Origin of the sequence: Bosea sp. F3-2 (assembly GCF_008253865.1) — a bacterium.
GTDB lineage: Bacteria > Pseudomonadota > Alphaproteobacteria > Rhizobiales > Beijerinckiaceae > Allobosea.
Genome location: NZ_CP042331.1, coordinates 4816920 through 5045077 on the forward strand (window position 1 = coordinate 4816920; position 228158 = coordinate 5045077).

207 protein-coding genes, 1 tRNA gene, 6 pseudogenes and 1 riboswitch (2 of these 215 cut by a window edge) are annotated in these 228158 nt (G+C 65.4%); of the genes and pseudogenes, 96 read left to right on the forward strand and 118 right to left on the reverse strand.

Translation table 11 applies throughout. The annotated features are described in order from the left end of the window. The 13 genes in view from FQV39_RS22225 to FQV39_RS22285 are tightly spaced (at most 49 nt apart) and all read left to right on the forward strand, a layout consistent with a single transcriptional unit that may run on beyond the window. Positions 1-175: the 3' portion of a LysR family transcriptional regulator gene (locus FQV39_RS22225; RefSeq protein ID WP_149132277.1), read on the forward strand. 782 nt of this gene lie to the left of the window's left edge; only the last 175 of its 957 coding nucleotides appear in the window; its start codon lies off the left edge, out of view; it ends in the stop codon at positions 173-175. A gap of 47 nt (positions 176-222) precedes the next feature. Beyond that, the gene (locus FQV39_RS22230) at positions 223-1053 is read left to right on the forward strand and encodes an NAD(P)-dependent oxidoreductase (protein WP_187640018.1); all 831 of its coding nucleotides are present in this window, start codon (positions 223-225) and stop codon (positions 1051-1053) included. Next, positions 1053-2039: a Bug family tripartite tricarboxylate transporter substrate binding protein gene (locus FQV39_RS22235; RefSeq protein WP_210251131.1), complete on the forward strand. Its 987-nt coding sequence runs from the start codon at positions 1053-1055 to the stop codon at positions 2037-2039. The genes FQV39_RS22230 and FQV39_RS22235 overlap by 1 nt, the downstream gene beginning before the upstream one ends. Positions 2040-2043: 4 nt before the next feature. Then, positions 2044-3162 (forward strand): 4-oxalomesaconate tautomerase, encoded by a 1119-nt coding sequence (locus FQV39_RS22240; RefSeq protein WP_149132280.1) that lies wholly within the window; start codon positions 2044-2046, stop codon positions 3160-3162. A 22-nt stretch (positions 3163-3184) separates the two neighbouring features. Beyond that, positions 3185-3910, forward strand: a complete 726-nt coding sequence (locus tag FQV39_RS22245; RefSeq protein WP_149132281.1) for a PIG-L deacetylase family protein — start codon at positions 3185-3187, stop codon at positions 3908-3910. Beyond that, a complete protein-coding gene (locus FQV39_RS22250; RefSeq protein ID WP_149132282.1) occupies positions 3907-4590 on the forward strand; it encodes a 4-carboxy-4-hydroxy-2-oxoadipate aldolase/oxaloacetate decarboxylase in 684 nt (227 codons plus the stop codon). Before FQV39_RS22245 ends, FQV39_RS22250 begins: the two co-directional genes overlap by 4 nt. 49 nt (positions 4591-4639) lie before the next feature. Next, positions 4640-5815, forward strand: a complete 1176-nt coding sequence (locus tag FQV39_RS22255; RefSeq protein ID WP_149132283.1) for an ABC transporter substrate-binding protein — start codon at positions 4640-4642, stop codon at positions 5813-5815. 34 nt (positions 5816-5849) lie between these two features. After that, complete coding sequence (locus FQV39_RS22260) at positions 5850-6707, forward strand: branched-chain amino acid ABC transporter permease (RefSeq protein WP_149132284.1); 858 nt, start codon at positions 5850-5852, stop codon at positions 6705-6707. Beyond that, on the forward strand, positions 6704-7708 hold the full coding sequence (locus FQV39_RS22265; protein WP_149132285.1) for a branched-chain amino acid ABC transporter permease: 1005 nt from the start codon (positions 6704-6706) through the stop codon (positions 7706-7708). The genes FQV39_RS22260 and FQV39_RS22265 overlap by 4 nt, the downstream gene beginning before the upstream one ends. Next, positions 7708-8460, forward strand: a complete 753-nt coding sequence (locus FQV39_RS22270) for an ABC transporter ATP-binding protein (protein ID WP_149133979.1) — start codon at positions 7708-7710, stop codon at positions 8458-8460. The genes FQV39_RS22265 and FQV39_RS22270 overlap by 1 nt, the downstream gene beginning before the upstream one ends. Then, positions 8453-9163: an ABC transporter ATP-binding protein gene (locus FQV39_RS22275; protein ID WP_149132286.1), complete on the forward strand. Its 711-nt coding sequence runs from the start codon at positions 8453-8455 to the stop codon at positions 9161-9163. The genes FQV39_RS22270 and FQV39_RS22275 overlap by 8 nt, the downstream gene beginning before the upstream one ends. A 25-nt stretch (positions 9164-9188) precedes the next feature. After that, positions 9189-10298: a 5-methyltetrahydropteroyltriglutamate--homocysteine S-methyltransferase gene (locus tag FQV39_RS22280; protein WP_149132287.1), complete on the forward strand. Its 1110-nt coding sequence runs from the start codon at positions 9189-9191 to the stop codon at positions 10296-10298. Next, positions 10295-11248, forward strand: coding sequence for a catechol 2,3-dioxygenase (locus FQV39_RS22285; protein ID WP_149132288.1), 954 nt, complete (start codon positions 10295-10297; stop codon positions 11246-11248). The genes FQV39_RS22280 and FQV39_RS22285 overlap by 4 nt, the downstream gene beginning before the upstream one ends. A gap of 164 nt (positions 11249-11412) precedes the next feature. Here FQV39_RS22285 and FQV39_RS22290 read toward each other — a convergent pair whose 3' ends face one another. Genes FQV39_RS22290 through FQV39_RS22315 form a run of 6 tightly spaced genes read right to left on the reverse strand, consistent with a single transcriptional unit; the run spans position 11413 to position 17245 of the window. Continuing rightward, positions 11413-12180, reverse strand: a complete 768-nt coding sequence (locus FQV39_RS22290; protein WP_149132289.1) for an SDR family oxidoreductase — start codon at positions 12178-12180, stop codon at positions 11413-11415. Beyond that, a complete protein-coding gene (locus FQV39_RS22295) occupies positions 12177-13178 on the reverse strand; it encodes an ABC transporter substrate-binding protein (RefSeq protein WP_149132290.1) in 1002 nt (333 codons plus the stop codon). Before FQV39_RS22295 ends, FQV39_RS22290 begins: the two co-directional genes overlap by 4 nt. 3 nt (positions 13179-13181) lie before the next feature. Continuing rightward, positions 13182-13931, reverse strand: coding sequence for an ABC transporter permease (locus FQV39_RS22300; RefSeq protein ID WP_149132291.1), 750 nt, complete (start codon positions 13929-13931; stop codon positions 13182-13184). Then, positions 13928-14725 (reverse strand): ABC transporter ATP-binding protein, encoded by a 798-nt coding sequence (locus FQV39_RS22305; protein ID WP_149132292.1) that lies wholly within the window; start codon positions 14723-14725, stop codon positions 13928-13930. The genes FQV39_RS22300 and FQV39_RS22305 overlap by 4 nt, the downstream gene beginning before the upstream one ends. Next, the gene (locus FQV39_RS22310; RefSeq protein WP_149132293.1) at positions 14715-16163 is read right to left on the reverse strand and encodes an acyl-CoA reductase; all 1449 of its coding nucleotides are present in this window, start codon (positions 16161-16163) and stop codon (positions 14715-14717) included. Before FQV39_RS22310 ends, FQV39_RS22305 begins: the two co-directional genes overlap by 11 nt. Positions 16164-16168: 5 nt before the next feature. Further along, a complete protein-coding gene (locus FQV39_RS22315; RefSeq protein ID WP_149132294.1) occupies positions 16169-17245 on the reverse strand; it encodes a LuxE/PaaK family acyltransferase in 1077 nt (358 codons plus the stop codon). A gap of 88 nt (positions 17246-17333) precedes the next feature. Continuing rightward, positions 17334-17461, reverse strand: a riboswitch (TPP riboswitch). Between the two features lie 138 nt (positions 17462-17599). On the opposite strand from FQV39_RS22315, the gene ggt reads away from it, so the two are divergent. Continuing rightward, positions 17600-19276, forward strand: coding sequence for a gamma-glutamyltransferase (gene ggt / locus FQV39_RS22320; protein WP_210251132.1), 1677 nt, complete (start codon positions 17600-17602; stop codon positions 19274-19276). A gap of 174 nt (positions 19277-19450) precedes the next feature. Here ggt and FQV39_RS22325 read toward each other — a convergent pair whose 3' ends face one another. From FQV39_RS22325 to pobA, 6 genes are all read right to left on the reverse strand, one after another. Beyond that, positions 19451-20167 (reverse strand): ABC transporter ATP-binding protein, encoded by a 717-nt coding sequence (locus FQV39_RS22325; RefSeq protein WP_149132295.1) that lies wholly within the window; start codon positions 20165-20167, stop codon positions 19451-19453. After that, entirely contained in the window at positions 20148-20912 is a 765-nt protein-coding gene (locus FQV39_RS22330; RefSeq protein WP_149132296.1) for an ABC transporter ATP-binding protein, read from the reverse strand. Before FQV39_RS22330 ends, FQV39_RS22325 begins: the two co-directional genes overlap by 20 nt. Further along, positions 20909-21916 carry a branched-chain amino acid ABC transporter permease gene (locus FQV39_RS22335; RefSeq protein ID WP_149132297.1) on the reverse strand — a complete coding sequence of 336 codons (1008 nt, stop codon included), beginning with the start codon at positions 21914-21916 and terminating at the stop codon, positions 20909-20911. Before FQV39_RS22335 ends, FQV39_RS22330 begins: the two co-directional genes overlap by 4 nt. Position 21917: 1 nt before the next feature. Continuing rightward, positions 21918-22781, reverse strand: coding sequence for a branched-chain amino acid ABC transporter permease (locus tag FQV39_RS22340; RefSeq protein ID WP_149132298.1), 864 nt, complete (start codon positions 22779-22781; stop codon positions 21918-21920). A 173-nt stretch (positions 22782-22954) separates the two neighbouring features. Continuing rightward, positions 22955-24148: an ABC transporter substrate-binding protein gene (locus tag FQV39_RS22345; RefSeq protein ID WP_149132299.1), complete on the reverse strand. Its 1194-nt coding sequence runs from the start codon at positions 24146-24148 to the stop codon at positions 22955-22957. 270 nt (positions 24149-24418) lie between these two features. Next, positions 24419-25591, reverse strand: coding sequence for a 4-hydroxybenzoate 3-monooxygenase (gene pobA / locus FQV39_RS22350; protein ID WP_149132300.1), 1173 nt, complete (start codon positions 25589-25591; stop codon positions 24419-24421). A 130-nt stretch (positions 25592-25721) separates the two neighbouring features. Between pobA and FQV39_RS22355 the strand changes: the two genes are divergently transcribed. Further along, positions 25722-26597, forward strand: coding sequence for a helix-turn-helix domain-containing protein (locus FQV39_RS22355; RefSeq protein WP_187640019.1), 876 nt, complete (start codon positions 25722-25724; stop codon positions 26595-26597). A 6-nt stretch (positions 26598-26603) separates the two neighbouring features. Here FQV39_RS22355 and pcaDC read toward each other — a convergent pair whose 3' ends face one another. The 5 genes from pcaDC to FQV39_RS22380 form a co-directional block, all read right to left on the reverse strand. Beyond that, positions 26604-27782 (reverse strand): bifunctional 3-oxoadipate enol-lactonase/4-carboxymuconolactone decarboxylase PcaDC, encoded by a 1179-nt coding sequence (gene pcaDC / locus FQV39_RS34230; RefSeq protein WP_149132302.1) that lies wholly within the window; start codon positions 27780-27782, stop codon positions 26604-26606. A gap of 10 nt (positions 27783-27792) precedes the next feature. Next, positions 27793-28890 carry a lyase family protein gene (locus tag FQV39_RS22365; RefSeq protein WP_210251133.1) on the reverse strand — a complete coding sequence of 366 codons (1098 nt, stop codon included), beginning with the start codon at positions 28888-28890 and terminating at the stop codon, positions 27793-27795. 38 nt (positions 28891-28928) lie between these two features. Beyond that, the gene (locus FQV39_RS22370) at positions 28929-29591 is read right to left on the reverse strand and encodes a 3-oxoacid CoA-transferase subunit B (protein ID WP_149132304.1); all 663 of its coding nucleotides are present in this window, start codon (positions 29589-29591) and stop codon (positions 28929-28931) included. Beyond that, complete coding sequence (locus FQV39_RS22375) at positions 29591-30301, reverse strand: CoA transferase subunit A (protein WP_149132305.1); 711 nt, start codon at positions 30299-30301, stop codon at positions 29591-29593. The genes FQV39_RS22370 and FQV39_RS22375 overlap by 1 nt, the downstream gene beginning before the upstream one ends. A 202-nt stretch (positions 30302-30503) precedes the next feature. Beyond that, positions 30504-30944 carry a PACE efflux transporter gene (locus tag FQV39_RS22380; RefSeq protein ID WP_149132306.1) on the reverse strand — a complete coding sequence of 147 codons (441 nt, stop codon included), beginning with the start codon at positions 30942-30944 and terminating at the stop codon, positions 30504-30506. An 88-nt stretch (positions 30945-31032) separates the two neighbouring features. On the opposite strand from FQV39_RS22380, the gene FQV39_RS22385 reads away from it, so the two are divergent. The 5 genes from FQV39_RS22385 to FQV39_RS22405 all read left to right on the forward strand — a co-directional run bounded on the left by FQV39_RS22385 (position 31033) and on the right by FQV39_RS22405 (position 36718). Then, positions 31033-31920: a LysR family transcriptional regulator gene (locus FQV39_RS22385; RefSeq protein WP_149132307.1), complete on the forward strand. Its 888-nt coding sequence runs from the start codon at positions 31033-31035 to the stop codon at positions 31918-31920. Positions 31921-32165: 245 nt separating this feature from the next. Next, positions 32166-33731, forward strand: coding sequence for an ABC transporter substrate-binding protein (locus FQV39_RS22390; protein WP_149132308.1), 1566 nt, complete (start codon positions 32166-32168; stop codon positions 33729-33731). A gap of 99 nt (positions 33732-33830) precedes the next feature. Then, a complete protein-coding gene (locus tag FQV39_RS22395; RefSeq protein WP_149132309.1) occupies positions 33831-34772 on the forward strand; it encodes an ABC transporter permease in 942 nt (313 codons plus the stop codon). A 10-nt stretch (positions 34773-34782) separates the two neighbouring features. After that, complete coding sequence (locus FQV39_RS22400) at positions 34783-35628, forward strand: ABC transporter permease (RefSeq protein WP_149132310.1); 846 nt, start codon at positions 34783-34785, stop codon at positions 35626-35628. Between the two features lie 106 nt (positions 35629-35734). Continuing rightward, complete coding sequence (locus tag FQV39_RS22405) at positions 35735-36718, forward strand: MurR/RpiR family transcriptional regulator (protein ID WP_187640020.1); 984 nt, start codon at positions 35735-35737, stop codon at positions 36716-36718. 74 nt (positions 36719-36792) lie between these two features. On the opposite strand, the gene FQV39_RS22410 is transcribed toward FQV39_RS22405, so the two are convergent. Further along, entirely contained in the window at positions 36793-37665 is an 873-nt protein-coding gene (locus FQV39_RS22410) for a MurR/RpiR family transcriptional regulator (protein WP_149132312.1), read from the reverse strand. 92 nt (positions 37666-37757) lie between these two features. Here FQV39_RS22410 and FQV39_RS22415 point away from each other — a divergent pair, with 92 nt between their 5' ends. The 8 genes from FQV39_RS22415 (at position 37758) to FQV39_RS22450 (ending at position 46211) form a co-directional block, all read left to right on the forward strand. Then, entirely contained in the window at positions 37758-39371 is a 1614-nt protein-coding gene (locus FQV39_RS22415; RefSeq protein ID WP_149132313.1) for an ABC transporter substrate-binding protein, read from the forward strand. An 84-nt stretch (positions 39372-39455) separates the two neighbouring features. After that, positions 39456-40433 carry an ABC transporter permease gene (locus tag FQV39_RS22420; protein WP_149132314.1) on the forward strand — a complete coding sequence of 326 codons (978 nt, stop codon included), beginning with the start codon at positions 39456-39458 and terminating at the stop codon, positions 40431-40433. Then, on the forward strand, positions 40430-41338 hold the full coding sequence (locus FQV39_RS22425; protein WP_149132315.1) for an ABC transporter permease: 909 nt from the start codon (positions 40430-40432) through the stop codon (positions 41336-41338). The genes FQV39_RS22420 and FQV39_RS22425 overlap by 4 nt, the downstream gene beginning before the upstream one ends. Continuing rightward, positions 41335-42315: an ABC transporter ATP-binding protein gene (locus tag FQV39_RS22430; RefSeq protein ID WP_149132316.1), complete on the forward strand. Its 981-nt coding sequence runs from the start codon at positions 41335-41337 to the stop codon at positions 42313-42315. Before FQV39_RS22425 ends, FQV39_RS22430 begins: the two co-directional genes overlap by 4 nt. After that, the gene (locus FQV39_RS22435; protein WP_149132317.1) at positions 42312-43319 is read left to right on the forward strand and encodes an ABC transporter ATP-binding protein; all 1008 of its coding nucleotides are present in this window, start codon (positions 42312-42314) and stop codon (positions 43317-43319) included. Before FQV39_RS22430 ends, FQV39_RS22435 begins: the two co-directional genes overlap by 4 nt. Continuing rightward, positions 43316-44191, forward strand: a complete 876-nt coding sequence (locus tag FQV39_RS22440; protein WP_149132318.1) for an alpha/beta hydrolase family protein — start codon at positions 43316-43318, stop codon at positions 44189-44191. The genes FQV39_RS22435 and FQV39_RS22440 overlap by 4 nt, the downstream gene beginning before the upstream one ends. Before the next feature lie 221 nt (positions 44192-44412). Next, positions 44413-45057, forward strand: a complete 645-nt coding sequence (locus FQV39_RS22445; RefSeq protein ID WP_187640021.1) for an outer membrane protein — start codon at positions 44413-44415, stop codon at positions 45055-45057. A gap of 470 nt (positions 45058-45527) precedes the next feature. Next, on the forward strand, positions 45528-46211 hold the full coding sequence (locus FQV39_RS22450) for a response regulator transcription factor (RefSeq protein ID WP_149132320.1): 684 nt from the start codon (positions 45528-45530) through the stop codon (positions 46209-46211). A 160-nt stretch (positions 46212-46371) separates the two neighbouring features. Here the strand turns inward: FQV39_RS22450 and FQV39_RS22455 are convergent, their stop codons facing one another. Next, complete coding sequence (locus tag FQV39_RS22455; protein WP_149132321.1) at positions 46372-47715, reverse strand: sensor histidine kinase; 1344 nt, start codon at positions 47713-47715, stop codon at positions 46372-46374. 30 nt (positions 47716-47745) lie between these two features. Between FQV39_RS22455 and FQV39_RS22460 the strand changes: the two genes are divergently transcribed. Further along, positions 47746-48696, forward strand: a complete 951-nt coding sequence (locus FQV39_RS22460; RefSeq protein WP_149132322.1) for an EipA family protein — start codon at positions 47746-47748, stop codon at positions 48694-48696. 182 nt (positions 48697-48878) lie between these two features. Here the strand turns inward: FQV39_RS22460 and FQV39_RS22465 are convergent, their stop codons facing one another. The 4 genes from FQV39_RS22465 to FQV39_RS22480 all read right to left on the reverse strand — a co-directional run bounded on the left by FQV39_RS22465 (position 48879) and on the right by FQV39_RS22480 (position 53192). After that, positions 48879-49562, reverse strand: a complete 684-nt coding sequence (locus tag FQV39_RS22465) for a lysophospholipid acyltransferase family protein (RefSeq protein WP_149132323.1) — start codon at positions 49560-49562, stop codon at positions 48879-48881. Positions 49563-49686: 124 nt separating this feature from the next. Next, a complete protein-coding gene (locus tag FQV39_RS22470) occupies positions 49687-50805 on the reverse strand; it encodes an amino acid ABC transporter permease (protein WP_149132324.1) in 1119 nt (372 codons plus the stop codon). A gap of 1 nt (position 50806) precedes the next feature. Further along, positions 50807-51979, reverse strand: coding sequence for an amino acid ABC transporter permease (locus FQV39_RS22475; protein WP_149132325.1), 1173 nt, complete (start codon positions 51977-51979; stop codon positions 50807-50809). 190 nt (positions 51980-52169) lie between these two features. Next, a complete protein-coding gene (locus FQV39_RS22480; RefSeq protein ID WP_149133981.1) occupies positions 52170-53192 on the reverse strand; it encodes an amino acid ABC transporter substrate-binding protein in 1023 nt (340 codons plus the stop codon). A 168-nt stretch (positions 53193-53360) separates the two neighbouring features. On the opposite strand from FQV39_RS22480, the gene FQV39_RS22485 reads away from it, so the two are divergent. The 5 genes from FQV39_RS22485 (at position 53361) to FQV39_RS22505 (ending at position 59215) form a co-directional block, all read left to right on the forward strand. After that, entirely contained in the window at positions 53361-54914 is a 1554-nt protein-coding gene (locus tag FQV39_RS22485; RefSeq protein WP_149132326.1) for a sensor histidine kinase, read from the forward strand. Beyond that, positions 54911-55516, forward strand: coding sequence for a response regulator transcription factor (locus FQV39_RS22490; protein WP_149132327.1), 606 nt, complete (start codon positions 54911-54913; stop codon positions 55514-55516). Before FQV39_RS22485 ends, FQV39_RS22490 begins: the two co-directional genes overlap by 4 nt. Before the next feature lie 157 nt (positions 55517-55673). Then, positions 55674-56165, forward strand: a complete 492-nt coding sequence (locus tag FQV39_RS22495; protein ID WP_149132328.1) for a GlcG/HbpS family heme-binding protein — start codon at positions 55674-55676, stop codon at positions 56163-56165. 74 nt (positions 56166-56239) lie between these two features. Then, a complete protein-coding gene (locus FQV39_RS22500; protein ID WP_149132329.1) occupies positions 56240-56917 on the forward strand; it encodes an ankyrin repeat domain-containing protein in 678 nt (225 codons plus the stop codon). 483 nt (positions 56918-57400) lie between these two features. Next, positions 57401-59215 carry an ABC transporter ATP-binding protein/permease gene (locus tag FQV39_RS22505; RefSeq protein ID WP_149132330.1) on the forward strand — a complete coding sequence of 605 codons (1815 nt, stop codon included), beginning with the start codon at positions 57401-57403 and terminating at the stop codon, positions 59213-59215. A gap of 68 nt (positions 59216-59283) precedes the next feature. On the opposite strand, the gene FQV39_RS22510 is transcribed toward FQV39_RS22505, so the two are convergent. The 5 genes from FQV39_RS22510 to FQV39_RS22535 all read right to left on the reverse strand — a co-directional run bounded on the left by FQV39_RS22510 (position 59284) and on the right by FQV39_RS22535 (position 65063). After that, complete coding sequence (locus FQV39_RS22510; protein WP_149132331.1) at positions 59284-60120, reverse strand: alpha/beta fold hydrolase; 837 nt, start codon at positions 60118-60120, stop codon at positions 59284-59286. A gap of 585 nt (positions 60121-60705) precedes the next feature. After that, on the reverse strand, positions 60706-61728 hold the full coding sequence (locus tag FQV39_RS22520; protein ID WP_149132333.1) for a G1 family glutamic endopeptidase: 1023 nt from the start codon (positions 61726-61728) through the stop codon (positions 60706-60708). A gap of 10 nt (positions 61729-61738) precedes the next feature. Continuing rightward, positions 61739-62752: a phosphatase PAP2 family protein gene (locus tag FQV39_RS34145; RefSeq protein WP_149132334.1), complete on the reverse strand. Its 1014-nt coding sequence runs from the start codon at positions 62750-62752 to the stop codon at positions 61739-61741. Between the two features lie 50 nt (positions 62753-62802). Continuing rightward, on the reverse strand, positions 62803-64557 hold the full coding sequence (locus FQV39_RS22530; RefSeq protein WP_187640022.1) for an adenylate/guanylate cyclase domain-containing protein: 1755 nt from the start codon (positions 64555-64557) through the stop codon (positions 62803-62805). A gap of 257 nt (positions 64558-64814) precedes the next feature. Next, complete coding sequence (locus FQV39_RS22535) at positions 64815-65063, reverse strand: hypothetical protein (protein WP_149132336.1); 249 nt, start codon at positions 65061-65063, stop codon at positions 64815-64817. Positions 65064-65395: 332 nt separating this feature from the next. On the opposite strand from FQV39_RS22535, the gene FQV39_RS22540 reads away from it, so the two are divergent. Next, on the forward strand, positions 65396-66100 hold the full coding sequence (locus FQV39_RS22540) for a Crp/Fnr family transcriptional regulator (protein WP_149132337.1): 705 nt from the start codon (positions 65396-65398) through the stop codon (positions 66098-66100). A gap of 1 nt (position 66101) precedes the next feature. Here FQV39_RS22540 and FQV39_RS22545 read toward each other — a convergent pair whose 3' ends face one another. The 3 genes from FQV39_RS22545 to FQV39_RS22555 all read right to left on the reverse strand — a co-directional run bounded on the left by FQV39_RS22545 (position 66102) and on the right by FQV39_RS22555 (position 69767). Further along, the gene (locus FQV39_RS22545; protein ID WP_149132338.1) at positions 66102-67838 is read right to left on the reverse strand and encodes a cache domain-containing protein; all 1737 of its coding nucleotides are present in this window, start codon (positions 67836-67838) and stop codon (positions 66102-66104) included. 33 nt (positions 67839-67871) lie between these two features. Further along, a complete protein-coding gene (locus tag FQV39_RS22550) occupies positions 67872-68852 on the reverse strand; it encodes an ABC transporter substrate-binding protein (protein ID WP_149133982.1) in 981 nt (326 codons plus the stop codon). A gap of 231 nt (positions 68853-69083) precedes the next feature. Beyond that, positions 69084-69767, reverse strand: coding sequence for a FadR/GntR family transcriptional regulator (locus FQV39_RS22555; RefSeq protein ID WP_149132339.1), 684 nt, complete (start codon positions 69765-69767; stop codon positions 69084-69086). A 204-nt stretch (positions 69768-69971) separates the two neighbouring features. Here FQV39_RS22555 and FQV39_RS22560 point away from each other — a divergent pair, with 204 nt between their 5' ends. Further along, on the forward strand, positions 69972-70691 hold the full coding sequence (locus FQV39_RS22560) for a ribonuclease activity regulator RraA (RefSeq protein WP_149132340.1): 720 nt from the start codon (positions 69972-69974) through the stop codon (positions 70689-70691). 36 nt (positions 70692-70727) lie between these two features. Here the strand turns inward: FQV39_RS22560 and FQV39_RS22565 are convergent, their stop codons facing one another. After that, positions 70728-70970 (reverse strand): DUF2312 domain-containing protein, encoded by a 243-nt coding sequence (locus tag FQV39_RS22565; protein ID WP_038363023.1) that lies wholly within the window; start codon positions 70968-70970, stop codon positions 70728-70730. A 293-nt stretch (positions 70971-71263) separates the two neighbouring features. Between FQV39_RS22565 and FQV39_RS22570 the strand changes: the two genes are divergently transcribed. The 3 genes from FQV39_RS22570 to pyk all read left to right on the forward strand — a co-directional run bounded on the left by FQV39_RS22570 (position 71264) and on the right by pyk (position 74634). Continuing rightward, positions 71264-72568: a glycerate kinase type-2 family protein gene (locus tag FQV39_RS22570; protein ID WP_248313107.1), complete on the forward strand. Its 1305-nt coding sequence runs from the start codon at positions 71264-71266 to the stop codon at positions 72566-72568. 23 nt (positions 72569-72591) lie between these two features. Continuing rightward, positions 72592-73014, forward strand: a complete 423-nt coding sequence (locus FQV39_RS22575; RefSeq protein ID WP_248313448.1) for a DUF1036 domain-containing protein — start codon at positions 72592-72594, stop codon at positions 73012-73014. Positions 73015-73194: 180 nt separating this feature from the next. Further along, positions 73195-74634, forward strand: a complete 1440-nt coding sequence (gene pyk / locus FQV39_RS22580) for a pyruvate kinase (RefSeq protein WP_149132254.1) — start codon at positions 73195-73197, stop codon at positions 74632-74634. Between the two features lie 134 nt (positions 74635-74768). Here the strand turns inward: pyk and FQV39_RS22585 are convergent, their stop codons facing one another. Beyond that, positions 74769-75419: a tetratricopeptide repeat protein gene (locus FQV39_RS22585; RefSeq protein ID WP_149132343.1), complete on the reverse strand. Its 651-nt coding sequence runs from the start codon at positions 75417-75419 to the stop codon at positions 74769-74771. A gap of 136 nt (positions 75420-75555) precedes the next feature. Beyond that, on the reverse strand, positions 75556-75681 hold the full coding sequence (ykgO, locus tag FQV39_RS22590; protein ID WP_055726794.1) for a type B 50S ribosomal protein L36: 126 nt from the start codon (positions 75679-75681) through the stop codon (positions 75556-75558). Between the two features lie 306 nt (positions 75682-75987). On the opposite strand from ykgO, the gene FQV39_RS22595 reads away from it, so the two are divergent. The 3 genes from FQV39_RS22595 to FQV39_RS22605 all read left to right on the forward strand — a co-directional run bounded on the left by FQV39_RS22595 (position 75988) and on the right by FQV39_RS22605 (position 76917). Continuing rightward, positions 75988-76194 (forward strand): hypothetical protein, encoded by a 207-nt coding sequence (locus tag FQV39_RS22595; protein ID WP_149132344.1) that lies wholly within the window; start codon positions 75988-75990, stop codon positions 76192-76194. 134 nt (positions 76195-76328) lie between these two features. Continuing rightward, a complete protein-coding gene (gene hisE / locus FQV39_RS22600; RefSeq protein WP_149132345.1) occupies positions 76329-76703 on the forward strand; it encodes a phosphoribosyl-ATP diphosphatase in 375 nt (124 codons plus the stop codon). A 137-nt stretch (positions 76704-76840) separates the two neighbouring features. After that, positions 76841-76917, forward strand: a tRNA-Arg gene (locus FQV39_RS22605). Between the two features lie 14 nt (positions 76918-76931). On the opposite strand, the gene FQV39_RS22610 is transcribed toward FQV39_RS22605, so the two are convergent. Continuing rightward, on the reverse strand, positions 76932-77396 hold the full coding sequence (locus FQV39_RS22610) for a hypothetical protein (protein WP_149132346.1): 465 nt from the start codon (positions 77394-77396) through the stop codon (positions 76932-76934). A 5-nt stretch (positions 77397-77401) separates the two neighbouring features. On the opposite strand from FQV39_RS22610, the pseudogene FQV39_RS33840 reads away from it, so the two are divergent. The 9 genes and pseudogenes from FQV39_RS33840 to FQV39_RS22655 all read left to right on the forward strand — a co-directional run. Then, positions 77402-77500, forward strand: a pseudogene (locus tag FQV39_RS33840) (transcriptional regulator); the annotation flags it as partial. Positions 77501-77718: 218 nt separating this feature from the next. Then, complete coding sequence (locus FQV39_RS22620) at positions 77719-77943, forward strand: hypothetical protein (protein WP_149132347.1); 225 nt, start codon at positions 77719-77721, stop codon at positions 77941-77943. Between the two features lie 401 nt (positions 77944-78344). After that, entirely contained in the window at positions 78345-78554 is a 210-nt protein-coding gene (locus FQV39_RS22625; protein WP_149132348.1) for a cold-shock protein, read from the forward strand. Positions 78555-78694: 140 nt separating this feature from the next. Then, positions 78695-78958 carry a 30S ribosomal protein S21 gene (gene rpsU / locus FQV39_RS22630; RefSeq protein WP_149132349.1) on the forward strand — a complete coding sequence of 88 codons (264 nt, stop codon included), beginning with the start codon at positions 78695-78697 and terminating at the stop codon, positions 78956-78958. Between the two features lie 14 nt (positions 78959-78972). After that, the gene (locus tag FQV39_RS22635; RefSeq protein WP_248313108.1) at positions 78973-79344 is read left to right on the forward strand and encodes a DUF6481 family protein; all 372 of its coding nucleotides are present in this window, start codon (positions 78973-78975) and stop codon (positions 79342-79344) included. 36 nt (positions 79345-79380) lie between these two features. Beyond that, positions 79381-79647, forward strand: coding sequence for a hypothetical protein (locus tag FQV39_RS22640; RefSeq protein ID WP_149132350.1), 267 nt, complete (start codon positions 79381-79383; stop codon positions 79645-79647). Positions 79648-79667: 20 nt separating this feature from the next. Further along, positions 79668-79925 (forward strand): hypothetical protein, encoded by a 258-nt coding sequence (locus FQV39_RS22645; RefSeq protein WP_149132351.1) that lies wholly within the window; start codon positions 79668-79670, stop codon positions 79923-79925. A gap of 376 nt (positions 79926-80301) precedes the next feature. Then, entirely contained in the window at positions 80302-80505 is a 204-nt protein-coding gene (locus tag FQV39_RS22650) for a DUF4167 domain-containing protein (RefSeq protein ID WP_149132352.1), read from the forward strand. A gap of 8 nt (positions 80506-80513) precedes the next feature. Beyond that, complete coding sequence (locus FQV39_RS22655) at positions 80514-80933, forward strand: hypothetical protein (RefSeq protein ID WP_149132353.1); 420 nt, start codon at positions 80514-80516, stop codon at positions 80931-80933. Between the two features lie 97 nt (positions 80934-81030). On the opposite strand, the gene FQV39_RS22660 is transcribed toward FQV39_RS22655, so the two are convergent. Next, complete coding sequence (locus tag FQV39_RS22660) at positions 81031-81336, reverse strand: hypothetical protein (protein ID WP_149132354.1); 306 nt, start codon at positions 81334-81336, stop codon at positions 81031-81033. 51 nt (positions 81337-81387) lie between these two features. On the opposite strand from FQV39_RS22660, the gene FQV39_RS22665 reads away from it, so the two are divergent. Continuing rightward, positions 81388-81597: a hypothetical protein gene (locus FQV39_RS22665; protein WP_149132355.1), complete on the forward strand. Its 210-nt coding sequence runs from the start codon at positions 81388-81390 to the stop codon at positions 81595-81597. Between the two features lie 277 nt (positions 81598-81874). Here FQV39_RS22665 and FQV39_RS22670 read toward each other — a convergent pair whose 3' ends face one another. Beyond that, positions 81875-82384 carry a methylated-DNA--[protein]-cysteine S-methyltransferase gene (locus tag FQV39_RS22670; protein ID WP_149132356.1) on the reverse strand — a complete coding sequence of 170 codons (510 nt, stop codon included), beginning with the start codon at positions 82382-82384 and terminating at the stop codon, positions 81875-81877. Between the two features lie 165 nt (positions 82385-82549). Here FQV39_RS22670 and FQV39_RS22675 point away from each other — a divergent pair. Beyond that, a pseudogene (locus FQV39_RS22675) lies at positions 82550-82810 on the forward strand (FAD-dependent oxidoreductase); the annotation flags it as partial. Positions 82811-82964: 154 nt separating this feature from the next. Here the strand turns inward: FQV39_RS22675 and purU are convergent. The 7 genes from purU to FQV39_RS22710 form a co-directional block, all read right to left on the reverse strand. After that, on the reverse strand, positions 82965-83822 hold the full coding sequence (gene purU, locus FQV39_RS22680; protein WP_149132357.1) for a formyltetrahydrofolate deformylase: 858 nt from the start codon (positions 83820-83822) through the stop codon (positions 82965-82967). A gap of 2 nt (positions 83823-83824) precedes the next feature. After that, on the reverse strand, positions 83825-85219 hold the full coding sequence (locus FQV39_RS22685; RefSeq protein WP_149132358.1) for an L-serine ammonia-lyase: 1395 nt from the start codon (positions 85217-85219) through the stop codon (positions 83825-83827). A gap of 78 nt (positions 85220-85297) precedes the next feature. Further along, on the reverse strand, positions 85298-86566 hold the full coding sequence (gene glyA, locus FQV39_RS22690) for a serine hydroxymethyltransferase (protein WP_149132359.1): 1269 nt from the start codon (positions 86564-86566) through the stop codon (positions 85298-85300). Positions 86567-86584: 18 nt separating this feature from the next. After that, the gene (locus tag FQV39_RS22695) at positions 86585-87109 is read right to left on the reverse strand and encodes a sarcosine oxidase subunit gamma (RefSeq protein ID WP_149132360.1); all 525 of its coding nucleotides are present in this window, start codon (positions 87107-87109) and stop codon (positions 86585-86587) included. Positions 87110-87120: 11 nt separating this feature from the next. Continuing rightward, positions 87121-90120 carry a sarcosine oxidase subunit alpha gene (locus FQV39_RS22700; RefSeq protein WP_149132361.1) on the reverse strand — a complete coding sequence of 1000 codons (3000 nt, stop codon included), beginning with the start codon at positions 90118-90120 and terminating at the stop codon, positions 87121-87123. Next, the gene (locus FQV39_RS22705; RefSeq protein ID WP_149132362.1) at positions 90117-90419 is read right to left on the reverse strand and encodes a sarcosine oxidase subunit delta; all 303 of its coding nucleotides are present in this window, start codon (positions 90417-90419) and stop codon (positions 90117-90119) included. The genes FQV39_RS22700 and FQV39_RS22705 overlap by 4 nt, the downstream gene beginning before the upstream one ends. A gap of 9 nt (positions 90420-90428) precedes the next feature. Then, positions 90429-91682, reverse strand: a complete 1254-nt coding sequence (locus FQV39_RS22710; protein ID WP_149132363.1) for a sarcosine oxidase subunit beta family protein — start codon at positions 91680-91682, stop codon at positions 90429-90431. Positions 91683-91783: 101 nt separating this feature from the next. Here FQV39_RS22710 and FQV39_RS22715 point away from each other — a divergent pair, with 101 nt between their 5' ends. After that, positions 91784-92815: a GlxA family transcriptional regulator gene (locus FQV39_RS22715; RefSeq protein WP_248313109.1), complete on the forward strand. Its 1032-nt coding sequence runs from the start codon at positions 91784-91786 to the stop codon at positions 92813-92815. Between the two features lie 36 nt (positions 92816-92851). Here the strand turns inward: FQV39_RS22715 and FQV39_RS22720 are convergent, their stop codons facing one another. The 9 genes from FQV39_RS22720 to FQV39_RS22760 form a co-directional block, all read right to left on the reverse strand. Continuing rightward, the gene (locus tag FQV39_RS22720) at positions 92852-93649 is read right to left on the reverse strand and encodes an ABC transporter permease (protein ID WP_149132364.1); all 798 of its coding nucleotides are present in this window, start codon (positions 93647-93649) and stop codon (positions 92852-92854) included. Continuing rightward, on the reverse strand, positions 93646-94497 hold the full coding sequence (locus FQV39_RS22725; RefSeq protein ID WP_149132365.1) for an ABC transporter permease: 852 nt from the start codon (positions 94495-94497) through the stop codon (positions 93646-93648). Before FQV39_RS22725 ends, FQV39_RS22720 begins: the two co-directional genes overlap by 4 nt. Positions 94498-94603: 106 nt before the next feature. Next, positions 94604-95659: an ABC transporter substrate-binding protein gene (locus tag FQV39_RS22730; protein ID WP_187640023.1), complete on the reverse strand. Its 1056-nt coding sequence runs from the start codon at positions 95657-95659 to the stop codon at positions 94604-94606. A 77-nt stretch (positions 95660-95736) separates the two neighbouring features. After that, the gene (locus FQV39_RS22735) at positions 95737-96264 is read right to left on the reverse strand and encodes a 4-vinyl reductase (protein ID WP_149132367.1); all 528 of its coding nucleotides are present in this window, start codon (positions 96262-96264) and stop codon (positions 95737-95739) included. A gap of 39 nt (positions 96265-96303) precedes the next feature. Beyond that, a complete protein-coding gene (locus FQV39_RS22740) occupies positions 96304-97323 on the reverse strand; it encodes a dipeptidase (protein ID WP_349238594.1) in 1020 nt (339 codons plus the stop codon). A 43-nt stretch (positions 97324-97366) separates the two neighbouring features. Then, entirely contained in the window at positions 97367-98428 is a 1062-nt protein-coding gene (locus FQV39_RS22745) for an ABC transporter ATP-binding protein (RefSeq protein ID WP_149132368.1), read from the reverse strand. Positions 98429-98455: 27 nt separating this feature from the next. Further along, entirely contained in the window at positions 98456-99262 is an 807-nt protein-coding gene (locus tag FQV39_RS22750) for an ABC transporter permease (protein WP_149132369.1), read from the reverse strand. Positions 99263-99269: 7 nt separating this feature from the next. Beyond that, entirely contained in the window at positions 99270-100151 is an 882-nt protein-coding gene (locus FQV39_RS22755; RefSeq protein ID WP_149132370.1) for an ABC transporter permease, read from the reverse strand. Positions 100152-100198: 47 nt separating this feature from the next. Continuing rightward, positions 100199-101269, reverse strand: a complete 1071-nt coding sequence (locus FQV39_RS22760; RefSeq protein WP_149132371.1) for an ABC transporter substrate-binding protein — start codon at positions 101267-101269, stop codon at positions 100199-100201. A 314-nt stretch (positions 101270-101583) separates the two neighbouring features. Between FQV39_RS22760 and FQV39_RS22765 the strand changes: the two genes are divergently transcribed. From FQV39_RS22765 to FQV39_RS22790, 6 genes are all read left to right on the forward strand, one after another. Further along, a complete protein-coding gene (locus FQV39_RS22765; RefSeq protein ID WP_248313110.1) occupies positions 101584-102477 on the forward strand; it encodes a LysR family transcriptional regulator in 894 nt (297 codons plus the stop codon). A gap of 114 nt (positions 102478-102591) precedes the next feature. Beyond that, positions 102592-102789 (forward strand): hypothetical protein, encoded by a 198-nt coding sequence (locus FQV39_RS22770; RefSeq protein ID WP_149132372.1) that lies wholly within the window; start codon positions 102592-102594, stop codon positions 102787-102789. Positions 102790-102865: 76 nt separating this feature from the next. Further along, positions 102866-103360, forward strand: coding sequence for a YciE/YciF ferroxidase family protein (locus FQV39_RS22775; RefSeq protein ID WP_149133985.1), 495 nt, complete (start codon positions 102866-102868; stop codon positions 103358-103360). A 179-nt stretch (positions 103361-103539) separates the two neighbouring features. After that, positions 103540-104754 (forward strand): MFS transporter, encoded by a 1215-nt coding sequence (locus FQV39_RS22780; RefSeq protein ID WP_149132373.1) that lies wholly within the window; start codon positions 103540-103542, stop codon positions 104752-104754. A gap of 74 nt (positions 104755-104828) precedes the next feature. Next, positions 104829-105881, forward strand: coding sequence for a glycosyltransferase family 4 protein (locus tag FQV39_RS22785; RefSeq protein WP_149132374.1), 1053 nt, complete (start codon positions 104829-104831; stop codon positions 105879-105881). 63 nt (positions 105882-105944) lie between these two features. After that, positions 105945-108194 (forward strand): amylo-alpha-1,6-glucosidase, encoded by a 2250-nt coding sequence (locus FQV39_RS22790; RefSeq protein WP_149132375.1) that lies wholly within the window; start codon positions 105945-105947, stop codon positions 108192-108194. A 38-nt stretch (positions 108195-108232) separates the two neighbouring features. Here FQV39_RS22790 and FQV39_RS34430 read toward each other — a convergent pair. From FQV39_RS34430 to FQV39_RS22860, 13 genes and pseudogenes are all read right to left on the reverse strand, one after another. Continuing rightward, positions 108233-108481: pseudogene (locus FQV39_RS34430) on the reverse strand (YhjD/YihY/BrkB family envelope integrity protein); the annotation flags it as partial. A 9-nt stretch (positions 108482-108490) separates the two neighbouring features. After that, positions 108491-109666, reverse strand: coding sequence for an SGNH/GDSL hydrolase family protein (locus FQV39_RS22800; RefSeq protein ID WP_149132376.1), 1176 nt, complete (start codon positions 109664-109666; stop codon positions 108491-108493). Then, on the reverse strand, positions 109663-110781 hold the full coding sequence (locus FQV39_RS22805) for a low molecular weight phosphatase family protein (RefSeq protein WP_248313111.1): 1119 nt from the start codon (positions 110779-110781) through the stop codon (positions 109663-109665). The genes FQV39_RS22800 and FQV39_RS22805 overlap by 4 nt, the downstream gene beginning before the upstream one ends. A gap of 23 nt (positions 110782-110804) precedes the next feature. After that, a complete protein-coding gene (locus tag FQV39_RS22810; protein ID WP_149132377.1) occupies positions 110805-111980 on the reverse strand; it encodes a polysaccharide pyruvyl transferase family protein in 1176 nt (391 codons plus the stop codon). A gap of 39 nt (positions 111981-112019) precedes the next feature. After that, on the reverse strand, positions 112020-113195 hold the full coding sequence (locus FQV39_RS22815) for a polysaccharide pyruvyl transferase family protein (protein WP_149132378.1): 1176 nt from the start codon (positions 113193-113195) through the stop codon (positions 112020-112022). 24 nt (positions 113196-113219) lie between these two features. Continuing rightward, on the reverse strand, positions 113220-115910 hold the full coding sequence (locus FQV39_RS22820; RefSeq protein ID WP_149132379.1) for a glycosyltransferase: 2691 nt from the start codon (positions 115908-115910) through the stop codon (positions 113220-113222). Next, a complete protein-coding gene (locus FQV39_RS33285) occupies positions 115903-117411 on the reverse strand; it encodes a DUF6212 domain-containing protein (RefSeq protein ID WP_248313112.1) in 1509 nt (502 codons plus the stop codon). Before FQV39_RS33285 ends, FQV39_RS22820 begins: the two co-directional genes overlap by 8 nt. 353 nt (positions 117412-117764) lie before the next feature. Further along, the gene (locus FQV39_RS22835) at positions 117765-119294 is read right to left on the reverse strand and encodes a DUF6212 domain-containing protein (RefSeq protein ID WP_149132380.1); all 1530 of its coding nucleotides are present in this window, start codon (positions 119292-119294) and stop codon (positions 117765-117767) included. Further along, positions 119294-121351: a glycosyltransferase family A protein gene (locus tag FQV39_RS22840; protein WP_248313450.1), complete on the reverse strand. Its 2058-nt coding sequence runs from the start codon at positions 121349-121351 to the stop codon at positions 119294-119296. The genes FQV39_RS22835 and FQV39_RS22840 overlap by 1 nt, the downstream gene beginning before the upstream one ends. Positions 121352-121395: 44 nt before the next feature. Further along, positions 121396-122370: an NAD-dependent epimerase/dehydratase family protein gene (locus FQV39_RS22845; RefSeq protein WP_187640024.1), complete on the reverse strand. Its 975-nt coding sequence runs from the start codon at positions 122368-122370 to the stop codon at positions 121396-121398. An 843-nt stretch (positions 122371-123213) separates the two neighbouring features. Beyond that, a complete protein-coding gene (pxpA, locus tag FQV39_RS22850; protein ID WP_149132383.1) occupies positions 123214-123834 on the reverse strand; it encodes a 5-oxoprolinase subunit PxpA in 621 nt (206 codons plus the stop codon). Positions 123835-123856: 22 nt separating this feature from the next. After that, positions 123857-124008 (reverse strand): annotated as a pseudogene (locus FQV39_RS22855) (IS3 family transposase); the annotation flags it as partial. Positions 124009-124021: 13 nt separating this feature from the next. After that, entirely contained in the window at positions 124022-124798 is a 777-nt protein-coding gene (locus FQV39_RS22860; RefSeq protein ID WP_187640025.1) for an efflux RND transporter periplasmic adaptor subunit, read from the reverse strand. A 447-nt stretch (positions 124799-125245) separates the two neighbouring features. Here FQV39_RS22860 and FQV39_RS22865 point away from each other — a divergent pair, with 447 nt between their 5' ends. From FQV39_RS22865 to FQV39_RS22880, 4 genes are all read left to right on the forward strand, one after another. Continuing rightward, positions 125246-127165, forward strand: a complete 1920-nt coding sequence (locus FQV39_RS22865; RefSeq protein WP_149132385.1) for a GAF domain-containing protein — start codon at positions 125246-125248, stop codon at positions 127163-127165. 9 nt (positions 127166-127174) lie between these two features. Then, positions 127175-129328, forward strand: coding sequence for a peptidase M50 (locus tag FQV39_RS22870; protein WP_149132386.1), 2154 nt, complete (start codon positions 127175-127177; stop codon positions 129326-129328). 268 nt (positions 129329-129596) lie between these two features. Continuing rightward, positions 129597-131621 (forward strand): preprotein translocase subunit SecA, encoded by a 2025-nt coding sequence (locus FQV39_RS22875; RefSeq protein ID WP_149132387.1) that lies wholly within the window; start codon positions 129597-129599, stop codon positions 131619-131621. A gap of 235 nt (positions 131622-131856) precedes the next feature. Beyond that, a complete protein-coding gene (locus tag FQV39_RS22880) occupies positions 131857-137295 on the forward strand; it encodes a LamG-like jellyroll fold domain-containing protein (protein ID WP_149132388.1) in 5439 nt (1812 codons plus the stop codon). Between the two features lie 44 nt (positions 137296-137339). On the opposite strand, the gene FQV39_RS33290 is transcribed toward FQV39_RS22880, so the two are convergent. Both FQV39_RS33290 and FQV39_RS33845 read right to left on the reverse strand, forming a co-directional pair. Further along, positions 137340-137564: a hypothetical protein gene (locus FQV39_RS33290; RefSeq protein ID WP_187640026.1), complete on the reverse strand. Its 225-nt coding sequence runs from the start codon at positions 137562-137564 to the stop codon at positions 137340-137342. Continuing rightward, positions 137550-137684: pseudogene (locus FQV39_RS33845) on the reverse strand (transposase); the annotation flags it as partial. The gene FQV39_RS33290 and the pseudogene FQV39_RS33845, both read right to left, overlap by 15 nt. A gap of 108 nt (positions 137685-137792) precedes the next feature. Between FQV39_RS33845 and FQV39_RS22890 the strand changes: the two are divergent. Continuing rightward, on the forward strand, positions 137793-139766 hold the full coding sequence (locus tag FQV39_RS22890; RefSeq protein WP_149132389.1) for a methyl-accepting chemotaxis protein: 1974 nt from the start codon (positions 137793-137795) through the stop codon (positions 139764-139766). A gap of 232 nt (positions 139767-139998) precedes the next feature. On the opposite strand, the gene FQV39_RS22895 is transcribed toward FQV39_RS22890, so the two are convergent. The 4 genes from FQV39_RS22895 to FQV39_RS22910 form a co-directional block, all read right to left on the reverse strand. Further along, positions 139999-141012, reverse strand: a complete 1014-nt coding sequence (locus FQV39_RS22895) for a sugar-binding protein (protein ID WP_149132390.1) — start codon at positions 141010-141012, stop codon at positions 139999-140001. A gap of 39 nt (positions 141013-141051) precedes the next feature. Continuing rightward, entirely contained in the window at positions 141052-142077 is a 1026-nt protein-coding gene (locus tag FQV39_RS22900; protein WP_149132391.1) for an ABC transporter permease, read from the reverse strand. Positions 142078-142097: 20 nt separating this feature from the next. After that, the gene (locus FQV39_RS22905; RefSeq protein ID WP_149132392.1) at positions 142098-142838 is read right to left on the reverse strand and encodes an ATP-binding cassette domain-containing protein; all 741 of its coding nucleotides are present in this window, start codon (positions 142836-142838) and stop codon (positions 142098-142100) included. Between the two features lie 570 nt (positions 142839-143408). Beyond that, positions 143409-143933: a PRC-barrel domain-containing protein gene (locus FQV39_RS22910; RefSeq protein WP_149132393.1), complete on the reverse strand. Its 525-nt coding sequence runs from the start codon at positions 143931-143933 to the stop codon at positions 143409-143411. Positions 143934-144459: 526 nt separating this feature from the next. Here FQV39_RS22910 and FQV39_RS22915 point away from each other — a divergent pair. Beyond that, positions 144460-145938: a phytoene desaturase family protein gene (locus FQV39_RS22915; RefSeq protein ID WP_187640027.1), complete on the forward strand. Its 1479-nt coding sequence runs from the start codon at positions 144460-144462 to the stop codon at positions 145936-145938. Positions 145939-146088: 150 nt separating this feature from the next. Here FQV39_RS22915 and FQV39_RS22920 read toward each other — a convergent pair whose 3' ends face one another. Further along, a complete protein-coding gene (locus FQV39_RS22920; protein ID WP_187640028.1) occupies positions 146089-146787 on the reverse strand; it encodes a 4'-phosphopantetheinyl transferase family protein in 699 nt (232 codons plus the stop codon). An 84-nt stretch (positions 146788-146871) separates the two neighbouring features. Between FQV39_RS22920 and FQV39_RS22925 the strand changes: the two genes are divergently transcribed. The 15 genes from FQV39_RS22925 (at position 146872) to FQV39_RS22995 (ending at position 159344) form a co-directional block, all read left to right on the forward strand. After that, positions 146872-147603 carry a beta-ketoacyl synthase chain length factor gene (locus tag FQV39_RS22925; protein WP_149132396.1) on the forward strand — a complete coding sequence of 244 codons (732 nt, stop codon included), beginning with the start codon at positions 146872-146874 and terminating at the stop codon, positions 147601-147603. Then, positions 147596-148432 carry a lysophospholipid acyltransferase family protein gene (locus FQV39_RS22930; protein WP_149132397.1) on the forward strand — a complete coding sequence of 279 codons (837 nt, stop codon included), beginning with the start codon at positions 147596-147598 and terminating at the stop codon, positions 148430-148432. Before FQV39_RS22925 ends, FQV39_RS22930 begins: the two co-directional genes overlap by 8 nt. Further along, positions 148362-148640, forward strand: coding sequence for a phosphopantetheine-binding protein (locus tag FQV39_RS22935; protein ID WP_149132398.1), 279 nt, complete (start codon positions 148362-148364; stop codon positions 148638-148640). Before FQV39_RS22930 ends, FQV39_RS22935 begins: the two co-directional genes overlap by 71 nt. Further along, positions 148630-148881 carry an acyl carrier protein gene (locus FQV39_RS22940; RefSeq protein ID WP_149132399.1) on the forward strand — a complete coding sequence of 84 codons (252 nt, stop codon included), beginning with the start codon at positions 148630-148632 and terminating at the stop codon, positions 148879-148881. The genes FQV39_RS22935 and FQV39_RS22940 overlap by 11 nt, the downstream gene beginning before the upstream one ends. A 28-nt stretch (positions 148882-148909) precedes the next feature. Further along, complete coding sequence (locus FQV39_RS22945; protein WP_187640029.1) at positions 148910-149449, forward strand: COG4648 family protein; 540 nt, start codon at positions 148910-148912, stop codon at positions 149447-149449. After that, positions 149446-151272, forward strand: coding sequence for an AMP-binding protein (locus FQV39_RS22950; protein WP_149132401.1), 1827 nt, complete (start codon positions 149446-149448; stop codon positions 151270-151272). Before FQV39_RS22945 ends, FQV39_RS22950 begins: the two co-directional genes overlap by 4 nt. Position 151273: 1 nt before the next feature. Continuing rightward, entirely contained in the window at positions 151274-151693 is a 420-nt protein-coding gene (locus FQV39_RS22955; protein WP_149132403.1) for an acyl-CoA thioesterase, read from the forward strand. Next, complete coding sequence (locus tag FQV39_RS22960; RefSeq protein ID WP_149132404.1) at positions 151680-152312, forward strand: LolA-related protein; 633 nt, start codon at positions 151680-151682, stop codon at positions 152310-152312. Before FQV39_RS22955 ends, FQV39_RS22960 begins: the two co-directional genes overlap by 14 nt. A 32-nt stretch (positions 152313-152344) precedes the next feature. Next, positions 152345-154609: an MMPL family transporter gene (locus FQV39_RS22965; RefSeq protein WP_149132405.1), complete on the forward strand. Its 2265-nt coding sequence runs from the start codon at positions 152345-152347 to the stop codon at positions 154607-154609. A gap of 98 nt (positions 154610-154707) precedes the next feature. Next, entirely contained in the window at positions 154708-155262 is a 555-nt protein-coding gene (locus FQV39_RS22970) for a DUF3261 domain-containing protein (RefSeq protein WP_187640030.1), read from the forward strand. Next, positions 155259-156458 (forward strand): beta-ketoacyl-[acyl-carrier-protein] synthase family protein, encoded by a 1200-nt coding sequence (locus FQV39_RS22975; RefSeq protein ID WP_149132407.1) that lies wholly within the window; start codon positions 155259-155261, stop codon positions 156456-156458. The genes FQV39_RS22970 and FQV39_RS22975 overlap by 4 nt, the downstream gene beginning before the upstream one ends. After that, positions 156455-156943: a hotdog family protein gene (locus tag FQV39_RS22980; protein ID WP_149132408.1), complete on the forward strand. Its 489-nt coding sequence runs from the start codon at positions 156455-156457 to the stop codon at positions 156941-156943. Before FQV39_RS22975 ends, FQV39_RS22980 begins: the two co-directional genes overlap by 4 nt. After that, positions 156940-157665 carry a 3-ketoacyl-ACP reductase FabG2 gene (locus FQV39_RS22985; RefSeq protein ID WP_149132409.1) on the forward strand — a complete coding sequence of 242 codons (726 nt, stop codon included), beginning with the start codon at positions 156940-156942 and terminating at the stop codon, positions 157663-157665. Before FQV39_RS22980 ends, FQV39_RS22985 begins: the two co-directional genes overlap by 4 nt. Beyond that, a complete protein-coding gene (locus FQV39_RS22990; protein WP_149132410.1) occupies positions 157662-158885 on the forward strand; it encodes a beta-ketoacyl-ACP synthase in 1224 nt (407 codons plus the stop codon). Before FQV39_RS22985 ends, FQV39_RS22990 begins: the two co-directional genes overlap by 4 nt. Positions 158886-158897: 12 nt before the next feature. After that, the gene (locus FQV39_RS22995; RefSeq protein WP_149132411.1) at positions 158898-159344 is read left to right on the forward strand and encodes an excinuclease; all 447 of its coding nucleotides are present in this window, start codon (positions 158898-158900) and stop codon (positions 159342-159344) included. A 279-nt stretch (positions 159345-159623) separates the two neighbouring features. Here FQV39_RS22995 and FQV39_RS23000 read toward each other — a convergent pair whose 3' ends face one another. From FQV39_RS23000 to FQV39_RS23040, 9 genes are all read right to left on the reverse strand, one after another. Continuing rightward, positions 159624-161384, reverse strand: coding sequence for a glycosyltransferase family 2 protein (locus FQV39_RS23000; protein ID WP_149132412.1), 1761 nt, complete (start codon positions 161382-161384; stop codon positions 159624-159626). A 194-nt stretch (positions 161385-161578) separates the two neighbouring features. Continuing rightward, the gene (locus tag FQV39_RS23005; protein ID WP_149132413.1) at positions 161579-162568 is read right to left on the reverse strand and encodes a hypothetical protein; all 990 of its coding nucleotides are present in this window, start codon (positions 162566-162568) and stop codon (positions 161579-161581) included. 5 nt (positions 162569-162573) lie between these two features. Further along, the gene (locus FQV39_RS23010) at positions 162574-163689 is read right to left on the reverse strand and encodes a GNAT family N-acetyltransferase (RefSeq protein ID WP_149132414.1); all 1116 of its coding nucleotides are present in this window, start codon (positions 163687-163689) and stop codon (positions 162574-162576) included. Further along, positions 163686-164906, reverse strand: a complete 1221-nt coding sequence (locus FQV39_RS23015) for a hypothetical protein (protein WP_149132415.1) — start codon at positions 164904-164906, stop codon at positions 163686-163688. The genes FQV39_RS23010 and FQV39_RS23015 overlap by 4 nt, the downstream gene beginning before the upstream one ends. After that, positions 164903-165784, reverse strand: a complete 882-nt coding sequence (locus FQV39_RS23020; protein WP_149132416.1) for a ThiF family adenylyltransferase — start codon at positions 165782-165784, stop codon at positions 164903-164905. Before FQV39_RS23020 ends, FQV39_RS23015 begins: the two co-directional genes overlap by 4 nt. Further along, positions 165781-166743: a hypothetical protein gene (locus FQV39_RS23025; protein WP_149132417.1), complete on the reverse strand. Its 963-nt coding sequence runs from the start codon at positions 166741-166743 to the stop codon at positions 165781-165783. The genes FQV39_RS23020 and FQV39_RS23025 overlap by 4 nt, the downstream gene beginning before the upstream one ends. 4 nt (positions 166744-166747) lie before the next feature. Beyond that, positions 166748-170155, reverse strand: coding sequence for an acyl-[ACP]--phospholipid O-acyltransferase (locus FQV39_RS23030; protein ID WP_149132418.1), 3408 nt, complete (start codon positions 170153-170155; stop codon positions 166748-166750). Positions 170156-170268: 113 nt separating this feature from the next. Continuing rightward, on the reverse strand, positions 170269-170547 hold the full coding sequence (locus FQV39_RS23035) for a YiaA/YiaB family inner membrane protein (RefSeq protein ID WP_149132419.1): 279 nt from the start codon (positions 170545-170547) through the stop codon (positions 170269-170271). 39 nt (positions 170548-170586) lie between these two features. After that, positions 170587-171282: a PspA/IM30 family protein gene (locus FQV39_RS23040; RefSeq protein ID WP_149132420.1), complete on the reverse strand. Its 696-nt coding sequence runs from the start codon at positions 171280-171282 to the stop codon at positions 170587-170589. Positions 171283-171411: 129 nt separating this feature from the next. Here FQV39_RS23040 and FQV39_RS23045 point away from each other — a divergent pair, with 129 nt between their 5' ends. Both FQV39_RS23045 and FQV39_RS23050 read left to right on the forward strand, forming a co-directional pair. After that, positions 171412-172032 carry a TetR/AcrR family transcriptional regulator gene (locus FQV39_RS23045; RefSeq protein WP_149132421.1) on the forward strand — a complete coding sequence of 207 codons (621 nt, stop codon included), beginning with the start codon at positions 171412-171414 and terminating at the stop codon, positions 172030-172032. 394 nt (positions 172033-172426) lie between these two features. Beyond that, positions 172427-172759, forward strand: a complete 333-nt coding sequence (locus tag FQV39_RS23050; RefSeq protein WP_149132422.1) for a Dabb family protein — start codon at positions 172427-172429, stop codon at positions 172757-172759. A 21-nt stretch (positions 172760-172780) separates the two neighbouring features. Here the strand turns inward: FQV39_RS23050 and FQV39_RS23055 are convergent, their stop codons facing one another. The 5 genes from FQV39_RS23055 to FQV39_RS23075 form a co-directional block, all read right to left on the reverse strand. After that, positions 172781-173941 (reverse strand): aminodeoxychorismate synthase component I, encoded by a 1161-nt coding sequence (locus tag FQV39_RS23055; protein WP_248313113.1) that lies wholly within the window; start codon positions 173939-173941, stop codon positions 172781-172783. A 113-nt stretch (positions 173942-174054) separates the two neighbouring features. Continuing rightward, positions 174055-174912, reverse strand: a complete 858-nt coding sequence (nadC, locus tag FQV39_RS23060; RefSeq protein ID WP_149132424.1) for a carboxylating nicotinate-nucleotide diphosphorylase — start codon at positions 174910-174912, stop codon at positions 174055-174057. Then, entirely contained in the window at positions 174909-176453 is a 1545-nt protein-coding gene (locus tag FQV39_RS23065) for an L-aspartate oxidase (protein ID WP_149132425.1), read from the reverse strand. The genes nadC and FQV39_RS23065 overlap by 4 nt, the downstream gene beginning before the upstream one ends. Further along, positions 176450-177421 carry a quinolinate synthase NadA gene (gene nadA / locus FQV39_RS23070; protein WP_187640031.1) on the reverse strand — a complete coding sequence of 324 codons (972 nt, stop codon included), beginning with the start codon at positions 177419-177421 and terminating at the stop codon, positions 176450-176452. Before nadA ends, FQV39_RS23065 begins: the two co-directional genes overlap by 4 nt. Before the next feature lie 68 nt (positions 177422-177489). Continuing rightward, positions 177490-178449 (reverse strand): NUDIX hydrolase, encoded by a 960-nt coding sequence (locus tag FQV39_RS23075; protein ID WP_149132427.1) that lies wholly within the window; start codon positions 178447-178449, stop codon positions 177490-177492. A 265-nt stretch (positions 178450-178714) separates the two neighbouring features. Between FQV39_RS23075 and FQV39_RS23080 the strand changes: the two are divergent. Beyond that, a pseudogene (locus tag FQV39_RS23080) lies at positions 178715-178969 on the forward strand (ABC transporter substrate-binding protein); the annotation flags it as partial. Positions 178970-179135: 166 nt separating this feature from the next. Here FQV39_RS23080 and FQV39_RS23085 read toward each other — a convergent pair. From FQV39_RS23085 to FQV39_RS23120, 8 genes are all read right to left on the reverse strand, one after another. Beyond that, complete coding sequence (locus FQV39_RS23085) at positions 179136-180368, reverse strand: anion transporter (RefSeq protein WP_149133987.1); 1233 nt, start codon at positions 180366-180368, stop codon at positions 179136-179138. A 5-nt stretch (positions 180369-180373) separates the two neighbouring features. Further along, positions 180374-181690 (reverse strand): MFS transporter, encoded by a 1317-nt coding sequence (locus FQV39_RS23090; protein WP_149132428.1) that lies wholly within the window; start codon positions 181688-181690, stop codon positions 180374-180376. A 282-nt stretch (positions 181691-181972) separates the two neighbouring features. Then, entirely contained in the window at positions 181973-182695 is a 723-nt protein-coding gene (locus FQV39_RS23095) for a hypothetical protein (RefSeq protein WP_149132429.1), read from the reverse strand. A gap of 111 nt (positions 182696-182806) precedes the next feature. Then, complete coding sequence (locus FQV39_RS23100) at positions 182807-184213, reverse strand: sigma-54-dependent transcriptional regulator (RefSeq protein ID WP_149132430.1); 1407 nt, start codon at positions 184211-184213, stop codon at positions 182807-182809. Further along, a complete protein-coding gene (locus FQV39_RS23105) occupies positions 184192-185667 on the reverse strand; it encodes a sensor histidine kinase (RefSeq protein WP_149132431.1) in 1476 nt (491 codons plus the stop codon). Before FQV39_RS23105 ends, FQV39_RS23100 begins: the two co-directional genes overlap by 22 nt. 140 nt (positions 185668-185807) lie before the next feature. Next, a complete protein-coding gene (locus FQV39_RS23110; RefSeq protein ID WP_149132432.1) occupies positions 185808-186569 on the reverse strand; it encodes an ABC transporter ATP-binding protein in 762 nt (253 codons plus the stop codon). Further along, positions 186566-187606, reverse strand: a complete 1041-nt coding sequence (locus FQV39_RS23115; RefSeq protein ID WP_149132433.1) for a FecCD family ABC transporter permease — start codon at positions 187604-187606, stop codon at positions 186566-186568. Before FQV39_RS23115 ends, FQV39_RS23110 begins: the two co-directional genes overlap by 4 nt. Next, a complete protein-coding gene (locus FQV39_RS23120) occupies positions 187603-188625 on the reverse strand; it encodes an ABC transporter substrate-binding protein (protein WP_149132434.1) in 1023 nt (340 codons plus the stop codon). Before FQV39_RS23120 ends, FQV39_RS23115 begins: the two co-directional genes overlap by 4 nt. On the opposite strand from FQV39_RS23120, the gene FQV39_RS23125 reads away from it, so the two are divergent. Then, the gene (locus tag FQV39_RS23125) at positions 188624-188947 is read left to right on the forward strand and encodes a hypothetical protein (protein WP_149132435.1); all 324 of its coding nucleotides are present in this window, start codon (positions 188624-188626) and stop codon (positions 188945-188947) included. The two genes, FQV39_RS23120 and FQV39_RS23125, sit on opposite strands and share 2 nt — an antisense overlap. On the opposite strand, the gene FQV39_RS23130 is transcribed toward FQV39_RS23125, so the two are convergent. The 8 genes from FQV39_RS23130 to FQV39_RS23165 all read right to left on the reverse strand — a co-directional run bounded on the left by FQV39_RS23130 (position 188944) and on the right by FQV39_RS23165 (position 198225). Then, on the reverse strand, positions 188944-189672 hold the full coding sequence (locus tag FQV39_RS23130; protein ID WP_149132436.1) for an SDR family oxidoreductase: 729 nt from the start codon (positions 189670-189672) through the stop codon (positions 188944-188946). The genes FQV39_RS23125 and FQV39_RS23130 overlap by 4 nt on opposite strands. After that, the gene (locus FQV39_RS23135) at positions 189669-191324 is read right to left on the reverse strand and encodes an FGGY-family carbohydrate kinase (RefSeq protein ID WP_149132437.1); all 1656 of its coding nucleotides are present in this window, start codon (positions 191322-191324) and stop codon (positions 189669-189671) included. Before FQV39_RS23135 ends, FQV39_RS23130 begins: the two co-directional genes overlap by 4 nt. 1 nt (position 191325) lies before the next feature. Next, a complete protein-coding gene (locus FQV39_RS23140; protein ID WP_149132438.1) occupies positions 191326-192765 on the reverse strand; it encodes an FAD-dependent oxidoreductase in 1440 nt (479 codons plus the stop codon). A 78-nt stretch (positions 192766-192843) separates the two neighbouring features. Further along, entirely contained in the window at positions 192844-194139 is a 1296-nt protein-coding gene (locus FQV39_RS23145) for an ABC transporter substrate-binding protein (protein ID WP_149132439.1), read from the reverse strand. Positions 194140-194163: 24 nt separating this feature from the next. Further along, positions 194164-194997 (reverse strand): carbohydrate ABC transporter permease, encoded by an 834-nt coding sequence (locus FQV39_RS23150; protein WP_149132440.1) that lies wholly within the window; start codon positions 194995-194997, stop codon positions 194164-194166. Then, the gene (locus tag FQV39_RS23155; protein ID WP_149132441.1) at positions 194987-195862 is read right to left on the reverse strand and encodes a carbohydrate ABC transporter permease; all 876 of its coding nucleotides are present in this window, start codon (positions 195860-195862) and stop codon (positions 194987-194989) included. The genes FQV39_RS23150 and FQV39_RS23155 overlap by 11 nt, the downstream gene beginning before the upstream one ends. 79 nt (positions 195863-195941) lie before the next feature. Then, positions 195942-197039: a LacI family DNA-binding transcriptional regulator gene (locus FQV39_RS23160; protein WP_149132442.1), complete on the reverse strand. Its 1098-nt coding sequence runs from the start codon at positions 197037-197039 to the stop codon at positions 195942-195944. A gap of 217 nt (positions 197040-197256) precedes the next feature. Then, the gene (locus FQV39_RS23165) at positions 197257-198225 is read right to left on the reverse strand and encodes a LysR family transcriptional regulator (protein ID WP_149133988.1); all 969 of its coding nucleotides are present in this window, start codon (positions 198223-198225) and stop codon (positions 197257-197259) included. 88 nt (positions 198226-198313) lie between these two features. Between FQV39_RS23165 and FQV39_RS23170 the strand changes: the two genes are divergently transcribed. From FQV39_RS23170 to FQV39_RS23195, 6 genes are all read left to right on the forward strand, one after another. Further along, on the forward strand, positions 198314-198895 hold the full coding sequence (locus FQV39_RS23170) for a substrate-binding domain-containing protein (RefSeq protein ID WP_149132443.1): 582 nt from the start codon (positions 198314-198316) through the stop codon (positions 198893-198895). A 173-nt stretch (positions 198896-199068) separates the two neighbouring features. Continuing rightward, entirely contained in the window at positions 199069-200064 is a 996-nt protein-coding gene (locus FQV39_RS23175; RefSeq protein ID WP_149133989.1) for an aldo/keto reductase, read from the forward strand. A 327-nt stretch (positions 200065-200391) separates the two neighbouring features. Next, positions 200392-201435, forward strand: a complete 1044-nt coding sequence (locus tag FQV39_RS23180; RefSeq protein WP_149132444.1) for an ABC transporter substrate-binding protein — start codon at positions 200392-200394, stop codon at positions 201433-201435. 26 nt (positions 201436-201461) lie between these two features. Then, complete coding sequence (locus tag FQV39_RS23185; RefSeq protein WP_149132445.1) at positions 201462-202328, forward strand: ABC transporter permease; 867 nt, start codon at positions 201462-201464, stop codon at positions 202326-202328. Then, the gene (locus FQV39_RS23190) at positions 202325-203071 is read left to right on the forward strand and encodes an ABC transporter ATP-binding protein (protein WP_149132446.1); all 747 of its coding nucleotides are present in this window, start codon (positions 202325-202327) and stop codon (positions 203069-203071) included. Before FQV39_RS23185 ends, FQV39_RS23190 begins: the two co-directional genes overlap by 4 nt. A 25-nt stretch (positions 203072-203096) precedes the next feature. Beyond that, positions 203097-204446 carry an LLM class flavin-dependent oxidoreductase gene (locus tag FQV39_RS23195; RefSeq protein ID WP_149132447.1) on the forward strand — a complete coding sequence of 450 codons (1350 nt, stop codon included), beginning with the start codon at positions 203097-203099 and terminating at the stop codon, positions 204444-204446. A 103-nt stretch (positions 204447-204549) separates the two neighbouring features. Here FQV39_RS23195 and ald read toward each other — a convergent pair whose 3' ends face one another. Next, on the reverse strand, positions 204550-205665 hold the full coding sequence (gene ald, locus FQV39_RS23200) for an alanine dehydrogenase (RefSeq protein ID WP_149132448.1): 1116 nt from the start codon (positions 205663-205665) through the stop codon (positions 204550-204552). Between the two features lie 312 nt (positions 205666-205977). Continuing rightward, on the reverse strand, positions 205978-207108 hold the full coding sequence (locus FQV39_RS23205; RefSeq protein ID WP_149132449.1) for an NAD(P)/FAD-dependent oxidoreductase: 1131 nt from the start codon (positions 207106-207108) through the stop codon (positions 205978-205980). Between the two features lie 234 nt (positions 207109-207342). Between FQV39_RS23205 and FQV39_RS23210 the strand changes: the two genes are divergently transcribed. From FQV39_RS23210 to FQV39_RS23225, 4 genes are read left to right on the forward strand one after another with little or no spacing between them, the layout of a single operon-like run. After that, positions 207343-209409 (forward strand): hydantoinase/oxoprolinase family protein, encoded by a 2067-nt coding sequence (locus FQV39_RS23210; protein ID WP_149132450.1) that lies wholly within the window; start codon positions 207343-207345, stop codon positions 209407-209409. A gap of 5 nt (positions 209410-209414) precedes the next feature. After that, positions 209415-211403: a hydantoinase B/oxoprolinase family protein gene (locus tag FQV39_RS23215; protein ID WP_149132451.1), complete on the forward strand. Its 1989-nt coding sequence runs from the start codon at positions 209415-209417 to the stop codon at positions 211401-211403. Beyond that, positions 211400-211717 carry a (2Fe-2S)-binding protein gene (locus tag FQV39_RS23220; protein WP_472840605.1) on the forward strand — a complete coding sequence of 106 codons (318 nt, stop codon included), beginning with the start codon at positions 211400-211402 and terminating at the stop codon, positions 211715-211717. Before FQV39_RS23215 ends, FQV39_RS23220 begins: the two co-directional genes overlap by 4 nt. Next, positions 211714-213096 carry an FAD/NAD(P)-dependent oxidoreductase gene (locus FQV39_RS23225; RefSeq protein WP_149132452.1) on the forward strand — a complete coding sequence of 461 codons (1383 nt, stop codon included), beginning with the start codon at positions 211714-211716 and terminating at the stop codon, positions 213094-213096. The genes FQV39_RS23220 and FQV39_RS23225 overlap by 4 nt, the downstream gene beginning before the upstream one ends. 12 nt (positions 213097-213108) lie before the next feature. On the opposite strand, the gene FQV39_RS23230 is transcribed toward FQV39_RS23225, so the two are convergent. The 6 genes from FQV39_RS23230 to FQV39_RS23255 form a co-directional block, all read right to left on the reverse strand. Continuing rightward, entirely contained in the window at positions 213109-214008 is a 900-nt protein-coding gene (locus FQV39_RS23230; protein ID WP_149132453.1) for a LysR family transcriptional regulator, read from the reverse strand. Positions 214009-214201: 193 nt separating this feature from the next. Further along, a complete protein-coding gene (locus FQV39_RS23235) occupies positions 214202-215512 on the reverse strand; it encodes an NAD(P)/FAD-dependent oxidoreductase (RefSeq protein ID WP_149132454.1) in 1311 nt (436 codons plus the stop codon). A gap of 10 nt (positions 215513-215522) precedes the next feature. Then, the gene (locus FQV39_RS23240; protein ID WP_149133991.1) at positions 215523-216251 is read right to left on the reverse strand and encodes an amino acid ABC transporter ATP-binding protein; all 729 of its coding nucleotides are present in this window, start codon (positions 216249-216251) and stop codon (positions 215523-215525) included. 2 nt (positions 216252-216253) lie between these two features. Further along, entirely contained in the window at positions 216254-216910 is a 657-nt protein-coding gene (locus tag FQV39_RS23245) for an amino acid ABC transporter permease (RefSeq protein ID WP_149132455.1), read from the reverse strand. Between the two features lie 282 nt (positions 216911-217192). After that, the gene (locus tag FQV39_RS23250; protein ID WP_472840659.1) at positions 217193-217945 is read right to left on the reverse strand and encodes an ABC transporter substrate-binding protein; all 753 of its coding nucleotides are present in this window, start codon (positions 217943-217945) and stop codon (positions 217193-217195) included. A gap of 156 nt (positions 217946-218101) precedes the next feature. Beyond that, entirely contained in the window at positions 218102-219427 is a 1326-nt protein-coding gene (locus FQV39_RS23255; RefSeq protein WP_149132457.1) for an NAD(P)/FAD-dependent oxidoreductase, read from the reverse strand. A gap of 263 nt (positions 219428-219690) precedes the next feature. Here FQV39_RS23255 and FQV39_RS23260 point away from each other — a divergent pair, with 263 nt between their 5' ends. Further along, positions 219691-220173, forward strand: coding sequence for an Lrp/AsnC family transcriptional regulator (locus tag FQV39_RS23260; RefSeq protein WP_149132458.1), 483 nt, complete (start codon positions 219691-219693; stop codon positions 220171-220173). Between the two features lie 182 nt (positions 220174-220355). Here FQV39_RS23260 and FQV39_RS23265 read toward each other — a convergent pair whose 3' ends face one another. The 7 genes from FQV39_RS23265 to FQV39_RS23295 form a co-directional block, all read right to left on the reverse strand. Further along, positions 220356-222023: an ABC transporter ATP-binding protein gene (locus FQV39_RS23265; protein ID WP_149133992.1), complete on the reverse strand. Its 1668-nt coding sequence runs from the start codon at positions 222021-222023 to the stop codon at positions 220356-220358. Continuing rightward, positions 222023-222874 (reverse strand): ABC transporter permease, encoded by an 852-nt coding sequence (locus FQV39_RS23270; RefSeq protein ID WP_149132459.1) that lies wholly within the window; start codon positions 222872-222874, stop codon positions 222023-222025. The genes FQV39_RS23265 and FQV39_RS23270 overlap by 1 nt, the downstream gene beginning before the upstream one ends. A 2-nt stretch (positions 222875-222876) precedes the next feature. Continuing rightward, a complete protein-coding gene (locus tag FQV39_RS23275) occupies positions 222877-223827 on the reverse strand; it encodes an ABC transporter permease (protein WP_149132460.1) in 951 nt (316 codons plus the stop codon). Between the two features lie 88 nt (positions 223828-223915). Then, positions 223916-225529 (reverse strand): ABC transporter substrate-binding protein, encoded by a 1614-nt coding sequence (locus FQV39_RS23280; protein WP_149132461.1) that lies wholly within the window; start codon positions 225527-225529, stop codon positions 223916-223918. A gap of 65 nt (positions 225530-225594) precedes the next feature. Next, complete coding sequence (locus tag FQV39_RS23285; protein WP_149132462.1) at positions 225595-226311, reverse strand: HAD-IA family hydrolase; 717 nt, start codon at positions 226309-226311, stop codon at positions 225595-225597. Between the two features lie 285 nt (positions 226312-226596). After that, positions 226597-227973, reverse strand: coding sequence for an aspartate aminotransferase family protein (locus FQV39_RS23290; protein ID WP_149132463.1), 1377 nt, complete (start codon positions 227971-227973; stop codon positions 226597-226599). 14 nt (positions 227974-227987) lie between these two features. Continuing rightward, positions 227988-228158: the final stretch of a GNAT family N-acetyltransferase gene (locus FQV39_RS23295; RefSeq protein WP_149133993.1), read on the reverse strand. The gene runs 681 nt beyond the window's last position; 171 of the gene's 852 nt are visible here — the last part of the coding sequence; the start codon falls outside the window, past its right edge — the gene reads right to left on this strand; the stop codon is at positions 227988-227990.

The following is a 228158-nucleotide window of genomic DNA, read 5'->3' on the forward strand; positions in this document are numbered from 1 at the left end:
CGCGCCGGCCATCACGCGGACGCTCGGCATCGTCATCCGCAAGACCGTGCCGCTGCGCCCTGTAGCGCGTGATCTTCTGTCCCTGCTGAGCCAGGCGCTAAAGCGCAGCGTCGCGCCGCGAGCGATGAATGAAACTAATCAATCGCTGCATTCTTATCATTTGATGAAGCAATGAGCCTGCTCCACCCTTGCTGCGGGATGAAACGCACAGGGAGTGCCACGATGGCTGGTTCGACACCGGCAGCGATCGCATTCATCGGATTCGGCGAGGTCGGACAGACCTTCTCGCGCGGCCTGCTGGCCAACGGTGCCGCCGGAATCCGTGCCTACGACCTGCTGTTCGGCAGTGATGCCGGGCGGCGGCTGGAGGATGCGGCGCGGCAGATCGGCGTCGGGTGTGGTGCGTCGCCGGCCGAGGCCTGTTCGCAAGCGTCCTTAGTCTTCTCGGCGGTGACAGCAGATCGGGCCGAAGCGGTTGCTGCCGAGGCAGCGAGCTGGCTGAAGCCCGGTCAGATCTTCGTCGATGTGAATTCGGCCGCACCTTCGACCAAGCAGCGTGCGGCGAAGGCGGTCGAGGCCAGCGGCGCTGCTTATGTCGAGGCGGCGGTGATGGCGCCGGTGCTGAAGCCCGGGCTCAAGGTCGCGATCCTTGCCGGTGGCCCGAAGGCTGAGGCGGTAGCGGCGACGCTGAACGGGCTCGGCATGAATCTGACGCCGGTCTCCGAGACGTTCGGCCGCGCCTCGGCGATGAAGCTCTGCCGCAGCATCGTGATCAAGGGGCTGGAGGCGCTGATGGTGGACTGCGCCGCCGCCTGCGAGGCCTGGGACGTCAAGGACCCGGTCTTCGCCAGCCTGCACGCGACGTTTCCGTCGATCGATTTCCATGCACTCGCCGCCGACATGCGCGAGCGCGTCGCGACCCACGGCATTCGCCGGGCGGCCGAGATGCGCGAGGCAGCAGAGATGCTTACTGTTGCTGGTCTGGAGCCCGGTCTCGCCAGTGCCATCGCCGATGCCCAGCAGCGCGGGGCGCGCCGGGAGGGAGCTGCCTGATGACGCTCGACCGCCGCTCCGTTCTTGCCGGCCTCGGCACCGCTGGCCTCTACGGCGGCGCCCCGGTTCAGGCCCAGCCTGCATGGCCGAGCCAGATCATTCGCATCGTCGTGCCCTTCACGCCGGGGGGCAGCACCGACGTGCTGGCCCGGCTGATCGCCGCCAAACTTGAACAGACGATCCCGGGCAAGGGCTTCGTGATCGAGAACAGGCCGGGCGCCGGCGGCATGACGGCGGCGGGCCAAGTCGCCAAGTCGGAGCCCGACGGCCATACGCTGATGATGGGGCATATCGGCACGCTCGCCTTCGCGCCTGCGCTTTATCCCAATGTGCCCTATGATCCGGTCAAGGATTTCCAGCCGGTCGCGCTCGTGGCCATGGTGCCGAACATCCTCGCGATCAATCCGAAGCTGCCGGCGAAGACGCTCGGCGAGTTCATCGCATACGCCAAGGCGAACCCCGGCAAACTGAACTACAGCTCCGGTGGTCAGGGCAGCGCCGCCCATATCGCCACGGCCTATCTGACCTATCGCGCCGGCATCGACGCGGTGCATGTACCTTATCGCGGCACGGCGCCTTCGGTGAACGATTTGGTCGCCGGGAATGTCCAGTTCACGCTGACCGGCGGCCCGGCCGTGCTGCCCCTGTCCGAGGGCGGGCAGCTCAGGGTGCTCGGCGTTGCCAGCCGTGAGCGGGTCGGATTCGCGCCGGACCTGCCGACGCTGGTGGAAGGTGGCCTGCCCGATTTCGAGGCGGTGCAATGGTACGGCGTGGTGGCGCCGGCGCGGACGCCGCGCCCGGTCGTCGATCGGCTCAACCGCGAGATTAACGCGCTGCTCGGCCAGTCTGACTTCGCCGCGGCACTGGCCCGCGACGGCGCCATCGCGCGACCCGAGTCGCCGGACGGCTTCGGCAAGCTGATTGCTTCGGAACTGGCGCTCTGGCGCGATGTGATCACGCGCGCCGGCATCAAGGCAGCGGAGTAGGGCAATGGGCCAGATCGCCGTTCCCTGTATGCTGATCCGCGGCGGCACCTCGAAGGGCGCCTATTTCCTGCGCGACGACCTGCCAGCGGAGGTCGCGGCACGCGACGCCTTCCTGCTGGCCGTGATGGGCTCGCCCGACAAGCGGCAAGTCGATGGGCTCGGCGGCGCGCATCCGCTGACCAGCAAGGTCGCGATCGTCTCCAGGTCGAGCGAGCCGGGATGCGACATCGATTTCCTGTTCGCCCAGGTCGGCATCGAGACGGCGAATGTCGATACGACGCCGAATTGCGGCAACATCCTCGCCGGCATCGGGCCGTTTGCGCTGGCGCGCGGCTTGGTCAAGGCGGGTGGCGTGCGCACGACGATCCGCGTCCGCACGATCAACACCGGTACCATCGCTGATTTGACGATGGATACGCCGGATGGCGAGGCGAGCGCCGAAGGTGATGCGCGCATCGATGGCGTGCCCGGAACCTCGGCGCCGATCGATATCGGTTTCCTCGACGCAGAGGGCTCGGTCTGCGGAGCGCTGCTGCCGACCGGCAATGTCGTCGATGTCATCGAGGGCGTGCCCTGCACGCTGATCGACAACGGCATGCCGGTGATCGTGATGCGGGCCGCCGGTCTCGGGCGCACCGGCTATGAGCCGCGCGAGCAGCTCGACAAGGATATGGAGCTCAAGACGCGGATCGAGCGCATTCGGCTCGCCGCCGGGCCGCTGATGAATCTAGGCGATGTCGCGAAGAAGGTCGTGCCGAAGATCGCGCTCGTGGCGCCGCCGCAGGCCGACGGCGCGATCTGCACGCGCAGCTTCATCCCGCATGAATGCCACGCCTCGATCGGCGTCTTCGCCGCCGTGACCGTGGCGACCGCGGCGGCGCTTCCGGGTTCGCCGGCGGCTTCCGTCTCGGTGATGCCGCAAGGCCGGGAACGCTCGCTCTCGGTCGAGCATCCGACCGGCGAGTTCACCGTGACGCTGACGTTTGGCGGAACGGCTGGGAAACCGGTGATCGAGCGGGCCGGGCTGCTGCGTACCGCGCGCATTTTGATGGAGGGCCGCGCCTTTGTGCCGGCGAGCGTCATGGCGGCGCATGCGGGCAACGCCCGTGACGCTGCTGAATGAATTGAGAGGGGGCTGAGCTGCCATGGCGAACCAGCAGAAGACAGGTCTGGTGATCACGGCGCATCCGGGCGATTTCGTCTGGCGGGCGGGCGGGGCCATCGCGCTGCATGCCAAGCACGGCATGCGGGTGAAGATCCTCTGCCTGTCCTATGGCGAGCGCGGCGAGAGCCAGTTCGCCTGGAAGAAGGCGGGCGTCAGGATGGAGGACGTCAAGGCGCAGCGCTGCGAGGAGGCCGAAGCAGCCGCGGAGCTGCTAGGCGCCGAGATCGAGTTCATGGATGCCGGCGACTATCCGCTGCGCACCACGCCGGAAATGCTCGACCGTGCCATCGACATCTTCCACGAGCTCAAGCCGAGCTTCGTGCTGACGCATGCGCTGGAAGACCCCTACAATGTCGACCACCCCGAGGCGACGCGCTTCGCCCAGGAGGCGCGCATCATCGCGCAGGCGGCCGGGCACAAGCCCGATCCCGACCGCGCCTATGCCGCGCCACCAGTCTTCCTGTTCGAGCCGCACCAGCCCGAGCAGTGCAATTTCAAGCCGAACGTCATCCTCAACATCGACGAGGTCTGGGAGGTGAAGCGTCGGGCTTTCGAGATCCTCGCCGCGCAGAAGCATCTCTGGGAGTACTACACCCGCGTCGCGCTCAATCGCGGCATGCAGGGCAGCCGCAACTCCGGCAAGGCGATGACCTATGGCGAGGCCTATCAGCGGCTGTTCCCGGAAGCGCTGGAGGCGCTGGCATGATCCCCGTCGTCGTCCGCACCAAGAAGCGCGCCCCGGCCGCTGCGATGGCTGATCTCCGGGAACTTGGCGTCTCCACGACGCATGAGGCGATGGGCCGGACCGGGCTGATGAAGCCCTATATGCGGCCGATCTATTCCGGCGCGCAGATCGCCGGTGGGGCCGTCACCGTGCTCGCTCAGCCCGGCGACAACTGGATGATCCATGTCGCGATCGAGCAGGTGCAGCCGGGCGATGTGCTCGTCGTCGCCTGCACCACCGACAATACCGACGGCATGTTCGGGGATTTGCTCGCGACCTCGCTCAAGGCGCGGGGCGGGGTGGGCCTCGTCATCGATGCGGGCGTGCGCGATGTGCGCGTGCTAACGCAGATGGGCTTTCCGGTCTGGTCGCGGGCGATCTCGGCCAAGGGCACGGTCAAGGCGACGCTCGGCTCGATCAATGTGCCGGTGATCTGCGCCGGGGCGCTGGTTCATCCGGGCGACGTGATCGTCGCCGACGACGACGGCATCGTGGTGGTGCCGCGGCTGGAGGCGGAGACTGTCGCGGCGGCTGGCCGCAAGCGCGAGGCCGCCGAGGAGGAGAAGCGCCGGCGTCTCGCCTCTGGCGAACTCGGACTGGACATGTACGCTATGCGCGAAGGGCTCGCCAAAGCAGGCCTCGTCTATCGCGACGACGATTGAGACGAAGAACGGCTTCGCAGAAAGCCGCAGCAGGGGAAAGGGAACGGCAATGACGGTTCGCAGGACGATTCTCAGTGGCATGCTCGGCCTGGCGCTGGCCGCCTCGACGAGCGGGTTTGCGCTTGCGCAGGAAGCGGTGAAGATCGGCCTCATCCTGCCGATGACGGGGCCATTCGCCTCGACCGGCAAGCAGATCGATGCGGCGGTCAAGCTCTTCCTGGCCAAGGAAGGCGCCACCCATGGCGGGCGCAAGCTCGAAGTGATCCTCAAGGACGATGCCGGCAATGCCGATGCGACGCGCCGCCTCGCGCAGGAACTGGTCGTCAACGACAAGGTCTCGGTGCTCGCCGGCTTCGGCCTGACGCCGCTCGCGATGGCGACGGCGCAGGTCGCGACGCAGGCGAAGGTGCCGGAGATCGTGATGGCGGCGGCGACCGCCTCAATCACCGAGGCCTCGCCCTATATCGTGCGGACGTCCTTCACCTTGCCGCAGGCCTCCGAGCCGATGGCGGACTGGGCCTGGGCGAACGGCATCAAGAAGGTCTTCACGGTCGTCACCGATTACGGGCCGGGCATCGATGCCGAGACCTCCTTCGCGAACAAGTTCAAGGCGGCGGGCGGCACGGTCGAGAGCGTTCGCGTGCCGCTGCGCAACCCGGATTTCGCCCCCTTCCTGCAGCGTGTCTCTGAGGCCAAGCCCGATGCGCTCTTCGTCTTCGTGCCTTCGGGCGTCGGCGCGCAGTTCATGAAGCAGTTCGTCGAGCGCGGTCTCGACAAGGCGGGCGTCAAGCTGATCGGCCCTGGCGATGTGGTCGATGACGACATCCTCGAAGGCATCGGCGACGTTGCGCTCGGCGCCATCACCACGCATCATTATTCGGCGGCCCATGACAGCCCGGCGAACAAGGCCTTCGTCGAGGCCTTTCAGAAGGCCAATCCCGGTATGCGCCCGAATTTTATGGCAGTCGGCGGCTATGACGGGATGAAGCTGATCGCCAAGGCGCTGGAGGCGACCAAGGGCGATGCCAGCGGCGACAAGCTGATCGCAGCGATGAAGGGCGCTTCCTGGGAGAGCGTGCGCGGGCCGGTCAAGATCGACCCCGACACCCGCGACATCATCCAGAACATTTATGTCCGCAAGACGCAGAAAGTCGGCTCGGAGCTCCACAATGTCGAGTTCGCGACGATCAAGGACGTCAAGGATCCGGTGAAGGCCCGCAAGTGACGGGCGGGCATCCGACCGCAGCGGATCGACGCACATGTTGACCATCCTGTTCGACGGCATCGCCTATGGGATGGTGCTCTTCGTCCTCGGCTGCGGGCTCTCCGTGACGATGGGGTTGATGAACTTCGTCAACCTCGCCCACGGCGCCTTCGCGATGCTCGGCGGCTATGTCGCCGTGCAGGCGATGCAGCGGCTTGGGCTGCCGTTCCTGGCAAGCCTGCCGCTCGCCTTCCTGGCGGCGGCAGTGGTCGGGATCGTGCTGGAGCGGCTGATCTACCGGCCGATGTACGCCAAGAGCCATCTCGATCAGGTGATGTTCTCGATCGGGCTGGTCTTCATGGCGGTGGCCGGCACGGACTGGCTGATGGGCTCGACCCAGCAGTTCATCCACCTGCCGGCCTGGCTGCAGGGGCGCTTCGAGATCGCGGGGGTCGGCATCGGCCGCTACCGGCTCTTCGTCATCGCGATCTGCGGGCTGCTCGCCTTCTCCCTGCAATGGGGCTTCACACGCACGCGCTTCGGCAGCCGCCTGCGCGCGGCGGTCGATGATGCGCGGGTGGCGCGCGGGCTCGGCATCCCGGTCAACCGGCTCTTCGCGCTGACCTTCGCGCTGGGCAGTGGGCTTGCGGGCCTCGGCGGTGCGCTCGGCATCGAGCTCATGGGCCTCGACCCGAGCTTTCCGCTGAAGTTCATGATCTACTTCCTGATCGTCGTCACCGTCGGCGGCACCTCCAGCATCACCGGTCCCTTCTTCGCCGCGATGCTGCTCGGCGTTGCCGATGTCGTCGGCAAGTATCTCGTGCCGCAAGTCGGCGCCTTCATCATCTATGCGCTGATGGTCGTGCTGCTGATCACCCGGCCGCATGGGCTGTTCGCGAGGGCGCGGGCATGAGGGCCGAGACCTTCGAAGCCAAAGTCAGGCAGGCTTTGTATGCGGGCCGGCGCTGGCATCCGGCGGAGATCGCCTTCTGGCTCATTGCCTTCGCCGCCTTCCTGCTGTTCCCGAGCCATCTGCTGCTGCTCAACGAGATCGCGATCCTCGCGCTGTTTGCGCTCTCGCTCGACCTGATCCTCGGCTATGCCGGCATCGTCTCGTTGGGGCATGCCGCCTTCCTCGGCATGGGCGCCTACGCGGCCGGGCTCTTCGCCAAGCATGTCGGAGGCGATCCGCTCGCCGGCCTCGTCGTCGGCATGGGGGCGGCCGGGCTGCTCGGCCTCGTCACCAGCCCGCTGGTGCTGCGCGGCACGGACCTGACGCGCTTGATGGTGACGCTCGGCGTGGCGCTGATCCTCTACGAGCTGGCGAATTCCTTCGGCTCGCTCACCGGTGGCGCCGATGGTCTGCAAGGCATCACGATGGGTCCGGTAATTGGGCTGTTCGACTTCGATCTCTTCGGCCGCACCGCCTATCTCTATTCGCTGAGCGTGCTTTTCGTCCTGTTCCTGATCGCGCGGCGGGTGGTGCATTCGCCCTTCGGCCTCTCCCTGCGCGCGGTGCGCGACAACCCGCTGCGGGCCTCGGCCTCGGGCGTGCCGAATGCGCGGCGCCTCGCTGCCGCCTACACGATTGCCGCCGCCTATGCCGGGGCGGCGGGAGTGCTGCTCGCCCAGACCACGCAATTCGTCTCGCTCGATGTGCTCGACTTCCACCGCTCGGCCGATCTGATGCTGGTGCTGATCATCGGCGGTGCCGGCTATCTCTATGGCGGCCTCGTCGGTGCCATCGCCTTCAAGCTGCTGCAGGACGCGATCGCGACCTTCACCCCGCAATACTGGATGTTCTGGATCGGACTGTTCCTGGTGCTCTTCGTCCTCGGCGGACGCGAGATCATCCATGGCGGGATCAAGGCCGTGGCCGGCCGGTTCGCCCGGCTCGGGCGGGGAGGGGCATGATGGCCGTCGCTCTCCAGACCTTCGACCTTGTCAAGAGCTTCGGCGGCATCACCGCGACTGATCATGTCGACTTCACGTTGGCGAAAGGCGCCCGCCACGCGCTGATCGGCCCGAACGGAGCCGGCAAGACCACCTTCGTCAACCAGCTCACCGGCGTGCTCAAGCCGAGTTCCGGCCGCATCGAACTGATGGGCGAGGGCATCACCAGGCTGCCGCGCGAGGCGCGGGTGAAGCGGGGCCTGGCGCGCACCTTCCAGATCAACCAGCTCTTCGCGACGATGACGCCGCTGGAGATGATCGCGCTGGTCACCTCCGAGCGGCTCGGCCGCGGCAGCCATCCCTTCCGCGCGCTCGATCGCGACGCGGAACTCGTCGACCAGACCGCCGAGATCCTGACCCGCTTCAGGCTCGATGATATCATGGACCGGACCATCGCGACGCTGCCCTATGGCAAGCAGCGGCAGATCGAAATCGCCGCGGCCTTCGCGGCGAGGCCTTCCGTGCTGCTGCTCGACGAGCCGGCAGCCGGCGTGCCCGAGGCTGAGCGCCGCGAGCTGATGCAGACGGTGTCCGAACTTCCGGACGACGTCTCCGTGCTGCTGATCGAGCACGACATGGACCTCGTCTTCCGCTTCGCCACCCGCATCACGGTGCTGGTCAATGGCCGCGTGCTGGCGGAGGGGACACCGGAGGAGATGGCGCGCGATCCGGCGGTGCGTGCGGCTTATCTCGGTGAGGGCGCCCATGTCTGAACTGCTCAAGATCGAGAAGCTGAGCGCCGGCTATGGCGAGGCGCAGGTGCTGTTCGACATCGACCTCGCGCTGGCGCAGGGGCACTCGCTCGCGCTGCTCGGCCGCAACGGCGTCGGCAAGACGACGCTGGTCAACAGCATCATCGGCGTCACCCGCCGCCGCGGCGGGCGGATCGTGCTGGCGGGGCGGGACCTGACCAGCGCCTCGCCGGAGCAGCGGGCGCATGCCGGCATCGGCTGGGTTCCGCAGGAGCGCAACATCTTCAAGTCGCTGACGGTGCTGGAGAACCTGACGGCGGTGGCGCGGCCGGGCCCGTGGGATGTTGCTCGTGTCTTCCGGATGTTTCCGCGGCTGGCGGAGCGCAAGGCCAATCTCGGCAACCAGCTTTCCGGCGGCGAGCAGCAGATGCTGGCGATCGGCCGGGCGCTGATGCTCAACCCCAAGCTCCTGCTGCTCGACGAGCCCACCGAAGGGCTTGCGCCGATCATCGTCGAGGAGCTGCTCAAGGCCCTGAAGACGCTGTTCCGCGAGGAAGGGCTTTCCGCCATCGTCATCGAGCAGCATGCGCGCAAGATCCTCGAGCTGACTGACGACGCCATCGTGCTTGAACGCGGCCGCGTGGTGCTTGCCGAGCGCAGTGCTACGCTCATCGCCGAGCCCGCGCGGCTCGAACATCATCTCGGCCTCGCCGCCGCAGCATGACCACCAAGAACCGGGAGGAAACGCCATGACACAGAGAAACAAGCCACCGTTCCGGGGCGATATGGTTGGAAGCCTGCTGCGCAGCGCGCCGGTGAAGGAGGCGCGCGCCAAGGTCGCCGCCGGCGAGATGGATCATGCCGAACTGACCAGGATTGAGGACGAGGAGATCAGGAAACTCGTCAGGAAGCAGGAGGAGATCGGGCTGCAGGCGGTGACCGACGGCGAATACCGCCGCGCCTTCTGGCATTTCGACTTCCTCGACGGTTTGACCGGCGTCACCAGCTACGCGACCGACTCAGGAATCCAGTTCAAGGGCGTCGCCACCAAAGGGCACGGCATCCGCGTCACCGGCAAGCTCGACTTCCCGGCGGATCATCCGCATCTCCAGCATTTCAGATTCCTGGCCTCGATCACCAACCGCGTGCCGAAGATGACCATCCCCAGCCCGTCGATGCTGCACTATCGCGGTGGGCGGAAGGCGATCGATCCGAGCGCCTATCTCAAGATGGAGGATTACTACGACGACCTCGGCAAGGCCTACGCCAAAGCGATCAAGGCCTTCTATGATGCCGGCTGCCGCTATCTGCAGCTCGACGACACCAGCCTGTCCTATTTCTGCGATCCTGAGCAGCGCAAGATGCTGGCCGATCGCGGCGACGATCCGGACAAGCTGATCTTCACCTATCGCGATGTGCTCAACGCCGCGCTGAAGGCGAAGCCGGCGGACATGCAGATCACCACCCATACCTGCCGCGGGAACTTCAAATCGACCTTCATCGCCTCGGGCGGCTATGAGCCGGTGGCCGATCTCGTCTTCAACCAGATCGATGTCGACGGCTACTTCATGGAATGGGACGACGACCGCTCCGGCGGCTTCGAGCCGCTGCGCTTCCTGCCCAAGGGCGAGAAGCAGGTCGTGCTCGGCCTCGTCACCTCCAAGTTCGGCACGGTCGAGAGCAAGGACAATCTCAAGCGCCGCATCGAGGAGGCGACGCAATACGCGCCGCTGGAACAGCTCTGCCTGTCGCCGCAATGCGGCTTCGCCTCCACCGAGGAGGGCAATGTGCTGGCCGAGGACGAGCAATGGGCCAAGCTCTCGCGCATCCTCGAAGTCGCCAAGGACGTCTGGGGATGAGCAGCGAACCTTGTTTCGACATCGCCCATCTCGGCCATGTCGAACTCTTCACCAACAAACCCGAGGCGAGCCTCGACTTCTTCGTCAACATCTTCGGGCTGACGGAGAGCGGGCGTGAGGGCGATTCCGTCTATCTGCGCGCCTGGGACGACTACGAGTTCCACACGCTGAAGCTTACGGCGTCGAACACCACCGGCGTCGGCCATATCGGCTATCGCGCCGCGAGCGAGGCGGCGCTTCTGCGCCGCGTCGCCGCGATCGAGGCGATGGGGGCCGGCATCGGCTGGAGCGAGGGCGATCTCGGCCATGGCCGCGCCTATCGCTTCCGCGACCCGGACGGCCATGTCTTCGAGATCTATTTCGACACGAACAAGTATGTGGCGCCCGAAAGCGAGCGGCCGGCGCTGAAAAACCAGGCGCAGCGTAACCATGGCCGCGGCTGTGCCGTGCGCCGGCTCGATCATCTCAACCTGCTGGCGCAGGATGTCGCGGTGATCCGCGACTTCATGCCGAAGGCGCTGGGCAGCCGCATCACCGAGCAGATCGTGCTGGATTCGGGCGAGGTCGGCGGCTGCTGGTTCACCATCAACAACAAGAGCTATGACATCGCCTATACCCGCGACCACACCAAGGCGCAGGGGCGCTTCCACCACGTCACCTATGCGGTGGACCAGCGCGAGCACATCCTGGAGGCGGCCGATCTCTTCCTCGAGAACGGCGTCTTCATCGAGACCGGTCCGCACAAGCACGCGGTGCAGCAGACCTTCTTCCTCTATGTCTACGAGCCGGCCGGCAACCGCGTCGAGATCGCCAATGCCGGCGCGCGCCTGATCCTTGATCCGGACTGGCAGACCGTGACCTGGACCGAGACCGAGCGGAAGAAGGGGCAGGCCTGGGGGCTCAAGACCATCGAGAGTTTCCACACGCACGGCACGCCGCCGGCGTCGTAGAGACCGCTGCTTAGTCAACGCGTGGTCATTCCGGGCGAAGCGGAGCGAAGACCCGGAATCCATCGAAGAGCGTGGCGCTTTACGATGGATTCCGGATCGGTGCCGCTGACGCGGCTTGTCCGGAATGACGGGCTTTTTCCAGAGAAATGGAGGATTCTGGCTGCTCAGGCCATCACCAGCCCGCCATCGACATGCAGTGTCTGGCCGGTGATGAAGCCGCTCCAATGGCTGGCGAGGAAGAGCACCGGGCCGGCGACATCGATCGGCGTCGCGATGCGGCGCAGCGGCGTTTGCGCGATCAGCATCTCGCGCACCTCCTCCGGTGTCGTCTCGCTCGCCTGCGTCGGGTAGACCAGCCCGGGCGCGACGCAATTCACCCGGATGCCGAGCGGGCCGAGCTCGGCCGCGAGGTTGCGGCTGAAGCCGATGAGCGCCGCCTTGGCCGTGGTGTAGTCGTGATAGGGGATGCTCGGCCGCGTCACCAGATCGCTCGCGAGATTGACGATGCTGGCGCCGCTGCGGCGCTGGAGCAGCGGCAGCATCGCCCGGCAGACCATATAGGCCGCCTTCACCGCGCCCTCGAATTGCTGGCCATAAGCCTCCCAGGGCGTCTCCCAGAAGCGGGTGCGGTTGTCGGGGTCGAAGCGATAGGGCGCGAAGGCATTGTTGACGACGACGTCGAGCCGGCCGACCTCCTCCGCGATGCGCTCGGCCATGGCGGCGACCGCTTCAGCGGAGGTGACGTCGGCCGCGATGGCCAAGGCCTCGCCGCCGAGCGCGCGGCATTCGGCAGCAACGGCCTCGGCCGCCGCCTCGTTTGCCCGGTAGTTGATGATGACGATCCCACCTTCGGCCGCGAAGGCCTTGGCGATCGCCGCACCGATGCCGCGGCTCGCGCCGGTGACGAGGATAGCCCGGTCGCGGAACTTCACGGCGCACCGTCCTTCTGCGGGATCAGGTCGCTCTTCACGACCTGCTTCATGTCGAGCGTGCGGGCGACCAGGCCGAGGCTGCGGAAGGTGTCGGCGCCCTTCTGCAGGGCTTCGAGATCGAAGCGGCCGAGGCCCTCGCGCTCGGTCGTCGGCGAGATGCTGGAGAGGTTGCGCAGCTTGATGATCTCGAGATTCACAGCCTCGTCGCGGCCGTTGATGGCGCGAGTGACGGCGAGGCGCGCGGCCTCTTCGGGCTTCGCGATCATCCAGGCGGCGGAGTCGCGATAGGCGGCAAGGAAGCGCTTCAGCAGGGGCTTGCTCTGCTCGTAGAAGGCTTCCTTCACGACGAAGATGTCGCTCGGCAGGTTGAGCTGGTCGCGGACCTCGATGACGTTGGCTTCGCCCAAGCCCCTGGCGCGGGCGACAAGGAGGCCGGTATCGGTCGCTGCGGTCGCATCGACCTGACCCTGCATCAGCGGGGCGAAATTGAGCAGGCCGGTCGGCTGGATGGTGACGTCCTTCTCAGTGAGGCCCACCTGATGCAGCAGCACGAGCAGGTTCTGGTAGGTGCCGCTGGCAAGGCTGTAGACGCCGATGCGCTTTCCCTTGAGATCGGCGGCGGTGCGGATGCCGCTGCCCTTGAGCGCGACGACGTTGAAGACGTTCTGCGGGTAGATGTTGTAGATCGCGACGAGCTTCTCGCCCTTGTCGAGCGCGAGATAGAACGCGGCGGGATCGGTGAAGGCGATGTCGGCCTGCCCCGCGATCAGGGTTTGCAGTGCTGCGCCGCCGCCATTGCCGGGCACATAGTCGAGCGCGATGCCCTTCGCCTTGAAGAAGCCCTTGTCCGGCTCGGCCAGCAGGTTGGTGATCTCGCTGATCGGCTGGCTCCAGCCGGCGACGGTGACCTTGTCGAGCGTCTGGGCTGAGCCAGGCGCGGCAGCCAGCCAGGACAGGGCGAGCAGGAGAATGCCGGGCAGGGTGCGGAGGGCTGGCATGGTCTAGCCTTTCGAGAAGCGGTGCAGGACGCGGCGCTCGAGCAGGCGCACGGCCTCGTAGAGCAGCATTCCCAGAGCAGTGATGACGATGAAGAGCGCGAAGATCAGGCTTGAATCCATCACGCTCTGGGCGGCAATGATCGAGGCGCCGAGCCCGATGCGCCCGCCGATGAACTCGCCGACCACCGCGCCGACCAGCGCGAGCACGACCGCGACGCGCAGGCCAGCCATGATGACGGGCAGGGCGGCGGGCAGCTTGAGGCGCAGCAGGGTCTGGAGACGGCTCGCGCCCAGCATGCGAAAGAGCTCGCGCCGGGCCGGATCGATCTCACTCACTCCGGTCAGCGTGTTTTCCATCAGCGGGAAGAAGCAGATCAGCGCGGTGATGACGACCGTCGGCGTCATGCCGAAGCCGAACCAGATGATGAAGAGCGGGCCGAGCGCGAGCTTGGGCACGAGCTGGCTCGCCAGCACATAAGGGCGCAGCAGCCGGCTGAGCGCAGGCACTTCCGCCAGCAGGATGCCGATGCCGAGGCCGACGACGGTGCCGATGCCCAAGCCCAGTGCCATCTCCGCCGCGGTTACGGCGAGATGTGGCCAGAGTCGGCCCGTGGCGATCTCGCTCCACAGCGTCGCGAGCACGGCCGAGGGCGGCGGTAGGACGAGCGCCGACAGGCCGCCGAGCCGGCACCAGGCTTCCCAGCCCGCGAGAAGGGCAAACAGCAGCAGGAGGGAGGGCAGGCGCGCCGTCATGCCGCCGGCCTCCGGCTTGCGACGGCGACAGTCTCGCCGTCCATGGCGTCGCGCAGCTCATGGCAAGCGGCGGCGAAGCCGGGAGCGTAGCGCATGTCGCGATGGCGCGGCCGGGCCAGCTCGATCCGGCGTGCATGACTGAGGCGGCCGGCGGCCATCACCGCGACCTTGTCGGCGAGATAGACGGCCTCGCCGATATCATGGGTGACGAAGAGCGCGGTTGTGCCATGGAGAGTGCAGAGCCGCAGCAGGTCGTCCTGCAATTCCTCGCGCGTCAGGGCGTCGAGCGCGGCGAAAGGCTCGTCGAGCAGCAGCAGATCCGGCTGGCCGACCAGCGCGCGGGCGACGGCGACGCGGCTCTGCTGACCGCCGGAGAGCTCGGTAGGCCGACGCGCCGCAAAGTCCGCAAGGCCGACCCGGGCGAGCAGATCGAGCGCGGCGTCGCGGTCGGCGGCGGTCGGGCGGCGCTTCAGCGAGACCGGCAGCAGGACGTTGTCGAGCGCGCTCAGCCAGTCGAGCAGGGTCGGAGCCTGGAAGACGAAGCCGGCGCGGGGGCTCGGGCCATGCAGCGCCTCGCCGCCGATGCGGATGGCGCCTTCGGTCGGCCTGAGCAGGCCGGCGGCGAGCTTCAGCAATGTGGTCTTGCCGCAGCCGCTGCGGCCGAGCAGGCAGTGGATCTCGCCGCGCGGGATGACCCAGTCGACGCCGTCGACGATCGCGGGGCCCGCCGCGCCATAGCGATAGCGGACCTGCTCGATCGCGACGAATCCGGGTGTGGGGAGGTCAGTCGACATAGGGTGCGAACCCTTCCGCCGCCGCTTCCGCGCTCTGCTCGACCTCGGTCAGGGTGACGAGATCGAGCAGGCTGAAGCGCCCGTCATGGTGCCAGCCGGCTTCCGGCGCCGTCATGCGGCCGAGCGGGGCGATGCGGGTGACACCGACCGCGCCGAGCCCCTCGGCGAGCCGAAACAGCCTCTCCGGCGCCGCCGCAACGCCCGCGGTCTGCAGGAAGCTGCGATGAGGCGCGACGAGGGCCGGGACATCGTCGAGGCTCTCGACCGAAACCAGCTTGAGCGTGCGATTGAGACCCGTTGGGCTTAGGTCCTCGGCTGCATCGACATGGACGATGCTCCACGTATCGGAGGGCTCTCCGAACAGTTCGGTTCCGCCGTCCAAGGCGCGTATTTCCTGTGCGCCGCGCCAGGCGACGATGGAGGTGGCTTCGCCTTGCGAGAGGGCGCGACGCGGATGGCGGTGGGCGAGGGCGCCGAGCTCCCGCGCGACGTAACGGGCGAATTCGGCGGGGCTGACCCGTCCACCGCGTTCGACGAAGAGCATCTGCGGCGAATAGCAGCCCTGCTGCTCGTAGCGGGCGACGTCATGAGCGGCGAGCCGGGCAAGCGCCGGCGCCTTGCGGCTGTCGAGCGCCTCGCGCGCGATCACGCCGAAGCCGATCTTGTGGCCATGCGGAAGGAAGCGTGTCGTGATCGGCAGCTTGGCGCGCAGGGCTTCGAGCGTGTCGTTGCCGGCATAGGCCATAACGGTATTGGCCTCGCGCAGGAAAACGGGTTCGGCAGCCGCTTCGCCGCCCTTCCACCAGACGATGGCGAGGCATTCGCCGAGTTCCGGGTCGATCTCGGTGATGAGGCTGGCGAACCAGCCGGCGGTCAGCGGCTCGGCCGAAGCGAGCTTGCCGATGCTGCCAGCCTTGACCAGGAGCCCGCAGATCAGGCTCCAGAGCGAGAGCGCCGGGACGTTCCCGGCCCAGACATGCAGCAGCAGCTCCGGGCCATGGGCGCGCAGATAGCCGCCCTTGGGCGTCGGCTGGAAGCCGTCGAGCACGGCGGGATTGGCGAAATCCTCGGCCAGGAAGCGCAGGAGCTGCGGGCGCCGGAAGGTCTTGAGATAGCCGGTCAAGCCGAGGCGGACGGTTTCGCGATCATAGCCGGTGACGATCGGCAGCAGATATTCGGCCTTGCGTCGCAGCGGGTGCGCGCGGTCGAGCAGGCGCGCGATGGCGGCGTCGATCGCAGCGACGATGCGTGCGGTGTCCATCCGCTTCAGCCGGGCGCGGGCGTTGCTGCGGACATGCGCGCAAAGAGCCGCGGCCTGCGCCTCGTCGAGCTCCGGCAGCGCAATGGTGGCACTCTCACCCCAGGCGCTATGGCTGACCTTACGCCAGCGCAGCGTCTCGCGGCTCAGGCCCGGCAGATGGCCCGCATGCTCGATCACGTCAGTCAGCCTCGCGCTGCCGCCAGGAATTCGGCCACGGCGACGGAGCAGCCTTTAGAGGCTTCGCCATCGACTCGGCCGAACAGCTTGAAGCCGCCCGGCACGATCTCGCCGGCATCCTCGGTCAGGATTGCCGAGACGCAGTTGAAATGCGCAAGGTCGTGGTGGACGATGACGCCGCGCTGGCCCTCCGGCAGGTCCGCTCCGGTCAGCGGATCGATCACGCGGCTGCGGATCCAGTGCGGGCCGGATTTGACCGACGGGCAGGCCGCATTGCCATCGTCGTAGAGCTGGGAGCTCAGCTCGGTCATGCCGTACATGTTGATGCAGGATGAGCGCGGCACGCCGAAGGCGGCGGCGAGACCGTCATAGAACTCGTCCGGCCCGAGCTCGCGCGACTGACCCTTGAAGCCGCCGGTGTCGAGGATGAGGCTGCCTTCCGGCAGGGAAAAGCGCCGGCCGCTTGCCGCAAGCGCATCCATCAGCGGTACGAAGGAATAGCTCGCGCCGAGCAGGGCATAGGGCTCGCCGCTCGCTTCGGCTTGCGCGAGCGTCGGCAGCAAACGGTCGAAATCGAGGCCGGCCGTGCCGATGAAGACCTCGGAGTCGGGCGTGCCGCATTCGCGCCGGGCGAGGCCGAGGTAGTGCGCGAGAGAGGAATTGGGCAGCTCCGTCTCGTCGGGGAAGAGGATGCCCATGCGGATGCGCTCGCGGCCGCGCATGAAGCGCTTGCGGAAGTTGACCAGCATCGAGCGGCTCCAGACGGCGAGCGTTGGATGGTAACTGCGGCCGCGTATCCCTTGTGTCGTGCCGCTCGTCATGAAGACGCGCTCCGCCGCTTCCGGCGGGCTGCAACTCAGGGTCAGGTCCTTGAAGGCGGTGATCGGCACGGCCGGGATGTCGCGCCAGCGCCTGACCGAGAGCGGCGTGCGGCCGCGCTGCAGGGCGAAGCGCTTATAGGGCTCGTTGTTGCGGAACTGATAGGCGAAAACCTTCAGCGCCATCGCCTCGAATTCGGCTTCCGACGCATCGGGAAGCGCGATGAACGCCAGGAGCGCCTCGATGATCTCGGCTTGCGTCACTGCGGCCCACTCCGTCCGGACGCTCGCGGGCAATCCGAGAGCGTCGATCGCGACAGGATCATGGGCGCAAGCTGGAATCAGGGCCTCGACGGCCGCATGTCCCGCATCCCTACGCCGGCATGATCCGGATCAGGTTCGTAGGGTCACCGCGTTGCCGGGCCTAAAGCCCGGCCGGCGGAATCTCAGCCTCCTAGCGAGGCCCCCCTGGGAACAAGGTTTAGGTGGGGCTTCGGGCCATGGCTTGTCAAGCGTTGCCGGCGCAGGGCCCGTTGTATTCGGCGAGAAGCCGGGACATGGCGCGCATGTCGAAGAAGAGGCTCGACGCCGGCCTGCAAAACCGTTTCTGTGCCGCCCATGAACGTTTCCGCACCGCCGCCCCGCATCGCCTCCTTCACCTGCGAGAAGAAGCCGGCCACCGGCTCGCGCGGGATGGTCGTCACCAACCATCCGCTTGCCTCGGCGGCGGGTGCGCAGATGCTGCTCGCCGGCGGCAATGCGATCGATGCGGCGGTGGCTTCGCTGTTCGCGCTGACCGTCGCCGAGCCGATGATGGTCGGCATTCTCGGCGGGGGCTTGAGCCATATTCGCCTCGCCGATGGGCGCCATGTCGTGATCGACAATCTCTCGACTGCACCGGTCCATGCGACGCCCGATATGTATGATTGCCTCTCGGACGAGATCGGCAGGCAGCGCGATACGCGCGATCGCGAGAACGTGGTTGGCGCCAAGGCGGTCGCCGTGCCGGGCGCGCTCAAGGGCTGGTGCGAGGCGCTGGCGCGCTTCGGCACGCTGCCGCTGGCCGAGGTGCTGCAGCCGGCGATCGGGCTGGCGGAGCGCGGCTTCGTCGTCACGCCCTATCTCTCGAACTGCATCACCGACAATGCCGCTGATCTTGCCCGTGATCCGAGTCTTGCCGCTCTCCTGCTGCCGGGCGGCCAGCCGCTCCAGTCCGGCGCGCGGCTTATCCAGTCCGATTATGCCGCAAGCCTGAAGCTGATCGCGGCGGAAGGACCGCAGGCGCTCTATGGCGGGCGGCTCGGGCGGGCGCTGACCGACTACATGGCCGCGAATGGCGGGCTGATCGATCAGGCTGACCTCGCCAATTACCGCATCGAACTGCGCCAGCCGATCCGCGGCTCCTATCGCGGCTACGAGATCATCGGCCCGCCGCCGCCTTCGTCCTCGGGCGTGCATATCGCGCAGATGCTCAATATCCTCGAAGGCTACGACATCGGCGCGCTCGGCTTCGGCTCGACGGATGCCGTGCACCTGCTGGCCGAGGCGCTGAAGATCGCCTTCGCCGACCGGGCAGTGGCGACCGCCGATCCCGCCTTCGTCAAGGTTCCCGTCGATAGGCTGATCGACAAGAACTACGCCGCTGAGCGGCGCGCGCTGATCGAGCTGGGCCGGGCGAAGAGCTGGACGGCGGGGCTGTCAGGCGGCGAGTCTGCCGACACGACCCATGTCACCGTTGCGGATGCGCAGGGCAACGTCGTCAGCGCGACGCAGACGATCAACGGGCTGTTCGGAGCCTGCGTCCAGATCCCCGGCACCGGAATGATCGCCAACAACTACATGTTCAACTTCGACCCGCATCCCGGCCGGGCGCTCTCGATCGCACCGGGAAAGCGGGTCTTCACCTCGATGGCGCCGATGATGGCGCTGAAGGAGGGCAGGCTCGCCTTCGCGCTCGGCCTGCCCGGCGCTCTGCGCATCTTTCCCTCGGCGCTGCAGGCGATCGTCAACCTGATCGACCATCGCATGACGTTGCAGGAGGCGGTCGAGGCGCCGCGCGTCTGGACCGAGGGTGGCGTGCTCGAACTCGAAGAGGCGATTCCCGAGGCCGTGGCGCAGGAGCTTGCGGCGCGCGGCCACAGGATCGTGCGTTCGCCGCGCGTCGCCGGTGGCATGAACGCCATCGCCTTCAACCCGGACGGCACGCTGACGGGCGCCGCCTGCTGGCGCGCCGACGGCACGCCGGTCGCCATCTCCGGCGGGCTTGCCCGCGCCGGTGCGCGCTTCAGCATTTAAGCGGCAGCGGCGGTATTCGCTGTCTGATCTCCAATCCGAGCCCTCATCCTGAGGAGGCCCGAAGGGCCGTCTCGAAGGATGTTTCAGGAGCTCTGGAGCCCTCTGGAGCATCCTTCGAGACGCAGCCGTTGGCTGCTCCTCAGGATGAGCGCTCAGTCGGGTTCTGACGTTTCGTCAGTGCAGCCCGCCGACGCCGATATAGCGCTCGAGCACCGTGGCATCGCTGCGCAGCGCGGCGGGCTTGCCCGACCAGACAATCCGGCCGCGCTCGAGGATGATCACGTCCTCGGCAAAATCAAGCGCGCTTTCCAGGCGCTGTTCGACGAAGAGGATCGTCATCGCGCTGCTTGCCGCGAGCCGGGTGAAGGCCTCCATCAGCATGTCGCAGATGACGGGAGCGAGGCCTTCAAGTGGCTCGTCGAGCAGGAGCACCGAGGGCTGGCCGAGGATGGTGCGGGCTGTCGCCAGCATCTGCTGTTCGCCGCCGGAGAGCTGCGAGCCCATGTTGCGGCGGCGCTCCTGCAGACGCGGAAACAGTGCATAGGCCTCCTCGATCGCGCTGCGCGGGCGGCCCTTCAACCCGGCGAAGAGGTTTTCCTCGACGGTCAGCCCCTTGAACACCTCGCGGGTCTGGGGGACGAGGCCAATGCCGGCGCGGGCGCGTGCCGCTGTGCCGAGCGCGGTGACGTCGGTGCCGCCGAGGCTGATGCCGCCGGCATAGCGGCGGGTCAGCCCCATCAGGCTCGCCATCAGCGTGGTCTTGCCCATGCCGTTGCGGCCGAGGATGGAGAGGCGCCCGCCCGCCGGCACGGAGAAGGAGACCTCCTCCAGCACATGGGTCTGGCCGTAGCCGGCGCTTAAGTCCCGAACGTCAAGCGTGGCTGCCGGCATGCGCGTAATTCCCGAGATAGGCTTCACGGACCCTGGGGTCTTTGGCGACGTCAGCCGGCAGACCCTGGAAGATGAGTTCGCCGGCGGCCAGCACCACGACCTGCTTGGCGAAGCGGAAGACGAGGTCCATGTCGTGCTCGATCATCAGCACGGCGAGCGAGGGGGGCAGGCGGGCCAGGGCCTCCTCGATGCGTGGCGTGTCGGCGGAAGGCACGCCGGCTGCCGGCTCGTCGAGCAGCAGCACCTTCGGGCGTTGCGCCAGAGCGATCGCGATCTCGAGCAGGCGCTGCTGGCCATAGGCGATGGTCGCGACCTTGCGGCGCGCGACTTCGGTGAGCCCGAGGGTGGCGAGGACCTCGGCGGCTTCGTCGCGTGCTTCGGAATCGCCGTGGAAACGGGCGAAGATGCGTGTCGCCCGGCCGAGCCGCTGCAGGATGGTCATGACGACATGCTCTTCCGGCGTCATGTCGGGGAAGAGGCGGGTGACCTGGAAGGTGCGGACGAGGCCGCGCCGCACGCGCTTCACGGCGCCCAGGCCCGTGATGTCCTCGCCAGCGAGGCGGACATGGCCCGCGCTTGGCGGGATGCGGCCGGTGACGAGATTGACGAAGGTGGTCTTGCCCGCGCCGTTGGGGCCGATCAGGGCGAGGCGTTCGCCTTCGGCCATGGCGAGCGAGATGTCGCGGCTGACCTTGAGGCCGCCGAACTCCTTCGAGAGATGCGAGACCTCGAAGACCGCACTCATGGGCGGGCCCCCCAGCGGTTGCGCGTGAGCAATCGGGCGGCTTCGTCCAGCGTGCCGGACAGGCCCCGCGGGGCGAAGAGCACGATGGCGATGAGCACGGCGCCGACCAGCGTCATCCAGTGGAAGGGGTTGATCGCAGCGACAACGTGTTCGAGCGCCATTAAGATCACGGTACCGATCAGCGCGCCATAGAGATGGCCGATGCCGCCAAGGACCAGCATGACGAGGGCGTTGGCGGAGATCTCGAAGCTGATGCTGTCGAGCCCGACAACTTGCGTCGCGATGGCCGCGAGCGCGCCGCCCATGCCGGCGACGGCACCGGAGATGACGAACATCTTGAGCAGCACCGGGAAGGCGAAGATGCCGAGCGCGCTGATCCGCAGCGGGTCTTCCTTGAGACCGCGGCAGATCATGCCGAAGGGCGAGCGCGTAATGAAGCGCAGCGCTGCGAAGACGACGATGAGCAAAGCGAGCCCGAAGAGATAGGCGCTGCGGCCCCAGAGATCGAACTCGAAGATCCCGAAGAGCGGGGCGGGGATCATGCCGGAGAGGCCGTCGCTGCCGCCGGTGATCGAGGAGGCTTTGTTTGCGGCTTCGTGCAGCAGCTGGACGATGGCGATCGAGAGCACGAGCTGCGGCAGGCCATGGGCGCGCAGCATGACCGTGCCCGTGAGCAGCCCCATCACGGCGCCTGCGGCGGCTCCGATCAGGATGAGCAGGAAGGGTTCGGTCACGCCATGGACGCAAGCGATGCCGGCGGCATAGGCGCCGGCGCCATAGAGCGCGCCCTGGCCGAGCGAGGCGATGCCGCAAAAGCCGACGATCAGGTCGAGCGAGAGCACGAGCAGCGCCACTGAGATGACGCGGGTCAGGAAGGCGAGGTTGTCGGGGAAGAGCACATAGCCGGCGAGGCCGACGAGCGCGATCAACACCAGGCCGATGAGATCGCGGCCGAGCGGTCGGAGGCGATGGGCGGATGGACGAGGGAGTGTGGCTTCAGCCATCTTACTGAGCCCGCCCCATCAGGCCGCGGGGGAAGGTGCAGACCACCAGGATCACCGCGAGATAGAAGAAGAAATTGCCGAAATCCGGCACGAGATAGCGCCCGGTGACGTCGATGGCGCCGAGCAGCAGGCAGGCGGCGAGCGCACCGGGAATCGAGCCCGCGCCGCCGACCGAGACGACGACCAGGAAGGTCACCATGTAGCGTAGCGCGTAATAGGGCTCGATCGGCAGGAACTCGGCGCCGACCACGCCGCCGAAGGCCGCGAGCCCGATCGCGAGCGCGAAGCTCGCGGCATAGATGATTTCGGTACGCACGCCGAGCGCGCGGGCCATCGGCGCATTCTCGACGGCGGCGCGCAGATGGATGCCGAAGCCGGTGCGCTCGATCAGGAACCAGAGTCCGCCCGCGACGACGAGGCCGCTCGCGATGACGAAAAGGCGGTGGCCGGCGATGCTGCGGAAGCCGAGATCGATCGGCCGCGCCAGCTCCGGCGGCAGCGGGATCGTCTTCAGCGTCGGGCCGAAGAAGTAGTTGGTGATGCCGATGACGCAGAAGGTGATGCCGATCGTCATCAGCACCTGCGAGAGCTCACTGCGATCGTAGATGCGGCGATAGAGCAGGCGTTCCAGCGGGATGGCGAGCAGAACCGTCCCGACCATGGCGAGCAGGATGCCGAAGCCATAGCCGAGACCGAGGTCGCGCGCGGCATAGGAGGCAATGTAGCCGCCGATCATGGCGAAGGCGCCATGGGCGAGGTTGACCACCCGCATCAGCCCCATCGTCAGCGACAGGCCGATGCAGATGATGAACAGCGCCATGCCATAGGCGAAGGCGTCCATGGCGATGCTCAGCGCGGTCTGCATGAGTGCGGGCCTTCCCGATGCTCAGGCGTATTGTATTCGGGTGAAAACACCACCGTCATTCCGGACAAGCCGCGAAGCGGCGCCGATCCGGAATCCATCATAAAGCTCTGCACCCAACGATGGATTCCGGGGCAAGCCCGGAATGACGCGCGGTTCAAGCGAAACCGACGCGCTCACTTCGCCAGGCCGGGGTCCTTCTGGTCCGGCACGCCGGCGATCTCCTTGTTGATCCAGCGGCCCTGCGCATCCTTGGCGACCTCGCGCAGATAGATCGTCTGGGTGATGTGGCGGGTCTCGGGATCTATCTTGACCGGGCCGCGCGGGCTTTCCCAGGCGAGGCCCTTAACCGCCTCGACCGCCTTTTCGGCGTCCTGCTTGCCGCCGGTCGCCGCGATCATCTTGGAGATGATGAACATGCCGTCATAGGCGCCGACGGCCGGGAAGGAGAGCAGGTCCGGCGCGCCGATAGCCTTGTCGGCGGCGGCGACGAAGCGCTTGTTGATCTCGGAGTCGTGCGAGACGGCGTAGTGGAAGGAGGTCACCATTCCGGAGGCCGCTTCGCCGAGCGCCGGCAGGTCGGATTCCTGCGTCAGGTCGCCAGTGGCGAAGAGCTTGACGCCCGCCTGCTTCAGGCCGGTGTCGCTGAAAGCCTTGACGAAGCCGAGCGTCGGCGGGCCGGACGGCAGGAAGGCGAAGACACCCTGCGCGCCGGCATCGCGGATGCGCTGCATGATCGGGCTGAACTCGGTGGTGTTGAGCGGCATGCGGATCGATTCGACGACCTCGCCGCCCGCAGCCTCGATCGCCTTCTTGAAGGCGCCCTCGGCATCGACGCCCGGGCCGTAATCGGTGACCACGGAGACGAATTTCTTGATGCCGCGGTCCACCGCGGCCTTGCCGATCGGCGTCGCGGTCTGCGCCGTGGTGAAGGAGGTGCGCACCACCAGCGGCGAGGAGGTCATGATCGCCGAGGTCGCGGCGTTGAAGATCACCAGCGGCACGTTGCCCTGCTTCAGCAGCGGGGTGATCGCCATCGCATCCGGGGTGAAATAGACGCCGCCGAGATACTGCACCTTGTCGCGGACGATCAATTCCTGCGCCAGCGCGCGGGCCTGCTGCGGGTTGGCCGTCGGCAGGTCGCGATAGACCAGCTCGATATCGTGGCCGGCGACCGTCTTGCCGTTCTGCGCCAGCCAGGCCTCGGCGCCGGCCTGGAAGTTCTTGCCCTGCAGGGCGAAGGGACCGGAGAAGGGCCCGATGATGCCGACCTTGATGGTGTCGGCGCTGGCCGCGACGCTCAGGCCCCAGGCACCAGCGAGTGCCAGGGCGCCAGCGCGCAGCAACCGGCCGAAGGATGTCTTCTGCATTGTCCTCTACCTCCCGATATCGTGCGCCGCTGCGGCTGTGTCCTCTGCCGTGCGGCGATCGTCGCCGTCCGTTCCTCGCCGGATCGCCATGCGGCGGCGTCCGGCTCTTGTTGTCACCAACGCAATTTTTCGCCCGAGGGCAATGCCCATCGCCTTTCGATGCTGGAATCCATCAGGTCGAAACAGCCCCCAAGGTGAATTCATTTCGATGATTGGGCAAAGAGATGATCTTCCCGTCCCGCTTGCTCGTCCTGCCCTGTGGAACGGGCTCTAATAGGGCAGGCCGACATAGTTCTCCGCGATGGTGATACCCGCCGCCCGCGACTGAGTGAGATAGTCGAACTCGGCCTGTTGGATGCGCTGGCCGAAACCATCCTTCTCCGGGAAGCGATGCAGCAGGTTCGTCATCCACCAGGAGAAGCGCTCCGCCTTCCAGACGCGGGCGAGCGCCCGGGCCGAATAGGCGTCGAGACCGGCATCGGAGCGGTCGCGGTAGTGCTCGCGCAGGGCGTCGAAGAGATAGCGCACATCGCTGGCGGCGAGGTTGAGCCCCTTGGCTCCGGTCGGCGGCACGATATGGGCGGCGTCGCCGGCGAGGAAGAGCCGGCCGAAGCGCATCGGTTCAGCAACGAAGCTGCGCAGCGGCGCGATGCTCTTCTCCAACGAAGGGCCGGTCATCACCGCATCGCCCACCGCTGCGGGCAGGCGTCGGCGCAGCTCGTCGAAGAAGGCGTCGTCCGACCAGTTCTCGACCCGCTCCGCCAGCGGAACCTGGATGTAGTAGCGGCTGCGCCCGGCCGAGCGCATCGAGCACAGCGCGAAGCCGCGCTCGTGATTGGCATAGACCAGTTCATGCGCCGCTGGCGGGCGATCCACCAGCAGGCCAAGCCAGCCGAATGGGTAGACGCGCTCGAAGACATGCAGCGCATCTGTCGGGACGGAGCGGCGCGACACGCCGTGATAGCCGTCGCAGCCGGCGATGAAGTCACAGTGCAGCTCCTCGGTCCGCCCGTTCGCCCGGAAGGTCACGCGCGGCGAGGCGCCGTTGAAATCGTGCAGCGTGACATCCTCTGCCTCGTAGATCGCCGGGCGGCCGAGTGCCTGGCGGGCATCGATGAGATCGTGCGTCACCTCGGTCTGGCCGTAGATGGTGACTGTCTTGCCGCCGCTGAGTTCCTTGAGGTCGACGCGGTGGAGCGCACCGCGGAAGGCCAGAGCGAAGCCGTCATGGACGAGGCCTTCGCGATCGAGCCGCTCGCCCACGCCCGCTTCGTGCAGGAGATCGACCATGCCCTGCTCGAGCACGCCCGCACGGATGCGCGACAAGACGTAGCTGGCGCTGCGCCGCTCCAGGATGACGTTGTCGATGCCGGCGCGCGACAGAAGCTGCCCGAGCAGCAGACCGGCCGGGCCGGCGCCGATGATGGCGACCTGCGTTCGCATTCTTTTTTGACCTCCCGCGGGACGACGATTTGCACCGTTCGATCCGCAGGTTAAGAATAATGCATTCGCTGTAGTCGACGGAATGGAGGATTCGCGCATTGTCTTGGACAAATCGATCCTGAGTAAGGGAATGCCCGGCCGGACCGTTCCCGCCTATTGGCTCTATGGCGAACGCCTGACGGACCGCTTCCCCGACGCGCTGCATATCGAACCGATCATGGCGCGCAGCTCGCTGCATGGCTGGACGATCCAGCCGCATCTGCACCACGATCTCTTCCAGTTCTTTCTGGTCACGGAGGGCGGCGGCCGGACCCGCGTCGACGGCCGCGAGCATGGTCTCACGCCAGGGTCGGTGCTGCTGCTGCCGCCATCGACGATCCACGAATTCGCCTTCCTCGACGGCACCAACGGCTTCGTCGCCAGCGCGGCCGCGACCTCGCTGAAACGCCTGTTCGCCTGCGAACCGGAAGCGCGCGCGCTCCTCGGGGCGGCGGCGGTGCTGCACGTGTCGGTTGACGGGTCCCAATTCGCTGCGCTCGACGCGATGATGCGGCTGGCGATGAGCGAATTCGCGGCAAACCTGCCGGTGCGGGAGTTCTCGCTCGGCGCCTATGCCGACCTGATCGCATCCTGGTTCGTGCAGGCCATGCGCGGGGCACGGGCGGTCACTGAGCCGGCGCGGGACGCGCGGGCCGAACTGGTCCGCCGTTTCGTCGAACAGGTCGAGGCGCGCTTCCAGCACCACGATGCGCTGATTGACTATGCGCGCACGCTCGGCGCCTCGGTGCCGCATCTGTCGCGTAGCTGCCGGGAATTGCTCGGCCATTCGGCGGCGCGCGTGATCCAGGACCGGCTGATGATCGAGGCACGGCGCGATCTGGTCTACACCGCGATGTCGATCTCGCAGATCTCGTTCCGGCTGGGCTTTTCCGATCCCGCCTATTTCTCGCGCTTCTTCGCCAAGCGCGCGGGGGTGTCGCCCTCGGACTACAGGGCGAAGCCCTGAAGCTGGTCAGCCCGCTTCGATCTCCTTCATCACCGCCGCAGCTTCAGCGAAGGCGGTGTTGCCAGCCGGTACGCCAGCATAGATCGCCGTCTGCATCAGCACCTCCTTGAGGTCGTCGGCGGTGAAGCCGCCGCGAGTCAGCCCGGCGCGGACATGCAGGCGGAACTCTTCCCAGCGGCCGAGGCTTGCGGTGATCGCGAGCACGAGCAAGCGGCGCGTGCGATCGTCGAGGCCGGGCCGGCTCCAGATTTCCTGCCAGGCGATGCGGGTGATCATCGCCTGGAACTCGGCATTGAACGACGTGCGGTTGGCGAGCGATCGGTCGACCCAGGCGTCGCCGAGGACGCGGCGGCGGTTCTTCAGCCCGGCCTCGAACAGGGTTTCGGCCGCATCCGCGACATCGGCCCCCGGCGAGAGAAAGGCGCGCAGGGAGCCGGCCAGGGCGGCGGGCGCTTCGAGGGGAGCGAGATGGCCGCAGTCGAGCCGCTCCAGCTTCGCGCCGGGGATGGTGGCGACGAGGTTCTCGCCATGGCCGGTGAAGGGGGTGGAGGCATCGCGCTCGCCGACGACGACGAGTGTCGGGCAGGCGAGACCGGGGAGCCTGTCGATCAGATCCATGTCGCGGATGGCGGCGCCGGCCCCGGCATAGCCCTCGCGCGCCATGGCGACGAGACCGCGCCGGACACTTTCGGCGACCGCAGGCTGGCCGGCCGCGAAGGCCGGAGAGAGGAAGCGCTGCATGGCGAGATCGGCGATCGCCGCCGTGCCGCCAGCGCGGACCTTGTCGACGCGATCCTGCCATGCTGCCCGGTCCATGGTGGCTGAGGTGCAGATCAGCGCCAGCGCCGAGACGCGCTCCGGCCGGGAAAGCGCCAGCTCCATAGCAATCATGCCGCCAAGCGAGACACCGGCGACCGCGGCCCGCTCAATGCCGGCTGCGTCCATGACGGCGGCGACATCGCCCGCCATCTGGGCGAGCGTGTAGTCACCGCCGGGAGCGTCGGAGGCGCCGTGGCCGCGGGTGTCGAGCCGCAGGACACGGAAGGAGGGCAGGAGAGCGAGCATCGCCGCATCCCAGAGGCCGAGATCGGTGCCGATCGAGTTCAGCAGCACGAGCGCCGGCTTGTCGTCCGCGCCTTCGAGCTTCCAATAGATGCGGGCGCCGCTTCTCGTTGCGAAAGGCATCGTCCGTCCCTCAGTCGTTTTGCGCGAGCAGCGCGGCGGTCAGCGCTGGGCTCTCGCCGATATCGGTTCCAACACCGGCTGCCGCGAGATTGCGGGCGATGGCGGCTTCGTCGATCTCCAGCCCTTCCGACACCGTTGCCATGGCGTCGGCCGCGCCCGCAGCGAGAAGGAAAAGCTCGGCCAAGGCCGGGCCTTCGGCCTGCCAGCCGCCGAGGCCACGCTCCTGCTCGGCCGGAAGGCCGGCGAGGACGCCGGCGACGAGGCCGGGCGCCCGCAGGGCGGCGGAGAGCGCGACCTGGCAGCCGGTGGGGTTGCGCTTGTGGGCCATGGCGGAGGAGCCGCCGCGGCCTGGGATCGCGGGTTCGCGGGCCTCGCCGACGCCGTTCTGCGCCAGAAGCGAAACGTCGCGGGCCATCTTGCCGAACGCGCCAATGACGATGGCGAGTGCCGTCGCGATCCCCGCGATGCCGCCGCGGCGCGCGTGCCAGGGTGCTGCGTCAGGCAAGTCGAGGGCGGCGGCGAGCCGGGCGGATACGGCAGCGCTCTTGCCGCGAAGCCCGGCGCGCGAGCCGGCGGCACCGCCGAACTGCAGCGTCGCACCGGCCTCGACCTCGCGGCGCAAGCGGGTAGCCGCTTCCGCCACGCCGGTCCGCCAATGCGCGATGCGCAGTCCGAAGCCGATCGGCAGCGCATCCTGCAGCAGGGTACGGCCGATGGCCGGGGTCGCGGCATGGCGTTGTGCCAGTGCAGCGAGTGCCGTCGTCACGCGGACGAGATCGCCGTCGAGAAGGCTGCTCGCGGCGCGGATCTGGCAGGCCAGCACCGTGTCGGCGACATCCTGGCTGGTCGCGCCCTTGTGGAGGGTCTTGGCTACCTCGCCCGTCAGGTCAGCGCGCAAACGCGCCACCAGCGGGATCGCCAGCGTGCCGGCGAGCGCGGCCTCCTCTGCAAGCTCGGCTGGGTCGATCGTGACCGTCGCGCAAAGCGCTGCGATTGCCTCGGCCGCGTCAGGGGCGATCAGCCCCTCCGCTGCCTCGGCGCGGGCGAGTTCGGCTTCGAAGGCGAGCGCATACCGAAGCGTGGCCGTGTCCGAGAACACGGCCAACATGGCTTCGGTTGTCGCCGGCCTCGAGCGGAGGAACCCGCTCACGCGGCCTTGGCGAGGCTCGGCGCCACAGCGAAGGCAGCCGCCGTCTTGGCCTTGACCTCGTCGAGCGTGACGCCGGGCGCGAGCTCGATCAGGGTGAGCCCGCCGCCCTTCTCCTTGTCGCAGCTCATGACGCAGAGGTCGGTGATTATCAGGTCGACAACGCCGGCGCCGGTCAGCGGCAGCGAGCAGCGCTCCAGCACCTTGGATTCGCCCGCCTTGTTGGCATGATCCATCACGACGATGACCTTCTTGACGCCGGCGACGAGATCCATCGCGCCGCCCATGCCCTTCACCATCTTGCCGGGGATGGTCCAGTTGGCGATGTCGCCATTGGCCGCGACTTCCATAGCGCCGAGAATGGTCAGGTCGATATGGCCGCCGCGGATCATCGCGAACGAGTCGGCCGAGGAGAAGAAGCTGGAGCTCGGCAGCGCCGTGATCGTCTGCTTGCCGGCATTGATCAGGTCGGGGTCGGCCTCGCCCTCATAGGGAAAGGGGCCGATGCCGAGCAGCCCATTCTCCGACTGCAGCGTCACATCAACGCCATCGGGAATGTAGTTCGCCACCAGCGTCGGGATGCCGATGCCGAGATTGACGTAGAAGCCGTCCTGCAGCTCCTTGGCCGCACGCGCGGCGACCTCCTCGCGGGTCCAGGCCATCAGGCTGCCTCCCTCTTGCGCTCGGTCAGCTTCTCGATGCGCTTCTCGTTGATCGTGCTCTTGATGATGCGGTCGACATAGATGCCGGGGGTGTGGATCGCTTCGGGATCGAGCGAACCGACCGGCACGATCTCCTCGACCTCGGCCACCGTCACCTTGCCGGCGGTCGCCATGTTCGGGTTGAAGTTGCGGGCGGTGCGCCGGTAGACGAGGTTGCCGGCGGTGTCGGCCTTCCAGGCCTTGACGATGGCGAGGTCGGCCCGGAGCCAGGTTTCGCGGACGTAAGATTGCCCCTCGAATTCCTCGACCGGCTTGCCCTCGGCAACAACGGTGCCGACGCCTGTCCTGGTGTAGAAGGCCGGGATGCCGGCGCCACCGGCGCGGATGCGCTCGGCCAGCGTGCCCTGCGGGTTGAGCTCGAGCTCAAGTTCGCCGGCCAGGTACTGCTGCTCGAACAGCTTGTTCTCGCCGACATAGGAGGCGATCATCTTCTTCACCTGCCGGGTCTGCAGCAGCATCCACAGGCCGAAGCCGTCGGCGCCGGCATTGTTCGAGATCACCGTCAGGTTCTTCACGCCGGAATCGCGGATCTGCGGGATCAGGCTCTCCGGGTTGCCCGACAGGCCGAAGCCGCCGGACATGATCGTCATGCCATCGAAAAGCAGCCCCTCCAGCGCAGCCGCAGGGCCGTCGTAAATCTTGCGCGTCATCGGTCCTCCATGGGCGCGGCTTGGCGCCGCGGCATTCGTTTCGGTGTTCCGGCCCGACTGCGGCGCCGAGGGCGCCGCGATCAGGCCGGTCCAAAGTTTCCGGAGCGATCAAAATACGAACGCGGGAGAATGTCCATGGCTGCAACGCAAGAGCGGCACGGCCTTCACGCAATGTCGGGGAGCTCGGTCTTGCAGCCGGGCTTCAGGCAGCGGCCAGCCGCTCCGGTCCCGGGATCGGAAAGACCCGATCGTAGGTCAGATTGAACAGGAAGGCGTAGACTACGTAGAAGATCACGATGGCAAGATCCATCAGGAAGGTCTCCCACAGGCCCATGCCGAGATACCAGGCGATCGGCGGCAACAGCAGCACAAGCAGCCCGCCCTCGAACAGCAGCACATGCAGCACGCGTGTCGGGATGTTCTTCCGCGTGTGCCCGACGAGCCGGTGCATGGCGTGGTCGAAGCCGAGGTTGAAGAAGAAATTCCAGATCGTTGCGACGGTGGCCGAGCCGACGCCGATCACGCCCATATGCGTCGCCGGCAGGCCGAAGAGCTGAGCGCCGCCGGGAATCACCAGCGCCAGTCCGATCACCTCGAACAGTACGGTATGGCGAACCCGGTCGGGAAAGGAGCGCATCGACATTCAAAACACCTGTTGTTCTCGTTGACGCGCCGCTTTCTATCGCCAAGATCCGGTACCTCAAGTTAGATCGTATCTGGATTTCAGATAGATGAGCGTTTCCTTCGAGCAGCTGGAAGCCTTCGTCGCTGCCGCCGAGCATGGCTCCTTCTCCGCGGCGGGGCGGGTCCTCCGCAAGGCGCAGTCGGCCGTCAGCACGCAGGTCGCCAATCTGGAGGAGGATCTCGGAATCGCGCTGTTCAGCCGGGCCGGCCGCAACCCCGTGCTGACGGCGGCAGGCGAGCGGCTGCTGCGCGAGGCGAAGGTGATTCTCGATCGGCGCGAGCATCTGGTCGGCGTCGCCAGCGGCTTCGAGGCGCATGTCGAGAAACGCTTGGTGGTCGCGATCGACGAGCTCTATCCGGAACATCTGCTCGGTACGCTTTTCGCGGATTTCGCGCAGCAGTTCCCGCATGTCGAGCTGGAGCTGCTGTTTCCGCTGATGGAGGATGTCAGCCAGCTCGTCCTGGCGGGGCAGGCCGATATTGGGGTGATGTGGCGGCAGGAGACGCTGCCGCCGGAGCTCGGTTTCCAGACGGTCGGCTGGGTGCCGATCAAGCTCGTCTGCGGCAAGGGGCATCCGCTGGCCGGCACTCGCGTCGATTGGGAAGATCTCAAGCGGCACCGCCAGATCCTTATCGCGGCGCGCGGCGATGGGCCGGAGAAGCAGCGCCTACGGGTCGCGGCCGAGGTCTGGTGGGTCGAGAGCCACTGGGTTATCCTGCAACTTGTGAGGCAGGGCATTGGTTGGGCCTTCGTCTCCAGCTACGTCATCGAGCATTCACCAGTGGCGGCCGCCCTCGTCACGCCCGACCTGCAGTTCGATAATTTCGACTTGCCCGTGGCGCTGGAGATGGTCTGGCACAAGCAGCGGCCCTGCGGGCCGGCGGCGAGTTGGCTGCGCGAGCGCTTTGCTGCCGCACGCATTGATGCGACCTGATCGCATTGGCCTTCGTCTGCGTGAGCCTTGAGGCGTCGCGGGGCTTCCTCATGCCCGGAATAGGGAATTAAATTACACATCGCGATCGAGCTTTCCGTTGAATGCGGAAGCGAAATCGGGAGAAAATCGGCATTCGTGCTGGAATGCGACTCTCTGACTTGTCACGTGGGGCGGCGTCGTACTATCTATATCGGTAATAAAATTTCATAATGCCGCCGAGGTGCGGCTTGATGTGGGGAGTGATTATGCAGAACGATTCCTTCTCTCGCGCTGCCCTGACGCGGCGTGGCCTGGGCGGCCTCGCGGCCGGTCTCGCTGCCTCGACAATGCTGGCTCCGGCTGCCGGCTGGGCCCAGGCGGCTTCGAGCGCGAACCTCGCCATGGTCGGCGAGCCGCAGTCGCTCGATCCGATGGCGTCGACCGCCGATCTCGTCGGCACTATCATGCAACATGTCTACGAGCCGTTGTTCACCTTCGACGCCAACTGGGCGACGCAGCCGATGCTCGCCGCCGCGCTGCCGACCGTCTCGGCCGACGGCAAGACCTACACGATCGAGCTGCGCAAGGGCGTGAAGCTGCACAACGGCCGCGATCTCGATTCCGAGGACGTCGTCGCCTCGCTCAAGCGCTGGTTCGAGATGACGCCGCGCGGCAAGGGCCTGGCGAAGAGCCTCGCCAGCCTGACCGCGAAGGGGCCGACGACGGTCGAGATCGTGCTGAACAAGGTCGAGCCGTCGCTGCTGGCGCATCTCGCGCTGCCGTCCGGCTTTGCCGCGATCATGGCGAAGGAATCGATCGCCAACCCGCTGACCGAGTTCGTCGGCACCGGCCCCTACAAGTTCCGCGAGCGCAAGCCCGACCAGTTCGTCGTGCTGGTGAAGCACGAGGGCTATGCCTCGCGCAGCGAGCCGGCCTCCGGCTATGCCGGCAAGCGCGAGGCGAAGATCGACGAATTGCGCTTCATCCCCGTGCCGAACGCCAATACCCGGGTCGAGGGCGTGATCGCCGGCCAGTACCAGTTCTCCGACCAGCTTCCGGTCGAGAGCTTCAAGAAGCTGTCCGGCGCGAGCGCGGCGCGCGCCGTGCTGACCATGCCCTTCGGCTTCCCCTATTTCCCGACCAACACCAAGCAGGGCCCGATGGCCGATCCGAAGGTCCGCCAGGCCTTCCAGATGGCGCTCGACCTCGAAGAGGTGCTGATGGCGGGTTTCGGCGAGCCGAAGTTCTTCGCGACCGCTGCCGAGCATTTCCCCAAGGGCTCGCCCTTCTTCTCCGAGGCCGGCAAGGACAAGTACAGCAAGGCCGACGCCGCCGGCGCCAAGAAGCTGCTCGCCGAGGCCAAGTATGACGGCACGCCGATCCGCATCCTGAACTCCAAGCAGTACGACTTCCATCATCGCATGGCGCTCGTCTTGGCCGAACAGATGAAGGCGGCCGGTTTCAAGGTGCAGCTCGACGTCGTCGACTGGGCGACGCTGATCCAGCGGCGCGGCGATCCGGCGCTGTGGGACATCTACATCACCCACTCGGCCTTCCTGCCCGAGCCGATGCTCTCGCCGCCGCAGCTCGGCGAAGGTGCGCCCGGCTGGTGGTCGAGCCCGGCCAAGGAAGCCGCCCTTTCCGCCTTCAACGCCGAGCCGGACCCGGTCAAGCGCGGTGCGCTCTGGGGCAAGGTCCAGCAGGTCGTGTACGACGAGGTGCCCTATATCCGTGCCGGCAATTTCGGCGCGCTCTCCGGCGCCTCGGCCAAGATGACCGGCTATGCCGCGATGCCCTGGCCGTCCTTCTGGAACGTCGGCCTGGCCAAGTGACCCGGCCGGGATAACCGGCCTCGTGACCGGCCCGGTGCTGCACAGGCTGCGCTGGACCGGTTTCCAGACAAGCCCGCCTTCGCCAACGGAGCGTATCGGATGCTCGCGCATATCGGACGCCGGTTCGCCGGCCTGTTGCTCGTGCTTTTCATCGTCGCCGCGCTGGTCTTCTTCCTGACGCGGCTGGCGCCGGGCGACCCGGCGGCGCTGATGCTGGGCGACCAGGCGACGGCGGAGGACATCGCGCGGCTGCGGACCGCCTATGGCCTCGATAAGCCAATGCTGCTGCAGTTCTTCCTGTGGCTGAAGGAGGTCGCCAGCGGCAATCTCGGCCAGTCGATCTTCCTGCAGCGGCCGGTGACACAGGCGCTGCTCGAGCGCGCCGAGCCGACCTTCTTCCTGGCGATGTTCTCGCTCGCGATCGCCGCGGCGATCGGCATCCCCGCCGGCATCGCCTCGGCGGTCTGGCGCGGGCGCCCGGTCGACCAGGCCGTCAGCGGGCTCGCCATGCTGGCGGCCAATATCCCGAGCTTCTGGCTCGGCCTGATCTTCATCCAGCTCTTCGCGGTCAAGCTCGGCTGGTTCCCTGTCGCCGGCTACGGATCGCCGGAAGCCAGCTTCGCCGAGCGGCTCCAGCACCTCTTGCTGCCGTCCGCGGTGCTCGGCGTGGTCAATTCCGCGCTGATCACGCGTTTCACCCGCGCCAGCATGCTCGACATCCTCGACGCCGACTTCCTGCGCACGGCGCGGGCGAAGGGGCTGTCCGAGCGGCGCGTCCTGCTGCGGCACGCCTTCCGCAATGTGCTTGTCCCGGTCATCACCGTGCTCGGCCTGACGCTGGCGTTGCTGATCGGCGGTGCGATCGTGACGGAGACGGTGTTCGGGCTGCCGGGCGTCGGCAACCTCGTCGTCTCGGCGGTGTTGCGGCGCGACTACCCCGTGATCCAGGGGGCGCTGCTCGCGGTCGCCGGGATCTACGTCCTGATCAACCTCCTCATCGACGTGATCTACACGCTCGTCGATCCGCGTGTCCGCTACTGAGGGGGCGACGATGAATTCTCCCGTCCTCGCCTTCTTCCGCAGCCTGTTCCGGCGCAAGCTCGTGCTCGTCGCCGCCCTCGTGCTCGCGGTGGCCTTCGTCCTTGCGGTGCTCGCGCCCTGGATCTCGCCCTATGATCCCGGTGCGATGCGTGTCGCGCGGCGCCTGCGCCCGCCGAGCGAGGTCAATTGGTTCGGCACCGACGAACTCGGCCGCGACATCTTCTCGCGCATCATCTGGGGGGCGCGGGCATCGCTGGGCATCGGCTTCGCCACAGTGATGATCTCGGTGACAGTCGGCACGGCGTTCGGCCTGATCGCCGGCTATTTCAAGCGGCTCGATGCGCCGATCATGCGCTTCGTCGATGCGCTGATGGCGCTGCCCGACATTCTGCTCGCGATCTTTCTTGTCGCGGTGCTCGGCGCCTCCGCTGGCAACGTCATCCTGGCGCTGTCGATCGTCTATACGCCGCGCGTGGTCCGGGTGATCCGCGCTTCGACGCTGGTCGTGCGCGAATTGCCCTTCGTCGAGGCGGCGCGCTCGATCGGTGTCTCGACCCCGCGCATCCTGGCGGTGCATCTCCTGCCCAACATCGCTTCGCCGGTGCTGGTCCAGGCGACCTTCATCTTCGCCTACGCGGTGCTGGCGGAAGCCGGGTTGTCCTTCCTCGGCGCCGGCGTGCCGCCGGAAACGCCGACCTGGGGCACCATGATCGCCTCCGGCCAGCAATATGCTGATGATGCCTTCTGGATCGTTGGCTTCCCCGGCCTCGCCATCGTCTTCGTGGCATTGTCGTTGCAGGTTCTCGGCGACGGGCTGCGCGACATGCTCGATCCGCGTCTCAGGAAGGCTCTGTGATGGCTGCCGTCGTTCCGCTCTTCCCCCAGGCCTGCAGCGATCTCGTGCGGCGGGGGAAGACCGGGATGGCATCTGCCTGCAAGGCCGGTTTCGGCGGAGCTTCGACATGACCAGTGCATTTGATCCCGCGGGAACAGCCCGGGCGGCCGGGCTCGACGAGGCGGTCGGTGCCTCCGACATCCTCAGCACGATCCGTTCTGGCCTCGACCACATGTCGGAGAGCCAGCGGCGCGTCGGGGCGCTCTTCCTCGACGACCCCGACTGGGCGGTGAAGGCCAATGTCGAGGACATCGCCGCACGGGCCGGCGTCAGCGCGCCGACGATCGTGCGCTTCGCCCGGGCGGTCGGATGCGAGGGGCTCAGGGACCTTAAGCTGAAGCTCGCTGGAGCGCTGGCGCTCGGCGCGCCGTTCCTGCATCGCTCGGTGCATGTCGGCGAGACGGCGGCCGATGTGGTGCGCAACGTCACCGGCAGCATGACGACCGTGATCGCGGACTGGCAGCGCCGGCTCGATCCCGCAGAGGTCGACCGGGCGGCGGCTGCGATCAAGCGTGCGCGCCGGATCGACTGCCTCGGTACTGGTGCGACCTCGCATTTCCTGGCGCAGGACCTGCAGGCGCGGCTCTTCCGCCTCGGCCTGACGGCGAACGCCTTCTCCGACGCCCATTTCCAGCTCGTCGCCGCTGCGACCCTGACCTCGGCCGATGTGCTCGTCGCGATCTCCTTCGTCGGCCGCATGCCGGCGCTGCTGCGCGCCGTCGAGGTCGGCCGCGCGCGTGGGGCGACGGTCATTGCCCTGACGCAGGCGCGCACGCCGCTCGCCGAACTCGGCCACATCGTGTTGCCGATGGATGTGCCGCGCGATGCCACCATGCTGGTCGGCACGGATGCCTATGTCGTTCAGCTCATCGCGATCGAGATTTTGATGATCATGGTTGGGCTGCGTCAGGGGCCCGAGCTGATCGCCCGCATGAACGATCTCCATCATGTGCTGAACACCTATGGCGTCGATCGCGAGGACCCGTCCGTCCTGCATGCCGGCTGGCGCCAGATGCTGGATTCGGACCTTGGGTCGACTGAAACCGGCTGAGGCTCTAGGTCTTTGTTTTATCGCATTTTCTTCGCGCGAACCGGCATCCACTTCGCTCGAAAATGCTCCGGCTGCTACTGGTGGAAAGTCCAGAGCAGGCTCTCGCTCAACTCCTTCAGCGCCTCGACGGCATCCGGCCGTTCGCGAGCGACTGCGGCGATCAGGGCGTCCGCGAGTGCGAAGACGGCCGTGGGCGAATTGGGCAGCAGGCGGCTGCGCGCGGGCGCAAAGAGCGTGACATCGGCGATCGACGCGAGCGGCGAAGTCGGGCCGTCGGTCAGTGCCAGAAGTTTCGCGCCGCGCTTCTTGGCGAAGCTCGCGAGGTCGAGCGTCGAGCGCGAGTAGCGCGGGACCGAGATTGCCACCAGGAGATCGTCCGGCCGTGCCGACATCATATGGCGCACCGCGCGCTCCGGGCCGGTGCGTGCCGAGGCGAAGATCACATCCGCACCGAGATAGAGAGCCAGGCCGTCTTCAAGAAATGAAGCGACGTGGTGACTCGCGCCCGAGCCGGCGATGAAGACGCGCGGCGCCTTGAGCAGCAGCTCGACGGCCCGCGTCACGGCTTCCTCCGTCAGTCCTTCGCGGGCCGCCTGCAAATTGGCGGCCTGGTCGGCAAGGGCAGCCTCGACAGTCGCGAAGATCGAGCCGGCGGCCGACCGGGCGCCGGCGAAGCTGTCGACCGGAGCATGGGCGAATTTCAGCGCGGCCGAGAGCGCGCCGCGAAACTCGCCATAGCTGCCATAGCCGAGCGTCCGGACGAAACGGGTCACCGTCGCGTTGGACGTGCCGCTCCCTTCCGCCAACCCTTCGATCGTCATGGTCGCAACGTCGAGCGGATGCTGCAGCACGAAATCGGCTGCGCGGCGATGGCCGTTGCTCAGGGAGGGGTAGATCTGCGCGATTCGGTTCGAGAGATCCGTCGACGGCTTCAGGCCCTGGGACATGTGCCTCCGCCCGGTTGACGTTCAAAAATTTTCATGTTTGCTACTCGACGAAAATAAACCTGTCAAAACGACAAGCGGGAGCGGATACCATCATGCGTCAATCCCTGTTCGTCGCGGCACTCGCCGCAACGTGCCTGTCCGCCACGGCGGCCTCGGCGCAAACCCTGCGCATCGCGCTGGCTTCCGAGCCGACGGCCGTCGATCCGCACTATCACGACCTCACTCCGAACAACGCTCTGGCGCAGCATATCTTCGATTCCCTCGTCAGCCAGGACGAGAAGCAGAAGCTGCATCCGAGCCTCGCCACATCCTGGGAGAATGACGGCAAGAACCGCTGGACCTTCAAGCTGCGCGACGGCGTGAAGTTCTCGAACGGCAAGCCGTTCACGGCCGAGGACGTGGTCTTCACCTTCTGCCGCACCTTGAAGAACGAGACCAAGGTGTCGGATTCCTTTGCCGACGTCACCGGGAATTTCGCCTCGGTCGAGACGCCCGATCCGCAGACGCTGGTCATCAACACCATCAACCCGGAGCCGCTGCTGCCGAACCTGCTCTCGGCGCTCCCCATCCTCTCGGCTGGAATCGTCGAGCATGGCCCGATCAGCTACGACATCGCCAAGAATTGCGGCGTCACCGGCCCCTGGCCGACGGTCAACGGCTTCAATGACGGCACGCTCGCGATCGGCACCGGGCCCTACAAGCTGAAATCCTATGTCCGGGGCTCGGCGATCGAGCTCGAGCGCAGCCCGACCTATTGGGGCAAGGCCGAGCCCTGGGAGCTGGTGCGCCTGCTGCCGGTGACCAATGCCGGCCCGCGCCTCGCCGGTCTGCTCGCCGGCGATTACGACGTGATCGAGAACCCGGCGGCGCGCGACCTCGGCCGGATCAAGGACGACAAGCGCTTCGGCCATGTCATCACGCCCTCGACCCGCGTGATCTATTTCCAGCTCGACGTCGCCCGCGACCAGAGCCCCTTCGTCAAGTCCGAGGACGGCAAGAACCCGCTGAAGGATGCGCGCGTTCGCAAGGCGATGTCGCTTGCCATCGACCGCGACGCCATCGTCAAGCGCATCATGGATGGCGCGGCCGAGCCGGCCTACCAATACCTGCCGACCGGCATGTTCGGCACGCTGCCGAACCCGCCGAAGCTGGCCTATGATCCCGCGCAGGCCAAGAAGCTGCTGGCCGAGGCCGGCTACGCCAAGGGCTTCCAGCTCACCCTGTCGACGACGAACGATCGCTACATCAACGATAGCCAGATCACCCAGGCGGTCGCGCAGTACCTGACCCAGATCGGCATCAAGACCGAGGTCGACGCCATGACGCGGGCGATCTACTTCCCGCGCCGGGCCAAGAAGGAATTCAGCGCGGCTATCGGGGGCTGGGGCTCCGGCACCGGCGAGGCCGCGTCTTTCCTGCGCCAGTGGCCGCCGACCCCCAACGAGACCAAGACGCTGGGCGGCTCGAACTATGGCGGCTACAAGAATGACCAGTTCGACAAGGTGATCCGCGAGGCCGTGACCACGCTCGACGACGCCAAGCGCGCTGAGCTGCTCCAGGAAGCCGGCAAGCTCGTCCTCGCCGATGGCGCCTTCATCCCGCTGCACTTCGAAAGCGGCGTCTGGGCCTTCAAGTCCAACCTCGCCGTCACCGGCCGCGCCGACCAGTTCATGCTGGCGATGTCGGTCAGGCCGGCCGGCAAGTAAATCCTCGCTGGGCAAGTCCCCGAAATGACGGGTGGCCCGCCAGGGCCGCCCGTTCGGAACACGTAGCGGAGCCGGTCTCACCCCATGACCGCCTATGTCCTGCAGCGGCTGATCCAGAGCGTCCTCGTGCTGCTCGCGGTCTCGGTCGTGGTTTTCTTCGCCGTCTACGGCATTGGCGATCCGATCGAGCTCCTGGTCTCGCCCTCGGTCAGCTCGGCCGAGCGCGAGGCGCTGATCCGGCGCCTCGGCCTCGATCTGCCGATCTGGCAGCAATATTTCGTCTTCATCGGCAACGCGCTGAAGGGCGATCTCGGCCGCTCCTTCGTGCATGGCGTGCCGGCGATCGAGCTCATCCTCGCCCGCCTGCCCGCGACCTTCGAGCTCGTGCTGCTGGCGATGACGCTGGCGATCGTCACCGGCGTGCCTCTCGGCCTCTATGCCGGGCTCGATCCGGAAAGCCGGCCCTCGCGCATCATCATGGGCAGCACCGTGCTCGGCTTCTCGCTGCCGAGCTTCTGGAAGGGCATGATGCTGATCTTGCTCTTCGCCGTGCTGCTCGGCTGGCTGCCGACGGCCGGGCGCGGCGAAACGGTCTCCGTGCTCGGCTTCAAGACCAGCCTGCTGACGCTGGACGGGCTGAAGCATCTCGCCCTGCCGGCGATCAACCTCGCCATTCCCAACATGGCGCTGATGATCCGCCTCGTCGCCGCCGGCACGACCGAGACGATGACGCAGGACTACGTCAAATACGCCCGCGCCAAGGGCGTGCGCCCCCGACGGATCGTCGGCCGGCATGTGCTGCGCAACATCCTGATTCCGGTTGTCACCGTGGTCGGCATCGAATTCGGCAGCCTCGTCGCCTTCTCGACCATCACCGAGACGGTTTTCGCCTGGCCGGGCATGGGCAAGCTCTTGATCGACTCGGTCTATCAGCTCGATCGGCCGGTCGTGGTCGCCTATGTGCTGCTGGCGACGCTGCTCTTCGTCACCGTCAACTTCCTCGTCGACATCCTCTATGCCGCGCTCGATCCGCGGGTGAAGCTGACGGGAGAGATGGCATGAGCGCCAAGACGAAAACGGCCACCGTTCCCGCCTATGCCGACACGAAGCTGCGCGAGAAGGTGCTGCGCCGCATCCGCAGCCGGCCGACGACGCGGGGTGCTGCGATCCTGCTCGGCATCATGGTCGCGCTGGCTTTGCTGGCGCCGGTCATCGCGCCGCAGAACCCACACGACCTCGCCGCGCTCAGCGTGATGGACAACCGGCTGCCGCCGGGCGAGACCAGCATGAGCGGCATGACCTACTGGCTCGGCACGGATTCGCAGGGGCGGGACATGCTGAGCGCCATTCTCTACGGGCTGCGTACCAGCCTGATGGTCGGCCTTTCGGCGACGCTGGGGGCGCTCTTCATCGGGATTTCGGCCGGGCTTCTCGCCGCCCAGTTCGGCGGCGCGGTCGATGCCATCATCATGCGCATCGTCGATTTCATGCTCGGCTTCCCCTCGATCCTGGTCGCGCTCGTGCTGCTCGCCTCGATCGGGCGTGGCGTCGATAAGGTCATCCTCGCCATCGTGCTCGTGCAATGGGCGCAATATGCCCGGCTGATGCGCGCCTCCGCGCTGGTCGAGCGGCGCAAGGAATATATCGAGGCGGCGCTGAACTTCGGTTTGCCGACCCGGCACATCATGATCGCGCATCTGCTGCCGAATTCGGTCGGCTCGGTGCTCGTCGTCGCTTCGATCAGCGTCGCCAGCGCGATCACGCTGGAGGCGACGCTCTCCTTCCTCGGCGTTGGCGTTCCGGTGACGCAGCCCTCGCTCGGCTTGCTGATCGCTAACGGCTTCGAATTCCTGCTCTCGGGCGAATACTGGATCGCGGTCTTCCCGGGCATCGCACTGGTGCTGCTGATCGTCTCGCTCAACCTCGTCGGCGACCGGCTGCGCCGCAGCTTCAACGTGCGCTCATGAGTGATCCCCTGCTCGATGTCCGCGGGTTGCGGACGGTCTTTCATGCGCTCGACGGCGCCTGGCCCGCCGTCGACGGTGTCGATCTCAGCGTCGCGCGCGGCGAGGTGCTGGGGCTGGTCGGCGAGTCCGGTTCCGGCAAGTCGGTGACCGGTTTCTCGCTGGTCCGATTGATCGATCCGCCGGGCGAGATCGTCGCCGGTACGGTGAGCTTCGGCGGCGAGGACCTGCGCGCCGCGACCGAGGAGCGCTTGCGCGACCTGCGGGGCGACCGTATCGCCATGATCTTCCAGGATCCGCTGATGACGCTGAACCCGGTGCTCAGCATCGGCGAGCAGATGAGCGAGGCGATCCTGGAGCATCGCGACTGCAGCCGACAGGAGGCGCTGGCCGAGGCGGCCAAGGCGCTTGCGCGGGTCGGCATCTCCTCGCCCGAGGCGCGGCTTAAGCAGTTCCCGCATGAATTCTCCGGCGGCATGCGCCAGCGCGTCGCGATCGCGACCGCGCTGCTCAATGCCCCCGACCTGATCATCGCCGACGAGCCGACGACGGCGCTCGACGTCACCATCCAGAGCCAGATCCTGTTCGAGGTGCAGAAGCTCGCCCGCGAAACCGGCACGGCCGTGCTCTGGATCACCCACGACCTTGCCGTGGTCGCCGAGCTCGCAGATCGGGTGGCGGTGATGTATGCCGGCCGCGTCGTCGAGATCGGCCCGGTCGACGCGGTGCTCGATGCGCCGCGCCATCCCTATACGCTCGGGCTGCTCAACTCCTCTGCCGCCAATGTCGCGCCGGGCGAGCGACTGAACCAGATCGACGGCGTCGCGCCGCCTATCGATGCGCGCCCGAGCGGCTGCCCGTTCCGGCCGCGCTGCCCGCGCGTCCGGCCGATCTGCTCTGAGCAGGATCCGGCGACGACCGAGGACGGCGCCCGCAGCTTCCGCTGCCATAACCCTGTCCCGTTTGGAGAGGCGGCATGAGCGCGCCCATCATCGAACTCAAGGGCGTCACCAAGCATTTCAGGCGTAATCCGACACTGGCGGAGCGCATCCTGATGGCGACCGGCCGTGGCAAGGCGCCGCCGGTGCTGCGCGCTGTCGACGGCATCGACCTCAGCGTCAAACGCGGCGAGGTGCTCGGCCTCGTCGGCGAATCCGGCTGCGGCAAGTCCACGCTGGCGCGTGTCGTCACCGGCATCCTGAAGCCGACTGCTGGTGAGGTGATCTACGAACAGCGGCCGGTGGCGGGCCTCAAGGGCAAGGAGCGTCTCGACTTCCTGCTCAAGGTCCAGATGATCTTCCAGGACCCCTACGCTTCGCTCGACCCGCGCATGAAGGTCAGCCGCATCGTCGGCGAGGCGCTGAGCGTCCACAAGCTGCTGCCGAAAGCCGAGATCGACAAGGCAGTGGACCGGGCGCTGAGCGAGGTCGGGCTCGATCTCGCCTATCGCGAGCGCTATCCGCATCAGTTCTCGGGCGGGCAGCGCCAGCGCATCGGCATCGCGCGGGCTCTTGCCGTGAAACCCGATTTCCTCGTCTGCGACGAGCCGGTTTCGGCGCTCGACGTCTCGATTCAGGCGCAGGTCGTCAACCTGTTCATGGATGTGCGCGAGTGCCACGGGCTGACCTACCTCTTCGTCAGCCACGATCTCGGTCTCGTCCGCCATATCAGCGACCGGGTCGCGATCATGTATCTCGGCCGCATCGTCGAGGTCGGGCGGGCGGCGGAAATCTTCGCCGAGCCGGCGCATCCCTACAGTGCCGCGCTGATCGCCGCGATTCCCTCGGCGGCACGACGCAAACGCGCCTTCCAGCCGCTCAAGGGCGAATTGCCCTCGCCGCTGGCGCCGCCGCCCGGCTGCCCCTTCCACCCGCGCTGCGAGCAGGCGATGCCGGTCTGCCGCGAGGTCCGGCCGAAGCTCATCGAGATCGCGCCCGGCCGCAGTGCTGCATGCCATCTGCACAAGGCTCCGGAGGCCGCATGACCACCACCACCCTCAACGCGCCGGTCGGCCGCAGCGCGCTGCCCTTCATCGACCGCTGCCATCCGGACCGGCCGCTGGTCGTGAACTTCTACCGGCCGGAGGGCCACCAGCCGAACGATCCGGTCGTCGTCGTGCAGCATGGCATGATGCGCAACGGCGACGACTATCGCGATTTCTGGATCGACGCCGCCGAGAAGCACGGCCTGCTGATCGTTGCGCCGACCTTTCCCGACGCGCATTTCCCGAAGGCCGAAGGCTACAATAACGGCCTGCTGGTTGCCGAGGATGGCGCGATCGCCCCGCGCGAGCAGTGGCTCTACGCGGTGCCGGAGCGCGTGCTGGATGCGCTCCGTGCCGGCGGCGTGATTGATAGCCCGGTCATCCGCATCTTCGGCCATTCGGCCGGCGGGCAGTTCGTACACCGTATGCTGGCGACAGAGGGTGGCGGGCTCTTCGCGGCGGCGATGGCTTCGAACCCCGGCTGGTACACCCTGCCGACGCTCGATCGCCGCTTTCCGGAAGGGCTCGGCGGGCTCGGCCTCGACCGTGGTGCGCTTGCATGCTGGCTCGCCTATCCCATGATCATCTTCGCGGGGGACCGCGACATCGTCACCGACGATCCCAACCTGCCGGCGCAGGCCGAGGCGCTGGCGCAGGGGCCGCATCGCTACGGCCGCGCTCATTTCATGCTCGATTTCGCCCGGGCCGAGGCCGCGCGTCTCGGCATGCTCTGCAACTGGCAGCTGATCACCGTGCCGGGGATCGGCCATGACGGCGCGGCGATGTCACGCGCGGCGGCGGCCCACTGGTTCGAAGGCGGCCGGATTCCGCCGGTGGAGGAGCTTGGAATGCAGGCCGAACCGGTACTCTGACAACTCCTGTTGCGGCGCAATATTGCCGACCGGGTGCAGGAGCAGCCGGGGTCGCGGAGCTTCCCAGGCGGGGCGCTTGAGCGCGCCGCCGCTGCCTCTTCCTTGGGCAACATTGCCGTAATCTTCGTTCGCAATCTGCGCGTGCCGACCCGCTCCGATCCGCGGAGACAGGGCGCAGGCAGATGCGTCGGCGGCATGGCATGTCGCCGCAAGGAGTTGTTATGTCTCGCACCATCCCGATGGCGGGTCTTGGCCTGCTGGCCTTGTTCGCGGTGCCTGCGGCGGCGGCGGATCGCCCCCTGCCGCGCACCCACGAGTGGCCGGCCTATACCGCGCCGCGCAGCTACAACTGGAACGGCATCTATGCCGGTATCCATTCCGGCGCAGCGTTCGACCGCTTCGACGGCGCCGCCAAGAAGAGCCGCAACGAAGTGCTGTTCGGCGGCCAGCTCGGCTACAACGTGCAGCTCGGCAACATGGTCTTCGGCATGGAAGGCGATGCGTCGATGAGCGGCACGAGCAACAACTCCAAGCGGAGAGGCGTCGGGACCAGCGCCGACATGCGCTATGTCAGCACGTTGAAGGCGCGCGCCGGTGTCGCCTTCGATCGCGTGCTGGTCTACGGCACGGGTGGTCTGGCCTATGGCAACCTGAAGGTGAGCGACGGCCTGCTCTCGAAAACCAAGAGCAAGATGGGCTATGTGGTTGGTGCCGGCGCCGAATACGGCATCACCGACAACCTCACCGCCAAGCTGGAATACAACTACGTCTCGCTCGGCAAGCAGAACTTCCAGTTTGGCAACGCCCGCAGCCGCATCGGCGTCACCGAGCATCTCGTCAAGGCCGGCCTGAACTACCGCTTCTGACCCCGCCAGCTCTTTGTTTGATCGCATTTTCTTCACGCGAACCGGTATCCACTTCGCTCGAAAATGCTCTCTTGCGGCCGGTCTTGCGAAACCGGCCCTGATCTGCGGCCTTTTTGGCCGTTCTCTGGTAGGGATGGGGCGGGATGTCTGGAATTCCCGCCCCCAGAGGCTGTTATGGACCATGGGATCGATTTGACGCTGGCGCTTTTGCGCGAATGCAAGGAGTTCGAGGACGCAAACCTTCCGGTTTGCTACGAAGAACGACACGGCAGTCGCGCAAAAGCGCCGCGCCCTGCGGGTGAGGTGAAAACGGCAGAGCTGCAGCGTCGCACCGCTTGCCGATACGGGCGTATCGGCGGCGCGATGCTCCTCCCATCTCTGCGGTTTTGACCTCATCAAATCGTTCCCATGGTCCATAACAGCCTCTAGTCCGGCATCACGTTCCATCCCTGCACCTCTACAGGACAGACATGCGCGCATTGATCGTCGAGGACGAGCCGGACCTGATGAGCTTCCTGTCCTCGCTTCTCACGAATGCGGGGCTGATCGTGGATCGCACCACGACGATCGATGCCGCATTGGCCGCCCTGCGGACGGCGCCCTTCGACATCGCCATCGTCGACCGGCGGCTGCCGGACGGCGACGGCCTGTCGATCGTCAAGGCGCTCAGCGCCGACGATACGCGCCCGGCCTTCCTGATCCTGACCGCACGCGACGCCAAGACCGATGTGATCGAAGGTCTCAATGGCGGGGCAGATGACTATCTGGTCAAGCCCTTCGAGCCGGGGGAACTGCTTGCGCGGCTGCGGGTGATCGTGCGGCGCCGCCATCCCAGGCGCTCGCTGGTCATCGCGGCCGGCAATCTCTCGCTCGACCTCGAGGGTCGCAGCGCCTGTGTCGGAAGCGAGCCTCTCGACCTGCGCCGGCGCGAGGCGCTGATCCTCGAAGCGCTCGTGCAGCGCGTCGGCCGCGTCGTCACCCGCGACGTGCTGATCGAGGCGGTCTATGGCTTCGATGACCTGATCGAATCGAACACGCTCGAAGCGCAGATCTCGCGGCTGCGCCGCAAGCTCCGGGACGCCGGAGCCCAGGTCGAGATCACTTCGCTGCGCGGCATCGGCTACATGCTGAAGACGAGCGAGGCGGTGCTCTAGAGCCTGTCGTGTTTTCACGGAAACGCGGGTCATCCCGGACGGAGCGAAGCGAAGATCCGGGATCCATGCCTGAAGCTTTGTCGGAAACGCTCCGGTATGGATCCCGGGTCAAGCCCGGGATGATTGCGTGGTTCTTCGAAAAATCAGCAGATTCTAACGCTCAATCGCGGCTGGTGCCGTCCGGCGGGAATGCCAGGCGCACCGTGGTGCCGCCGCCCTCATTGCCGAGAATCGCGATGCTCCCGCCATGGGCGGCCATGATGTCGCGCACGATCGTCAGGCCGAGGCCGGCCCCGGTCGAACTGGGCGACATGCGGTTGAATGGCTCCATCGCCTGGTTACGCTTGGTCGCGGCGATGCCGACCCCGTCGTCGATGACCTCCAGAACAGCTCCGTCGAGGACGCGAACCAGAATGATCGACCTGGCCTTGGCATGGCGCAGGGCATTGTCGACGAGGTTGGCGAGCGCGGCCCGGACCGTGGGCTCATTGGCGTCGATCATCGCGTGCAGATCGCCTTCCTCCTCCAGTGCGACATCCACGCCATGGCTCAGGACGAGCGGAGCAAGCTCGGCCAGCACGGAGCGAGCGAGCGCGTTGAGCTGCAGCGGCTCGAAGGGCAGCTCGGTCGCATGCAGGCGCGCGAGCTGCAGCATCGAGGAGACGATGGTGGTCAGCCGGCTCAGATCCGTGGTCAGCTTCAGGCGCGTCGGCTCGTCCGGAAGTGCGTCGACCCGGCTGCGCATCACCGCGAGCGGTGTGCGCAGCTCATGCGCGACATTGTTCATGAAGCGCCGCTGCACCTCCATATTGCCGGCAATCTGGTCGAGCGCCGAATTGAGGGCCGTGGTCAGCGGCATGAGCTCGACCGGGGTTTCCTCGGTTGGCAGCAATCCACGTGGCGCGCGCGGATCGATGCGGGCTGCCGCTTCGGCGGCGCTGCGCAGCCTTGCGCTGATATAGGAGACCGACATCGCGATCGCGGCTGCGATCATGATGCCGAAGACCACCGAGATCGCGAGTGCCGGACCGGCGATCGCACGCAGGAAATAGCCGAGGATCAGGTCCCAGCCCGGCACGCCGCCGCCGGTTGCGACAATGACGCGGCTGCCATCCTTCTCGATCACGTCGAAGGCGAGCGCATTGTCGCCGCCGACACGCATCTGCGCGGCGATGGTCGGGCCGTCGAGCCGGATGTCGATGGGCAACCCCGGACGCAACTCTGGCGCATACTCGACGACGGAACGTCCATCGGAGACGAGATACCAGAGACGGGGGCTGGCGCGCTCGATCTGCACGAGCCCCGCGGTCTTCTCGACCTGCAGCCCGCTGCCCGTCGATGGCCGTACGCTTTGCTGGATGATTTGTGAGGTAACGTCGTTGCGTAGAGCGCCGGGGTCTTCGGTGATGAAGGTGAAGGCCAGAACGGCGGCGATGAAGGCCGCGAACAGGACGATGCCCAGCAAGCCCAGGCGGATCGTGAGGGCGCGCGACAGCGAGGTCACCAGAGGCCTCCGCTGTCACGAAGGTCCGGAGTGCCGGAATTCACCGGCGACGGCCGCAGGGAAATCGGTTCAATGTTGCGGGTCGTCACGGAGCCTCTGTGCGGGTATGGCTTGTCGGACAGGGCGCGCCGCCCTGCCTCGCTCTGCATGGACCGTAATAGCGTTGCCGTTCAACTCTTCCATGGATCTGCCGGCCTGATGCCTGTGTTGCGCACCGTGGCAAGAGCATTTCCACGTTTCTTCGAACCGCGGAAATGCTCTAGGTCTTTGTTTGATCGCATTTTCTTCACGCGAACCGGCATCCACTTCGCTCGAAAATGCTCCAGGGGGAGCCGTCCGGTCTGGGCGCTGGCGGCGCTGCTCGCGGTCGTGCCGATTGGAACGACGGCGTTGGCGCAGGGCAAGCCGCCGGCGAAGGAACAGATCCGGCCGGGCCAGCTGCCGACGACATCGCGCAACGATATTCTGCGATTGGTCGAGGGGGTATTCGATACCGCGTCGAAGACGGTCAGCCTTCCGATCGAACGCGCGTTCGCCCTGTTCGGTGAGCCCAATGCCTATATCGTCGGTGGTGAGCTGAGCGGCTCCTTCGTTGTCGGCGGGCGGCACGGCAGCGGCGAGTTGCGGTTTGCGGACGGCCCTCCCGAGCCGGTGATCTGGTCGGCGCTGTCGGTCGGCATAGGCCTCGGCGCCGATTACGGCCGGGTGATCATGCTGGTCTACGGGCTTGACCGGCGGGAGGACGTGTTCGGGGACTATGCCAGCCTCGGCGGCAGCGCCCATTTCCTGGCGGGCGCCAATGCGACGATCCTGGCCTCGCCGCGCGCGCGGATCGTCCTCATCTCGTCGGGCCTCGGCCTGCGCTTCTCGGGCGATCTCAGCCGCATCCGCATTGAGCCGGCGGGCGAGCCGGAGATCCTGCGCCCGCCCGCAAATATCTGCGGCAATCCTGCCGATTGTCCGCCGCCGGGGCGCCCCTGACGGGATGGAGGAAGGCCACGCTTAGAACGTTTTCCGATCGGGTTGGATCGCAGAGCCGTCATTGCGAGGAGCGAAGCGACGAAGCAATCCAGGAGCGGCAGGACTGAACGGTTCAACCCGGTCCCCTGGATTGCTTCGCTGCGCTCGCAATGACGGTTCAGCCTGATCGAAAAATGCTCTAGCTAGCGTGCCCGCTCGAGCGATTGATAGGCCGCGGCATGGAGATCGTCGAGGCGGGCCGAGATGTCCATCGCGATAAGGCCGACCTCGCGATCGTCGGCGCCTTTTCTGACATAGAGCGGCTCCGACCAGAGGATGCAGCCGCGGCCGAAGGGCAGGGCGATGCTCGCCCGATCCCAGTTGGTGAGATCGAAGCGGGCGCTGGTGACGGCGGCAAAGAGATAGATCGGCCGACCGGTGACGCGGGCGAGCTGCACGGCGCCCTTGCCCGCCACGCGCGATACTTTTGGGACGTCTGCCGTGAGAACGACGCTGGTGCCGTCGCGAAGCGCATCCCGCATCTCGAAGAAGGCGGGAATCGCCCGCTTGGTCTGGATCTTCGGGCGGCTCTGTGTCCCCGAACCACGGATGGTCCGGAAACCGGCCCTTTCGACGACCGAGGCGACGACCTCGCCATCGAAATGCAGGGAGGCCAGGATCGCCACCCGCGATGCTCCCGTCAGCGCCGCCAGGCTCAGCATCTGCTGACCGTGCCAAGTCAGGGCGATGAACGGCTCGCGGCTGCGCTCCCAGGGGCAAGCCCCCGGAATCGCTGGCTTGAACCGGGTCGTTCGCTGCACGAGGTTGATATAGGCATGCAATGCGCGGCCCGCGAGCGCCGCCGATTGGCCTGAGCTGGAACGCATCTTCCGCCCTCCATGGTGAATCACATGGAGTGGTCGGCGTCCCGGCTTGCTGGAACATTGCGCGGCTGCCGGCCGGGAAGCCGGTTTTGCACGAAATCAGGGTTTGAACGCGTTTCCGGCCTCGTCAGTGGCTCCGACCATGGCTGTGGTCCGTCCGCAGGCGGCGTTCGATGAAGCGGCTGTAGGAGCCCATGCCGTAGCTGAACACGGCATAGACCAGCGCGGCGAAGACATAGCCTTCCATCACCGCGATGCCTTGCCAGCTGGGGTCGCGCATTGCGGATCGCACCGTATCGAGGAAATCGAGCAGGCCGATGATGGTCACCAGTGTCGTGTCCTGGAAGAAACCGATGAAGATGTTGACCAGCGGCGGGATGACGATCTTGAGCGCCTGCGGCAGCACGATCTTGCGCATCGACAGCCAGTAGCCGAGGCCGAGCGAGGCGGCGGCCTCATGCTGGCCTTTCGGCACAGCTTGCAGGCCGCCGCGGACCGTCTCCGCGATATAAGCGCCGGCGAAGATGATGATCGCGACCTGCGCCCGCAGCAATTTGTCGATGGTGACGCCATCCGGCATGAACAGCGGCAGCATCACCGAGGCCATGAACAGGATCGAGACCAGCGGCACGCCGCGTACGGTCTCGATGATGATGACGGCGATCACCTGGATCGCCGGCAACTTCGAGGAGCGCGCCAGCGCCAGCAGCACTCCGAGCACGAAGCCGAAGGCGAGCCCGACCGAGGAAAGCATGAAGGAGAGCGGCAGGCCGCCCCAGTTCGTGGTGGTGACGAGGGGCAGGCCGAGCACCCCGCCATACATCAGCACGCCGCAGACCAGCACGACCGCGAGCCAGAGCCAGAGCAGGCGCCGCGACCAGAAGCGCGGGATCATCGAGACGATCATGGCTGCAAGGAACAGCAGCACCGCCAGCGCCGGCCGCCAATGCTCCTCGTAGGGATAGAAGCCGAAGATCATGAAGCGCAGCTTCGCGGCCAGGAAGGGCCAGCAGGCCCCGTTGCCGACCTTGCAGGCCTGCGGCCCGCCCTCCGTCACGGCGCGGGTGACGAGCCAGCCCCAGGCCCCCGTCGTGAGGCGATAGATCAGCCAGAGGCAGGCGAAGGTGATGATGGCGTTGAGCGGCGAGCCGATAAAGGGCTTCAGCCCTGCGAGCCAGAGGCGCCGGCCCTGGGGCCGGTCGCTACGCTCGACGCCGAGCATGGCCGTATTGGTGAGCTCAGACATCTCAGCGCTCCACCAGAGCGACGCGGGCGTTGTACCAGTTCATGAGCAGCGAGATCGTGATCGACAGGCCGAGATAGACCAGCATGAAGATCGCGATGCCCTCGATGGCCTGCCCGGTCTGGTTCATCGTGGTGTTGGAAACCATCACCAGATCGGGATAGCCGATCGCGATGGCGAGCGAGGAGTTCTTGAAGGTCGAGAGATAGGAGCTGGTCAGTGGCGGCACGATCACGCGCAGCGCCTGCGGCAGTACGACCAGCCGCATCGTCTGACGGTCGTGCAGGCCGACGGCGCGCGCGGCCTCCCACTGCCCACGCCCGACCGCGAGGATGCCGGCGCGGACGATCTCGGCGATGCCGGCCGAGGCGGAGAGGCCCAGTCCGACCAAGAGCGCGGTGAATTCGGGCGTGACCTGCAGGCCCCCGGTGATGCGGAAGCGGCCTTTTTCCGGCCAGTTCACCACGAGATCCGGCTGGAACAGCAGCAGGCCGATCAGCGGTGGCGCGAAGAGGGCGAGCAGCACGAAGGGCCAGGCGGCCCGGGCATGGCCGGACACGACCCGGTGGCTTCGCATGATCGATGCGACGACGAAGGCGAGCACGATGCCGACCACGACGGAGGCGAGCACGCCGGTATGGGCGGCGGACCAGCGCAGCGAGGGCACGATCAGGCCGCCATTGCTGAGGAAGACGTCGGGCAGGATCTGCCAGGCTTCGCGCACCGGCGGGAAGACCGCGACGATCAGCGCATACCAGAGGAAGAGGTAGAGCAGCAGCGGCACATTGCGCAGCGCCTCGACATAGATCAGGGCGAGGAAGGACAGCAGCGGATTGCGCGACAGCCGGGCGATGCCGACGATCAGGCCGAGCACCGTCGAGAGGATGACGGCGAAGACCGAGACCCAGACTGTGTTGAGCAGCCCGACGAGGATGGCGCGGCCGTAGGTGTCGCTGGATTCGTAGCTGATGAAGGACTGGCTGATGACGAAGCCGGCCGGCCGGGAGAGATAGGCGAATCCCGTCGCGATGTTCTGTTCGGCGAGCTTCCGCGAGACAGTGCCGAAGAGATAGAGGCCGATCCCGACGACGAGGACGACGGCCACGACCTGATAGAGCACGGCGCGTACGCGCACGTCGTAGATGAGCCGCAGAGGGCTGGAGGCTGGAGAGGCCATCGGGCTGTTCCGTGCTGGGGACGCGCCGGCCGCGTGAGGCGCGGCCGGCGGTCTCAGGTCAATCGAGGGAACGCGCGTTAGATCGCCGCGCGTCCTGCCGGACGCGGTAACGGGGATCTATCTATTTGTTATCGCGCCGGATTTTTCCGAAAAGTGGATTCCACTTTTCGGTCCGATGCTATAGCCGGTATCACCGGAAGGGCGGGGAGTAGATCAGGCCACCCTTGTTCCAGAGCTGGTTCGGGCCGCGGCTGAGGCCGAGCGGAGTCTTCTCGCCGAGATGGCGCTCGAAGAGCTCGCCGTAATTGCCGTGCTGCTTGATGGCGTTGTAGGCCCATTTGTTGTCGAGGTTCAGCATCTTACCGAGGTCGCCGTTGACGCCGAGCAGGCGCTGGATCTCGGGGTCCTTGCTCTTGAGCTGTTCGTCGACATTGGCCTTGGTGATGCCGTATTCCTCGGCCGCGATCAGGGCGTTGACCGTCCAGGAGACGATGTCGCGCCAGTTGCTGTCGTTCTGGCGGACGACGGGGGCCAGTGGTTCCTTCGAGATGGTCTCGGGCAGGATGACGTATTGCTTCGGGTCGTTGGCGATCGCACGCACCGAGGCCAGGTCCGAGCGGTCGGTGGTGATGACGTCGCAGCGACCGGAGAAGAAGGCGTTGCGCCACTCGTCGGGATTCTCGAAGACGACCGCCTCGTATTTGATGTTGCGCGGCTTGAAGTAGTCTTCGAGGTTCTGCAGCGTCGTCGTGCCGGGCAGGATGCAGACGGCCGACTGCGACAGCTCAGCCGCGCTCTTCACGCCGAGCTTGCTCGAAACCATCAGCCCCTGGCCGTCATAGAAGACGACCGGCGCGAAATCGAGCCCGAGCGAGGTGTCGCGCGAGAAGGTCATCGTCGTCTGGCGCGAGAGCAGGTCGACCTCGCCGGATTGCAGGCCCTGGAAGCGCACATTGGTGTTGAGCGGAACGAAATCGACCTTGTCCGGCGCACCGAAGACGGCGGACGAGACGGCGCGGCAGATGTCGCTGTCGAAGCCCTGGCGAACGCCCTTGTCATCGGCATAGGAGAAGCCCGGAGCCGTCGGGGAGACGCCGCAGAGCACCTTGCCGCGCTTCTTGACGGCATCGAGCGTCGCTTGCGCCGAGGCGGGAGCGGCAAACACAGAAAAAGCGGCCGCGGCGAGACCGATCGCGGCCAGCTTGCAGAACATTTTTGGCATAGGCGTTTCCCTTGTGCGCGCCTGTCATCGGCGCGTCGGGAGGGAGCCTATTGAGCTGCGGTTGACGCCGCAAGGACCTTCCGCGCCAAACTCCTTTGACGGCGCAGAGTGACGGCATGGGGCCGGCGCGGTAGGTTGAGCGCGAACCGGATCACGCTCTTGAAGTCCCGACACGCCACATTCCTGCTGCTGTGGGTTCCGCTTGCGCTCGCCGGCCTCGGGCTGGGGGCCACGGTCGAATTCATCCGGGCGCGTGATGCACTCCAGCGCGAGGGGACGACGCTTCATCGCGTGATCTCGCAACGTGTCGAGCAGCATGACGCGCATCTCACCAGCCTGGCGGCGGTGCTGGCGAGTTCGACCGCGGACTCCGCGACGTTCCGGGCGGTCGTCGAGGCCATGCAGCGCTTCTATCCGCGTATCGCGGCGGTTGAACTGGCAGGGTCAGGTGCGCCGCCGGGCGGGCTCGACGGGAAAGCAGCCGAAAACCTCAAGGATTTCGATCTGGCCACGCTTACGGCGCGCATCCGGGGGCTTGCGCCGGGGCAGGCCAGCACGCTGCCCAGCCGGGGAAGGAAGCCCTTCTACGCTCTCGTCAAACGCGTTCCCGACAACGCCTCCGAGCCGCGGGCGCTGGTTCTCGTCATCGACGCCACGCGCATGGCCGAGCCGGAGGGTGGCTTGCCAGAAGAGACCGTGCTTGCGTTGCGCGATAGCTCCGGGGCCGTGATCGTCCAGCAGGGAAGGGAGCGTCCGCCCGGCAGGGCGATGCCGGAGCTCACTTTCGAGCGGGCGCTGGGCAGCCGCTCTCAACCGCTCATCCTGTCACTGGAGCGGCGGCTGGCGGTCGCCGAGGTCCTGCCGCCTGCCCTGCTGATCGGCTGGCCGGTGGCTTCGGGGCTCGCCGTACTGCTACTTCTGGCCGTGCTGCGCGAACGGCGCGCCAGCCAGCGGGCGCGCGAGGCCATGCGCCTGCATCAGCAGGATGCGCGGCTCGCCCATGCCATGCGGGTGAACACGGTCGGCGAGATGGCGTCCGGCATTGCCCATGAGATCACCCAGCCGCTCACGGCGATCCTGAGCCAGAGCCAGGCTGGCCTGCGGCTCGCGCGCTCCGGCGCGGCGAAGCCGGACGAGTTGATCGGCGTCCTCGAAGCGAATGTGCGTCACGCCCTGCGCGCCGGCGAGATCCTGGAGCGGCTGCGGGCCTATGTGACGCGCCGCGAGCCGCAGCCGCAGCCGAACGATCTCAACCGGATCGTCCGCAATGTCGTCGCCCTGACGCAGCGCGACCTGGAGGAGCGCGGAATTGCCCTCGGATTGGAACTCAGCCTGCCGCCGCTGCCGGCGCGGGTCGATCGGGTCGCGATCGAGCAGGTCGTACACAATCTCGTCCGCAACGCGGCCGAGGCCATAGAGAGCAATCCCGGAGGCCGGCGCGAGATCATGCTCGCGACCCGACTCGTGGGAAGCGATGTCGAGATCGCCGTGAGCGATACCGGCCCGGGGATCGCGGACGCTGATCTGGCGCGGCTGTTCGAGCCGTTCTTCACCACCAAGAGCGGCGGCATGGGGCTCGGCCTGCCGCTCTGCGAGCGCCTGGTCGAGTCGGCTGGCGGGCGCATCGCCGTGCGCAGCGATGCCGGCCAGGGCGCCGTGTTCATGGTTCGCTTTCCGGCTCTGGCCGGCGAGCAGGGGATCGCGGCCGAATGAAGCCCGCTGCCCGTACCGTCTATCTGATCGACGACGATGTCGATGTTCGCGACGCGCTCGCGCTGCTGCTGCGCACCATGGGTTTTGCGGCGAAACCCTTTGCCAGCGTGCAGGCGTTCCTGGAGCGCCCCAATCCGCGGCAGGATGGCTGCCTCGTCGCTGATATCCGCATGCCCGGCACATCCGGCCTGCAATTGCTGGAGCGCATGGCGGCCGAGGCGGAGCGGATGCCGACGGTGATCATCACCGGCCATGGCGATGTCGCCGCCTGTCGGCGGGCCTTCAAGGCTGGCGCCGTCGATTTTCTGACCAAGCCGATCGACGAGCAGGTTCTGCTTGAGGCGATCGAGGCGGGTTTCGCGGCGCTTGACGAACACAGCCGGACGCAGGCGGCGCGTGCCGGGCGGGAGGCGCTGCTGGCGAAGTTGACCCAGCGCGAGCGCGAGATCCTCGACCTCGTCGCTGAGGGGCTTTCGACCAAGGAAATTGCCCGTGCGCTCGATGTCTCGCCGCGTACGGTCGAGACTCATCGCGCCAACATAGCCGAGAAGCTCGGCGCCGGCTCGGTGGCCGAGATGGTTCGCATCGCCCTCGAAGGGTAGGGGGCTAGCAGGTCCGCTCACGAGACCGTTCTCGCTGCCCTTCTCCGTAGGATTACGGAGTGGCCTCCGGCGCCGCACCGATCTTTTTTCGCTGCGCGGCTCGGTAGCTTGACCCCCGTCGAGCTCAGCGCTCGCCATGCCCCGCATCGGAGAGATCATGTCCAAGGTCGTTTTTGCCGCCGCCGCTGCGGCGCTCGTGCTCGTTCCGGCCGTCGCCGGTGCCCAGGTCCTGCAGGAGCGCAACATCCCGCTCGCCATCGCCCAGGAGATCGCCCAGGCGACTGTCGAGGCCTGCGCCGCCAAGAACTTCAACGTCACCGCCACCGTGGTCGACCGCGCCGGCGTGGTCCGCGCCATGCTGCGTGCCGACCGGGCCGGTCCGCACACCGTCTCGGCCAGTCGCGAGAAGGCCTACACCGCGGCTTCGGCCCGCAATGTCACCAGCGCGATCGCCGAGGGCGCCGAGAAGAACCCGGCTGCGCGCCATCTCGCTTCGATCGAGGGCTTCCTGCTGCTCGGCGGCGGTGTGCCGGTCAAGGTCGGCGACGAGGTGATCGGCGCGGTCGGCGTCGGTGGCGCTCCCGGCGGCCATCTCGACGAGGAATGCGCCAATGCCGGCGTCGAGAAGGTGAAGGCGAAGCTGCGCTGAGCCTGACTTTCCGGTCATCATCAGGCAGGTGGCCGCTCGCGCGGCCGCCTGCCTTGCCATTGGGGAACGTCGCCATGTCGAGGATGTTACTGGGCGCTCTGGCGCTCCTTGCCGCCATCTGGTCCGGTGAAGCGACGGCACAGACGCCGCCGAGCCCGGCCGAGCTCGCCGCCTATCGCGGCTTGCATGCGGCGGCTGCGACCGGCGAGGCCGCGACCATCCGCCGGCTTGCCGCCGCGGGGAGCGATCTCGATGCGCGCGATGGCAATGGCCGCACGCCGCTCCATGTCGCGGCCTTCCAGGGCCGGGCGGAGGCGGCGCGTCTCCTGATCGCCGTTGGCGCGAAGCTCGGGCTGCTCGACGATCAGCGCTATGACGCTGTGACGATCGCGGCGGTGCGTGACGATGTACCGATGATGAAGGCGCTGCTGACATCAGGCGCTTCGGCCAAGCTCATCACCAGCCGCTATGACGGCACGGCGCTGATCGCGGCGGCGCATCTCGGCCATGACGGCGTCGTCCGCGAACTGATCAAGGCCGGGGCGCCGCTCGACCATGTCAACAATCTCGGCTGGACCGCGCTGATGGAATCGGTGGTGCTCGGCGACGGCGGGCCGCGCCATGTCGAGACGGCCCGGGCCCTGCTCGCTGCGGGGGCGGATCGAACGATCGCGGATCGACAGGGCGTCACGCCGCTGCAGCACGCCAGGGCGCGTGGCTATCGGGCCATGGCCGAACTGCTGGAAAAGTAGCAAGGGCGTTGAATACGCATTGACCCAGGGCACGCAATCGCGCTGGCCGGGCCAGGCGTGGCGCGGTCAGCAATCCGCATTTCGCCCCTCGCAATCGACCGGCAATCCGACGCTCCGGCATGGAACCTCGCCGACGGCTTCCCCGTTGAAGCAGGCAGCGGGAGAGGTCCGACATGCCTCAGAGAGCGATGGAACTGCGCCGTTCGGATGTCCGCGCCGCCCCGGCACGGCATGAGCGATGCCAGGATGCCAGCGGGAACAGATATGTCGTCGCCGTGTGGCCCGACACAAGCGGGATCGCGCGTTTCACCCTCCTCGACGGAACATCGCTCGCGCGCGTCGACGACGAGACATTCGAGCTGCCGGGCGGAACGCGCCTTCGCTGCTGCAAGGACGCCCCCTTTGCGCATTGGGCTTGAGCGCTCGCTCGCCCGCTTGCCGCCCAACATTGTTCGTCAGGATCTTTGAGTGGCGGGACAGCAGATGACCGACGCTCCGCCTCCCTCGCAGCGTTCGCGCATGCGCCAGTTCTTTCGGGTTGCCCTCCGCTATTGGGGCGACCGGGAGACGCGTTGGCGGGCCTGGGGGCTGACGACCGCCGTATTGTTCTTCGTCGCCGCGCAAATAGCGAGTGCGGTCGGCATCAACAAATGGAACCGTTTGTTCTTCGATGCGCTGGAGAAGCGGGATGTCCCGGGCGTATGGTCGGCGACGGGGTGGTTGCCTCTTCTGGTCGTGGCTACGGCCCTGTCGGTGTCGGGGCTGGTGGTCTGCCGCATGCTGCTCCAGACGCGCTGGCGCGAGAACCTGACCCGACGCGTCTCAGGCTGGTGGATCGCGGACCAGCGCTATTACCGCCTGGGGTTCCTGACCAAGAAGCTGACGGCGCCTGAGTACCGGATCGCCGAGGATGTCCGCCTCTCGATCGAGCCGCTGGTCGAGCTGGCGATCGGGCTGATCAGCGCCTTCATCACGGCGGCGACCTTCGCCGCCATCCTCTGGCAGGTCGCGGGCTCGGCCGAGGTGACACTGGGAACCGTCACGGTCGTGATCCCCAGCTATATGGCTGTCGCTGCCGTGCTCTACGCGGTGATCGCCTCGCTTGCCGCCTATCTGACCGGGCGGCCGCTCGTGGGACTCGTCTCGCGCAAGAACGAGATGGAAGCCCAGTTCAGGGCCGAGATGACGCGGCTGCGCGAGAATGCCGAAAGCATCGCGCTCATCCGCGGCGATGCCGACGAGCTGAGCACGGCGGGCGAGAATTATCGGCGTGTCGTCGCGGCCTGGCTCAGGATCGTCCGCCAGCAAGGCATCATCGCCCTGGTGCTCAATACCAACGGAGCCTTGTTCCCCATCGTGCCGCTTCTGCTCATCGCGCCCAAATTCCTGGTCGGATCAGTGACGCTCGGCGCGGTCGTGCAGGTCGTGGCGGCTTTCAGTGCGGTTCAGGCGGCGCTGATCTGGTTCGTCGACAATTTCGTCCGGCTGGCGGAGTGGTTCGCCTCCGTCACGCGCGTCGACGAACTGGTCGAAGAACTGCAGGGGCTCGATATCGGCACGATCATGGAAGCAGATACGCAGATCGAGCTCGGCGAGAGCGAGGACGAGGCGATCCATATCGAGAATTTGTCGTTGGCGCACAGCAATGGCCGCGTCGTCGTCGCGGATGCGACGGTTGCCATCGAGCGCGGTGCGAAGGTCCTGATTGCCGGGGAGAGCGGCTCGGGCAAGAGCACGCTCATCCGGGCCTTGGCCGGGCTCTGGCCCTGGGGATCAGGCTCGATCCGCGTGCCCGCAGGGCAATCGATCGCCTTCGTCCCGCAAAAACCGTACCTGCCGCGCGGGACGCTGCGCTCGATCCTGCTCTACCCGGCTTCGGAGCGTCCGGTCGACGACGAGACGATCACCGGCGCGCTGCAGCGCTGCGGCCTCGGCTATCTGTCGAGGCGGCTCGACGAGGAAGAAGACTGGGATCGCATACTGTCGGGGGGAGAGCGCCAGCGCATCGCCTTCACACGCCTGCTGATCCAGAAGCCCGACATCATCGTCATGGACGAGGCGACGTCCGCGCTCGACGAGGAGAGCCAAGAGGTACTGCTCGGACTGTTCGACAATGAACTGGCCGATGCGACACTCATCAGCGTCGGGCACCGCCCGGGGCTCGAAGATTATCACGAGCAGAAGATCACGCTCGAACGCCGCCCCGCCGGAGCCCATGTGACGTCCAAGCCTATCGGGCGTTCGCTGTGGCGCCTGTTCCGGAGCCGCCGGGCGGCCAATGAAGATACCGCAGACTGAAACACGGCGAGGCCTGCCGATGCCGGGACCCTGCGGCTGGTCGAGATCGACCAGCCGCAGGGTCGATGTCAGCTCTGCACGAAGGCCAGCAGATCGGCGTTGAGCACGTCGGCATTCACGGTCAGCATGCCGTGGCCGAAGCCCGGATAGGTCTTCAACTTGCCGTTCTTCAGGTGCTTGATCGACTCATGCGCGGAGGCGCCGATCGGCACGATCTGGTCGTCCTCGCCATGCAGGACCAGGGTCGGCACGCTGATCGCCTTGAGATCCTCGGTCTGATCGGTCTCGGAGAAGGCCTTGATTCCGTCGTAATGGGCCTTGGCGCCGCCCGCCATGCCCTGGCGCCACCAGTTCCAGATCACGCCTTGATCGATCTTCGCGCCCGGTCGGTTGAAACCGTAGAAGGGGCCCGTCGGGACGTCGAGGAAGAACTGTGCCCGGTTGTCGGCCAGCGCCTTGCGGAAGCCGTCGAAAACCTCCAGCGGCAGGCCGCCGGGGTTGCTGTCGGTCTTGACCATCAGCGGCGGGACGGCGCTGACCAGCACCGCCTTGGCGACGCGGCCCTGCGGCTCGCCATGCCTGGCGACATAGCGCGCGACCTCGCCGCCGCCGGTGGAATGGCCGATATGGACCGCGTTCCGGAGATCGAGATGCTGCGCGACCGCCGAGGCATCCGCCGCATAGTGATCCATGTCATGCCCGTCCCAGACCTGGGAAGAGCGGCCGTGGCCACGGCGGTCATGCGCGACGACGCGATAGCCCTTCGACAGGAAGAACAGCAGTTGCCCGTCCCAATCATCCGAGGAGAGCGGCCAACCATGGTGGAACATGATGGTCTGGGCGTCTTTCGGTCCCCAATCCTTGTAGAAGATCTCGACCCCGTCCCTGGTTGTGATGAATGGCATGTCAGTCTCCTTCAGTGCGCCAAACTTGGTCTTTGCGTCGACGGTGCCGACGCCATCGGCTCCATCGAAATTCTTCGCGATGCCTATCGTCGGATCGGCAGCGCCCGACAGGCTGCACCCTGCAACGGCATCATCGGGGCGTCTTGTCGGATCGCCCGGAGTTTTGTGCTTTATCGTCTCGACTTGGCAGATATGCGTCAAAGCCGGCTGCGCCATGTTCCCGGAGGGTTCCCAGCGCAGCGCGTGAAGGCGTGTTTGAAATGACCGGGTCATCAGCGCCGCAGTCGGGGGCTCTCGTCAAGAGAGACGAAAGTGCGGCGTGGCGTCTGGCGTCGACTTTCAGCTTCTCGCTCCCAAAGCTGTTGTAGATTGCGGCAGGTCGCGTTTGAGGAAACATCATGATTCTGGTCTGTGGCGAGGCGCTGATCGACCTGTTCGTCGATGCGCCCGAGCGTGGCGGGATGCCGGCGCGGGCCGTCCCTGGTGGTTCACCGTTCAATGTCGCGATCGGCCTCGCGCGGCTCGGCATCGAAACCGGATTTCTCGGAGGTATTTCGCGTGACGCGTTCGGTTCGCTGTCGAGGCTCAGGGCGCGACGCGGGTCAGTTCGAGGCGCTGTGGTGGCCCCAGGGTGCGGCTGGTGGTCGAGATCGTTCGGACGCTCGTCGGATTCCGATCGATCTCGTACATGCGGATCAGCCGCGCGCTTTCGAGGTCGTTTTCCCACAAATCGGGCTTCTCCGGCTCGGCAGATTCGGCCACGCAACCGGTGAAGGCAAAGGACGTGTAGCTGGGAAAGGCGTAGGGCTCCCAGCCATCCGATCCCATCGGACTTGGCCGTTCCATGATCCATTCGGCGGTGGCGCCGCTGATGCGCAAGCCCGTCGGGGCCGATGCGTTGAAGGCCTGCAGGATGATGCCCTTGGTGACGTTCTTCAGATTGCAGCGCACCGTGGTCTCGTCGAGCACGGTGATGATCGCGCTGATCTCGTCATAGGGATCGACAGGCAGAGCGAGGATCTGAAGCGGGAGATCCCGCCCCCGCGCCCACCATTGGAACCAGCTCAAATATTCGGTTCGCGGGACGGGGTCCGCCAGCCAGCGCTGCCGCGTTCCGATCTGGGGGAGCGAGGAATCGAGATATGATTTCTGCCCGTCGAGTCCGATCCACGTCGAGCTCTGGTATTCCGGCGCCGTTCCGCCGAGCGGTGCGGAGACCGAGGGCACCGTCCAGTTCGCCATGACGGAGACGAGACTGCGGCCGTCGCGCGGCGTTACGTAGCCGCCCGACCAGTTCATGCTCTTCTGCACCGGCCGGGAGGCTTGCGTGGCAATTGTGACGATGCCCGTGCGCTGAATCACATCGGTGGCTTTCAACGCGCTGAGAAACTGCAAGGGTGGAGCGTTCGCGCGCCGGCGCAGGAAGGCCCGGCGAAATGCCGCAGCCGCCGGATTGCCCCTGAATTCCATCGCCGTCGGCAGGCCGTAACGCTGCAAGTCCTCGTCGCCCGCATCCGCGGGATTGAAGGTCTCCGATGGCAATTCATAGAGCGCGATGGCGCCGTTCGGGGGGCGGGACTCGGTTGCGTCAGGGAGAGAGCTGGCCATCGCCGTCTCCTCACTCCGCTTTCCATTCGGCGGCGGCCTTCGTCACGGCCTCGCCGAATGATTTGAGCGTGTAATCACCAGCGCTCTGCCCCATGCCGCTGTGCTCCGACAATTTGGCGAAAGCCACGGACGCCAACGCGGCGCCAGCTGCGGAATCGCTCGGATAATGCAGTCCGGCGATCTCGCGATTGCGCGCCACGCGCCGGGCCAGGGCCATGAGCGTTTCGGTCAGGGCGGTCTGGTCAGCCTGCGGCAGCGCCGGAGACACGATCTTCAACATCTTCGCCAGGCAGGTTGCCATGAGATGCGCCTGGGTGGCATGGCCGCTGGGATAGGATGAATGTCCGGGGACGGGGATTGGCGGCATCAGCGCCGGGCATTCCCAGGATGGGCGCGGGCGCTGGAAGACCTGCTTGTAGTAGAGAGCGCTGAAGGACCCGGCCAGGCTGGCGATGTGCAGGAGCCGGAAGGTCTGTGGATGCGATGCCGGCGTCATTGCCAGCGCTTCCATGAAGGCAGTGATAAACTCTCCGTCCTGCGCGAGTATTTCGCCCAGGGCCGATGCGCGCTCATCGCGTGCTGCAGCGAGGAGATTCTTGATCTCCCGCGCCTGATTGGTCTTGCCATCGACGGTGTCGTTCAGACCGAGCAGGATGTCCGCAAGGGTGTCGTTCAACTGGTTCGTGTTCCAGTTCGTCGCCGCGAACTCCGTCAGCACCCGGAAGGCAATCCAGCGGGCGGCCCAGTTGCGATCCGCGAAGGTCGCCGGTTCGCCGCCGACGGCAGCATTCATGAAGAGGATTTTCTTGTAGCTCCCCGATGTCGGGTCCAGCCGGATATGGACTGATCTCTGCAGATCCCGGATCCGCCCGTCCGCCGCCGTCGCCGATTCCATCGAGAACGGAAAATCAGCCCTGTCGGGCACGAGCCAGCTTCCAGCGTCACCGCTGATACCCGTGTTTCCCGTGTTTCCGGTATTTCCCGTGTTTCCGGTATTTCCCGTGTTGCCCGTATTGCCGGTCATCGCATGAACCCCGCACGGTTGCTGTTACGGCAAACTCGTTAGGCTTCGGCTCAGTCAGGCAGGCCCGCCTTCCGTAGGTGCCCGATCCACTGATCCAGAATAGGTGGAGCGAACGGGCAGCGCGGCGCATAGGACGTCAGTCTAAAATCGGGTTGAAGCAAGAGAAGGCGATCAGCCACGCTTGCTGCCTCCCTGGATCGGCCTGCTGCGACTAGGCTGGCGGCTAGCGTACGTAAAGTAAAGCGGATTGAGGGATTATGCGCAACAGCACTGCGCGCCCAGCCGACCGCCTGATCATGGTCACCGTTGATGTAATGCGCCTGGGCCAGGATGCCCTCGTGCCAGAAACGGTAGGGATCGGCAGGGGCGAGACGCTGGCCCACCTCGCCGTGCTGAACCGCCAGGGCGCCGTTGCCGACAAAACCGCGCGTTGCGCTGCTCATCGTCCAGGCCATCGCCACGCTTGGCCCTGCCTCGATCGCCCGATCGAGGAGGCGCTGCGCTGTGACCGTATCGCGCAGGAGGAAGGCCTGGACATGGCCGTAGACGGCGAGCGCGAGCGGGTCGTTGCCGTCGCGCTCGATCGCCGCACGCGCCCGATCAACCGCCGCCTGCGCATCGCCATCGGGGTCGGGCGAGCCGAGTTCGCCGACGCGAAAGACATGCCAGAGCGCGGTGTAGGTGAAAGGCGGTGCGTAGGACGGATCAAGCGCCATCGCTTGCTGCAGCAGGCCTCGCGCGCGGGCAAAGTTGTCGTCGTCCATCTTGTAGAGCAGGTCGAGCGCCTGGAGCAGCAAGTCATAGGCGGTCATGTTCTGCGGGTGCTGACGCAAGGCACGCCGTAGCTCGCGTTCCCGGACATGGGGCGCGACGGTCCTGACGAGCTTCAGCGCGATCCGGTCCTGCAGGTCGAACAGCTCGTTGACCCTGCCGTCATAGTGATCGGCGCTGACCACGGCGCCGTTCTCGTTGGCGATGAGTTCGGTGCTGATGCGTACGCGGCTTTCGGATAGCGAGACGGTGCCGTCCATGACGTAGCGGACGCCGAGCTTGCGCCCGACGGCGACCGGGTCGATCCGCTGCCGGCCAAATTCCAGCGTCGACCCGCGCGAAATGACGAACAGCTCCTTGAGGCCCGACAGCGACTGGATGATCGAGTCGACCACACCATCGGCGATGGAGGTCTTGTGGGCGCGGGAGCCGTGCATCCGGAACGGCAGGACCGCGATGGAGGCTCTCGCATCCGCCTCTGCATGGGTCTCGCCGAGCTTTCGGCTCGGAGCCGGCCCGGGTTCGACCCGGAGGGCGAACACCCGCACCGGTTGCTCGTGATTGCGCAGGAAGATCTTGCCCATGTCGGAGCCGAGCGTCCTGTCGGCGTCATCGAGGTGGTCGAAGACCGCCTCCGAGACGATCACGCCGCCTTGTTCGGCATAGGATTGCAGCCGGGCGGCAACGTTGACGCCATCTCCGAAAATATCGTCGTCCTCGAAGATGACGTCGGCGAGATGGATGCCCATCCGAAATGCGATCCGCAGGGAAGCGGGCTGATCGGCGGTTGCCGCCGCAAGCGCCTGCTGGAGCGACAGGGCGCAACGAGTCGCCAGCGGAGCGCTGCCGAATGTGGCCAGAAATCCGTCGCCGGTGTTCTTGACGATCTGTCCGTCATGCTCGCGCACGCAAGGATCGATCAGGCCAGTGCGCAGGCTCATCAGCCGATGATGCGTCGGTTCTTCCGCCGCCTCGCTCAGGCGCATGTAGCCGACCACGTCGGCTGAGAGAATGGCGGCCAGACGACGTTGCATCTTCGCTGACGCTCTCACACCTGACACCGACCCTGTCAGGGCCGGGATCATCAACAATGGATCAAGCCTCCCTGGATGCTGGCATGAGAGTGGTGCGAGGTCCACCGCAAGCGTTGCCGAACCGGTGCCTGGGTCATGAAGCGAAAACGCCGAGGTTGTCTTCCAAAGCGGTGTGATCTGGCGAGATGAGGTTCCGAGCCAGGCTGGCAGAGCGGCCGATCGACCCGCCGGAACCGCGCACAAGAGCCGCCTGCGGCCTATTTCTTCGAGTCGCTGTAGAGCATGTCCATCCGGGACAGTCCGATGTCGCTCAGTGTGTGTTCGTCGAGGGGGGCCGGATCAGTGTCGCTGTGCCGCAGGATATGGGTCGGGATCAGCCAGCGAAGCAGACCCGAGGCGGCGTGCGCCGGCGGCGCTGTCGGCGACGCTTCTGTCGTCCCGTCGCGCAGCGAGGCCGAAACTGCTAGGCTTGAAAGTGTATGAGAGGGGTCCAGAGCGTCGTGCACGATTGAGCTCCGTTCGGTCGGGCTCTCACCGAGGCCGCGGGATGCGGCCGGGGCGGCCTGTCGCGACAGAGTTCTCTACCGTTCACGCCGCGGGTTCTGTGCGCTGGATCACATAGAGGCTGTTATGAACCCTGGGAGTGATTTGAGGCCGCGCCCTGCGGGTGAGGTGAAAACGGCGGAGCTGCAGTGTCGCACCGCTTGCCGATACGGGCGTATCGGCGGCGCAATGCTCCTCCCATCTCCGCCGTTTTGACCTCATCAAATCATTCTCAGGGTTCATAACAGCCTCTAGGCTCGGGCCGCTCCGGAAACCGAATGTCGGGGGGCGTCAGATGAACGATGGACCTCTTCGCATCGCGAGCCTTCTGGCGGTGAATCCGTTCTTCGCGGATTTGCTGCCGGGAACGCTGGACGAGATCGCGCTCATCTGCCGCCCGCAGCATCTGGCGGCGCGAGAGGTCCTGTTTCTGAAAGGTGATCCGGGCGACGGCCTCTATGCCATCCGGCGCGGCCTGATCCGTATCGGCACGACGAATGATCTGGGGCAGCAGATGACGGTCAATCTGCTGGGAGGCGGCGACATCTTCGGTGAAATCGCTCTTCTCGATGGCCGCTCGCGAACTGCGGATGCGGTTGCCGTGGAAGATACGGAGATGTTCTTCCTGCCTCGCCGGGATTTCCTGAAGCTGCTTTCGACCGATCCCGCGCTTTCGTTGCAATTGATCGAGCTTCTTTGCGCAAGGCTGCGGGACGTCCTGCAGCGCATGGAGGAGAAAACCTTCTTGCCTGCAGCGACGCGGCTGGCCCGGCGCATCCTCACCCTCGCGATCGATTACGGGACGGAGGTGCATGCGACGCAGGATGAATTGGCATCGCTCAGCGGCATCACGCGCGAGACGGTGAACCGCCAGCTCCAATGCTGGAAGCGGATGGGCGTTCTCTCGCTTGGGCGCGAACGCCTCTTGATCTTGGACATCGATGCGTTTCGCCGGCTTGCGAAGGTCGCGATGCCCAAGCCGAACCCCGAGAGTGCCTGAGTCAAGCTCTTCTGGCGATGACGAGCGAGTAAATCGGAACGGGCTGGTCGTACCCCTTCAAGACCCGTGCCTTCAGTGCGACAAGTGGTAAGCGCGAACCCACCGCTTGAGCCGCGACGCGATCGCAAAGAACCTCGAAATCATCCGCGATCGAACACAGGCGCGAAGCGAGATTCACGACATTGCCGATCGCGGTATAGTCGAGGCGGCCTTCCGAGCCGATCCGGCCGACGGTCGCGGGGCCCATCGCAAGGCCCACGCCGAAGCCGAGCCGATGGTTGAGGCTGCGCCGGCTGGCCAACAGCTCGTGCACGCCGAACTGCATGTCCCTCGCCATCTCCAGAGCGCCTAAAGCAGGATCCTCACAGGGGACCGGCGCATTGAACAGCACCATCGCGCCGTCGCCGGAGAAGTTCGTCAGCGTGGCCCCATGGGCGCTGACCACGTTTTCGAGAGCGGTGTAATATTCGCCGAGCATGTGGATGACGGTTTCGGGTTCGGCGCGGGCCGAAAAGGCGGTGAAACCTCGCAGATCGCAGAACGCGACGACCACCTCGACGCGCCGCCCGTCGAGCAGGTGATCGTCGCCGGTGCGCTCGAGGAGCTCGGCCACCTGCGGGGCAAGAAAGCGCTTCAGCCGATTGATGCGCTCCGAGCGCTCCTGTGAGACCGCCAGTTCGCTAGCCATCTCGTTGAAACGGGTTGCCAGCCGCTCGAACTCGTCGCCCGTCGTGAGATGAATCCGATGCTCGAAATGCCCGGCGCCGATGCGGCCCACGCCATCTTCCAGAAGGACGATGGGTTCGATCATGCGTTGGGTGAGCCAGTAGGCAAGCACGGCGGCGAGGCCTGCACCGGCGATGAGCAGAGCTATGGTGCGCCACAAGGCTGCGTAGATCGGGCCGAACGCCTCGACGACGGGTTGCTTGACGACGACGCTCCAGTCCACGCCGGATATCGGCGCCATCGCCGCGAGGACCCTGCCTCCCGTCACATCCCGACCGGCGATCGCTTCCCCCGGCCGGATCAGGATCGAGGCCCGCAGGTCCCGCAACGGCTTCGTTGCGGTTTCATCGGCCCGTAGGACCAGGCTGATATCCGGATGAGCAATCAGCCGACCCGGCCGGTCGAGCACGAAGGCTTCCCCCGTGCGCCCGACGCGTATCGCCGAGATCACGTCCCAGATGAACTTGAGATTGACTTCGGCCAAGGCCACGCCGGCGGTCGGGCGATTTCCGGCGACCGCGATGGTCATGAAGGGTTCCGAGCCGCGTTGAAACGTGACGGGGCCGAACCAGGTGCGATGGGAGCGTGCGCCCGCAACGGCCGGGTTCCCGGACTGGTCCTTGCCGCTCTCGATCCTGTTCAGGCCGATGCGGGACAGGAACAGCCGTTCGCGGCCGGCAGCGTCGACAAGGCTGAGACTCTCGATGGCCGGAACCTGGCGAAGCACCAGGAAGGCGTCGAGCTTGCGCTTCTCATCCGCGCTTTCCGGCCAGGGCAGCAGTACCGCCCATCCGAGTTGATCGCGGATACCTTCGATGAAATCCTGGATCTTGGCCGCGGCTCCTCGGGCCTCCGCATCGAGAATATCGTTCAGCCCGGTGCGCTGGTCGCGATAGCCGAACCATGCTTCGACGCTCCCTGCGAAAAGCAGCGGCACGACAACGGCGGCGAACAGGGCGAGGAAGTACTTCCAGAACAACGATATTCGCGGCGCCGCTGGCTTGTTGGACATCGCGTTGGCTCGCTCGGCGGCTCACCGGCCGGGTTATTCGATCACGAAGTCGGCGCTGCTCAGAAGCGAAGGTGGGATCGACAGACGGAGGGCGTTCGCAGCCTTCAGATTGATGAACATCTCGACCTTGGTGACACGTTGCACCGGCAGCTCCGATGGTTTCGCTCCCTTGAGGATGCGGCCGGCATAGACCCCAGTGTGACGGTGCGATTGCTCGAAATCGCCGCCATAGCTCATCAATCCGCCGGCCACGGGAAAGTCGCGGGACTGGGTGATCGCGGGTACCCCGTGGGCCGCGGCGAGCGCGGCGAGCTGCGGGCTGCGATAAGCGAAATAGGGGTCTGAGGTGAAGACGAGCCCGCCGGCGCCGGCTTGAGCCGCGCCGGCGAAAAGCGCGCCGAATTCCTGTTCCGTGCTGGCTTTCAGCAGATGCAGCGTCAACCCCAGGCTGCCCGCGGCTGTGTGAAGGTTCGCCAACTGCGAGTTCGAGGTCGGGCTGGCCGGGTTGACGGCGATTGCGAAGAGCTTGGCGTTCGGGAGCAGCTCCGCCATGAACTCCAGGCGCTTGCGCGAAACCTCGACGCTCAGGCTCGACACGCCGGTGAGGTTGCCGCTCGGCCGGGACAGGCTGTCCACCAGACCGAGGGCGACAGGGTCTCCGCCCAGCTCGAAGACGACCGGAATGGTCGCCGTTGCTGATTTTGCCGCGAGCGCAACCTCGGCGCCGCCGGGAGCGACGATCACGCTCGCCTGGCGATCGACCAGATCTCTCGCGAGCGCCGGTAGGCGCTTGTACTGGCCCTCCGCCCATCGAAAATCGATCGCGACATTGCGCCCCTCGACATATCCAGCCTCGCCCAGTCCGGCGCGAAAGGCCGCAAGGCGGCTGGCGTAGCGGTCCGGGGTTTCCGAACCGAGATAGCCCAGCAACGGCATGGCGGGTTGCTGAGGCCAGGCCGGGCTGGCCCATGCTGCCGCCCCGCCCGCAAGCACGAGGACGTCGCGCCGGCTGATGCGGTCAACTGCCTCGGTCGAAGCGAAGGGCAAGAAGCGCAAGGCATCCTCTCCTTCCATCGTCCATTCGCCTGGAGCGGCAGGATACTACCCCAGTCAGGCGGCGCCGGCATAGTTGCGTTGCGTCACCCGAGGCCCGGAAGCCGGGTTACGTTTTGCAGCCTCTCTGCGAGGGAAGAAGCAGACGACGTTTGGCGCTCGCTGCCGTGCCGCCGGAGGAGTCCGCGGGGACTAGCTTCCTTCGAAGATGCGCCTGCGTGCGCTTTCGAGATGAACCTGCATGGCTTTGCGCGCGGCGGTCTCGTCGCCGTTCTCGATCGCATCGAGGATGGCCTTGTGCTCGCGCTGGACGGTCAACAGGCGCGGTCGCGGCTGGATCAGCGAGAGATTGCGATTGAGACTGATGCCCGTGGCGATCTGCTCGTGCAGCGCGTTGAGCATCGTCACGAAGAAATGGTTGCCGGTCGTCTCGGCGACCGCACGATGGAAGGCGATGTCCTCCTCGACGCCGAGCCGTCCCTGCTCGCTGACGATCTCCAGTGCGATGAAGGCATGGCGCAGCTTCAGGAGGCCGTCCTCGCCACGCGTCTTCGCCGCCAGCGCGGCGGCTTCTCCTTCCATCGCGATCCGGAAGACGAAGCAGCGCTGGATATCGGCGATGCTGCTGATCGGGGCGAAGCTACGGACATCGGGCGCCGGCCGACGCAGGACATAAGAGCCCGATCCGCGCCGCGATTCGATCAGGCCGTCGTCGCGCAGTCGGCCCAGCGCTTCGCGAACGATGGGGCGGGAGACGGCCAGACGCTCGGCGAGCTCGCTCTCGGCTGGCAGCCGTGCCGCTACGGCGAAGTCTCCGGTCATGATCTGGCTCAGGATGTATTCGTAGACGCGGTCGCCGAGCTTGCCGGTGTTCATGGTCTTTGCCGTGGAGCCACTTGTCGTCGCATCAATCGCATTCCCGCCGCGCAAGAGGCGGGATGCTCCTTAAGAATGCTACTTTACAACTTATTTTACAAGTTATAGGCGTTTCGTTGAAGTGTGCTGCAATCGGCGCTGGACCGCTTTCGTCTCGGACATCGATGCCGCGAGTGGGCGGCGCATCTCTTCGGGAATGAACTGATGTCCAAGCTCAAGCCGGAAACACGCAACAAGCTCCGCACCGTCTCCGTCGCCACGGTTTGCACGGCGCTCTTCAAACGCGGCTTCCGCAACCAGTTCATCCAGGATGTTCGGCCATTGAGCCAGGATACCGGCACGATGGTCGGCGAGGCCTTCACGCTGCGCTACATCCCGGCGCGCGAGGATCTGAACCCGCTCTCGGTGTTCCAGGATCGGGCGCATCCGCAGCGCAAGGCGGTCGAGGATTGCCCGCCCGATGCAGTAATGGTGATCGACAGCCGCAAGAATCCGCGCGCCGCCTCGGCAGGGGGCATCCTCGTCTCGCGGTTGATGAAGCGGGGCGTTGCCGGTGTCGTCACCGATGGCGGTTTTCGCGATTCCCCGGAAATCGCGAAGTTGCCCTTCCCGGCCTATCACAACCGGCCGGCGGCGCCGACCAACCTGACCTTGCATCAGGCAGTCGACATCAACGTGCCGATCGGCTGCGGCGATGTCGCCGTCTGGCCAGGCGATGTCGTGCTCGGCGACGGCGAGGGGGTCGTCGTCATCCCGGCCCATCTCGCCGATGAGGTGGCTGAAGAGGCGGTCGAGATGACCGCCTTCGAGGACTTCGTCGCCGAGGAGGTGATGAAGGGCCGCTCGATCCTCGGTCTCTATCCTGCAACCGAGGAGCAGACGAAGATCGACTTCGCCGCGTGGCGCAAGGCCAGGAACCGGTGAGGGCCGCTTAAGCCGCGGCCCGCAGCGCAACCTGGCTCAGACCGTCTCGCCGACGGCCTGGAGATAGAGGTCGAGGATCGCCTCTTCCTCCTTGCGCTCTTCGAGATCGCGCTTGCGCAGCGCCACGACCTTGCGCAGCACCTTGACGTCGTAGCCGTTGCCCTTGGCCTCGGCATAGACCTCCTTGATGTCGTCGGCGATCGTCTTCTTCTCTTCCTCGAGCCGCTCGATGCGCTCGACGATGCTCTTGAGCTGATCGCCCTGAACCGGATCGTCCATCTGATATCCTTCCGGGGTATGAAAATTCGGCCGGCAGCGTTCGCCCGGATCGGGGCAGGGCGTCAAGCTGGAAACACACCGTCCTCAACAGCTGTGATGCCGCAATTCCATCCGGAGAAGTCGCTGAAGAAAAGTATGACTTAATCACCATAAGACTGATGACGCCGACCTTCCCGCCACCTAAGAAGGATCAAGAGAACTGCTGCGGCTAGAGCCGGATCCGATCAGGTTGAATCAACCTGATCGGTGAATCCGTCTCTCACTAGCGGTAGCGCCGGGTGGAAATGGGCAACGTGCACAGTCCTGTGATCGAGACAGTGAAGCTGCGCGAGACGGCGCGGAAGATCTACGATGCCGCCGTTTCGCGGGCTCATCCGTCTGGATGCCTGCCGCAGCATCTCCCGCCCGCCCCGGCAACCGGCCGCCTGATCCTGCTCGCCGCCGGAAAGGCTGCGGGCAGCATGACCGCTCTCGCCGAAGCCCACTATCTCGATGGCGGCTTTCCGCCGGAGCGGCTTCTCGGTCACGCGGTCGCTCGCCACGGCTATACAGCGCCGACGCGCCGAATCCCCATGGTGGCGGCTGGCCACCCGGTGCCCGATCAAGGCAGCATCGACAGCGCCGAAAGGGCCCTGGCACTCGCGGCCTCCGCGACGGCGGATGACCTCGTCCTCGTCCTGCTCTCCGGCGGCGGCTCGGCCAATTGGGTCGCCCCGGCAGGCGGGCTTGCGCTCGCCGAGAAGCAGGCGGTCAACAAGGCGCTGCTGCGCTCCGGCGCCCCGATCGGCGAGATGAACATCGTCCGCAAGCGCCTGTCGCGGATCAAGGGCGGCCGGCTTGCCCTCGCGGCGGTGCCTGCCAGGCTGCTGACGCTCGCAATCTCCGACGTGCCCGGTGACGAGCCGACCGCGATCGCCTCGGGCCCGACCGTTGCCGACCCCACCACCACCGCCGAGGCCCGTGTCATCGTCGCCCGCTACGGGTTTGACCTGCCGCCCGACGCCCGCGCCCTGCTCGACGACCCCGCCAACGAGACGCCGAAACCGGGCCATCCCGCCTTCGCGAACAGCGAATTCCGCATCATCGCCCGCCCGGCCGATGCCCTCGCCGCCGCCCGCGCCGCCGCTGAGGCGGCAGGCTACGAGGTCCATGATCTCGGACCGGATGTGGAGGGCGAGGCCCGCGAAGTTGCCGCTGGCCATGCCGAGCTCGCGCGACGGTTGAAACGTGAGGGCAGGCGTGCCGCCATCCTCTCCGGGGGCGAGCTCACCGTGACGCTGCGCGGCTCTGGCCGCGGCGGCCCCAACCAGGAATATGCGCTGGCGCTGGCGATTGCGCTCAGCGGGGAGCCGGGCATCGTCGCTCTCTCGGGCGATACCGACGGCACCGATGGCGGCGGCGGTGAGGCGACTGACCCCGCAGGTGCGTTCGTCGATCCGCAAACTTTGGCGCGCGCGGCCGAGATCGGCCTTGATCCCGCCCGATCCCTCGCCGACAACGATTCGACCGGCTTCTTCGAAGCGCTGGGCGATTTGCTGCGGCCGGGACCGACGCTCACCAATGTCAACGACTGCCGCGTGATCCTGATCGAGCCGTGAGATTTCCCCTGAACCAGCGAGCGATCCTTCTGGCGGCCTGCTGCGGCGCCGCCTTTGTCGCGAGCGCTCTGCCGGCAAGGGCCGATCTGCGCATGTGCAATACGACCTCGAGCCGTATCGGCGTCGCCATCGGCTACCGCGACGCGCAGGGCTGGACGACCGAAGGCTGGTGGAACATCAGCCCGCGCGGCTGCGAGACCCTGCTGCGTGGCACGCTGGCGGCGCGCTTCTACTACGTCCACGCCGTCGATTACGACAAGGGCGGCGAATGGACCGGCAAATCCGTCATGTGCGTCCGCAACAAGGAATTCACGATTCGCGGCATCGAGGACTGCCTGGCGCGCGGCTATGACCGCGCCGGCTTCTTCGAGGTCGACACAGGTGAGCAGAAGAGCTGGACTATCCAGCTTACCGATACAGGCGGAGCCGCATCGCCGCGTCCCTGACCGGAACACCGGAACCGGATGCTGCGGCGGTGACGATTGAGGCCGGTCCTGCCGGCTGGTGGGAGAAGGCGGGAACGGGCGACCAGTGCTGCAGAGCGCGCAGGTCGTTCGGCCCGTGGATGAGTTTGAGGGTGCTGACAGGCCAGAGACGGAACAGGCTCGGCCTTACGGGGACTGACAATGAAGCGCGAACGCCGGATCAAGATCATTGCGACGCTAGGGCCCGCTTCCTCGACGGAGGAGATGTGCGCCAAGCTGTTTGAGGCGGGCGTCGACGTGTTCCGCATCAATATGAGCCACACCCAGCGCGAGACGCTGGCCGAGAAGGTGGCGATGCTGCGCGGGCTGGAGACCAAGTTCCGGCGTCCGGTCGGCATCCTCGCCGATCTCCAGGGCCCCAAGCTGCGCGTCGGTGCGTTCGGCGGCGATGGCGGTGCGATGCTGGAGAAGGGGGCGATCTTCACCCTCGATTCCGATCCGGCGCCCGGTGACGCCGAGCGCGTCCACCTGCCCCATCCCGAGATTCTGAGCGCGCTCGAGCCCGGCCACAGCCTGATCCTCGATGACGGCAAGCTGCGCCTCGTCGTGGAGAGGGCCTCGGACAAGGAAGCGGTGACGCGCGTCACGGTCGGCGGGCGGCTGTCCTCGCGCAAGGGGGTGAGCCTGCCCGACACCACCATCGCCGTCTCGGCGATGACCGAGAAGGACCGGGCCGATGCCGAGGTCGCGGCCGAGGTCGGGGTCGACTGGATCGCGCTCTCCTTCGTGCAGCGGCCCGAGGACATGGCCGAGCTGCGCAAGATCGTGCGCGGCCGGGCGCTGGCGCTGGCCAAGATCGAGAAGCCGCAGGCGGTGCTGCGGCTGGAGGAGATCATCGAGGCCTCGGACGCGATCATGGTGGCGCGTGGCGATCTCGGCGTCGAGATGCCGCTGGAGAAGGTGCCGGGCACGCAGAAGCGCATGATCCGCATGGCGCGGCGCAAGGGCAAGCCGGTCGTGGTCGCGACGCAGATGCTGGAGAGCATGATCACCAGCCCGGTGCCGACCCGGGCCGAGGTCTCGGACGTGGCGACCGCGGTGTTCGAGGGCGCCGACGCGGTGATGCTCTCGGCCGAGAGCGCCGCCGGCCAGTACCCGGTCGAGGCGGTGACGATGATGAACCGCATCGCCGAGGAGGTCGAAGGCGAGACGGTCTACCGCTCGATCCTGGAGGCGCAACGCGCCGAGCCCGAGGCCACCGGCGCCGACGCCATCGCCAAGGCCGCCCATGAGATCGCCGAGACGCTGCATCTCAAGGCGATCTGCGCCTGGACCTCGTCCGGCTCGACCGCCTTCCGGATCGCCCGCGAGCGCCCGAACTCGACCGTGATCGCGCTGACGCCGAACCGCGCCACGGCGCGCCGTCTCACCCTGGTCTGGGGCGTGCACGCCATCGTCACCAAGGACGCCAGCGACGCCGACGACATGGCCTTCCGCGCCTGCAAGTTCGCGGTGCGCGAGCACTATGCCAGGCTCGGCGACCGGATCATCGTCGTCGCCGGCGTGCCCTTCGGCACACCGGGCGCGACCAACATGGTCCGCATCGCCTTCATCGCCCAGGAGCACGTCGCAAAGGCCTGAGCAGGCGATCGCCCAACGTCATTCTCGGGCGGAGCGAAGCGAAGACCCGAGAATCTCGGGACGACAGGGCGCTGGTCTTCTTTGATGAGAGATGCTCGGGTCAAGCCCGAGCATGACGAGCCATTTGCGGACGCTCAGGCGTCGCGACCGTCGACCTCGCTCTTGAGCGAGTCCACCGCCTTCTTCACGGCGTCGAACTGAGGATAGAGCGCCAGTGCCTTGCGGAAGGCGACCATGGCGCCCTTGTCGTCGCCCTGCTGGCGCAGGATCATGCCGAGCCCCATCATTGCACCGTAATGGCGCGGCTCGCGCTTCAGCGTCTCGCCGATATCGATCATCGAGCGGATCGAATCGCCCGCGATATAAAGCGCGTTGGCGCGCTGGTTCCAGGCCTCGGCCCAGTCCGGCTGCAAGCTGATGATACGGTCGAGCAATTCGATCGCGAGTTCCGTCTGCTTGTCCTGCAAGGCCTGCTGCGCGCGGGTCATCAGCAGATCCGCCGTATCCGAGCCGGAACGTGCCCAGCGGCGCTGGATCAGCCGGGCTACACCCTCGGCCTCTTCCTGCGTCCTGGCGTCATGAAGGCGTTCGAACAGTCGGTCGAGTGTCGCGGCCGGACCGCGCTGCGGGGTTGAAGGCGTGACGGGATTATCGGCCTTGTCGGACGGCGCTACGGTGCCGGGGCGCGGCGACCCAGCCGTCTGCGCAACGACTGCGTCCGCGCCAAAGGAGCCGGCCAGAGCCAGCCCCAGGGCAAGGACGGAAGGCGAGAGAAAGCGCTTCATGCCGGGAGTGTAGCCGCCGGGCCTCGCAGGTCAAATCACGCAGAGGCGAGCACGCAACGCAAAAAGCGGGCGCGCCGGCTGGCGCCCCGCCTTGCAAAGTCCGGTCAGGCTCTGCGCGACCAGGTCGCGCAGAAGCTCAGCCCTGACGCGCCTTGAAGCGCTTCTGGACCTTGTTGATGATGTAGATGCGGCCCTTGCGGCGCACCAGCTGGTTGTCGCGATGGCGCGCGCGCAGCGACTTCAGCGAATTGCGGATCTTCATCGTCTCAACTCCATCGACCCGTCCTTACGGACGCGCCGGTCAAAAACCTTCAGCCTGCGACGCGGGTTCTGGCAGCATCGGCTATCCCGAAAACCGGGTTCCACTTTTCGGGCCGATGCTTGGGAGCCCTCGCCGCCCATGACAATGGTGCGACTGATGCGATGCCGGCTGTATACGGATTTTTCCGCGGACCGCAAGTGCGAACACGGCTGCGGAAGTACTTGGCCATGCAAAAGCCCGACCGTGCCTGCTTTGACGGCAGCCTGGCCAGGAATCGCCCGGCCGCCCGATCCGGAGGACCTGAACATGCGCCTATCGATCCTGACCCTCTTCGCTGCCACGCTGACGCTCGGCGCCTGCGGCAACACCGTCGAGCAGCGTATCGGCGGTGCGGCGGTCGGCGCCGGCACGGGTGCGGTCGTCGCCGGTCCGGTCGGGGCTGTGGTGGGCGGTGCCGCCGGCGCTGTCACCGGACCTTCCGTGTCGCGCGCGGTGCGTCGCGCCTCGCGCTGACGGGGCAACGGCATCTCAACACCCAATCTTGCCCTGCGCCTGTTCGGATGCAGGGCAGCGGCAGCTCCAACGGGCTTCGGACTGCCCGGTGGGATTGTCATCAAACTCTCATCTGGCAATCGAATTCTGCCTGAATGTCCGATTCGCTGCGCCGCCTCCACGCTGCCGTCCTGGATTCGCGCTTGCGTGATCCTGCCACCTCGCGCACGGCCAAGCTTTTTGCCGACGGCCTGCCCAAGATGGCCAAGAAGGTCGCGGAAGAGGCTGTCGAGCTGAGCCTGGAGGCGCTGCAGGGCAATCGCCAGGCCGCCATCCTCGAAAGCGCCGACCTGATCTACAATCTGACGGTGCTCTGGACGGCCCTCGGCATCGAGCCAGCCGATATCTGGGAAGAGCTGGATCGCCGGGAGCGCTTGTACGGCATGGCCGAGAAGCTGCCCAAGAGGGGAGGCGCGCAGCGCAGGAAAGCCCCGCGACAGCGCTCTGCCGTGATTGCGCCACTGCCCTGACAGTGCGGAATCGCCGGCTATCCACAGCCGCAAAGAATTCGGCTGACCCGGCGATTTTGAGGGTTGCCAAGACGAAACGAAGCCTTTATCTCCGCGTCCATCAGGCCGGACGCACAAGCGTCCTGACGTTCTGAGACGCGCCCGTAGCTCAGCTGGATAGAGCATCAGACTACGAATCTGAGGGTCAGAGGTTCGAATCCTTTCGGGCGCGCCATTTTCTCCTAAAACTCAACAGCTTACAGACTGGTTTCTCAGGCAGTTACCCAGCGCATGGTGCCGGGTAACACATGGGTAGCCGGGCCAGGCATATTCCGCTGCGGCTTCCTCTTTTGCGAGCCGCGCAGCAACCTGAGCGACTTCACCAACGCCGTCGCAAGAGCGGACCTCCGAATCTAGAATAATCCGGGCCCGATATTCTTGGTCGTAGCCCCGGCCAGGATTTGCGACGTCAGCGTTCTTGACGATCTGCACGGCCGCGTCTTCAAGAGCATCCAAACATCGCCCTGCGGTATTGAAAGTGAGCTTCTTGTCGGGGACGAAGTAGCGCGGCTGATTAATCAGCCCAGACGTCACGTCGGACAGAAGGCGCAGAGCCTCGTACAGCGCCCACGCTTCCTGGAAGTTGTCTCCGGCGTGAAAGGGAGGGAGTTGGATCCTGCCCCAATCGAACGTGCAGATCGGCGCCGATGGCAAACAACCTCGCAGCTATCCGCTCGGCCCTCGAAGCAGCAGGCGTCATCTTCGTTGCTGAAAATGGCGAAGGTCCGGGCGTGCGACTCAGGAAGGCAAAGGCGTGAACACTGCTCTTCCAGAAGCGGTGCAATGGCTCCAAGCGCTCGGCCCGACATTGTAGCGGCTCTTGTCGGGGTGCAGACGAGCAAGATGGCCGAGTTGCGGGTCGCGCGACGCAATGCGCGCAAACCGAAGCCACCGCCAGCGAGCGGCGACAAGCCCGCCTTTGACACCGAGGACGCAAGCAGTGGATTGTCACGCCCTTCGGAACGGGAGAAAACCCATGGCTGAAAGCAATGAGATTCCCGCAGTTCGGGTAGCCGGATTCCAAGTCTTCCGGGGGCCTGACGCCATTGCAGTTCGCTTCGAATTGATGACAGCGCCGGGCACTACGGAGTCGGTCACCATCGCACTGACACCGACTGGGGCGCAGGAGTTGGCCAAGCAGCTCGCGCAGGCAGCTACTGCCGCAACCACGGGAACCACGCCCGACAGCTTGCGCCAGTAGCCACGGCTCTAGTCGAAGTCGTCGATCCCCGCTCGCCCGGTGCTCTGCCGGCGGCCGCCAGCGCGTGCTGCGCGGCGCGGGCGCGTGCAAGGTGGGTTTCGACCTGAGGCCAGCCCAGGGTTGCCCTGATGGTGACGGGCACACCGAGCCACGCAGCCGCGAGGCCGGCTGCCCAGCAGTGGCCGCTTGCCGCTTCAGTCGCTCGATAATTTTTCAAAAATACTGAGACGAATTAGCCCTCATTTGACAATGAGCCCTATAAGTACGATGTTAGAAACATCGATGTAGGCCGAACGAATTGGCCCCGCGCTCTATCGCGCTCTGCTGACGAACTTCCTGCTCAAATCGAAACACGCGCTGCATCCGTAGCGTGTGAGCGCTCGCTTTTACAGGAGGTCAGCATGGCCAGCGGCACAGTCAAATGGTTCAACACCGACAAGGGCTTCGGCTTCATTCAGCCGGACGACGGCGGCCAGGATGCCTTCGTCCATATCAGCGCCGTAGAGCGAGCAGGACTGCGCACGCTCCGGGAAGGCCAGAAGGTCTCTTATGAGCTGGTGCAGGACAAGCGCTCCGGAAAGGTTTCTGCGGATAATCTGCAGGCCGAGTGAGCTGAGACGCCGTCCGGCGTGGCAATCGAGATATGCGGCGACCGCGGATGTACCGGCGCCTGCGCGATTGAGCGATGGATGGCCACGGAGGGTCGGGATCAACCCGGCCCTTTTTTGTTTTCACCAGAAGGGAAGTTCGAATGCAGGTTCTCGTCCGCGATAACAATGTCGATCAGGCGCTTCGCGTCCTTAAGAAGAAGATGCAGCGCGAAGGCGTGTTCCGCGAGATGAAGGCGCGTCGCTCCTACGAGAAGCCGTCCGAACGGCGCACCCGCGAGAAGGCTGAAGCCATCCGCCGCGCTCGCAAGGCGGCACGCAAGCAGGCGCAACGCGAAGGATTGCTGCCGGCACCAAAGCGTGCAGAGCGGCCAAATCGTCCGGCACGGCCCGCGCAGGCACAATAAGCGAGGTTTCGGGCTTGAGCTTCAATCCGCAGAATTTCGCTGATCGACAGGCCAGCTCGGCTAATGCCAGAAAGGCGCTGCTGGAGCGCTTCAAGGCACGTCCCAAGGCCGATGATCCGGTCATGCTCCAGCGCCGGACCGAGCGCGAAGCTATAGCGAAAGCCCGAGCCGAGCGAGAGGCTGAGAAGGCCGCCAGGCATGCTGAAATGGAGCGCCTGGCTGCGGTCGAACGCGAGCGCATCGCTGAAGAGAAGCGCCAGGAGGAGTTCGCTCGTCAGGCTGCCCGCCAGGCTGAACTGGCGAGGATCGAAGCCGAGCGCCCCCGCAAGGTTCTGCTCGAAGCGGTTCAATACATGCAGGAGCGCTCGGCAGGAAAACGACGCTGACGCTTTGGCATCATGCGTTCGGGAAGGAGTTTACCGATGTCCGATAATAGGATTTCGCCGGAAGAGTCTCAGTTGCGGGCCCAGAGCAGGGCGACGCTGGCCGCGCAACGTCGTGCCGAGGCGGAAACCGTGTTGGAAGCGCTGCGCATCGAACAGGCTGCCGTCCGCGAGCGCACGGCAAGATTGCGAGCGCTACGACTCGCCAAAGAGGCCGCCGACGCCGAGGCAACTGCGGCGATCCGGGAAGTTGCAGTGCAAGCGAAGTCGAAGGGCAGCGCTCGAAGGAAGCGGACTTCTCCCTGACTGCGAAACAGGAGGCGGCCATGGATACCACGGTTCGGGCGAGCCTACCCAATCGATGGGGTGTCACCGACCTGCTGGAGCGTTCGATCTGCTCGATCGTCCGCGATCCTCATGACCAGTTCTGGATCATCCTCTCAGCTGACGAGCTTCCTCGGATGCTTGAAGTACGGCGTGGGCCCTTCAAGGCGATAGATGGCGCGATGAGTGCCATCGAAAAGAACCTGCACGGTGCTTGTCGGTATGGCGCTGCTGTCGCGCCTGCCGATTATTTCCCCTGACGGGGGGGCGGCAACTTTAAACAGCCACAATGGGTCGCTAACAAGGTTCAATCGACCGAGTTATTCGGCTGGCCTCGCCGCGATAGGCGCGTTGCCCGACTTTCCACTCTTTCGACAATCGAACGCCGCTTTGCGGCACGCTGCCGCCAGCACTCCGCCCGGCAGCCTTATAGGCAGCGCGGACAAGCCGCGCGCCACTGGACCGATATGAAAAGCAAAACCCAATACGAACACAAGAAGACGCAGCGCGTTGCTGCGTCAGCCTCGCGACCGTTGCCCCCGAAATCCTCGCCGAACTGGAAACCCGAACCTTGCGGCCTCTCTCGCGAGGAACTGCGCAAGATCGTCACGCGGATCATGGGCTGAGGAGAAAACCATGAACCTCAATCATCGCAAGTTGCCGGAGGCCGATAGGCGCAATCAGACTGACGGACGGCCGGGTTCCGACCTTCGGGCACGTTACGACCGCGCCGTGGCTCTCGCCCGCGGGTACGAAGCGATCGGCGACAAGGTCGATGCTGAGCGCTTCTATCAGCAGGCCGACCACTTTCGCCGCTTGCTGAACGGCAGAGCCGCATAGGAGGCACCATGCTGGACCTGACAATGGTCGATGCTGCCCTCATCGACAACGTCGAGTGGATCACCCCTGCGGGTCAGCTGCATGTTGCCTTCAAATTCACCGCACCGGGGCATAGCCAGGTCTTTCTGCTGGATCGGCCTCAGGCTGAAAAGCTGGCAGCCGGTCTCAACGCCTATATGCCCGCACCGGCCGGCGACGAAGTCCAGATCGATATACCCGCAGGCCTCGTGGGAGAGCATGAGGTGACGGCGACATCGATTGATACTGACGAACCGCGCTTTAGCGGGGCAACGCAAGGCAAGTTTCATCTACGGCTGACGATCGGCGACCGCCATGTGACGATGACGATGTCACACAGCGAACTGTTGCGGCTCGTGGCGCAGATGCAGGCCAAGCTCCAAGAACACAGAGTTCGTACCGCGAATTGAACGTTCGACCTCAGAACCAACGTTCGCGCCGACCCTAAGCTGGCATTCAGACAAAAGCGAAAAGGCTCGGCCTCACCGAAGCGAGATCAAGTCTTCGTCATGCGATAGCAGATTGTCGGTACCGCTCAACGGTCCGCTTCGTCAGGTCATCTTCGTCTTCCGCTACGGCCACCAGCGCAGCCACGATGTAAGCCAATCTGGTGCGTTCCCGCTCCTCGAACTCAGCGGGAACCGTCGACCTGACTTCATTCCATGCTGCCTCCAGTGCCGCCTGCGCCCGAGCGAGGTCAATCGGATCATTCAGCGACGAGAATGGCATGGCTCCTTTCCTCCAGCGGATGCCCGCCGCAAAATCTATCTGAAGTCGCCGTTCGGACAAGTTCGATTGCTTGAGCTGAACCACGGAACGAAAGGGCTCCTCGATTGTTCGGCTTATTTGGACCGAGGAACTGTGATGGCGCAGATCTTGACCGTGTGCCGCCTCGGCACAGACTGGGTCGTCAGAGATGTCACGGGCGAGTACTACGGCAGATCCGGCGACATTAATGAAGCGATCGAATATGCGAGAGGGCTGGCCAGCCGCACGGGAAGTCAGGTGGTGTTGAGCAATAGCGCTCAGGAATACATTCGCTCAAAGGGAACGTTCGATCCGCGCAGCAGCTGAGATTGGCCTCCTCGAGATCATCGATTTCCTGTTCGCCCGCAATTCTGGGACAACAGTGCTGAATGGAATTAGCCCCGCCGCCGAAGGCGGTGGAACCAGATTGCCAAATGTGGCCTGCATTCGCTTCGAGCAGCTTGCGATTGCGGGCCAGATCACCCGCGAGCGCTAGGACCATCCCACCGCGAGCGGCTCGGGGAGGTTATCGCCTCCCTTGACCACTGCGCGGCGATCTGTCGAGAGCGCAGATGCGCGGGTGACGCGCGACATGCTGGGCACGTCAATGCTCCTGCTTTCCCTGCTCGCGCGCGAGCAGCACGCGCTTGCGCCGGACGCCCCAGCGATAGCCGGAGATCGAGCCATCCTTCTTGATGACGCGATGGCAGGGGACGATGACTGCAATCGCGTTGTTTGCGATCGCCTGCGTCACATCCCGCGGATCCCGCTCGCCGAGCTTGGCGGCCAGCGCCCCATAGGTCGTCGTCTGGCCAGCCGGGATTTCCCGCAGCATCGTCCAGACCTTCACCTCATAGGCCGTCCCGCGCATATCGAGCGGCAAGTCGCAATCCTTCGCCGGATCGTCGATCAATGCCGTCACCGTCGTGATGACGTCTGCCAGTTCATCCGCGCTCCGATGCAAATCGGCATCCAGAAAGCGGGTACGCAGGGCATCCTCCATCAAGTCGCGTGCAGAGCCGAATTCGAGCGCCACGATGCCCTTGTCGGACATGGCGACGACAAAATCGCCAAGGGAACTGATCCCCCATGCAAAGCGAATGTTCTCACGCATTGTTTTTACCTTCTCGTTTCAATGCGTTGAATATTAAATTCAGCATCCGGCTGCACCTCTCCGGCTCTTGCTCTCAAATCGAAATTCATTGCGAAATCTCGATTTATCTCTCCCCAAAGGACAATCTCCGATCCCCGATCTCGCTGGACTGCCGTTTGACGACAGCTGGGCCGGAACCAAGTCCCGGCCTTCGGCGAGGTGGAGGACGGTCTCTATTCCGCCTGCTGCAAGAACGGCCTCGGCATGGTCAAGAGCACGCTCGCCGGCATGATGGCCGCCGAGCTCGCGACAGGAATCCGCTCGGAGGACCTGGATAAGTACCCCAATCAGCCGAAGCCGAGCAGGCTTCCGCCGGAGCCGTTCGCCTGGCTCGGAGCGAACGCGGTCATCCGCTGGCAGGAGATGCGGGCCGGCCGGGAAGGCTGAGACGGGGGAGGGGAGGCTTTCCGGCGCGGGCGAGCCTCTCATCGCCGTGTTCACGGGGAGGGGCCTTCCGCCTTTCGCGTGAACACACCGAAGCCAGACAGGCCCTGTCCGATGGACCGCGGCTGCGCCGTCTCCTTCCGCATGCGCAGAAGGGCTACTTCCCGAAGACGGCCGTCCGATTGCCGCTGAGCATCACTCGCCGTTCGAGATGGAGCTTGACGGCACGGGCGAGCACGCGCGACTCCACGTCGCGGCCGATCGCGACGAGATCCTCGGCGCTATCGGCGTGGCTGACCCGGGCGACGTCCTGCTCGATGATCGGGCCCTCGTCGAGGTCGCTGGTGACGTAATGGGCGGTGGCACCGATCAGCTTGACGCCGCGCTCATACGCCTGATGGTAGGGCTTGGCGCCCTTGAAGGCCGGCAGGAACGAGTGGTGAATGTTGATGGCGCGGCCTGAGAGCTTGCGCGAGAGATCGTCGGACAAAACCTGCATGTAGCGCGCGAGGACGACGGCCTCGGCGCCGGTCTGGTCGAGCAGCGCCAGCAAGGCGGCCTCCTGTGCCGGCTTCGTCGCCGCTGTCACCGGCAAATGGACGAAGCGGATGCCCGCTGCCTCGGCGATCGCGCGGGCCTCCTCGTGGTTCGAGACGATGGCGGCCACCTCGGCGTGCAGCCAGCCGACCCGGATCTGGTACAGCAGATGCAGGAGCGCATGGTCGAACTTCGAGACCATGGCGATGATGCGCGGCCGATGTGCGGCGTCGACGATCTGGAACTCCAGGCCGAACCGCTCGACGGCGGGGCCGAGTGCCCGTTCCACGGTCGGCACGGTCAGGCCGTCCGGCCCGATGAAGGCGACGCGGAGAAAGAAGCGATTGGTCGACCGGTCCCAGTGCTGATGGGTCTCGGTGATGTTGCCATCGAGCTCGGCGATGATGCTGCTGACGGCGGCGATGATGCCCGGCAGGGGAGCGCTGGCGAGCGTGAGGATGAAGGAGCTATCCGGCACTTTCAGCACCCCGGGAGGTTGACGGCGAGGCCGCCGGTCGAGGTTTCCTTGTACTTCACGCTCATATCGAGGCCGGTCTGGCGCATGGTCTCGATGCAGGCGTCGAGGGGGACGACATGGATGCCGTCGCCACGGAGCGCGAGCGAGGCGGCGGCGACGGCCTTGATGGCACCGAGCCCGTTGCGCTCGATGCACGGCACCTGGACGAGGCCGCGTGCCGGATCACAGGTCATGCCGAGATGATGCTCGAGCGCGATCTCGGCGGCGTTCTCGACCTGGGCGTTCGTTCCGCCGAGCGCGGCGCAGAGGCCGGCGGCGGCCATGGCGGCGGCGGAGCCGACCTCTCCCTGGCAGCCGACTTCGGCGCCGGAGATCGAGGCGTTGGTCTTGATGATCCCGCCCACGGCAGCGGCGGTCAGCAGGAAGTCGCGGATGCCTTCATGGGAGGCTCCAATGCAATGGTCGCGGTAGTAGCGGATCACCGCGGGCACGACGCCGGCGGCACCGTTGGTCGGTGCGGTGACGACGCGGCCGCCGGCCGCGTTCTCCTCGTTCACCGCCATCGCGTAGACCGACAGCCAGTCGTTGACGGTGTGCGGCTGGGCGGCATTGCTGCCGCGCTCGGCGAGGAGCGCCTGATGGATGGCGCGGGCGCGCCGGCGGACCTTGAGGCCGCCGGGAAGTGTACCCTCGGTGGCGAGGCCGCTGTCGATGCAGGCGTCCATCACCGCCCAGAGGCGGTCGAGATCGGCGTCGAGCGTGGAATGGCCGCCCGCCGTCTCGTTCGCGCGCTTCATCGCGGCGATGCCCAGGCCGGCACTCTCGCCCATGGCCAGCATCTCGGCGGCGGTGGCGAAGGGATAGGGGCGGGTCACCTCGGCGTCGTCTCCCTTCAGACTCGCATTCCCGAGCTCGTGCTCGGTCAGGACGAAGCCGCCGCCGATCGAATAGTAGGTCTCGGCGAAGTGCAGATTGCCCGCGGCGTCGTAGCTGCGCAGGACCATGCCGTTGGCGTGGCCGGGGAGCGGCGGGCCGTAGTCGAAGACGATGTCCTTGTCCAGGTCGAAGGCGAGCGGGCCGACGCCGGGAACATCGATCCGGCCGGTGGCTCTGAGAGCGGCCTCGCGGCGCTCGGCTTTGTCGGGGGCGAGGGTCTCCGGGCGGAAGCCGAGAAGGCCGAGGATGACGGCGCGATCGGTGGCGTGGCCCTTGCCGGTGAAGGCGAGGCTGCCGTGCAGCGACGCCTCGAGCCGGACGGGCGCTCCAGAGCCGGGCACGCGCTCCTTGCCCTCGCGGAGAGCGTCGAGGAAGCGGGCGGCGGCAAGCATCGGGCCCATGGTGTGCGAACTCGAAGGGCCGACGCCGATCTTGAAGATGTCGAAGACGCTCAGGAACATCGGGCTCTCGAAGGGCGGCGTGTGTGGGAGCGGCGCACATGCCGCCCCGGAGTTGCTATGGAGGTGGTTGGGATCGCGTCAGTCAACGTAGATCGGATGAGCGGCACAGAGGCGGCGGACCTCGGCCAGCACCTCGGCCTCGACGGCCGCATCGCCTTCGGGCCCGCTGGCGGCGAGAGCCTCGACCACCTTCAGGGTCAACTCGCCGATGCGGGTGAATTCGGCCTCGCCGAAGCCGCGGGTGGTGCCGGCGGAGGTGCCGAGGCGGACACCGGAGGTGACGAACGGCTTCTCCGGGTCGAAGGGGATGGCGTTCTTGTTGCAGGTGAGGCCCGCCCGCTCCAGCGCCCGCTCGGCATCGCGCCCCTTCACCCCCTTCGGGCGCAGGTCCACGAGCACCATGTGGCAGTCGGTGCCGCCGGAGACGATGTCGAGGCCGCCTGCCTTCAGCGCCACAGCCAGCGCCCGGGCATTGGCGATGACGCGGTAAGCGTAGTCGCGGAAGGACGGCTGCAGCGCCTCGCCAAACGCTACGGCCTTGGCGGCGATGACATGCATCAGCGGGCCGCCCTGATTGCCCGGAAACACGGCGGAGTTGAGTTTCTTAGCCAGCTCCGGATCGTTCGTCAGGATGAGGCCGCCGCGCGGCCCGCGCAAGGTTTTGTGGGTGGTCGAGGTCGTGACGTGAGCGTGCGGCACCGGATTGGGATAGAGGCCCGCGGCGATCAGGCCGGCATAGTGAGCCATGTCGACCATCAGCCAGGCGCCGACCTCGTCGGCAATGGCGCGGAAGCCGGCGAAGTCGATCTGGCGCGGATAGGCCGAGGCGCCGGCCACGATGAGCTTCGGCCGGGTTTCGAGCGCGCGGGCGCGGACTGCGTCCATGTCGATCAATTGATCGGATTCGCGGACCTGGTAGTCGACCACGTCAAACCATTTGCCGGACATGGTGACCGGCGAGCCGTGGGTCAGATGGCCGCCATGGGCAAGCGATAGGCCCATGATCCGATCGCCCGGCTGGAGCAGCGCGAGGAAGACGGCCTGGTTGGCCTGGGCGCCGGAATGCGGCTGAACATTGGCGTAGGCCGCGCCGAAGAGCTGCTTGACGCGCTCAAGCGCCACGGTCTCGACCTCGTCGACATATTCGCAGCCACCGTAGTAGCGTTTGCCGGGATAGCCCTCGGCGTATTTGTTGGTCAGGACCGAGCCCTGCGCGATCAGTACGTCGCGGGAGACGATATTCTCCGAGGCGATCAGCTCGATCTGGTTCTGCTGGCGGCCGAGTTCGCGGCCGATGGCGGCTGCGACGGCCTCGTCGGCGAGGCGAGGGGCGGCGGTAGCGAGCATGGCGGTTCCCTTATGGTTTCAAAGGCCGGCGGCAAGTTCGCGCGCGGCGATATCGAGCAGGGCGCGAAGATGGGGCGCGAAAGAGCGCCAGACCGTCAGATGGAACCGGTCCTCGGCCTCGCGGGTCAGCACGATCTGCACGGTGTCGAAGATCGTGCGGCAGCCGGCGCCGACCGTGAGTTGCGCCACGTCGCGCGGGCAGCCCGTGGCGAGCAGGTCGAGGATGGCGGGGCCGGCGAGCGCGAAGGTAATCTCGCGGTCGGAGACCTCGACGGCGCTGAGCGGCAGCCGTGCCGCGAGCTCGGTGAGGGTCCCGGTGAGCAGGCCGGCTTCCGCCTCGGGCGCTTCGATGAGCCATTCGTCGGGCCCGAGGCACAGCGCGGTGCGGGCGCCGGCGACGGCGCGGGCACCGACCTTCGCCGGCAGTTCGAGGCCGAGGCCGGCGGCGACGGCGGAGGGATCGGCGGTGCGCAGCGAGATCCGGGTGGTCGGCGGCAGCTCGGTGATCGTCGCCGGGGCGAACGAGGCGGTCATGATGGTCATGGCGTTTCCTCTCAGGCGCTGAGGCGGGTGCCTTCGGGATCGTAGAAGACGGTGCTCTTGACCACGCGGGCGGGAATCGTCCGGTCCGGCATCGGGATGTGCAGCCTCTCGCCGTCGCGGGCGCGGCCGTCCGCGATGACCGCCATGGCGATCGAGCGGCCGAGCGCCTCGCTCCAATAGGAGGACGTCACGTGGCCGAGCATGGTCATCGGCTTCGGCTCATTCGGATCGGCGACGATCTGGGCGCCTTCCTGCAGCACGATCTTCGGGTCGTCGGTCAGGAGGCCGACGAGCTGCTTGCGGCCCTTCGCCACCATGTCGGGGCGCGAGAGCGAGCGCTTGCCGACGAAGTCGGGCTTGGCCTTGCCGATCGCCCAGGTAAGGCCGGCATCATCCGGAGTGAGGGTGCCGTCGGTGTCCTGGCCGATGATGATGTAGCCCTTTTCGGCGCGCAGAACATGCATGGTCTCGGTGCCGTAGGGGATGATGTCGTATGGCCGGCCGGCCGCCATGAGCGTCTCCCAGAGGGCGCGGCCGTGGCGGGCGGGAACGTTGACCTCGAAGCCGAGCTCGCCGGTGAAGGACACGCGGAACAGCCGGGCCGGGAAGCCGGCGACGGTGCAGGTCGCGACCGACATGTGCGGGAAGGCGGCCTCGGAGATGTCGAGCCCCTCGACGAAGGGCTCGAGGAGCTTGCGCGCGTTCGGACCCTGCAGGGCGATGACGGCCCATTGTTCGGTGGTCGAGGTGAGCCAGACCTTGAGCTCGGGCCATTCGGTCTGGAGGTAGTCCTCCATCATGTTGAGCACGCGGGCGGCGCCACCGGTGGTCGTGGTGACATGGAAGCGGTCAGCGGCGAGGCGGCCGATGACGCCGTCGTCGCGGATAAAACCGTCCTCGCCAAGCAGCAGGCCGTAGCGGCAGCGCCCGACCCCGAGCTTCGCCCAGGGGTTCGTATACATCCGCTCCATGAAGGTGACGGCGTCCGGCCCGACGACCTCGATCTTGCCGAGCGTCGAGGCGTCGAAGATGCCGACGGAGGCGCGGGCCGCGCGGCACTCGCGGGCGACGGCGGCGTGCATGTCCTCGCCCGCCTTCGGAAAGTACCAGGCGCGGCGCCAGAGCGCGACCGGCTCGAAGGCGGCGCCGTTGGCCTCGGCCCAGGGGTCGATCGGCGTCTTGCGCGTGACCTCGAAGGTCGCGTCCTGGTGGTAGCCGGCGAAGGTGCCGAAAGTGGTCGGCGTGTAGGGCGGCCGGAAGGTGGTGAGGCCGACCTGCGGCGGCTCCTTGCCAAGGGCGTCGGCGGCGATCATCAGGCCGTTGATGTTCGACATCTTGCCCTGGTCGGTCGCCATGCCGTTGGTGGTGTAGCGCTTGACGTGCTCGATCGAGCGCATGCCCTCGCGGACCGCGAGCCGGATGTCCTTGGCGGTGACGTCGTTCTGGAAATCGATGAAGGCCTTGGCGGTCGCCGGGTTGCGGTCGCTCGCCAGCTCCGTGAGCGTGACGCCCGAGCCGGTGCGGTCGGCGGTGACGGCGTAGCTCTGCGCCGTCGCGTCCCGGCCGGCGGCGCGGGCGGCGGCAGTGCCTGCAGTGGCGCCGTCGTTGAGGACGGCGGCGATGCCCCAGAGGCCGCGGCCAGCGCCCGCGATGTGGACGGCTTCGGTCTTCTTGCCGGGCAGGTACGCCTGGAGCTTGTCGTCCCAGGCCAAGCTGCCCTTGGTGTGGCTGAAGAGGTGCAGGCAGGGGGTCCAGCCGCCGCACATGAGCACGGCGTCGCAGGCGATCTCGCGGGCGGTACCCGCCCGGCCTTTCTCCAGCCGGTTGACGCGCAGCGACTTCACTCGCAGGCGGCCAGAGGTGCCGGTGACGCTGTGGCCGAGCAGGGACTCGATGCCCAGCGCGCGGGCGCGGTCGGTGAGGGCGGGGGCGACGCTGGCGCGGATATCGACGATGACGGCGGGCTTGGCGCCGGCCTCCGCCAGGTCGAAGGCAGCGAACCAGGCCGAGTCGTGGGTGGTGACGATGGCCGGGCGATCGCCGACCTTGACGCCGTAGCGGTGAATATAGGTCTGGGCGGCGCCGGCCAGCATCACGCCCGGGCGGTCGTTGCCGTCGAAGACCAGCGGCTTCTCAAGCGCGCCCTGGGCGAGGACGACCTGGCCCGCTCGGACCTTCCACATCCGCTCGCGCGGTGCGTCTTTGGGCGGGGTGGCGAGGTGGTCGGTCAGGCGCTGCGCCAGGCCGATCAGGTTCTGGTGGTAGTAGCCGATCGCCGTCGTCCGGGTCATGACGGTGACGTTCGGGAGCGCGGCCAGTTCGGCGAGGGCCGCAGTCAGCCAGTCCCAGGCCGGCTTGCCGTCGATCGTCACCGAGGGCTCGGAGAGGAGGCTGCCGCCGGGTTCGGCGGTCTCGTCGACGACCAAGACGGAGGCGCCGGAACGGCCGGCGGCGAGCGCCGCGGCAAGGCCGGCGGGGCCTGCGCCGATCACGAGCACGTCGGTGTGGGCGAAGCGGCTGGCGTAGCGATCGGCGTCGGGCTCGGTGGGGGAGACGCCGAGGCCCGCGGCGTTGCGGATGATCGGCTCGTAGACACGGTCCCAGAAGGCGCGGGGCCACATGAACGTCTTGTAGTAGAAGCCGGCGGAGAAGAGCGAGCCCAGGCGGTCGTTGATTGCGCCCATGTCAAAGGAGAGGCTGGGCCAGCGGTTCTGGCTGGTCGCTTCCAGGCCGTCGCGGAGTTCCTGGATCGTCGCGCGGGTGTTCGGCTCGAACCGGCCGGGGCCGCGGCTTGTGCCCATCAGCGCGTTCGGCTCGTCGGAGCCGGCGGAGACCACGCCGCGGGGCCGGTGGTACTTGAAGGACCGGCCCATCAAGTGGACGCCGTTGGCGAGCAGCGCCGAGGCGAGGGTATCGCCGGCCAGCCCCTGATAGCTCTTGCCGTCGAAGGTGAAGCGGACGGGCTTGCGGTGATCGACGCGGCCGCGGCCGGAAAGGCGGTAGCGGGTCATTCGGCGCCTCCCGTCAGAGCGGAGATGTCGGGACGGGCCTCGCCCGCCTTGTAGGTGAGAAGGAAGCGGTCGGAGACGGTCTCGCGTGCCGCGTTGAAGAAGCGGGCGCAGCCGTTGACGTGGCGCCAGCGCTCGAAATGGACGCCGCGGGGGTTCGAGCGGATGAAGAGGAAGTCGCGCCATTCCTCGTCGGTGAGCTGCGACGGGTCCTGCGGCCGGGCGATATGGGCCTCACCGGCATAGGCGAATTCGAGCTCGGGCAGGTCCTGCTCGCAATAGGGGCAACGGATCAGCAACATGGCAGGTCCTCAGTGCGCGACGGCGGCAGCGGCCGCCTCGTCGATCAGCTGGCCGGTGGTGAAACGTTCGAGCGTGAACGGCGCGTTGATCGGGTGCGGCTGATTGCGGGCGATCGTATGGGCGAAGACATGCGCGGAGCCCGGCGTCGCCTTGAACCCGCCGGTGCCCCAGCCGCAATTGACGTAGAGGCCCGGCACCGGCGTCAGCCCGATGATCGGCGAGCGGTCCGGCGTCACGTCGACGATGCCGCCCCATTTGCGCAGCATCCGCATGCGCCGGAAGATCGGGAAGATCTCGCAGATCGACGCCAGCGTGTGTTCGATCAGCGGCAGGCCGCCGCGCTGGGAATAGCTGACATACTGGTCGGTGCCGGAGCCGATGACGAGCTCGCCCTTGTCGGACTGGCTGATATAGGCGTGCACCGAATTCGACATGACGACGCAAGGGAAGATCGGCTTCACCGGCTCGGAGACGAGCGCCTGCAGCGGGTAGGATTCGAGCGGGAGGCGCACGCCGGCCGTCTCCATCACGACCGAGGTGTGGCCGGCGGCGGAGACCGCGACCTTCTTCGCAGCGATGAAGCCCTTCGGCGTCTCGACCCCGATGACCCGCCCGTCCGGGCCGCGGCGGATCGCGGTCACCGGGCAGTTCTGGATGATGTCGACGCCGCGCGCCGCCGCGCCGCGGGCGTAGCCCCAGGCGACGGCGTCGTGCCGGGCGGTGCCGGCGCGGCGCTGCAGGGCCGCGCCGACGACCGGGTAGCGCGCCGAGGGCGAAATATCGAGCGGCGGGCAGAAGCGCTGCGCCTCCTTCGCCGTCAGCCATTGATTGTCGACGCCGTTCAGGCGGTTCGAATGGACGTGGCGCTGGAAGGATTGAACATCGTGGATGTTGTGCGCCAGCATCATCACGCCGCGCTTGGAGTACATGACGTTGTAGTTCAGATCCTGGGAGAGATTCTCCCAGAGATCGAGCGCGTGATCGTAAAGCCGCGCGCTCTCGTCATAGAGATAGTTCGAGCGGATGATCGTGGTGTTGCGGCCGGTATTGCCGCCGCCGAGCCAGCCCTTGTCGATCACCGCGACATTGGTGATCCCGTGCTCCTTCGCCAGGTAATAGGCCGCGCCGAGGCCGTGCCCGCCGGCGCCGACGATGATCACGTCATAGGCGGCCTTGGGCTGTGCGTCCGGCCACTGGGGCGTCCAGTTCTTCTGGCCGCTCAGCGCGCCCCTGATGACCTGGGCGAAAGAGAAGTGCGTCATGCCGGCCTCCCGTATTCTTGATCGAATGTTTGCCGGACTATCGCGAATTCGGGCTGTATGAATCCGTCAGATGCACTGTATGGTGGCGGCATGGAGGGCGAATGGCCAAGCTGAAGGTCGGATTCATCCTGGCTCGACGGTTTACGCTCTGCGCCTTCGCGAACTTCGTCGATGTCCTGCGTCTATCGGCCGATGAAGGCGACCGGTCGCGGCCTATTCTCTGTGCCTGGCGCGTCCTGTCGCCGACGAGGGAGGCGATCGCCTCAAGCTGCGGCGTCGTGGTCCAGCCGGAGGAGCGCCTCGGCGACCCGGCGCGGTTCGACTATCTCGTGGTGGTCGGCGGCCTGGTCGATGAGATCGAGAACCTGCATCCCGACACGGTGAGCTTCCTCAAGCGCGCGGCAGCGGTCGGGGTGCCGCTGGTCGGGGTCTGCACCGGCACCTTCATCCTGCACCGGGCGGGCTTGATGCAGGGCTATCGCGCCTGCGTCAGCTGGTTCCACCACGCCGACTTCCTCGAGCGGTTCGACGGGCTGAAGCCGGTCTCGGACCAGATCTTCGTCGTCGATCGCGACCGGTTGACCTGCTCGGGCGGCGTGTCCTCGGCGCATCTCGCCGCCTTCATCGTCGAGCGCCATCTCGGACGGGCCCGCGCGGCAAAGAGCCTGCACATCATGATCATCGACGAGGCGATGGCGGCCGAAGAGCCGCAGCCGGGCATGCCGCTCGCGCTCGTCGCCAGTGACGGGCTGGTGCGCAAGGCCCTGCTCCTGATGCAGCAATCGATCGACGCCCCGCTTGCGATCGGGCGCCTGGTGACGCTGCTCGGGGTGAGTCGGCGCAAGCTCGAACGGCATTTCCGCGAGGCTCTGGACATGACGCCACTCGAAGCCGACCGGCTGATCCGCATCGAGCAGGCCAAGCACCTGCTGAAGACGACAGAGCGGTCCGCAACCCAGATCGCAGCCGATACCGGCTTCTGCGACCTGCCTCATCTCATCCGTATGTTCCGAGCTGCCGAGGGAATGACCCCGGACGCTTTCCGAAGAATGCCGGAAACCAATGCGCTAAGCGGATCCGACTTTCGCTCTGGTCGCCGCGGTCATTCTGTTGAGAGGAGCACACTGGGATAGAGCGCGGTTCTCGCTACCTAAGGCCGAGCAGATCCCTCATGCCATCCTAGCTGACCCCACCAAGCTGCCGCGCAGGACCAGCAGGCCCGAGAGCGCCACCGTGATCACTAGAGTGAGACCTGATACTGCGGCGATGGACGGCTCCAACTGGTATGACAGGCTGGAGAAGATCTGGATCGGTGCTGTCGTCTGCCGGCTGGCAAGGAAATAGGTGACGATGAACTCGTCGAACGAGGTGATGAAGGCGAACACGGCGCCGGCTATGATGCCTGGCCGCGCGAGCGGCAGCACCACCCGCCAGAGTGCCGTCGGCAGCGATGCGCCGAGGCTCATCGCTGCCTGTTCGAGCGACCGGTCCATGGCCTGGAGGCTCGCCCCGACGGTGACCACGACATAGGGCACGCACAAGACCAGATGCGCGACGAGGAAGCCTGTCACCGTGTCGTCGAAGCGGATTGGCAGGAACACCCGGTAGATCGCCATACCCAGCACGACATGTGGCAGGATCATCGGCGAGATCAGGGCCGTGCGCACGATCTTGCGCATGCACGACGGGCCGCGATCGAGACCTATGGCTGCAGCCGTGCCGATGACGACGGCGAGCGGGGTTGCCAGCGCGGCGATGAGGAGGCTGGTGCCCAGCGCTTTGAGCCAAGTCTCATCGTGAAAGATGTAGGCATACCACCGGAAACCGAAAGCCTTCGGCGGGAAGGAGAGATAATCCTCGATGGTGAAGGATTGGATTAGCAGGATGAGCTGCGGCAGGATCAGGAAGGCCATCGTGGCCCACGCGACCGCGCCCACGAAAAGCCCGATGCGGTTCTCTTGCATCATGATGTTTCCCCACGCATCGCGTCGATGCGTTTTTCCGCGCGGCCGGAGATCACCAGGACGGCGCAGATGAAGGCGAGCAGCACGACGGCGAAGGCGGCCGCGCGGCTGAAGTCGAACTGCGTCCGCACGAGGTCAGTCATCACCATGGGAAGCGTGGTGACGAAGCTGCCGCCCATGATCACGGGCGTGAGATAGACGCCCATGGTGAGCACGAAGACCAGCGTCGAGCCCGCGATCACGCCCGTCATGCTCAGCGGCAAGGTCACGCGGCGGAAGACGGTGAAGCGCGAGGCGCCGAGGCTCGCGGCCGCTTGCTCGACTGAAGGGTCGATGGCGAGCAGGGAGGAGAATATCGGCAGCACTAGGAAGGCGAGGTAGACATGGGTGACGCCGACGACCACGCCCAGCGTATTGTAGAGCAGCGGCAGCGGCGCATCGATCAGGCCGATCTCGCGCAGCAGCGCATTCACCATCCCCTCGCGGCCAAGCACCAGCAGCCAGGCGACATTGCGCACGATCACGGAGGTCAGGAGCGGTGAGACCACTATGGTCAGCGCAACGAGCCGCATTCCCGGGCCGGCCCGGCGCATGAACAGCGCCAGCGGGTAGCCCAAGGCGAGGCAGGCCAGGGTCACGAACAATGCGAGGCGCACGGTGCGCAGGAAGATCGACAGGCTGATCCCATCGGTGAAAAAGGCATCGTAGTTCTGGAGCGACAATGCCGGCGAGCTGGAGGGACGCACACTGTCCCCGATCAGCACGCCGAGCGGCAGAAAGAAGACGACGGCGTAGAGCAGCAATGCAGGGGCTATGAGCCCCCTCCAGCCGAAGCGCTTCAGAACGGACATGTCTTGACCTTCTCGGACGCCGGTCTTCTTCGCCGCCGTCTTGATGGCAGATAAAGCGACGCTTCGGAGCCGGATGGTTGGACGCGCCCTCCGGCTCCCCATGCGATCAACTCTGCTTCCAGGCGTCCCAGCGCCGGCGCCAGTCGGGCAGGCTGTCGACGATCACCTCGTAGTTTTCCGGAACGGCGCGGGCCAGCTCCTCGCGCGTCGAGACCACGACGCGTCTGGCGATTTCCGGCGGGTATACGACCTTCTGGTTCGGCGAGGCGTAAAAGAGCTTCTCGGCCAGCGCCTGCTGCGGTGCCACGGTGCAGGAGAAGTTGATGAAGGCCTTGGCGAGTTCCGGGTTCCGGGCGCCGCGCGGTATGCAGAACGGGTCGGACCGCGTGAAGAAACCTTCCTTCGGTGAAACGAAGTCGATCGGCACGCCCTGATCCTTCAGCGGATAGACGCGGCCGTTCCACACAGCCATGATCCAGACCTCTCCGGTCCGCAGGAGCTGCTCGGCCTGCGCGCCGGTCGTCCAGAGGGTCGCGAGATTGGGGCGCAGCTTGGTCAGGCTGGCGAATGTACCGTCGTCGACCGGGAGCGGTTTTCCCTTGGAAACGAGATTGGCCATCTGGAGGGCCTGATCGAACAGCGCCTCGTTGATCGAAGCCTTGCCCTTATACTGCGGATCCCACAGATCGGCCCAGGCGGTGGGCGGTGTCTTGATCCTGTCGGTGTTGTAGGCGAGGCCGTAGCTCCACAGGACCAGCTTAGGCCCATGCGGCGTGATGTAGTCGGGATAGAGATTGGCGAATTCCGGCATGTCCCTGGCGTCGATGGTCTGGAACAGATTGTTGCGTACGCCGTAGACATAGTCGGTCATCTGCATGGGAATGACGTCGGCATCGGGGCGGCCGGCGTCCACCTGCGCCTTGATCTTGGCCATGGGCGGAGACGAGCCCTGCATGGTCAGGACCTCGACCTTCGCGCCGGTCTTCTGGGCGAAGGGATCGATCCAGTGATCCTTGATCACCTTGCCGAGCAGGCCGTCGAAATTATAGACGACCAGCGTGTTGCCCGCGGCGAGCGAGCGCGTGATCACCGCGGGCGCGGCGACCGCGCCGGCCGCGGCGATGCCGAAGGTGTTCAAGACGGCACGGCGGGATATCGTCATCTTGTCGCTCATGGCTCTTGAACCTCTTTGGGCCGGGGTCATGCGCCGCATGACGGCGCGGTCGGGCGTTTTCTGACTCAGGTGGCGGGCTCGACTTCGAAGCGGCAGCAGTTATGGCCCTCCGCCGCGCACTGAACCTCGTATGCGGCGAGCGACCTGGGCGTGCCGGCCTCCTCGCAGACATATTCGAGTGCGCCGGCGAGCCATGGCGCGAACATGAAGCAGAGCTTGCGCCCTGCGCCGCGCGTCTCGTCGGTGACGAACGACGAATGGTCGAGCCGGACGCTGGCGGTTCCAGCGGTGGGGTCGATCGCCTCGATCGAGAAAAAGCCCCAGCCGCGCTGCGACAGTCGTTTCATGTAGTGCGCGAAGACATCGGTGCCGGACAGGTGGTAGATGTCCGCCTGCTTCTTGCACCACACATAGGCGGATAGCCGTCCGGCTGGCGCCAGGGCCCGGTCGAATGGTTCCGTGCCCATGGCCTCTTCGATGGCGAAGTGATTGTTGTTGTAGAAGTGCTGAGGCACCAGGATCATGGGCATCGCGTCTACGAGCCAGCGCCCGGTCCGGGGGTCGACGTCGATCTCGATTTCGGGTTTCACCATGGTATTCTCTTCGCGGTTTGCGGACGGTCGGCGGGGCGCTCAGGCGCCCCACACATCCTTGAGGAGTTGGAGCCAGTTTCCGCCCATCACCTTCTCGATGCGCGAGGTCGACCAGCCGCGTTGCTGCATGGCCTCGGTCAGGTTTGGGAAATCGCCGATCTCGCGGAAACCCGCCGGATTGATCACTGCACCGAAGTCGGTGAGCTTGCGGCCGAAACCCTTGTCGTGGGTGATCCAGTCGAAGAAGGGCTTGCCATAGCCCTGCGTGAAGTCGGTCCCAACGCCGACGATGTCCTCTCCGACGACGTCGATGACGTACTCCATCGCCTCGACATAGTCTGCGACGGTGGAATTCGGTCCCTTCTTCAGGAAGGGCGGGAACATGGTGACGCCGATGAAACCGCCCTTGTCGGCGATGAAGCGCAACTGTTCGTCGCTCTTGTTGCGCGGATGCGTCTTCAGGCCGGCCGGCAGACAATGCGAATAGGCCACGCGCTGCCTGGAGGCGAGGATCACGTCTTCCGACGTCTTGGGCCCGACATGCGAGAGATCACACAGGATGCCGAGGCGGTTCATCTCGCTCACCACGTCGCGCCCGAAGTCGGACAGGCCGCTGTCGCGGCTCTCATAGCAACCGGAACCGACGAGGTTCTGCGTGTTGTACGTCATCTGGATGATGCGCACGCCGAGCTCGTGGAAGAGCTCTAGGTATTCGATCTTGTCCTCGAGGGCCGAGGTGTTCTGCCAGCCGAGGATGATACCGGTCTTGCTGTCAGCTTTGGCCTTGAGGATATCCGCGGTGGTGTAGACCTGGGATATGATGTCCGAATGAGCGGCGAAGTCTTTCTTCCACTTCGCGATGTTGCGCATTGTTTCGGTGAAATTCTCCCATATGCTGCACGTGCAATTGGCGGCGGTGAGCCCGCCTTTGCGCATGTCGTGGAAGACGGCACGGCCGAAATCGGAAATGATGAGCCCGTCGATCACGATGAGTTCGTCATGCAGGCCCGCCAGGGCGTGCTGGTCCTGCGGAACGGTGGAGGAAAGCTGCAGAGTCACGACGATCAAGACCTTTGCTGAGCCGGGCGATGCCGGCGGAGGATCAGACCGGCACCAGGGTGCCGGCTTCGGGATGGAAGGAGACGCGCACCGGCCGTCCGACGGCGAGCGGCGCCGGTCCGCCGACCGCCGGCGAAGGGCGGCGGGCAACGAGGGCGAGGCCTGACGAGGTGCGCAGGCGATAGTCGATCATCAGTCCGCGATAGGTCGCGAACTCCACTTCGGCGGGCAGCGTGTTGGCGGCCAGCACATCGTCGTCGCCGTCGATCACTAGGCGTTCGGGGCGGATGGCGAGCGCCAGTCTGCCGCCGGCTGCGACCGACGGGATGGCGAGCGTGTCGCCGCTCTCCAGCCGGAAGCGGTCGAGTCCGGCGACCTCGCCGGAGAGCAGATTGGTCATGCCCATGAACTCGGCGACGAAATGCGAAGACGGTTTGCCGAAGAGGTCGTCGGGCGCGCCCTGCTGCTCGATGCGGCCGGAGCGCATCAGCACGACGCTATCGGCCACCGAAAGCGCCTCGTCCTGGTCATGGGTGACGAAGATGGTGGTGATGCCGAGCTGCTGCTGAATGTTCCTGATCTCGAGCTTCATCTCGTTGCGCAGTTGCGCGTCGAGATTGGAGAGCGGTTCGTCGAGCAGCAGCACGTCGGGCTCGATGACCAGCGCCCGGGCCAGAGCCACGCGCTGCTGCTGTCCGCCGGAGAGCTGCTTGGGAAGCCGGTCGACGAGATGGCCGAGCTTCACCCGGTCGAGCGCGCTCTTCACCCTGGCGGAGATCTCGTGCTTGGGCAGCCTGCGCATCTCCAGCCCGAACGCAACGTTCTCGCCGACGCTCATATGGGGAAAGAGTGCGTAGTTCTGGAAGCCGAATCCCATGTTGCGCTTGTTGGGCGGCAGGTGCGTGATGTCCTTGCCGCCGACGAGGATGCGGCCCTCGGTGATCGGGATGAAGCCGCCGATCATGCGCAAGGTCGTGGTCTTTCCGCAGCCGGAGGGGCCGAGCAGGGCGACGAGCTCGCCCTGCTCGATCTTCAGAGAGACGTTGTCCACCGCCGTGGTGGCGCCATAGCGCTTGACGATGGATTGCAGCGTGACGTCGGACATGAGTTCGCCCCAGGTTCGGCGGGAGGGTCAAAAGGCGCGGGAGAGCCGGGCGTAGCGGTTGCTCACAAGCAGCAACGCCCCGATGATGATGATCTGCACGGTCGCGACGGCGGCGACCGTCGAGTCGAGGTTCCATTCGAGATAGGAGACCAGGGCGATCTGAAGCGTGGAGCGCCCGGGACCGACCAGGAAGATCGATTTTTCCAGGTCGATGAAGGAGATTACGAAGGAGAACAGCACTGCCGCCACGATGCCCGGCTTGATGATGGGCAGCGTGATCCGGAAGAAGATGGTGAGCCCGCTCGCACCTAGACTTTGGGCCGCCTCCGCATATGAGGGGCTCATCCCGGTGAGCGAAGCGGTCACAAGCCGGATCGTCCACGGCAGGGCGATCAGCCCGTGGGCGACCAGAAGCCCCGGCAGCGTGCCGGCGATCTCCACGTCGAACAGCACTTCGATCTCGATGAAGGCCATGAACAGCGCCGCACCGCCGACGATGCCCGGCACCACCATGGGCGAGAGCAGCAACGTCTGGATGGTGTCGCGCCCGGGAAACCGGTAGCGCACGAGCGCCAGGCTCGCTGGAACGCCCAGTGCCAGCGAGATTGCGACGGCGATCAGCGCGGTTTCCACGCTGGTGATGAAGCCGTTGCGGAAGGCGTCCTGCTCCCAGGCGCGAACATACCAGTCGAAGGTGTAGCCGGTAGCCGGAAAGGACAGGATCCGGTTCGCGAAGAAGCTGACCCAGACCACGACCAGCAGCGGCAGGAGGACGAAGGCCATGATCACGGCGGCTAGCGCGGCATAGACGCGGTTGATAGCGACGATACCCATGACGGCCTCACTCGCTCCAGCGCCGGTAGCGACGCTGCACCAGCACGTTGGCGATCGTGGTGAGCACCAGCGTCACCGCCATCAGGACGAAGGCGAGCGCGGCGCCGAACGGCCAGTTCATCGCTTTGGCGACTTGCTGGTAGACGGTGGGCGCCATCATGTGGAAGCTCGGGCCGCCGATGAGCACCGGCGTCGCATAGGCGTTCATCGACAGGATGAAGCACAGCATCGTGCCGGCGAGGATGCCCGGCAGCGCCAAGGGCAGGATCACGCGCCACAAGGTGGTGAGATGTCCGGCTCCAAGGCTTGAAGAAGCCGCTTCGAGATTGGCGTCGATCCCCTCCAGCACGCTCTGCAGCGTCACGATCATGAAGGGCAGGAGCACCGAGATGAGCCCGATGACGACCGCCGTGGGCGTGTACATCAGCTTCATCGGCGCGATGCCGACACTGGCGATGAGCGCGTTGGACAAGCCCTTGTCGCCGAGGATCACCATCCAGGCCGCCGTGCGCACGGCATTGCCCATGAGCAGCGGCAGGATGACGAGCAGCAGCAGGCGCCCCTTCCATTTCTCGTTCGCCTGACGCGCCAGGAAATACGCCACGGGAAAGCCGGCTACGAGGCAAAGCAGTGTCGAAAGCGCCGACACCCACAAGGTTGTAGCGAGTACGCTCTGGTAATAGCCGTCGGCGAGAAACTTGGCGTAGTTGGCCAGCGTCAGCGCCTCCACCATCATCTGCCCCGGCACGAACCGGTTCAGCGAATAGCGAAACATCAGGGCCAGCGGCCCGATCAGGGCCACGAGCACGAAGATCGTCGCAGGCGCCGACAGGCCAAAGGCCGGCGACGGCCGCCGTCCGTGCCGCGCGCCGAATGCAGCAAGCGACATGGCCTGCGCCGAACTTGTGGAGCTTGCGGAAGACACGGGCGCCTCGCTCACTTGGCAGCGATGTTCTTGTTCCACCACTCCAGCCATTCTGCCGTGTTCTTTGCGACATGACCGTAGTCGGGGAACTTCAGCGCCTCGGCTTCGGCGGCCGAAAAATCGATCTTCGCCTTCAGCTCGGCCGCGAGATCGGCCTTGCCGTTCGCCGGAGCATAGAAGCTGGCGCCCGCGAGGCCGGCCATGGCCTTCGGATCGAGCATGGCGTTGAAGTATACCGAGGAGAGCTCCGGAGAGGGTGCGCGCTTTGGAAGGGTCGCGCCAAACATCACCGCGATGGCCCCTTCGGCAGGGTACTGGCTCGCCAAAGGCGCACCGTCATTCGCCCATTGGAGCCCGCGAGCCTTGTAGTTCACCGCGATCTCGACTTCGCCGTTGACGAGCCCGGCCGCGAGTTGCTGGTGGGCGGCATAGATGCGCGGCTGGGTCAGCTCCTTGAGCTGGATCAGGCGTTCCTTGCCTTGCTCCGTATTGGTGACGCTGCCGCCTCTGATGAGGCCGGCCATCATGATGTAGTTGAAGTAGAGCTGATTGGTGAGGCCAACCTTCCCGGCCCATTTCTTGTCCCACAATTCCTCGTAGGATTTGGGCGGGGTCGGAACCTTGTTCTTGTCGTAGAGGATCGTGACGCCGCTATAGAGCCACGGAACGAAGAAGGGCTTCGCCTTGAGCGCGGGGACCACGTCGGCGTAGTTCGGCACCTTGGAGAAGTCGATGTCGGCCAGAACCTCCTGGCCGTTGAGCTCGACGCTGTCGCCCTCGTTGCAATGGAAGACGTCTACGGTGCCGCGGCGCAGCCGCTTCTCGGCGATCAGCTTCGCCTTGCGCTCCGTCTCCATGGCGAGGTCGCGGACGATCTTGATGCCGCGGCTTTCGACCAGCGGGGCCTCGACGAACCTGATGGTGCGCTCGTTCCAGTCACCGCCCCAGTTGGAGATGACAAGGTTGCCTTCCTGGGCACGGACAAGGCCGGGCGCTGCGAGCGCGAAGGCGCCTGCGCCAAACGATCCGAGTACAGCGCGCCGGGACGACGCACCTGACAAGGTGCCGAAACTGTTCTTCATCTCCGCCACTTTCTTGTTTGCGTTTTTCTGTGCCGCGGGGCCGTGCCCGTTCCGCAGGTCGCGTCGGCCGTCGCGGGCATCGCCCGCGGCGCGGTCAAGATCTCGACGATGTGTGATCCGCCGCCGGAGCGTCGGCGCTCGCATAGGCAGCCGCCGTCTTTGCATCGAGATCGCGCTCGAACGCCATGGTCTTGATCCCCTTATTGTTTCGCGCTCGTGTGGTGGCGCTTGTCGGGGAAGAATGCTTGATATGTTATAGACTGGGAAATTCTGATTTCGGCCGGATTAATGCAGATTTTGGTATGAGTTTGGCTATGCGTTTCGACCTCAAACACGTCCGCTGCTTCGTCCTTCTCGCGGAGGATCTGCATTTCAGTCGTGCGGCGCAGCGGGCCCACATGACCCAGCCGGCCATGAGCCGACTGATACGAGAGCTGGAGCAGGAAGTAGGCGTGCCTCTACTTTCCCGCACAACACGCTCGGTGGAACTGACCGAGGCGGGCAAGGCCTTCCTCGCCGACAGCCGCGCGGCTTTGGAGCGGCTGGAGCACGCGGCGACCACCGCCCGCCGCACCGCCCGCGGGGAGGTGGGAGTCCTCCGGATCGGCTACATGGACTTCGCCATCAATGGACGGTTGCCGGAATTCCTGAGTGCCTTCAGCCGCCATCGACCGGAGATTCGCCTAGAGCTCACCTTCATTGCGACATTGAAGCAGCAGGAGGCACTGCTGGCCGATCGCATCGATATCGGCTTCATGCTCGGACCGTTCGAGCAGCCGGCAATGGCGAGCTATACTTTCGATGACAACCGTTACGTAGTCCTGCTACCGGTTACCCATCCGCTCTCCAGCGCACAAAGCGTGCAGCTTTCCGACCTCGCCGAAGAGCCCTTCGTGTTGGGCTCTGGGGAAAACTGGGGGGCGTTTCGAAACGCTTTCTTCTCTCTCTGCCACCGGGCCGGCTTTACGCCGCGTATCGTGCAGGAGCCCTCATCCTCTGACGGCATTTTTGGGTTGGTTGCAGCAGGCGCCGGCGTCTCCGTCTATGCGAGCTGCGCGCGCAATCTGCATCGGAGCGGCATCGCCATTCGCGATCTCGCAGGTGCGTCCGAAAAACTCATGACTTGCGCTGTCTGGGCGACGCCGGTGCGATCGCCGTCAGTCGCAGTCTTCACCAGTTTCCTGCTGCGAGTGTGGGGTTCGAGCTAGCGAACAACCCCACGCCTATGTCGGGCTTTCTTTGATTTTGGCTGTTCTAAGTAGTTGATTCAATTGGCATTTTAGTCGCGCTATTCATGAGCGCCTTCACGCTCTTCGAGATGTATGACCATGACCGCCATCGGGAAATTCCTGCCTGGATGGGTCGGCAACGCTGCGAATGCATCGAGGTTCCGGCGCAACCTACGCCTGACCACCACCGGCCGCTCGAACCGCGTTTGGCGTGTCTCCGTCGACGGGACGTTCGAGCATTCCGATCTCGAAAAGCCGACTGAGACGCGTTCTCAGGAGATGATGGTGTGAGGCCTGGCCTTGCGCTGGAACATTCGAGAGCTGGGTGGGTTTTCGGGCTTTCACCCCGCAATTGGAGGCGACCCAGATGGCTACCCAACCGAAGACATTAGACGACCTCTTCCTCGATACCCTTAAGGACATCTATTACGCCGAGAAGCAGATCGTGAAGGCCCTGCCGAAGATGGCCAAGGCCGCAACCTCACCCGACCTCAAGAAGGCCTTCGAGAAGCATCGCGACGAGACGGAAGCCCACGTCGAACGCCTCGGCGAGGTTTTCGAACTCATCGGCAAAGCGCCGCGCGGCAAGACCTGTGATGCCATCCTTGGCATCATCGAGGAAGGCAAGGGCATCATGGAGGAGTTCGAGGGAAGTCCCGCGCTCGATGCGGGCCTGATCGCCGCGGCCCAGGCGGTAGAGCACTATGAGATTTCCCGCTACGGAACTTTGAAGGCCTGGGCGCAGCAGCTTGGTCACAAGGATGCTGTGGCTCTGTTCGAGCAGACGCTGGGCGAGGAAGCGAAGACAGATCAACTGCTTTCCAAGCTGGGCATGTCTGGCAGCAACAAGCGGGCGGCGTAACGTGGCGCTGCCCCGCTTGCTTGGCCGGGGCGCCTTTCCGGGAAGACCTCAAAGGGCAAAGCGGCTCGCCTTAAGCCGCAGCGCTCTGCTAGCGACGGCCAAAACCATCGACCGGCGGGACGGGGAAAACCAAGCGAGGGGCTGACCATTCATCCTCGAAATGACGGTGCGAGGATTAAGTGTCGTATCGGCCGAGCCTCGATTGGCTGAACTTCCTGCTCGCGGATCTGCGTGGCGGCCTGGGGCCTTACGTCAATGTCTTCCTGCTCACGGAGGCCGGCTGGGACCAAGCGACGATTGGGGCCGTGCTGAGCGCTAGCGGCTTGATCGGCATCACTTTTCACGCCCCAATCGGCGCCCTGATCGACGCCACGCGCGCCAAGCGCGGCCTCATCGTCGGCGGCGCCTGGTGTCTTGCGGCGCTGAGTGTGGGCATTGTGACGTATCCGACGCTTGTGGTCGTGTTCGTCGCGGATGTCAGCATGGCACTCCTTGGCGCCGTCTTCGCGCCGACGGTGGCGGCAATCACGTTGGGATTGTTCGGCTCCCGCGAAGCCGCCACGCAGCTCGGACGCAATGCTGCCTTCGACCGTTTCGGCAACCTGTTCATCGCCGCAGTGGCCGCTTTGGTCGGCACGCAATTCGGGCAACGCGGCGTCTTCTACATGCTTCCGGTATTTGCCGGGTTGTCGATGATCGCGGTCCTTGCGATTCCAGCGACCGCCATCGATCATCAGCGCGCTCGGGGCCTCGATGAAATCCGGCTCGGATCGGGCCAGCCATACCCATGGCAGCGCTTGTTCGCCGAGCGGCCCTTCACCGTACTGGCGATCGGCACGGCGTTGTTCCATTTCGCGAATGCGCCGATGCTGGCTCTCGTCAGCCAGAAGCTTGCCCTGGAGGTCAAGGGCTTCGAGTCCGCCGTCACCTCGGCGGCGATCATCGTCGCCCAGCTTGCGACCATTCCGATGGCTTTCCTCGTCATGCGGGCCAACCTGATCGGCGGTAAGCCATTGCTCATCCTGGCCTTCGCTGCCCTCCCGCTGCGCGGCATCCTTTTCGCAATGGTCGACAACCCCTACTGGATGATCGTCTTCCAAATTCTCGATGGTATCGGGTCCGGGTTGTTCGACGTGCTGTTGCCGCTGGTGCTCTACGGCGCCGTGCTGGGCAGTGGTCGCTACAACATGGCGCGCGGGATCATCGGCACCATTCAAGGCGTTGGAGGCGCATCGAGCTATGTATTCGCCGGCAGCCTCGTCGTGTGGGGCGGATATTCAGTGGCCTTCGCCGTGCTCGCCGGGGTGGGGCTGGCGGCCCTTATCCTGATGCTGACTGCCATGCCGGAGACGGTGCCGCGAGGCCGGACAGAAACCCGCGCCGACGGGGCCTGATTCCGAACTTTCGTCCCGGATTGGCGTTGCTAGCTTGCCCGCATTCGCGGGAGAGTTGCCGGGAGAGAATGGGCATGCGGATCGCGCAGGTTGCGCCGCTGTCGGAGTCGGTTCCGCCCCGATTGTACGGGGGCACGGAACGAGTTGCCTCATGGCTTACCGAGGAGCTCGTTCGGCAGGGACATCAGGTCACCTTGTTCGCCTCGGGCGATTCCCAAACCACGGCCGAGCTGGTCGCATGCTCACCACGAGGTTTGCGGCTGGCAGGTATTCGCAATCACACCGCCAGCCATCTCGCCATGCTCGCCAAGGTCCGTGAGCGGGAGGCGTCATTCGACATCATCCATTTCCACCTCGACCTGCTCCAGCACGCGATGTTCTCGGACCTATCCCACAAATGCGTGACGACATTGCATGGACGTCTGGACCTGCCAGATTTTCTGCCGGTCTATCAGACCTTTCCGCGGATGCCGCTGATTTCGATTTCTCAGGGGCAGCGGAAGCCGATGCCCGCGACGGTCAACTGGCTGGCAACGGTCCATCACGGCCTAGGGCCAGGTCTATGTCCGTTCGATGCGAGGGGAGGAGACTATCTCACCTTTCTCGGGCGGATCACGCCGGAGAAACGACCGGACCGGGCGATCGAAATCGCCAAGCGTGCGGGGATGCCCCTCAAGATCGCGGCGAAGGTCGATCCAGTCGACGAAGACTACTTCCGGAACCAGATCGAGCCACTCCTCGACGACCCGTTGATCGAGTTCGTCGGCGAGATTGACGACGTGCAGAAGGGCAGATTGCTCGGTGGTGCCCGGGCGCTGCTATTTCCGATCGACTGGCCGGAGCCATTCGGCCTGGTCATGATCGAGGCAATGGCGGCGGGAACGCCCGTCATCGCCTGGCGCAACGGCTCCGTGCCGGAAATCGTCGAGGACGGTGTCTCCGGGTTCATCGTCGACACGATCGCCGACGCGGTTACCGCCTGCCAGAGCAGCGCCGCCTTGGATCGTTGTCGGGTGCGGGCTCACTTCGATAGCCATTTTACCGCCGCGCGGATGGCACGCGACTATCTCGCGGCATTCGATCGTTTGCTGGCGTCGCCAGGCAATTCCGGCGGGGCCGCAGAATAGACGCAGAGACGTGAACCAATCGTCTGAACGAGCCGCTTGACCTCCGACGAGGGGGAACTTCGGATGCATGAACAGAACGTGGTCCCAAGGCAGCCCGAGATTGCGGCACCGCATGAGCGACCCGCCGGTCAGGTCCTCGATGCGCATCCGTCGCTCGTCGAGCGCCCGCTTCGCACCTTGAAATCCGGAGACGCCTTCGCGGTGCTCGACAGCTACGGCGACATCGGGATTACCCCGAACACGTCCGAGGGGCTATTCTGCAACGACACCAGGCATCTTTCGCGGCTGCAATTGTTCTTCGAGGACAAGCGTCCGCTGATCCTTGGCTCCGTGATTCAGGACGACAATACCGCCCTGACGGTGGACCTCGCCAATCCGGAAATCGCCCGGAGCGACGGTTCAACCGCTATTCCTCGCGACGCGATCGCGATCGAGCGGACGAAATTTCTCTGGAACGCGGTTTGTTACGAGCGGATCGGGTTGCGCAATTTCGATCGCGTTTCGCACGAGTTCTCATTGTCATTGGCCTTTGGCGCGGATTTTTGCGACCTTTTCGAAGTCCGCGGGATGAAGCGCGCCCGACGCGGCGAGACGGAGGCGCAGATCGGCTCGGGGGCCGCGCGTTACGCCTATCACGGTCTTGACGACAGGATCAGACGAACGGTGCTGCGCTTCAAACCCGAACCGTACCACTTAAGTAACGAGCTGGCCTCGTTCCGATTCCGCCTCGACCCCGGGGAACGAACCTCGCTCCTCGTTACCGTCGCCTGTGACCTGATCGATGCCTCCAAATGTGAGGTGCCGCCAGACACGAGCGCGCCCGGCGTCCCGCCCCAGGATTTTGCCAAGGCCTATCAGGATGCCCGCCGGGACCTTCGCGCGCTGACGGCCAACATCGCCAAGGTGGGATCGTCGACTGCCCTGTTCACGGATTTGATCAGCCGATCGACCTCCGACCTGTACACACTCATGACCCGCGGGGTCGATGGGCTGTACCCCTATGCCGGCATTCCCTGGTTCTCGACTATGTTCGGACGTGATGGGATCATCACGGCGATGATGCTGCTGTGGGCCGATCCAGCGGTGGCGCGCGGTGTCCTGCTGCAATTGGCGCGGGCGCAGGCCGTGATCAGCGATCCCGTTGCCGATGCGCAGCCCGGCAAGATCCTGCACGAACGACGAAGCGGGGAGATGGCCAATCTCGGCGAAGTTCCGTTTGGGTTCTACTACGGTTCGGTGGATGCCACTCCGCTGTTCGTTATGCTGGCGGGGCAGTATTTCGACCGTACCGGTGACCTCGCCACGATCGAGCAACTCTGGGAGAACATCGAGGCTGCCCTCCTGTGGTGCGAGACATTCGGGGATCGCGACGGAGACGGCTTCGTCGAATATTTCCGCGAGACGGAAAACGGGCTCGCCAACCAGGGCTGGAAGGATAGCCACGATTCGATTTCCCATGCGGATGGGTCTCTGGCGCGCGGCCCGATCGCTCTCGTCGAGGTGCAGGCCTATGCCTATGCCGCCAAGCGAGCCGGGGCGACGATGGCCGGCGCCTTGGGGCGGATGACACGCGCCGACCAGCTCGCACAGCAAGCATCGATCTTGCGGGAGCGTTTTGACCGGGCCTTCTGGTGTGAGGAGATCGGCTCGTATGCGCTGGCTCTCGACGGCGACAAGCGCCCCTGCCGTGTTCGCTCTTCGAACGCCGGGCATGCCCTGTTCGGAGGCATTGCCTTCCCGGAACGCGCCGCCCGGGTCGCTCAGACCTTGATGAGTGAAGGCAGCTTCAGCGGCTGGGGCATCCGGACATTGAATGTCGGAGAAACACGCTACAATCCGATGTCCTATCACAATGGCTCGGTGTGGCCGCACGACAATGCATTGATCGCCATGGGCTTTGGCGCCTATGGATTCAAGCTCGAGGCGGCACGGTTGTTCGAAGCCATCTTCAATGTGGCAACCCATCAGGAACAACAGCGCCTGCCGGAGCTGTTCTGTGGCTTTTTGAGGAAGGCTCGACGCGGGCCGACCGCCTATCCCGTGGCCTGTTCGCCTCAGGCTTGGGCCGCCGCGGCTCCCTTTGCGATGCTGGCCGCTTGCCTCGGGCTGCAACTTCCGGCAGTGGCAAATGAGATCAAACTGATCGATCCGGTTCTGCCATCATTCATCGATGACGTAATCATTCGCGGGCTGACGCTGGGTGCTTCGCAATTCGATCTGCGTGTCCATCGCCACCAGAGCGACGTCACGATCAACGTCTTGAAGCGTTGGAACGACAGCAACGCGCAGGTCACCATGATCAAAACAAAATAAGGTCTTGAGTTCAGCTTTCCGGGTAGCCGGAAGTTCGCGACATACCACGAGAACAGCATTGAACCTGCTAGCCAAGCGATGGCAGCAAAGAGTGCGCCCGGACTGACCCATTTCCATTGGGCATCATCCCGGCTTGGGCCCAGACGATATAAAATGGTCAGGGCAATTATCAGCACGGCGAAAAGCGCCGGCCAGCGGCCAATCGATATGAGCCACTCGCTCGCGGCACCGAGATAGACGAAATCCAGGATGACCGGGATCGCTGCCACGGCGCCCAAGGCGATCAACAGAAAGGCCTATGCCGTCGCGGCCGGCAAGGTCTCGGCAAGTCCGTCCAATGTCGAGAGCTGCGGCGTGCTGGGCCTCTCAATGGCGCAGGTCTTGAGGTTTCCGGTGAAGAGAATGCCTGCAATCGGGAGGGCTGGCTCCACCGGAAAGGTTTCGTGCCGAACGCTGTCTTTAGGTACATGCAGCTTGTGCTCGCCGGCGGCGATCCCTCCGGAGAGTGTCAGCGCGCGCGTCTGCTGCATGTCGAGAAGCGTCGGGCCATAGAGGAACTCGAAGCTCAGCATCGAGACCAGGAACTTGTAGGTGCCGTCGCGCACACCGCCCTTGAGCAGCGCGGCGCGGTGCATCTGGTCGCCGGCCTGCAGATCAAGCGGCGGGGTGCGGGGCTCGCAGACATAGCTCAGAGCGAGCAGCATGCCCTTGTCGATGTCGAAACGGAGCTGGTCCCGCCCGAGATCGACGGCTGCCACCGAGAAGCGGCGGTTGGCATATTCGACGGCGGGCCGCCCGAGCCGCTTGGCCAGCCAGGCGCCATCGAGCGCGCGGGCGTTGGCGAAATGCTCGGGATCGATCGCGGGCGGCAGCGCGGCGGGACGTGGAGGCGCGGCGAGGGCCGGCTCCAGCTCATCGGCGATCAGGTTGGCGACGACGGTCGTCGCCACCGGCCGGGCGTAATGGCCCTGATCGGAGTAGAAGCTCGGATGGCCGACGACCTCGCGCCCGAGGCGCTGCATGAGCAGTTGCGAGACATCGATGCAGATCGTCCCGTACCAGCGCGAGATATAGGCGATCCCCGCGTCGATCGCGGGCACGGATGTCAGGAACGAGCCGTTGCGGGCGCCGAAGACGAGGGTGGCGATCCTGAGCTTGGGGTTGCGCTCGCGCGCGAAGCGGATGATGCCCTCGTAGAAGCGGGCCCAGTGCCGGAACGGGCGTCGCTCGTCGCCATAGACGAAGGCGTCGTTGAGCGCATATTCGATCAGCAGCAGGTCGCAATCGGCGAGCTCCTGCTCATGCAGCTTGAGCTGGTGGAGGCCGAAGGCGCTGGTCGTGCCGCCGACCGCGAGGTCCGCGACGATGTCGAGCGCAACGCCGCGCCGCGCCATGACCGACAAGAGCGAGGAGAGGTAGCCGGGCTGCATGACGGTGTTGGAACCGCCGATGATCAGGGTTTTCAACGTCACGGCGTCACCGCGGCCCGGCCGGCAGGAGAGAGGCCGCCGCAGCGCCAGATGCCATAGGTCGTCGCGTCCCAGTCGAAATAGAAGGCGGCGGCGATCCGGCCGGCGTGCATGAGGCCCGCGAAGCGTTCGCGGGTCGCCTTGACCAGTCGCTCGCGGCGGCTGTCGTCGGCCGGGCAGGTCTTCGCGGTGTTGGCGAAGCCCCATTCGGTGACCCAGCAGGGTTTGCCCTCCGCCGGGCGCGAGCGGCAGATCGAAAGGGCCTGCTCGATATGCTGCTCGCGGGCAGCCGGCGAGCGGTCGCCGCCGGGATAGATATGGATGCCATAGCCATCGGCCGCCTGATCCAGCCCATGCTCGCGCATGAGCGCGGTGAAGCTCGCCGGGTCGATGCTGTCGATGCCGCGTCGGTCGGCATGCTCCGGCGGGATGTCCGAGAGCCCGGCCGAGACGACCTTGGCCCCGGCGCTGAGTTTCGTTTTCGCCAGCTCCGCGCGGGTGATCTTCAGCAGCTGGACGTAATTCGCCGCGCCGCGTGCGACCGCATCCGGATCCGCCAGATCCTGGAGCGAGCGGGCCGTGCGGGTATTGGCTTCGGGTCTGATCTCCAGATCGCCGTTATAGGCGCCCCAATTGATCTCGTTGCCGGGTTCGACGGCGATGAGGGCGACGCCGAGCCGATCGATCCGTTGCAGGGCATCGCCTACGGCTGCCCGGTAGAGCTCTGGCGAGACGTCGGAGAGGCGATACATGTCCCAAATGCGGCCACGGCCGGAGCGCGGCTTCGTTCCCTGGGGATAGAGGGCGGGGTTGTTGAGCGAGATCTCGAGCAGGACGGCGAGGCCCTTCTGATGGGCAAGCCGGACGGCGTCGATGCTGGCATCCATCGGATTGGTCAGGGAGAGCCGCACCGAGCGGATGCCGCTCTGGACGATCTGATCCAGCACCTTCTCGCGGCCGGCAGCGTCGACCCAGGCGAGGTTGACGCGGTTGACGCCGAACTGCGTCGGCGTGGCGGCGGGCGCAGCGAAGGCAGAAACCGCGAGAGCCGACGCCGCGACGAGGGGGACCAGGCGGCGCAGCCACGCCGGCCGTCCGGCGTGCCGGCTCCGCCCCATGGCTCTGCGCGCGCCTCCTGCCATCACCGAATCCCGATATCCTTGAGCGCCGCGTTGAAATTCTCCTCGCAGGCCGAATAGCGATGGATCGCGGCCGGCACGTCGATCTTGGAGAGGAAATCCTGCAGGAAGGCCTTCTTCTTCATTTCGCGGTTCCAGACGGATGCCTCGATATAGGGGAAGCCGACGAAATCGAGCATCTCGCGCATGCGGTCGTCGACCGCAATCATCAGTGCTGGCACGCCGGCCTGCATGCCGATGATCGAGCCGTGGAAGCGGCGGCCAAAGCAGAAGTCCTGGCCCGATACCCAGCTGCGCCATTTATGCGTGTCGAAGAAAACGCGGAACTCGCAGTTCCGCTGCCATTTCTCGGCATGCTTGTACTCGGTCTTGGCAATGATGCGGCCGGCGGCCTGGTCGTAGGCGTCGTCGGTCTCGTCGGCGAGGATGTTGAGGTTGTAGACGGTGATCTCGTCCTGGATGACATAGCTTGCGACACTGTCCTGCCGCAGCAGCGCATGCGCATCGACGATCGTGTCCGGCACGCTGCCGAGATAGCCGCCGAAGGCGATCTTCTGTGAATCGGCGAGATCGGGGTTGGCGAGGTGGCTGAGCGAGCGCTTCATCGCCGCCGGTTCGTAATACAATGACGGGCAGCCGGTCGGGCGGACATATTTCAAGCCCTCCGCCTTGAGGAAATCGGCGGTGAAATGGCCCCGCGTCAGGAAGAAGCTCTCCTTCTTCTTGAGCACGTTGAGGAAGCGGCGCGTGCCTTCGGGCAGGACATCCTGAAGGTTCTCCTTCTTCTGGATGCCGATGCCCATGACCACGATCGGCATGTTGAGCCGCTCGAACACGAAGGACTCGGTCGTCGCCGCATAGCCCGGCCGCAGCAGATTGGCCGAGGCGAACAGGCACAGATCGAAGCTCTGGTTCAGCTTCTCGTAGGTTTCCGGCGAATTGACGCTGTTCGCCAGATGCCAGAACGGGACGTAGGTTACGTCGTGGCCGCGCACGCTGTTGGCGGCACCTTCCCCGATCAGGTAGTTGCCGGTGTTGGCGATCTTCTTGACCTGGGCGATCAGGTCATTCTTGGTTCGCACCGGCTCGAAATACGGGCGGTGTTTGACGGTCGCTCCCGATGCGCTCTCGACGGTCCGCATCAGGTAGGATGGTATGCCCGTGACCATGATCCGCATGTCAGTCTGCCCTTAAGCCCCGTTTTGCCACACACGGCATCAGGCGATGCCGATCTCGTTCAAGACCGAGCGGAAATTGCGCTCACGCTCGGAATAGGTCTCGATGACCTGCGGAATGTTGATCGCGGCGAGGTGATCGGCGACGAAGGCCGCACGATCATTGGCGCCGTTGAAGTCGGCGGCTTCGAGCTTTGGCAGCCCGGAAAAGTTCAGCATCTCGCGCATGCGGTCGTCGACGGCCACGATCAGGCTGGGCACGCCGGCCTGCAGCGCGATGACGTTGCCGTGGAAGCGCCGGCCGAAGGCGAAGTCCATAGACGAGGTCCAGGCCCGCCACTGGTTGGTGTCGAAGAAGGCATGGACGTTGACCTTCTTCTTCAATTCGTCCGAGCCCTTGAAGGTCAGGTCCCCGATCACCCCGCCCGAGGCGGAATCATAGACGCGGCCATCGGCATCCGGCTCGACCTGCATGTCGAAATGCAGCATCTCGTCCTGCACCACATAGGATGAGCGCCCGTCGTCCGAGGACAGCGCGTTCATGTCACCGATCGTGTTGAGCTCAGCGCCCATATATCCGGTGAAGACTGTGCGGCATTCGCCGACCTTCACGTCCGGCAGCCGGCGCAGTGCGCGCCGGACATTGGCCGGCATGAAATAGAGCGAGGGACAGCCGACCGGCCTGACGAAGGAAAAGCCCTGCTCCTTGAGGAAGGCGGCGGTCTCCTCGCCGCGCGTCAGGAAATAGTGCTCCCTTTCCTTCAGGACCTTCAGCAGGCGCTGCGTGCCCTCGGGCAAGGACTGTTCGAGATCGGGCCGGTTCTGGATCCCGATGCCGAGCATCACGACCGGCATGTCGAGCTTCGAGAGCACGAGCGCCTCGGCATCGGCCGAAAGGCCCTTGCGCAGCAGGTTGGCGCAGGTGAAGACGCAGATATCGAAGCGATCGTTGATCGTGTCGAGGCCGGTACCGTTGTTGACGGCGTTCCACAGATGCCAGAACGGGATATGCGTCGCGTTCGGCGACAGCGCCCGCAGCGCGCCTTCGCCGATCAGGTAGTTGCCGGTATTGCTGATGTTCTTGAGCTCGCGGAGGAAGGCCTCCTTGCTCTCGGGCTGCGGCTGCTTCTCTGAATAGAAGACTTGGGCACCCTCCGCCTTCTGAATGAGGCGGGTGAGATGGCTCGGGATGCCGGTGACAAGAATTCTGGGGGCCATGGCTTCAGGATCTTCCGTTGATCGTCACGCGACGGCGCGGACGGAGAGCGCGGTCTCGGCCGTGATCTCGTCGTCTGTGGGCTCGCCCGCAGCGGTGTTGCGTTGGATGGGGGTCGCGGGTGCGATGGCGTCGCTCCAGGCGATGAAATCGGCGAAGGAGGCGCTCCAGGAGCGTTGCGCCGCCGTCGCGAGCGCGCCTTCGGCCAGGCGGCCAAGCGTTGCACGGTCCCGCGCCAGGATGGCGATCGTCCGGGCCATCTCGACCACGATCTGGGCGTCGGCCGCGTTCGCGATCAGGACGCCGTCCTGGCCGTCGACGACCAATTCATCGACTGCGCCGACTGCGGTCGCCATCGGGACGCAGCCGAGCTGCTGCGCTTCTGCGATCATCAGGGGCGCGCCCTCCCAGCGCGACGGCATGACCAGGATGTCGGCCCAGGCCAGATGAGCCGCGATATCCTTGGCGGCGAAGACCGGTGGTACGACTTCGACGTCGATATCCCGCAAGCGCGTCATCCAGGACGAGCTAGGGTCATCAGAGAGGATTTCGCCGCCGACGGCCCGGGCTTCGAAAGCGATGCCCCGCTGCTTGAGCTGGACAAGCATGCCATGCAACCGGTCGATGCCCTTCTGCCGATCGAGCCGGCCCATATAGAGAAGGCGCAGCGGCTCGTTCCCGCGCTCTGCCTTACGTGCCTCGGTCACCTGGGCCCGCAGCTTTGCGTCGATGGAGAAGCTTGCGGCATTCGGCACGGCGAAGATCTTACTGAAGGGGACGCCGAAACTATGGAGGTAGCTCTTCAATTGCTCCGAGCAGGTCAGGAAGGCGTCGTAGGCATGCTCGAAGGCGATCGCTGCATAGGGCTGTCCAGCCGGGCGCCTGAACGCCGTCTCGTCGACGACATGGAGATAGCAGGCCGTGCGGGTTCCGGCGGAGCGGAACTGCGCCATCAGCGGATGGGCCGCCATGACATGGTTGTTGACGATCAGGTCGAAGCCGGAGAGCAGCCCCTTCAGCCCGGCCCAGTCGAGGGCGTGCTCGTCGGTGATGAAATCCTGACCGAGGAAATGGCCGCTCGCGCCCCAGGCCGGCACGCCGTCCTTCCAGAAATGGAGATGGTCGAACGCTTGGTCGAACTCGTCGAGCACCTCCATCCGCCCCGAGCCGAGCACGAAAAGATGGGTTTCGAAGCCGTTCTGCCGAAGTTCCCGTCCAGCCGCATAGGCGACTTTTTCGGCTCCACCGAACGAAGCGTTGGGCACCAGCACCGCTGCCGTCCGGCGCGGTCTCGCATGGTGCGCCAGCGGCAGCACGGGCGAGCCGCCGAGCTCGGTTCTAAGCAGCTTGTAAAGCTCGGACAGGGCGGGCAGCCGGCGCGGCCGCCACGTCCAGCGCGTCGACGCCGTCTGCCGCAGCGGACTCGTCGTGAGCGCGCTGACGAGATTGAGCAGCGCCTGCTCGGGCCGGATCAGCGAGCGGCGCTGCCGCGCCTTCGGGAAGGGGAAGCTGACTTTAAGCCGTGCCGATGTCGGCCAGGTTTGGTCGCGGCCAATCGATGAGAACCAATCGAGCGCATCGTCTTTGATGACGCTCCTGATCAGATCGGTCGAGACGAAGGTCAGATCCGCCGGGCCTTGCTGCGCGCCGGACGGGAGGATTTCCCACGCGATGCTCCGCTGCGAAACGACGTTGGAGAGCTCCACGAAGACGACGTTGCATCGTTCCGCGAGCGTCTCGAGATGGCAGAGAATGTTCGGCAGGAGCCGCGAGCGGGCGAGGAGCTTGAGCGTCTCGCTGCTGCTGGCGGCGATGAAGGGCGGGAAATGGACATTGTCGGGCTCGCCGACATTGCCCCAGAAGGCTTGTACCGCTTCGTCGAAGCCCATCTGTCCGGGTGGCAGTGTCGGATCCGTGAAGACGTCGAGCATGCCCTCGCCGGTGCGGATCAGAGCGTAGCGCGGCGCCTCCTCATGCTCGAAGCCGACCAGGGTCGGCCGGCGGAACAGCGCCTTATGCCGCCGGCGGAGGAAACTCATCGAGGCCGAGCGGTCGCGGTTCGCCTCCTTGAAGCGGCTTTCCGCACGCAGGCGGTACTCGAACGCGGTGTCATGGCAAGGCTCGCCGACGAAGCCGCTTTCGACGGCCGAGAGCCAGAACTCCCAATCCTCGAAGCCGTTCTGACGATCTTCTTCGAAGCGGACGCCGCTCCTGAAGACGTCGATCGAGATCATCGATCCGGTGTCGCAGATATTGTCGCTGATGCAGTGAATCAGGCGCGAATAGCTGTTGCCGTAATGCGCCCGCCAATTGACCGAGAACGTGTCGATATTCGTGTAGACCCAGCCAGCCTTGCTTGTCCTCAGCCGTCGATAGAGCGTCTCGACCGTGTTCGGCAGGACGCGATTATCGGCGTCGAGAAAATAGACCGCCTTGGTCTCCGGCAACTCTTCGAGGATGTAGTCGATCGCACGATTGCGGGCACCGCCCGGGCCGGCATTCTCGCCGAAGATTACATGGACCTCCGGATGCGCCGCAGCATGGAGGGTGAGCTGGTCGAACACCTCATGCTGTGGGTCGCCATCGACCGAAACCACGATCGCGAGCCGGCAATCCGTTACCGAAGCCCGGGCGGATTCCAACGCCTCGATCACGAGCGCGGCGTGACCGTAGAGCGGCACGGCGATGGCAACCAGATCCTGGGGGGCGTCACGCATTGGCGACCTCCCGGATCGGGTTGCTTTCGAGGTATTTTACCAGTCGGAAATTGAAGACCTTGAGCCAGGCAAAATCGACCGAATCGGTTGCAGCCTTGCTCAGGACGACCAGGTCCATCGTGCGCGACGCCGGCGTTTCCAGCATGAAGTTGATATCGACCGGCTGCGCGGCCGTGATCTCCATCCATCCGCTGAAGAACGCCGTGGGCGGCAATGCGCGGCCATCGGCGAGAGCCGCGATTTCCTTTCGGATATTGGCCGACAAAGGTACGAGCATCAGTCCGACCGTGCCCGGCTTGCCGTCCGGATGATCGATCACGGCGCGTGCCGAGATGCGCGCGGTGCCAGGCGCCACGACCCGGCGGACGGCGCCGGCCGTGATGCCCTCGCTGAGCGGATGGCAGACGATCGCATCCTCGAGCTCCAGAAAGCGCACAGTCGGAAAGCTCGGCTCAATCGGACTCAACGAGACATTGGCGACGGCGCGCAGCAACTCGACCGGCAGCCGGTAGTCCTCGACCTTCCGCCCGGAGATCACGGTGGACGGCGCGAAGACATTCGGCAGGGCGGTCGGACGGGCGCCCGGGAGCCCGGTGAAAATCCGCAGCGCCAGAGGGCGCATGTCGAGGTCGGCATGCGGTACCCGCGCCTGGGCGGCGTAGCGCTCGTTGGTGATGACGTGGCCGAGAGAGAGTTCGGGCGGCAGCCCGCCGCTGGCGGAGATTCTGAGCCGCAGCGTGCGGGGGCTGCCGTCGCATGCTTTGGGCAAGGAGAAGAAATTCCAGCCCTGCGTGACACTGCCATAGGGAATGAGCCATTCCGCGATCCCCTCGCTGCTCTCGACGTAGTCGAGCGTGACGATGAGGCGGCCGGTCTTGTCCGTCGGAACTTCACGGAAATGCAGGGCGAAGCCGGATACCGCATAGCTCGAAATCGGGAAGAGCTGCACGATCTCGGATTCGCACAGCAAGGCCGCGAGCCCCTGGTCTTTGGGGTCGATGAATGGTCCGTGGCCGAACACCTCCGATACCGTGTCCCAATTGCGGGCATGGAACGCGTTCTCAAGCGCGCGGTAGTTCTCGAACAGCGTCTCCCGCTCCCGCCGCAGCGTCGCGAGCTCGGTGTTGGCGCTCGCCATGTGGCGTGACAGGCGCCCTAGGCCGCCTTCGAGCACCTGCATCACGAGCTCGGCGTCCGTGGCAAGCGCCGCTTCCTGCAACCGGACGACCGGGATATCGGGCAGGGAACCCACTTTCCGGAGTCGCTTGAGTGCGGCCCGCAATGCGTTGTTCCCAGCATCGGACGTCGCGACGCCGATGAGCGGAAACGTGCCCCGCACCCCCTCAGCGTCCGACTCCGGATCAACAAACACGAGAAGATCGCTGAGTGGAGAGGCTTCGAGAGCATCCTGGTCGCGAATAGAGGCGACCACATAGCGATTGCGGCGCGGAAGTCGATGAATGGTCGCGGGCAATGACTCGTTCAAGATAGCGTCCACCATGCGTCAAAAATCACAAAGCCTGCTCTGTTTGCACTGCAACATTCTGAGTATAACCGATCTCGTGTCAACATTAGAATTATGGCGTTTTTACGTATTGCTCGAATAATTACAGGTAATTGAAAGAAAAATTGGTTTGAAATTGAAAATATATCCGAATTGAGTCTGATTTTTACGTTCATATAATTGTCACGCGAAATGCGTGAGCGATATGCTCGGAAACGACATCCTCATCCGCAGCGCGGGCGACGCTGTGCGCAATAGCGACAGGGCCGTATGAGATGGAGTGCGGCGACGGCCTGTGACGGCTATCGTTTTGCCTTTTGCGGACCGTCCAACCGCTGCGATCAATCCAATCAGGGACTTGCCTTCGCCTCCGGCATGATCGGGGCTCGCTTCCAGGCCGCCCGCTCATCGAGTTCAGCTTCGAAGCGGCCGAAGATGACGCGGCCATGGTCCAACTTTCCGCCCTCCGGCAACCGCGAAAAGAAGTGCAGGTCGACCGGCCCCGGCTCCGGCTCGGGCAGGCGGGCGGTCAGCGAAAATGGCTTCAGCGGTTCAGCAAGTTCGACCCATTCGGTCGAGGCGAGAACCCCCACGCCTTGCTCCGCATCGTCCGCGCTGTGGCCGGGGCGGGTCGCGACGAGGCGCACCAGCAGCCGCGTCTTGCAGAGCCCGTCGTCGATCGTTGCCTCGCAGGATAGCGCCGCAAGGCCCGGTTTCGCCGGCAGGCTGATGCAAGCGGCGGAAGCCGGCGACGTTTTCAAGGGGCGCAGCAGCACCCGGCCGCGGTCGATATAGCCGAAATAGGGATAGGCCCAGGTCAGATCCCGGGTCGATCGCGCGGCCGCTACCGCCTGCTCCGGGATCGCGATCACCGGATTGGCCGGCAGAGCCGCCACCCCGGCGCCTGTCGGCGCTTTGAGGTCGGGAATGCCACCCCAGAGCTTGAGTTCCAGCATCGCGCCGCTCGGAGCGTCTCCGGTCGACGTCACGCATGCGTACTCCCTGAGCAGGCCGACCGGCGCGCATGCGAGACGCGGCACCGTCGCCCCCCCGGAGGCATGGATACGCAATTCGAGCCCGCGCCCGGTCAGAGCCGAGGCGGATGGCAATCGCAATGGCAGCCAGCCGGTCTCCAGCTCGCGATAGGGCATACGCCAGCGCGCGATTTCCGCTTCCGTCTCCAGAATGACCAGCGCCACCTCGAGGAAGCCATCTCCGACACCTGGCGCAGCGGCATGGAGATCAATGCCGATAAAGCCGCGGGCGCCCATTGGCAGGCGCTGGCGAAGGCACGGCGACGAGCCGCCATCCGCCGCCCCGGCCGTCGGGACAGCCGCGTCGCCATTGGCGGCCGGTGTCTCGAAGACGAGGCGCGGCGGCGCTGCACGAAGGTTCGCCAGCAACTCCTCGAGTTCCGGCGGGATGCGAATGGCATGCGCCCAGCTTTCGCGTAGGGCGGCCAGGTCTTCGATCAGCGTCTGGTTCAGCCGCGTCAAGCGAGCGACTTCGGCCAGAGAGCGTTCGATCAGTGCGGCGCGCAGTATTGCCGCGTCGCCATTGACGAAGATCGGTTCCGCGCCACTTCCGCCGGTTTGCGACCACCAGTCCGCCAGACCGGCGATGGGAAGGGTGCTCTCCGGGCTCCAGACGGCCCAGACATTGGTGGGGGGCAGCTCGATCCTGCGCCGATCGGCCTCGACTGCGCCGCCATCCGCGACGGAGAGCATGAACTCGGCACCATCTGAGGTTTCGGCCACGAACCACCGCATAGCATCGGCCGGCGGGGCGAAGGTCGTTGGCCGATCCCGAGGCGTCGCCACCAGGATTTTCGGGCTGCCATCATAGAGCAAGGGCAGCAGATCGGGAGAAGCATGCAACATCAGACGGAGACCTTCTCCCGTTGGATTCCCGACATCGTCAGGTCGAGGCTCGAGGGCGCAGCGGCGCGAACCCCGGCAGTGTCGGACCGGAGGCGCAGTTTTCTCGCTGGAATGCCGAAGGCCCGGCAGAGATGCAGCATCTCTTCGGTACCCAGCAGGATTGCGTCATAGGCCTGCTCGAAGGCGGAGCAGGCGGTGACCATATCCAAGGCCGACTGGTTCTCCTGCGGCACGAGAAGAGCCCAGGTCTCGACCTTCAGCCGCCGGAGGGCGCCGGCGATCTGATGCAGCACGGGGCTCCCGACCGAAACGACGCGGGAATAGGCGGCCAGCGTCGCCAGCGCCGATTGCCCGTCGCGCCCTTCCAGAAGCGGCAGGCTCGTCCCGAGATAGCTCCGACGCGTCCTCGCTCCGGCGCCGCACAGCGAGTCGAGCGGCAGCGACACGATCTCGCGGAAGGTCTCCAAGGTCTCGGCTGCGCTCGATAACTGCGCCCCAAAGGTAACAAGATGTGGAACACATCCCTCTGCCCGTAGCGCCTCTGCCAGCCGTGCGGCTGCAGCGATGGCGGCGGGGGTGGCTTCGTCTACGACCAACGCGACGCTTCGATCCAATGCGGCGGCCGGAAAGGCGGATGGCGTCTCGAACAGCTCGGGGTAGAAATCGCGCGGGACGGCCGCCCGCGCGCGATACCGATCGTGCTCGGCGGCGCGCCAAAGCGCGCGGCCTTCGCGTGCTGACACCTCGTTCAGCCTGCGCTGCAGGGACGCAAGGCCCTCGGCGGCCGATCGTGGCGCTGCGCCTGCATCCGCGCAGCCGATCTCCAGATCGAAGAAGCGACCGCCGAGCGGTTTGACGGCGTGCCAGTGATTGCCGGTGGCGAAGGCGCCGTCCGGAAATTGCTGTGCCAGCAGCGCTCCGGCCTCGATCGCCAGGATCTGAGCGGTCTCCGGCGGGGACGGGATATGCTGCGCCGTGAATCGGCTGGCCGAGGCGGCACGCCAGCTCATCGTCCGATGCTGCGAGGGGCGGAGCGTGATCGAGCATGCTGCGATCGCGGCGTGCATCACCGCGCATTCGAGGGTCCACAGCACGCCGGAGAGCAGGCGCCAATCCGCCAGTGTGTCGTAGAGTGTCTGATCCATCAGGATCAGGTGGCCAGGGCAATGCCCATAGTCGGGCCGCTCGGCGGCTCGCATCAGGCGGACGAGATAGTCGTCGAGTGCGATGAGTTCGCTCGTCCCGGCAGCGGTCATGCATCGGACCAAGCCGGTGTCGGGATGGTGAACGGCGTAGCGCGTTCGCGCCTCGATCTCCAGTCGCAGCACGGACTTCACGTTGTAGAGCTGTGCGTGCTTGCCGCGAATGTAGTTGAGGATCGGAGCGAAATCGCGCTCGGCCTCGACCAGCATGCTCTCGCCGCGTCGGCGATAGCGAAAGCCGGCATCGGCGACATGAACGCCGCGAAATCCCTTGCCGAGCCCCTGCAGCCAGAAGTCCCAATCCTCGACGCCCTTGCGCATGGCCGTGTCGAATCGGGCGCCGGCATCGAGCATGCGTCGCGAGACCGTGCTGCCGGCCTCGCAGAAACTGCGGAACAGATGCTCCAGCGGCGAATAGGGGCCCGACATGTCGCTGAAACTCGCAAACCCGAACTTGTCGACGTCGGCATAGGCCCAGCCGATGGTCTCGTCGGAGGAGCGCAGCGCGTCGACCATGCGCTGCAGCAGCAGAGGTCCGATGTGGTTGTCGGAATCCAGAAAATAGACCGCCTCCAGCGCAGGAAATGCCGCGAGAGCGAATTCCAGGCCCGAGTTCCGGGCTGCGCTGAGGCCTCCATTGGCCTTCTTCAGATAGAAGACCTTGCCCGGATAGGCTGCCGCGAAGTTGAGGCAAATCTCGTGGGTTTCAGGCGAGAGGCAGCCATCGTTGACGACTACGACTGCGAAGGCGAATTCCGTCTTCTGAGCGATGGCAGTGTGAAGTGCCTCCGCGGCCAGCCCGGGCTGGCCGTAGGTGGGGACGAGGATGACCGCCCGCACGTCCGCTTCCATCATGCCACTCACGCCCTGCTCCTGCGATCTTGAGATCCTGCGCCGCATCAAACGAGCCGTGCGCTCTGCCTGGCTGCCATCCAGCGTGCAGTGCTACGTAAGCCGTCGTGCCAGGCGCATTGGGGCTGCCAAGGCGTCTCCCGGGTGATCAGCGAGATATCGAGGATATTGACCGGTACGTCCGCCGCGCGTCCGGCGCGATAGATTCGCTCGAGGTGGCCGGTACCGGCGATGGCCTCGATATCGCTCGCCACCTGATTGATGCTGAGGCCCGTCCCCGATCCGACATTCATGACGCGGTGCGGACCGTCATAGGTCGCAGCCAACAGAAAGGCCGAGACGACGTCGTCGATGTGAACGAAATCGCGCACGATTTCGCCCGTGCCCCAGATTTCGAGCGGCTTGCCGGCAAGAGCATGGTCGAGCATCGCCGCGACGACGCCTTGGCGCTTCAAAGGCGACTGCAGCGGGCCATAGGCGTTGGCGATGCGCAGGGCGAAATATTCGAGCCCGTAGAGATGATGATACAGGGCGAGGTATTTCTCGATTGCAAGCTTGCCAACGCCATAGGCCGACATCGGATCGGTAGGTGCGGCTTCCGGGATCGGATACCGGTCGGTCGGGCCATAGACGGTGCCGCCGGATGAAGCGAAGACGATGCGTCGGACGGCGGCGACGTTGCAGATGTCCAGGAGGCGTAACGTACCGAGGACGCTCGTCTCGAGATCGGAAGTCGGCTTCTGGCCGGGGTGTCCGGGCACGGAACCGCTCAGAAGATGGAAGACGATCTCCTGCCCCCGCGCCGCTTCAGCGACCGCCGCAGGATCTTCGAAATGCCCGCAGCTCCAATGGACCCGTTCGTCCAGCTCATTTGGATTGGCCAGGCTGCGCCCGAAGGCCCGGACCACGGCGCCTTGGCGGATCAGGGCATTGGCCAGGTGGACACCGAGAAAGCCACCGCCTCCCATGACAAGGCATCGGGTGCCGTCGAGTCTTGGAAAATCGGTATTGGCGATCAGCATGTCTATCCGCATATTCGGTGGGAGAGAGGGGTTAGGCAATGATTCTCAAAGCACTAAACGGGCCATGTCCGATTTATTTCAAGATTCATTCTAATTTAGATCCAATTGATCGGTGCGTTGTCTCGAATTTTGATTTCATAACGCTGTGGTTCGAGAGGCATAACTTAGATATTCTAGTGCAGAGCGAATGCGTCATGAATACGACGCGGTGCGGCGAGCCGCCTGACGCTATCGAAGAGTTCACCCGGCTCGATAACCGCGGCGCGACCGCGAACAAGGCCTCGGGCACGCCATCGTCCGGCGTCCGGCCGTGCAGCTCGATCCTCCGATCGGCTCGCGCTCAGATCCCGGCAAGGGCTCGACTTTCTCGGTGTGGGTCCCGAGCTGATCCGCTGCTGGCCAGCTCCGCGCCTACTCAGGAGCGGAAGAAGGGATCACCGCAGGCCATTATTGATATGCCGACCGCTTGTCCCGCATGTCGGCAAAAGAATTTGGACATGCGGGCTCTGACTGTCGGCTTGTAGGCGGTGGCGCAATGTCCAGTTGTGGCGCGTTTTTTGCCAGGGTGGCTGGCCCTTCCTGGGCTTTGACTAGCCCATAGCAAGCGTGCCGTTGTGACGGGCATGTACCCAGGGGCGTGGGTAATGCAGATCTTGGCGTCGCCATAGTGCCGCTATCCGATGACTTGCGGAAAGTGCAACCAAGCGAGACTCAGGGCCGAGTTTGTTCTCAGCCCCACACTCGGTCACGCGCAATTTGAGTCCATGTGGTTGCGTCCCCTGTGGCTATGCCCTTTCCGTTGGCTGGCGCTGCCTGCGCGCCAGTCTGGAAAGCCGAGGGCGCTTACGCCAGCAACCTTGGTAGCGGAACGACCTCCACGCCCGCCTGCGCGAGGCGCTCACGCAGGACGGTCATAACCCCGACCGCTGTCGGCTCGTCGCCATGGATGCAGAAGGTGTGGACCTCCGCCGGGATGCGCTTGCCGGAGGTGCTGATCAGGGCCTTCTCCTCAATGATGCTGAGGACCTGCCGCGCGGCCTGCTCCGGATCGTGGATCACGGCATCGTCGCGCTCGCGCGATGCCATCTTGCCGTTGTCGTCATAGACGCGGTCGACATAGGCTTCGTTGGCGACCCGTAGTCCGAGCTGCTGCCCGTCTTTCGTCATCTGCGAACCAGCATTGGCGACGTAGATCAGCTCGCGGTTGGCCGCCTTGATGCCGCGGCCGATGGCGAGCGCGTAGTCGAGATCGTCATGCGCCATATTGTTGAGCGCGCCGTGCGGCTTGACATGCGTCACTTGCCCGCCTTGCGTCTGCGCAAGCGCGATCAGAGCCCCGATCTGGTAGGTAACGAGGTATTCGAGGTCCTGTGGACGCATGCGGATCTGGCGCCGGCCGAAGCCCCAGACATCGTTGAATCCCGGATGGGCACCGATCGAAACGCCATATCTTGCGATGCCCATCGGCACGGAGCCCCCAGGCCGGTTTACAATATTCCCACGGCGAGCCCGGCTCGATAGACGCAGTTTTAGCTCCGACCGCGGCGATCCAGTCGCGCACGGCCTTGGCGATGAACTCTGGACGTTGTCGGAGCGAACGAGCCTCGGCACGCCTTGTAGGATGAAGAGGTCCGTCAATGTCGCTCTACAATTACTTCTTCGACGGCGTGTCGCCAGCTTCTAAGGCTGGGAGAGCATTGGGAATCTGCATTGCAAAAGTGACTTTACAGCGAATACCCGCTGGCAGCGTCAAATGCGGGTTCGGCAAAGCCAGGCGCACCCCGAACGTACCGCTCGCGGCGTCGAGTACATGGTCGACCACGGTAACAAGCGCAATATGGACACCGCCGATCGGCCGCTCCGGACGCACCTCGGCCTTGCTGCCGATACGGATTCGTCCGAAGTAAGCGGAGGGTACGAAGACTTCAACTCTCAACGGATCGATCTGCGCGAGCGTGAGAACCGGACTCTGGTCGTTACGATACTCGCCCGGAACAAGGAGGCGCTCGACCACCACACCGTCGATCGGGCTTCGCAGCGTTCGTTGATTCAATACTTCTTCCGCGTGGGCCACTTCGAGACGGGCGATACTCAAATTGAGGCGCGCTTCCTTAAGTTGCTGCTCGGCAACATCGACCTCCGCTTCCGTTTCTTGAAGAGAAGCAAGCGAGCTAACCGCCCTGGTATGGAGTTTATTCAATCGCTCATATTTGCTACGCAGAAATTGCACACGCGCCTCAGCGGATTTGACTGCCGCGTCATTGGTCGCTCGGGCGCGCGCGAGCGCCAGATTCGCCACCTCAATGCCATCCTCGATCTTGCCGACGGCCTGGCCTTGACGGACGATATCGCCCCGGTCGACGTCAAGGCGTGCGATCAATCCGACCACAGGGCTCGCGAGTTTGACGACCTGTTGCGGCTCGATCACGCATTCAAACTCCTGTCCAGCGACAGGCAGCACTGCCGGTGTCTGCGGCCTCGCTGGAGAAGCAGTCAGGAAGAGTCCCAGCGGCCACCACGCACAGCAGGCGATGCAACGAATCCACTGAAGTCTATGGAAAACTTTGCCCCTTGATGCCCCCATGCGTAATCCCGCCATGCAGTTTGCGATTGGCTTCACGCTTCCAAGCTCTAACCGTGGCAACCATGATCATATAATATATGGCATCTCTCTTTGACTCATTCAAACGAGCGAGCCTAAGATCAAGTGCTAGATTTGCGAGACACGGCATCGTAATCGCAGGCAGATCGCAGTTTTCGAACGAGGATCAGACAGAAGGTCAGCATCGTTGCCCATCCTCGTCGGACGACAGGGAAAGGCGGCCGCTACGGAGTGTAGGCAGTATCAATTGTCGACGCGCTTTGGACGCAACACATGTCTGAGCCAGACCGAGGCCGAGCGGCGAACGCGGACCCACCGCTCCAGTTGCACGTGGTACCGGCAGAGCCGTCCACATCGCCGCACTGGCGCGGACTGCTGGATGCGGGCAATGAAGCGGCGTTTGGCTCTACCTGGCTTGCGCTGCAATGCAGTCGCATCGCGGGCGTTGCCGCAGGTCTGCTGCTCATCCGACCGGTCCATTCAGACGCGCAATGCCTGTCCCTGACATGGCCAGCGCGTGACATCCAGGTCAGTGACCTTTCGCGGCTCGCCGAACAGGCTTTTGCAGAGCGCCGTGTCGTCGTAGCCCCCGGTCGCGTTGGCCCTGAAGCCAGTCCCGCGCAACATGTTGCTCTTATCGTCGCCCTGCCGCTCGGTGCGACCACGCCAATCGCTGCCGCAGCCATAGCCTTGACGACGACCGCCGGCGTATCCGCCGTCGCCCCGGAAACGGTTGCCGAACAATTGCGCTGGGGTGCGGGCTGGCTCGAGACCTTGCCTTGGGCGCGGCGCGCCAAGGATCTTTCGCTTGATGTTGCGCGCGCCGCATCGTGCCTCGATCTCCTCGCAACGGTCGGGGCTCAACCGCGACTGCCAGAGGCGGGGATCAGCATCGTGAACGAGCTTGCAACGCGTCTGCGATGCGATCGGGTATCGATGGGCGTGGTCAAGCGGAATGGTACCGTCCGCCTCCAGGCGATGTCGCATTCCGCCAGCTTCAAACACGAGAGCCACCTGGCGGATTCAATCGAAAACGCCATGGATGAAGCGGTCGAGCAGTCCCGTTGCGTCGCTTATCCGCTGCTGCCCGTGATGGAATACGCCGTGCACATTGCTCATCAGGCACTGGCAGAGGGCTCAAAAACCGTTGGTGCAACGACCATGTCCGTTGTGCTGAATGGTAACCACGGGGAGCCGATCGGCGCGCTCACCTTCGAACGCCACCGAGCCGAGCCCTTCACCGCGGATACACTGCAATTGGCGGAAGCCATCGCAGCTCTGTTAGGGCCGCAAATCGGGTTGCAGTTGCGAGCGAACAGATGGGTCGCCGGGCGTCTGATCGATCGCCTCCGCGACGGGGCCGATGCGCTGTTCGGCCCACGGCGACCGGGCTTCAAGCTCGCCGCCATCGCTGTGGCGGCGCTCGCACTAACCGCAGCCTTCGCGCATGGCGAGCACCGCATCACCGCAAAGTCGGTACTCGAAGCTGAGCTGCAACGCGCGGCCATAGCCCCGTTCGATGGATACATTCGGACCGTTCCCGTTCGTGCCGGCGATACCGTGCAGAGCGGTGATCTCCTGGTCGCGCTTGAGGATCGCGACCTCGTTCTCGATCGCTTGAAGTGGCGCGCTGAGCGCGACAAGCTGCTGCAGCGGCATCGGGAAGCGCTCGCCAAGCACGATCGCAACAATCTTGTCCTCCTTGAGCCGCAGATCCGCCAGGCCGAGTCGCAGTTGGAACTCGCAAACGAGAAGCTCGTCCGAGCACGCATCCTTGCCCCCTTCGACGGCATCGTCGTGTCGGGAGATCTGAGTCAGATGCTCGGCTCGCCGGTGGAAAAAGGTAAAATCCTGTTCGAGATCGCTCCGCTGGATGCTTATCGCCTGATCGTTCAGGTCGATGAGCGCGACGTGCGTTATGTCGCGGTCGGACAGAGCGGCACCGTCGCCCTCGCGGGCCAGCCCGGCAATCTGCTGCCGCTGACCTTGAGCAAGATCACGCCGGTGACGGTCGCCGAGGAGGGACGCAATTCCTTCCGGATCGAGGCCCGCCTGTCGGAACCTGGCCTACATCTGCGCCCCGGGATGGAAGGCGTCGCCAAGATCGAAACCGGACGACGCTCGCTCGTATGGATCTGGATGCACCCTGTTTTCGATTGGCTACATCTTGCTGCATGGAAGTACCTGCCCTGAGACGCCGACATGACCGTCGCCCCGTTCTTGAGCTCCTCCTGGTATCGCGTCGCGCTCCGCAAGCCAAAACTGCGCGACCACACCTCTGTCCATCGTCACCGCTATCGCGGCAATGTCTGGTATGTCGTGCACGATCATGCCACCGGCCGGGTGCATCGCTTGTCGCCGGCGAGTTGCATGATGATTGCCGCGATGGATGGAGTGCGCACTGTCGACCAGCTCTGGCATGAGATCGGAGCCAAGCTCGGAGAGGAGGCGCCAAGTCAGGGCGACGTGATCCGGTTGTTGGCTGAGCTCAATGCTTCCGACCTGCTGCAGACCGAGGTAACGCCCGATTCAACCGCGCTACTGGAGCGTGCCAAGCGAGCAGGACGATCCGGGTGGCTGAGTAATGTGCTGTATCCGCTGGCGCTGAGAATACCCTGCTGGCACCCGGACGCGTTCTTCAAGCGCACGCTGCCGATCGCCCGATGGCTGTTTGGCCGCCCGGGAGGAATATTGTGGCTGCTCATGGTGCTCCCGGCGTTGCTGCTGGCCGCGCAACACTGGCAAGACCTCAGTGCCGATGCCACCGACCGTATCCTCGCCACCGACAACATCGTACCGCTTGCTCTGACCTATCTCTTGCTCAAGGTCATGCACGAATTCGGGCATGGATTTGCCGTCAAGGCATTCGGGGGAGCCGTGCACGAGTTCGGCGTGATGTTTCTGGTATTTGCACCGCTACCCTATGTCGACGCCTCGGCCGCATCGGGATTCCGCAGCAAATGGCAGCGCGCGCTTGTCGGCGCGGCCGGAATGATCGTCGAGGTGTTTATCGCCGCGCTTGCACTCTATGTCTGGCTTGCGGTCGAGCCTGGAATTGCTCGGGCACTGGCTTTCAACGCCATGGTGGTCGCGGGTGTTTCCACCCTGGTGTTCAACGGCAATCCGCTCCTGCGCTATGACGGCTATTATATTCTTGCCGATCTGCTGGAAATCCCGAATCTTGCGCAGCGCGCCACCCGTTACTGGGGCTATCTCGTCGACCGATATGTGTTTCGCACCGATGGATTAAGAGATTTCGTTGCGACGGACGGCGAGCGCATCTGGTTCCTCCTCTACGGACCCGCTGCCTTCCTCTACCGTCAAGCAGTAATGCTTGCGATCGCTGTATTCATCGCTTCCCAGTACCTCACTGTCGGCATCGCGGTTGCGATCTGGAGTCTATTGACGGGTATCGCGTTGCCGATCGGCAGGGCATTGTGGCTGGTGCTCACAAGCCCGCGCCTTCGCCGCAATCGCACTCGCGCAATGACTGCGACCTTCGGCACAATCCTGGCCGTCGGGATCGTCCTGTTTCTGATCCCGGCACCGCTCTACTTCACGACTGAAGGTGTGGTCTGGTTGCCGGAACATGCAATCGTGCGCGCGGGAACGGACGGTTTCGTGCGCAACTTCCTGATCGAGCCCGGCCAAATGGTGCGGGCCGGCGACGCGTTGATCGAAAGCGAAGACCCTACATCCAGGACTGAACTCGAAATCCTGCGCGCGCGCGTCGCTGAACTCGAGATTCGTCTTGCCACGGAGCGCTTTGCCGATCGCGTGCGTGCCGAGACCACAACCACGGAACTGGGGCAAGTGCGCGCCGAACTTGCGACCGCAACCAGCCGCGCAGCGCGGCTCGTTGTACGCAGTCGCAGCGATGGCATCTTCGCGGTGATGAAATCGCAGGATCTGCCCGGGCGCTTTGTGCGCGAGGGCCTGCAGATCGGCTACGTGCTCCCACATGACTCGCGCATCATCCGTGCAACGATCCGGCAGGATGATATTGATCTTGTTCGTCATCAATTGCGCAGCATCACGGTCAAGCTCGCGGAGCGCCTCGATGAGACTCTGCCCGCGACGATCGTTCGCGAAGTTCCTGCCGGGCACAACAATCTTCCCAGCAGGGCCTTGGGGGGTGCCGGCGGCGGCGCGCTCACGGTCGACCCGGCCGACCCGCAAGGAACCAGGACGCTACAGCGTGTTTTCCAGGTAGACGTCGAATTGTCCGCAAACGCCACGGCGCCGGCCGCGTTTGGCAGCCGTGCTTACGTGCGCTTCGATCATGTTTGGGAGCCGATAGGCTGGCAGATGTGGCGTCGTGTGCGCCAATTGCTGCTGTCCCGGTTGCAGATCTAGAGGCTGTTATGGACCCAGGGAGCGCTTTGATGAGGTCAAAACGGCAAAGATGGGAGGAGTATTGCGCCGCCGATACGCCCGTATCGGCAAGCGATGCGACGCTGCAGCTTTGCCGTTTTGACCTCACCCATAGGGCGCGGCGCTTTTGCGCGACTGCTGTGTCGTTCTTCGTAGCAAACCGGAAGGTTTGCGTCCTCGAACTCCTGGCATTCGCACAAAATCGCCAGCGTCGCTCCCTGGGTCCATAACAGCCTCTAAGGCCAACGACATGTCGCATCCGCGCAGCCTACGGCAGATCATGGATACGGGCTCGCTCGCGATGGATGCGCCCTATGCCGAACGCGCCAGTCACTGGGAGAGCCGCTTCGATGGCGCGCTGCTTGGCGGCTGGGGCCACATCTCGCCCTATCTATTGTTTGCAATGAGGCGACACCGGCTCTTGCGCTTCGCGCGGCTGGTCGAATCTCTGGAGCCACAGGTCATGAACCTGCCGGAGCGACGGCTGCGTGAGCTTGCGGATGAACTGCGCGCACGATTGCTGTCAGCGTGCCTGTACTCGCGCGAACGAGCCCTTTCATTTGCCCTTGCGCGCGAAGCGGCGCGTCGTCACGTCGGCATGCGCCACTTCCACGTTCAACTGCTGGGTGGCACCGCCATGATGGGAGGGGCTATCGCCGAAATGGAAACCGGCGAAGGCAAGACTTTGACGGCGTTGTTGCCTGCGATCACCGCCGCGCTCATGGGCCGTCCGGTTCATATCATTACCGTCAACGACTATCTCGCTCGCCGTGACGCTGAGCAACTCGGCCCGGTCTACAATGCGCTTGGTCTCACCGTCGGATTGGCCGAGCACGGGCAATCGCCCCAGGAACGGCGGTGCGCCTATGCAAGCGACGTGACCTACTGCACCAACAAGGAACTCGTGTTCGATTATCTGCGCGACCGGCTGGCGCTCGGCCCGCGCCGCGCGGGCACTCGGCTCCTTGTTGACCGGATATTCAAGGACGGACACGTCAATGGCCATCAACCGCTGCTTCTCCGCGGCCTCCATTTTGCGATCGTGGACGAAGCCGACAGCGTGCTGATTGACGAAGCCCGCACGCCATTGATCCTTTCCGGAGCGCAGGAAGGCGCCGAGAACGCCGCCGGTCTCTACGAGGCTGCGCTCGACATCGCGCGCCGCTTGGAGCCCGGCGAAGCATTTCAGGTCCTGCCAAACGAAAAACTGATACGCCTCACCACACGTGGCGAAAACCAAATCGCCAAGCTCGCCGCCGGATTGCCGGGTTTATGGGCGATTCGACGCGCCCGCGAGGAGCTCGTCCAGCATGCGCTTGCTGCCCTCCATCTGTACCGCCGTGACGTCCAGTACATCGTTGCCAATGGCAAAGTGCAGATCGTCGATGAGTATACCGGGCGCGTCATGCCCGACCGCTCGTGGGAAAGCGGCATTCATCAGCTGATCGAGGCCAAGGAACACTGCACCATCACGGAGCGGCGCAAGACGCTCGCACAAATCACCTATCAGCGTTTTTTTCGCCGCTATATGCATCTCTGCGGCATGACCGGAACTGCGATCGAGCCGGCGGGCGAATTGTACGCCGCCTACGGCCTGCCGATCGTTCGCATTCCAACCAACAAACCGTTACGGCGCATGAATGCAGGCACGCGCATGCTGCCGACGGCAGAGCAGAAATGGGACGCTGTGGTCCGCTCCGTTCACGCGGCGACGCGAGCGGGCCGTGCCGTTCTGGTCGGAACCCGATCGGTGGAAGCTTCCGAACATATCTCGCGGCTGCTGCGCAAGGCAGGGCTCGAACCCATGGTCCTCAACGCGCGACAGGATCGCGAGGAAGCGGAGATCGTTGCGCGCGCGGGTCAACCAAGCAGGGTCACGGTCGCGACCAACATGGCCGGACGCGGGACCGACATCCAACTGCATTCGATGGTGCGCGAGGCAGGCGGTCTCCATGTCATCTTGACAGAGTACCATGAATCCCGGCGCATCGACCGCCAGCTCTTCGGACGCGCCGGTCGGCAAGGCGACCCAGGCAGCTACGAGGCCATCGTCGCTCTTGATGATGAACTCTTTCGACGCTTTTCCTCGCGCAGACTGCTCCAACTGGTCACTCGAAACCTGTCGCCTGATCGACCAATTCCTGCCGCGATCGCGCGCGCGTTACGCAGCTGCAGTCAAAGCGTTGCCGAACGACTGCACGGGCGCGCGCGCCGAGCCGCTGTTGCTGAAGATCAGCGCGTCAACAAAGTTCTCGGCTTCGCGGGAACGGAATGACAAAGAAGTTGACGACTAAACATCGATCGCGGCCAGATCGGCTTCCGCCCAGTCTCCTCGTTCCGCGCGAACGTCCTGATAGACTTAAACTAAAGCTGTTCACGTCGGTATGGTTAACAAGCGCAGAACGGTGTGGTATTGAAAGAGCGCATTGCTTAGCGCCCAATTCCGACAGGGTGGAATTGGGTTCCATATGCGAGCCCAAGAGTCCGCCGTTTGACGTTGGGAGAGCGCGATGTCGAGTCCTGTGGGCTTGTTCAATCGGGTAACGCGGCGGTTTGCCAATCGACGCGCGCGACGAGCGAGCAGCGACAGCAATCACGCTTCTCCACCTGCACAGCTTATCTTTGAAACGTTCGAGCCGCGGCTGCTGCTGGCTGCGGATCCCCTCGGCATTACGGCCGGCTACGCCTTCGACGAAGTTTCTGGCACCGCAGCGGCGGACGCGTCGGGCCATGGCATCTCCGGTACGCTTACGAACGGCCCGACTTTCGCGGCGGGAAAGTACGGAAACGCTGTGGCGCTCGATGGCGTGAATGATTTCGTGAATCTCGGAAACCCGACTGCGCTGCAATTCACCGGCAGCATGACCGTCAGCGCCTGGGTCTATGTCAGCTCGTTTCCCTCCGATGACGCGGCGGTTGTATCCAAGCGCACCTCCGGCGAATCCGGGTACCAGCTCGATATCACCAAGGATACAGGCCCTCGCACCATCGGCTTCAAGCTCACGACCAACTCTGGCGGGGCGATGTTTCGCTACGGCGCGACGCCGCTGCAGCTCAACACCTGGTATCATATCGCCGGCGTCTACAATGCCACCAACCAGACGCTGGACGTCTATCTCAACGGTACTCTCGACAACGGCCAGCTGACCGGTACCGTCAGCAATTCCCAGCAGAATTCGACGGCGAACGTGAACATTGGTCGTCGCGCAGGCAATGCAGGCTTCGAGTTCCCCGGACGGATAGACGATGTCCGCATCGCCGATCACGCGCTCACGCAGGCGCAGATCCAGACGGACATGATAACCCCGCTGGGGGGAACCACACCGCCGCCACAGGATACGGCCCCACCGACCGTTGCGCTCACGCCGCCGGCATCGATCCTCTCGAAAACGGTGAACCTTGCAGCCACGGCCTCCGACAATGTTGGCGTGGTCGGCGTGAAGTTCTTGCTTGATGCCAACACTGCGATCGGATCCGAGGATACCACGTCACCTTATGGCGTTTCCTGGAATACGACGACAGTATCGAACGGCCCCCACACCATTGCTGCACAGGCGCGCGACGCTGCCGGCAACATCACCACATCGACTGTAGCTACAGTTACCATCGACAACCAGGCGCCGACCGGTGCCGTCGTCATCAACGGAGGAGCGGCCGCGACCAACACCACGACCGCCACGCTTGCGCTGACCGCGACCGACGCGGTCACCTCGGTCACGCAAATGCGCTTCTCTAACAATGGCACCTCATTTTCGACCGCTGAGGCGTTCGCATCCACCAAGACATGGACGCTCTCTAGCGGAGCCGGCACCAAGACCGTCTATGTCCAGTTTGCAGATGCCGCGGGCAACTGGTCGACCGCCGCCACCGATACCATCATCCTCGATACGACGGCCCCAACGATTTCGGCGCAGACCGCAACCAACATCACCGGCAATTCGGCGCAGATCACATGGACGAGCAACGAGGTTGCGACTTCACGCGTCGAATACGGACTCACGACAAATTATGGCACGACGACGACGCTTGATCCGACCTTGGTGACAGCGCACAGCGTCGCGCTCAGCGGTCTTGCCTCCAACACCACCTATAATTATCGCGTCCGCTCGATCGACGCCGCCGGAAACGAAGCGATCAGCGCGAACAGCACATTTAAGACCGCCGCTGCGTCAGATGCGACGCCCCCCTCAGCCACCATCACCGCGCCGACGGGATCTGCGCAGCTCTCCGGCGTGGTGACGATCAGTGCCAATGCATCCGACAACATTGGCGTCGGCGGCGTAACCTTCCTAGTGGACAATGTCGCGATCGGCGGAGGCGAGGACAAGACGGCTCCGTATAGCGTCAGTTGGGACACAACTACTGTTGCCAACGGAGCGCACACAATCGTCGCGCGCGCGCGCGACACATCCAACAACACCGCGGACTCCACACCTGTCACGGTGACGGTATCCAACACGCAGATCGCCGGTATAGCCGTGGCCTACTCTTTCGATGAGGGAGTTGGCGCGACAGCCAACGATTCCTCTGGCCAGGGAAATACAGCGACGCTGGCCAATGGCGTTGCCTGGGTGGCGGGCCAGCATGGCAAGGCCGCGAGCTTCGACGGCGTCAACGACTACATCACGATCCCGAATTCCACCTCGACCAATATTTCTGGCAACGCGCTGACATTGTCGATGTGGATCAATCCCCAACCGCTGGCGAGCGGTGATTCAGTCGTGATCGGGAAATTCTGGAATACGACAATGTCCTCGCCTTACTATCAGTATGGCCTGGAGCTTGGCGGCGGCAACAGAACCGACTTTTACATAGGGACAAGCAGTGGGCCGCGCATCGCCGCGGCGGGCACCACGTTACCGTTCAATCAGTGGACCCATCTTGCCGTCACGTTCGATGGCTCGCAGGTGCGGACCTATGTCAACGGCACCCTCGTCAACACGCAGGCGCTCTCCGCATCGATCACGGCTCGCGGCAACGCCATGAATATCGGAGCGGATGCCTCGACCGCGCAATTCCAGAAGGGATTGCTTGATGATTTGCGGATCTACAATCGCGTGCTCACGCAGACGCAGATTCAGTCGGATATGACCACAGCCGTCGGCGGCCCGGTTGCCGGATCGCCGCAGGTGTCGATTGATGTCCCGGCCAACGGCGCCCAAGTGAGCGGCATCGTCAATGTGACAGCCAACGCAACCGACGACACCGGCATCGCCAACGTTCAGTTCTACGTCGACAATGTGGCGACAAGCTCGCCCGATACGACAGCGCCCTACACGCTTGCGTGGGACACCCGCGCGGTAAGCAACGGTGCACATGTGTTGACGGCCATCGCGACCGATCTGGACGGCCATTTTACGACATCCGCTTCCGTCAGCGTTACCGTCGCCAATGCGAGCTTCTTCCAGAACGAAATACTGGCGACCGGCTTCAATCTTCCCACCGCGATGAAATTCTTGCCCGACGGCCGCATGCTGGTGGCGGAGTTGGCGGGGACGATCAAAGTCGTGCCGGCACCCTATACGCAGCCTGACCCGACGCCTTTCCTGCAATTGACGAACGTCGCTCCAATAGGCACCGAAGTCGACTATGGAATTCTGGATCTGGCGCTCGATCCGAACTTCAGCACCAACCACTATTATTATGTCTTCTATACAGCTGCGTCGCCGCATCGTGATCGCCTGTCGCGCTTCACTGCGAATGCGTCTCTCACCGGCACGATTGCGGGAAGTGAATTGGTCCTCTACCAGGACCCGAATGACGACGTCGACGCGCAAGACCATCGCGGCGGCGCGATCAATTTTGGTAACGATGGAAAAATCTACCTAACGACGGGTGACCACTACTACGCCCCGGGTGACTCGCAACTTCTCACCAGTCCACGCGGGAAGATTTTGCGGATCAATCCGGACGGCACCGTCCCGACTGACAATCCGTTCTATGACGGAAGCGGTCCCAATTACGACGCGATATGGGCGCTGGGACTGCGCAATCCCTACCGGGCTTACTACGACGCGCCGACAGGCCGACTACTGATCGGCGACGTTGGCGGGAATGATTACGGCACTGCGATCGAAGAAGTTGATATAGGGGCAAGAGGCGCGAACTACGGCTGGCCGAACATCGAAGCGCCGAACGGCAATCCCGCCTATACCGCGCCAGCTTACTACTATCCCCACAATGGACGCGATTCATCCATCACGGGCGGGTTCGTCTACCATGGCACTCAGTTTCCGAGCAGCTACCAGGGAAGCTACTTCTTCGCTGATTACACGCAGAATTGGATTCGCCGCCTGACCTTCGATGGCAACGGCAATGTCAACGGCGTCTTCAATTTCGAGCCCGCGAATGGAGCGCTCGACGGCCCTTATGGCGACATCGTGTATTTGACTGAAGGCCCGGACGGCGCCCTCTACTATATCGATCTCGGTTTCACCGAGTTGAACAATACATACGGTGTCAGCAAGATCCACCGCATCAGCTACATCAGTGACGACCTGCCGCCGGTCGTGTCTGCTTCTGCCACTCCAACCACAGGACCGACGCCGCTCACCGTCAATTTCTCGAGTGCCGGCACATCGGATCCTGAAGGAAAGCCGCTTACCTATGCGTGGAATTTCGGGGACGGAACGAATTCGAGCGCAGCCAACCCGACGCACACCTATAGTGTTGCCGGCCCCTATCAGGCCCGGCTTACTGTCTCAGACGGCGTGAACTCCACCCTTTCAGCGCCATTGAGCATCAGCGTCGGAAATCGTCCGGTCGTAACCCTCACCACCACTCCGTCCGATGGTGCATTGTTCAGGGCGGGTGACGTCATCTCGTTCAGCGGCACCGCGACCGACGCCGAGGACGGCACACTGCCGGCTAGCGCCTACACCTGGAATATCGACTTCCTCCACGAAGGCCATGTTCATCCGGGCGCTCCCATCACCGGTGTAACCAGCGGCACGCTCACGATCCCGACCTCTGGGCACGACTTCAGCGGCTTCACGCGATATCGCATCACACTGACAGTCACCGATACCAGCGGGCTGCAATCGGCTCAGTCCGCGACAGTCTTCCCGGACAAGGTCAATCTCACCTTTAATTCCACGCCAGGCGGGCTTCCAATTTACCTCGACGGGATCGCGCACACCACGCCCTTCACCTACGACACACTCATTGGCTTCCAGCACGACATAGAAGCACGCAACACGACGATCGGAACGACCAACTACACCTTCGCATCCTGGTCGGATGGCGGCACTCAGGATCACGTCATCGCCGTTCCGGTTGGAGGCGCGAGCTTTTCTGCAACCTACAATGCCGTCACAGCGCCGGTGCCACTGGCCTTCGTGCAAGTGAGTGCGGCAACTCCGCAAACCAACCAGACGCAGGTCCCGGTAACCTATGCCGGTGCGCAAGTGGCTGGAGATACCAATATTCTCGTAATCGGCTGGAACAACACGACATCCAACATCTCGTCTGTCACCGACTCTGCGGGCAACGTATATCAGCTTGCTGTCCCGACCGCGCGCGGAAGCGGGATCAGCCAGGCCATCTATTACGCGAAGAACATCAAGGCCGCCGCCGCGGGGACCAACACGGTGACCGTGACCTTCAATGCTTCCACGCAGTTTGTCGATGTCCGCGCTCTCGAATATAGCGGCCTCGATCCCGTCAACCCGTTCGATGCCGGCGCATCGGCGTCGGGCACCAGCAACTCGGCAAACAGCGGCGCGGTCAGCACGACGGCAGCACGAGAACTTATCGTCGGCGCAGGAACAACGACGGGGGGATTCTCCGCAGCCGGCAGCGGCTTCACAACTCGTATCATCACTTCACCAGATCTCGACATTGCCGAAGACCGGTTCGTAACGACAACCGGAAGCTACAGCGCCACCGCATCGCTCTCAGGATCCGCGGCCTGGGTGATGCAAGTCGCGACGTTCAAGGCCACGGGTTAGTTCAGTCGCATCGACATGGTCCGGTCTTTGCCCCGCGTACGTGATCAGATGGTGATGCAGTGCACGCGGCTGATTACCCAGATGCGAGGCTTCTGCCTTGAATGCGGCGTCGCCATCCGGCAGGGAGTCGGCGTCTTCGAGCTGGATCTGCTGAGGTGGCTGATCAGGCGAATAATCTCTCGTCGGCAATGCGCCGGCTGCTGACCAGCCTGTTCGATGAACTTGCTCGGGCCTTCAGATTCGACCAGAGTGATCGAGCGCATCAGCATGGCGTTCGCGGCCGCGTAGAGTGTCGCCCGAACGTCGGCGTCGCCGGCATCCGAGATCCGGCCTGGATTGTCCGTCTCGCCAGATGAGAAGCGTCGAGGCGTCAGGCCGAAATGGGCCCCGAACTCTCAAGGTACATAAAGCCTTAATGCGAGAGTTACCATTCTCCGCCACATTCAACTGACCCAGCCATCGCGCCCAGGCTCTCAATTGGACAAAAGTTCGCGCCAGTGAAGACGGATGCTGCAAGGCCGGCTGGCCAGTTCCTCGCGCCCGACATGCGCGAAACCATCGGCAAACGCGCCCGCCTGATGGCCTGGAGCGGCCTGGTCGCAGCCACCATCATTGCCGTGACCGCCGGATTTGCGCTCTGGCAAGGGCGCCAGACTGCAATCGACGTCTCACGGCAGCAACTCAGTACACTCGCGGCGCTGCTCTCCGAACAGACCCACCAGACGCTCGCGACTGCAGATCTGGTGTTGCGCGGCTGGTCCGAAGCCGGCAGTGGGGCCGATATAGCCTCGCCGGACGATTTTCGCGCGAAGTTCGGCACGCGCCAGCATTTCGATGCCTTGATAGAGCGCTCCCGCGCTATCCCACAGATCGCAGCGGTGACGATCGCTGACATCCAAGGTGAAGTCGTCAACTCGACACGGTCCTTCCCCCCGCCTCCGGTCAGCCTGAAAGCCAGAGAATCCTTCCGGGCCCGTATGGCCGATCCTGCGCTTGGGCTGCATTTGGCCGCGCCTGCCCCCGGCCCAAGCGCAGCAGGAAGGACGATGGCCCTGTCCCGCAAGATCAAGAACAGGAGCGGGGCCGTGGTCGGCCTCGCCATGGTCGAAATCGAGACGGGCTTCTTGAGTGCCTTCTACGACAAGGCGCGGGCCGATGCGCTCGTGCATGTCGCGCTGTTTCGCCGCGATGGCGTTTTGCTTGCCAGCCTGCCGAATAATGACGACGCTGGCGCCCGCTCCCTCGCCGGCCGTTCCGCCCTGTTCCGCGACCTGCCGGAGGCGGCCGAACCCGTCGGCGCCATGTTCGTCGGGACCCACATCGCCGGCCCTCAAGACAGTGAGGAGGGGCTGATCTCAGCGCAGGCTGTTCGCGATTACCCCCTCCAGATCAGTATCGCGGCGCCCGGAGAGTTGGTCTTTCATTATTGGAGGAAACGCGCGCTGCTCCTCGGCGGCATCGTCTCCTTCTTCGTCTTCCTGATCAGCCTCCTGACCTTCTGGATCGCCAAGCTGTTGCGGCAGCACGGCGTCATGCTTTCCGAACTTGCGGCTTCCGAAAAGACGGCCTCCGATCAAATGCAGGAACTGCAGATCCGCGATGCGCGCGAGGCGCTGCTGCGGCGCGACGCCGCCATGAAATCCCGCGTGACGGCCTTCGACGCGCAATTGCGCAGCTCGCTCGACCGGCTCGGCCAGATGATCGAACGTGTGGCGAGCCTGTCGGAGAGCATGATGGCGGCGGCCCGGCACGCGCGCGAAGGCAGCGAGCGGGCCGAGGTCGCCTCCGGCCGCGCCGCCGACCATGTCGCCAGCGCGGCTGCGGATGCCGAGAGTATTTCCAGCGCCGGACACGAGATCGCGGCACGCGTGGCGGCCTCGGTCAGCGCCGCCGCCGACGTGATTGCGGAAGCCGACCGCACCGACCTCGCCATTACGCAACTGGCGGAAGCTACGAACCAGATCGACAACGTTTCGGCGCTGATCAGCGAGATCGCCAGCCAAACCAATCTGTTGGCGCTCAACGCCACGATCGAAGCGGCCCGCGCCGGCCAGGCCGGCCGCGGCTTTTCGGTCGTCGCCTCCGAGGTCAAGTCGCTGTCCGCGCAGACGAGCGGCGCGACCAGCGAGATCGGCCGCCAGATCGAGGCGATCCAACTGGCGAGCCAGCGCTGCATCGAGGCACTCCACAGCATCCGGGGCCGGATGCTGGACACGCAGACGATCGGCCAGGGCGCCTCCGACGGGATAGCCAGGCAGAGCCGCTCGACCGCCCAGATCGCGGTTACCATCCGGGCGGCGGCACACGATGCGCAGGGTGTCCTGTCCAGCGCCAGGGCCGTGCGCCAGGCGGCCAACTTGTCAAACACCAGCGCAATCGACGTGATGGAATTGGCTCGCGACCTCGACGGCGAAGCACGAAGGATCAGAAGTAAGGTCAGCGAGTTCTTCGGGACACTCGACGCGGCTTAACCGTGATCCACCCTTACTGAACTGACGACCCCAACTCATGTCTTGAGACAGGCAGGAGGATCGTAATGAGGTGGAGCACGTAGCGATGTTCACAACACGAACGCGCACCGACTGGCGCTCGCTCAAGGCTGGCGCCGGGCCAGTTGATCACGCGGCGCGCCGAACTGGCCAGAGATCGTCGATTGCAGGCCGGTGCGGGATGTTATCCCGCTCCGGCTAAGTCTCATCGCTTCTAGCTACCGGAGCCAACGCAGCTCGCGACATTCTGCGGCGTGCAGACGTCGAGACCAGTATAGGTGGGATCCTTGGGAGCGGGCTTGCCGTCCTTCATGTCCTTCAGGAACAGCATGGTCTTGTATCCCATCTCGAAGGGGCGCTGACCAACTTGCCCCTTGGACAGTCCTGCCTTCAGAAGGTCCATCTGGACGGGCAGGGTGTCTGCGACAACGAGTGCAAGCGAGCCGTCATCGATGCGGGCCTTATACTTTTCTGCGACCTTACGATACGCTTGAGGGATGAACTGCGGGAAGCCGCCGGTCGGCACGAAGGCATCGAGCTTGGGGTTCTTGCCGAGCGTATCTTCCATCTGCTGCACCGACAGCGGGAAATCGTCATTGGTATAGAGTGGGCAACCCGCGACCTCGGTCCAGCCATGCTGGCCGGAGAGCCTTGTCCCAGGAGCGGAGGCGGATTTCGTGCCAGAAAGCGTATCGCGAATCCCTTGCATGCGCTCGTTATGGTTTGCAGCAGCCGCCCCGCCCGACTGGATGCAGATCGTGCCGCCCTTCGGTTTGATCTGCTGGACGATCTTTGCGAGGTTGACGCCAATGTCATAGTTATACGTGCCCACATAGGCGGCGCGCAGAGCTTTGTCCTTCTCAAGCAGGTCAGAATCCCAGGTTAGAACCGGGATTCCTGCTCTTTTTGCACCCTCGAGTGCTTTGCCCATCGCTGCTGCATTTGACGGAGAGACGGCGATGCCATCGACCTTCTTGGCAATCAGATCGTTGACGACCTGGACTTGTTCATCGCCGCCGCCATGCTCGCCGGGGCCGATGTAAACACACTCGATCGCGCCATTGAGTTCTTTCTCGGCTTTCTTGCAGCCATCGCGGGCTTGATCGAAGAAGGGATTGTTCATGTTCTTGGGAACCAGGGCGAAGGTGTATTTCTTGCCCTGAGCCTGGGCCTCGCCCCCCACAGCGAGCAGTGCGAGCGCGGCGACACCTAAAGTCAGCGTTTTCATGAGCGTCTCCTCCTGGTGGTTATTGTTGTCCGGCATTCATCATGCCGAACGCTTGCCGCGGATCCGCTGCAGCAGAACCGCCAACACGATGAACAGGCCGACGAAGGCGCCCTGCCAGTTGGCGTCGACCCCGGCCATGAGAAGGGAATTGCGGATCACCTCGATGAGCGCAGCTCCAATCACGGCGCCGTACGCTCCGCCTTGGCCACCCATCAGATCCGCGCCGCCGATCACGGTCGAAGCGATCACTCGCAATTCGTAACCCTGTCCGAGTGCATTGATGGCGGAACCTTGCCACCCGACGATGAGAACGGAGCTCAGCGCGGCCGTCAGGCCCGAGACGATGTAGGCCTGCAGCTTGATGCGCCGGACCGGCACGCCGGTCAGGCGGGCAGCGTTCTCATTGCTTCCGATAGCGTAGAGATAATTGCCCCAGCTGGTGAAGTTGAGGATGATGCTGAACATGATGGCCAGGACGAGCAGCACCCAGACCGGGTTGGCAATGCCGAAGATTGAACCGCCACCGATCGCGTTGAAGGTGTCTCCCCAAGGGCCGAATTCATAGATCATCTTGTTTTCGGAGAGGACGATGGCAAGCGATCGGGCGCCGGACAGCATGCCAAGCGTGACAACGAAGGCCGGAAGGCCGACATAGGAAATCAGAACGCCATTCACGACCCCGACAACCACACCAGAGAGAAGACCGGCGAGGACTGCGAGCAGCCAATGGCCTTCGGCCTGGAGGACGAGGCCGCACACGACGCCGGCGAGCCCCATGATGGACCCAACCGACAAATCGATGCCGCCAGTGAGGATGACGGCTGTCATGCCGATGGCCATGATGCCGATGAAGGCGAAATTCCGCGTGATGTTGAAGAAGTTATCGGCGGAGGCAAACGCCTCCGGTTGATACCAGGTCATCACGAGGACCATGGCGATGAGAGCGATTGTCACCCAGAAGGGCTGGCTCGAGAGCAGTTTCTGCCCGAGACTCCGCTCTTTGAGGCCCGTGACGTCCTCGATGGCGACACTGCTCGGAATCGGGCGGATCGTAGCGCTCGACATGGGGGGCTCCTTGCGCAGCATCAGGCGGCCTGGATGGCGCCGGTGATCAGTCCCGTCACCTCTTCAGGAGAACTCGACGCAATCGCCTTGTCGGCGACCTTGCGTCCTCGTCTCATCACGACCACCCGGTCGCAGACCGCGAACACGTCCGGCATGCGGTGACTGATGAGGACAACCGCGATACCGCGATCCTTGAGCCGGTGGATCAGATCCAGCACCTCGGCGACCTGCCGAACGCTGATGGCCGCCGTCGGCTCGTCCATGAGCACCATCTTCGCATTGGCAAGGCGTGTCCGCGCAATCGCCACAGCCTGGCGCTGGCCGCCGGACATCAGTTTCACGAGATCGCGGGGCCGGGTTTCCGACTTGAGTTCCTTGAACAGCTCGGCCGCACGGGCGTACATCGCCGAGTAGTCAAGGATCTTCAGCGGACCGATGCGGCGCTTCAGTTCACGCCCGAGGAACACATTGGCGGCCGCGGTCAGATTGTCGCACAGCGCGAGATCCTGATAGACAACCTCGATACCTTCAGTGCGAGCATCAACCGGCCTGCGAAAATGCTTGACCTTGCCGTCAAGGCGAAGTTCTCCCTCGGACGGAAGAAAATTGCCGGCGACAATCTTCACCAGCGTCGATTTGCCCGCACCATTGTCGCCCATCAGACCGACGACTTCACCTGCATTGATCGCCAGATCGATGCCCTTGAGTGCCTCGATCGCACCGAAGTGCTTTGAGATTCCTTGAAGCTCCAGCAACGGCATAGGTCGATTTCCTCCCTGTTTCGAGGTGCGATCCAGCGTTGGGTACTAGATTTTATAACGATTACTTTTATCTTTCTTGCTGGTCGGGCTCATAGTAAATACAATAACATAATTATATCATAGACGTAAGAATACGTTGCCAATCAGCGGATAATGCGTTTCCGTAATGGCTGATCTCGAAATCGGACGGAATTTTGTGATCTGTTGCCAATCGGGCGGCGCCGAATATTCGAGAAGGGCAAATATCGGCACGCGCCGCAATGATAGCGCAGATACCCGCCTGAGCCTCTACTGCCATGAGCGCGCGAACGAGGGCGACTGCTGTGCCTCATGCGCTTTTCCTCGAAACTTGCCCTCGGCGGAAGGCTTCGAACGAAATCTTACGCTCAACAGACGGCTTCGTCATTCACAAGTAGGCTTCTACTCAATCTTTGGCTAATCCTCGCGGAGGCTGCCCGGGGCTCAGAAATTTCGCTGACGCGGACCTTCGGTTCCCCGAGCAGCCTCCGCGAGGATCAGCTTCTCAAGCGTCAGGTCGAGACGGCCTTGCGGGGCAGGCCACATCATATCCTACTGGCGCTTCCGGTCCGGCGAAATTCCCTCGCCCCCATTGAAGGTCGCGGCAGCTCGGACCTCGGCCTCGGTAATGTCGGTGCGATACCCCTCCAACTCTTTGTCGTAGGCGAGCTTTTCCCATGGGATCGTAACGTGGCGACTGCCTATGCCGAGAATTCCTCCAAACGTCACATCGACGTAGAGAACGCGACCACTGACCTTCTCAATCAACAACCGCTTGATGGTGCCGATCTGATCGTTCTTGCTGTCGAACACGGCAGTTCCTTCGACGCGATCACTTTCGATGATCAGGTGGCCGGCCGCATGCTCGACGGGGCCCCAGAGATAAAAGCCGTTCTCAATGATATCGGCCGCCACGACCGCTCTGCTGATCGCGGGAGTCCATTCCTCGTTGGGCCCGATCTCTTGCACAAGGGTCCACGGCCCAAGATCCGGGGGCAAACTGGCGCCGGTAGGCTCATCTGTGAAGCCGCGTAGGTCAGGGGAGTTCACGGCCTGGAACAAGCAGTAGGTTCTCATGAGCGCCTCCCTTTTTGGATAGGCAGCCCCGCGGGCTTCCTCTCTATCCGCTCTCGAGCGCAATGCTGGACCACGTCAGGCCGAGGCGCCGAGTCGCTCCCTTCGCTCCGGCCTTGACTGGGCAACGCCAATTATAGTGCCGCCGTCTCGCCGGCGCTCTTCAAAACGCGATGAACCGAGACCTTTCCAAAGGTCAACTGTCGGGCAGCATGCCAACCTTCGCGCTCTTGGCCGGGCCGCCTCTAGCGGCCGATCACAACGGCCCACCGCCCCAGGGAAGAGAAGCTGGTTGGCAGTCCGTTTTTGCGTGTCGTCGAGCGCGGCATAGAGCGGGGCGAGTGCGGCCTTCGGGCCTTAGGCGGGTGAGAAGTTCAAAGGCCCACACAACTCATTTCCGGAGCTCGACAAGATTTCTCGCTATCTGAAGCCTGGCGTAGCGGGTATGGCGAGCGGCCCCTTGTAGGCCCTAGCGGCGCTGATCTAGAGGCCTTTTCGAATTGGCCTCGAGGTGCGAGCGGGATTTCAATTGGCGCAATCCAGACAGCAATCTGTCGATGTGGTCGTTGTTGGCGCCGGGATCGGCGGGCTGGCGGCGGCGGCTGTCCTTGCGCGCAGCGGGCGCAAGGTGCTGGTGTTGGAAAGCCATGACCGGCCCGGCGGCTGCATGACCTCATGGGTCCGAAAGCCCCGCGATCGCAAGCGTGTCGCGCGCCGCTTCGTTTTCGATGCCGGGGTACAGGACATCAGCGGCCTGGGCCCTGGGAGGCCGCTGCACCAACTGCTCGCCACGATTGGCGAGGAAGACGGCCTTGAATGGCTGCCGGTCCATCACCGCTACGTGATCGACGGCGTGACGATCGATATGCCGCGCGATTGGGAGGCTCTGTCGCGCCTGCTAGGCGATCTTTTTGCCGAGGAGGCGGTGGGAATCCGCGCGGTGCTGACGGAAATCAGGCAGGCCCATGACGACATCTATGCCGGAATGGAGTCCGCGCGCTTCCGGCCTGTCGGACAGCTGCAACATGCCGAACAGGCGCAATGGATTTCCAAATTCGCCCGCGTGGCACAGGCCGCGAGCCAGCCCTTCGCGGAGTTGCTGCAGCGCCATCTGCGAAATCCGACCCTGCTCAGTATCTTCAGCATATTGTCGGAGTATGTGACCGAGGACGCCGCCCGGCTCAGCCTTGCCGATATGGCGCCGCTGTTCGGCTACTACACTCACGGCGGGTTCTATCCGGCTGGAGGGGCCCAACGCCTGCCCGACCTGCTCAGCCGCTCGATCAGGCAAAATGGCGGGGCAGTGCGGCTGAAGACGACCGCCTCGCGTTTTGTGCTGCGCGATGGCCAGCTCGCGGGCGTCGAACTTGCGACTGGCGAGATCGTCAATGCGCCGGTGGTGATCAGTAACGCTGGCATCCTGGCCAGCCATGGCTCCCTCCTCGGCGACCATGACCTGCCACCGCGCTACCGGCAGCGGTTGCGGCAGATGCGGCGCGGCCCTTCGGCGATTCTAATCAATTTCGGCCTCGACCGAGTTCCGGCAATACCAACCCGCGTCTTTGTCCAGGAAAGCGGTCTCGTCTTCGGGCTGAGCAATCCGAGCGTTGTCGACCCCAGCTTGGCCCCACCTGGCCACGCCGCCCTGACCCTCCTGCATCTGCTCCGTGAGGAGGACAGCTCAGAATGGTTTGGGTTGGAATCACCGGCTTATGAGAATGCAAAGGAAACGGTCGCGCGCCGGCTCATCGCAGCGGCAAGCCGGATTGTTCCCGACTTCGAGCGCCACATCGTGCATTACGAAGTCGCAGCGCCGCCGACCTTCCAGCACTACATCCGTTCCAGCAACGGCAGCATCTACGGTGCTGCACGCGGCCAGTGGTGCCCGCCAGTGAGGTCGCCGGTGCCGGGGCTTTTCCTGGCAGGAGCTGGTACCGCGACAGGGCCAGGTGTCGAAGCGGTCGTGCTCTCGGGGCTGCATGCAGCACATGCCATCATGGATGCTTAGAGCCGGATCCGATCAGGTTGAATCAACCTGATCGGTGAATCCGTCTCTAAACTATTGATAGAGAACGCGTGATCCGATCAGATTGCGGTGCAATCTGATCGGCGCGTGCTCTAGAAGGCCCCACGTCGCGTTGCGCCGTCAGGCTACGCTTTAGGCGCTGCTTTGCCACCCCAGGGCGAGGTACGCTCGATCCGACGGTCGAGCATGCAGAATTGTCAGAGGCCGCCCAACGATCACAAGCTGGGTGACCTCTGTCTGCAAGTCCGTGAAGTAGTCCTGCCGATCAACGACCTGCGTAAAGGCTCGGCCGGTCGCCTTGGATAGAGCCTCGCGCGCCGTCCAGATGCGGTAGAAGGCTTCGGGGCCATGCTCACCAACGAGGCGCCGCTCTTCCTGGCCGAAGGCGAGCGCCGCAATGCCGTCAATGTCGCGATCCCGACGGTGGAGCTCCACGTCGATGCCGAGCCCGGCCAGCCGGCCATAGGCCACAGCGATCATACTGCCGGAATGCGAGATCGAAACGGCGGGCATGGTTTCTCCCGGCTGCGTTTTCAGAGCGGGACTGCCATCCTGATTGCGCAGGATGGCACGCTCGCGGCAATCAGCGATCTCGCCGTGGAGCAGATGCCGCAGCAACGCCCTGGCTCGTCGCGAAGGCAGCCCATAGGGTTGCTCGGCGGGATGCGACCAGTCCTCTAGGAGCTTCGTCATCACGTCGCTATCCCGCTCCACCAGTGCCAGGCCGATGGTGCCGTGGAGGTCAACGCAGCGAGGAACGCTGATGGGCAGGGAAAGCGCCGGGATCTCGAACATGCGCGCGAAACAGGGTGGCGAGCGGGAGACGCCCAAGTTATGAGGCATCGTCCGAAAATGCCACCGGCGCGGACGATCCCGACTGCGAAAGCCGCGCACAGCTGTTGAGGGCCGCCTGCGATGCCGAGCGAACATTCCCTGAGATTTTCGGTTCGCAACTGGTTTGCCTGGACGCCCGAGCGCTCTGCACTTGAGCAGTGGCAAGCTTGGGCCCCGCATCGGGCGGAGGCCTATGTCGCGCCGGTAGCGTTGCCAATGGCGCTGCGGCGCCGGGCGACGCCGATGGGGCAAACCCTTCTCTCCGGCGCGCTCGGCTTCGCCGACATTGTCGGAAAGGCACGTTATGTCCAAGCCTCCCGCCACGGCGAGTTCGCCCGCTCTTTGCTGACATTGAAGGCGTTGGCGGAAGAGGAGGAGCCTTCGCCGGCCGAATTCAGCATGTCCGTGCATCACGGCCTCGCTGGGCTGCTGTCGATCCATGCGAAGAATCGCGAGGGCCACATTGCTCTGGCCGCCGGAACAGAATCATTCGCGTGCGGTCTGCTCGAGGCAGCGCTCTGCCTGGCCGAGCGCCCGGGGACGCCGGTCCTTCTCCTCTATGCCGACGAGAAGCTGCCTTTCGAATATGCCGGGCTGGCCGGTCAGGAAGAAGGGCTGCCTCTGGTCGTCGTGCTCGGTCTCGATGCGCCGCGGATGGACGCTGGCGATGTCCTGCTGGCGCAGCGTCCCGCAAGCCGCACGTCGGAGCATTCTCCTTCGTCCGCAGCCGATTTCATGCGCTTTCTGCTCTCGGGAGCGGAGCAAGCTGTGTCCCACGGCGAGCATTGGGACTGGGTCTGGCGCCATGCCTAGGCTGCTCGACCGCGTCTATCGCTCGCTGGGAACCGGATTCTTCTTCGCTGCCCTGTTCGGCGGCGGCGCTGTCATCGCCACGCTGATCTTTCCCATCGTCAATCTGACGACGCGTGAGGCGCGTGTGCGGCGTGATCGCAAGCAGTACCTGATCCACTTGCTCTTCCGGTCGTATATTGGCGCGATGCGGCTCGCGCGGCTGGCTAGCTTCGATTTCCAGGGCCGCGAGCGGTTGCGGGATGCACCAGGGCGGATGCTCGTGGCGAACCACCCCTCGCTGCTCGACGTCGTGATGCTGATGGCGCTGATCCCGCGCTCGCAATGCATCGTGAAGCAGTCTCTATGGGACAGCCCCTATCTCGGCCGGTTGGTCCGAGGTGTCGGGTACATCAGCAACGCCCTTCCGTCCGATCGACTGCTGAGGGCCTGCCGTGAGAGTGTCGAGGAAGGCAAATGCCTGATCATTTTCCCGGAGGGGACACGCTCCACCCCTGGGGAACCGATGCAACTGCAGCGGGGTTTTGCCAACATTGCGCTGTTGCTCGGGATCGACATCCAACTCGCAACTATCACTTGCACGCCGCCAACCCTCTTGAAGGGTCTCAAATGGTATGCAATTCCGCCGCAACGGCCGGTGTTTTGCGTGCGTGTGGGCGAAATGTTATCTGTCCGGCATATGCTTGACGTCGATGAAAGACCCCTTGCTGCCCGTAAGCTCGTGCGCAAGATCAAGGCATATTTCGAGAGTGAACTGGCGAATGGACGAACTGGAAGCGCGCATCAAGAGACTGATCGTCGAGAGTTTGAAGCTCGAGGACATAAAGCCTGAAGACATCGCCAGCGATGAGCTCCTCTTCGTCGAAGGACTTGGGCTGGACTCGATCGACGCGCTCGAACTTGGGGTCGCTCTGCGAAAGACCTTTGGCCTGACGATAGAAACCGTCACGGATGACATCAAGCTGCATTTCAGGACGGTCGAAAGCCTGGCGCAGTTCGTCCGCTCGCAGCAGAAAGACATCGAACGTCATGTCGCGTGATGAAATCTACCAGCAGATCCGGGCGTACCTGGTTGACGTCTTCGAAGTCCCGGCCGATCGAGTCAGCCCTGAGGCTCGGCTCTACGAGGATCTTGATCTCGATTCGATCGACGCTGTCGATCTGATCGTGAAGCTCCAGGATCTCACCCAACAGAAGTTCAAGCCGGAAGATTTCAAGGCGGCGCGCACCGTGGCTGACGTGGTCGACCGAGTCGACGCGATGGCCACGGCGCAGTCCTGAGCAGCAGCAAGCGGTGGCGGCCGCCGCCATGCGCGCTATTCTGATCGCGCTGAGCATTGCCTACCCGCTTCTGGTCTATGTTGGGCACGGCTCGGTGCCGCCCGCGGTGTACATCGTCGCGGCGGTGGCGCTCTTTGCTTTGCGCCACGTGCTCACGCCGGATGGGCCGCTCGGGCTTGCCCTGCCGATCATGCTCGCGACGGCTGGCGGGCTCATCATCCTGGCTTTGATCGATCAAAAATTCGCTGCGCTGGCTTACCCGAGCATGGTGAGCTTCGCCTTCGCCGCGGCCTTTGCTGTGTCGTTGCGCCACCCGCCTAGCCTGATTGAGCGCCTCGCACGCCTGAGGCAGCCGCATTTGCCGGAAGAAGCGATCCGATACTGCGCGGGTCTCACGCTGGTCTGGGCCGTTTGGCTTTCAGTCAATGGACTGGTCGCGGCGGCACTCGCCGCGAGTGCGCGCATGGATCTCTGGCTGATCTGGACCAGTTTGCTGAACTATCTCGTGTCTGCCGCACTCTTTGGCGGTGAGTGGTTGTTGCGGCGCGCCCGGCGTCTGTCGGCATGAGCGTTGATTTGTTCGAGTGGCCCGATGGCTGGACCGAGCAGCGGGACGCGTCCGTTGCGCGGCTAGCGGATGGCTCGCTGCTTTCGCGTGGCCACTTCATCGCCGACGTCAACCGGAATGCCGGCTGCTTGCAGCAGCTGCCTGGAGACGAGGCGGTTCTGTTCGCCAGGGGGCTGTACGCCTTCGCCGTCGGGCTTTTTGCGTTGGCGGCTGCCGGCAAACGCGTGGTCGTGGCTGCGAACGAGCTACCGGCTACCCTCGCGCAGCTGGCGGAGACGACGTCGCTGCTCGTGACCGACGGGGTGCCTGCATTTCCCGGAATTCACCATCGCCTGGACTTGGTTAGAGCATTTTCGAGCGAAGTGGATGCCGGTTCGCGTGAAGAAAATGCGACAAAACAAAGGCTTGGAGCATTATCGCGTTTCGGAGAAACGCGGAAATGCTCTAGCGAGGCCGGTGAACGCCCCTGGCCCCGGATTAAGCGGGCTGCGCCGGTTCGTTTTTTCACATCGGGCTCGACGGGAGAGCCGAAGCGTATCGACAAGCAACTGGGTCACCTGATTGCCGAGGGGAACGCGATTAGCGCCCTTTTCGCCGCGCGCAGGCCGGATTTTCAGGTGGTCGGCGGAACGGTGCCGCATCACCATGCCTACGGCCTGGCCTTCCGGCTGATCTGGCCGCTTGTGGCGGGCCTGCCCTTTATGGACGACACGCCGGAATTTCTGGAGCAGGGGACGGCGCAATTCCTCGCCGGGGCCGTTTTCGTGACGAGCCCGGCGCACCTCAACCGGCTCGACGGCCTGGCGCCGTTGCCGGCCGAAAGGCAGGCGGCCTGCATCCTCAGCGCCGGCGCGCCGCTCGGCCAGGTCGCGGCCGAGCAAGCGCAGCGGCTTCTTGGCTGCGCTGTTACGGAGATCTACGGCTCGACGGAGACTGGGGCCCTTGCCAGCCGCGAGCGCGATGCAGCCGGATCTGCCTGGCGACCGCTGCCCGGCGTCAGCGTGGCTTTGGCCCCCAGCGGGATAGCGGAGGTTCGCGCGGCTCACGTTCCCGGCGACAAGGCACTGCTTTCCGACGACCTCAGCCTGCTGCCCGACGGCTCCTTCGCTTTGCTCGGGCGGCGGGATCGGGTCGTGAAGATCGAGGCCAAGCGCGTGAGCCTGGACGAGGTCGAGTCGCGGTTGAGAACGCTGGATGAGGTGGCCGACGCTATCGTGATCGCGCTGGGCGATCCGGCACGGCTGGCCGCCTGTGTCGTGCCGAGTGCGGCTGGCGCGAGCTTTCTTGCCAATCGGGGGGCTTTCCGGTTTAACCGCCGCCTGCGTGCCGCACTGGCAAGTCAACTCGAAGCGGCTAGCCTGCCCCGGCAATGGCGGTTCGTCGAACGCTTGCCGCACGGAACGCTTGGCAAGGCCAGCCACTTCGACGTTGAGAAATTGTTCGATGACCAACGCCCGATGACGCAACGGCCTGGAACCTCCGAGCCGAACATCGCGTCGATCCGCGCCATACCCGACGGCGTGCAGATCGACCTGTCCGTGCCGGATGATCTTGCCGATCTCGCCGGCCATTTTCCGGGCATGCCGATCATTCCTGGCGTGACCCAGATCGACTGGGCCATCCGTCTCGCTGCCCGACATCTCGGGTTGGCAATCGAGGCGGGCATGTCGCTCCAGGTGAAATACCGGAAGCTGTTCTTGCCGGGTCGACTGGTCACGCTGACGCTGGTCAGCCGCGGGGACCAACTGCGCTTCAACTATGCGGAGCAAGGCGAGATCCTGTCCTCCGGCTCGATCCGCCTGCCACCGCAGGGGGGCGCTTGAGATGTCGCTTTTCGCCGAAGCGCGGACGCAGGTTCAATTCTATGACCTCGATCCGATGAACATCGTATGGCACGGCAATTACGCCCGCTTCCTCGAGCTCGGTCGTGGCGCGCTGCTCGATAGGATCGGTTACAACTACCCGCAGATGGCCGCATCAGGTTATGTCTGGCCGATCGTCGACATGCGGCTCAAATATGTGAAGCCGGCTCGGCTTGGACAGAGTTTGGCGATCCGCGCGACACTGCTCGAATTCGAGAATCGCATCCGGATCGGCTATCGGATCAGCGACGAGGCCGCGGGCGAACTCCTCACCAAGGCACAAACCACCCAGCTTTGCGTTGATGCGCTGACCGGCGAACTGCGGCTCGACTGCCCTCCCGAGTTCATCGCGAAAGTGAAGGCGCTCCATGATCCGCGGTAGATTTCATCGGCGTTTCGTCGCTGCGGCGCTTGTCCTTGGCGTGGCATTGCTCTCGGCGATGCCGGCCAATGCGCAGCGTCTGACGCTGCAGGAGGGGCAGGTGCTGCGCGGGAACTTCGAGCAGAAGCGCTATCTTGGCGGGCTGGCCAATCCTGTTCGCAGCCAGGGCGTCTTCACGCTGGTCGCCGGCAGAGGGCTCATCTGGACGACGACGAAGCCCTTCCCGACGACGACGGTGATGACCGAAGCCGGGCTCATCCAGGAAGTGAAAGGCAAGGAGACGCTCCGCCTGGAGGCGAGCCGATTACCGATCATGTCGAAGCTCTACACGATGTTCGGAGCAGCACTGACCGGCGACTGGGAGGCGATGCAGGGCGCCTTTGCCCTGACACGCCAACAGAAGGGACAGAGCTGGGCCATACAGCTCGAAAGCCGCAGGCCGGACGATCCCAATCTGCCGATCAAGACAATCAATGCACGTGGCCAGCGGCTGCTCGACGAGGTCGAGGTTGTGAAGCCTAACGAGGACCGCGACGTCCTCAGTTTCTCCAACCAGAAGCTCGAAAATGGCGCGCCGACCGCGGAAGAAAATGAACTTCTGACGAGGGCACAGCGCTGACGCGCACGCGTGCCGGTCTGCTCTGGCTGCTCGTGGTCACCGCCGCGTGCATCTTTCTTGTGGTGCGCTTCCAGGAACCGGGCCGGCTGCGGACGGATTTAACCGCGCTGCTGCCGTTGGAACTTCAGGATCCGGCCCGCCAGAAGGCCACTGACCTTATTTCGCGTTCTCTGGCCCAGCGCTTCGTGGTGCTTGTCAGCCACAAGGATGCGGCGCAGGCGCGAGCGCGCGCGGCAGAGCTGGCGAAGACACTGGAGGACACCGGTCTAGTTGGCCAGGTCGGTGAGGAGTTCAGCACAGACCGGATCAAGCAGCTCGGCGCCCTGTACTTCCCCTATCGCTCAGGTCTGATGTCGTCTGCGGATCGGACAGCGCTCCTCGCCGGTCGGGGCCAGGATCTGGCGGAGCGAGCATTGGCCACGATCGCAGCCCCGGGTGCGATTGCGGACGCGCGGCTTCTCAAGGCGGACCCTTTCCTGCTGCTGCCGTCCTTTCTCTTCAGCCTGCCATTCCCCGCGACAAGGCTGGCCTTGGAGGATGGGTTGCTCACGCGCCGGGACGAGGCGGGCACGCATGTGCTGCTGCCGGCCAGGTTGCTCGGCAGCCCCTTTGATCTCTCGGTGCAGAAATCTCTCGTCTCGGCGCTCGATCGTTATCAGGCCTCGCTGGCCGAGCCGGAGCGCCCTGTGATCCGCCGGCTCGGCGCCGTGTTTTTCGCAGAAGCGGGAGGACGCAAGGCGATCGACGAATCGACCTGGCTCGCTGCTCTCGCGCTCTCGGCGACGATCCTGCTCATCTTGATCGCTTTCCGTGGCCTGCGGCCGTTGCTCTACAACCTGCTCGTGATCGGTGCCGGCGTCGCCTGCGGCCTCGCGGCCTGCCTGTTCGTTTTCGGCCAAGTCCACGTTGCCGTGCTGCTGTTCGGCATCGGGCTCGTTGGAATCGCGGCTGATTACGGCTTCTACTACATGGCAACTGGCTTCCTCCCCGGTTGGACGCCGGCGCAACGCATCCGCGAAATCCTGTCCAGCCTGTCCATGGCTCTGCTCATCGCCGTGCTAGGCTATGGTGCGTTGGCGCTGGCGCCATTCCCGGGGCTGCGTCAGATCGCTGTCTTCTCGGCCGTCGGCCTGGTGAGTTCCTACCTGACGACCGTGATCTGGCTGCCTCTGTTGAGCACAGGCTCGCGGCCGGCACATGCGTCGAGGACCCTTCAATTCGTCATGCTGCTTTCGCGGCTCTGGACCGAGAGGCGGTGGCGCGCGCTGCGGGTCGCGTTCTGCGGTGGGCTCGCTTTCGTGATGCTGGCTGGTTTCGGGCGCATTTCCTTTGATGACGACGTCAGGAAGCTGCAGCCGCTCGACGCTGCCCTCGCGGCGCAGCAGAACATGATTGCGGCCATCACCGGCCTGAACCTCTCTACGCAGTATCTCCTGATCGAAGCTGAAAGCGACGAATACGCCCAGCAGATCCAGGAGCAGATCGCGCCGCTACTGGAGGAGTGGCAGCGAGCCGGTCTGATCAAGACCGCCCAGTCTCCGGCCGCCTATGTGCCATCGCAGGCACGTCAGGAAGAGAACCGGACCCTTCGCCGGGAGAAGCTCACCGAGCCCCATCTCGCGGAGCTGGTGGAGGCGCTAGGGCTGCAGCCCAGCGAGCTCGCCCCGGCCACGACCGATAACCTGCCGATCGCCACGGCGCTGGCGGGCCGCGCCATTCCGTTTCTCAACGAGCTGGTGCTCGCGCCCGGGCTCCATGTCGTGACGCTGCAGGGCGTCGCTGATCCCGAGCGCATCAAGCGCGAGGTCGCCGCTATCGGCGGCGTCAAGTTCGCCGACCCGACAGCCGATCTGAGTAGCCTGCTCGGCCTCTACCGGGTCAGAGCGCTGAGCCTGCTCGGTCTGTCGCTTACAATCATCTTCGCGCTGGCTACCTGGCGCTACGGTTTTCGCGGGGCCGTGCGGGCGCTGGTGCCTTCTTTGACGGCGCTGGTCGTGGTTCCCTGCGCGCTCAGCCTGATCGGGCAGCCGCTGACATTCTTCACCGCCATGGCGCTGGTGCTGCTGCTGTCCTTCACAATGGACTATTCGGTGTTCTTCGCTGAAGGCAAGGCCGACAACCGGGCCGTTACGTTTCTCGCCGTCGGGCTGGCGGCGCTGGCGACGGTGTTTTCTTTCGGCGTGCTCGGGCTTTCAGACACACCGGCCGTCGCCAATTTCGGCTTCACCATCCTGATCGGCGTCGTCATCGCCGGCCTTCTGGCACCTGTTGCAGCTCGGCCGGACAACCCAAGGTGAGTGACTGGTCGGTCCTTCGCTCTGTGCTATAGGCTGCTCAAAACAAAGGGCAACAGATGCAACCATGGTGCAAGTGGCTGGGCAGCGGCGTGCTTCTGGTGCTGGCCGGCTGCGCCTCCGATAAGAGCCCGACCGGAGCGAGCGGCGGGCGCGTGATGCTCGGCCCGCGCGTGCAGATCCAGGCCATCGCGCCGGCGGAGTTCGGCTATCGGCACCAGGTCGCCCAAGTCTTGGTGATGCGCTTTGGCACGCAGACGATCAACCTGGAAGCGCAGCTCGCCATGGGGAAAGACGAGTTCCGGGCGATCTTGCTCGATTCGCTCGGCCGGCGTGCCGTGACGTTGGTCTGGCGCGACGGCAAGCTCGAGTCTCAGCTCGCCGAGTGGCTGCCCCCTGGCGTGCGCGCCGAGGCGATTCTCGCGGACATGATGGTGCTTTACGGCCAGCCGGCTGCCCTGAAGGCGGCGCTGCAGGAGGCCGGCTGCACGCTCGAAGCGAGCACGACCGCCCGGCTCGTGCGCTGCGGGGAGAAGGACGTGTTGAAAGCGGAATTCGATCTCAAGTCGCCGCGGAAGCTGAACGGCTCGCTGCGCTACACAAACTTCGCCTGGGGCTACGACGTCGAGATCCAGTCTGTCGAGGTCCGGCGGTGACAACCTATCTCGGCATTTCCGCCATGGGGGTCATAAGCCCGGTCGGAAAGGGCAAGGCGCAGGTTGCCGATCATCTCTTTCGCGGCACGCGTGACGGTATGCGTCTGCGCGCCGATCTCGTTCCCGGCCGTAACGTCCTTGTGGCGGAAGCTCTGGGCGAGACACCGACGCTGCCCGCTGCCTTGGCCGCCTGGGACTGCCGCAATAACCGCATGCTGGCGGCTGCGCTCGACGAAATACGTCCGGACATAGAGGGCGCGATTGCCCGTCATGGTCGCGACCGTATTGCTGTCATCCTTGGTACCAGCACGTCCGGCATCGCCGAGGGCGAGGCAGCTTATGCGACGCGCCTGGCATCGGGACAGTGGCCGGCGGGTTTCGACTACCGCCAGCAGGAGGTCGGCGGCCTCAGTGCGTTTGCCCAAGCCTATCTCGGCCTCGTCGGCCCAGCCTACACCATCGCGACCGCCTGCTCCTCCAGCGCAAAGGCCTTCGGCGTCGCACGTCGCCTCATTCGCGCGGGGTTGGTCGATGCCGCTATTGTAGGAGGAGTTGACTCGCTCTGCCGGATGACGCCAAGCGGCTTCCAAGCCCTCGGTGCCGTGTCGGCTCATCCGGCCAATCCATTCAGCCGGAATCGCGACGGCATAACGGTCGGTGAGGCGGCAGCCGTGTTCCTGCTGGAACGAGAGGAGAGCGAGGTGCTGTTCATGGGTATCGGCGAAACCTCAGACGCTCACCACATCAGCGCACCGGATCCAGCGGGCCTTGGAGCTGAGGAGGCGATGCGCGAAGCGTTGCGCGACGCGGGCTGCTCCGCTTCCGAGGTGGCCTATGTCAACCTGCACGGCACAGCGACGCCGCTCAACGACGCGATGGAGAGCCGGGCCGTGCATGACGTGTTCGGGGAGCAAACGCCCTGCAGCTCGACCAAAGCGATGACAGGGCACACGCTCGGCGCCGCAGGCGCCTGCGAAGCGGCCTTCCTTTGGCTGACGCTGGCCAGGCAGCACAATCCGGAGCACAGGCTGCCGCCGCATCTGTGGGACGGAGCGCACGACCCAAGCCTGGCTCCTCTGCGCCTTGCGGAGCCGGGCGATCGCTTCACGGATCGCGGGCGCGTTGCGATGCTCAGCAACTCCTTTGCCTTCGGCGGCAGCAACGTCGCGCTGGTCTTGGGACGGGCTGCGCCATGAGACGTACCGGACAAGCGGCAGCCTATCCGCTCGAAACCATCCTGCCCCATCGCGCGCCGATGATCCTGATCGACGCCGTGGAGGAGATCAGCGAGCAGGAGATCCGCACGCGGCTGACAATCCGGCCTTCCTGCCCTTTCTTCGTCGCGGGCAAGGGCATCGCCGCACATGTCGCGATCGAGTGGATGGCGCAGAGCTGCGCCGCTTTCGAAGGTGTCAATGCCGCAGACGAGCAACGGCCGGTCAAGATTGGATTCCTGCTGGGGACGCGTAGTTTCTCAGCCGCTCTGCCCTGGTTCACCGAGGGCACCGCTCTCGACATCCTGGCCCGGCCCGTCTACCGCCACGCGGGCATGGGTCAGTTCGACTGCGCGGTCCATCGGCGCGAGGATGGGGCTGAGCTGGCGAAAGCGCAATTGACCGTCTATCAGCCCGAAGACCCTCTCAGCCTGATCGACGGCCAGCTATCCGGACGCGAGACATGACGCGCAACCTGCTTGTCACCGGCGCAAGCAAAGGCATCGGCCGAGCGATCGCAACCCGCCTCGGGCGCGATGGCTTCACTGTGGTCGTGCATTACGCCAGCGACCGCGAGGGTGCCGAGAGCACTTTGGCTGAGATCGCCGCCGCCGGGGGGCAGGGGAGGGTGATCTCCTTCGACAGCTCGGAGAGAGAGGCGACGCAAGCGGCGCTGGAGGCCGACATGGCCGCGCACGGCCCTTATTTCGGCGCGGTGCTCAACGCTGGCATCGCGCGCGACAATGCCTTCCCGGCCCTGAGCGAAGCTGACTGGGACAGCGTCCTCGATACCAATCTGGGGGGCTTTTACAATGTGCTGAAGCCGATCGTGATGCCTATGGTGAGCGAGCGGAAAGGCGGACGCATCGTCACGATCTCCTCAGTCTCCGGCATCATGGGAAACCGGGGCCAAGTCAATTACAGCGCAGCGAAGGCGGGCATCATTGGCGCGACGAAGGCGCTGGCCGTCGAGCTGGCGAAGCGCAACATCACCGTCAACTGTGTTGCGCCGGGCTTGGTCGAAACCCGGATGCTCGATCAGCATGTGCTCGACGAGGCGTTGAAGACGGTGCCGATGCGGCGGGTCGGTCAGCCGGAGGAGGTCGCTTCCCTGGTTTCCTATCTGTGCTCACCTGAGGCCGGCTACATCACCCGCCAGGTGATCTCGGTGAACGGGGGCATGTTTTGAAGCGCCGGGTCGTTGTCACCGGCATGGGAGGCGTTACCGCGCTCGGACATGACTGGCCGTCGATCCGCGCGGAGCTTCACGCCGGCAAGACGGCTGTCCGTCGGATGGACTGGGAGCGCTATACCGGTATCAACGCCAAGCTCGCTGCGCCGATTACGGATTTCTCAGTCGAGGATCGCTACAGCCGAAAACAGCTCCGCACCATGGGCCGCGTCTCGCGCATGGCGGTCTATGCGACGGAACAGGCGCTGGGGCAGGCGGGGCTGCTAGGCTCAGCCGAGCTGACCGGCGGGGGGTGTGGCGTTGCCTATGGCTCGTCTTTCGGTTCGATCGCTCCGATCCTGGGCTTTGCCGAGCTGATGACAGCCGGAACCTCCAGCTTGCTCAACGCCACCAGCTATGTGCAGGTGATGAGCCACACCGCGGCGGTCAACATCGCGCTGTTCTTTGGAATGACCGGCCGCATCATTCCGACATCGACGGCCTGCACCTCAGGCAGCATGGCAATCGGCTATGCCTATGAGGCGATCCAGGCGGGCAAAGCCGATATCATGATCGCTGGCGGCGGCGACGAACTCGATATCTCGGACGTCGCCGTCTTCGACACTCTGTTTGCAACCTCGACGGATAACGACAATCCCGCACTGACGCCGCGCCCGTATGACGTGGGGCGCGACGGCCTCGTGATCGGCGAAGGAGCTGCGACGCTGATCCTCGAGGAGCGCGAGCAGGCGCTCGCGCGCGGTGCGACGATCCACGCGGAGATCGTCGGTTTCGGAACGAACTGCGACGGACACCACGCCACGCAGCCGCAGTCCTCCACGATGGAGCGCGCGCTGCGGCTCGCTCTCAGCGACGCCGGACTCGCGCCAGCGGCGATCGGCTTCGTCAGTGGCCATGGCACCGCCACGGAAGCTGGCGACATCGCCGAGAGCCAGGCGACCCACGCCGTTTTTGGCGACGGGATGCCGATCCATTCGCTCAAGAGCTATTTCGGCCACACGCTCGGTGCCTGTGGCGCTCTGGAGGCTTGGCTGGGCATCGAGATGATGCGCGAGGGGAGCTTCGTGCCGACGGCGAATCTGGTCTCGGTCGATCCGCGCTGCGCGCCGTTGGACTACGTCATGACGGAAGCGCGCCGGCTTGAGACCTCTCATCTGATCAGCAACAATTTCGCCTTCGGTGGAATCAACACGTCCTTGATATTCCGGCTAGCCTGACGCGGGGAAAACATGCGCCATCTAAGTCTCGTCCTTTTGGCTGGCGGTCTGTCGCTCGCCTCATTCTCCGCCTTGGCGCGCAACGACCGGTCGGTGCAATCTCTGCAGGACGCGCTGAATTCGCCGCAGGTTTCCGCACTCGACAAGGAGGTCAGGGTCTTCTTCGGTGGACAGCGACATCCGCGGGTGGCCGAGAAGATTGGCGAATGGAGTAGCCAGCGCCGTGGCAGTGCCGGCCGGACCGATGCCGAGACGGCCGGCGGCTGCCACTATGCCTTCGCCGAAGCACTGGACCAGCTGATGAAGCGGGCGGCCAAGGAGGGTGGAAATGCCGTGATCGGCATCTACAGCGTCCATGGCGACACGCCACTGCACAGCACCACGCAGTATCAGTGCGGCATCGGTAATGTGAAAACCGCGGTGCGCCTGACGGGGACGGTGGTCAAACTGGGGCGTTAGAGTCTGCTGGTTTTACACGGAAACGGTCCCGTCATTCCGGACAAGCCGCGACAGCGGCGCCGATCCGGAATCCATCATAAGGCGCGGCGCTCTACGATGGATTCCGGGGCAAGCCCGGAATGACGGCGCGTCTCCATCGAAAGTCAGCAGGCGTTAGAGAACGCGTTCTCTCACTTAAGTTTAGAGCCGGATTCACCGATCAGGTTGGTTCAATCTGATCGGATCCGGCTCTAGATCGCCGTGCGTCCGATCGGACGCGATAAGTGATCTATACCTTTGTTATCGCGTCGGAGACCGCTGCCCGGATGCGGCCGTTTCTCGGTCGGCGCCGGGCAGCGCCCAGAAATCGTAGAAATTGTACCACTGAAGCGGCTGCTGCAGGCAATAGCCCTCCAGCCGTTTCGCATACAGCGCGGCGTAGCCGGCGAGCGCCTCCTCACGGGTCTTGCGCGGCAGCGTGACTGTTTCAGCGAAGCTCTCGAAATAAGCGCGGTGACGATCGCCCTCGCGCAGGCAGAAGAGCGTCAGGACGGGACAGCCGAGCAGGGCTGCGAGAATGTATGGGCCCTGGGAAAACGGCGCCGGCTGCCTCAGGAACATCGCCTCGCTGATCCGGCCACGGCTCGTGACCGGGATCCGATCGCCGGCGATGACCAGCCACTCGCCCCGTTCGATGCGCTCCGACAGGGCAATCGCGGTCTCGACACCGATCTCGGTGACCTCGATGACATGGGCCACGGCATCGGGCCTGACGGAGCGCAGCAGGGCGTTGTAGCGTCGCGCCTGCTGCGTATGCATCAGGACATGCACCGGCCGACCGACGAGGTCGGCAAGAGCGGCACGGGCCATCTCGGCATTGCCGAGATGCGAGACGATCAGCAATGCGCCACGCTGGCCTCCGAGATAGGGGGCTGCTGCTTCGCCGCCGACGATCTCGACCGGCCCGGCCAGATCCGGGCGCATCCAGCCGACGATGGTATCGAGCGCCTTCGTCGCAAAATCGAAATAATGGCGGAAGCCGTCGCGCCAGCCCGGCGGAGATTCGTGCTTGATGGCGCGTATGCGCGAAAGGAAATCCAGCGACGCTCTGCGTTGCTCGGAGCTCGCCAGAAAGAAATAAAGCACGACGGGACGCAGCGCGGCCAAGCAGGCGCGCCGGCCGAAGACGCGATAGATCGCAAGCATGGAACGCAGTCCCCAGCCGGTGCCGCGCTCAGCCAAGGCTGCCCAGTGGCGCGCTCGGCCGCCGGGGGCGAGGCGACGAAGCAGGAGCCTAGGCAGGCGCCGGAGCATGCCGAAGAACAGGCGCGTATGCATGCGGGTGATCAGCCAATTGTCCCGCAGCATGCGGAAATTGGAGGTGTTCCCTTCGGGGTAGGTAACGCGGACCGGAACCTGCAGGACCGGGATGCCGCGCCAGTGCAGGCGCACCATGATCTCGGTGTCAAAGTCCATGTATTGTCCGACCTGCTCCTCGCGGAGCACTGCCAAGGTGTCGGCAAGCGGATAGATGCGATACCCGCACATGCTGTCCCGGATCTCGAAGGAAAGCGTCTCAATCCAGACCCAGACATGGGTGACCCAGCGACCGATGGCGCGGCCACGGGGAATCGACCGGTCGTAGGTCGGTACACCCGAGGCGAGTGCCCTGGGTTCGGCGCGCGCGGCATCGAGCAGCGCATCGAGCTCTTGCAGGTCATGCTGCCCGTCGGCATCGATCTGGAGGGCGTGGCTATATCCGGCCTCGGCGGCCGCCTTCATCGCGACGACGAGTGCGCCGCCCTTGCCCCGATTGTTCGGCAGGCGGATCGTCTCGATGCCGGCGGCGGGGTCGTGCAGGGCAGCGATGGCTTGCGCGGGGACGGCCTCGCTGCCGTCGTCGACGATGAAGACCGGGATGCTGCGCGCGGCCAGGGCGGAGACGATGCGAGGCAGCGCCTGGTGGTGGTTCCGGCTGGGAATGACAGCGCAGAGCCTGAAGCTTTCGGCAGTTTCCGGCATCGAGCGGGTGACTATCCAGCAGGGCCAAGTGATTGCCATGGCGCCTGTCCGTGGCAAGGATTGCGCTACTTCTCAACAGACCGCGCCGAATGCAATGCGGAAGAGCCAGATTTTTGGCGAACGGATTGTCGGCCATTTGAAATTGGACCGAGAGAAAGAGTTATCGAGAGGGCAGGCCGCAATCCGCACTGAGACGGCGAGCTTCTCATGCGAAGCTGGTGTCGATCATGCTGTCAGACGATCAATTCTCCTGTCGGCAGGCGAGCGCGGCGCTGAACGCCGCTTGCAGATGCGATGCCGAGGCGGAAGACGTTGACGAGCCAGTGTCCCGCTGGCAGCGAATGGCGCTGGGTGAGGAGCGCGTTGCTGACCGGCCAGTCCGCAAGCACGGAGATGGGGCAGGCTGCCAGCCCATTGAATTCCATCGCTAGCCAGGCGCGATAGAAGGCGCGCCCGGTTTCGAGCGGATCCTCGCCTATTGGCCGGTGAAACAGTGCGATCGCGCCCGTTTCCGTCTTCGCGCGCTCGCGCATCAGCCTCTCGGCGAAGCCGAGGCGATTCAGCAGCGGGAAGAGCGGACCCAGCACGAGCGAAGCGCCGGCTGCCTCGACACGGCCGAGCGCCATCGCCTCGGCGTTGAGCCCGTCTCGATGATAGCGGGGATCTCTCGGTGACAGTCGCATCCAGGCGAGGAGTTCACGCCGATGCTCGTCCTGACAGAGAAAATGAAACCCGGCGCGATCCCCCAATTCCGCAATCTCGGAAACCATGGGGCCGGGCGCGATGATCGCGAGATCCGACACCGCCGCGAGCTTCCTGAGCGCCTCATGCAGCGCAGCGTCGGCCGGCAGGAACCGGTCGCGCCGGGTGCGACGGTTGGCAACGGCGGCGGCAAGCGGATCCGCTGTCGCCCCGGCAGCGAGTGTCAACCGGGCAATGGGCCGGTGCGCTGGAAGCTCGCCCGGACCGTCGTCGCGTTCTATCGCAGCGATCTGCAGCCCGCGGCGGCCAAGCGCCAGCGACAGCCCCTCGATCGCCGCGCCATGCGAGAGCCGGACATCCTGCCCGGTCGGATCAGCCACAAGCAGGCGCCGCGTCACATCTTCCAGCAGGAGCAGCGCATCGTCGCCGAGCAGGCGCCATCGTGTCGGCTGAATATTATGGACGCTCGGCGCCAGCCGCACCTCGGCGAGCAGTTCTTCGAGCGTGGCGCGGTCGAGCATGGTCTTCAGCCTCTCAGGCTTTTGGCGAAGAGATGCAGCCGATGCAGCGGCTTTGCTCCCGCCTTCTCGGCCTGCCTGAGGCTCGACCCGTTGACGTCGGCGATCCAGGTGCCGCCGAGCTCGGTGTAGCCCGCCGTCTTCAGCGCGCTCGTCACCTTGTAGAGCATGGCGCCGTTGAGGCCGCGATTGTGGAAGGCGCGGCTGACCGACTGGTAGACGATCACGGCGCGCCGGTTGCTCCAGCGATGCCAGAGAAAGCGGAAGGGGAAGCTGAGGCCGATCCGCCCGCCGACCACCTTCACCAGCGGGTTGAGATCGGGGATCGCGATGATCGCGCCGACCGGCTCGCCCTGATGATGCACCACGGTCGAGATGCGCTTGTCGATGACCCACATCATATCGCCGGCCTGGAAGCGGTATTCTTCTGCAGTGGGCGGAACGAACATCGGATTGGCATCGAAGCCGTCATTGAGGATGAGGCGCGATTCCTCCAGCCGCTCGGCGAAGTGCCGGCGGTCGATCGGCATCCAGCGATAATCGGGATCGGCGAGGATCGCCCGCTGCTTGTCACCGAGCAGGCCGCTGGGATCGACATCGGCCAGTGCGATCCGGAAGGTCGTCATCGGGAAGGTCGGCGCATAGCCGTTCGCCTCGAGTAGCCGCGCGATATGCGGCGGGCTGAAGATCATGTCGGTGAAGGGTGCGTTCCCGAAGCCGCCGGTGACGACGCCTGCCTGCTGCATCGCCGTCAGGTTGAAGTTGCCGACGATCTCCACCATCCCGCGTTCGCGGGCCCAGTTCTCGGCAGCGCCGAGCAGGGCCGAAGCGACCTCGAGATCATCGACGCAGTCGAAATAGCCGAACTGGGCGCGGGTCGTGCCGTGGCGGAGATTGGACGCGTCATGGATCGTGGCGACGATGCGCCCTAGCGGGCGCCCGTAACGCAGCGCCGTGAACAATTCCAGCCGGCCATGGCCCTGTGCGACCAGGGGATTGTGCGCGGGATCGAGCATGCGATCGAAATCGGACCACATCGGCGGCACATAGGGGCTCTCCGTCGGATAGACCTCGGCTGTGACGGCGAAGGCGGCCTTGCGATCGTTGCTGACAATCTCGATCATGCCGGAGTCCCGCTCGGTGCGCCCGCCAGCAGCCGGCGCACCAGCATCAAGGCCGTCTCGGTTGCAGGGTCGGCTGAGACCACCGGCACGGTGATCAGCAGCAGATCGAGCGGCTCCTCGCCGAGCACGAGCAAATGGCTGGCGGAATGGGTCGCCATCAGCGCCGTGAGCCGCTCTGCCGCCGGATCACTCGGTGGCCAGGGCCAGTTCCTGCCGGAGGCATGGAGCACGCCGATCTCGCGCAGCGCTGGCTTCAGGATCGCCGGGTCATAATCCGCGAGCCCGGCCTCGCCGAGTCGGCGGGCACTGCTGAACAGCGGATGCCCGGCGAGCTCTGCGATCAGCACATTCCGCGTCTGCGCATGCGAGCGAGCCAGTGAGCCGAGGACGCCGGGTGCGGCCGCATCGAAGGAGCTCGACAGCGCGTCGACCGCCAGCGCGATCGCGAGCACGCCGGCGAGCGCTATGGCGCAGAGCCTGATGCCATGAGCGAGATCGGCGCCGGGTGTGACATGCGCGGCCGCAGTGCCGAGCGCCAACGCCCCGACGACGCGCAGGCCGAGCAAGGCGAAGCCTTGCCGTCGCGTCGGCGCCGCCCCGCCTGTCACGAGCACGATCGAGACCAGAAGCAATGCGCCGACGCCACCCAGTCGGACCGGCATGTCGGGCATCAGCGCGCGGAAGTCGCTGAGCGCGAAGGGCAGGACCAGGAAGGCGCAGAGGCCGAGCCGCCAGACGCTCGTATTCTCGGCAGCGGTCAGCGAGGCCGGGTCGCGCCGGAACAGCAGCAGCCCGCAGAAGGCAACCGTCAGGAGCTGGAAGCCGGCCAGCACCAGATCGTAGGCCCGGCCCGGTTCATCGAAGCCGAGGAGGCCGGCGAGGACCAGCAGGACCGAGCCGGCGAGCACGGCGATCTTCCCGGCATAGGGCGCATGTCGGCGCAGCATGCCCTCGGTGACGATCAGCGCACCGAGCGGGAACAGTGCGGCACATGCCAATGCAAGCCGTCCGAGCAGCACGCTGCCGCTCCACCAGCTCAGGCCGCGCAGCAGGAAGAGCGTGGCCACGACCCCCATCGCCACGAGGAAGCGGGTGGTCAGCGCCCCGCGCGGGTCGCGCCGGCGCAAGGTCAGCATGGCGACGGCAAGGCCGAGTGCGCCGCAGATATCGACGATCGAATCGGCGACCAGTGCCGGATTGGCGAAGCCGCTGGTCATGACCCGTCCACCATCTTGGCGAGCGCCCGCGCCACGAAGGGCTTCAACAGCGCCGCGACCGGCGCAGGCAATGGCCGCTCCACCGCAGGCCGGTAGGGATTGAAGAACCACCCGCGGCAATCGGTGCCGGTCGGCTTGCCCAGCGTCAGCGCGATCGCCTCATAGGCCATCATCATGCCGGTGCTGATCACCATCGGCGCGAAGGACATGCGACTGCGCCGGCCGGCCGCGACCTCGCCGGCGATGGCGAGATCGACATGGTGGCGCGAGCGCGAATGCAGCATGACATGCGTGACCTCGCAAAGCATCGCCGCGCGCCTGTCGTCCTCGCTAAGCGTCCGCCACTCCTTGCCGATGGTCGGAAAGCCGAGCCTCTCCTCCGGGCGCGGATCGCCTGGACGCACTACGATCACCGAAGGCAGCGGCGCCATATAGGCGTCGATCACGCTCGCGCCCGCCGTTTTGGCTGTGCGGTAGAGATGCAGGCCGGCAGCGATGTCGTCCATGCCATTGACGATCACCTTGCAGCGCCGGGCGATCTCGGGGAGCTGCTGCGCCCACTCAGGCCCGAGCACCTCGATCTCGATCTCGGGATTGATCGCGCGCGCCGCCTCGGCGGCCGCTTCCGCCTTGGGTCGGCCGACAGTGCCCGCATCGGCGAAGACCTGCCGGTTCAGGTTCGAGACCTCGAAGACGTCGATATCGGCGATGACGAAGCGGCCGACCCCGGCGCGGACCAGCGCCATGAAGGCGGCCCCGCCCATGCCGCCGACACCGCAGACGAAGATTTCCGCCTGCCGCAACCGCGCCTGCTCGTCGTTCGTGACGAAGCCGATATTGCGGGTGGTGAAGAGCTCGTAGCTGAAGGCGGACATCATGGTTTCGACCTCGCGGCGCGGGGACGCAATGTGCCGAAACGGCTGGTGTCGTCGAGCCAGTGTACCAGGGGCAGCACCAGCCTCTGCAGCAACAGGAAGGCGGAGGCGCCGATCAGCCCCGGCAGCGAGGCACGCGGGACCTGGCCGAGCAGGTAGCGCCGCGCCGCGGCGAGATCCATGCGGCCGAGCTGCAACACGTCGTCGCCGCGCTCGTAGTTCAGCGCCTCACGGCAGAAATCGTTGTAGCGCGCCTCGCGATGCTGCGTCGCCTGATCGAAGCTCTTCTTCAGATCGTCCGAGCCGCCGGTATAGGCGTCGGTGATGATCGAGCGCGGCTCGTCATAGCCGGCCTCGGGCCCGACGCCGAAGACGTGGCGGTGCCCGCGCATGATCTGCCGCGCGAGCCACAGATGCGCGAAGCTCTGGCGACTGCCGGCATCCGGCGAGGGGTAAACGTCGGAGAAGGTCTCGCAGACCATGCCGACCACGCTCGGCACCTGGGTGACGTTCGATATCCAGCGCGGCCTTAAGCCGCCACGGACGAACAGCACCAGCACGGTCAGCCCGTAGAGCACCCAGGAGAGCCCGCGCCCGCGCACCTCCGGATCGACCATGACGAGGCCGAGATGCGTGACCTGCTCCGGCTCGCCATTGAGCGAGAGCTGCATCTGCGCCAGCGCATTGAAGGCGACCGGTCGTCCGGTCGCCGTCTCGCTGATCAAAGTGACGATGCTCTGGCTGAGGCGTTCGCGCTCGCCGGAGAAGACGCCATAGATCAGCGCGCCCTGCGCCAGCGTTCGACCCGCCACGGTGCGCAACTGCTCGACCAGCGCCGCGAGCGCGGCATCGTCCAGCACCACGCCCGGCCGCTCGATGATTCGCGTCGTGAGCCCCGGCGCGGTCGCGAGTGAGAGATCGAGCGTCGGCCGCCTGAGCGCCTTCAGCCAGAAGCCGAGCATCGCCTCAGGCCACCGCGGTTGCGGGAGCTTGGGCGCGTTCCTTCACCAGCCGCGTGATGCCGGCGAAGTCGAGCTTGCCGGAACCGAGCACCGGCACGGCCGGGACCACCATCACCTCGGCCGGGATCATCAGGTCCGCGGCGCCCTTGCCCTTGGCGAAGGCCTGGAACGCGGCGCGCGTCGCGTCCTTCTGCTGCGTCACCAGCACCAGCCGCTCGCCTTTGCGGGCATCGGGCAGGCTGGCGACGCCGGAGAGCATGCCCGGCCAGCATTCGGCGGCGAGCGCCTCGACGGCGGCGAGCGAGACCATCTCGCCCGCGATCTTGGCGAAGCGCTTGGCCCGGCCCTTGATCGTGACGAAGCCGTCCTTGTCGATCGCGACGATGTCGCCGGTGTCGTGCCAGCCTTCCGGCGGCGGTTCGAGCACGCCGGGATTCTCGGTTTTCAGATAGCCGAGCATGATGTTCGGCCCGCGCACATGTAGCCGTCCGCCGTCTTCGACGCCCGGCATCGGCTCGAGCCTGGCCTCCATGCCCGGCATGATCCGGCCGACGGTGCCGAAGCGGTTGAACATTGGGGTGTTCAGCGCCAGCACTGGTGCGGTCTCGGTCACGCCATAGCCTTCGAGGATGCGCAGGCCGAACTTCTCCATATAGGTCCGCCGGGTCGTGTCCTTGACCGGCTCCGCGCCGGCCACGATGTAGCGCAGCGAGCGCAGATCGTAAGGGTGCGCCGCGCGGGCATAGCCGGTGAGGAAGGTGTCGGTGCCGAACAGGATGGTGGCGTTCGCGCCATAGACCAGCTCCGGCACCATCCGGTAGTGCAGCGGCGAGGGGTAGAGGTAGACCGGCACACCCGAGACCAGCGGCAGGACGAGCCCCGCCGTCAGGCCGAAGGAGTGGAACACCGGCAGCACGTTGAAGACCTTGTCGCGCCGGCCGAAATCGATCCGCGCCGCCGCCTGCGCCGCATTGGCCAGCATGTTGCTGTGTGAGAGCACCACGCCCTTGGGGGCGCCTTCCGAGCCCGAGGTGAACAGGATCGCGGCACGGTCCGAACCCTTCGCCTTTTCGATCGCTTCGCCATGGCGCCAGAGCGCCTTGAGCTTGTCGCCGGTCGAGACCGTGGCGCGCACGTCTTCGAGATAGACGATGCCGACCTCGCTGGAGAGCGCCTCGATCAGCGGCCCCATCCGGCCCTTCTCGACGAAGGCGCGGGAGGTGACGATCGTCCTCACCTGCGCCGCCTTGCAGGCGGCGGCGATGTTGCCGGCGCCCGCGGTGAAGTTGATCATCGCCGGCACGCGCGCCGCCGACATCAGGCCGAGCAGCGTCACCGCCGCGCCATTGGCGTTGGGCAGCATCACGCCGACCGCTTCGCCCTTGGCCGCCAGCGGCATCAGCTTGCGGCCGAGCACCTCGGCGCCGATCAGCAGGCGCTTGTAGGTCAGCGTGCCCGTGATCGGATCCTCGACCGCGACGCGGCCCTTGCCGTTGAGCTTCGCCGCTTCCGTGACCGCCTCGAAGACGCTGCGGTCGATATCGGTGGTGCGGAAGATCAGGTCGGACATGATCTGGTAGAGCGCCGCACCAGCGGCCTGGCGCCGTGGCTTGCCCTTCAGCTCCTCGGATACGGTGAGCGCAACCGGCTCCAGCACGGTGACGTGCACTTTGGGGAACCAGCGGTGGCGCACCTGCTCGCGGGTCAATCGCGAGAAGATCGTCGCCTCCAGCCCCTCGATCCGGACCGGCACGACCTTGGCGCCGGATTTCTCGGCGATCATGCCGACGCCGTCATAGACCTTCATCAGGCTGCCGGTGACGGTGAGGCGCCCCTCGGGGAAGATCACCAGGGTTTCGCCGGCCTTGACCGCGTTGATCAGCGAGCGCGTCGCCAGCGGGCGCGACGGATCGAGCGGCATGGCGCGGGTCAGCTTCAAGAAGGGTTTCACCCACCAGCGCTGGGCGATGCCGTGGTCGATGGCGAAGACCGGCTCCTTGTCGAGGATCGAGAGCGCCAGCGCCGCATCGAGGAAGGAGACGTGATTCAGCGCGATGATGGCATTGTCGCCGGCCTTGGCGATGTTCTCACGGCCGGTGACCTCGACCCGGTAGAAGGCGCGAAACAAGATCGACAGGAAGTCGCTGAGCGGATTGGTTGGCAGCGTCCGCAGGATCCAGGCGGAAGCCGCGATGGTCAGAACGCCGATCAGCAGGAAGAGCTGGGCGAGCGTCAGGCCCGCCGCCTGCAGCAGCGCGACCACCACCGCGCCAGCGACCATAAAGGCGGCCGACAGCACATTGACGGCGGCGACGATGCGGGCGCGCTTCTCGGCCGGCGCCCAGGCCTGAGTGGCCGCGAAGGACGGCACGACGAAGACGCCGCCAGCGATGGCGATGCCGGCGAGGTCGATGCCGACGCGCCAGGCGGATGGGCTCGCGAAGAAGGCGCCGATATCCTGGGCCGGCTGGTGCGCGACGATGCCCGAGACGGCCCAGCCGAGATCGAGCGCGAACAGGCCCATCACCACGCCGGCGACCGGAACCGGTAGCAGCACGATGCGGCCGCTCGACAGGAAGGAGCCGATACCGGAACCGACTGCGATGGCGATGGCGAAGACGCCGAGATAGGTCGAGACGACCATCTCCGTGCCGCCCATGCCGTTCTTCACCAGCGAAGGCAGCAGCGACATCACCACGGCGCCGATCAGCCAGAAGAGCGAGACCATGACGCCGGTGCGCCAAAGCCGGGCGTCGCCCCACAGATCGATCAGCAGGTCACGGGTCGAGCGCAGGATGTTGCGGTCGATAGCAAGGTCGGGCGCCGCAGGGCCGGTCTTCGGGATGAACAGGGTTGAGCCCCAGCAGAGCACGGCGAAGATGATGATCAGCAGGCTGAGCTGGGCGGCGTCGCCCCCTTCGCGCGCCGTCAAGCCGCCGGCGATCGTGCCGAGCAGGATGGCGATGAAGGTCGCGCCCTCGATCAGCGCATTGCCGGCCGGCAACTCCTCGCGCTTCAGATGGTCGGGCAGGATGCCGTATTTGATCGGCCCGAACAGCGCTGCGATCACGCCGAACAGGAAGAGCGCGACGAACAGCACCGGCACGGAATGAAGCGTAAAGCCGAGGACCGCGACAGAAGCCGCGCCGATCTCGGCGAGCTTCAGCCGCTGCGCCATCACCGCCTTGTCGAACCGGTCGGCCATCTGTCCGCCCAGCCCTGAGAGCAGGAAGAAGGGCGCGATGAAGAGCCCGCCTGCCAAGGTCACCAGCGCTTCGCCATGCGAGCCGGCGAGCTTGTAGAGGATGATGAAGACCAGCGCGTTCTTGAGGAAGTTGTCGTTGAAAGCGGAGAAGAACTGCGCCCAGAACAGCGGAGCGAAGCGCCGCTTCAGCATCAATGTGTCGATCATGGCGTGCCCACAAGGAAAGGACGGTGAGGTTGCATCGACCGGGCTAAGCAACCCTTGCCTGTGCCGGCCGATCTCGATTCGCGGTTAAGCCGCAATTACCTTGCGTTACCGCCTTAGAGAGCCGGCTTGCCGGCATCCATCAGCAGGCGCTCGGTGCGGGCGTCCTCGATGCGGTTCACGAGCTTGGCCGCCTCGTGCATGTCGCGCACCGTCTTGGTCATGGTGATGCAGGACTGGACGAGCATGACACCCCCCATGGCGAGATAGCCCTTGGCCCACCAGTCGAGCGGCAGGAACAGGATGCCGGCGCCGACCATGGCCGCTGCGGCGAAGAAGGAAGCGTAGGTAAAGCTGACCCAGGCGCCACTGTGAGGTTGCGAATTCTGGTTCATGATCGTGATCTCCCCTGGCGATAGGCGGTTGCGGCTGAATCAGATGGTCGGAGCGGGTGTGCGGGCGCGAAGCCGCGCCAGCACGTCGTCGGCGGTGGTCCGCAGCCGCGGGCCGAAGCCCTTGGCGGCGAGCTTCTCGGTGACGGAGGCGGCGGCCGCGCCATCGAGCTCGTCGAGGGCGGTTTCGGCGGCTTCCGCCTCGACCTGACGCTCGCGCAGGCGCTTCAGAGTCTGCTCGGCCTCGGCCAGAGTCGACTCGTGCGCGCGACCGGCCTCGATGCGGCCTTGTCGCATCTGGCGCACGGCCTCCGAGGCGCGGGCGAGACGCCGACCGCGGTCGAGCTCCGTGATGCGCGCCTGAGCCTGACCGACATGGCGGCGCAGGCGAACGATTTCGGCGGCAAAGAGCGCCTGGGCACTCGCCGCAGCGTCCCGGTCGGCCTCCAGGGCCGCGATCGCCTCGGCGCCTTCGCGAGCTAACCCTTCGTCGCCGGCCGTAAGCGCCGCCGCGACGCGGATTTCAAGATCGGCGATGCGGGCATTGCCGACAGCAAGGCGCTCGGTCTCGTGCCGGTCCTGCGCGATCGCGACCGCCAGCGCCTTCTTGGCGCGCTCGAAGGCGCTGGTGGCATCGCGCATCTGCTGATCGAGGATGAGGAGCGCGTTGCGATCGGCGAAGCGCTCCTCGGCAATGGCGGCGCTGCCGCGGACGAAGGTGAGAAACATCTTGAGCATTGACACTTCCCTGTTATGAACGTTGTTCACGAAGGATGCATAGCCCAAACTTGAACGGCGTTCAAGAAAAGACTTGAACATAGTTCACGGCATGGCGGGAGCGACGGCAAGATGGCGGAAGCGACGGAAATGACCACGACGGCAGCGCGCCGGGAACGGCAGCGCATCCAACTGATCGACGCCGCGGAGCGGGCCATTGCCGAGAAGGGGCTCGCTGGCTTGAAGGCGCGCGAGCTGGCGCAGGAAATCGGCTGTGCGCTCGGCGCCATCTACAACCTCGTCCAGGATATGGACGAGCTCGTCCTGCGTGTCGGCTCGCGCACATTGGCCCGGCTCGATGCGGCCTTGAGCGTTGCCGCGCCGCAGGCGCCATCATCACCGGCTGAGGCTGCGGACGCCCTTGTTGCAGTCGCGCTCGCTTACGCCGCATTCGCCCGCGACTATCTGCGGCTCTGGCGTGTTCTGTTCGAGCACCGGATGGCCGAAGGCTCAACCGTGCCGGACTGGGCCGTCTCGGAGCAGATGACGATGTTCCGGCATATCCTCGGGCCGCTCGGCGTGCTGCTTCCCGATGGAAGCGAAGCCGAGCGCGTCCTGCTCAGCAGGACACTGTTCTCGGCCGTCCATGGCGTTGTCTTGGTCGGGCTGGAGGAGAAGCTGATTGCCGTGCCGCGGCGCGAGCTCGATCACGAGATTGAGAAGCTCGTGCGGCTGGTCAGCTCCGGGCTCGTTGCCAATCAGAAACGCTGATCGTCACTCAAGGCGCACTGAAGAGCTCCATGTGAGCGAGCCCTGAAAGGGCGGATCACATCGGGCCGTTTGATCTTCAATGCGCTGACGTAACAGCGGACGTGCCCAGGCAGGCCACGCCAGCGCTCATCGAGACGTCGAGCGTGATGTCCGATTCCAGGCAAGCAGCCACTGTCGCTGTTGGTGCTAGACTGCCTCAAGACGCCCGCTGCAACTGACATTGGAGACGAGGGCAATTCCGGAAAGCGGCTCGACTACTTGGGGATGTCTGGAGTTGGCGGATTGTGTTGCGGACTGAGGCCCGCACACTGACGACAGCGCGTATTAATTGAATATGGTGTTCCCCTTTTGGGGACGCTCCTCCCACCACCTCCTCTTTTGAGATGAGTTCGCCATGATCCGACACTTCGTATTTTTTACCGCCAAGTCGTCTGAGAACATCGAGCCTATTCAGCAAGGACTGTCCATCCTGACCGAAATTCCGCATGCTCAGACGCTTGAGATCGCCATAAATCGAAAATCGGACCCGCTCAGCTCCGAGGTGGACATCGTTGTCTATGGTGAGTTTCGAGATGACGCGGCCTTGGCAGCCTACAAGGCGCATGAGCTGTACGCTGAAGCGATAAGGCTTGTACGGCCCCTCCGTGAAATGAGACTTGCCGCGGATTATCAGGTCTCGGCGGCGGTCACGCGACCATTCGACAGGTCGTCGGGCCGAACCGGGTGAGGCAACCTCTGGAGCGCTCAGCTAGTTTCGCCTGCCTGATCCGAGCTCGACCGGGACATTCGATGCCGCCCGGAGAGAGGTTGCGCTCCTAGCGAGGAAAGCCGCCTTCAGCAGGCACTCATCGTACTCGCTTCTGGCTTCGGAATCGAAAACCAGCCCGGAGCCTACGTTGAATGTCGCCTGCCCCGAGCGGGCGAGCGTCAGCGTCCGGATCGCGACGTTGAAACGCGCTTCTCCCTTTGGAGAGAGCATGCCGATGCTGCCGCAATAGACGCCGCGCGGATGCGCTTCGAGCTCGCGGATCACTTCCATCGCCCGGATCTTGGGCGCGCCGGTGACCGATCCGCAGGGAAACAAGGACCGGAGCAAATCGGGAAACTGCATGTCCCGCCGGAGTCGCGCTTCGACGCCCGACGTCATCTGAAACAGGGTTGGATAGCGCTCGACGCTGAAGAGATCCGTTACGCGCACCGACCCTATTTCCGAGACACGGCTCAGATCGTTCCGCAGCAGGTCGACGATCATGAGGTTTTCGGCTCGGTTCTTTTCGCTGGAGGCCAGGCTTGTCGCTGCGCGTCGATCCTCCTCGGGGGAGGGGCCGCGAGGCGCGGTTCCCTTCATCGGGCGCGTGCGGATCAGCGAGCCTTCCGTCTCGAAGAAGAGTTCCGGAGACAGCGACAGAATGGTCTCCTGGCCGAGAGCGACCAGTGCGCCATAGGGAGCGGGTTGGAAAGCGCGCAGAGCGGCAAAGAGCGCGACGGGGTCGCCCGACCAGGATCCGGTCAAGGGGAAGGTCAGGTTCACCTGATAGATGTCGCCGGCCCGGATGTATTCGATCGCCTGCCTGAAGCGGGCGGCGTACTCATCGAAGGTCCAGAACGCAGAGAAACACCCGGCGAAGGCGGAACCGTTGACGGAATCCCAGTCGAAGCGCTGCGGTTCGTCAAAAACGCCAAACTGAATCAGGGGTCCGTTCAAGGCCGGCGCCAGGGGCGCCAGCCGCGGCTCGAACATGTAGCCCAGCTCATAGGCGGCATATCCCGCCAGGAAGTACCCGGCCCTCTGGGCATCGAGCATCGCTGCCAGGGTTGCCGGCACGGCGTCGTAGGACCGTGCTTCAATAATCTGGTGGCAGTGCGCGAAGCACAGTGTTTCGTGTGCTTGCCGATCCTCGAGCAGCACGAAGGGGTCGGATGATCTGGGATCAGGAACTCTCAATCCAGGGCTCCATCGCGTCGCGCGGCAGCCTTGGTTCCGGTTGCCGGGCTCGATCGCATTTCCGAGGTTCCTCGCTGTCAGAGCGCTTGATAATCTAGGCCGATATCGAGGATCGGCGCACTGTGGGTCAGCCAGCCGATGGAGATCAGATCGACACCGGTTGCGGCGACGCTCGGCGCGGTCGCGGCGGTGATCCGGCCCGATGCCTCGGTGATCGCGCGGCCCGAGACCATCGCGACGGCGCGGCGCAGCTCCTCCGCGGTCATGTTGTCGAGCAGGACGGCGTCGGGAGCGAGATCCAGCGCCTCTTCTAACTGCGCCAGCGTATCGACCTCGATCTCGATCTTGACGAGATGGCCGACGCTGCTGCGCACACGCTCGATCGCCGGGCGGATGCCGCCGGCGACGGCAATGTGGTTGTCCTTGATCAGAACGGCGTCGTCGAGGCCGAAGCGATGATTGGAGCCGCCGCCGGCGCGCACGGCGTATTTCTCGATCGCGCGCAGGCCGGGGGTGGTCTTGCGCGTGCAGACGATCTTCGCCTTGTGGCCGTCGACCGCATCGACGATGGCCCGCGTTGCCGTGGCGATGCCGCTCAGGCGGCTGAGGAAATTGAGGGCGGTCCGCTCCGCGGTAAGGATCGCCCGGGCCGGCCCGCTCACACTCGCGACGACATCTCCCGCCGCGACGACGCTGCCATCCGCTCGCTGTACGGCGATCTCGACATCCTGGTCGATGAGCTTGAACGCAAGGGCGGCCAGATCGAGACCGGCGACCACCCCGGGCTGGCGCGCCGCAAGGACGGTCGTGGCGCGCTGCTCCTTCGGGACGATCGCATCCGTGGTCAGATCGCCGGCCCGGCCCAGATCCTCGAGCAGGGCGCCCCGGACCAGGGGCTCGAGCATGATGGCGGGGAGCGGGAAGAGGTGCGTCATGATGAAAGGCTTTCCAGCGCTGGCGCGGGGGCGAGGCCTCGCGCTGCCCTGAGTGCGGCGCGGAGGGTGATGTCGGACCGTCTGACGGCAGCCGCATGGTGAGGGCAATCCGACCGGTGATGGGCGCCGCGGCTTTCCCGGCGCCGAAGAGCGGCGATCGCGATCATCAGTGCCACAGCCGCAGGATCGGCCATCGAATTCTTGCCTTCGGCGAGCGGCAGCAAGGTCCGCGCGGCGGCAGTCAGGCTCATTTCATGGCGCACGACCCCAAGCGCCGGCGAGACCAGCGGGCGCACGGGGGCTGCATCGGGTGATGGGACATCGTCTACAGGCACGGGCCGGATCGGTCGGGCGAAGGTACCCGCCAGGTCCTCGGCGACCCAGCGCGAACAGACGACGGCCTCGGTCAGGGAATTGCTGGCGAGCCTGTTGGCGCCGTGCAATCCGGTCGAGGCAACTTCTCCGCAGGCCCAGAGGCCAGAGACCGAACTGCGGCCGGACCCGTCCACGGCAACGCCGCCCATGTGGTAGTGCTGGGCCGGGCGGATCGGGATGAGGTCTCGTCCCGGGTCGATGCCGAGCTTGCCGCAAGCCGCCGCAATCGTGGGGAAGTGCCGGGCGAAGGCGGGACCGAGCCGCTCGCGCGCATCGAGAAAGACGCGATGACCGCTTGCGAGGTGGTTCCAGACGGCGCGCGCGACGACGTCGCGGGGCGCGAGCTCCGCGCTTTGTATCCCCGCGAGGAAACGCCGACCGGTCTCATCGACGAGGATCGCCCCTTCGCCACGAACCGCCTCGCTGATCAGCGCCATCGGGCTCCCCGAGCCATCGAGCGCCGTCGGATGGAACTGGATGAATTCCAGATCGGCGAGGGTTGCGCCGGCATGGGCCGCCAGCGCCAGCCCCTGACCGCAATTGCCGATCGGGTTGGTGGTCTCGAAGAACAGCCCGCCAATCCCGCCGGTGGCCAGCACCACCCGATGCGCCCCGAAGAACATGCGTCCTGCCGGGCCGCTGGCCCAGACACCCTGGATCGCATGGTCCGCCACGGCCAGCCGGCGCGCCTCCACGCCTTCCACGACCGTGATCGAAGGCGTGGAGCGCACGGCGGCGACGAGGGCACGCATGATTTCGCGGCCGCTGCCGTCACCATCGGCATGGATGATGCGCCGCCGGCTGTGTGCGGCCTCCAGACCCAGGCGCAATCGTCCTTGTGGGGTGCGGTCGAAGCGAACGCCGAATGCGGCCAGTGCCTCGATCGCGCCGGGGGCGGCGTGGAGGATGCGGCGCGCCATGGCGTCGTCGCACAGTCCGTCGCCGGCGGCGAGGGTGTCGGCCAGGTGCAAGGACGGATCGTCGTCATCGCCCATGGCGGCGGCGAGGCCGCCTTGCGCCCAGGCGCTCGACGCTTCGGTTCCCAGCGGCGCCCGCGACAGGAGGAGCACTGGCGCCGGCGCGAGATGAAGCGCGATCAGCAACCCGGCGATGCCACCGCCGACGATGACGGGCCGGTCCTCGTGATTCCGGATGTCGGTGCTCATACGGCCAGCATCCGCTCGACAGCGAGCCGCGCGCGCCCGGCGATCTCGGGGGCGACGGTCACGACATGGCGGTTCTGCTCAAGGGCGGCGCGAATGTTGGCAAGCGTGATCCGCTTCATGTGCGGACACAGATTGCAGGGGCGGATGAACTCGACATCGGGATGCTGGAGCGCGACGTTGTCGCTCATCGAGCACTCGGTCATCAGCACCACGCGGGATGGCTTGTATCGTTCGACATAGCCGGACATGTCGGCAGTCGAGCCGGCGAAATCGGCTTCGGCGACCACCTCGGGCGGGCATTCGGGATGGGCCAGCACCGTCACACCCGGATGGTTCTCCCGCAACGCGCGGATGTCGGCCGGCGAGAAGCGCTCATGGACCTCGCAGTGCCCTTTCCAGGCGATGATCTGCACGTCGGTCTGCGCTGCGACGTTCTGGGCCAGATACTCGTCCGGCAGCATGAGCACCCGCGGAACGCCGAGGGATTCGACGACCGCCTTCGCGTTGCCGGAGGTGCAGCAGATGTCGGACTCGGCCTTCACCTCGGCCGAGGTGTTGACATAGGTGACGACGGGAACGCCCGGATAGCGCTGTCGCAGCAGGCGGATATCGGCCGCCGTGATGGAATCCGCCAGGGAACAGCCTGCGCCGAGATCGGGGATCAGGACCGTCTTCTGCGGGTTCAGCAGCTTCGCCGTCTCGGCCATGAAATGCACGCCGGCCAGCACGATCACGTCGGCTTCGGTCGACATCGCCTTGCGGGCGAGCGCGAGACTGTCGCCGACGATGTCGGCGACGCCGTGGAAGATCTCGGGCGTCTGGTAATTATGCGCCAGGATGACGGCATTCCGCTGCCGCTTCAGGGCGAGAATGGCCTCGATATCGTCGGCGAAGCTCAGCCATTCGGCTGGCGGGATAACGCCTTTCACGCGCTCGTAGAGTGCGGCCGTCGTGGACGTGTGGAGCATGGGCGACCCCCTATTATGCTCAGTGCGAGTATAACAGGGGCATATGCTTACTATGAGCATAAGAGATGTCAAGCGCGGGAAAGCGGCAATCGCGTTCCCGCGACGGTCCGTTCGGCGAGGACCGCCTGCCGAAAGCGGAAGCGCTTGGCCGGCCTGCCACCGGTATCCGCGGTCGTCTCGCCGGTCTCCTCGACCAGTTCCTGCTGCTCGATGAGGCGCCGGAAGTTCTGCTTGTGCACGAGCCGGCCGGCGAGCGCTTCGACCGTGCGCTGCAACTGCAGCAGCGTGAAACTCGGCGGCATCAGCTCGAACACGACAGGGCGGTATTTGATCTTGGTGCGAAGCCTGGCGATGCCTGTTGCAAGGATACGGCGATGATCGGCAACCATCGAACGGCCAAGAATGTCATTCTCTGTGCCATTGGCCCGATCCCGGATGGCTTCAGCGACCAAGCCTGCCTCGTAGAGCAGTTCATATCGCTGCAGAACGAGTTCCTCGTTCCAATCGTGACCATCCAATCCGAATGTCAGAGAGACACGTTGCCGGCGCTCCTGCTTGCGAGCCGAGCTTTCGGCGCCATCTGCCCAAGTCTCAAGGCGTGGAAGAACCAAGTCGGTGATGACCGCCGGTCTTCCCGCTCTATGATCTTCCCATGGGAAGTATTCATACCAGCTGCGCCACCCATGCGTGAACGCGTGGTTGGAATTGTCTGCAAGCGTCAGGCCCAGATAGCTGATTGAAATTTGCACGCGATCGTTCGTGACTCGGTCACGGTCAGCGAAAGTGTAGAGCTGTTCGACGTAGCCAAGCGAAAGTCCGGTCTGCTTTTCCACCCATGCTCTAAGGCCGGACTGCAGGGAACGGTGCGAGAGTTCAAATGGACCAGAGGGCAAGGACTCGCCGTGCTCGACGGTCAGGACGCGGGGCTCACGACCCGCTACGTCGACGACCACCGCAATGAGATCCGCACCGATAGTTCGATTTTGATCGATCTCAGCCGCCTGATGAATGGGTTTCTGCATGGCCATATGGCAAATATTGACTCGAATCTATCCATCAAGCTTGAACCAGTGTGGTGCTTGCCCGCAACTCCACGATCAGAGAATGGCCCTGAGTTCATTGCCTGGGCTGAGCAGGGCTGGATCAGCATTGTCCGGGCCGAGACCGCCTTACACCGCACCCTAGCGGTCCTTGGGATAATGGCTTCGTTGACCGGTTCCGCTTGCTCTCCGCGGGACCGTTGGCGTTCAGAGTTCGGAAGTCGAGCCCCAGTCCGGCACATGGGCGGCGAGTTTCAAGCAAGCGGGCACGGATGATCCCGACAAGGTGGCTGCCGCGATGAAGGCGATGCCGATCAACGACGCCTTCACGCGCAACGCAACGATCCGCGGCGACGGCCGGGTGCTGCGCGAGATGTATTTGGCGCGGGTGAAGAAGCCCGCGGACTCCAAGGCGCCCTGGGATTATTTCGAGATCGTGCGCAAGATTGCGCCGGAAGAAACGGTCTGGCCGCTATCCGAAAGCAAGTGCCCGTTCGTCGCGAAATAGAGACTGGCTCTATCGCTATTGGCTAGCCATCGTCGATCCGGCCGACTGGCGTCGTCGCCCAAATCGTCCCTAGCGGCAAACCGTTGATAGGCATGGCGGGCACGGTCAGTGTCGAAGATCTGAGGAATCTCGAAGCGGCCCCAGCGTACTCGACTGTTGCCTGAAGTCAGGACAGCATGTGTAGGCCGATCGCGAGCGTGGCGATCGTCAGTGGCGCGCCGATCCTGAAATAAGTCCAGAAATCGATCGTGATGCCGTCCTTGGCGGCGCGCTCGGCGACGATAAGGTTGGCGACCGAACCCAGCAGCGTGAAGTTCCCAGCGAGCGTCGAGGCCATCGCCACGACCAGCCAAGCGCGCTGCGGATCGTGCAACTGCTCGACGAAGGGCTTCAGCACGAGCACGGCCGGGACGTTGCTGACGAGGTTGGACAGGACCGCGGTGACGCCGGTTAGGGCCGCGACATTGCCGAGGTCGAAATGCGCGGCCTGGGCCAGGACCTCCTTGGTTAAGACCGCGTGCTCCAGCCCGCGCACGACGACAAAGAGGCCCGCAAACATCAGCAGGAGCTGCCCGTCGATCTCGCCATAGACCTTGCGCGGTTCGATCCGGCGCGTCAGCAGCAGCAGGGCCGCCGCGCAGATCGCCACCTTGGCGACGGGCTGGCCGAGGAAAAACAGCACGATCATCGCCAGCGAAACCAGCGCCGACTTTGCCGCGAGCCAACCATGGTAGTGCGCCGGCACAGAAACCGTCGGAAGGGCCTTCCTGGTCAGATATTCGCGCGGGTTGAGAACCAGCACGAGCAGGATGGTGACGAGCAGCCCCAGACCAGCCACCGGCACCAGCGCGGTCGTGAAGGCGCCGTAGGAGATCCCCGAGAGATTGCCGATGATCATGTTCTGCGGATTGCCGGTGATCGTCGCGGTCGAGCCGACATTGGAGGCGAGCGCGACGGCGATGAGGTAGGGCACCGGGTTGCGGTCGAGCGCGCGGGTGAGCGTGATCACGATCGGCGTCATCACCAGACAGATCGCATCATTGACCAGGAAGGCGGAGAGAACGCCCGTCGTCACCACGACAGTCGCGAGCAGCAGCGCCGGGTGATGCGCCTTGCCGACGGCCCAGCCGGTCACCATGCGGAAGAAGCCGGACAGCCTGAGATTGGCGACGACGATCATCATGCCAAGCAGCAGCGTGATCGTGTCGAGGTCGATGGCGCGATAGGCGTCCTCCAGCGAGAGCACGCCGCAGCCGATCATGAGCGCGGCTCCGATCAGCGCCGCCCCGGCGCGGTCGACGCGCAGGCCAGGCATCCGGCCGATGGCGATCGCGACATAGGTCGCGACGAAGATCGCGATCGCGAGGATCTGCGTCGCGTTGAGCCCCCAGTCGGTCATGAAGATCACGCCACTCTTTCGCCCGTCATTGCCGGCGCCGGGATGGCGCCGGGGTCGGTTGGCGGCCCATACCCATGGGTCTCCGGCATGGCAACGAGATAGAGGACGAGGCCGCAGGCGGCGATCGCCGCGAGCGTGATGAAGGCCGTGGAGTAGTCGGCCTGGACGATGATCACGCCCGCCAGCGAGGTGGAGATGGAAGCGCCCACGCCCTGGAACGTCGCCACGGCGCCTTGCGAGACGTTGAAGCGGCCGGTGCCCCGGGTCAGGTCCGCCACCACGATCGGGAAGAGCGCACCGAAGATGCCGGCGCCGACGCCGTCGAGCGCCTGCACCGCGACAAGCCAGAACGGGTTATCCGAGACGACATAGAGCGCGCCGCGCAGCGCAAGCACGCCGAAGGCGACGAGGAAGATCGGCTTGCGGCCCCAGGCGTCGACCTTGGCGCCGACCATCATTGCCATCGGCACCATGACGCATTGCGCCGCCACGATGCAGATCGCGATCAGCGAGGTCGCCTGCTCCTTGCCGACGACACGGGTCAGCAACTGGCCGACGGAGGTCAGCATCGCGGCATTGGAGAGGTGGAAGATGGCGCAGAGCAGCGCGAACAGCATCAGATAGCGGTTCTGCAGCAGGGCCTTCAGGCCCGAAGGCTTCTCGTCGTCGACGGCCTCGTCGAGGCCGCGGGCGAGATCGTCGTCGATCTCCTCCTCCGGCACCATCAGCATGGCGCCGATGCTGAGGACGGCGAGCACCGCCATCAGCCAGAACACCACGACGGGGCCGAAGAAATAGGCCGTCGCGCCGGCGATCGCGGCCGAGACGGCATTGCCGAGATGGTTGAAGGCCTCGTTGCGGCCGACGCGCTTGGAGAACATCTTGGGCCCGACGAGTCCAAGCGTGATCGCCGCCAGCGCCGGCGGAAAGATCGCGCCGGCGATCACTGCGATCGATTGCATGCCGACGACCAGGTAGAAATTGCTGATGAAGGGCATAACGAGGCAGGAGAGTGTCACCGCCACGGTCGAGGCGATGACGATCGCCGGCTTGTGGCGGCCCCTGTCGATCAAGGCGCCGGCCGGGGTCTGAGCGATCAGGCCGACGATGCCCGCGATGGACATGACGAGGCCGGTGGTCGCCTCGTTCCAGCCCTGCTCCGGGCCGCGCACTGCGATGAGATAGATGGCGAGATAGGGCCCCAGCCCGTCGCGCACGTCGGCGAGGAGGAAATTCAGGGCGTCGAGGCCGAGAAGTGCCCGCCGGGATGGCGAGCGTTCGCCCGGTCTTGCGGCGGCGCCGGTCTGGCTTTGCGTGGGCATGGCTGTCGTCTCGCAGCAGAGGAGAGGCCGAAAGGCGGAGGGTCTGCCCGGCGAGTACCGCGCAGACGGGCGCTCGGGGGCGTTACCGAGGCCTTGTTGTGCAGTGGGGTGCCGTAGCGCGCTGTCCTGTCGATGGGAGCTGCCCGGCCGCGGAGGGACGGTGATCGTGTCCGGACCATCAGGGAAAGTCCGGACACGGCCGCCGCTTCAATCCGCCGGCGGTTCGCGGGTTCCCCGAAGTCGTACAAGCCCGTTCCGCGATACGACTTGGCCCGTCATGGGTCAGCCGCGCGGGCCCGGACCCGGCCCCCGACCCGGAGGCGGTGGCGGAGGCGGCGGCGCCCGATCATCGGGGTGCGGCGGCCTCGGCGGGCGCATGTCGATCTCCGCCAGCCGGTCCGGTGTCGCGCCGAGAGCGGTCGCCTCGATCACCGTCCCGAGCGGGCTCTTCATGCTCTCCCCGCGCACCGTGATCGCCGCGTCCGGCTTGAGCAGGTCGGCGAAGCGCGCCGCCTCGTGCGGCGGCAGCCTCAGTTGGGCGCCGTTGTCGAGAACCGCTCCGTTGACCTCGCCGCGCTTGCCGTGCAGCACCACGACGATCTTGCTCGTCACCAGCTCGGACGCGGCGGCACGCTCCTCCGGACCGCCCTGGTCGAGCACCACGGCGCCGGTCGCGTCGTTGGTAATCGAGACGGCGTCGACCAGAGGCGTCGCCCGCGCCTTGAGGCCGCGGATGGTGACCGCATCGCCCGGCCGCAGCGCGAACGCGGTCTGGGTGGAGAGATGCGGCGGCAGCTTGACCTCGGTTCCATCGGCGAGCAGCAGGCCGTCGATATCGCCGCGCGGGCCCAGCGTATACTGCTTCACCACGCCCTTGGTCTGCGGAAGCTGCGAGGGGTCATAGGCCAGGCCGCCGCGGGCCTGTGCGAAGACGGTCGCGGCACCGAGTGCGGTGCAGCCCATCAATAAGAGCGCGGCAGCGGTCGATCGAACTCTGCTCGTCATGATTTCACCCGCTGTTGTGCCGGATGCCCGGCGGGATGACATCTCATCCGCAACCGGCGTGCCAACAGGCAGGTCTTTACATTTCAAAGTCTTATGTGGTGAGCTCACCCCTCAGCCGTCAGTATTCCTGACAGGCGCCGTCATGGATCCTGACGCTTCGCCGACGTCGAGGCCGTAGCGCTCGATCTTGGCGTAGAGGAGCTGGCGGTTGATGCCGAGGCGCCGGGCAGCCTCGGTCCGGTTGCCTGCGCAGGCCAGAAGAGCGCGGCGGATCATCTCGGTTTCCAGCCGGGCCACGGCGGTCGGCAGATCCCCGTCGAGCCATCCGGATGCCGGGGCGGCCGCTCCCGCATCGAGCCCGGCATCGCCCATATCCGCGATGTCGAGCGTGTCGCCTCGCGCCAGGACGACGGCGCGGTCGATGGCATTCTTGAGCTCGCGGATGTTCCCGGGCCAGGGGCGGGCGAGCAGATGCGCCGCCAGCGCTCCCGTCATCCGCTTCGGCCGCTCGCCGGGCCGTGCGGCCAGGCGCAGGAAATGCTCGGCCAGCGGCACGATGTCGGCAAGCCGCTCGCGCAGGGGTGCGAGCGGGATGGCGAGAACGTTCAGCCGGTAATAGAGATCCTCGCGGAAGAGGCCTTGCGCGACGCGTTCGGGCAGCTTGCGGTGCGTGGCCGCGACGATGCGGACATCGACCTGCGCGGAACGCCCCCCGACGGGCGTGACGATCTTGTCCTGCAGCACGCGCAGGATCTTGGCCTGCATCGCCGCCGGCATGTCGCCGATCTCGTCGAGAAAGAGCGTGCCGCCATCGGCGTCGCGGAAGGCGCCGTTCCGGTCGGTCGCGGCCCCGGTGAAGGCGCCCTTCACATGCCCGAAGAGCTCGGATTCGAGCAGGTCGGAGGGAATGGCGGCGCAGTTGACGGCGATGAACGGCCCGGGCTTGCGCCTGCTGTGCTCATGCAGTGCCCGTGCGACGAGTTCCTTGCCGGTGCCGGTCTCGCCGATGACAAGCACAGTGGTGTCGCTGTCGGCGGCGAGGCCGATGGCCTTCTGCACCATCCGCATCGGCTCGCTCAGCCCGACCAAGGTAAAGCGGGAAGCCGCTTCCTCGCAGCCCGCGGCCGGTGGCGCGGCCTGTTCCATCGCCCGCAACGCGAGCATCCGCGTCAGGTTGTCGGCAAGCTCGGCGCGGCCGATGGGCTTGGTGAGGTGATCGAAGGCCCCGAGCCGGATGGCCTCGATCGTGTTCTCCGCTGTCGCATAGGCCGTCAGGATCGTGACCGGAGGCGGCGCCGGCAGGGCGCGGATCGCCTTGAGAACCGCCAGGCCGTCCATGTCTCCACCCAGGCGCAGGTCGAGCAGGACCGCGTCGACCGTCTCGCTGCGCAGACGGTCGAGACCGGTTCGCCCGGACGCGGCGGTCACGGCGTCGTGGCCGAGATCGCGCACCGTCTCCTCCAGGCTCTCGCGCAGGGCCGCCTCGTCGTCGATGATCAGGATGGTCGATGGTGCCATGGCAGCTCGATCTCGAAATGGGCTCCCCGTTCGGAGGGCAGCAGGCGCAAGGCCGCACGATGGACGCCGGCGATCTCCCGCGCGATGGCCAGACCCAGACCGGTACCCTCCGGATGACTGGTGACGAAGGGCTCGAAGAGACGATCGCGGATCTCGGCCGGAACACCGGGCCCGTCGTCGCGCACCGCGATCACTAGGTTCTCGCCCCGCCTCGCAGCGGACAGCGCCACGCTGCCGCCGGCCGGCGTATGCCGCAAGGCGTTGCCGACCAGATTCTCGACGATGCGTCCGATCTCCCCGGCGTCGAAGAGCGGCGGCGACCCGGTCGCAGCGCTCGGGTCCAGCCGGTCGATCAGCCTCACCTCGGCCGCGACCGCCCGGTCGCCGAATGCGGCGACGATCCCGCCGAGGAAGCGAGCGAGATCGACCGCCTCGGCCCTGGGCTCGCGCGGCTGGCTCATCGTCAGCAGATCGCGCAGCAGACGGTCCAGCCGAGCGATCTGGTCGAGGATGAAGCCGAGCGCGGCGGTGCGGCGGTGCTCGTCTCCCGCGGCGAGAGCGTTCTCCACCTTGAGCCGCATCGCCGCCACGGGATTTCGAACTTCGTGGGCGACACCGGCGACGAGGCGGCCAACGGCGGCCAGCCGCTCGGCGCCGGCGGCCCGGCGCCGGGCATCGGACAATCTCTCGCCGCTGGCATTGAGCGCATGGACCAGACGGTCGAGCTCGGGCAGGCCCGTCGCCGCGAGGCGCGGCAGATCGGCGTCGCGGCCGGCCGCGAGATCGGCCTCCAGCCGCGCGATCCGCCGCGACCACGCGATCAGGAGCCAGCCCAGCCAGAGCGCGGAGCCCAGCACGGTCACGGCGAGAACCGCGAACCCGGTCATCAGCCGATCATAGGCCGGCCCCACCCCGGCGGCGATCCGCGTCATCGTCCAGCCGGTCAGCGCGGCATCGGCGGGTCCGCCAAGCGGGCAGGCGTGCAGCAGGAGGATCTGCGACCGCCCCCGCCGCTCCACCGTCACCGGCTTGCCGGCGGCGGCCGCCTCGGCATTGATCTCGCCGATCGTTGGAAGCTCCGCCGTCGGCAGGTCCGTCTTCGGACCCGTGCCCTCATAGGTCGGGAAGGCATAGGCGAGCGAGCCCTCCAATTCGCGCCAGATGCCGCCCTCGATCTCGGGAGAACGGGTAAGCGCGAGCTGGACGAGGTTCGTCAACTGCCGGCGCAGCTCCTCGTCGGTCCGGCCCACTCCCGGACCGCGCCAGCCGGAAGCGAAAAAGGCATAGCGATCGGCGATGCCGCGGCAGGCCGAGACAAGCCGGTCCTGCGCCCGTCCGGCCTGCACGTTCGCGGTCTCCCGGTAGAACGAGACGAAGAGAAAGCCGGTCGCGCCCGCCGAAAGGACGATGAGAACCCAGAGCCCGATCAGCAGGGAGCGTAGAGACGTCAGCATGTCACCTGTCTGCGGCGAATGCCGGGGTGCGCATGGTCGAGCCTCGGCATTCTCGGGGGACCGCCAAGCCGAAGCAAGCGGGCGGCGTGAGAACAAGCTGCTGCACCACGGCGAAAGCCGCAAGAGCGGGGGCACGGCGATCAGCGCAGATAGTGGATATGCGGCCTTTGATGGTGAGGAGACGTCTCGACCCGCGCCTCGACCGCAAAGACATCCCGCAGGAGCGCTTCGGTGATCACCGACTCCGGCGGTCCGGACGTCACGATCTTTCCTTGCTGCATGACGATCACCCGGTCGCAGAACATGGCGGCGTGATTGAGGTCGTGCAGGGCGACCACGCTGGTGATCGGCAGGCTGGCGACGAGCTTCAGCACGCCGATCTGGTGCTGGATGTCGAGATGGTTGGTCGGCTCGTCGAGAATGAGTTCGGTCGGAGTTTGTGCGAGGGCCCTGGCGATGTGCGTGCGCTGCTTTTCGCCGCCCGACAGGCTCTGCCAACGGTCGTTGCGCCGGTCCTGCATGCCGGCGCGCACAAGCGCCTCGTCCACGGCACGGTCGTCGGCATGCGTCCAGCGGGACAGCCAGGAGCGATGCGGAAACCGTCCGAGCCGGACGACGTCGGCGACGCTGAGATTGGCGCTGGTTGTGGCGTGCTGCTCGACGAAGGCGACGCGGCGCGCCACCGTCCGGGCGCCCAGCGTCGCCAGCTCGCTTCCCTCCAGCAGCACGCGGCCCGATTGCGGTCGCTTCAGCCCGGTCAGCAGGCGCAGAAGCGAGGTCTTGCCGGAGCCGTTGGGGCCGAGCAGCCCGAGCATCCGCCCGGGCTCAGCCGCGAAGGAGACATTATCGACGATCGTCTTGCCTCCGATCCGCCAGACCAGATTCTCCGCCGTGATGCTCATGATGCGCGCTGCAGCCGGTAGAGGATGATCGAGAAGAACGGCACGCCGACAAGCGCCGTGACGACGCCGATCGGCAGCACCTGATGCGGGATCAAGGCGCGCGAAGCGACATCCGCCAGCACCATGAAGACCGCGCCGACCAGCGCGCAGGCCGGCAGCAGCCGGACATGGAGTGGGCCGATCAGGGCACGGGCTGCATGCGGTACGATCAGGCCGACGAAGCCGATCGACCCGACCATGCTGACGATGGTCGCCGTCATCATGGCGGTGAGGGCAAAGAGGACGATCCGGGCCCGGCCGACATCGACGCCGAGGGAGGCCGCCGTCTCGTCGCCGAAGGCGAAGGTGTCGAGCGTCCTCGCATAGCAGAGGCAGGCCACGAGCCCCAGGCTGACGACCATGGAAACCAGCATGAACTCCGGCCAGCGCACGCCGCCGAAGCTGCCGAGCAGCCAGAACATGACGTCGCGGGCCTGCTGGGCGTTGCCGGAGGTGGTGACGATGTAGGAGGTCGCGGCGTTGAAGAGCTGCGAGGCCGCCACGCCCGCCAGGATGGTGCGATCGGCGCCGCCGCGTGTGCCGTTCGACAGCAGCGCCACGAAGCAGAAGGCCGCGAAGGCGCCGAGGAAAGCGCCCGCCGACAACGACACCGCGCCGGCTCCCAGGCCCAGGATGATGATGGCGACGGCCCCGGTCGACGCCCCGGCGGAAATGCCGAGCACATAGGGTTCCGCGAGCGGGTTGCGCAGCAGCGACTGCATGATCGCGCCGGACAGCGCGAGACCGGCTCCGCAGAAGGCCGCTACGAGCGCGCGGCTCAGACGGTAGTCCCAGATCACCGTCTCAAAGACGCGATCGATCTCGACCGACGACCAGCCGAGCCGGTTGGTGACGGCCGCGAGCGTCGTGCCGAGCGGGATCGGCAGGTCGCCGATGCCGACGCTGAGCCCGATGGCGAGCCCGATCGCCGCCAGCGATGCCAGCAACAGGCCGGCAAAGACCGCCCTGCCCTGAAGGAGGCCGTATTCCGGGTTCACTTCAGCAGGCCGAGCGCTTTCAACTGCTGCGCCACCTGCTCGGCTCCGTAGATCGTCCGGACGGTCGGATTCATTGCCTGGCCATCCATCACCACGATCGCCTTGTTCCTGACGGCGGCAAGCTGGCTGACGGCCGGATCCGTGGTGAGGAAGCGGATCTTGGCCTCCGGCTTATCGAGTTCCCAGCGGTTGCGGTCGAGGCTGGCGACGACGATGACGTCGGGCTTCGCCGCGATGATGCCTTCCCAGCCCAGCGTCGGCCATTCGGCCTCGGCGCCGATGGCATTGCGACCGCCGAGCAGGTCGGCGATGAAACCCGAAGCGCCGTTCTTGCCGCCGAGATAGGCATCGGCGGAGGGGGACGGGCTGGAGAACCAGAAGACATAGGAGAGCTTCTTGTCGCCGGGCGTCACGCTGGCGCGCAGTGCCGCCTCGCGCGCCTTGAAGTCGGCGATCAGGACCTGCCCGCGATCCGCGACGTCGAAGATCCGGGAGAGCTCGTCGATCTCCTGATAAAGCACATCCATGCTCCAGAGCTGGGCGCGGCTGCCATAGGCGTCCTTGCTGCCTCTGGTTTCCAGGCAGGTGCCGGGCGAGAGATAGCTCGGAACGCCGACGCGCTCGAAATCCTCCCGCTTCGCGACCTTGCTGCTCGGGCCGAGCAGGGTGGGAAGGGCGGCGGCGACGAAATCGGGCCTTTCGGCGAGGATCGTCTCGAATGTCGGGAACTCGACCGTCAGAAGCTTCACCCGCGCATTGGCTTCCGCAAGCTGAGGCATGGCCTTGCTCGGCCAGAAGGCTGTGCCCGCCATCCTGTCCTGAAGCCCGAGCAGCAGCATGATCTCGGCGCTGTTCTGGCCAAGCCCGATGGCCCGCTGCGGAGCCCGCTGGAACGTGACCTTCACGCCGCAATTGTCGAAGGTCAGGGGGTAGCTCGTCGGAGCCGCAGCAAGCGGGTTCGCCAGCCCGCCAGCGACGCAAAGCCCGAATGCGATCAGAAGCGATTTGAAGTTGCCCATGAAGTTATTCCAGGGAACGTTGTCCGTGGAGCGAGCTCTTAACGGCCTCAGGAGGAAAGAGCTAGTTGACGGCGCTAACATTATAGAAATTCTAATCAAGAAAGACGACTTACTTGCTTCCCGGCCGGGACTGTTTGTTGTCAGGACTGCGGCTGCACCGATTTCCGCAGTCAGCCTTGCGGCTGAGTTGCCGAAGTTCATCGCGCTTGGCGCCTCGCAGGATCGCCCGATTACGCATGCTTCTGGCGCTATCCAACAGGCTGCTTGTTCCAGCAGAAGGTCGATTGCCCGTTACAGCTCTGGCGATTTCACCATCGTCTAGAGATCGGTGCTCTGCGGGAGAATGACGAGATCGCGGATCGTTACATTCCGGGGCCGCGTCAGCATGAAATGCACCGCTTCCGCCACTTCTTCCGCTTCGATCAGGCCGCCGCGGGCACGCTCCGCCTCGAGCTTCTCGGGTGGCCAGTCGGCGATCAGAGCCGTCACGACGGGGCCGGGCAGGACCGCCCCGACGCGCAGGCCGTGCGGGATGACCTGGCGGCGCAGCGTATGGACGAAGGCCTGCACCGCGTGCTTCGAGGCCGTATAGATCGGCTCCCACACCACCGGAACCACGCCGGCGACCGAACTGGTGACGAGGATGTCGCCGGTTTTGCGCGCGATCATGTGCGGCAGCACGGCATGGATGCTGCGGAAGACCGCGTTGATATTGAGGTTCAGCATACGATCCCAGGCGTCGGGATCACCCTCGCTGACCGGCCCGCCGACATAGGAGCCGGCATTGGCATGGAAGATGTCGAGCTGGCCTGCCTTATCGAGGATCTGCGGCATCATATCGGCGACCGAGGCGGGATCGCTGAGGTCGATGACGAGCGGGATCGCTTCGGGACCGAGAGCCTCGCAGACCTGCGCGAGCGCCTTGCTGTCGCGGTCGACGAGGACGACGCGCGCGCCGGCGGCGAGCAGCCGTTTCGCGCAGGCAAGGCCGATCCCCGACGCTGCGCCGGTGATCGCAGCGACTTGTCCGGTCAGTTCCTGGGTCACGACGGGGTCTCCGATACGGCTTGGGTCCGGGCGGGCCGCATGAGCTCGCGCGCCTGGCGCGCGGCCGCCTGCAGCGTTTCGAATGCGGTGAAGCGTCGATCGTGAAGGCGCGCGATCTCGCCGCCAGCCGGGGTGAAGACGGTGGCTCCCGGCGCCATGCCGGCCATGGCCTGTGCAAGGTCGGGGAACGCGCCGGCCGCCGTCGCAGCGAGCATGGCCGAGCCGAGAAGGACGGGGTCGACCTCGTCCGGCGCCAGTACTGGCAGCCCGGCGCAATCCGCGAGAAGCTGGCGGATCAGGGGCTGGCGACCGGCCCCGCCGCTGAGCACGATCGCCTCGACGATGGCGCCCTTCACCCGGCTGGCCTCGATGATCTGACGCAGGCCATAGCCGATGCCCGTGAGCCCCGCGACATAGAGGGCGGCGAGATGATCGAGGTCGTGCTCCATGCCGAGCCCGGCGATCAGCCCCCGCGCCTGCGGATCGGCATGGGGCGAGCGGTTGCCGAGGAAATCCGGCACGACGACGAGCCCCTCGGCGAGATGCACCGAATCCGAGGGGTTGGTGACTTGCGGCGCGACTCGGGCGGCGAGCCAATCAGGGAGCGAGACGCCTTGCGTCTCGGCCCAGCGCTGCGCGTCGGGCTTCGCCGGATGGAAGCCGATCAGTTGCTCGATCGCGGCACCAGCTCCCGATTGCCCGCCCTCGTTGAGCCAGAGGCCGGGAGCCATCGCGGCGAAATACGGCCCCCAGATGCCGGGGATGAAAATCGGCTCATGGCTGCTCGCCATGGTGCAGGCCGAGGTGCCGAAGACATAGGCCATGCGGGTCAGGGCGCTGCCGTGCGGCGAGCGCGCGCCAACCGAGCCGATGCCGCCCGCATGGGCATCGATCAACCCTGCGGCAACGGCTGTGCCGGGCTTCAGGCCGAGCTCGGCAGCGGCCTGTTCGGTCAATCCGCGAGCGAGCGCGGTGCCGCCCGGCACCATCTCGGTCCCGATGCGGGTGAAATCGTCATCGGCCAGATCGCCGAGCCCGATCCGGTGGAAATAATCCGCATCCCAGCGCCCCTCATGGGCGAGATAGGTCCATTTGCAGGTCACGGTGCAGGTCGAGCGCGCCAGCGAGCCGGTCGCGCGCCAGGTCAGGAAATCGGCGAGATCGAAGAACTGCCAGGCCGCCTCGTAGGTGGCCGGCAGGTTCTCCCTGAGCCAGAGCAGCTTCGGCGTCTCCATCTCCGGTGAGATCGTGCCGCCGACATAGGCCAGCACCGGATGGCGCGTCGCGTTGATGCGCTCGGCCTGGTCGATGGCGCGGTGATCCATCCAGACGATGATGTCGCGGCTGGCATCGCGATGCGGACCGACAGGGAGCGGCGCTCCGCCCGGCCCGAGCACGACGAGCGAGCAGGTCGCATCGAAGCCGATGCCGGCAATGTCGCCTGGCGCGAGTCCGGCCTGCGCCATCGACTCATGTACGCTAGCGCAGACGGCCTGCCAGATATCCGCGCTCGACTGCTCTGCGATGTCGGCGCCGTCCCGGTAGAGCGCGATGTCGTGCTTGGCCGTCGCGACCATGCGCCCGTTCGGGTCGAAGATGCCGGCCCGGGCACTGCCGGTGCCGACATCGATGCCGATGAAATGCGTGCTCATCTCAGGCCGCGGCGCGGCTCGGCGGCCCGGCGCGGGTGCCGTCGGGGTTGCGCAGATAGACCCCATGCTCGAGCTGCTGGCGGCGCAGTTCCTCGATGTCGATCTCGGCCGGGGGGCGGTTGCCGCGCACGGAGATCTTGGCAGCGCGGCCGGCCGCCTCGCCCATCGCCATGCAGGTCGCCATGACGCGGATCGCGCCCATCGCCTCATGCGTCGCCGAGATGCTGCGGCCGGCGACCAGCAGGTTGCCGATCCTCTGCGGCACCAGCGAGCGATACGGGATGTCGTAGCAGTCGCCGCACCAGATCAGCGTGCAGCCGTCATCGGCCGGGCGGTGGATATCGATCGGATAGCTTGCGACCGCAATCGCGTCGTCGAAATGCTTGCAGGCGAGCACGTCCTCCTGTGTCATCACATATTGGCCGACGATGCGGCGCGTCTCGCGGATGCCGAGGAAGGGCGCCGTCTTGGTGAAATAGGCCTTCTCGAAGCCCGGCACGTAGTTGACGAGATAGGTCACGATGTCGTCGATCTGGGCGCGGCCCTCGATCTCGCCCTTGGTCAGGCTGCGGGCATCGGTGCCATCCGTGCCCTTGACGCGAGTCATGTTGATCCAGACCTCGCCTTTCTTCAGTCCGGTGATGATGATGGTGCGCTCGTTCGGGATCTGCAGGCCGCGCTCGGCCTTGGCCTTGGCCATGAGCTCGCGCAGGCCGACGACGATAAACTGGTGGTTCTGGCCGAAATACTCGGCCGGGATGAAGTCGGTGAGGTAGGTGCGCGCGGCCGGCGGCGCATTGGCGATGGAGAGCCTGAGCGCATCGGTATCGACGCCGGCGAGGCAGAACATCAGCGTCGGCGGCTGCATGCCGCCTTCGGCATTGCCCTTCTCGGTCGGCACGCCGGCGCTGTAGGCGACGTCGGCATCGCCGCTGCAATCGATCACGACCTTGGCGAGAAGGGCGGCGCGGCCGCTCTTGCTCTCGGTGATAACGCCGCGGATCGTGTCATTCTCGACCAGCGCTCCGGCGAAGAAGGTGTAGAACAGCACGTCGACGCCGGCTTCCGTCAGCATTTCGAGCGCCACCGTCTTCACCGCCTCGGGCTCGACCAGCGTGATGCCCATATGCAGCGGGCAGGGGCGGTGCTCGCTCGCGCCGTCACGCTCCTTGCGCAGCCGCTCGATGAACTTCTGCGGCAGGCCGTCGATGATCTGGTTGCCCTTCTGGCCGAGGAAACCGAGCACCGGCAGGCCGATCGTCATGTTGCCGCCGACGAAGCTGCGGCTCTCGATCAGCCCGACGCGCAGGCCGTCCTCAGAGGCGGCCAGAGCCGCCGTGATTCCCGAGGGCCCGCCGCCGACGACGAGCACGTCGTACTCGGCCGAGACGGGGATGGAGCGGGCCGGCTCCTCGATGAAGCGGGGCGATGCGGTCGACATGACGATCAGTCCTTCAGAGTCCAATGATATCGGGTGGCTGCGGAGCGATGTGCACCCCGCAGCCGGATTGTGTGACGATCAGGCCGGCATCATCGGCTTGACGCGCTCGATGACGGCGGTGACGGCATCTTTGACCGGCTTGCGCCCGAGCACGGCGAGCTGGACCTCCTCGAGGAAAGTCGCTTGCGCGCGGGCCGCCTCCGGGAAGGGCGGGAAGGCGCCGCGCGCCGTCGCCAGCACCTTGGCCTCGACCGCGGCGAGCGGGTTCTTCGCCTTGAGCCCCTCGTCGGCATAGGTCGAGACGCGAACCGGGCCGTTGCCGTTGATCGCCATGCCCAGCGTCACGCGCTTGCTCGACACCTCCTTGATAAAGCTCCAGGCGAGCGCCTTGTCCTTGACGTTCTTCGGGATCGACATCGCCCAGGCCTCGACGACGGAGGCCATCGGCATCTTGCCCTTGATCGCCGCCGAGCCGGGGAACTCGACTGCCTTGATCCTGCCCGGGAACTTGCTCTGCTCGGCATTGTTGAGCTGCGCGCCGCGGGCGAAGGGCAGCACGGTGAAGGCGGCGCGGCCCTGCTGCAGCCAGGTGACCTGGTCATCGTTCTTGGTCGTCGCATAGCTGCGCGGCAGGCTGCCGGCCTCGAACATGCCGCGCAGCGCCGTGAGCCCGCTCTCCATGGCCTCGCGGTTCGGCACCAGCTTGAGGTCGGGGTTGATGAAGTCGCCGCCATAGGCGCGGGCGAACATCACCGGGAAGACGGCAAGGTCGCTGGCCAGCACCATGCCGGTGACGGGCGTTCCGGCCTTGGAAGTGAAGGTCGTCTTCTTCGCCTGCTCGATCAGCTCTTCCAGCGTCGTCGGCGGGGCGGTAATGCCGGCCTCCTCCAGCAGTGCCTCATTGTAGAACAACCCTTGAGTCGCATGGCGGACCGGGATGCCGATCAGCTTGCCGTCGACCGTCATGCCCTGCACGAGGCCGGGCGCGATGTCGCCGAAATCCTCGATCGCATCCTGTTTCTGATAGGCATCAAGCGGCTCGAACAGCGCGGCGATCTGCGAGGTCGGCCGGTTGTCGATGAGATAGCCGACGCCGTACTCGGTCTCCTTCAGGCTCGCCTCGCGAAAGAGCCGGTCCTGCAGCGGGTTCGAGTCGAAGGTCGTGAAGGCGATCTCGGCATCGTTGGCCTTGCGCCAGTTCTTGAGCAGGTCGCTGTCGCCGCTGCCGAGCACGGTCTGGTGGACCTTATGGCTGAGCACGTTCAGCGTCTTGCCTGCAGCGAGCGCAGGCTTGACGGCAAGGGCGGCAGCTGCGCCCGCGGAACCGGCGACGAATGCGCGCCGGGTGAGCCTCGTTCCCTGATGTTTCGACATGGCTTCCTCCCTCTTTGTAGTTGGCTACCCCTTCGTCGATCCGGCGGTGAGGCCGGCCACGAGGTAGCGGTTCATGAAGACGACGAAGATGAGGACGGGCACGAGTTGCACCGTCGCGGCGGCGAAGAGGATCCCCCAGTCGACGCCGTCGATGGAGCCGATCATCTCGGAGATGACGAGGGGCGCGGTCTTGGCTTTCGTCGCGGTGAAGATGAAGGCGAAGAGGAACTCGTTCCAGGAGAAGACGATCACGAAGACCGCGACCGCGAGCACGCCTGGCATTGCCAGCGGCGCGATGACCTTGCGCAGGATGGTGATGCGGCTCGCCCCGTCCATCGACGCGGCTTCGTCGAGCTCGCGCGGGATCTGGTCCATGAAGGTGCGCATCAGCACCGTGCCGAGCGAGACGAAGAAGGTGGCGTAGAGCAGGATCAGCACCAGATGCGTGTCGCTGAGGCCGAGCGCATTCACGATCGGGAACAGCGGCAGCGTCACCACGATCGGCGGGATCAGGCGCACGACGATGAGCCCGAGCAGGCTCGCCCCGAGCCAGCGTCCGGAATTGCGCGAATAGACATAGCCGGCGCAGGCGCTGGCGACGATGGCGAGCAGCGTGGCGCCGACGGTGATCAGCAGACTGTTCAGCAGCCCGTCGAAGAAGACGCCCCAGGAGCGCCAGAGCTCGGCGTAGTGCTTGAAGGTCGGCGTGAACAGCCATTTCGGGGGCACGGCGAAGATGTCCTGCCCCGGCTTCAGCGACGACAGCGCGATGAACAGGATCGGGAAAAGCGACCAGAACAGGATCGCCGCGACCGCGACCGCCTTGCCCGTCCTGATGAGGAGACGCTCAGTGCGCATGGGCCACCCCTCCGCGCCTGAGCAGGAAGATATAGGCACCCGCCAGCAGCAGCGAGATCACCACCATACTCCAGGCGGTCGCGGCCGCCGAGCCGAAGGCATTGAAGCTGAAGGCTTCCTGATAGAGGTAGATCGCCACCACCTCGGTCGACCGTGCCGGGCCGCCCTTGGTCAGCAGCCAGGCTTCCGAGAACAGGCGGAAGGCGAAGATGTAGCGGAAGAGCAGCGCGATCAGCATCGCCGGGCCAAGCAGCGGCAGCGTCACGCGCCGGAAGGCCTGCCAGCGTGTCGCGCCGTCGATCCGGGCCGCCTCGTAAAGCTCGGCGGGGATGGCGAGGCGCGCCGCGTAGACGATCACGAAGGTGAAGGGCAGATGCAGCCAGATCGTCAGCAGGCCGATCAGGATCATCGCGTGCGACGGCTCGAACGACCAGTCGAGCGTCGGCAGGCTGAGCGCCCGGAGCGCGAGCGTGATCGGCCCGGCGTCGGGGTCGAACAGGAAGCGCCACATCACCACTGCAGTGACCTCGCTGACGGCATAAGGCGCAAGCACGGCGACGAGCAGGAAGCGGCGGAACGGCAGGCCGCTGGCGAAGAGCAGGGCCATGCCGAGGCCGACGGCGAGCTCCAGATGCACGGCCACGACGACGAGGATGACCGTGTTCAAGAGCGCGCTGTGGAAGGCCGGATCGGTGAGGACGCGCCAGTAGTTCTGCAGGCCGACGAAGCTTGGCGCCTGGCCGAAGCTCGAGGTGTTCAGGCTCAGCCAGACGACATAGAGCGACGGCAGCACGATCACGCTCAGGATGAGCAGATGCACCGGCGCCAGCAGCGGCAGTATCCGTGCCGTTCTTTGTAGTTGCACGCTTTCCTCCAGAACTTCATTCGCTCCGGGCTCTGATGGTCCGGTGGCTCGGACGCGGGGCGTCCGCAGTCGGTTTTCGTCAGTGCACCGCCTTGGGCGAGGCGGTCGGTCTCTCCGGGTTGGGAAGTGGGTCGGGGTTGCCGGCGTCGCTGCCATCCGCCGCGAGGGCGGCGAGATCGCGCACGGAATCGCGGACCTGCAAGCTCGTCTGCAACACGGAATGTTCCGGCGGTGCCTGGTCTCCGGACATGCGCGCACGCAGGCGGCGCCAGGCGACCTCGGCGATCTCGGTGATCGGCTGGCGGATCGCGGTGAGGCCGGTCTTGCGGGCGCTCATCCAGGGGTAGTCGTCGAAGCCGACGACCGAGACGGGGTCAGGGATATCGATCCGCAGCCGCGCCAGCGCGGACAGCGTGCTCAGCGTAGTGACGTTGGTGAGCGCGATCACCGCGCTCGGCTGCGGGTGTCGTTCGAGCCAATGCAGGAAGGTTGCGGCGCCGCGGTCGGCATTCGAGCCGAGCTCGACGACCGTCGGCTCCCGGTCGAGCACGCTCCTGATCAGCTCGCAGGCGCCGCGGACACGCTCGCGGATCGGCGAGATGCTCAGGCTGGAGGCAGCGACGAGGATGTCGCGATGCCCCTTGGCGAGCAGATGCCGGGCCGCGATCTCGCCTGCCTCTCGGTTGTCGATCGCCACCGTGTCGACGACCGAGCCTTCCGGCGGCACGCGGTCGGCGAAGACGATCGGCAGCCGCCCGACCTCGCTGCGGAACGCTTCCGGAATCGCATCGGAGCAGGGCACCGCGATCAGTCCTGACGGCCGCCAGGCCAGCAAGGTGCGCAGCCGCGACTGCTCTAACCCGAGATCGTCGCGGGAGCTGGCGACAAGGATGTCGTAGCCGTCCTTTTGCGCGAGGACCTCGAGCTGCGAGACCAGCGAGGTGAAGAAGACGTCGTCGAGATCGGGCACGAGGACGCCGACGACGCGGGCCTGGCCCGAGCGCAGTTGTGACGCCGCCCGGTCGACTTGATAGGCCAGCTCGTCGGCGGCCTTCAGCACGCGCTCGCGTAGATCGGCATTCACCGGCTTGTTGCCGCTGAAGACGTTCGAGACCGTCGCGATCGATACGCCCGCGCGGGCCGCGACATCCCGGATCGTTACGCGTCCACCGTCCATAAGGGGCCTGTTAAACGTTTTACTGTAAAACGTTTAACAGGCCGGCCATTGCGACGCAAGCCGTTTTCATTCGGTGAAACCCTCTGGTGATCATGGCAGACCGATTCACCGTCAGCGCGAGCCCCGCGCGTCCGCCACTCATGGTTCGAGGACATCTACGGAAAGGTCACCACGTCGCGCAGAACTTGCCGATACGGTTCAATGCCGGGACGGTACCTTACCCAGGTGCAGCCCCATCTCGGGCTATAGGTTCTTCAAGTTCGTTTCTGACGCCCCGCACCAGCCCGGTCAGAAACTCGCTAACCACTCGAACCCTTCGCGATTGTGCGAGATCGGAATGGATCGCCAGCCAGATGTCCTGGTCGATCCCAAGGTCGGCTTGCAGGCACACAAGTTCGTTCTGCCTTCCGAGGAAGTGCGGGAGAACCGCCAGACCGACTCCGGCTATGGCGGCGGAGAGCTGTGCCGAGAGCGTCGTCGTTGCCAGTACTGGTGCGCGACCGCGCAGGAGGCGCTCGATCCATTGAGCTGCGGGCAGATGACCATAGGCCTCGCACCATGTGATGAAGCTGTCGGCATCAAATCGCTTGTCGTCAAGCCGAGGGGAGCGACTCTCGATGTAGGACGGCGAGCCATAGAGGCCATAGCCGAGCGTTCCCAGCCGCCGAATCGTGACGTTGCCGCGCTCGGGCTTAACCATCCTAAGAGCAAGATCGGCGTCACGGCGATGCAGATTGACCGTCTGGACATCGGTGACGACCTCCAGTGACAGGTCGGGATATCGACTCGTCAATCTCGGTAAAGCCGGGATGATGACGTGATTGGCCAGCGTTTCCGCCGTAGCCAGGCGCACCCGTCCAGCAACGCTGGCCTGTGCAGATGAGCCTTCTGCAAAGGCGTCGGCAGCCTGTTCCAGCGCTTCCGCGCGTTCGAGGAGTGCGGCACCATCGTCCGTCAGCCGGTAGCCGTTCTGATGGCGGCTGAACAGGGGCAGGCCGAGCGCGTGTTCCAGCCGTTCGATCTGGCGCGAGACGGTGGCAAGCCCGGATCCGAGATGGGCAGCCGCGCCGCTCAGTGTTCCCGTGCGTGCGATGGCGAGGAAGACCCTCGCATCGTCCCACCGCAGATGGTTGGCGTCACGCTTTCCGTTTTCAGAAAACGACTTACGAGATTTGGCGGTTTTCATCGTCAAATGAGAAAACCATCGTGGCTCCCGACAGACAAGGAGCAACGCAATGTTTGGCCTAAGCGATCACGTCCAAAAAGGAGAACAGATGCCACGCTTCGCCACCATTTTCGGGCGAAGGAAGGTTGCCTCGGTTGCGGTGTCGCTTCACCTGTCCGCCTTGAGCCTCGTGGGCTCTGCCGTCGGTCTCGGAGTCGTCCCGCCTGCGCTTGCGCAAGTGAAGGCCGAGGCGGCTTCACCCGAAGCGATCACGGCCGCAAAGGCTCGCGTCGCAAATGCGCTGGGGTTCGGCAGGCGCATCCTGCTGGTCGAGCTCTATGGCACGACGCTCTATGTTTTCAATTCCAGTAACAATGTCGGCGGCCCCGTCCTGCGTGCGCTCGAGAAGCTGGGCTTCACGTCCGTTCTGCCGAATGGCATCGATATCGGCGCTTCCGGTGCGACGTCCCTGTCTATGGAGCAACTGCGGCGCACAAGCGCCGATCACGTCCTCTTTTTGAACTTCTCGACTTCCGAGGGAACCGTGCGCGAAGTTGAAGACGGGTTGCGGCGCATTGCGAGCGGACGTCTCCATCGGCTGGACACGACGACCTCCGTTGCGCTCTCCGGAGATTGGACCGAGCCGTATCTGGTTCCTCGGGTGGCTGGCGCCATCCAGGGAGGTGGCTGAGCCCCGGCATCGGCGGCAGCCATCGCGGCCGTCTCGATTGCGAGCGTCGCCGTGCCCCTATCGGAAAATGAAAGCCAGTCCCGAAGCGCGCGCGAACCATGGCCGGACGGAGCCAGACTTGGTTGCCTGTGTGCCGGTGGATCTCTGCGCTGCCAGACAAAAGGAATGAACTGATGAAGACACGTAAAATCGGCCCTGACCTTACCGTTTCGGCCGTTGGTCTCGGCTGCATGGGGATGAGCCATGCCTATGGCGGCCAGGACGAACGAGAATCGATCCGCACGCTTCATCGCGCCGTCGAACTCGGCGTCACCTTCTTCGACACGGCCGAGGTCTACGGCCCGTTCGAAAATGAAATCCTGATCGGCAAGGCCTTGAAGCCCTACCGGGACAGGGTGGTGATCGCGACCAAGTTCGGCTTCCGGATCGATGCAGGCAAGCAGGGCGTTGAAGCCATGTCCGGCGTCGATGGCCGGCCGGAGCATGTCCGCGCGGTGGCCGAGGCGTCTTTGAAGCGGCTCGGGGTCGAGGTGATCGATCTCTTCTACCAGCACCGCGTCGACCCGCAGGTCCCGATCGAGGACACCGTGGGGGCGATGGCGGATCTCGTTCAGCAGGGAAAGGTGCGTGCGCTCGGCCTTTCCGAAACGGGAGCCGACATGATCCGGCGGGCGCACGCGGTTCATCCGATTTCGGCTCTCCAGAGCGAATATTCGCTGTGGACGCGCGATCCAGAAGGCGAAATCCTCGATACTTGCCGTGAACTCGGCATTGGCTTCGTGCCGTTCAGCCCGCTTGGCCGCGGCTTTCTGACGGGCAAGATCCAGAAGCCGGAGGACTTTGGCGACGGAGATTTCCGGCGGACGCTTCCCCGTTTCAGCGCCGAGAACATGGCCACAAATACCGCGCTCGTGAAGCTGATGGAGGAGATGGCCGTAGCCAAGGGCGTAACGGCCGCGCAGCTTGCGCTCGCCTGGGTCATCAACCAGGGAGAGTTCATCGTGCCCATCCCGGGCGCACGCAAGATCGCTCATCTGGAGCAGAACGTCGCCGCAGCCGATATCGTGCTGTCATCGGACGAGCTAAGGGCGCTCGGCGACATGCTGGCGCCGGAAAGGTTCGCCGGCACCCGCTACGGCACCGCTGGCGCCTGGGTGACCAACAGGTGAGGTGAACACGGCCTTGTTCGATGGCCACCATGCCTTCAACCGGCGGCTCAAGCCGGCTTGATGGACTTTCACGCCGGTCGGCCGGAGCTGGCCGACCGGCGCCATTGATCGATCGGTATTGCCGTCGCTGATCGCGGGGATAAAAAACGGACCAACCGATGATTGAAGCTTTCGTTCTCAGATGCCGGCCTTGATTTGGAACGTTCTTCGCAATTCAGCTGTATCTTAAAAAGAACGTTTGTTTGACTTAAGGAACGATTCCTTCGCACAATTTGCCCAGCGCTGCGCCTTTGAGCGTTGCAAGGCAATACTGCGAAAGGGACGGATATGATCGACAAGATCGATCTCTCGAAACGCTTCGAAACACATCGTCGCGCAGTGCTGAAGGCAGTTTTGCTTGCGCCGCTTCTTGGCTCGACCAGTGTTGGGGTGATCGCTCAGGAAGCGCTGCCGAAGCAGATTCCCGCTGGAACAAAGCTGGTTGTGGCGGATCAGAACGAGGCCTTGCAGACGCTGATCCGGGCCTCCGGCGTGCAGGCGAAGCTGTCTAGCGCGGTAACCTATGCCAACTTCCTCGGTGGCCCAGCGATCCTCGAGGCGTTCCGGGCCGGCGCTCTTGATCTGGCCACCGTCGGCAATACGCCGCCGATCCAGGCCCATGCGGCCGGCGAACGGATTCCGATCGTCGCAGCGCGCGTCTCTTCCGAGACCGATTATATCCTTGCTGTCCGTCCGGGGCTCAGGATCAACAGTCTTGAGGAACTGAAGGGCAAAAGCATCGCTTACGGCGAGGGCACAGGTCGCCAGCCTTTCGTGCTGAACGCGCTGAAGCTTGCCGGGCTGACGCGCAAGGACGTCAAGCTTGTCCCATTGAGGGCGGCCGACTTTCCCGATGCGATACGGACTGGCCAGGTCGACGTCGCGGCGCTCAACGAACCGCATTTCTCTCGCTATCTCGCCGACTTCGCCGATCGCGGCGCAAGCGCGCTGCCGAAGGAGCAGAACGATCGCCTGCCCAAGAGCCTGACCTATCTCTACGCAAGCAAGAAGGCTCTCGACGACCCAGGGAAGGCGGCAGCAATCCGCGAATTCGTCGCGGGCTGGATCGACGCCAGCCGCTGGTCGCACAAGAACGTCGATGCCTGGGTCGACGCCTACTACGTCAAGCGTCAGAACCTGAAGCCGGCTGACGGCCGCAAGATCGTCGAATCGGAAGGCGACTTCCAGTTTCCGCTACTGGCCAGCCTGATCGCCAAGCAGCAATCGCTGATCGACGTCATCCATGAGGCGGGCGACCTGCCGAAGCGGCTCGATGCGCGCGAGGAATTCGACCTGCGCTTCGACGAGGTCATCACCGCCAAGACCAACTGACGCCCGGGTTGGAATGGATGGACGCCATGAGTCTGATCACCTACGCCACTGGATTCCAGGCCAGTGCCGAAGCCGAACGGCATTCTGCCGGCTCGCCCGGAACGCAGGCGCCGCGGCCGCCGCAGCTGGCGCCGTCGCGGCTCCCGCCCGGCGGAATCCTGTTCGGCCCGATCGCATTGGTCATTATCTGGGAGCTTGCCTCGAGCATCGGCTGGCTTTCCCCGAAATTCCTGGCAGCGCCATCGACCGCCATCCTGACGGGCATCGAGCTCCTGAGCAACGGCACGCTGGCCGACCACTTCCTCGCCTCGGCGAAGCGGGCCTATCTCGGTCTTGGCATCGGCGTTGCCATCGGGCTTGCGATGGCGCTTGCGGCCGGCCTCAGCCGCATCGGCGAGGCCTCCCTCGACGGGCTGGTCCAGATCAAGCGCGCCGTGCCGACGCTGGCACTGATCCCGCTCGCCATTCTCTGGCTCGGCATCGGAGAGGCGATGAAGATCGCGCTGATCGCCTCCAGCGTGCTGGTGCCGGTTTACATCAATACCCATGCGGCGCTGAGAGGCATCGATATCCGCCACGTCGAGCTCGCCCGCAGCGTTGGGCTGTCTCGCGGAGCGTTCCTGCGCGAAGTCGCGCTGCCTGGAGCGCTGCCCGGCTTCTTCACCGGCTTGAGGCTCGCGGTCACCACCTGCTGGACGGCGCTCGTCGTCCTGGAGCAGATCAACACCACCGAGGGCATCGGCTATCTGATGAACCGGGCCCGCGACTACGGCCAGACCGACGTCATCGTCGTTGGCCTCGCCATCTACGCCATCCTCGGACTAGGTTCCGATTTTGCGGTCAGGTTCTGGGAACGCCGGGCGCTGTCCTACCGCAAGGCGCTCGCATCATGAACGCCTCGGCCCATCCTCTCCGCCTGCCGCAGGGCCATGTGCCCGCTGCGGTCAGCCTGCGCGGCGTCACGCGCCGCTTCTCGGGCCGCAGCGTGTTGAGCGACGTCTCGCTCGACTTCACGCCGGGCCAGTTCGTCGCGCTCATCGGCAAGAGCGGCTCGGGCAAGAGCACGCTGCTGCGCGCCATGGCAGGCCTCGACGACGGCGTCGAAGGCGAAGGTCGGATCAGCGTGCCCGCCGATCGTTCGGTTCTCTTCCAGGACTCTCGGCTGCTGCCGTGGAAGACTGCGTTGCAGAACGTCGTCTTCGGCCTGCGCACGACTGACGCGGACGAGCGCGGTCGGGCAGCCCTTGCCGATGTCGGGTTGGGCGGACGCGAGGATGCCTGGCCGAATGCTCTCTCCGGCGGCGAGCAGCAGCGCGTGGCGCTGGCGCGTTCGCTGGTGCGTCAGCCGCGCCTGCTCCTGGCTGACGAGCCCTTTGGTGCGCTCGATGCCCTGACACGCATCAAGATGCATGAGCTGCTCTTCCGCCTGATCCGCCAGCACCAGCCGACAGTCCTGCTGGTTACGCATGATGTCGACGAGGCGATCAAGCTCGCCGATCGCGTCCTGGTGATGGAAGCGGGCCGCATCGTCGTCGATCGCCCGGTCATTTTGGCGCATCCGCGCCTGAAGGATCCCCGCTTCGAGACCTTGCGCGGCGAACTGCTTACGGCGCTTGGCGTCTCCGACGCCGTCTGAATCTCTCCCACAGGGTTGATCTGCCATGGCACGCGAACTTCACCTCAATCTCTTCATCAACGGGCGCGGGCATCACGAAACGGCCTGGCGTCACCCTGCCTCGACGAAAAAGGCGTTGAGCGATCTCTCCTATTATCGCGATCTCGCGCTGGTCGCAGAAGCGGCAAAGCTGGATTCGATCTTCTTCGCCGATCAACTCGCCCTCGGCGACGAGCTCGCCCATGCCGCGCGCGGAGAGCTGGAGCCGCTCACGCTGCTGGGCGCGCTCGCCGCGCTGACCGAGCGCATCGGACTGATCGCGACAGCGTCGACCACCTACAACGAGCCCTATAACCTCGCCCGCCAATTCGCCTCGCTGGACCATATCAGCGGCGGCCGGATCGGCTGGAACATCGTCACCTCCTGGGCGCCAGGTGCCGCCGCCAACTTCGGCCAGGATTCCCAGGTCGGCATCGACCAGCGCTATGCGCGCGCCCACGACTTCGTCGAAACCGTTTCCAAGCTCTGGGACAGCTGGGCCAGGAACGCCATCGTCGACGACCGCGAGCGCGGCATCTATGCCCTTTCCGATCGCGTCCGGCGCGCTGAACATCGCGGCAACCATTTCAGCGTTGCCGGTGCACTCAACATCCCGCGTTCGCCGCAGGGGCGTCCCGTCTTCGTTCAGGCCGGCGCCTCGACCGATGGTCGCGCCTTCGCTGCACGTTATGCGGAGGCCATCTTCACCGCGCACCTCAACAAGGAAAGCGCGATCGAATTCTATGCCGACATCAAGACGCAGGCGCGTGCGTTTGGCCGGAGCCCGGACCAGATTGTCATCCTGCCCGGCTTAAGCGCCGCGATCGGCTCGACCGAAGCAGAGGCGAAACGTGTCTGGGAGGAGCTGAACGAGCTGTCGCATCCAAGCGTCGGTCTAGCCCGGCTGTCGAGCCGCTTCGGCGGCCATGATTTCTCGCATCTCAAGCTCGACGATGTTCTCTCGGTCGAGGATTTTCCCGACCCGTCGCAGGTCCAGGCCTCACGCAGCCGCGCCCAGTCGATCACCGCGCTCGTTGCGCGCGAGCGGCCGACATTGCGTGGTCTGTTGCACAGTCTGGCGGGCGCGAGGGGGCATTTTACAGCAACGGGAACGCCTGAGCAGATCGCCGACATCATCGAGGACTGGTTCGTGTCGGGCGCGGCTGACGGCTTCAACGTCATGCCGCCGATCTTGCCGGCGCAGTTCAGCATATTCACAAGCGAGGTGGTGCCGCTCTTGCGCAAGCGTGGCCTGTTCAGGACCGAGTATAGCGACGGCACCCTTCGTGACCGGCTGGGCCTCGACCCGGTTCCAAGCCGGTTCGACCCAGCCGAACCCGTAAAACGTTCAGCCTGAGCACAACCGCGTCCAGCAGGATCCGCCGCGGATCGGTGCCCGGGATGACGAGCAACGGGGAAGCGGCTGCCGCGCCGACGCCATCCGGATACGTCCGGAAACCTCAGGCAGCGAGCGCAGCCTGCGCTGGCCGGTGGGGTTGCCGTAGGCTCTCTGCCACCTGGGCGTTGGTAATCTGGCCTCGATGGATGTTGAGCCCCGCCGCCAGATGCGGATCATTGCGGATCGCGTCCAGACCGCCTGCAGCCAACGCCAAGCCGAAGGGGAGGGTGGCATTGTTCAAGGCATAGCTCGACGTCAGCGGCACAGCGCCGGGCATGTTGGCGACGCAATAGTGGATCACCCCGTCGACTTCAAAAGTCGGGTCAGCATGCGTCGTTGGATGAGAGGTTTCGAAGCAGCCGCCCTGGTCGATCGCGACGTCGACGAGAACCGCGCCGCGCTTCATCTTGGAAAGCTGCGTGCGCGACACGAGACGCGGGGCAGCCGCGCCGGGGATCAGCACGGCTCCGATGACGACGTCTGCGGCAAGCACTTCTTCCTCGATCGCGTGGAGCGTCGAAAAGCGCGTCCGCGCCCGCCCTCCGAAGTGCTCGTCGAGCTGCCTCAATCGCGGCAGGGAGCGATCCAAAATCACGACGTCTGCCCCCAGGCCTGCTGCCATGCGTGCCGCGTGAGTGCCGACGACACCGCCACCTATGATCGCAATGCGCGCTGGAGGCACCCCCGGCACACCGCCGATCAGCACGCCTCGGCCGCCGGCGTGCCGCTGCAGGCATGCACCGGCCGCTTCGACCGAAAGCCTGCCAGCCACTTCGCTCATGGGCGCGAGCAATGGCAGGCCGCCGAATTTGTCGGTCACGGTTTCGTAAGCGACAGCCGTGACCCCGGACTTCAACAGCCCGGCTGTCTGTTCGGGGTCCGGGGCCAAGTGCAGGTAGGTGAACAGAATCTGCCCTTCGCGGAGCTGGATCCACTCGGAGGGCTGCGGCTCCTTGACCTTCACGATCAATTCCGCCTTGGAGAAGACGTCCGAGGCATTTGGCACAATCTTCGCGCCCACTGCCTCGTAGGCAGCGTCGGGTGCTGAAATACCGGCGCCGGCGCTCGTCTCGACAAAGACCTCATGGCCGGCCGCGGTGTATTCACGCACGGCCTCCGGGGTCAGCCCGACCCGGTATTCGTGAACCTTGATCTCCTTGGGCACGCCGACGCGCATTGCTTCCTCCCAGTTTATGGTTCTGCTGTTCGCGATGGCGGGTTGAGCTTGGCCAGAGCAAGGAAGCCCGCGCTGGCCCGATCTCTTCCGCTCGCCGCCATCGTTGCTCACACCGCAAGCGAGATCCCGAGCGAACCACCAGGCAGTGGCGGTTGCAAGGCCTTCGGCTGTTCCCATGGCGCCGCCAGCCAGGCTTTCCGTTCCGCGCATGCGGTCGAGGTGACGACAGGAACTTTGCTGCGATGTCCAGGAGGGTGCGGGGCCGGCTTTTCAGCCGACAAGCCGATGCCGCTTGGTCCCTAATGATGCGCCTCAGGCGATCGCGTGTTCGGTGCGGGCGAAGCGTTCGATGCGGAAGTCGTGGAGAGGGATCGCGGTGGTGCCCGTTGCGATCAGATCGGCCATGGTCTCGCCGACGCCGGGGCCGAGCTGGAAGCCATGTCCGCTGAAGCCGAAGGCGTGGTAGAGACCCGGAGTCGTCGCCGATGTGCCCATGACCGGCAGCATGTCGGCGAGATAGCCTTCGCAGCCCGACCAGGTACGGATCACCGATACCTTGTCCAAAGCCGGCAGCAGCCGCCGCAATGCGCGCAGTTGCATCGGCAGCCGTGCCGGATCCGCCTTGGCGTGACCGGGATCGAGAGCAACGTCGACGCGTTCCGCCGCTCCGCCGAAGACGATGTTGCCGCGCTCGACCTGCCGGAAATAGGCATCCGCACCGTGCTGCCGGGTCCAGATCCCGACCACGGGCAAAATCCGATGGGGCAGGGGCTCGGTCACTCCCATCTGCGGCCCGCGCGGGGTGAGCGGTACCGGTTCGCCGAAGCGGGCGGCGATCCGGGCGCCCCAGGCTCCGGCGGTGTTCAAGAGCTTGCCGGCTTCAAAAATGCGTTTTGAGGTGGTCACGCGGAAACCAGCAGCGGTCGTGTCGATGCTGCTCACCTCGCAATCCTCGACGATCTCGGCGCCAAGCCGGCGGGCTGCGTCGGCGAAGGCCGGAGCGATCAGGCGCGGATTGCCGGAACCGTCCTGAGGGGAATACGAGGCCGCGATCGCGCCGGGGCCGAGGCCGGGAAAGCGCGCTCCCATCTCGTTGGCGCCGAGCTCTTCAAGCTCCAGTCCCCAGGGTCGTGCTGCCTCGGCATAGGATCTCATGTCGGCGAGCGCGTCTTCTTCGAAGATGAGCCGGAGATGGCCGGTGACGCGGAATTCCACATCCCGGCCGAGCAGGCGCTCAGCCTGGCTCCAGAGGGCGCGGGACCGATGAGCCAGCGGCAATTGCGTGAGGTGGCGCCCGGTCCGGCGAATATTGCCGAACGAGGCGACGGTGGCGCCTGTTCCCACGCGATAGCGCTCGATCAGCGTCACGCGCAGACCGCGCCGTGCCAGGAAATAGGTGGCGGCGGACCCCATCAGGCCGCCGCCGAGCACGAGTACGTCCATTTCCAGCCTTTTGCCGCGCCTCGGCGGCAGATCATTCGTCGGCCTTCAACCTGCTGAAGGCCGGTTGCCTCGTCAAAGACGCGATGGCGTGCAGGCCATAAGCCTCGCCTATGGGGTCTGCATGAGCCCGATCCCCCCGCCGATATAAGCCCGGCTTATGGTCGAGCTCCTCATGTCTCTTGGACCCTGTTCGCGCCCCGTGCCAGCTTCCGGCCGCCAGCGAGAGGAGCGAATATGGGTGGTGAAACAGTGCCGAGTGCAGCGGATTGGAAGATCGGCGTCGATATCGGCGGCACCTTCATCGATTTTTGCGCGCTCGAGACGCGCTCCGGCCAGGTCGCATCGCTGAAGGTGCTGACCACGCCCGACGACCCGGGCGCCGAGCTGATGACCGGTCTCTCGCTTCTGGCGGAGCGCGAGGGGCTCGATCCCGCAGCGGTCACCCGTTTCGTCCACGGCACGACGGTCGGCGTCAACACCATCATCCAGCGCAAGGGCGCGCCGCTCGCGCTCTTCACCAATGCCGGGTTTGAGGATGTCATCGAGCTCGCCCGGCTGCGCATGCCCGAGACCTATTCGCTGTTCTGCTGCCGCCCCGAACAGCTCATCACCCGCGACAGGGTCTTCGGTATCCCCGCCCGCATGCGTTCGGACGGCCGCGAGACGGTCAAGCCCGACCTTGAAGCGGTCGCTGCGGCGGTCGCCTCCGCGAAGGCGCGGGGCGCGGTCGGCATCGTCGTCGCCTTCCTGCACGCCTGGCGCGACGGCGCGCAGGAAGAGGCGGTCAAGGCCGAGATCGCCCGGCTCGCGCCTGATCTGTTCGTCTTCACCTCCGCCGAGGTCTGGCCGGTCATCCGTGAATACGAGCGGACGACGACGGCGATCCTGAACGCCTATGTCCATCCGCGCATTGCCGGCTATCTGACGGCGCTGGAACAGCGGCTCGCGGATCGTGGCGTACCGGCGCGTGCATTGCTGACCAAGTCGAATGGTGGCGTGATGAATGCCGCCGAGGGCAAGCGCGCCTGCGTCTCCATGCTGCTCTCTGGCACGGCCTCTGGCGTCATCGGCGCGACCTGGTTCGCTCGCCAGGCAGGTGAGAAGCGGGTGCTCACGCTCGACATCGGCGGCACTTCCGCCGACTTCGCGTTGATCATCGACGGCGAGCCCCAGTTCGGCACCGGCGAGATGATCGGCGAATTCCCGCTCTACATCCCCTCGGTCTCGGTGAGCTCGATCGGCATCGGCGGCGGCTCGATCGCCTCGGTCGACGGGCAGGGCGTGCTGCACGTCGGTCCGGAATCGGCCGGGTCTACGCCGGGACCCGCCTGCTATGGACGTGGTGGCGAGCAGGCGACAGTTACGGATGCCATGGTGGTCTGCGGCTGGCTCGGCCACAGCGAGATGGCTTACGGCCAGCTGAAGATGGATGCGGGTCTCGCCCGCGCCGCGGTCGTGCCGCTGGCCGAAAAGCTCGGCCGATCGGTCGAGGACACCGCACAGGCCATCCTCGACATCGTCGTTTCCGAGATGTTCGTCGAGGTCGAGAAGCTGTCCTCGCGGGCCGGCGTCGACCTCAAGGACTTCACCCTGATGCCCTTCGGCGGTGGCGGCCCGATGCTCGCCGCCTTCCTCGCCCGCGAGCTCGGCATGTCGCGGCTGCTCGCGCCGCGTCGGCCGGGCGTCGTCTCCGCGCTGGGAGGCCTCGTCGCGGATCTGCGCGGCGACTTCGTCCGCACGCTCTTCGCCGAGCTGTCCGCTGCGGTGCTGCCGCAACTGAAGGCGGCAGCCGCTGCCATGGTGCAGGACGGGCGCAGCTGGCTCGCCGCCCAGGGGCACGCGGGCCCGGCCGACCTCAGGTTCTCGGCGGATATGCGCTATGTCGGCCAGAGCTACGAGATCGAGGTGCCCTTGCAGCCGGCATGGCTGGAAGCGGGGAACCCGGAGGCGATCACGCGCGAATTCCACCGGACGCATGCGCGGATCTACGATTTCGATGACCCGGACGGACGCATCGAGATCGTGAACCTGCGCCTCTCGGCCATCGGTGCCGGCCCGGTCCTGACCTTCCCGGAGGCCGAGGAGATCGACGTGGCCGCGATGCCGGAGCGCGAGATCGCGATCCATACCGGCGGCACGCGGAAAGCTGTCGGCCTTTACCGCCGCGCCGACCTGCAACCCGGCAGCCGCTTCGCCGGGCCGGCCGTCGTCGCGCAGGAGGACACGACCGTCGCGATTCCCGCCGGAGCTACGGCCCGGGTCGACAGCCACCTCAACCTGCACCTGACCTTCGCGGAGTGACGCCGATGTTCGACCGGATGAAGCTTCAGGTGCTCGCCAACCACGCCCGCGCTGCGGCCGAGAACATGGCCCATACGCTGCACCGCACGGCCCATTCCGCCTTCGTCAAGGAGACGGAAGACTTCACCGTCATGCTGATCAGCCGCAGCGGCGATACCTTCGCCGTGCCGATGGAGCTGGGCGCGACCTGGTATCCGGGGCTTTCCTGGGCGCCGGCGCTCGGCATGATCGAGGATTACAGGCCGGGCGACGTCGCCTTCACCAACGACCCTTATTCCTGCTTCGTCGCGACCCATGCACCCGACACCCATCTCTGGAAGCCGGTCTTCCATGAGGGCGAGATCGTGGCCTGGACCGGCGGCCACATCCACAACACCGATATGGGCGGCGCCGTCCCCGCCTCGCTCTCCCGTGCCCTGACCGAGATCCATCAGGAGGGCATCCGCTTTCCGCCAATGAAGCTCGTGAACGAAGGGGTCTTCGATGAGAAGATCCTCAAGATCATGACGACCAATGTGCGCAAGCCGGATCTCAACATCGGCGACATCAAGGCGCTGGTCGGCGCGCTGAACACAGGCGAGCGCAAGGTGCTGGCCATGATCGAGAAATTCGGCCGCGAGGCCTTTCTCGAAGGCGTTGACGCGCTGCTCGACCATGCCGAGGCGCAGGCGCGCGAGGTGCTGCGCGGAATGCCGGATGGGACCTGGGAATTCGCCGATTACGCGGATGAGGATTCCGTCGAGGCCAATCCCTGCCGCCTCAAGCTGAAGCTTACCATCCGCGGCGACGAGGCGGTGCTGGACTTCACCGGCTCCGATCCGCAGCTCGCCTCCTCGCTCAACGTGCCGAGCGGCGGCAACCCGCGGCATACGATCCTGCTGGTCGGCGTCTATTATGTCCTCTACACGCTGAACCCCAAGATCCTGCTCAACACCGGGCTGACACGTCCCTTCACCTGCATCACGCCGGAAGGAACCGTGCTCAACCCGGTCTTCCCGGCTGCGGTCGGCATGCGCTCGCTCACCTGCGCGCGGCTGCGCTCGGTGATCTTCGGGGCGTTCTCGCAGGCCGTGCCGGAGCGCCTGCCCGCCGCGCCGGCCGGCAACAACTGCATCGTCAACGTGATGACGACCGACGAGCGCACGCACCGCACGGTCATCGCCGCGGTCAACCCGGTGGTGGGCGGCGGCGGCGGCATGCCGCATCGCGACGGCACCAACGGCTCGGGCGCCGATGCGGCCTATCTCAAGAACACGCCGATCGAGATCACCGAGACCGAGACGCCAGTCGAGTTCGTGAAATACGGGCTGGCGCAGGACAGCGGCGGCGCCGGGCGCTGGCGCGGCGGGCTCGCCACCGAAATGGCCTTCCGCGTCTTCGCGCCGGACAGCCGCATCACCGCCCGCAATCGCGACCGCAGCTTCTTCCGGCCCTGGGGTGTGCTGGGCGGCCGGGCGGCGGGGCTGTCGGATATGGTGGTCAATCCGGGTCGGCCGGAGGAGCGGCGGCTCGGCAATATCGACACCGCCGTCCTCCAGCCCGGCGACATGCTGGAGATCCGCTCCGCCGGCGGCGGTGGCCGCGGACACCCCTTCGAGCGCGAGGCCTGGCGGGTCGCGACCGATGTCACGCGCGGCTACGTCTCGCAGGAGGCGGCGGAACGGGATTACGGCGTGGTCATCCGCGGCGATGTCGTGGACGAGGAAGCAACGCGGGCACTGCGGGCGGTGCGCGCACCCGTCGCAGGCCATTTCCATTTCGGCCCGGAGCGCGAAGGCTACGAGGCGCAATGGACAGGTGATGCCTATGACCGGCTGACGGCGATCCTGTCCGGCCTGCCGATCCACTGGCGCTTCTTCGCCAAGACCGAGATCTTCCGCCGTATGAAGGGCAGGGCCGGCGCGCAGGGCGTCGCCGAAGCCTTTGCCGAAGCCCGTGCGCGGTTCCCCGAAATGCCCGACACTCGGGCCGCTTTTGCCGAGGCTGCCGAATGAGCATGGCAGCGGGCGAAGCGGTGGCAAGGCTGGTTCGTCTGGCGGAGACGGATCGTAGGCCTCTGCGCTTTTTCCTCGACGGCACTGAGCGCTGGGCGCTGGCGGGCGATACGATCCTCAGCGCCGTCCTCTCGGTCGCGCCGGCGCTGCGCCGGTCCGAGTTCGGTCCGGAGTCCCGTGCCGGCTTCTGCCTGATGGGCGCCTGCCAGGATTGCTGGATCTGGCAGGAGGAAGGGCCGCGGCTGCGGGCCTGCTCGACGCCCCTGGCCGAAGGCATGCGGCTTCTCACGGACGCTCCGGGGGACTGGCCGTGAGCGAGGTGAACAAGCCGCGCATCGTCATCGTCGGGGCAGGACCCGCCGGCATCCGCGCGGCCGAGACACTGGTCGCCGGCGGACTATCTCCGATCGTCCTGGACGAGGGCGAGCGGGGCGGCGGGCAAATCTATCGCAGGCCGCCGGAAGGCTTCACGCGCCCGCCGGAGGTGCTCTACGGCTCCGAAGCCGCGAAGGCAGTCGCCCTGCACAAGACCTTCGACGCCATGGTGGCGGCAGGCCGCCTGATTCATCATCCGCGCAGCTCGGTCATCGCCATCGCGGATGGCCGATTGCAGGTTCTGGGCGGGGCCGGCTCGCGCTGGATCGCCTATGACCGGCTGATCCTGGCGACGGGGGCGATGGATCGCATCATGCCGGTGCCGGGCTGGGAGAACCCCGGCGTCTACGGGCTCGGCGCGATGCAGATTGCGCTGAAGGCGCAAGGTGCGGCGCTGGGTCGGCGCCTCGTTCTGGCAGGATCGGGGCCGCTGCTCACCTTGCTCGCTGTGCAATTGCTCAAGGCGGGCGGGCAGGTCGGGGCCGTGCTGGACACGACCCCGATGCGCCGGCAACTGCACGGCTTCGCCGGCCTCTCGGCAAGGCCGCTGTTTGCGCTGCGCGGGCTGGCGATGCGCTGGCGCCTTGCCGGGCTCTACCATGCCGGCGTCCGGCTGGAACGGATCGAGGCGGATGAGCGCGGCCCCGTTGCCGTTCTCTGGCGCGACGCTTCCGGCCGCGAACAGCGCACGGCTTGCGATGCGGTTGGGCTGGGCTGGCATCTGCGGGCAGAGACCCGTCTCGCGGATCTGGCAGGCTGCGACTTCTCCTATGATGAGACATGGCGGCAATGGCTGCCGAAAGCCGATGCAATGGGGCGGGCGCGCCCGGGCGTCTATCTCGCCGGCGATGGGCTCAGGATTCTCGGGGCTGATGGCGCCGAGGTCGCAGGTCGCCTCGCTGCGGCGGCCTGCCTGCAGGACCTCGGCCTGCCAGCACCTGATATTGCAGTGGACAGGCGCCGCCTTGGCCGGTTCAGCCGTTTCGCGCGAGGAGTTGCGGAGGCTTTTCCCTGGCCCGCCGAGGCGGCGGCCGGATTGCCGGGCGAGACCGTGATCTGCCGTTGCGAAGGGGTGACGGCTGCCGCATTGCGCGACACCGTCAACTTCGGCGGTGGGGAGGTCAATCGCGCCAAGTCGCTCGGGCGCGTCGGCATGGGCCGCTGCCAGGGCCGCTATTGCGAGCTCGCGGCAGCAGAGATCGTCGCCGGCAGCGCGGGCCATGACTGCGCCCGAGCAGCGGGCAGGCTGCGCGGCCAGGCGCCGGTGAGACCGGCGCCGATCGCCTCCCTGCTGCAGGACGCAACGGCGGACGGATGAAGCTATGCGTGTTTACGCCGCGGGAGGGCGGCTGAGATCCCGGCAGGCGGCGCGCAGGCAATCGCGCATCAGCTCATGGCTGGCGGAGAGCGGGCGGTCGTTGCTGGTCAGGATGGCAATGGGAACTTCGATCCGGGGCTCGAATGGCCGGGTCACGACGCCGTTGAACTGCTCCCAGGGCAGGAGCCCGTCGACGATGGCGATGCCCAGCCCGTCGCGCACATAGGGCAGAGCCGTGATCGACAGGTCGATCTCGATCGCCGGTGCATAGGCGAAATCCTCGGCTTCGGCCGATGCAGCCAGCAATCGTCCAGGCAATGTATCCGCCCGGTAGGAGATCAGGGTCTCGTCGCGGATGTCGGCGAAGCCGACGCGGTCGAGCGCCGCCAGCCGGTGATGGCTCGAAACGACGCAGACCAGGCCGGCGCGCCCGACCGTCTCGGCGTGGATGCCGGGATGCGGCAGGTTGTTCATCGTGATCCCCAGGGAGACCTCGCCGTTCCGCAGCATCTCGACGATGGCCATCTGCGGCGCGATCAGCGAGCGTACGACGATTTCCGGATGCGCCTCCCGGAACGTGGTCAATGCCCGCGGCACGATCGACATGGAGGGCGGGGCGGAAGCAGCAAGCCGGACGAGACCGGTGCGTCCGTGCCGCATGTCGACTGTACGGCGCCTGAGTGCGTCGAGCTCGCCGAAGATGTGCTCGGCCTGGGAGTAGAGTTCCTCGGCTTCCTGCGTCGGCACCAGCCGGCCGCGCACGCGATTGAACAATTTGAAGCCGAGCTGATCCTCGGCATGGAGCAGGATCTGGCTCAGGGCCGGCTGCGAGATATTTAGCATCGCTGCGGCGCCGGTGACCGTGCCACAACGCATCAGCGTGCAGAAGACTTCGAGTTGGCGCGCCCGCATCGGTTGTTCCATCGCCTGCGCTGGAGCATCGGACCGAAAAGTGGAATCCACTTCTCGGAGAAATCCGATGCTAAGACAAACAGCTGGATCGCCACTTCGCGTCCGATAGGACGCCCGGCGATCTAGCGCAGACATCGCCGCCGCCGGCGAGGATGTCCAGCCTCCGCTCGCAGCTGAAGCCGGCTTCCGGCCGTCAGCGCTGGTCCCAGCGATCCAGCATTTCGTAGAAGAGCACGGCCAAAGGCAGGAACCAGGGCTTGCCGTAGTAGAGGGGGCGGCTGCGGAAAGGCAGGTCGGCATAGGCGCTCGGCTCGTCCGCGCTGCCGAGCATGCGCTGCGCGATCTTGTGGCCGAACCAGCTGGCGCGGGCGATGCCGGTGCCGTTGTAGCCGCAGGCGTAGAAGATGCCTTCGTGCTCGCCGAGATGGGGCAGCTTGTCGAAGGTGAAGCCGGTCTGCCCGTGCCAGTAATGCGTGATCGGCGTCCGTTCCAGTTCCGGAAAGACCTGCAGCATCTGCTTGCGCAGATGGGCGGCATTCGCATGGGCGACGTTCTCGCCGGTCACCTTGAGCACGCGCCCCCCGAAGAGGATACACGTTCCGTCGGGGGAGGGGCGATAATAGGTCACGACACGCTGGCTGCCGGCCAGCATGCGCCGCTTCGGCATGAGGCGGTCCATGACCTCGGCAGGGAGCCGGCCCGTGGCGATGATCGCGCTGCGGATGGGGATGATCCGCCGTTGCAGGAAGGGCAGGAGCCCTCCTGTATAGCCGTTGGTCGCGATGAGGAGCTGTTTTGCCGCGATCCGTCGCGGCCCGACGGACAGGCCGAAGCCCCCGGCTTGCCGCTCGATGTCCGATGCGCGTGCGCCGCTGACGATCTGAACGCCCAAACGGCGCGCCGCCTCGGCGAGACCGGCGACATAGCGGGCCGGGTGGAGGCCGGCATAGCCCGGCATGGCGAGGCCGCCGTGGTAGAGCTCCGTTCCGATCTCGCTTTGCTGCTCGGCACGCGGCACCAGATAGGCGTCGCAGGGCATCACCTTACCGATGCGGTCGAGATTGCGCCCCATGGCTTCGTAGATCCGCGGCGTCATCGCGCCACGGAAATAACCGACCACCGCAAGGTCGCAGGCGATGGCTTCGCGGGCCACCACGTCCTTGACGTGCTGCAGCGCTAGGAAGCTCTCCGCGACGATGGCACGCGCCTTTTCCGGCCCATAGGCCATCGCGGTGTCGAAGGTGGCCCAGCCGGGGCCGAGCATGCCGCCGTTGCGGGAGGAGGCACCCCAGCCGGGGGCTTCCGCATCCAGCACGGTGACCTGCTTGCCGGCGCGTGCCAGGGTCAGAGCGGCGTTGAGCCCGGTGAAGCCGGCCCCCACGACGACGACCTCGCTTTGCGCCGGCAGTTCGGCCGCTGCCGGGGCTGCCGGTTTCGCGGCCTCCCACCAGTAGGGTGTGTCTACCGCGTCGTGGCTGAAGAACGGGCCGGTCAGGCGTGCCATGCGCGTGTCCTCAGGAAGCCAGGATGCGCCGCAGGAAATCCTGCGTGCGCGGGTTTTTCGGCCGGCTCAGCAATTCGCTCGGCGGACCTTCTTCGACAAGAACACCGCCATCCAGGAAGAGCACGCGGTCGGCGACCTCCCGCGCGAAGCCCATCTCGTGGGTAACGACGACCATGGTCATGCCCTCTTCGGCGAGCGCGCGCATGACCGCGAGCACCTCGCCGACGAGCTCAGGATCGAGCGCCGATGTCGGCTCGTCGAAGAGGATGGCATCCGGCTTCATGCCGAGCGCACGCGCGATCGCGACGCGCTGCTGCTGGCCGCCGGAGAGCTGGCCGGGATAGGCGTCGATCTTGGCGCCAAGCCCGACGCGTGCGAGCAGGTCTCGCGACCGGGCCAGAACCTCCTTGCGCGGCTCTTTCTTCACGTAGATCGGGCCTTCCGCGACGTTTTCGAGCGCGGTTCGATGCGGAAACAGGTTGAAGCGCTGGAACACCATCGCGACGCGGGTCCGCACCTGTTTGATACCGGGCGAGGCGGTGTCGACACGCTCGCCATGCACGACGATCTCACCACCCTGATAGGTCTCGAGGCCGTTGATGCAGCGCAGGAGCGTCGATTTGCCGGAGCCGGACGGCCCGATGATGCAGACGACCTCGCCCTTCTCGACCGAAAACGAGATGTCGTGGATGACTTCGAGTGGCCCGAAGGATTTGCGGACATTGCGCAGTTCGATGATGCTCATCGGGCCTGCCCCATGCGTCGTTCGAGCCAGCTGTTGAAGGCCGTGAGCGGCAGGCTCATGGCGAGATAGATCAGCGCCACCAGCGTGAAGATCGTGGTGTTCTCGAAGGTCGAGGATGCCAGCAGCTTGCCCTGCAATGAGAGCTCGGCGACGGTGATCGTCGAGGCCAGCGACGAATCCTTGAGCAGCATGACCATTGTGCTGCCATATGGCGGCAGCGCCACGCGGATCGCCTGGGGGAGGATGACCCGCCGCATCAGCAGGCCCCAGCCCATGCCGATCGAGAGCGCGGCCTCCGTTTGCCCACGGTCGATCGCCTCGATCCCGGCGCGGAAGACTTCGGCCATATAGGGCGAATAGGCGATGCCGAGGCCGATGATGGCGGCCTGAACGGCCGTCAGCGCAAGGCCCAGATCCGGCAGCACGAAGTAGATGTAGAACAGCGTCACGATGCCGGGGATGCCGCGTACGATGACGATGACCGTGCGCGCCGTCCAGGCGAGCGGCGCGATGCCGCTCACCCGCATGAACGCCCAGATCAGGCCCAGCGCCGTCGCGAGTACGAAGGCGCCGACCGTGACCAGCACAGTGAGACGGACGCCCTGCATCAGAATCGGCAGGAACGTCGGAGCCTGGCTGAAGAAGTGCATCATGGTTAGAGGCTGTTATGGGCCATGGGAGTGATTTGACGCAGGCGCTTTTGCGCGAATGCAAGGAGTTCGAGGACGCAAACCTTCCGGTTTGCTACGAAGAACGACACGGCAGTCGCGCAAAAGCGCCGCGCCCTGCGGGTGAGGTGAAAACGGTGGAGCTGCAGCGTCGCATCGCTTGCCGATACCGACGTATCGGCGGCGCAATGCTCCTCCCATCTCCGCCGTTTTGACCTCATCAAATCGTTCCCATGGCCCATAACAGCCTCTAGGTAGGCCGGGCGCTCAGAGGCTCCACTTCTTCAGGATGGCGTCGAAACGCCCGTCCTTTTTCATGTTCGCGAGGCTGGCGTTGATCTTCGCCAGCAGCTCGGCATTGCCCTGCTTGACGGCGATGTTGATCGGCCCCGGCACCGAGGGCTTGTACGACTTGACCAGCCGCAGCTGCGGAAACCGTCCCTGGGCGAGGTTGTAGGCCAGGATCGGATAGTCGCCGATGCCGGCATCGAGGCGGCCGTTCGAAACGTCGCGCAGGATGTCGGGCAGGCTGTCATAGGCATTGACCTCGGCCGGGGATCCCGATGCCTTGAGGGCGTCGATATAGCGGGTGCCGATCTGCCCGCCGACCTTCTTGCCCTTGAGGTCGTCGAAGCCGACATATTCCTTGGCGTCGCCGGACTGCACCACCAGCCCCTCGCCATAGGCATAGACGTCCTGGCTGAAGTCGACCACCTTGGCGCGCTCGGGCGAGCCGTACATGGCGGCGGAGATGATGTCGATCTTGCCTGACGTCAGCGCCGCGATCAGCGTCGAGAACTGCATCGGCTGGATTTCGACCTTGAAGCCGGCGTCCTTGCCGATCTCCTCGATCACATCGACCATCATGCCCTGGATGGTGTTCGTCTTGGCGTCGAGGAAGGTGAAGGGCGTGCCTGTTGGCGTCGACCCGACCTTGTAGACGGTCTGCGCCTCCGCTGCTCCGGCAGTGGCCATCATGGCGAGGGCTGCCAGAACCGTTTTGAACCCCATCATTCCCATTCCCCTTTGCTTCGAAGGCATCCGGTTTTCCGTACCGGTCCATGCAGCATCGGTACCCGCCGGAGTGAACGACAAGACGGATTCATTCTAGGTCCATAAGGCAGGCTTATGCGGTCCGGCGTGGAGTGCTTTCCGGCACATCCATTCCTGCTTCATCTAGAATTCCGCGACCTTGCCGAAGGCCGAGCCCTCCAGCCGCTCCGGCCGGTAGGGCGCGGGATCGACGATCGGCTTCGCGCCAGTCACGATATCCGCGATCATGTGGCCGGCGCCGGGGCCGATGCCGAAGCCATGGCCGCTGAAGCCGGCTGCGAGGATGAAGCCCGGGAGGCCGCCAAGTTCGCCGATCGCCGGCACGCCGTCCGGCGTGCTGTCGATATAGCCGGCCCAGCGCGCCGCGACAGGCACGGACTTCAAAGCCGGCAGCAGACGCTGCGCCCGCGCATGGGTCTCGGCGATCTGGCGCGGATCGGGCGTCGGATCCAGGATCCGGTTGGCCTCCATCGGCGTTGGCGCATCGAGACGCCAGCGTGCCAGCGTCTCGTGGCCAGCGTGCCAGCCCTCGAGCCCGCCGATGGCGAGGCTGCGCCAGCGCCGCAGGAACATCGGGATGAACTGGCGGGCGAAGCGCAGCTGCTGCGGTGTCGGGTCGACGCGAGCCCCCCCGCTGATAGCCAGCGTGTAGCCGCCGTCGCTGCGGCGCGTCACCGATACCTCCGTCGTATGCAGGGCGTCGGGGATGCCCGACGCTCCGGGAGCGACGGAAAGGATCGAAGAACGCACGGAGGATTGCGGGAAGCGGATGCCGAGCTGATTGAGGAAGGAGGAGGCCCAGGCTCCACCGGCATGAACGACGGTCGCGGTGCGGATTGTGCCTTTCTCGGTCACGACGGCCGCGACGCGTCCGCCAGCGGTCTCGATGCCACGGGCGGCGCAGAACTGATGCACCGTTCCGCCGGCCTGGATGATGCCGCGTGCGATCACAGGCGCTGCCCGGGCGGGATCGGCGGTTCCGTCCGTCGGCGAGAAGACGCCGCCTTTCCAGGCTTTGCCGGTCGCGCTTCCTCGGGCGGAGGCTTCGTCGGACGAGAGCATCTGGGTGACGACCCCTTCTCCAGCAGCGAAGTCGCGCCATTTTGCCCAGCCGGCGAGCTGGGCGTCGTCGTCGCTCAGATAGAGCAGGCCGCAGCGCCGGAAGCCGAGATCCTCGCCGATCTCCGCGGCGAAGCGATCCCACAGGGCGAGGCTTTCCGTGGCCATCGGCAGCTCGCGCGCGTCGCGATTCTGTTGCCGGCACCAGCCCCAGTTCCGGCTCGACTGCTCGGCGCCAATCCGTCCCTTCTCGACGAGCGCGACCTTCAGGCCGCGCCTCGCGAGGTAATAGCCGGTGCAGACGCCGACGATGCCGCCGCCGATGACGACGACATCGGCGCTCTCGGGAAGAGTGGGGCTGGTCTCGATCTCGAACAGTGGCGCCGGCATCACGGTCTCCTTGCAGAAGCGACACTAGCTGCCGGCAAACAGGCATGTGCACCGCAGATCGGATTGCTACGGCATTTCCTTCGGATTCTGCGGCTCGATTTCGCGATAGCCTGCGCACAACGGCTGCTGGCTACAGCTTTTTGTTCGCGGCAGTATCTGCTGCCGGATTGCCGGCGGCATCGGCTTGGGGCATGGTTGTGCACCGCAGCCAAGCCCTGTCCGGCGCTGGAGGCGGAAGGGACATCGACCAAAGCGGGGCCCGCATGAAGCTCGACCAGATCGACATCAAGATCCTCTACGAGCTGCAGAAGAACGGCCGGATCACCAATGTCGAACTGGCGGAGCTGGTGAACCTCTCGCCGAGCCCCTGCCTGATGCGCGTCAAGAAGCTGCAACAGGAAGGCTACATCACCGGCTATTCCGCCCGGATCAATATCGGCAAGCTGGGCCAAACACTGACGGTCTTTACCGAGGTCACGCTGAAGAACCACCGCCAGGTCGATTTCGCCCGCTTCCTGGCCGCCATCGAGAAGCTCGACCAGGTGATCGAATGTCATCTCGTCTCCGGGGGCTACGACTATCTCGTCAAGTTCGTGACCAGCGGGATCATCGAATACCAGACGCTCATGGAGCGCCTGATCGACCTCGACATCGGCATCGACAAGTACTTCAGCTTCGTGGTGCTGAAATCTCCGATCGTGAAGCCGCATATGCCGCTGACGAGCCTGTTCCCCGTCACCGCTTGAGGCGGTCGTCTTTTGGCGTGGCGTCGGATTTTGATCAGGCAGGGCCGGGGGAGCCGTCATTGCGAGCGCAGCGAAGCAATCCAGGGGGACTGGGCTGAACGTCTCACCCAGTCCCCCTGGATTGCTTCGTCGCTTTGCTCTTCGCAATGACGGTTCCCCCGGCCCTGCCTGAACGAAAGGCGTCAGCGCTTCGCGAAGGTGGCGACGAGTTCCGGATCGCGGTCCAGCCGGTCGAGCCAGGTTGGGTCCAGCTTGGGCACCGACGACATCAGCAGCCGCGAATAGGGATGCCCCGCCGCGCTGCCCACTTCGAGGGCGGGGAGCTGCTCGACCTTGTTGCCGCGATACATGACGGCGACCTCGTCGCAGATCGCCTGCACGGTGGTCAGGTCGTGGCTGATGAAGACGTAGGACAGGCCGAGCTCGCGCTGCAGGTCCTTCAGCAGCTCGATGATCGCGGCAGCGACCACGGTGTCGAGCGCAGAGGTGATCTCGTCGCACAGGATGAGCTCGGGGTCGGCGGCCAGCGCGCGTGCCAGGTTCACGCGCTGCTTCTGCCCGCCCGACAATTCGCTCGGGAGCCGATGCTTCAGGGCGCGCGGCAGATGCACCAGATCGAGCAGCCGGTCGATGCGCGCGTCGCGGGCAGGGCCGCGCAGGCCGTGATAGAAGGCGAGCGGGCGGCCGAGGATGTCCTCGATCGACTTGGCGGGATTGAGCGCGGTATCGGCTGACTGGAAGACGATCTGCAGCTTGCGGAGTTCGTCGGGGCTGCGGTCGCGCGCCTGCGGCGCCATTTGCTTGCCGTTGAAGTAAATCGCGCCGGAGGAAGGCGGGATGATGCCGGCGATGGTTCGCGCAAGCGTGGACTTGCCGCAGCCGGATTCGCCGATGATGCCGAGATTGCGTCCGCGTTCGAGTTTGAAGCTGACCTTGTCGACCGCCAGCATCAAGGGCGTTCCGTCGGCTTGCAACTTGCCGTAGCCGGCGCTGACGGTTTCGAGCTCGAGAACCGGGCGGGAAGCAGCGTCATCGCCAGACGCGGCTAGCGCCGCTGTGCGGCCTGGCGGCGAAAAGGCGGCGAGCAATTCCCGCGTGTAGGGGTGTTTCGGCGCGGACAGAATCTGCGCGGTGGCACCGACCTCCTGGATCTCGCCGCCCTTGAGCACGACGATGCGGTCGGCGATCTGGGCGACGACGGCGAGGTCGTGCGAAACGTAGACGCCTGCCATCCGGCTCTGGCGCATGACAGCCTTGAAGGCGCGCAGGACTTCGATCTGGGTGGTGACATCGAGCGCTGTCGTCGGCTCGTCGAAGATCACGACCTTCGGATCGCCGATCAGGGCCATCGCGGCGGAGAGACGCTGCAACTGGCCGCCGGAAACCTGGTGCGGATAGCGCGTGCCGATCGTCTCGGGCGAGGGCAGGGAAAGGGCGCGGAACAGCTCCATCGCCTTGGCTTCAGCCTGAGCGCGCGGCATCAACTCGTGGATACGGGTGATCTCGATCACCTGATCCATGATGCGCTGGGCCGGGTTGAAGGCTGCGGCCGCGCTCTGCGGCACATAGGAGACCGCACGACCGCGGATCTTGGCCCGCTCCGTCTCCGGCAGGTTCGCCATGTCCTGGCCGTCGATGCGCACGTTGCCGCCGGTGATACGGCAGCCGGTGCGCGTATAGCCGAGCAGCGTGAGTGCGATCGTGGTCTTGCCCGAGCCGCTCTCTCCGATCAGCGCCACGATCTCGCCTGCGGCGATCTCGAAGCTGACGCCCTTGATGATCTCGACCCGCCGGCCGGAATCGGTGGTCGCCTCGACCTTCAGGTCCCGGATTTCGACGAGATGGCTCATCATGCGCTCCGGTCGCGAATCTTCTGCGGCAGATTGTCGATCAGCAGGTTCACCGCGATCGTCAGGCTGGCGATGGCGAAGGACGGGGCCATCACCGCCGGGGCTCCGAAGGGCAGGCCGCCGATGTTCTCGCGCACCAGCGCGCCCCAGTCGGCATCGGGCGGTTGCACGCCGAGGCCCAGGAAGGACAGGCCCGAGAGCAGCAGCACGATGAAGACGAAGCGCAGGCCGACATCGGCGAAGACGGGGCCGATGATGTTGGGCAGGATTTCAGCTCCGATCAGGTAGCGCAGCTTTTCGCCGCGGATGCGGGCGACGGTCACGAAATCCGTCGTGTTGACGTTGACCGCCAGCGCCCGGGCGAAGCGGTAGGAGCCGGGCGTGTAGATCACGGCGAGCGTCAGGACCAGGACGGGGATGGACGAGCCGACGCCGGCGACCACCACAAGCCCGAAGAGCTTGCTGGGGATCGAGTTCAGGGCGTCGAGAAAACGGCTCAGCGCCGCGTCGAACCAGCCGCCGGTGACCGCGGCAGCCATGCCCAGCGTCACACCTGTCGTGCAGGCGATCAGCGTTGCCGCCAGGGAGATGCCGACGGTGTAGCGCGCGCCGAACAGGATACGCGAGAGCATGTCGCGGCCGAGATAGTCGGTTCCGAGCGGATACTGGGCGCTGATCGGCCCGAAATAGTCGAGATCGACGATGTCGCCGACGCCGTAGGGCGTCACATAGGGCGCGAGGATGGCGATGGCGGCCCAGGACACCACGATGGCCAGGCTGATCCGGCCGGTGAGGTTGAAGCGGTAGCCCGGCCGGCGCGTTTTCTTGAGGGGGAGAGCGTCGATGGCCATGGTCAGCGCAGCTTCGGGTTCGATAGGATTGCGATGATGTCCGCCGTCGTGATCAACGCCAGATAGACGAAGCAGAAGATCATGGCGCAGCTCTGGATGAGCGGCAGGTCCCGCGTCGACACGGCATCGACCATCAGCTTGGCGATGCCCGGGTAGTTGAAGATCGTTTCGACGATGATGACGCCGCCCAGCAGATAGGAAAGCGACAGCGCCACCGCGTTGACGATGGGGCCGAGCGCATTGGGCAGGGCGTGACGCAGCACGACCCGCGTGCGCGAGGCGCCTTTCAACTGCGCCATTTCGACGTAAGGCGTGTTGAGCGTCTCGACGACGGCCGCGCGCGACATCCGGATCATCTGCGCGGAGATGACGAAGCTCAGGGTGAATACCGGCATGGCGTAGATGCGCAGCATCTCGCCGAAGGAGTGGACGTCACGCGCGATCGACAGCGCCGGCAGCCATTTCAGCCAGACCGCGAAGACGAGCACGCCGGCGGTCGCGACCATGAATTCCGGAACCGAGATCACCGTGATCGTCGCCATCGTGACGGTGCGATCATAGATCGTGCCGCGCAGCATGGCGGAGCTGATCCCGAGTGCGAGCGCGATGGGAACGGAGAAGAGTGCTGTCGCGGCCGCGAGTTCCAGTGAATTGGCGAGGCGGCCGGCGATGAGCTGCGCGATGGGGCGGTTATTGGCGTAGGAGATGCCGAGATCGCCCGTCAGCATCCCGCCGAGCCAGCGGAAAAAGCGCAGGATCGCGGGGTCGTTGAGGTGCATCGCGGCGCGAAGTCCCGCGACGGCTTCAGGCGTCGCGGCTTGGCCAAGGAGCACCTCGGCGACGTCGCCGGGCAGGATCTGTGTGGCGCAGAACACGACGAATGAAACGATGAGGAGCGTCACGAGGGCGACGAACAGGCGTCCCCCGAGGAGAATGAGCAGGTGATGGTTCATCGACGCTCCCGCAACTAACACCTCCGGTTGGAGTGTGGCACAGAATGAGGGCCGGACGCACGCATCCGGCCCGCAGGAGAAACGGGGCTCAGGCCTCGAGCCAGACGTATTCGGCGAAGGCGTAGCCCATCATGCCACCAAGCGGGTTCGGCAGGAGGCCCTTCAGCTTGTTCGAGATCGCGTCGACATTGGAGATGTAGACCGGGATCGCGGTTCCCGCCTCTTCGGCGATCATCACCTGCATCTCGCCATAGATCTGCTTGCGCTTGGCTTGGTCCAGCGAACCCCGAGCCTCGAGCAGCATCCTGTCGAACTTCTCCGACTTGTACTGGCTCTCGTTCCACGGCGCGGTGGAGGCGTAGAGCAGCGAGAACAGGATATCCGGAGTCGGCCGCGGGTTGATGTTGCCGAAGTGGACGGGGGCCTTCAGCCAGTAGTTCGACCAGTAGCCATCCGAGGGGACGCGCTGGATGTCGAACTTCATGCCGATGGCGTTGCCGGCCTGCTGGACGAGCACCGCCATGTCGACGGAGGAGCCGGCTGCATCGGAGGCGACGATCGGGATCGACTGGCCGAGCAAACCTGCCTTCTGGAAGTGGAACTTCGCCTTCTCCGGGTCGAACGCCTTCGGCTTCAGCTCCTTGTTGTGGTAGACGTTCATCGGCGGAACGGGCTGGTCGTTGGCGATCTCGGCCAGGCCGCGCAGCGCCGATTTCTGGATCTGCTCGCGGTTGAGCAGGTATTTCATGCCCGTCACGAAATCCATCTTGTTGCCCGGAGCCATGTCCAGGCGCATGTTCAGGTCCGTGTAGTTGCCGGTGGTGGTCTTCGACAGCACCACACCCGGCTGGCTCTCGACTAGCCGCATCGAGCGCGGGTTGATCGCGGCTGCGAGCTGGATGTCACCGGAAAGCAGCGCGTTGACACGGGCGGTGTCGTCCGTGATCGCGAAGAACTCGAAGGAATCGAGGTTGGCGCCGCCGGGCTTGAAGTAATTCTTGTTCCTGACGGCGACCGAGCGCACGCCGGGCTCGAAGGACTCGCAGACGAAGGCGCCGGTGCCGTTCGCCTTGGCGAAGTTGGTGGTGCCGTCGGCGATGATCATGAAGTGATGCGTCGACAGGATGGTCGGCAGGTCGCCGTTCGGCGCTGCCAGCGTGACCTCGACGGTCAGCGGGTCGACCGCCTTGAACTCGGTCATCTGCTTGGCGAGCGAATTAGACTTCGATCCGACGGCCGGATCGAGATGGCGCTTCAGCGAGTAGATGACGTCTGCGGAGGTCAGCGGCTTGCCATCGTGGAAGGTGACGCCCTTCTTGAGCGTGATCGTCCAGACCTTGGCGTCCTTCGTCTCGATCTTGTCGGCGAGCTCCATCTGCAGCACGCCGTTCTGATCCAGGAAGGTGAGGCGGTTGTAGAAGGCGCAGCAGCGGACATAGTCCGTCGAGAGCGAAGCCTTGGCCGGGTCGAGCGTATCGGCGGTCGAGGACGACCAGCCGGCCGCCTTCAGGTTGCCGCCCTTGACCGGTGTCGCTGCGAGCGCGGAGCCCGCCCGCGCCAGCACGAGGCTGCTGGCCGAGGCAGCAAGGCCGCCGGCCATCAGCATCTGCAGGAGATCGCGGCGGCTGGCGCCGCGGCGGATCGCGTTCTCGACGAAGGCGTCGTCGGCGCTTGTCCAGCTGGAAGAGATCTTGTCGGTCATGCTCATTCCCCTCTTCTGATTTGCGCCGCTATTGCCGGCGTCGGCTTTCTTGGTTCCGGGCGTCTTCAGGCGGCCAGGCCGGACTCGACGGCGTCGGCAAGCCCGGCCATCGAGGTGAAATGGAAGTCGGGCTCGGTGAAGCGTTCCGGCTCGATCGTGCCGCCGTAGCCGGGCTGGGCGTGACGCCGCTGGATCCAGCAATTGGTCAGGCCGAGCTTCCGCGAGATCCCGATGTCGTGATACTGGCTCTGCGCCACGTGAAGGATCTGGTCGCGCGAGCCGCCATCCTTCTCGACGAAGGCGAAGACCTGCTCGAAGAAGGCCGGATCGGGCTTTTCCGTACCGGTGTCGTCGACCGTGAAGCCGGCGTAGAAGGGATTGCCGAGGGCGCGGGCGAAGTGCTCGAACGCCCAGCGCTGGGCGTTGGTCATGGCGATGAGCTTGTAGCGCTTCGCCAGCCGGGCCAGGGCATCGGTGCTGTCCGGGAAGGGGCGCCAGTCTTTCACGGATTCCCGCAGGCGCTGGGCGTGGCTCTCGCCCGGGGGCAGGCCGAGTTTCGGCGCGATCACGCCATAGACGCGGGCAAGATCGTCGGGAAAGTGCTGGACGTCCGGCATGTAGCGGGCGGAGCGGTAGAGGTTCAGGGCCTCCTCGCCGTCGAAGGCGACGCCGGCTTCACGGGCGATCGCCGCCAGGCAGTCGACGAGGCCGCCCTCGAAATCGATCAGCGTGCCCACGACGTCGAACGTCAGATAGCGGAAGTCGCCGAAACCCTTTGTCATCGTCTCTCCGCTTCTCCCGCCTCTCGCTGGCGGGCATCCGTGATCGTCCGCGAGCGCAGTTGCATCGTCGTCGGGTCGTTCGGTCGCTGGTGGCGACGGTTGCGCTCTGTTCCCCGGCCGCATCTTCGTCGGCCTCGTAGGAGTTTCTCACTCTCGGCTCGCCGGAGTCGCTGAATGTCGAAAACCGGGCGGCACAAAATTCCGAATTCGCAGCCTTGGCGAAACATCCTTCCCCTGGGGGAAGGATGTCCCCCGGGGCCCCGCTGCTGCGAACGTCCTCCCGCCTCACGCCATCGCGGCGCGAACATCCGGGTCGGCCAGCGTCTGGTCGAGCGTCACACGGGTCCGTTCGACGATCGCGTCGATCTCGGCCTGCGTGCAGCACAGCGGCGGCGCGTAGCCTAGCACGCCGTTGCCAAAGGCGCGGATGACGAGACCGTTATCCCAGGCACGGTCGAAGATGCGCTGGGCGGGCGCCGAGGCCGCCGGCAGCGGAGTCTTCTTCACCTTGTCGGTCACGAGTTCGACGGCGGCCAGCATGCCGCGGCCGCGCACCTCGCCAACGAGCGGGTGGTCGGCGAGGCTTTCCAGCCCAGCCATCAGGCGCGCGCCCGCCTTGCGGCCGTTGTCGAGCAGGCCGTTCTCGTAAAGGCGCAGCACCTCGAGGCCGACGGCCGCGCTCACCGGGTGGGCGGAATAGGTGTAGCCGTGGCCCACCGCTGCGGCGCCCGCGCCGTCGGCGATGACATCATAGACCTTCTGCGACATCAGCACGGCGCCCATCGGCACATAGCCCGAGGTCAGCCCCTTGGCGATCGTCATCAGGTCGGGAACGATGCCTTCGTCCTCGCAGGCGAAGAGCGGGCCGGTGCGTCCAAAGCCGGTGATCACCTCGTCGGCGACGAAGAGGATGTCGAGCTCGGTGCACAGATCGCGCATCGCCTTGACCCAGCCGGGCGGCGGCACGAGCACGCCGCCCGAGCCCTGGATCGGCTCGCAATAGAAGGCCGCGACCCGATCGGGGCCGCCCACGGCCTCGACCTTGGCCCGCAGCGCCGCCAGGGAGGCCGCGATGATGTCGGCGGGATTCGGGCCGACTGGATTGCGATAGCTGTAATGCGACGGAATCTTATGCTGCCAGTCATAGGGCACGCCGAAGCCGGCATGGAAGGCAGGCAGGGCGGTGAGGCCGGCCCCGACGGTCGACGAGCCGTGGTAGCCCTGTTCGATCGAGATGAACTGGTCCTTCTGCTGCTTGCCGCGCGCCTGCTGGTAGTAGCGGATGAAGCGGACCGTGCTGTCGACGGCGTCGGAGCCGCCGAGCGTGAAGTAGACGCGGCGGAGGTCGCCGGGGGCGCGCTCGGCGAGTTCGGCCGCCAACCGGATCGCCGGTTCGGAGCCGAGGCCGAAATAGCCCGTCGCATAGGCCAGTTCGCGCATCTGGTTCGCGGCCGCCTCGACGATGCTGTCGTGGCCGTAGCCGGCATTGACGCACCACAGCCCGGCGAAGCCGTCGATGAGCTGCTTGCCGGCGGCGTCCGTTATGGTCGCGCCCTTCGCCGAACGCAGCACGCGGACCCCGGCTTTCTCATGACCCCGGTAGGAGGCAACCGGGTGAATCCAGTGCTCGCGATCGAGTTCGATCAGAGAATTGCTCAACATGGCGGGTCTCCAGCTTATCCGAGCGCCTGACTGGCGAGGGCGAAAGGTTTGGCGGGGCCGATCGGTTTCGGGCTTGCCTGGTTGCGACGCATGGCAATGCCTCCGCCGACTGCTGCGAGACCGCGGGCGGCGAGCCACGGCGAGAGTCGCTCCCATTCAGGCGTGTCGACGCGCAGGAAAGCGCC

Excerpts from the sequence above, each read along its gene's own strand:
- FQV39_RS22230 (WP_187640018.1), top strand. The coding sequence starts at position 223 with ATGGCTGGTTCGACACCGGCAGCGATCGCATTCATCGGATTCGGCGAG.
- FQV39_RS22235 (WP_210251131.1), top strand. The coding sequence starts at position 1,053 with ATGACGCTCGACCGCCGCTCCGTTCTTGCCGGCCTCGGCACCGCTGGC.
- FQV39_RS22240 (WP_149132280.1), top strand. The coding sequence starts at position 2,044 with ATGGGCCAGATCGCCGTTCCCTGTATGCTGATCCGCGGCGGCACCTCG.
- FQV39_RS22245 (WP_149132281.1), top strand. The coding sequence starts at position 3,185 with ATGGCGAACCAGCAGAAGACAGGTCTGGTGATCACGGCGCATCCGGGC.
- FQV39_RS22250 (WP_149132282.1), top strand. The coding sequence starts at position 3,907 with ATGATCCCCGTCGTCGTCCGCACCAAGAAGCGCGCCCCGGCCGCTGCG.
- FQV39_RS22255 (WP_149132283.1), top strand. The coding sequence starts at position 4,640 with ATGACGGTTCGCAGGACGATTCTCAGTGGCATGCTCGGCCTGGCGCTG.
- FQV39_RS22260 (WP_149132284.1), top strand. The coding sequence starts at position 5,850 with ATGTTGACCATCCTGTTCGACGGCATCGCCTATGGGATGGTGCTCTTC.
- FQV39_RS22265 (WP_149132285.1), top strand. The coding sequence starts at position 6,704 with ATGAGGGCCGAGACCTTCGAAGCCAAAGTCAGGCAGGCTTTGTATGCG.
- FQV39_RS22270 (WP_149133979.1), top strand. The coding sequence starts at position 7,708 with ATGGCCGTCGCTCTCCAGACCTTCGACCTTGTCAAGAGCTTCGGCGGC.
- FQV39_RS22275 (WP_149132286.1), top strand. The coding sequence starts at position 8,453 with ATGTCTGAACTGCTCAAGATCGAGAAGCTGAGCGCCGGCTATGGCGAG.
- FQV39_RS22280 (WP_149132287.1), top strand. The coding sequence starts at position 9,189 with ATGACACAGAGAAACAAGCCACCGTTCCGGGGCGATATGGTTGGAAGC.
- FQV39_RS22285 (WP_149132288.1), top strand. The coding sequence starts at position 10,295 with ATGAGCAGCGAACCTTGTTTCGACATCGCCCATCTCGGCCATGTCGAA.
- FQV39_RS22295 (WP_149132290.1), bottom strand. The coding sequence starts at position 13,178 with ATGCCAGCCCTCCGCACCCTGCCCGGCATTCTCCTGCTCGCCCTGTCC.
- FQV39_RS22300 (WP_149132291.1), bottom strand. The coding sequence starts at position 13,931 with ATGACGGCGCGCCTGCCCTCCCTCCTGCTGCTGTTTGCCCTTCTCGCG.
- FQV39_RS22305 (WP_149132292.1), bottom strand. The coding sequence starts at position 14,725 with ATGTCGACTGACCTCCCCACACCCGGATTCGTCGCGATCGAGCAGGTC.
- ggt (WP_210251132.1), top strand. The coding sequence starts at position 17,600 with ATGAACGTTTCCGCACCGCCGCCCCGCATCGCCTCCTTCACCTGCGAG.
- FQV39_RS22325 (WP_149132295.1), bottom strand. The coding sequence starts at position 20,167 with ATGCCGGCAGCCACGCTTGACGTTCGGGACTTAAGCGCCGGCTACGGC.
- FQV39_RS22330 (WP_149132296.1), bottom strand. The coding sequence starts at position 20,912 with ATGAGTGCGGTCTTCGAGGTCTCGCATCTCTCGAAGGAGTTCGGCGGC.
- FQV39_RS22335 (WP_149132297.1), bottom strand. The coding sequence starts at position 21,916 with ATGGCTGAAGCCACACTCCCTCGTCCATCCGCCCATCGCCTCCGACCG.
- FQV39_RS22340 (WP_149132298.1), bottom strand. The coding sequence starts at position 22,781 with ATGCAGACCGCGCTGAGCATCGCCATGGACGCCTTCGCCTATGGCATG.
- FQV39_RS22345 (WP_149132299.1), bottom strand. The coding sequence starts at position 24,148 with ATGCAGAAGACATCCTTCGGCCGGTTGCTGCGCGCTGGCGCCCTGGCA.
- pobA (WP_149132300.1), bottom strand. The coding sequence starts at position 25,591 with ATGCGAACGCAGGTCGCCATCATCGGCGCCGGCCCGGCCGGTCTGCTG.
- FQV39_RS22355 (WP_187640019.1), top strand. The coding sequence starts at position 25,722 with ATGCCCGGCCGGACCGTTCCCGCCTATTGGCTCTATGGCGAACGCCTG.
- pcaDC (WP_149132302.1), bottom strand. The coding sequence starts at position 27,782 with ATGCCTTTCGCAACGAGAAGCGGCGCCCGCATCTATTGGAAGCTCGAA.
- FQV39_RS22365 (WP_210251133.1), bottom strand. The coding sequence starts at position 28,890 with ATGTTGGCCGTGTTCTCGGACACGGCCACGCTTCGGTATGCGCTCGCC.
- FQV39_RS22370 (WP_149132304.1), bottom strand. The coding sequence starts at position 29,591 with ATGGCCTGGACCCGCGAGGAGGTCGCCGCGCGTGCGGCCAAGGAGCTG.
- FQV39_RS22375 (WP_149132305.1), bottom strand. The coding sequence starts at position 30,301 with ATGACGCGCAAGATTTACGACGGCCCTGCGGCTGCGCTGGAGGGGCTG.
- FQV39_RS22380 (WP_149132306.1), bottom strand. The coding sequence starts at position 30,944 with ATGTCGATGCGCTCCTTTCCCGACCGGGTTCGCCATACCGTACTGTTC.
- FQV39_RS22385 (WP_149132307.1), top strand. The coding sequence starts at position 31,033 with ATGAGCGTTTCCTTCGAGCAGCTGGAAGCCTTCGTCGCTGCCGCCGAG.
- FQV39_RS22390 (WP_149132308.1), top strand. The coding sequence starts at position 32,166 with ATGCAGAACGATTCCTTCTCTCGCGCTGCCCTGACGCGGCGTGGCCTG.
- FQV39_RS22395 (WP_149132309.1), top strand. The coding sequence starts at position 33,831 with ATGCTCGCGCATATCGGACGCCGGTTCGCCGGCCTGTTGCTCGTGCTT.
- FQV39_RS22400 (WP_149132310.1), top strand. The coding sequence starts at position 34,783 with ATGAATTCTCCCGTCCTCGCCTTCTTCCGCAGCCTGTTCCGGCGCAAG.
- FQV39_RS22405 (WP_187640020.1), top strand. The coding sequence starts at position 35,735 with ATGACCAGTGCATTTGATCCCGCGGGAACAGCCCGGGCGGCCGGGCTC.
- FQV39_RS22410 (WP_149132312.1), bottom strand. The coding sequence starts at position 37,665 with ATGTCCCAGGGCCTGAAGCCGTCGACGGATCTCTCGAACCGAATCGCG.
- FQV39_RS22415 (WP_149132313.1), top strand. The coding sequence starts at position 37,758 with ATGCGTCAATCCCTGTTCGTCGCGGCACTCGCCGCAACGTGCCTGTCC.
- FQV39_RS22420 (WP_149132314.1), top strand. The coding sequence starts at position 39,456 with ATGACCGCCTATGTCCTGCAGCGGCTGATCCAGAGCGTCCTCGTGCTG.
- FQV39_RS22425 (WP_149132315.1), top strand. The coding sequence starts at position 40,430 with ATGAGCGCCAAGACGAAAACGGCCACCGTTCCCGCCTATGCCGACACG.
- FQV39_RS22430 (WP_149132316.1), top strand. The coding sequence starts at position 41,335 with ATGAGTGATCCCCTGCTCGATGTCCGCGGGTTGCGGACGGTCTTTCAT.
- FQV39_RS22435 (WP_149132317.1), top strand. The coding sequence starts at position 42,312 with ATGAGCGCGCCCATCATCGAACTCAAGGGCGTCACCAAGCATTTCAGG.
- FQV39_RS22440 (WP_149132318.1), top strand. The coding sequence starts at position 43,316 with ATGACCACCACCACCCTCAACGCGCCGGTCGGCCGCAGCGCGCTGCCC.
- FQV39_RS22445 (WP_187640021.1), top strand. The coding sequence starts at position 44,413 with ATGTCTCGCACCATCCCGATGGCGGGTCTTGGCCTGCTGGCCTTGTTC.
- FQV39_RS22450 (WP_149132320.1), top strand. The coding sequence starts at position 45,528 with ATGCGCGCATTGATCGTCGAGGACGAGCCGGACCTGATGAGCTTCCTG.
- FQV39_RS22465 (WP_149132323.1), bottom strand. The coding sequence starts at position 49,562 with ATGCGTTCCAGCTCAGGCCAATCGGCGGCGCTCGCGGGCCGCGCATTG.
- FQV39_RS22470 (WP_149132324.1), bottom strand. The coding sequence starts at position 50,805 with ATGTCTGAGCTCACCAATACGGCCATGCTCGGCGTCGAGCGTAGCGAC.
- FQV39_RS22475 (WP_149132325.1), bottom strand. The coding sequence starts at position 51,979 with ATGGCCTCTCCAGCCTCCAGCCCTCTGCGGCTCATCTACGACGTGCGC.
- FQV39_RS22480 (WP_149133981.1), bottom strand. The coding sequence starts at position 53,192 with ATGTTCTGCAAGCTGGCCGCGATCGGTCTCGCCGCGGCCGCTTTTTCT.
- FQV39_RS22490 (WP_149132327.1), top strand. The coding sequence starts at position 54,911 with ATGAAGCCCGCTGCCCGTACCGTCTATCTGATCGACGACGATGTCGAT.
- FQV39_RS22495 (WP_149132328.1), top strand. The coding sequence starts at position 55,674 with ATGTCCAAGGTCGTTTTTGCCGCCGCCGCTGCGGCGCTCGTGCTCGTT.
- FQV39_RS22500 (WP_149132329.1), top strand. The coding sequence starts at position 56,240 with ATGTCGAGGATGTTACTGGGCGCTCTGGCGCTCCTTGCCGCCATCTGG.
- FQV39_RS22505 (WP_149132330.1), top strand. The coding sequence starts at position 57,401 with ATGACCGACGCTCCGCCTCCCTCGCAGCGTTCGCGCATGCGCCAGTTC.
- FQV39_RS22510 (WP_149132331.1), bottom strand. The coding sequence starts at position 60,120 with ATGCCATTCATCACAACCAGGGACGGGGTCGAGATCTTCTACAAGGAT.
- FQV39_RS22520 (WP_149132333.1), bottom strand. The coding sequence starts at position 61,728 with ATGGCCAGCTCTCTCCCTGACGCAACCGAGTCCCGCCCCCCGAACGGC.
- FQV39_RS34145 (WP_149132334.1), bottom strand. The coding sequence starts at position 62,752 with ATGACCGGCAATACGGGCAACACGGGAAATACCGGAAACACGGGAAAT.
- FQV39_RS22530 (WP_187640022.1), bottom strand. The coding sequence starts at position 64,557 with ATGCAACGTCGTCTGGCCGCCATTCTCTCAGCCGACGTGGTCGGCTAC.
- FQV39_RS22540 (WP_149132337.1), top strand. The coding sequence starts at position 65,396 with ATGAACGATGGACCTCTTCGCATCGCGAGCCTTCTGGCGGTGAATCCG.
- FQV39_RS22545 (WP_149132338.1), bottom strand. The coding sequence starts at position 67,838 with ATGTCCAACAAGCCAGCGGCGCCGCGAATATCGTTGTTCTGGAAGTAC.
- FQV39_RS22555 (WP_149132339.1), bottom strand. The coding sequence starts at position 69,767 with ATGAACACCGGCAAGCTCGGCGACCGCGTCTACGAATACATCCTGAGC.
- FQV39_RS22560 (WP_149132340.1), top strand. The coding sequence starts at position 69,972 with ATGTCCAAGCTCAAGCCGGAAACACGCAACAAGCTCCGCACCGTCTCC.
- FQV39_RS22565 (WP_038363023.1), bottom strand. The coding sequence starts at position 70,970 with ATGGACGATCCGGTTCAGGGCGATCAGCTCAAGAGCATCGTCGAGCGC.
- pyk (WP_149132254.1), top strand. The coding sequence starts at position 73,195 with ATGAAGCGCGAACGCCGGATCAAGATCATTGCGACGCTAGGGCCCGCT.
- FQV39_RS22585 (WP_149132343.1), bottom strand. The coding sequence starts at position 75,419 with ATGAAGCGCTTTCTCTCGCCTTCCGTCCTTGCCCTGGGGCTGGCTCTG.
- ykgO (WP_055726794.1), bottom strand. The coding sequence starts at position 75,681 with ATGAAGATCCGCAATTCGCTGAAGTCGCTGCGCGCGCGCCATCGCGAC.
- FQV39_RS22595 (WP_149132344.1), top strand. The coding sequence starts at position 75,988 with ATGCGCCTATCGATCCTGACCCTCTTCGCTGCCACGCTGACGCTCGGC.
- hisE (WP_149132345.1), top strand. The coding sequence starts at position 76,329 with ATGTCCGATTCGCTGCGCCGCCTCCACGCTGCCGTCCTGGATTCGCGC.
- FQV39_RS22620 (WP_149132347.1), top strand. The coding sequence starts at position 77,719 with ATGGCTGAAAGCAATGAGATTCCCGCAGTTCGGGTAGCCGGATTCCAA.
- FQV39_RS22625 (WP_149132348.1), top strand. The coding sequence starts at position 78,345 with ATGGCCAGCGGCACAGTCAAATGGTTCAACACCGACAAGGGCTTCGGC.
- rpsU (WP_149132349.1), top strand. The coding sequence starts at position 78,695 with ATGCAGGTTCTCGTCCGCGATAACAATGTCGATCAGGCGCTTCGCGTC.
- FQV39_RS22640 (WP_149132350.1), top strand. The coding sequence starts at position 79,381 with ATGTCCGATAATAGGATTTCGCCGGAAGAGTCTCAGTTGCGGGCCCAG.
- FQV39_RS22645 (WP_149132351.1), top strand. The coding sequence starts at position 79,668 with ATGGATACCACGGTTCGGGCGAGCCTACCCAATCGATGGGGTGTCACC.
- FQV39_RS22650 (WP_149132352.1), top strand. The coding sequence starts at position 80,302 with ATGAACCTCAATCATCGCAAGTTGCCGGAGGCCGATAGGCGCAATCAG.
- FQV39_RS22655 (WP_149132353.1), top strand. The coding sequence starts at position 80,514 with ATGCTGGACCTGACAATGGTCGATGCTGCCCTCATCGACAACGTCGAG.
- FQV39_RS22665 (WP_149132355.1), top strand. The coding sequence starts at position 81,388 with ATGGCGCAGATCTTGACCGTGTGCCGCCTCGGCACAGACTGGGTCGTC.
- FQV39_RS22670 (WP_149132356.1), bottom strand. The coding sequence starts at position 82,384 with ATGCGTGAGAACATTCGCTTTGCATGGGGGATCAGTTCCCTTGGCGAT.
- FQV39_RS22685 (WP_149132358.1), bottom strand. The coding sequence starts at position 85,219 with ATGTTCCTGAGCGTCTTCGACATCTTCAAGATCGGCGTCGGCCCTTCG.
- glyA (WP_149132359.1), bottom strand. The coding sequence starts at position 86,566 with ATGCTCGCTACCGCCGCCCCTCGCCTCGCCGACGAGGCCGTCGCAGCC.
- FQV39_RS22695 (WP_149132360.1), bottom strand. The coding sequence starts at position 87,109 with ATGACCATCATGACCGCCTCGTTCGCCCCGGCGACGATCACCGAGCTG.
- FQV39_RS22700 (WP_149132361.1), bottom strand. The coding sequence starts at position 90,120 with ATGACCCGCTACCGCCTTTCCGGCCGCGGCCGCGTCGATCACCGCAAG.
- FQV39_RS22705 (WP_149132362.1), bottom strand. The coding sequence starts at position 90,419 with ATGTTGCTGATCCGTTGCCCCTATTGCGAGCAGGACCTGCCCGAGCTC.
- FQV39_RS22710 (WP_149132363.1), bottom strand. The coding sequence starts at position 91,682 with ATGACGCACTTCTCTTTCGCCCAGGTCATCAGGGGCGCGCTGAGCGGC.
- FQV39_RS22715 (WP_248313109.1), top strand. The coding sequence starts at position 91,784 with ATGGCCAAGCTGAAGGTCGGATTCATCCTGGCTCGACGGTTTACGCTC.
- FQV39_RS22720 (WP_149132364.1), bottom strand. The coding sequence starts at position 93,649 with ATGATGCAAGAGAACCGCATCGGGCTTTTCGTGGGCGCGGTCGCGTGG.
- FQV39_RS22725 (WP_149132365.1), bottom strand. The coding sequence starts at position 94,497 with ATGTCCGTTCTGAAGCGCTTCGGCTGGAGGGGGCTCATAGCCCCTGCA.
- FQV39_RS22730 (WP_187640023.1), bottom strand. The coding sequence starts at position 95,659 with ATGACGATATCCCGCCGTGCCGTCTTGAACACCTTCGGCATCGCCGCG.
- FQV39_RS22735 (WP_149132367.1), bottom strand. The coding sequence starts at position 96,264 with ATGGTGAAACCCGAAATCGAGATCGACGTCGACCCCCGGACCGGGCGC.
- FQV39_RS22745 (WP_149132368.1), bottom strand. The coding sequence starts at position 98,428 with ATGTCCGACGTCACGCTGCAATCCATCGTCAAGCGCTATGGCGCCACC.
- FQV39_RS22750 (WP_149132369.1), bottom strand. The coding sequence starts at position 99,262 with ATGGGTATCGTCGCTATCAACCGCGTCTATGCCGCGCTAGCCGCCGTG.
- FQV39_RS22755 (WP_149132370.1), bottom strand. The coding sequence starts at position 100,151 with ATGTCGCTTGCTGCATTCGGCGCGCGGCACGGACGGCGGCCGTCGCCG.
- FQV39_RS22760 (WP_149132371.1), bottom strand. The coding sequence starts at position 101,269 with ATGAAGAACAGTTTCGGCACCTTGTCAGGTGCGTCGTCCCGGCGCGCT.
- FQV39_RS22765 (WP_248313110.1), top strand. The coding sequence starts at position 101,584 with ATGCGTTTCGACCTCAAACACGTCCGCTGCTTCGTCCTTCTCGCGGAG.
- FQV39_RS22770 (WP_149132372.1), top strand. The coding sequence starts at position 102,592 with ATGACCATGACCGCCATCGGGAAATTCCTGCCTGGATGGGTCGGCAAC.
- FQV39_RS22775 (WP_149133985.1), top strand. The coding sequence starts at position 102,866 with ATGGCTACCCAACCGAAGACATTAGACGACCTCTTCCTCGATACCCTT.
- FQV39_RS22785 (WP_149132374.1), top strand. The coding sequence starts at position 104,829 with ATGCGGATCGCGCAGGTTGCGCCGCTGTCGGAGTCGGTTCCGCCCCGA.
- FQV39_RS22790 (WP_149132375.1), top strand. The coding sequence starts at position 105,945 with ATGCATGAACAGAACGTGGTCCCAAGGCAGCCCGAGATTGCGGCACCG.
- FQV39_RS22805 (WP_248313111.1), bottom strand. The coding sequence starts at position 110,781 with ATGGGGCGGAGCCGGCACGCCGGACGGCCGGCGTGGCTGCGCCGCCTG.
- FQV39_RS22810 (WP_149132377.1), bottom strand. The coding sequence starts at position 111,980 with ATGCGGATCATGGTCACGGGCATACCATCCTACCTGATGCGGACCGTC.
- FQV39_RS22815 (WP_149132378.1), bottom strand. The coding sequence starts at position 113,195 with ATGGCCCCCAGAATTCTTGTCACCGGCATCCCGAGCCATCTCACCCGC.
- FQV39_RS22820 (WP_149132379.1), bottom strand. The coding sequence starts at position 115,910 with ATGCGTGACGCCCCCCAGGATCTGGTTGCCATCGCCGTGCCGCTCTAC.
- FQV39_RS33285 (WP_248313112.1), bottom strand. The coding sequence starts at position 117,411 with ATGGTGGACGCTATCTTGAACGAGTCATTGCCCGCGACCATTCATCGA.
- FQV39_RS22835 (WP_149132380.1), bottom strand. The coding sequence starts at position 119,294 with ATGTTGCATGCTTCTCCCGATCTGCTGCCCTTGCTCTATGATGGCAGC.
- FQV39_RS22840 (WP_248313450.1), bottom strand. The coding sequence starts at position 121,351 with ATGATGGAAGCGGACGTGCGGGCGGTCATCCTCGTCCCCACCTACGGC.
- FQV39_RS22845 (WP_187640024.1), bottom strand. The coding sequence starts at position 122,370 with ATGCTGATCGCCAATACCGATTTTCCAAGACTCGACGGCACCCGATGC.
- pxpA (WP_149132383.1), bottom strand. The coding sequence starts at position 123,834 with ATGGGCATCGCAAGATATGGCGTTTCGATCGGTGCCCATCCGGGATTC.
- FQV39_RS22865 (WP_149132385.1), top strand. The coding sequence starts at position 125,246 with ATGTCTGAGCCAGACCGAGGCCGAGCGGCGAACGCGGACCCACCGCTC.
- FQV39_RS22870 (WP_149132386.1), top strand. The coding sequence starts at position 127,175 with ATGACCGTCGCCCCGTTCTTGAGCTCCTCCTGGTATCGCGTCGCGCTC.
- FQV39_RS22875 (WP_149132387.1), top strand. The coding sequence starts at position 129,597 with ATGTCGCATCCGCGCAGCCTACGGCAGATCATGGATACGGGCTCGCTC.
- FQV39_RS22880 (WP_149132388.1), top strand. The coding sequence starts at position 131,857 with ATGTCGAGTCCTGTGGGCTTGTTCAATCGGGTAACGCGGCGGTTTGCC.
- FQV39_RS33290 (WP_187640026.1), bottom strand. The coding sequence starts at position 137,564 with ATGCTGATGCGCTCGATCACTCTGGTCGAATCTGAAGGCCCGAGCAAG.
- FQV39_RS22895 (WP_149132390.1), bottom strand. The coding sequence starts at position 141,012 with ATGAAAACGCTGACTTTAGGTGTCGCCGCGCTCGCACTGCTCGCTGTG.
- FQV39_RS22900 (WP_149132391.1), bottom strand. The coding sequence starts at position 142,077 with ATGTCGAGCGCTACGATCCGCCCGATTCCGAGCAGTGTCGCCATCGAG.
- FQV39_RS22905 (WP_149132392.1), bottom strand. The coding sequence starts at position 142,838 with ATGCCGTTGCTGGAGCTTCAAGGAATCTCAAAGCACTTCGGTGCGATC.
- FQV39_RS22910 (WP_149132393.1), bottom strand. The coding sequence starts at position 143,933 with ATGAGAACCTACTGCTTGTTCCAGGCCGTGAACTCCCCTGACCTACGC.
- FQV39_RS22925 (WP_149132396.1), top strand. The coding sequence starts at position 146,872 with ATGCCGAGCGAACATTCCCTGAGATTTTCGGTTCGCAACTGGTTTGCC.
- FQV39_RS22930 (WP_149132397.1), top strand. The coding sequence starts at position 147,596 with ATGCCTAGGCTGCTCGACCGCGTCTATCGCTCGCTGGGAACCGGATTC.
- FQV39_RS22935 (WP_149132398.1), top strand. The coding sequence starts at position 148,362 with ATGGACGAACTGGAAGCGCGCATCAAGAGACTGATCGTCGAGAGTTTG.
- FQV39_RS22940 (WP_149132399.1), top strand. The coding sequence starts at position 148,630 with ATGTCGCGTGATGAAATCTACCAGCAGATCCGGGCGTACCTGGTTGAC.
- FQV39_RS22945 (WP_187640029.1), top strand. The coding sequence starts at position 148,910 with ATGCGCGCTATTCTGATCGCGCTGAGCATTGCCTACCCGCTTCTGGTC.
- FQV39_RS22950 (WP_149132401.1), top strand. The coding sequence starts at position 149,446 with ATGAGCGTTGATTTGTTCGAGTGGCCCGATGGCTGGACCGAGCAGCGG.
- FQV39_RS22955 (WP_149132403.1), top strand. The coding sequence starts at position 151,274 with ATGTCGCTTTTCGCCGAAGCGCGGACGCAGGTTCAATTCTATGACCTC.
- FQV39_RS22960 (WP_149132404.1), top strand. The coding sequence starts at position 151,680 with ATGATCCGCGGTAGATTTCATCGGCGTTTCGTCGCTGCGGCGCTTGTC.
- FQV39_RS22980 (WP_149132408.1), top strand. The coding sequence starts at position 156,455 with ATGAGACGTACCGGACAAGCGGCAGCCTATCCGCTCGAAACCATCCTG.
- FQV39_RS22985 (WP_149132409.1), top strand. The coding sequence starts at position 156,940 with ATGACGCGCAACCTGCTTGTCACCGGCGCAAGCAAAGGCATCGGCCGA.
- FQV39_RS22995 (WP_149132411.1), top strand. The coding sequence starts at position 158,898 with ATGCGCCATCTAAGTCTCGTCCTTTTGGCTGGCGGTCTGTCGCTCGCC.
- FQV39_RS23000 (WP_149132412.1), bottom strand. The coding sequence starts at position 161,384 with ATGGCAATCACTTGGCCCTGCTGGATAGTCACCCGCTCGATGCCGGAA.
- FQV39_RS23005 (WP_149132413.1), bottom strand. The coding sequence starts at position 162,568 with ATGCTCGACCGCGCCACGCTCGAAGAACTGCTCGCCGAGGTGCGGCTG.
- FQV39_RS23010 (WP_149132414.1), bottom strand. The coding sequence starts at position 163,689 with ATGATCGAGATTGTCAGCAACGATCGCAAGGCCGCCTTCGCCGTCACA.
- FQV39_RS23015 (WP_149132415.1), bottom strand. The coding sequence starts at position 164,906 with ATGACCAGCGGCTTCGCCAATCCGGCACTGGTCGCCGATTCGATCGTC.
- FQV39_RS23020 (WP_149132416.1), bottom strand. The coding sequence starts at position 165,784 with ATGATGTCCGCCTTCAGCTACGAGCTCTTCACCACCCGCAATATCGGC.
- FQV39_RS23025 (WP_149132417.1), bottom strand. The coding sequence starts at position 166,743 with ATGCTCGGCTTCTGGCTGAAGGCGCTCAGGCGGCCGACGCTCGATCTC.
- FQV39_RS23030 (WP_149132418.1), bottom strand. The coding sequence starts at position 170,155 with ATGATCGACACATTGATGCTGAAGCGGCGCTTCGCTCCGCTGTTCTGG.
- FQV39_RS23035 (WP_149132419.1), bottom strand. The coding sequence starts at position 170,547 with ATGAACCAGAATTCGCAACCTCACAGTGGCGCCTGGGTCAGCTTTACC.
- FQV39_RS23040 (WP_149132420.1), bottom strand. The coding sequence starts at position 171,282 with ATGCTCAAGATGTTTCTCACCTTCGTCCGCGGCAGCGCCGCCATTGCC.
- FQV39_RS23045 (WP_149132421.1), top strand. The coding sequence starts at position 171,412 with ATGACCACGACGGCAGCGCGCCGGGAACGGCAGCGCATCCAACTGATC.
- FQV39_RS23050 (WP_149132422.1), top strand. The coding sequence starts at position 172,427 with ATGATCCGACACTTCGTATTTTTTACCGCCAAGTCGTCTGAGAACATC.
- nadC (WP_149132424.1), bottom strand. The coding sequence starts at position 174,912 with ATGACGCACCTCTTCCCGCTCCCCGCCATCATGCTCGAGCCCCTGGTC.
- FQV39_RS23065 (WP_149132425.1), bottom strand. The coding sequence starts at position 176,453 with ATGAGCACCGACATCCGGAATCACGAGGACCGGCCCGTCATCGTCGGC.
- nadA (WP_187640031.1), bottom strand. The coding sequence starts at position 177,421 with ATGCTCCACACGTCCACGACGGCCGCACTCTACGAGCGCGTGAAAGGC.
- FQV39_RS23075 (WP_149132427.1), bottom strand. The coding sequence starts at position 178,449 with ATGGCCATGCAGAAACCCATTCATCAGGCGGCTGAGATCGATCAAAAT.
- FQV39_RS23085 (WP_149133987.1), bottom strand. The coding sequence starts at position 180,368 with ATGACCGACTGGGGGCTCAACGCGACGCAGATCCTCGCGATCGCGATC.
- FQV39_RS23090 (WP_149132428.1), bottom strand. The coding sequence starts at position 181,690 with ATGCCCACGCAAAGCCAGACCGGCGCCGCCGCAAGACCGGGCGAACGC.
- FQV39_RS23095 (WP_149132429.1), bottom strand. The coding sequence starts at position 182,695 with ATGACGAGCAGAGTTCGATCGACCGCTGCCGCGCTCTTATTGATGGGC.
- FQV39_RS23100 (WP_149132430.1), bottom strand. The coding sequence starts at position 184,213 with ATGGCACCATCGACCATCCTGATCATCGACGACGAGGCGGCCCTGCGC.
- FQV39_RS23105 (WP_149132431.1), bottom strand. The coding sequence starts at position 185,667 with ATGCTGACGTCTCTACGCTCCCTGCTGATCGGGCTCTGGGTTCTCATC.
- FQV39_RS23110 (WP_149132432.1), bottom strand. The coding sequence starts at position 186,569 with ATGAGCATCACGGCGGAGAATCTGGTCTGGCGGATCGGAGGCAAGACG.
- FQV39_RS23125 (WP_149132435.1), top strand. The coding sequence starts at position 188,624 with ATGAAGTTATTCCAGGGAACGTTGTCCGTGGAGCGAGCTCTTAACGGC.
- FQV39_RS23120 (WP_149132434.1), bottom strand. The coding sequence starts at position 188,625 with ATGGGCAACTTCAAATCGCTTCTGATCGCATTCGGGCTTTGCGTCGCT.
- FQV39_RS23135 (WP_149132437.1), bottom strand. The coding sequence starts at position 191,324 with ATGAGCACGCATTTCATCGGCATCGATGTCGGCACCGGCAGTGCCCGG.
- FQV39_RS23140 (WP_149132438.1), bottom strand. The coding sequence starts at position 192,765 with ATGTCGACCGCATCGCCCCGCTTCATCGAGGAGCCGGCCCGCTCCATC.
- FQV39_RS23145 (WP_149132439.1), bottom strand. The coding sequence starts at position 194,139 with ATGTCGAAACATCAGGGAACGAGGCTCACCCGGCGCGCATTCGTCGCC.
- FQV39_RS23150 (WP_149132440.1), bottom strand. The coding sequence starts at position 194,997 with ATGCGCACTGAGCGTCTCCTCATCAGGACGGGCAAGGCGGTCGCGGTC.
- FQV39_RS23160 (WP_149132442.1), bottom strand. The coding sequence starts at position 197,039 with ATGGACGGTGGACGCGTAACGATCCGGGATGTCGCGGCCCGCGCGGGC.
- FQV39_RS23165 (WP_149133988.1), bottom strand. The coding sequence starts at position 198,225 with ATGAAAACCGCCAAATCTCGTAAGTCGTTTTCTGAAAACGGAAAGCGT.
- FQV39_RS23170 (WP_149132443.1), top strand. The coding sequence starts at position 198,314 with ATGCCACGCTTCGCCACCATTTTCGGGCGAAGGAAGGTTGCCTCGGTT.
- FQV39_RS23175 (WP_149133989.1), top strand. The coding sequence starts at position 199,069 with ATGAAGACACGTAAAATCGGCCCTGACCTTACCGTTTCGGCCGTTGGT.
- FQV39_RS23180 (WP_149132444.1), top strand. The coding sequence starts at position 200,392 with ATGATCGACAAGATCGATCTCTCGAAACGCTTCGAAACACATCGTCGC.
- FQV39_RS23185 (WP_149132445.1), top strand. The coding sequence starts at position 201,462 with ATGAGTCTGATCACCTACGCCACTGGATTCCAGGCCAGTGCCGAAGCC.
- FQV39_RS23190 (WP_149132446.1), top strand. The coding sequence starts at position 202,325 with ATGAACGCCTCGGCCCATCCTCTCCGCCTGCCGCAGGGCCATGTGCCC.
- FQV39_RS23195 (WP_149132447.1), top strand. The coding sequence starts at position 203,097 with ATGGCACGCGAACTTCACCTCAATCTCTTCATCAACGGGCGCGGGCAT.
- ald (WP_149132448.1), bottom strand. The coding sequence starts at position 205,665 with ATGCGCGTCGGCGTGCCCAAGGAGATCAAGGTTCACGAATACCGGGTC.
- FQV39_RS23205 (WP_149132449.1), bottom strand. The coding sequence starts at position 207,108 with ATGGACGTACTCGTGCTCGGCGGCGGCCTGATGGGGTCCGCCGCCACC.
- FQV39_RS23210 (WP_149132450.1), top strand. The coding sequence starts at position 207,343 with ATGGGTGGTGAAACAGTGCCGAGTGCAGCGGATTGGAAGATCGGCGTC.
- FQV39_RS23215 (WP_149132451.1), top strand. The coding sequence starts at position 209,415 with ATGTTCGACCGGATGAAGCTTCAGGTGCTCGCCAACCACGCCCGCGCT.
- FQV39_RS23220 (WP_472840605.1), top strand. The coding sequence starts at position 211,400 with ATGAGCATGGCAGCGGGCGAAGCGGTGGCAAGGCTGGTTCGTCTGGCG.
- FQV39_RS23230 (WP_149132453.1), bottom strand. The coding sequence starts at position 214,008 with ATGCGGGCGCGCCAACTCGAAGTCTTCTGCACGCTGATGCGTTGTGGC.
- FQV39_RS23235 (WP_149132454.1), bottom strand. The coding sequence starts at position 215,512 with ATGGCACGCCTGACCGGCCCGTTCTTCAGCCACGACGCGGTAGACACA.
- FQV39_RS23245 (WP_149132455.1), bottom strand. The coding sequence starts at position 216,910 with ATGATGCACTTCTTCAGCCAGGCTCCGACGTTCCTGCCGATTCTGATG.
- FQV39_RS23250 (WP_472840659.1), bottom strand. The coding sequence starts at position 217,945 with ATGGGAATGATGGGGTTCAAAACGGTTCTGGCAGCCCTCGCCATGATG.
- FQV39_RS23255 (WP_149132457.1), bottom strand. The coding sequence starts at position 219,427 with ATGCCGGCGCCACTGTTCGAGATCGAGACCAGCCCCACTCTTCCCGAG.
- FQV39_RS23260 (WP_149132458.1), top strand. The coding sequence starts at position 219,691 with ATGAAGCTCGACCAGATCGACATCAAGATCCTCTACGAGCTGCAGAAG.
- FQV39_RS23265 (WP_149133992.1), bottom strand. The coding sequence starts at position 222,023 with ATGAGCCATCTCGTCGAAATCCGGGACCTGAAGGTCGAGGCGACCACC.
- FQV39_RS23270 (WP_149132459.1), bottom strand. The coding sequence starts at position 222,874 with ATGGCCATCGACGCTCTCCCCCTCAAGAAAACGCGCCGGCCGGGCTAC.
- FQV39_RS23275 (WP_149132460.1), bottom strand. The coding sequence starts at position 223,827 with ATGAACCATCACCTGCTCATTCTCCTCGGGGGACGCCTGTTCGTCGCC.
- FQV39_RS23280 (WP_149132461.1), bottom strand. The coding sequence starts at position 225,529 with ATGACCGACAAGATCTCTTCCAGCTGGACAAGCGCCGACGACGCCTTC.
- FQV39_RS23285 (WP_149132462.1), bottom strand. The coding sequence starts at position 226,311 with ATGACAAAGGGTTTCGGCGACTTCCGCTATCTGACGTTCGACGTCGTG.
- FQV39_RS23290 (WP_149132463.1), bottom strand. The coding sequence starts at position 227,973 with ATGTTGAGCAATTCTCTGATCGAACTCGATCGCGAGCACTGGATTCAC.